The 222,422-nt window shown below is 39.5% G+C and carries 303 protein-coding genes and 27 pseudogenes (1 of these 330 running past the window's edge); 226 read left to right on the top strand and 104 right to left on the bottom strand.

The window, feature by feature from the left end:
* Positions 1 to 15 precede the first annotated feature (15 nt).
* From KUH03_RS03275 to KUH03_RS03255, 5 genes and pseudogenes are all read right to left on the bottom strand, one after another.
* A complete protein-coding gene (locus KUH03_RS03275) occupies positions 16 to 552 on the bottom strand; it encodes a hypothetical protein (RefSeq protein ID WP_257091554.1) in 537 nt (178 codons plus the stop codon).
* A 61-nt stretch (positions 553 to 613) separates the two neighbouring features.
* Positions 614 to 1,470, bottom strand: a pseudogene (locus tag KUH03_RS03270) (AadS family aminoglycoside 6-adenylyltransferase).
* A gap of 208 nt (positions 1,471 to 1,678) precedes the next feature.
* On the bottom strand, positions 1,679 to 1,858 hold the full coding sequence (locus KUH03_RS03265) for a LuxR C-terminal-related transcriptional regulator (RefSeq protein WP_257091553.1): 180 nt from the start codon (positions 1,856 to 1,858) through the stop codon (positions 1,679 to 1,681).
* A 642-nt stretch (positions 1,859 to 2,500) separates the two neighbouring features.
* A complete protein-coding gene (locus KUH03_RS03260; RefSeq protein ID WP_257091552.1) occupies positions 2,501 to 2,629 on the bottom strand; it encodes a hypothetical protein in 129 nt (42 codons plus the stop codon).
* Positions 2,596 to 3,471: a hypothetical protein gene (locus KUH03_RS03255; protein WP_257091551.1), complete on the bottom strand. Its 876-nt coding sequence runs from the start codon at positions 3,469 to 3,471 to the stop codon at positions 2,596 to 2,598. The genes KUH03_RS03260 and KUH03_RS03255 overlap by 34 nt, the downstream gene beginning before the upstream one ends.
* Before the next feature lie 267 nt (positions 3,472 to 3,738).
* Here KUH03_RS03255 and KUH03_RS03250 point away from each other — a divergent pair, with 267 nt between their 5' ends.
* The 7 genes from KUH03_RS03250 to KUH03_RS03220 all read left to right on the top strand — a co-directional run bounded on the left by KUH03_RS03250 (position 3,739) and on the right by KUH03_RS03220 (position 6,435).
* Positions 3,739 to 4,062: a DUF4870 domain-containing protein gene (locus tag KUH03_RS03250; protein ID WP_120257012.1), complete on the top strand. Its 324-nt coding sequence runs from the start codon at positions 3,739 to 3,741 to the stop codon at positions 4,060 to 4,062.
* A 19-nt stretch (positions 4,063 to 4,081) separates the two neighbouring features.
* Positions 4,082 to 4,528 (top strand): hypothetical protein, encoded by a 447-nt coding sequence (locus KUH03_RS03245; RefSeq protein ID WP_257091550.1) that lies wholly within the window; start codon positions 4,082 to 4,084, stop codon positions 4,526 to 4,528.
* Positions 4,529 to 4,631: 103 nt separating this feature from the next.
* The gene (locus KUH03_RS03240; protein ID WP_257091549.1) at positions 4,632 to 4,787 is read left to right on the top strand and encodes a hypothetical protein; all 156 of its coding nucleotides are present in this window, start codon (positions 4,632 to 4,634) and stop codon (positions 4,785 to 4,787) included.
* A 27-nt stretch (positions 4,788 to 4,814) separates the two neighbouring features.
* Positions 4,815 to 5,081, top strand: a complete 267-nt coding sequence (locus KUH03_RS03235; protein WP_257091548.1) for a hypothetical protein — start codon at positions 4,815 to 4,817, stop codon at positions 5,079 to 5,081.
* A gap of 71 nt (positions 5,082 to 5,152) precedes the next feature.
* A complete protein-coding gene (locus KUH03_RS03230) occupies positions 5,153 to 5,452 on the top strand; it encodes a hypothetical protein (protein WP_257091547.1) in 300 nt (99 codons plus the stop codon).
* 17 nt (positions 5,453 to 5,469) lie between these two features.
* On the top strand, positions 5,470 to 5,913 hold the full coding sequence (locus KUH03_RS03225; RefSeq protein WP_257091546.1) for a hypothetical protein: 444 nt from the start codon (positions 5,470 to 5,472) through the stop codon (positions 5,911 to 5,913).
* A gap of 24 nt (positions 5,914 to 5,937) precedes the next feature.
* Complete coding sequence (locus KUH03_RS03220; RefSeq protein ID WP_257091545.1) at positions 5,938 to 6,435, top strand: hypothetical protein; 498 nt, start codon at positions 5,938 to 5,940, stop codon at positions 6,433 to 6,435.
* Positions 6,436 to 6,593: 158 nt separating this feature from the next.
* On the opposite strand, the gene KUH03_RS03215 is transcribed toward KUH03_RS03220, so the two are convergent.
* The gene (locus KUH03_RS03215; RefSeq protein ID WP_257091544.1) at positions 6,594 to 7,115 is read right to left on the bottom strand and encodes a hypothetical protein; all 522 of its coding nucleotides are present in this window, start codon (positions 7,113 to 7,115) and stop codon (positions 6,594 to 6,596) included.
* Positions 7,116 to 7,470: 355 nt separating this feature from the next.
* Here KUH03_RS03215 and KUH03_RS03210 point away from each other — a divergent pair, with 355 nt between their 5' ends.
* From KUH03_RS03210 to KUH03_RS03200, 3 genes are all read left to right on the top strand, one after another.
* Complete coding sequence (locus KUH03_RS03210) at positions 7,471 to 7,746, top strand: hypothetical protein (protein ID WP_257091543.1); 276 nt, start codon at positions 7,471 to 7,473, stop codon at positions 7,744 to 7,746.
* Entirely contained in the window at positions 7,734 to 8,168 is a 435-nt protein-coding gene (locus tag KUH03_RS03205; RefSeq protein ID WP_257091542.1) for a hypothetical protein, read from the top strand. The genes KUH03_RS03210 and KUH03_RS03205 overlap by 13 nt, the downstream gene beginning before the upstream one ends.
* A 115-nt stretch (positions 8,169 to 8,283) precedes the next feature.
* Entirely contained in the window at positions 8,284 to 8,592 is a 309-nt protein-coding gene (locus tag KUH03_RS03200; protein ID WP_257091541.1) for a hypothetical protein, read from the top strand.
* A gap of 56 nt (positions 8,593 to 8,648) precedes the next feature.
* Here the strand turns inward: KUH03_RS03200 and KUH03_RS03195 are convergent, their stop codons facing one another.
* Entirely contained in the window at positions 8,649 to 9,224 is a 576-nt protein-coding gene (locus tag KUH03_RS03195; protein WP_257091540.1) for a 5'(3')-deoxyribonucleotidase, read from the bottom strand.
* 147 nt (positions 9,225 to 9,371) lie between these two features.
* Here KUH03_RS03195 and KUH03_RS03190 point away from each other — a divergent pair, with 147 nt between their 5' ends.
* Both KUH03_RS03190 and KUH03_RS03185 read left to right on the top strand, forming a co-directional pair.
* Entirely contained in the window at positions 9,372 to 9,566 is a 195-nt protein-coding gene (locus tag KUH03_RS03190) for a DeoR family transcriptional regulator (RefSeq protein WP_257098025.1), read from the top strand.
* 50 nt (positions 9,567 to 9,616) lie between these two features.
* Entirely contained in the window at positions 9,617 to 9,985 is a 369-nt protein-coding gene (locus KUH03_RS03185; RefSeq protein WP_257091539.1) for a hypothetical protein, read from the top strand.
* A gap of 116 nt (positions 9,986 to 10,101) precedes the next feature.
* Here the strand turns inward: KUH03_RS03185 and KUH03_RS03180 are convergent, their stop codons facing one another.
* Positions 10,102 to 10,668, bottom strand: a complete 567-nt coding sequence (locus KUH03_RS03180) for a YceI family protein (protein WP_257091538.1) — start codon at positions 10,666 to 10,668, stop codon at positions 10,102 to 10,104.
* Positions 10,669 to 10,887: 219 nt separating this feature from the next.
* A complete protein-coding gene (locus tag KUH03_RS03175) occupies positions 10,888 to 11,163 on the bottom strand; it encodes a dihydrofolate reductase family protein (RefSeq protein WP_257091537.1) in 276 nt (91 codons plus the stop codon).
* Between the two features lie 881 nt (positions 11,164 to 12,044).
* Here KUH03_RS03175 and arr point away from each other — a divergent pair.
* The 6 genes from arr (at position 12,045) to KUH03_RS03150 (ending at position 15,441) form a co-directional block, all read left to right on the top strand.
* Complete coding sequence (gene arr, locus KUH03_RS48015; RefSeq protein WP_373564932.1) at positions 12,045 to 12,470, top strand: NAD(+)--rifampin ADP-ribosyltransferase; 426 nt, start codon at positions 12,045 to 12,047, stop codon at positions 12,468 to 12,470.
* A 308-nt stretch (positions 12,471 to 12,778) separates the two neighbouring features.
* A complete protein-coding gene (locus tag KUH03_RS45160; RefSeq protein WP_306429428.1) occupies positions 12,779 to 13,288 on the top strand; it encodes an alcohol dehydrogenase catalytic domain-containing protein in 510 nt (169 codons plus the stop codon).
* 142 nt (positions 13,289 to 13,430) lie between these two features.
* A complete protein-coding gene (locus KUH03_RS45155; RefSeq protein ID WP_306429926.1) occupies positions 13,431 to 13,832 on the top strand; it encodes a zinc-binding dehydrogenase in 402 nt (133 codons plus the stop codon).
* Positions 13,833 to 14,224: 392 nt separating this feature from the next.
* Positions 14,225 to 14,590, top strand: a complete 366-nt coding sequence (locus KUH03_RS03160) for a hypothetical protein (RefSeq protein WP_257091535.1) — start codon at positions 14,225 to 14,227, stop codon at positions 14,588 to 14,590.
* Entirely contained in the window at positions 14,578 to 15,075 is a 498-nt protein-coding gene (locus KUH03_RS03155) for a 2OG-Fe(II) oxygenase (protein WP_257091534.1), read from the top strand. Before KUH03_RS03160 ends, KUH03_RS03155 begins: the two co-directional genes overlap by 13 nt.
* Before the next feature lie 81 nt (positions 15,076 to 15,156).
* A complete protein-coding gene (locus tag KUH03_RS03150; RefSeq protein WP_257091533.1) occupies positions 15,157 to 15,441 on the top strand; it encodes an Ada metal-binding domain-containing protein in 285 nt (94 codons plus the stop codon).
* Between the two features lie 57 nt (positions 15,442 to 15,498).
* Here the strand turns inward: KUH03_RS03150 and KUH03_RS03145 are convergent, their stop codons facing one another.
* Positions 15,499 to 15,963 carry an Lrp/AsnC family transcriptional regulator gene (locus tag KUH03_RS03145; protein ID WP_120257026.1) on the bottom strand — a complete coding sequence of 155 codons (465 nt, stop codon included), beginning with the start codon at positions 15,961 to 15,963 and terminating at the stop codon, positions 15,499 to 15,501.
* A 233-nt stretch (positions 15,964 to 16,196) separates the two neighbouring features.
* Here KUH03_RS03145 and KUH03_RS03140 point away from each other — a divergent pair, with 233 nt between their 5' ends.
* The 11 genes and pseudogenes from KUH03_RS03140 to KUH03_RS48010 all read left to right on the top strand — a co-directional run bounded on the left by KUH03_RS03140 (position 16,197) and on the right by KUH03_RS48010 (position 22,087).
* Positions 16,197 to 17,081: an amino acid permease gene (locus KUH03_RS03140; protein ID WP_257091532.1), complete on the top strand. Its 885-nt coding sequence runs from the start codon at positions 16,197 to 16,199 to the stop codon at positions 17,079 to 17,081.
* A 166-nt stretch (positions 17,082 to 17,247) separates the two neighbouring features.
* Entirely contained in the window at positions 17,248 to 17,472 is a 225-nt protein-coding gene (locus KUH03_RS03135) for a hypothetical protein (protein ID WP_257091531.1), read from the top strand.
* Positions 17,444 to 17,839 carry a hypothetical protein gene (locus tag KUH03_RS03130; protein ID WP_257091530.1) on the top strand — a complete coding sequence of 132 codons (396 nt, stop codon included), beginning with the start codon at positions 17,444 to 17,446 and terminating at the stop codon, positions 17,837 to 17,839. The genes KUH03_RS03135 and KUH03_RS03130 overlap by 29 nt, the downstream gene beginning before the upstream one ends.
* Positions 17,809 to 18,306, top strand: a complete 498-nt coding sequence (locus KUH03_RS03125; RefSeq protein ID WP_257091529.1) for a glutamine synthetase — start codon at positions 17,809 to 17,811, stop codon at positions 18,304 to 18,306. The genes KUH03_RS03130 and KUH03_RS03125 overlap by 31 nt, the downstream gene beginning before the upstream one ends.
* A 2-nt stretch (positions 18,307 to 18,308) precedes the next feature.
* Positions 18,309 to 18,826, top strand: a pseudogene (locus KUH03_RS03115) (hypothetical protein).
* Positions 18,827 to 18,833: 7 nt separating this feature from the next.
* A complete protein-coding gene (locus tag KUH03_RS03110) occupies positions 18,834 to 19,007 on the top strand; it encodes a hypothetical protein (protein ID WP_257091527.1) in 174 nt (57 codons plus the stop codon).
* Complete coding sequence (locus tag KUH03_RS03105) at positions 19,004 to 19,162, top strand: hypothetical protein (RefSeq protein WP_257091526.1); 159 nt, start codon at positions 19,004 to 19,006, stop codon at positions 19,160 to 19,162. Before KUH03_RS03110 ends, KUH03_RS03105 begins: the two co-directional genes overlap by 4 nt.
* A complete protein-coding gene (locus KUH03_RS03100; RefSeq protein ID WP_306429925.1) occupies positions 19,114 to 19,980 on the top strand; it encodes an iron-containing alcohol dehydrogenase in 867 nt (288 codons plus the stop codon). Before KUH03_RS03105 ends, KUH03_RS03100 begins: the two co-directional genes overlap by 49 nt.
* A 111-nt stretch (positions 19,981 to 20,091) precedes the next feature.
* Positions 20,092 to 20,235, top strand: coding sequence for a gamma-glutamyl-gamma-aminobutyrate hydrolase family protein (locus tag KUH03_RS03095; protein ID WP_257091525.1), 144 nt, complete (start codon positions 20,092 to 20,094; stop codon positions 20,233 to 20,235).
* Positions 20,202 to 20,737, top strand: a pseudogene (locus tag KUH03_RS03090) (gamma-glutamyl-gamma-aminobutyrate hydrolase family protein). Before KUH03_RS03095 ends, KUH03_RS03090 begins: the two are co-directional and overlap by 34 nt.
* A 106-nt stretch (positions 20,738 to 20,843) precedes the next feature.
* A pseudogene (locus KUH03_RS48010) lies at positions 20,844 to 22,087 on the top strand (aldehyde dehydrogenase family protein).
* Positions 22,088 to 22,293: 206 nt separating this feature from the next.
* On the opposite strand, the gene KUH03_RS03075 reads toward KUH03_RS48010, so the two are convergent.
* Together KUH03_RS03075 and KUH03_RS03070 are read right to left on the bottom strand one after the other, a co-directional pair.
* The gene (locus tag KUH03_RS03075; RefSeq protein WP_257091523.1) at positions 22,294 to 22,524 is read right to left on the bottom strand and encodes a hypothetical protein; all 231 of its coding nucleotides are present in this window, start codon (positions 22,522 to 22,524) and stop codon (positions 22,294 to 22,296) included.
* A gap of 35 nt (positions 22,525 to 22,559) precedes the next feature.
* A complete protein-coding gene (locus KUH03_RS03070; protein ID WP_257091522.1) occupies positions 22,560 to 23,468 on the bottom strand; it encodes a metallophosphoesterase in 909 nt (302 codons plus the stop codon).
* 95 nt (positions 23,469 to 23,563) lie between these two features.
* Here KUH03_RS03070 and KUH03_RS03065 point away from each other — a divergent pair, with 95 nt between their 5' ends.
* Entirely contained in the window at positions 23,564 to 23,932 is a 369-nt protein-coding gene (locus tag KUH03_RS03065; protein ID WP_120257032.1) for a VOC family protein, read from the top strand.
* 34 nt (positions 23,933 to 23,966) lie between these two features.
* On the opposite strand, the gene KUH03_RS03060 is transcribed toward KUH03_RS03065, so the two are convergent.
* Positions 23,967 to 24,386, bottom strand: a complete 420-nt coding sequence (locus KUH03_RS03060; RefSeq protein WP_257091521.1) for a hypothetical protein — start codon at positions 24,384 to 24,386, stop codon at positions 23,967 to 23,969.
* A gap of 141 nt (positions 24,387 to 24,527) precedes the next feature.
* Between KUH03_RS03060 and KUH03_RS03055 the strand changes: the two genes are divergently transcribed.
* Positions 24,528 to 24,743, top strand: coding sequence for a hypothetical protein (locus KUH03_RS03055; protein ID WP_257091520.1), 216 nt, complete (start codon positions 24,528 to 24,530; stop codon positions 24,741 to 24,743).
* Here the strand turns inward: KUH03_RS03055 and KUH03_RS03050 are convergent.
* From KUH03_RS03050 to KUH03_RS03040, 3 genes are all read right to left on the bottom strand, one after another.
* Entirely contained in the window at positions 24,732 to 24,911 is a 180-nt protein-coding gene (locus KUH03_RS03050) for a hypothetical protein (protein ID WP_257091519.1), read from the bottom strand. The genes KUH03_RS03055 and KUH03_RS03050 overlap by 12 nt on opposite strands.
* 15 nt (positions 24,912 to 24,926) lie before the next feature.
* A complete protein-coding gene (locus tag KUH03_RS03045; RefSeq protein WP_257091518.1) occupies positions 24,927 to 25,199 on the bottom strand; it encodes a hypothetical protein in 273 nt (90 codons plus the stop codon).
* 879 nt (positions 25,200 to 26,078) lie between these two features.
* Complete coding sequence (locus tag KUH03_RS03040) at positions 26,079 to 27,134, bottom strand: 3-oxoacyl-ACP synthase III family protein (RefSeq protein ID WP_257091517.1); 1,056 nt, start codon at positions 27,132 to 27,134, stop codon at positions 26,079 to 26,081.
* A gap of 757 nt (positions 27,135 to 27,891) precedes the next feature.
* Here KUH03_RS03040 and KUH03_RS03035 point away from each other — a divergent pair.
* From KUH03_RS03035 to KUH03_RS03020, 4 genes are all read left to right on the top strand, one after another.
* Positions 27,892 to 28,638 (top strand): nucleotidyltransferase domain-containing protein, encoded by a 747-nt coding sequence (locus tag KUH03_RS03035; protein WP_257091516.1) that lies wholly within the window; start codon positions 27,892 to 27,894, stop codon positions 28,636 to 28,638.
* A complete protein-coding gene (locus tag KUH03_RS03030; protein ID WP_257091515.1) occupies positions 28,635 to 29,489 on the top strand; it encodes a nucleotidyltransferase domain-containing protein in 855 nt (284 codons plus the stop codon). The genes KUH03_RS03035 and KUH03_RS03030 overlap by 4 nt, the downstream gene beginning before the upstream one ends.
* Positions 29,476 to 29,691, top strand: a complete 216-nt coding sequence (locus KUH03_RS03025; protein WP_257091514.1) for a hypothetical protein — start codon at positions 29,476 to 29,478, stop codon at positions 29,689 to 29,691. Before KUH03_RS03030 ends, KUH03_RS03025 begins: the two co-directional genes overlap by 14 nt.
* Before the next feature lie 387 nt (positions 29,692 to 30,078).
* Entirely contained in the window at positions 30,079 to 30,360 is a 282-nt protein-coding gene (locus tag KUH03_RS03020; RefSeq protein ID WP_257091513.1) for a hypothetical protein, read from the top strand.
* A gap of 100 nt (positions 30,361 to 30,460) precedes the next feature.
* Here KUH03_RS03020 and KUH03_RS48005 read toward each other — a convergent pair whose 3' ends face one another.
* Complete coding sequence (locus KUH03_RS48005; protein WP_373564931.1) at positions 30,461 to 30,601, bottom strand: helix-turn-helix domain-containing protein; 141 nt, start codon at positions 30,599 to 30,601, stop codon at positions 30,461 to 30,463.
* Positions 30,602 to 31,478: 877 nt separating this feature from the next.
* On the bottom strand, positions 31,479 to 32,474 hold the full coding sequence (locus tag KUH03_RS03015; RefSeq protein WP_257091512.1) for an AraC family transcriptional regulator: 996 nt from the start codon (positions 32,472 to 32,474) through the stop codon (positions 31,479 to 31,481).
* Positions 32,475 to 32,619: 145 nt separating this feature from the next.
* Between KUH03_RS03015 and KUH03_RS03010 the strand changes: the two genes are divergently transcribed.
* The 15 genes from KUH03_RS03010 (at position 32,620) to KUH03_RS02945 (ending at position 42,148) form a co-directional block, all read left to right on the top strand.
* Positions 32,620 to 32,970 carry a hypothetical protein gene (locus tag KUH03_RS03010; protein ID WP_257091511.1) on the top strand — a complete coding sequence of 117 codons (351 nt, stop codon included), beginning with the start codon at positions 32,620 to 32,622 and terminating at the stop codon, positions 32,968 to 32,970.
* 1 nt (position 32,971) lies between these two features.
* A complete protein-coding gene (locus KUH03_RS03005) occupies positions 32,972 to 33,367 on the top strand; it encodes a nuclear transport factor 2 family protein (RefSeq protein WP_257091510.1) in 396 nt (131 codons plus the stop codon).
* Positions 33,368 to 33,592: 225 nt separating this feature from the next.
* Positions 33,593 to 34,150, top strand: coding sequence for an RNA polymerase sigma-70 factor (locus KUH03_RS03000; RefSeq protein ID WP_257091509.1), 558 nt, complete (start codon positions 33,593 to 33,595; stop codon positions 34,148 to 34,150).
* Between the two features lie 94 nt (positions 34,151 to 34,244).
* Positions 34,245 to 34,571 (top strand): hypothetical protein, encoded by a 327-nt coding sequence (locus KUH03_RS02995; protein ID WP_257091508.1) that lies wholly within the window; start codon positions 34,245 to 34,247, stop codon positions 34,569 to 34,571.
* A gap of 77 nt (positions 34,572 to 34,648) precedes the next feature.
* Positions 34,649 to 35,191: a FecR family protein gene (locus KUH03_RS02990; protein ID WP_257091507.1), complete on the top strand. Its 543-nt coding sequence runs from the start codon at positions 34,649 to 34,651 to the stop codon at positions 35,189 to 35,191.
* Positions 35,086 to 35,331, top strand: a complete 246-nt coding sequence (locus KUH03_RS48000) for a FecR domain-containing protein (protein WP_373564622.1) — start codon at positions 35,086 to 35,088, stop codon at positions 35,329 to 35,331. Before KUH03_RS02990 ends, KUH03_RS48000 begins: the two co-directional genes overlap by 106 nt.
* 146 nt (positions 35,332 to 35,477) lie before the next feature.
* Positions 35,478 to 36,287 (top strand): carboxypeptidase-like regulatory domain-containing protein, encoded by an 810-nt coding sequence (locus tag KUH03_RS02985; RefSeq protein ID WP_257091506.1) that lies wholly within the window; start codon positions 35,478 to 35,480, stop codon positions 36,285 to 36,287.
* The gene (locus KUH03_RS02980; protein WP_257091505.1) at positions 36,284 to 36,895 is read left to right on the top strand and encodes a TonB-dependent receptor plug domain-containing protein; all 612 of its coding nucleotides are present in this window, start codon (positions 36,284 to 36,286) and stop codon (positions 36,893 to 36,895) included. The genes KUH03_RS02985 and KUH03_RS02980 overlap by 4 nt, the downstream gene beginning before the upstream one ends.
* 85 nt (positions 36,896 to 36,980) lie before the next feature.
* Entirely contained in the window at positions 36,981 to 37,730 is a 750-nt protein-coding gene (locus KUH03_RS02975) for a TonB-dependent receptor domain-containing protein (protein WP_257091504.1), read from the top strand.
* A gap of 59 nt (positions 37,731 to 37,789) precedes the next feature.
* The gene (locus tag KUH03_RS02970) at positions 37,790 to 38,542 is read left to right on the top strand and encodes a TonB-dependent receptor domain-containing protein (RefSeq protein ID WP_373564930.1); all 753 of its coding nucleotides are present in this window, start codon (positions 37,790 to 37,792) and stop codon (positions 38,540 to 38,542) included.
* Positions 38,518 to 38,934 (top strand): hypothetical protein, encoded by a 417-nt coding sequence (locus tag KUH03_RS02965; protein ID WP_257091502.1) that lies wholly within the window; start codon positions 38,518 to 38,520, stop codon positions 38,932 to 38,934. The genes KUH03_RS02970 and KUH03_RS02965 overlap by 25 nt, the downstream gene beginning before the upstream one ends.
* 23 nt (positions 38,935 to 38,957) lie before the next feature.
* Positions 38,958 to 40,535: a RagB/SusD family nutrient uptake outer membrane protein gene (locus tag KUH03_RS02960; protein ID WP_257091501.1), complete on the top strand. Its 1,578-nt coding sequence runs from the start codon at positions 38,958 to 38,960 to the stop codon at positions 40,533 to 40,535.
* A gap of 118 nt (positions 40,536 to 40,653) precedes the next feature.
* On the top strand, positions 40,654 to 40,737 hold the full coding sequence (locus KUH03_RS47995) for a RagB/SusD family nutrient uptake outer membrane protein (protein WP_373564929.1): 84 nt from the start codon (positions 40,654 to 40,656) through the stop codon (positions 40,735 to 40,737).
* A 20-nt stretch (positions 40,738 to 40,757) separates the two neighbouring features.
* Positions 40,758 to 41,807: a sulfatase-like hydrolase/transferase gene (locus tag KUH03_RS02950; protein ID WP_257091499.1), complete on the top strand. Its 1,050-nt coding sequence runs from the start codon at positions 40,758 to 40,760 to the stop codon at positions 41,805 to 41,807.
* Entirely contained in the window at positions 41,753 to 42,148 is a 396-nt protein-coding gene (locus tag KUH03_RS02945) for a sulfatase/phosphatase domain-containing protein (protein WP_257091498.1), read from the top strand. The genes KUH03_RS02950 and KUH03_RS02945 overlap by 55 nt, the downstream gene beginning before the upstream one ends.
* 188 nt (positions 42,149 to 42,336) lie before the next feature.
* On the opposite strand, the gene KUH03_RS02940 is transcribed toward KUH03_RS02945, so the two are convergent.
* The 3 genes from KUH03_RS02940 to KUH03_RS02930 form a co-directional block, all read right to left on the bottom strand.
* Positions 42,337 to 43,404, bottom strand: a complete 1,068-nt coding sequence (locus KUH03_RS02940) for a 2,3-butanediol dehydrogenase (RefSeq protein WP_257091497.1) — start codon at positions 43,402 to 43,404, stop codon at positions 42,337 to 42,339.
* A gap of 301 nt (positions 43,405 to 43,705) precedes the next feature.
* Positions 43,706 to 43,942, bottom strand: a complete 237-nt coding sequence (locus tag KUH03_RS02935; protein ID WP_120257052.1) for a hypothetical protein — start codon at positions 43,940 to 43,942, stop codon at positions 43,706 to 43,708.
* Between the two features lie 407 nt (positions 43,943 to 44,349).
* On the bottom strand, positions 44,350 to 44,880 hold the full coding sequence (locus tag KUH03_RS02930) for a DNA alkylation repair protein (protein WP_257091496.1): 531 nt from the start codon (positions 44,878 to 44,880) through the stop codon (positions 44,350 to 44,352).
* Between the two features lie 416 nt (positions 44,881 to 45,296).
* Here KUH03_RS02930 and KUH03_RS02925 point away from each other — a divergent pair, with 416 nt between their 5' ends.
* From KUH03_RS02925 to KUH03_RS02865, 13 genes and pseudogenes are all read left to right on the top strand, one after another.
* Positions 45,297 to 45,812, top strand: coding sequence for a hypothetical protein (locus KUH03_RS02925; protein WP_257091495.1), 516 nt, complete (start codon positions 45,297 to 45,299; stop codon positions 45,810 to 45,812).
* A 247-nt stretch (positions 45,813 to 46,059) separates the two neighbouring features.
* On the top strand, positions 46,060 to 46,326 hold the full coding sequence (locus tag KUH03_RS02920; RefSeq protein ID WP_257091494.1) for a carboxylesterase family protein: 267 nt from the start codon (positions 46,060 to 46,062) through the stop codon (positions 46,324 to 46,326).
* Complete coding sequence (locus tag KUH03_RS02915; protein ID WP_257091493.1) at positions 46,284 to 46,841, top strand: carboxylesterase family protein; 558 nt, start codon at positions 46,284 to 46,286, stop codon at positions 46,839 to 46,841. Before KUH03_RS02920 ends, KUH03_RS02915 begins: the two co-directional genes overlap by 43 nt.
* A gap of 34 nt (positions 46,842 to 46,875) precedes the next feature.
* Positions 46,876 to 47,619 (top strand): annotated as a pseudogene (locus KUH03_RS02910) (carboxylesterase family protein); the annotation flags it as partial.
* A 279-nt stretch (positions 47,620 to 47,898) separates the two neighbouring features.
* Positions 47,899 to 48,687, top strand: coding sequence for an NAD(P)/FAD-dependent oxidoreductase (locus tag KUH03_RS02905; protein WP_257091492.1), 789 nt, complete (start codon positions 47,899 to 47,901; stop codon positions 48,685 to 48,687).
* 291 nt (positions 48,688 to 48,978) lie between these two features.
* On the top strand, positions 48,979 to 49,158 hold the full coding sequence (locus KUH03_RS02900) for a hypothetical protein (RefSeq protein ID WP_257091491.1): 180 nt from the start codon (positions 48,979 to 48,981) through the stop codon (positions 49,156 to 49,158).
* A gap of 17 nt (positions 49,159 to 49,175) precedes the next feature.
* A complete protein-coding gene (locus tag KUH03_RS02895; RefSeq protein ID WP_257091490.1) occupies positions 49,176 to 49,733 on the top strand; it encodes a methyltransferase domain-containing protein in 558 nt (185 codons plus the stop codon).
* A 163-nt stretch (positions 49,734 to 49,896) separates the two neighbouring features.
* The gene (locus KUH03_RS02890; protein WP_257091489.1) at positions 49,897 to 50,781 is read left to right on the top strand and encodes a type III polyketide synthase; all 885 of its coding nucleotides are present in this window, start codon (positions 49,897 to 49,899) and stop codon (positions 50,779 to 50,781) included.
* Positions 50,782 to 50,798: 17 nt separating this feature from the next.
* Positions 50,799 to 51,236, top strand: coding sequence for a 3-hydroxyacyl-ACP dehydratase FabZ family protein (locus tag KUH03_RS02885; protein ID WP_120259159.1), 438 nt, complete (start codon positions 50,799 to 50,801; stop codon positions 51,234 to 51,236).
* 244 nt (positions 51,237 to 51,480) lie between these two features.
* Entirely contained in the window at positions 51,481 to 51,711 is a 231-nt protein-coding gene (locus tag KUH03_RS02880) for a hypothetical protein (protein WP_257091488.1), read from the top strand.
* Positions 51,708 to 52,061 carry a beta-ketoacyl synthase N-terminal-like domain-containing protein gene (locus KUH03_RS02875; RefSeq protein ID WP_257091487.1) on the top strand — a complete coding sequence of 118 codons (354 nt, stop codon included), beginning with the start codon at positions 51,708 to 51,710 and terminating at the stop codon, positions 52,059 to 52,061. Before KUH03_RS02880 ends, KUH03_RS02875 begins: the two co-directional genes overlap by 4 nt.
* Positions 52,049 to 52,759 (top strand): hypothetical protein, encoded by a 711-nt coding sequence (locus KUH03_RS02870; RefSeq protein ID WP_257091486.1) that lies wholly within the window; start codon positions 52,049 to 52,051, stop codon positions 52,757 to 52,759. Before KUH03_RS02875 ends, KUH03_RS02870 begins: the two co-directional genes overlap by 13 nt.
* Positions 52,756 to 53,088, top strand: a complete 333-nt coding sequence (locus KUH03_RS02865; protein WP_257091485.1) for a 4'-phosphopantetheinyl transferase superfamily protein — start codon at positions 52,756 to 52,758, stop codon at positions 53,086 to 53,088. The genes KUH03_RS02870 and KUH03_RS02865 overlap by 4 nt, the downstream gene beginning before the upstream one ends.
* A 335-nt stretch (positions 53,089 to 53,423) precedes the next feature.
* On the opposite strand, the gene KUH03_RS02860 is transcribed toward KUH03_RS02865, so the two are convergent.
* From KUH03_RS02860 to KUH03_RS02820, 9 genes are all read right to left on the bottom strand, one after another.
* On the bottom strand, positions 53,424 to 54,548 hold the full coding sequence (locus tag KUH03_RS02860; protein WP_257091484.1) for a RagB/SusD family nutrient uptake outer membrane protein: 1,125 nt from the start codon (positions 54,546 to 54,548) through the stop codon (positions 53,424 to 53,426).
* Entirely contained in the window at positions 54,506 to 54,823 is a 318-nt protein-coding gene (locus KUH03_RS02855) for a hypothetical protein (protein WP_257091483.1), read from the bottom strand. Before KUH03_RS02855 ends, KUH03_RS02860 begins: the two co-directional genes overlap by 43 nt.
* Positions 54,820 to 55,017, bottom strand: a complete 198-nt coding sequence (locus KUH03_RS02850) for a hypothetical protein (protein ID WP_257091482.1) — start codon at positions 55,015 to 55,017, stop codon at positions 54,820 to 54,822. Before KUH03_RS02850 ends, KUH03_RS02855 begins: the two co-directional genes overlap by 4 nt.
* 10 nt (positions 55,018 to 55,027) lie before the next feature.
* Entirely contained in the window at positions 55,028 to 56,299 is a 1,272-nt protein-coding gene (locus tag KUH03_RS02845; protein WP_257098018.1) for a TonB-dependent receptor, read from the bottom strand.
* Between the two features lie 23 nt (positions 56,300 to 56,322).
* Complete coding sequence (locus KUH03_RS02840; RefSeq protein WP_257091481.1) at positions 56,323 to 57,165, bottom strand: hypothetical protein; 843 nt, start codon at positions 57,163 to 57,165, stop codon at positions 56,323 to 56,325.
* A 44-nt stretch (positions 57,166 to 57,209) separates the two neighbouring features.
* On the bottom strand, positions 57,210 to 58,226 hold the full coding sequence (locus KUH03_RS02835; protein WP_257091480.1) for a carboxypeptidase-like regulatory domain-containing protein: 1,017 nt from the start codon (positions 58,224 to 58,226) through the stop codon (positions 57,210 to 57,212).
* 307 nt (positions 58,227 to 58,533) lie between these two features.
* The gene (locus tag KUH03_RS02830) at positions 58,534 to 59,166 is read right to left on the bottom strand and encodes a FecR family protein (RefSeq protein ID WP_257091479.1); all 633 of its coding nucleotides are present in this window, start codon (positions 59,164 to 59,166) and stop codon (positions 58,534 to 58,536) included.
* A 29-nt stretch (positions 59,167 to 59,195) separates the two neighbouring features.
* Positions 59,196 to 59,621 (bottom strand): hypothetical protein, encoded by a 426-nt coding sequence (locus KUH03_RS02825; RefSeq protein WP_257091478.1) that lies wholly within the window; start codon positions 59,619 to 59,621, stop codon positions 59,196 to 59,198.
* Between the two features lie 118 nt (positions 59,622 to 59,739).
* A complete protein-coding gene (locus KUH03_RS02820; protein ID WP_257091477.1) occupies positions 59,740 to 60,198 on the bottom strand; it encodes a sigma-70 family RNA polymerase sigma factor in 459 nt (152 codons plus the stop codon).
* 530 nt (positions 60,199 to 60,728) lie between these two features.
* Here KUH03_RS02820 and KUH03_RS02815 point away from each other — a divergent pair.
* From KUH03_RS02815 to KUH03_RS02805, 3 genes are all read left to right on the top strand, one after another.
* Positions 60,729 to 61,256 (top strand): hypothetical protein, encoded by a 528-nt coding sequence (locus KUH03_RS02815; RefSeq protein ID WP_257091476.1) that lies wholly within the window; start codon positions 60,729 to 60,731, stop codon positions 61,254 to 61,256.
* Between the two features lie 106 nt (positions 61,257 to 61,362).
* Positions 61,363 to 61,761 carry a VOC family protein gene (locus KUH03_RS02810; protein WP_257091475.1) on the top strand — a complete coding sequence of 133 codons (399 nt, stop codon included), beginning with the start codon at positions 61,363 to 61,365 and terminating at the stop codon, positions 61,759 to 61,761.
* A gap of 157 nt (positions 61,762 to 61,918) precedes the next feature.
* The gene (locus tag KUH03_RS02805; RefSeq protein ID WP_257091474.1) at positions 61,919 to 62,959 is read left to right on the top strand and encodes a hypothetical protein; all 1,041 of its coding nucleotides are present in this window, start codon (positions 61,919 to 61,921) and stop codon (positions 62,957 to 62,959) included.
* A gap of 763 nt (positions 62,960 to 63,722) precedes the next feature.
* Here KUH03_RS02805 and KUH03_RS02800 read toward each other — a convergent pair.
* The 4 genes from KUH03_RS02800 to KUH03_RS02785 form a co-directional block, all read right to left on the bottom strand.
* The gene (locus KUH03_RS02800; RefSeq protein ID WP_257091473.1) at positions 63,723 to 64,067 is read right to left on the bottom strand and encodes a discoidin domain-containing protein; all 345 of its coding nucleotides are present in this window, start codon (positions 64,065 to 64,067) and stop codon (positions 63,723 to 63,725) included.
* A 2-nt stretch (positions 64,068 to 64,069) separates the two neighbouring features.
* Positions 64,070 to 64,771, bottom strand: coding sequence for a hypothetical protein (locus tag KUH03_RS02795; protein WP_257091472.1), 702 nt, complete (start codon positions 64,769 to 64,771; stop codon positions 64,070 to 64,072).
* Positions 64,772 to 64,861: 90 nt separating this feature from the next.
* Complete coding sequence (locus KUH03_RS02790) at positions 64,862 to 65,308, bottom strand: hypothetical protein (RefSeq protein ID WP_257091471.1); 447 nt, start codon at positions 65,306 to 65,308, stop codon at positions 64,862 to 64,864.
* Positions 65,309 to 65,620: 312 nt separating this feature from the next.
* Positions 65,621 to 66,235: a DUF3667 domain-containing protein gene (locus KUH03_RS02785; RefSeq protein WP_257098016.1), complete on the bottom strand. Its 615-nt coding sequence runs from the start codon at positions 66,233 to 66,235 to the stop codon at positions 65,621 to 65,623.
* 203 nt (positions 66,236 to 66,438) lie between these two features.
* Between KUH03_RS02785 and KUH03_RS02780 the strand changes: the two genes are divergently transcribed.
* From KUH03_RS02780 to KUH03_RS45135, 7 genes and pseudogenes are all read left to right on the top strand, one after another.
* On the top strand, positions 66,439 to 67,194 hold the full coding sequence (locus KUH03_RS02780; RefSeq protein WP_257091470.1) for a helix-turn-helix transcriptional regulator: 756 nt from the start codon (positions 66,439 to 66,441) through the stop codon (positions 67,192 to 67,194).
* A gap of 92 nt (positions 67,195 to 67,286) precedes the next feature.
* Positions 67,287 to 67,786: pseudogene (locus KUH03_RS47990) on the top strand (NAD(P)H-dependent oxidoreductase).
* A 226-nt stretch (positions 67,787 to 68,012) separates the two neighbouring features.
* Complete coding sequence (locus tag KUH03_RS02765) at positions 68,013 to 69,149, top strand: VWA domain-containing protein (protein ID WP_257091468.1); 1,137 nt, start codon at positions 68,013 to 68,015, stop codon at positions 69,147 to 69,149.
* 46 nt (positions 69,150 to 69,195) lie between these two features.
* Positions 69,196 to 69,537, top strand: coding sequence for a hypothetical protein (locus tag KUH03_RS45150; RefSeq protein ID WP_306429426.1), 342 nt, complete (start codon positions 69,196 to 69,198; stop codon positions 69,535 to 69,537).
* Entirely contained in the window at positions 69,534 to 69,845 is a 312-nt protein-coding gene (locus KUH03_RS45145; protein ID WP_306429425.1) for a hypothetical protein, read from the top strand. Before KUH03_RS45150 ends, KUH03_RS45145 begins: the two co-directional genes overlap by 4 nt.
* 55 nt (positions 69,846 to 69,900) lie before the next feature.
* Positions 69,901 to 70,122 (top strand): hypothetical protein, encoded by a 222-nt coding sequence (locus KUH03_RS45140; protein WP_306429424.1) that lies wholly within the window; start codon positions 69,901 to 69,903, stop codon positions 70,120 to 70,122.
* Entirely contained in the window at positions 70,119 to 70,568 is a 450-nt protein-coding gene (locus KUH03_RS45135; RefSeq protein ID WP_306429423.1) for a hypothetical protein, read from the top strand. Before KUH03_RS45140 ends, KUH03_RS45135 begins: the two co-directional genes overlap by 4 nt.
* 1,094 nt (positions 70,569 to 71,662) lie before the next feature.
* On the opposite strand, the gene KUH03_RS02755 is transcribed toward KUH03_RS45135, so the two are convergent.
* From KUH03_RS02755 to KUH03_RS02745, 3 genes are all read right to left on the bottom strand, one after another.
* Complete coding sequence (locus KUH03_RS02755) at positions 71,663 to 71,899, bottom strand: hypothetical protein (RefSeq protein WP_257091467.1); 237 nt, start codon at positions 71,897 to 71,899, stop codon at positions 71,663 to 71,665.
* Between the two features lie 512 nt (positions 71,900 to 72,411).
* Positions 72,412 to 73,458: a sialate O-acetylesterase gene (locus tag KUH03_RS02750; protein ID WP_257091466.1), complete on the bottom strand. Its 1,047-nt coding sequence runs from the start codon at positions 73,456 to 73,458 to the stop codon at positions 72,412 to 72,414.
* Positions 73,455 to 73,655 carry an NUDIX domain-containing protein gene (locus KUH03_RS02745; RefSeq protein ID WP_373564928.1) on the bottom strand — a complete coding sequence of 67 codons (201 nt, stop codon included), beginning with the start codon at positions 73,653 to 73,655 and terminating at the stop codon, positions 73,455 to 73,457. Before KUH03_RS02745 ends, KUH03_RS02750 begins: the two co-directional genes overlap by 4 nt.
* A gap of 342 nt (positions 73,656 to 73,997) precedes the next feature.
* On the opposite strand from KUH03_RS02745, the gene KUH03_RS02740 reads away from it, so the two are divergent.
* Together KUH03_RS02740 and KUH03_RS02735 are read left to right on the top strand one after the other, a co-directional pair.
* Positions 73,998 to 74,216: a hypothetical protein gene (locus KUH03_RS02740; RefSeq protein ID WP_257091465.1), complete on the top strand. Its 219-nt coding sequence runs from the start codon at positions 73,998 to 74,000 to the stop codon at positions 74,214 to 74,216.
* Positions 74,217 to 74,236: 20 nt separating this feature from the next.
* Positions 74,237 to 74,689, top strand: coding sequence for a DUF5694 domain-containing protein (locus KUH03_RS02735; RefSeq protein ID WP_257091464.1), 453 nt, complete (start codon positions 74,237 to 74,239; stop codon positions 74,687 to 74,689).
* 115 nt (positions 74,690 to 74,804) lie between these two features.
* Here the strand turns inward: KUH03_RS02735 and KUH03_RS02730 are convergent, their stop codons facing one another.
* Together KUH03_RS02730 and KUH03_RS02725 are read right to left on the bottom strand one after the other, a co-directional pair.
* Positions 74,805 to 75,098 carry a carbonic anhydrase gene (locus KUH03_RS02730; protein WP_257091463.1) on the bottom strand — a complete coding sequence of 98 codons (294 nt, stop codon included), beginning with the start codon at positions 75,096 to 75,098 and terminating at the stop codon, positions 74,805 to 74,807.
* On the bottom strand, positions 75,080 to 75,481 hold the full coding sequence (locus KUH03_RS02725; RefSeq protein WP_257091462.1) for a carbonic anhydrase: 402 nt from the start codon (positions 75,479 to 75,481) through the stop codon (positions 75,080 to 75,082). The genes KUH03_RS02730 and KUH03_RS02725 overlap by 19 nt, the downstream gene beginning before the upstream one ends.
* Positions 75,482 to 75,983: 502 nt before the next feature.
* On the opposite strand from KUH03_RS02725, the gene KUH03_RS02720 reads away from it, so the two are divergent.
* The 18 genes and pseudogenes from KUH03_RS02720 to KUH03_RS02635 all read left to right on the top strand — a co-directional run bounded on the left by KUH03_RS02720 (position 75,984) and on the right by KUH03_RS02635 (position 88,042).
* A complete protein-coding gene (locus KUH03_RS02720; protein WP_257091461.1) occupies positions 75,984 to 76,196 on the top strand; it encodes a hypothetical protein in 213 nt (70 codons plus the stop codon).
* Positions 76,197 to 76,198: 2 nt separating this feature from the next.
* Entirely contained in the window at positions 76,199 to 76,612 is a 414-nt protein-coding gene (locus KUH03_RS02715; protein ID WP_257091460.1) for a hypothetical protein, read from the top strand.
* Positions 76,613 to 76,657: 45 nt separating this feature from the next.
* Positions 76,658 to 77,425 (top strand): hypothetical protein, encoded by a 768-nt coding sequence (locus KUH03_RS02710; RefSeq protein WP_257091459.1) that lies wholly within the window; start codon positions 76,658 to 76,660, stop codon positions 77,423 to 77,425.
* A 167-nt stretch (positions 77,426 to 77,592) separates the two neighbouring features.
* Positions 77,593 to 77,970: a hypothetical protein gene (locus tag KUH03_RS02705; protein WP_257091458.1), complete on the top strand. Its 378-nt coding sequence runs from the start codon at positions 77,593 to 77,595 to the stop codon at positions 77,968 to 77,970.
* Positions 77,922 to 78,950, top strand: coding sequence for a hypothetical protein (locus tag KUH03_RS02700; RefSeq protein ID WP_257091457.1), 1,029 nt, complete (start codon positions 77,922 to 77,924; stop codon positions 78,948 to 78,950). Before KUH03_RS02705 ends, KUH03_RS02700 begins: the two co-directional genes overlap by 49 nt.
* A 527-nt stretch (positions 78,951 to 79,477) precedes the next feature.
* A pseudogene (locus KUH03_RS45130) lies at positions 79,478 to 80,493 on the top strand (M14 family zinc carboxypeptidase).
* Between the two features lie 101 nt (positions 80,494 to 80,594).
* Complete coding sequence (locus KUH03_RS02685) at positions 80,595 to 81,596, top strand: hypothetical protein (protein ID WP_257091455.1); 1,002 nt, start codon at positions 80,595 to 80,597, stop codon at positions 81,594 to 81,596.
* Positions 81,572 to 81,922, top strand: a complete 351-nt coding sequence (locus KUH03_RS02680) for a hypothetical protein (protein ID WP_257091454.1) — start codon at positions 81,572 to 81,574, stop codon at positions 81,920 to 81,922. Before KUH03_RS02685 ends, KUH03_RS02680 begins: the two co-directional genes overlap by 25 nt.
* A gap of 407 nt (positions 81,923 to 82,329) precedes the next feature.
* On the top strand, positions 82,330 to 83,328 hold the full coding sequence (locus KUH03_RS02675; RefSeq protein WP_257091453.1) for a TlpA disulfide reductase family protein: 999 nt from the start codon (positions 82,330 to 82,332) through the stop codon (positions 83,326 to 83,328).
* An 85-nt stretch (positions 83,329 to 83,413) separates the two neighbouring features.
* Positions 83,414 to 84,004 carry a carboxypeptidase-like regulatory domain-containing protein gene (locus KUH03_RS02670; RefSeq protein ID WP_257091452.1) on the top strand — a complete coding sequence of 197 codons (591 nt, stop codon included), beginning with the start codon at positions 83,414 to 83,416 and terminating at the stop codon, positions 84,002 to 84,004.
* A pseudogene (locus KUH03_RS47985) lies at positions 83,983 to 84,030 on the top strand (hypothetical protein); the annotation flags it as partial. The gene KUH03_RS02670 and the pseudogene KUH03_RS47985, both read left to right, overlap by 22 nt.
* A gap of 27 nt (positions 84,031 to 84,057) precedes the next feature.
* Positions 84,058 to 84,423: a hypothetical protein gene (locus KUH03_RS02665; RefSeq protein ID WP_257091451.1), complete on the top strand. Its 366-nt coding sequence runs from the start codon at positions 84,058 to 84,060 to the stop codon at positions 84,421 to 84,423.
* A 68-nt stretch (positions 84,424 to 84,491) separates the two neighbouring features.
* Entirely contained in the window at positions 84,492 to 85,019 is a 528-nt protein-coding gene (locus KUH03_RS02660; RefSeq protein WP_257091450.1) for a hypothetical protein, read from the top strand.
* A gap of 107 nt (positions 85,020 to 85,126) precedes the next feature.
* Positions 85,127 to 85,360 carry a hypothetical protein gene (locus KUH03_RS02655; protein ID WP_373564621.1) on the top strand — a complete coding sequence of 78 codons (234 nt, stop codon included), beginning with the start codon at positions 85,127 to 85,129 and terminating at the stop codon, positions 85,358 to 85,360.
* Entirely contained in the window at positions 85,315 to 85,908 is a 594-nt protein-coding gene (locus KUH03_RS02650) for a TonB-dependent receptor domain-containing protein (protein WP_306429922.1), read from the top strand. Before KUH03_RS02655 ends, KUH03_RS02650 begins: the two co-directional genes overlap by 46 nt.
* On the top strand, positions 85,895 to 86,245 hold the full coding sequence (locus KUH03_RS02645) for a hypothetical protein (RefSeq protein WP_257091449.1): 351 nt from the start codon (positions 85,895 to 85,897) through the stop codon (positions 86,243 to 86,245). The genes KUH03_RS02650 and KUH03_RS02645 overlap by 14 nt, the downstream gene beginning before the upstream one ends.
* Entirely contained in the window at positions 86,233 to 86,514 is a 282-nt protein-coding gene (locus KUH03_RS02640; protein ID WP_257091448.1) for a hypothetical protein, read from the top strand. The genes KUH03_RS02645 and KUH03_RS02640 overlap by 13 nt, the downstream gene beginning before the upstream one ends.
* Before the next feature lie 19 nt (positions 86,515 to 86,533).
* A complete protein-coding gene (locus tag KUH03_RS02635; protein ID WP_257091447.1) occupies positions 86,534 to 88,042 on the top strand; it encodes a RagB/SusD family nutrient uptake outer membrane protein in 1,509 nt (502 codons plus the stop codon).
* A 210-nt stretch (positions 88,043 to 88,252) separates the two neighbouring features.
* Here the strand turns inward: KUH03_RS02635 and KUH03_RS02630 are convergent, their stop codons facing one another.
* On the bottom strand, positions 88,253 to 89,032 hold the full coding sequence (locus KUH03_RS02630; protein ID WP_257091446.1) for a hypothetical protein: 780 nt from the start codon (positions 89,030 to 89,032) through the stop codon (positions 88,253 to 88,255).
* Positions 89,033 to 89,335: 303 nt separating this feature from the next.
* Here KUH03_RS02630 and KUH03_RS02625 point away from each other — a divergent pair, with 303 nt between their 5' ends.
* The 6 genes and pseudogenes from KUH03_RS02625 to KUH03_RS02600 all read left to right on the top strand — a co-directional run bounded on the left by KUH03_RS02625 (position 89,336) and on the right by KUH03_RS02600 (position 94,599).
* On the top strand, positions 89,336 to 90,385 hold the full coding sequence (locus tag KUH03_RS02625; protein ID WP_257091445.1) for a helix-turn-helix domain-containing protein: 1,050 nt from the start codon (positions 89,336 to 89,338) through the stop codon (positions 90,383 to 90,385).
* A 251-nt stretch (positions 90,386 to 90,636) separates the two neighbouring features.
* Positions 90,637 to 90,939, top strand: a pseudogene (locus tag KUH03_RS02620) (carboxypeptidase regulatory-like domain-containing protein); the annotation flags it as partial.
* A 74-nt stretch (positions 90,940 to 91,013) separates the two neighbouring features.
* The gene (locus KUH03_RS02615; protein ID WP_257091444.1) at positions 91,014 to 92,099 is read left to right on the top strand and encodes a TonB-dependent receptor plug domain-containing protein; all 1,086 of its coding nucleotides are present in this window, start codon (positions 91,014 to 91,016) and stop codon (positions 92,097 to 92,099) included.
* 2 nt (positions 92,100 to 92,101) lie between these two features.
* Complete coding sequence (locus KUH03_RS02610) at positions 92,102 to 93,439, top strand: TonB-dependent receptor domain-containing protein (RefSeq protein WP_257091443.1); 1,338 nt, start codon at positions 92,102 to 92,104, stop codon at positions 93,437 to 93,439.
* Positions 93,440 to 93,451: 12 nt separating this feature from the next.
* Positions 93,452 to 94,066, top strand: a pseudogene (locus KUH03_RS02605) (Ca2+-dependent phosphoinositide-specific phospholipase C); the annotation flags it as partial.
* Between the two features lie 83 nt (positions 94,067 to 94,149).
* On the top strand, positions 94,150 to 94,599 hold the full coding sequence (locus KUH03_RS02600; RefSeq protein WP_257091442.1) for a Ca2+-dependent phosphoinositide-specific phospholipase C: 450 nt from the start codon (positions 94,150 to 94,152) through the stop codon (positions 94,597 to 94,599).
* Positions 94,600 to 95,748: 1,149 nt separating this feature from the next.
* Here KUH03_RS02600 and KUH03_RS02595 read toward each other — a convergent pair.
* The 3 genes and pseudogenes from KUH03_RS02595 to KUH03_RS02585 form a co-directional block, all read right to left on the bottom strand.
* Positions 95,749 to 96,017: pseudogene (locus KUH03_RS02595) on the bottom strand (luciferase family protein).
* A 154-nt stretch (positions 96,018 to 96,171) separates the two neighbouring features.
* Complete coding sequence (locus KUH03_RS02590) at positions 96,172 to 96,639, bottom strand: hypothetical protein (protein ID WP_257091441.1); 468 nt, start codon at positions 96,637 to 96,639, stop codon at positions 96,172 to 96,174.
* A gap of 20 nt (positions 96,640 to 96,659) precedes the next feature.
* Positions 96,660 to 97,097 carry a hypothetical protein gene (locus tag KUH03_RS02585; protein ID WP_257091440.1) on the bottom strand — a complete coding sequence of 146 codons (438 nt, stop codon included), beginning with the start codon at positions 97,095 to 97,097 and terminating at the stop codon, positions 96,660 to 96,662.
* Between the two features lie 260 nt (positions 97,098 to 97,357).
* Here KUH03_RS02585 and KUH03_RS02580 point away from each other — a divergent pair, with 260 nt between their 5' ends.
* From KUH03_RS02580 to KUH03_RS02530, 11 genes and pseudogenes are all read left to right on the top strand, one after another.
* Complete coding sequence (locus tag KUH03_RS02580) at positions 97,358 to 97,525, top strand: hypothetical protein (RefSeq protein ID WP_257091439.1); 168 nt, start codon at positions 97,358 to 97,360, stop codon at positions 97,523 to 97,525.
* Positions 97,526 to 97,583: 58 nt separating this feature from the next.
* A pseudogene (locus tag KUH03_RS47980) lies at positions 97,584 to 97,813 on the top strand (DNA polymerase IV); the annotation flags it as partial.
* A 147-nt stretch (positions 97,814 to 97,960) separates the two neighbouring features.
* Positions 97,961 to 98,398 carry a hypothetical protein gene (locus KUH03_RS02570; protein ID WP_373564927.1) on the top strand — a complete coding sequence of 146 codons (438 nt, stop codon included), beginning with the start codon at positions 97,961 to 97,963 and terminating at the stop codon, positions 98,396 to 98,398.
* Entirely contained in the window at positions 98,392 to 98,598 is a 207-nt protein-coding gene (locus tag KUH03_RS02565) for a hypothetical protein (protein ID WP_257091436.1), read from the top strand. The genes KUH03_RS02570 and KUH03_RS02565 overlap by 7 nt, the downstream gene beginning before the upstream one ends.
* Entirely contained in the window at positions 98,579 to 100,606 is a 2,028-nt protein-coding gene (locus KUH03_RS02560; RefSeq protein WP_257091435.1) for a PHP domain-containing protein, read from the top strand. The genes KUH03_RS02565 and KUH03_RS02560 overlap by 20 nt, the downstream gene beginning before the upstream one ends.
* Positions 100,542 to 100,967 (top strand): hypothetical protein, encoded by a 426-nt coding sequence (locus KUH03_RS02555; RefSeq protein WP_257091434.1) that lies wholly within the window; start codon positions 100,542 to 100,544, stop codon positions 100,965 to 100,967. Before KUH03_RS02560 ends, KUH03_RS02555 begins: the two co-directional genes overlap by 65 nt.
* Before the next feature lie 14 nt (positions 100,968 to 100,981).
* Positions 100,982 to 101,515 carry a hypothetical protein gene (locus KUH03_RS02550; protein WP_257091433.1) on the top strand — a complete coding sequence of 178 codons (534 nt, stop codon included), beginning with the start codon at positions 100,982 to 100,984 and terminating at the stop codon, positions 101,513 to 101,515.
* 242 nt (positions 101,516 to 101,757) lie between these two features.
* On the top strand, positions 101,758 to 102,534 hold the full coding sequence (locus tag KUH03_RS02545) for a hypothetical protein (RefSeq protein WP_257091432.1): 777 nt from the start codon (positions 101,758 to 101,760) through the stop codon (positions 102,532 to 102,534).
* Entirely contained in the window at positions 102,507 to 102,836 is a 330-nt protein-coding gene (locus KUH03_RS02540; RefSeq protein WP_257091431.1) for a hypothetical protein, read from the top strand. Before KUH03_RS02545 ends, KUH03_RS02540 begins: the two co-directional genes overlap by 28 nt.
* 152 nt (positions 102,837 to 102,988) lie before the next feature.
* Positions 102,989 to 103,582: a vancomycin high temperature exclusion protein gene (locus KUH03_RS02535; protein WP_257091430.1), complete on the top strand. Its 594-nt coding sequence runs from the start codon at positions 102,989 to 102,991 to the stop codon at positions 103,580 to 103,582.
* Between the two features lie 80 nt (positions 103,583 to 103,662).
* On the top strand, positions 103,663 to 103,986 hold the full coding sequence (locus KUH03_RS02530; RefSeq protein ID WP_257091429.1) for a hypothetical protein: 324 nt from the start codon (positions 103,663 to 103,665) through the stop codon (positions 103,984 to 103,986).
* An 845-nt stretch (positions 103,987 to 104,831) separates the two neighbouring features.
* Here KUH03_RS02530 and KUH03_RS02525 read toward each other — a convergent pair.
* The 4 genes and pseudogenes from KUH03_RS02525 to KUH03_RS02510 all read right to left on the bottom strand — a co-directional run bounded on the left by KUH03_RS02525 (position 104,832) and on the right by KUH03_RS02510 (position 107,314).
* A pseudogene (locus KUH03_RS02525) lies at positions 104,832 to 106,251 on the bottom strand (YdiU family protein).
* Positions 106,252 to 106,333: 82 nt separating this feature from the next.
* Entirely contained in the window at positions 106,334 to 106,513 is a 180-nt protein-coding gene (locus tag KUH03_RS02520) for a hypothetical protein (RefSeq protein ID WP_257091428.1), read from the bottom strand.
* Positions 106,507 to 106,827 carry a hypothetical protein gene (locus KUH03_RS02515; protein ID WP_257091427.1) on the bottom strand — a complete coding sequence of 107 codons (321 nt, stop codon included), beginning with the start codon at positions 106,825 to 106,827 and terminating at the stop codon, positions 106,507 to 106,509. The genes KUH03_RS02520 and KUH03_RS02515 overlap by 7 nt, the downstream gene beginning before the upstream one ends.
* Positions 106,805 to 107,314 (bottom strand): glyceraldehyde 3-phosphate dehydrogenase NAD-binding domain-containing protein, encoded by a 510-nt coding sequence (locus KUH03_RS02510; protein ID WP_257091426.1) that lies wholly within the window; start codon positions 107,312 to 107,314, stop codon positions 106,805 to 106,807. The genes KUH03_RS02515 and KUH03_RS02510 overlap by 23 nt, the downstream gene beginning before the upstream one ends.
* Before the next feature lie 577 nt (positions 107,315 to 107,891).
* Between KUH03_RS02510 and KUH03_RS02505 the strand changes: the two genes are divergently transcribed.
* The 6 genes from KUH03_RS02505 to KUH03_RS02480 all read left to right on the top strand — a co-directional run bounded on the left by KUH03_RS02505 (position 107,892) and on the right by KUH03_RS02480 (position 111,239).
* Positions 107,892 to 108,158 carry a hypothetical protein gene (locus KUH03_RS02505; RefSeq protein ID WP_257091425.1) on the top strand — a complete coding sequence of 89 codons (267 nt, stop codon included), beginning with the start codon at positions 107,892 to 107,894 and terminating at the stop codon, positions 108,156 to 108,158.
* A 1,082-nt stretch (positions 108,159 to 109,240) separates the two neighbouring features.
* The gene (locus KUH03_RS02500) at positions 109,241 to 109,453 is read left to right on the top strand and encodes a hypothetical protein (RefSeq protein ID WP_257091424.1); all 213 of its coding nucleotides are present in this window, start codon (positions 109,241 to 109,243) and stop codon (positions 109,451 to 109,453) included.
* Between the two features lie 102 nt (positions 109,454 to 109,555).
* Positions 109,556 to 109,714 carry a hypothetical protein gene (locus tag KUH03_RS02495; RefSeq protein WP_257091423.1) on the top strand — a complete coding sequence of 53 codons (159 nt, stop codon included), beginning with the start codon at positions 109,556 to 109,558 and terminating at the stop codon, positions 109,712 to 109,714.
* Positions 109,715 to 109,958: 244 nt separating this feature from the next.
* The gene (locus tag KUH03_RS02490; protein WP_257091422.1) at positions 109,959 to 110,258 is read left to right on the top strand and encodes an alpha/beta fold hydrolase; all 300 of its coding nucleotides are present in this window, start codon (positions 109,959 to 109,961) and stop codon (positions 110,256 to 110,258) included.
* Positions 110,259 to 110,434: 176 nt separating this feature from the next.
* A complete protein-coding gene (locus KUH03_RS02485; RefSeq protein WP_257091421.1) occupies positions 110,435 to 110,689 on the top strand; it encodes an alpha/beta fold hydrolase in 255 nt (84 codons plus the stop codon).
* Positions 110,690 to 111,101: 412 nt separating this feature from the next.
* Positions 111,102 to 111,239 carry a hypothetical protein gene (locus tag KUH03_RS02480; RefSeq protein WP_257091420.1) on the top strand — a complete coding sequence of 46 codons (138 nt, stop codon included), beginning with the start codon at positions 111,102 to 111,104 and terminating at the stop codon, positions 111,237 to 111,239.
* Here the strand turns inward: KUH03_RS02480 and KUH03_RS02475 are convergent.
* Together KUH03_RS02475 and KUH03_RS02470 are read right to left on the bottom strand one after the other, a co-directional pair.
* Positions 111,234 to 111,734, bottom strand: a complete 501-nt coding sequence (locus KUH03_RS02475; protein WP_120257106.1) for a GNAT family N-acetyltransferase — start codon at positions 111,732 to 111,734, stop codon at positions 111,234 to 111,236. The two genes, KUH03_RS02480 and KUH03_RS02475, sit on opposite strands and share 6 nt — an antisense overlap.
* 21 nt (positions 111,735 to 111,755) lie before the next feature.
* Positions 111,756 to 112,334, bottom strand: a complete 579-nt coding sequence (locus tag KUH03_RS02470; protein ID WP_257091419.1) for a hypothetical protein — start codon at positions 112,332 to 112,334, stop codon at positions 111,756 to 111,758.
* Between the two features lie 623 nt (positions 112,335 to 112,957).
* Here KUH03_RS02470 and KUH03_RS02465 point away from each other — a divergent pair.
* Positions 112,958 to 113,926: a DUF3472 domain-containing protein gene (locus KUH03_RS02465; protein WP_373564926.1), complete on the top strand. Its 969-nt coding sequence runs from the start codon at positions 112,958 to 112,960 to the stop codon at positions 113,924 to 113,926.
* Between the two features lie 82 nt (positions 113,927 to 114,008).
* Here the strand turns inward: KUH03_RS02465 and KUH03_RS02460 are convergent, their stop codons facing one another.
* Positions 114,009 to 114,479 carry a DinB family protein gene (locus tag KUH03_RS02460; RefSeq protein ID WP_120257109.1) on the bottom strand — a complete coding sequence of 157 codons (471 nt, stop codon included), beginning with the start codon at positions 114,477 to 114,479 and terminating at the stop codon, positions 114,009 to 114,011.
* A gap of 493 nt (positions 114,480 to 114,972) precedes the next feature.
* On the opposite strand from KUH03_RS02460, the gene KUH03_RS02455 reads away from it, so the two are divergent.
* From KUH03_RS02455 to KUH03_RS02415, 9 genes and pseudogenes are all read left to right on the top strand, one after another.
* On the top strand, positions 114,973 to 115,503 hold the full coding sequence (locus KUH03_RS02455) for a serine hydrolase (protein WP_257091417.1): 531 nt from the start codon (positions 114,973 to 114,975) through the stop codon (positions 115,501 to 115,503).
* Positions 115,504 to 115,559: 56 nt separating this feature from the next.
* A complete protein-coding gene (locus KUH03_RS02450; protein ID WP_257091416.1) occupies positions 115,560 to 116,018 on the top strand; it encodes a hypothetical protein in 459 nt (152 codons plus the stop codon).
* 188 nt (positions 116,019 to 116,206) lie between these two features.
* Positions 116,207 to 116,569 (top strand): hypothetical protein, encoded by a 363-nt coding sequence (locus KUH03_RS02445; RefSeq protein WP_257091415.1) that lies wholly within the window; start codon positions 116,207 to 116,209, stop codon positions 116,567 to 116,569.
* Positions 116,566 to 116,814 (top strand): DMP19 family protein, encoded by a 249-nt coding sequence (locus KUH03_RS02440; protein ID WP_257091414.1) that lies wholly within the window; start codon positions 116,566 to 116,568, stop codon positions 116,812 to 116,814. Before KUH03_RS02445 ends, KUH03_RS02440 begins: the two co-directional genes overlap by 4 nt.
* A 413-nt stretch (positions 116,815 to 117,227) precedes the next feature.
* Positions 117,228 to 118,042, top strand: a pseudogene (locus KUH03_RS02435) (PD-(D/E)XK nuclease family transposase).
* A 361-nt stretch (positions 118,043 to 118,403) separates the two neighbouring features.
* Positions 118,404 to 118,685, top strand: coding sequence for a hypothetical protein (locus tag KUH03_RS02430; RefSeq protein ID WP_257091412.1), 282 nt, complete (start codon positions 118,404 to 118,406; stop codon positions 118,683 to 118,685).
* Between the two features lie 65 nt (positions 118,686 to 118,750).
* On the top strand, positions 118,751 to 119,017 hold the full coding sequence (locus tag KUH03_RS02425) for a prealbumin-like fold domain-containing protein (RefSeq protein ID WP_257091411.1): 267 nt from the start codon (positions 118,751 to 118,753) through the stop codon (positions 119,015 to 119,017).
* Between the two features lie 96 nt (positions 119,018 to 119,113).
* Positions 119,114 to 119,299: a hypothetical protein gene (locus KUH03_RS02420; RefSeq protein ID WP_257091410.1), complete on the top strand. Its 186-nt coding sequence runs from the start codon at positions 119,114 to 119,116 to the stop codon at positions 119,297 to 119,299.
* Between the two features lie 101 nt (positions 119,300 to 119,400).
* Positions 119,401 to 119,886, top strand: coding sequence for a hypothetical protein (locus KUH03_RS02415; protein WP_257091409.1), 486 nt, complete (start codon positions 119,401 to 119,403; stop codon positions 119,884 to 119,886).
* A gap of 247 nt (positions 119,887 to 120,133) precedes the next feature.
* On the opposite strand, the gene KUH03_RS02410 is transcribed toward KUH03_RS02415, so the two are convergent.
* Positions 120,134 to 120,289 carry a hypothetical protein gene (locus tag KUH03_RS02410; RefSeq protein ID WP_257091408.1) on the bottom strand — a complete coding sequence of 52 codons (156 nt, stop codon included), beginning with the start codon at positions 120,287 to 120,289 and terminating at the stop codon, positions 120,134 to 120,136.
* A 295-nt stretch (positions 120,290 to 120,584) separates the two neighbouring features.
* Between KUH03_RS02410 and KUH03_RS02405 the strand changes: the two genes are divergently transcribed.
* From KUH03_RS02405 to KUH03_RS02325, 17 genes are all read left to right on the top strand, one after another.
* Positions 120,585 to 120,899, top strand: coding sequence for a hypothetical protein (locus tag KUH03_RS02405; RefSeq protein ID WP_257091407.1), 315 nt, complete (start codon positions 120,585 to 120,587; stop codon positions 120,897 to 120,899).
* A 286-nt stretch (positions 120,900 to 121,185) separates the two neighbouring features.
* The gene (locus KUH03_RS02400; protein WP_257091406.1) at positions 121,186 to 121,779 is read left to right on the top strand and encodes a hypothetical protein; all 594 of its coding nucleotides are present in this window, start codon (positions 121,186 to 121,188) and stop codon (positions 121,777 to 121,779) included.
* Positions 121,780 to 122,841: 1,062 nt separating this feature from the next.
* On the top strand, positions 122,842 to 123,174 hold the full coding sequence (locus KUH03_RS02395; protein ID WP_257091405.1) for an RNA polymerase sigma factor: 333 nt from the start codon (positions 122,842 to 122,844) through the stop codon (positions 123,172 to 123,174).
* A gap of 5 nt (positions 123,175 to 123,179) precedes the next feature.
* Positions 123,180 to 123,458: an RNA polymerase sigma factor gene (locus KUH03_RS02390; RefSeq protein WP_306429422.1), complete on the top strand. Its 279-nt coding sequence runs from the start codon at positions 123,180 to 123,182 to the stop codon at positions 123,456 to 123,458.
* Positions 123,459 to 123,485: 27 nt separating this feature from the next.
* On the top strand, positions 123,486 to 124,487 hold the full coding sequence (locus KUH03_RS02385; protein ID WP_257091403.1) for a FecR family protein: 1,002 nt from the start codon (positions 123,486 to 123,488) through the stop codon (positions 124,485 to 124,487).
* 96 nt (positions 124,488 to 124,583) lie between these two features.
* The gene (locus KUH03_RS02380; RefSeq protein ID WP_257091402.1) at positions 124,584 to 124,817 is read left to right on the top strand and encodes a hypothetical protein; all 234 of its coding nucleotides are present in this window, start codon (positions 124,584 to 124,586) and stop codon (positions 124,815 to 124,817) included.
* Positions 124,818 to 124,856: 39 nt separating this feature from the next.
* The gene (locus KUH03_RS02375) at positions 124,857 to 126,590 is read left to right on the top strand and encodes a TonB-dependent receptor plug domain-containing protein (protein WP_257091401.1); all 1,734 of its coding nucleotides are present in this window, start codon (positions 124,857 to 124,859) and stop codon (positions 126,588 to 126,590) included.
* A gap of 1 nt (position 126,591) precedes the next feature.
* Positions 126,592 to 126,816 (top strand): TonB-dependent receptor, encoded by a 225-nt coding sequence (locus KUH03_RS02370; RefSeq protein WP_257091400.1) that lies wholly within the window; start codon positions 126,592 to 126,594, stop codon positions 126,814 to 126,816.
* A gap of 172 nt (positions 126,817 to 126,988) precedes the next feature.
* Complete coding sequence (locus KUH03_RS02365) at positions 126,989 to 128,041, top strand: hypothetical protein (RefSeq protein WP_257091399.1); 1,053 nt, start codon at positions 126,989 to 126,991, stop codon at positions 128,039 to 128,041.
* Between the two features lie 72 nt (positions 128,042 to 128,113).
* On the top strand, positions 128,114 to 129,154 hold the full coding sequence (locus KUH03_RS02360) for a RagB/SusD family nutrient uptake outer membrane protein (protein ID WP_257091398.1): 1,041 nt from the start codon (positions 128,114 to 128,116) through the stop codon (positions 129,152 to 129,154).
* A gap of 5 nt (positions 129,155 to 129,159) precedes the next feature.
* Positions 129,160 to 129,876, top strand: a complete 717-nt coding sequence (locus KUH03_RS02355) for a RagB/SusD family nutrient uptake outer membrane protein (RefSeq protein ID WP_257098005.1) — start codon at positions 129,160 to 129,162, stop codon at positions 129,874 to 129,876.
* A 142-nt stretch (positions 129,877 to 130,018) separates the two neighbouring features.
* Positions 130,019 to 130,243 (top strand): metallophosphoesterase, encoded by a 225-nt coding sequence (locus tag KUH03_RS02350; RefSeq protein WP_257091397.1) that lies wholly within the window; start codon positions 130,019 to 130,021, stop codon positions 130,241 to 130,243.
* The gene (locus KUH03_RS02345; protein ID WP_257091396.1) at positions 130,219 to 130,398 is read left to right on the top strand and encodes a hypothetical protein; all 180 of its coding nucleotides are present in this window, start codon (positions 130,219 to 130,221) and stop codon (positions 130,396 to 130,398) included. The genes KUH03_RS02350 and KUH03_RS02345 overlap by 25 nt, the downstream gene beginning before the upstream one ends.
* Before the next feature lie 16 nt (positions 130,399 to 130,414).
* Positions 130,415 to 130,684 (top strand): metallophosphoesterase, encoded by a 270-nt coding sequence (locus KUH03_RS02340; protein WP_257091395.1) that lies wholly within the window; start codon positions 130,415 to 130,417, stop codon positions 130,682 to 130,684.
* A 206-nt stretch (positions 130,685 to 130,890) separates the two neighbouring features.
* Positions 130,891 to 132,045: an RICIN domain-containing protein gene (locus tag KUH03_RS02335; protein WP_257091394.1), complete on the top strand. Its 1,155-nt coding sequence runs from the start codon at positions 130,891 to 130,893 to the stop codon at positions 132,043 to 132,045.
* 12 nt (positions 132,046 to 132,057) lie between these two features.
* Positions 132,058 to 132,516: a DUF5077 domain-containing protein gene (locus KUH03_RS02330; protein ID WP_257091393.1), complete on the top strand. Its 459-nt coding sequence runs from the start codon at positions 132,058 to 132,060 to the stop codon at positions 132,514 to 132,516.
* Positions 132,517 to 132,580: 64 nt separating this feature from the next.
* Complete coding sequence (locus tag KUH03_RS02325) at positions 132,581 to 133,405, top strand: DUF3472 domain-containing protein (protein WP_373564619.1); 825 nt, start codon at positions 132,581 to 132,583, stop codon at positions 133,403 to 133,405.
* A 292-nt stretch (positions 133,406 to 133,697) separates the two neighbouring features.
* Here KUH03_RS02325 and KUH03_RS02320 read toward each other — a convergent pair whose 3' ends face one another.
* Positions 133,698 to 134,204, bottom strand: a complete 507-nt coding sequence (locus KUH03_RS02320) for a hypothetical protein (RefSeq protein WP_257091391.1) — start codon at positions 134,202 to 134,204, stop codon at positions 133,698 to 133,700.
* 589 nt (positions 134,205 to 134,793) lie between these two features.
* Between KUH03_RS02320 and KUH03_RS02315 the strand changes: the two genes are divergently transcribed.
* The 30 genes and pseudogenes from KUH03_RS02315 (at position 134,794) to KUH03_RS02180 (ending at position 155,792) form a co-directional block, all read left to right on the top strand.
* Positions 134,794 to 135,177: a hypothetical protein gene (locus tag KUH03_RS02315; RefSeq protein ID WP_257091390.1), complete on the top strand. Its 384-nt coding sequence runs from the start codon at positions 134,794 to 134,796 to the stop codon at positions 135,175 to 135,177.
* A 359-nt stretch (positions 135,178 to 135,536) separates the two neighbouring features.
* The gene (locus KUH03_RS02310) at positions 135,537 to 135,815 is read left to right on the top strand and encodes a hypothetical protein (RefSeq protein ID WP_257091389.1); all 279 of its coding nucleotides are present in this window, start codon (positions 135,537 to 135,539) and stop codon (positions 135,813 to 135,815) included.
* A 44-nt stretch (positions 135,816 to 135,859) separates the two neighbouring features.
* Positions 135,860 to 136,504 carry a hypothetical protein gene (locus KUH03_RS02305; RefSeq protein WP_257091388.1) on the top strand — a complete coding sequence of 215 codons (645 nt, stop codon included), beginning with the start codon at positions 135,860 to 135,862 and terminating at the stop codon, positions 136,502 to 136,504.
* A gap of 56 nt (positions 136,505 to 136,560) precedes the next feature.
* On the top strand, positions 136,561 to 136,821 hold the full coding sequence (locus tag KUH03_RS02300) for a hypothetical protein (RefSeq protein WP_257091387.1): 261 nt from the start codon (positions 136,561 to 136,563) through the stop codon (positions 136,819 to 136,821).
* 83 nt (positions 136,822 to 136,904) lie between these two features.
* On the top strand, positions 136,905 to 137,630 hold the full coding sequence (locus KUH03_RS02295) for a hypothetical protein (RefSeq protein ID WP_257091386.1): 726 nt from the start codon (positions 136,905 to 136,907) through the stop codon (positions 137,628 to 137,630).
* Between the two features lie 20 nt (positions 137,631 to 137,650).
* Entirely contained in the window at positions 137,651 to 138,028 is a 378-nt protein-coding gene (locus tag KUH03_RS02290) for a hypothetical protein (protein WP_257091385.1), read from the top strand.
* 376 nt (positions 138,029 to 138,404) lie between these two features.
* Entirely contained in the window at positions 138,405 to 138,962 is a 558-nt protein-coding gene (locus KUH03_RS02285; protein WP_257091384.1) for an RNA polymerase sigma factor, read from the top strand.
* Positions 138,963 to 139,083: 121 nt separating this feature from the next.
* Positions 139,084 to 140,166: a FecR family protein gene (locus tag KUH03_RS02280; RefSeq protein WP_257091383.1), complete on the top strand. Its 1,083-nt coding sequence runs from the start codon at positions 139,084 to 139,086 to the stop codon at positions 140,164 to 140,166.
* Between the two features lie 67 nt (positions 140,167 to 140,233).
* The gene (locus tag KUH03_RS02275; protein ID WP_257091382.1) at positions 140,234 to 141,058 is read left to right on the top strand and encodes a TonB-dependent receptor plug domain-containing protein; all 825 of its coding nucleotides are present in this window, start codon (positions 140,234 to 140,236) and stop codon (positions 141,056 to 141,058) included.
* Positions 141,019 to 142,119: a TonB-dependent receptor gene (locus tag KUH03_RS02270; RefSeq protein ID WP_257091381.1), complete on the top strand. Its 1,101-nt coding sequence runs from the start codon at positions 141,019 to 141,021 to the stop codon at positions 142,117 to 142,119. Before KUH03_RS02275 ends, KUH03_RS02270 begins: the two co-directional genes overlap by 40 nt.
* An 8-nt stretch (positions 142,120 to 142,127) precedes the next feature.
* Positions 142,128 to 143,270, top strand: a pseudogene (locus tag KUH03_RS02265) (TonB-dependent receptor domain-containing protein); the annotation flags it as partial.
* 76 nt (positions 143,271 to 143,346) lie between these two features.
* On the top strand, positions 143,347 to 144,969 hold the full coding sequence (locus KUH03_RS02260) for a RagB/SusD family nutrient uptake outer membrane protein (protein WP_257091380.1): 1,623 nt from the start codon (positions 143,347 to 143,349) through the stop codon (positions 144,967 to 144,969).
* Between the two features lie 6 nt (positions 144,970 to 144,975).
* The gene (locus KUH03_RS02255; RefSeq protein WP_257091379.1) at positions 144,976 to 145,446 is read left to right on the top strand and encodes an FAD-dependent oxidoreductase; all 471 of its coding nucleotides are present in this window, start codon (positions 144,976 to 144,978) and stop codon (positions 145,444 to 145,446) included.
* Between the two features lie 20 nt (positions 145,447 to 145,466).
* Positions 145,467 to 145,604, top strand: a complete 138-nt coding sequence (locus KUH03_RS02250; RefSeq protein ID WP_257091378.1) for an FAD-dependent oxidoreductase — start codon at positions 145,467 to 145,469, stop codon at positions 145,602 to 145,604.
* 252 nt (positions 145,605 to 145,856) lie between these two features.
* Positions 145,857 to 146,135: an FAD-dependent oxidoreductase gene (locus KUH03_RS02245; protein ID WP_257091377.1), complete on the top strand. Its 279-nt coding sequence runs from the start codon at positions 145,857 to 145,859 to the stop codon at positions 146,133 to 146,135.
* The gene (locus KUH03_RS02240) at positions 146,048 to 146,347 is read left to right on the top strand and encodes an FAD-dependent oxidoreductase (RefSeq protein WP_257098003.1); all 300 of its coding nucleotides are present in this window, start codon (positions 146,048 to 146,050) and stop codon (positions 146,345 to 146,347) included. Before KUH03_RS02245 ends, KUH03_RS02240 begins: the two co-directional genes overlap by 88 nt.
* A 13-nt stretch (positions 146,348 to 146,360) precedes the next feature.
* Positions 146,361 to 146,567 (top strand): FAD-dependent oxidoreductase, encoded by a 207-nt coding sequence (locus tag KUH03_RS02235; protein WP_257098001.1) that lies wholly within the window; start codon positions 146,361 to 146,363, stop codon positions 146,565 to 146,567.
* 61 nt (positions 146,568 to 146,628) lie between these two features.
* Positions 146,629 to 146,973, top strand: a complete 345-nt coding sequence (locus KUH03_RS02230; protein ID WP_257091376.1) for a hypothetical protein — start codon at positions 146,629 to 146,631, stop codon at positions 146,971 to 146,973.
* A gap of 6 nt (positions 146,974 to 146,979) precedes the next feature.
* Entirely contained in the window at positions 146,980 to 148,626 is a 1,647-nt protein-coding gene (locus tag KUH03_RS02225) for an FAD-dependent oxidoreductase (RefSeq protein WP_257091375.1), read from the top strand.
* A gap of 31 nt (positions 148,627 to 148,657) precedes the next feature.
* On the top strand, positions 148,658 to 149,263 hold the full coding sequence (locus KUH03_RS47975; RefSeq protein ID WP_373564618.1) for a carbon starvation CstA family protein: 606 nt from the start codon (positions 148,658 to 148,660) through the stop codon (positions 149,261 to 149,263).
* A 61-nt stretch (positions 149,264 to 149,324) separates the two neighbouring features.
* On the top strand, positions 149,325 to 149,630 hold the full coding sequence (locus KUH03_RS47970; RefSeq protein ID WP_373564617.1) for a DUF3303 family protein: 306 nt from the start codon (positions 149,325 to 149,327) through the stop codon (positions 149,628 to 149,630).
* Positions 149,569 to 150,147: a carbon starvation CstA family protein gene (locus tag KUH03_RS47965; protein ID WP_373564616.1), complete on the top strand. Its 579-nt coding sequence runs from the start codon at positions 149,569 to 149,571 to the stop codon at positions 150,145 to 150,147. Before KUH03_RS47970 ends, KUH03_RS47965 begins: the two co-directional genes overlap by 62 nt.
* Before the next feature lie 14 nt (positions 150,148 to 150,161).
* Positions 150,162 to 150,494 (top strand): carbon starvation CstA family protein, encoded by a 333-nt coding sequence (locus KUH03_RS02215; RefSeq protein WP_373564615.1) that lies wholly within the window; start codon positions 150,162 to 150,164, stop codon positions 150,492 to 150,494.
* A gap of 247 nt (positions 150,495 to 150,741) precedes the next feature.
* A pseudogene (locus KUH03_RS02210) lies at positions 150,742 to 151,175 on the top strand (NAD(P)-binding domain-containing protein); the annotation flags it as partial.
* The gene (locus tag KUH03_RS02205) at positions 151,164 to 151,775 is read left to right on the top strand and encodes a hypothetical protein (protein ID WP_257091372.1); all 612 of its coding nucleotides are present in this window, start codon (positions 151,164 to 151,166) and stop codon (positions 151,773 to 151,775) included. The pseudogene KUH03_RS02210 and the gene KUH03_RS02205, both read left to right, overlap by 12 nt.
* Entirely contained in the window at positions 151,750 to 152,157 is a 408-nt protein-coding gene (locus KUH03_RS02200; RefSeq protein ID WP_257091371.1) for a hypothetical protein, read from the top strand. Before KUH03_RS02205 ends, KUH03_RS02200 begins: the two co-directional genes overlap by 26 nt.
* 122 nt (positions 152,158 to 152,279) lie before the next feature.
* The gene (locus tag KUH03_RS45125; protein ID WP_306429421.1) at positions 152,280 to 152,840 is read left to right on the top strand and encodes a hypothetical protein; all 561 of its coding nucleotides are present in this window, start codon (positions 152,280 to 152,282) and stop codon (positions 152,838 to 152,840) included.
* A complete protein-coding gene (locus KUH03_RS45120) occupies positions 152,813 to 153,646 on the top strand; it encodes a glucose-6-phosphate dehydrogenase (RefSeq protein WP_306429420.1) in 834 nt (277 codons plus the stop codon). Before KUH03_RS45125 ends, KUH03_RS45120 begins: the two co-directional genes overlap by 28 nt.
* A gap of 17 nt (positions 153,647 to 153,663) precedes the next feature.
* A pseudogene (gene pgl / locus KUH03_RS47960) lies at positions 153,664 to 154,372 on the top strand (6-phosphogluconolactonase).
* Between the two features lie 472 nt (positions 154,373 to 154,844).
* Positions 154,845 to 155,792 (top strand): alpha/beta fold hydrolase, encoded by a 948-nt coding sequence (locus KUH03_RS02180; protein ID WP_257091368.1) that lies wholly within the window; start codon positions 154,845 to 154,847, stop codon positions 155,790 to 155,792.
* Between the two features lie 375 nt (positions 155,793 to 156,167).
* Here the strand turns inward: KUH03_RS02180 and KUH03_RS02175 are convergent, their stop codons facing one another.
* From KUH03_RS02175 to KUH03_RS02060, 24 genes and pseudogenes are all read right to left on the bottom strand, one after another.
* Positions 156,168 to 156,362, bottom strand: coding sequence for a LytTR family transcriptional regulator DNA-binding domain-containing protein (locus KUH03_RS02175; protein WP_373564614.1), 195 nt, complete (start codon positions 156,360 to 156,362; stop codon positions 156,168 to 156,170).
* Between the two features lie 44 nt (positions 156,363 to 156,406).
* On the bottom strand, positions 156,407 to 156,673 hold the full coding sequence (locus tag KUH03_RS02170; protein WP_257091367.1) for a hypothetical protein: 267 nt from the start codon (positions 156,671 to 156,673) through the stop codon (positions 156,407 to 156,409).
* Between the two features lie 237 nt (positions 156,674 to 156,910).
* A complete protein-coding gene (locus KUH03_RS02165; RefSeq protein ID WP_257091366.1) occupies positions 156,911 to 157,231 on the bottom strand; it encodes a hypothetical protein in 321 nt (106 codons plus the stop codon).
* The gene (locus tag KUH03_RS02160) at positions 157,228 to 157,599 is read right to left on the bottom strand and encodes a histidine kinase (protein ID WP_257091365.1); all 372 of its coding nucleotides are present in this window, start codon (positions 157,597 to 157,599) and stop codon (positions 157,228 to 157,230) included. The genes KUH03_RS02165 and KUH03_RS02160 overlap by 4 nt, the downstream gene beginning before the upstream one ends.
* 71 nt (positions 157,600 to 157,670) lie before the next feature.
* Positions 157,671 to 157,940, bottom strand: coding sequence for a hypothetical protein (locus KUH03_RS02155; protein WP_257091364.1), 270 nt, complete (start codon positions 157,938 to 157,940; stop codon positions 157,671 to 157,673).
* A gap of 76 nt (positions 157,941 to 158,016) precedes the next feature.
* On the bottom strand, positions 158,017 to 158,415 hold the full coding sequence (locus KUH03_RS02150; protein WP_257097999.1) for a DoxX family protein: 399 nt from the start codon (positions 158,413 to 158,415) through the stop codon (positions 158,017 to 158,019).
* Between the two features lie 68 nt (positions 158,416 to 158,483).
* Entirely contained in the window at positions 158,484 to 158,663 is a 180-nt protein-coding gene (locus KUH03_RS02145) for a hypothetical protein (RefSeq protein WP_257091363.1), read from the bottom strand.
* Between the two features lie 41 nt (positions 158,664 to 158,704).
* The gene (locus KUH03_RS02140) at positions 158,705 to 159,016 is read right to left on the bottom strand and encodes a hypothetical protein (RefSeq protein WP_257091362.1); all 312 of its coding nucleotides are present in this window, start codon (positions 159,014 to 159,016) and stop codon (positions 158,705 to 158,707) included.
* A complete protein-coding gene (locus KUH03_RS02135) occupies positions 159,004 to 159,390 on the bottom strand; it encodes an alpha/beta fold hydrolase (RefSeq protein WP_257091361.1) in 387 nt (128 codons plus the stop codon). The genes KUH03_RS02140 and KUH03_RS02135 overlap by 13 nt, the downstream gene beginning before the upstream one ends.
* A gap of 171 nt (positions 159,391 to 159,561) precedes the next feature.
* Positions 159,562 to 160,397: pseudogene (locus KUH03_RS02130) on the bottom strand (cytochrome P460 family protein).
* 82 nt (positions 160,398 to 160,479) lie between these two features.
* A pseudogene (locus KUH03_RS47955) lies at positions 160,480 to 160,870 on the bottom strand (heme-binding domain-containing protein).
* A gap of 243 nt (positions 160,871 to 161,113) precedes the next feature.
* Positions 161,114 to 161,887, bottom strand: coding sequence for a thioredoxin family protein (locus KUH03_RS02120; RefSeq protein WP_257091358.1), 774 nt, complete (start codon positions 161,885 to 161,887; stop codon positions 161,114 to 161,116).
* A 52-nt stretch (positions 161,888 to 161,939) separates the two neighbouring features.
* Complete coding sequence (locus KUH03_RS02115; RefSeq protein ID WP_257091357.1) at positions 161,940 to 162,239, bottom strand: hypothetical protein; 300 nt, start codon at positions 162,237 to 162,239, stop codon at positions 161,940 to 161,942.
* A gap of 319 nt (positions 162,240 to 162,558) precedes the next feature.
* On the bottom strand, positions 162,559 to 162,930 hold the full coding sequence (locus KUH03_RS02110; protein ID WP_257091356.1) for a hypothetical protein: 372 nt from the start codon (positions 162,928 to 162,930) through the stop codon (positions 162,559 to 162,561).
* A complete protein-coding gene (locus KUH03_RS02105) occupies positions 162,876 to 163,454 on the bottom strand; it encodes an alpha/beta fold hydrolase (RefSeq protein ID WP_257097997.1) in 579 nt (192 codons plus the stop codon). The genes KUH03_RS02110 and KUH03_RS02105 overlap by 55 nt, the downstream gene beginning before the upstream one ends.
* Positions 163,455 to 163,472: 18 nt before the next feature.
* Positions 163,473 to 163,672 (bottom strand): annotated as a pseudogene (locus KUH03_RS02100) (epoxide hydrolase N-terminal domain-containing protein); the annotation flags it as partial.
* Entirely contained in the window at positions 163,636 to 163,845 is a 210-nt protein-coding gene (locus tag KUH03_RS02095; RefSeq protein WP_257098107.1) for a hypothetical protein, read from the bottom strand. The pseudogene KUH03_RS02100 and the gene KUH03_RS02095, both read right to left, overlap by 37 nt.
* A 338-nt stretch (positions 163,846 to 164,183) precedes the next feature.
* The gene (locus KUH03_RS02090; protein ID WP_257091355.1) at positions 164,184 to 164,981 is read right to left on the bottom strand and encodes an SDR family NAD(P)-dependent oxidoreductase; all 798 of its coding nucleotides are present in this window, start codon (positions 164,979 to 164,981) and stop codon (positions 164,184 to 164,186) included.
* Position 164,982: 1 nt separating this feature from the next.
* Positions 164,983 to 165,624, bottom strand: a pseudogene (locus KUH03_RS02085) (hypothetical protein); the annotation flags it as partial.
* Entirely contained in the window at positions 165,603 to 165,821 is a 219-nt protein-coding gene (locus KUH03_RS02080) for a hypothetical protein (protein WP_257091353.1), read from the bottom strand. The pseudogene KUH03_RS02085 and the gene KUH03_RS02080, both read right to left, overlap by 22 nt.
* A 5-nt stretch (positions 165,822 to 165,826) precedes the next feature.
* A pseudogene (locus KUH03_RS02075) lies at positions 165,827 to 167,178 on the bottom strand (aldehyde dehydrogenase family protein).
* Between the two features lie 394 nt (positions 167,179 to 167,572).
* Entirely contained in the window at positions 167,573 to 168,265 is a 693-nt protein-coding gene (locus KUH03_RS02070) for a DJ-1/PfpI family protein (protein WP_257091352.1), read from the bottom strand.
* A 617-nt stretch (positions 168,266 to 168,882) separates the two neighbouring features.
* Positions 168,883 to 169,158 (bottom strand): hypothetical protein, encoded by a 276-nt coding sequence (locus KUH03_RS02065; protein WP_257091351.1) that lies wholly within the window; start codon positions 169,156 to 169,158, stop codon positions 168,883 to 168,885.
* Positions 169,159 to 169,495: 337 nt separating this feature from the next.
* Positions 169,496 to 169,756 carry a hypothetical protein gene (locus tag KUH03_RS02060; protein WP_257091350.1) on the bottom strand — a complete coding sequence of 87 codons (261 nt, stop codon included), beginning with the start codon at positions 169,754 to 169,756 and terminating at the stop codon, positions 169,496 to 169,498.
* 429 nt (positions 169,757 to 170,185) lie between these two features.
* On the opposite strand from KUH03_RS02060, the gene KUH03_RS02055 reads away from it, so the two are divergent.
* The 31 genes and pseudogenes from KUH03_RS02055 to KUH03_RS01905 all read left to right on the top strand — a co-directional run bounded on the left by KUH03_RS02055 (position 170,186) and on the right by KUH03_RS01905 (position 192,208).
* The gene (locus KUH03_RS02055) at positions 170,186 to 170,341 is read left to right on the top strand and encodes a hypothetical protein (protein ID WP_257091349.1); all 156 of its coding nucleotides are present in this window, start codon (positions 170,186 to 170,188) and stop codon (positions 170,339 to 170,341) included.
* 50 nt (positions 170,342 to 170,391) lie between these two features.
* Complete coding sequence (locus KUH03_RS02050; RefSeq protein WP_257091348.1) at positions 170,392 to 172,641, top strand: hypothetical protein; 2,250 nt, start codon at positions 170,392 to 170,394, stop codon at positions 172,639 to 172,641.
* Positions 172,642 to 172,836: 195 nt separating this feature from the next.
* The gene (locus tag KUH03_RS02045) at positions 172,837 to 173,403 is read left to right on the top strand and encodes a hypothetical protein (RefSeq protein WP_257091347.1); all 567 of its coding nucleotides are present in this window, start codon (positions 172,837 to 172,839) and stop codon (positions 173,401 to 173,403) included.
* A 72-nt stretch (positions 173,404 to 173,475) separates the two neighbouring features.
* Positions 173,476 to 174,288, top strand: coding sequence for a hypothetical protein (locus KUH03_RS02040; protein WP_257091346.1), 813 nt, complete (start codon positions 173,476 to 173,478; stop codon positions 174,286 to 174,288).
* A gap of 61 nt (positions 174,289 to 174,349) precedes the next feature.
* Positions 174,350 to 174,943 (top strand): hypothetical protein, encoded by a 594-nt coding sequence (locus tag KUH03_RS02035; protein ID WP_257091345.1) that lies wholly within the window; start codon positions 174,350 to 174,352, stop codon positions 174,941 to 174,943.
* A gap of 526 nt (positions 174,944 to 175,469) precedes the next feature.
* Entirely contained in the window at positions 175,470 to 176,168 is a 699-nt protein-coding gene (locus tag KUH03_RS02030; protein WP_257091344.1) for a hypothetical protein, read from the top strand.
* A gap of 38 nt (positions 176,169 to 176,206) precedes the next feature.
* Complete coding sequence (locus tag KUH03_RS02025; protein ID WP_257091343.1) at positions 176,207 to 176,953, top strand: hypothetical protein; 747 nt, start codon at positions 176,207 to 176,209, stop codon at positions 176,951 to 176,953.
* 83 nt (positions 176,954 to 177,036) lie between these two features.
* Entirely contained in the window at positions 177,037 to 177,294 is a 258-nt protein-coding gene (locus tag KUH03_RS02020) for a hypothetical protein (protein WP_257091342.1), read from the top strand.
* Between the two features lie 338 nt (positions 177,295 to 177,632).
* Positions 177,633 to 177,947 (top strand): hypothetical protein, encoded by a 315-nt coding sequence (locus KUH03_RS02015; protein ID WP_257091341.1) that lies wholly within the window; start codon positions 177,633 to 177,635, stop codon positions 177,945 to 177,947.
* A gap of 216 nt (positions 177,948 to 178,163) precedes the next feature.
* Entirely contained in the window at positions 178,164 to 179,396 is a 1,233-nt protein-coding gene (locus KUH03_RS02010) for a glycosyltransferase (RefSeq protein ID WP_257091340.1), read from the top strand.
* Complete coding sequence (locus tag KUH03_RS02005; protein ID WP_257091339.1) at positions 179,375 to 179,800, top strand: glycosyltransferase family A protein; 426 nt, start codon at positions 179,375 to 179,377, stop codon at positions 179,798 to 179,800. Before KUH03_RS02010 ends, KUH03_RS02005 begins: the two co-directional genes overlap by 22 nt.
* A gap of 38 nt (positions 179,801 to 179,838) precedes the next feature.
* Positions 179,839 to 180,237 (top strand): hypothetical protein, encoded by a 399-nt coding sequence (locus tag KUH03_RS02000; RefSeq protein WP_257091338.1) that lies wholly within the window; start codon positions 179,839 to 179,841, stop codon positions 180,235 to 180,237.
* Positions 180,238 to 180,271: 34 nt separating this feature from the next.
* Complete coding sequence (locus KUH03_RS01995; protein WP_257091337.1) at positions 180,272 to 180,691, top strand: cysteine peptidase family C39 domain-containing protein; 420 nt, start codon at positions 180,272 to 180,274, stop codon at positions 180,689 to 180,691.
* A 134-nt stretch (positions 180,692 to 180,825) separates the two neighbouring features.
* Positions 180,826 to 181,269, top strand: a complete 444-nt coding sequence (locus KUH03_RS01990; RefSeq protein WP_257091336.1) for an ABC transporter transmembrane domain-containing protein — start codon at positions 180,826 to 180,828, stop codon at positions 181,267 to 181,269.
* A 326-nt stretch (positions 181,270 to 181,595) separates the two neighbouring features.
* Positions 181,596 to 182,291 carry an ATP-binding cassette domain-containing protein gene (locus tag KUH03_RS01985; RefSeq protein ID WP_257091335.1) on the top strand — a complete coding sequence of 232 codons (696 nt, stop codon included), beginning with the start codon at positions 181,596 to 181,598 and terminating at the stop codon, positions 182,289 to 182,291.
* A 32-nt stretch (positions 182,292 to 182,323) separates the two neighbouring features.
* Complete coding sequence (locus KUH03_RS01980) at positions 182,324 to 182,485, top strand: hypothetical protein (protein ID WP_257091334.1); 162 nt, start codon at positions 182,324 to 182,326, stop codon at positions 182,483 to 182,485.
* Positions 182,486 to 182,490: 5 nt separating this feature from the next.
* Complete coding sequence (locus KUH03_RS01975) at positions 182,491 to 182,670, top strand: hypothetical protein (protein ID WP_257091333.1); 180 nt, start codon at positions 182,491 to 182,493, stop codon at positions 182,668 to 182,670.
* Between the two features lie 101 nt (positions 182,671 to 182,771).
* Positions 182,772 to 183,815, top strand: coding sequence for an HlyD family efflux transporter periplasmic adaptor subunit (locus tag KUH03_RS01970; RefSeq protein WP_257091332.1), 1,044 nt, complete (start codon positions 182,772 to 182,774; stop codon positions 183,813 to 183,815).
* Positions 183,816 to 184,038: 223 nt separating this feature from the next.
* The gene (locus tag KUH03_RS01965) at positions 184,039 to 184,449 is read left to right on the top strand and encodes a TolC family protein (RefSeq protein ID WP_257091331.1); all 411 of its coding nucleotides are present in this window, start codon (positions 184,039 to 184,041) and stop codon (positions 184,447 to 184,449) included.
* A gap of 159 nt (positions 184,450 to 184,608) precedes the next feature.
* Positions 184,609 to 185,118, top strand: a pseudogene (locus KUH03_RS01960) (TolC family protein); the annotation flags it as partial.
* Positions 185,119 to 185,326: 208 nt separating this feature from the next.
* Positions 185,327 to 185,512 carry a hypothetical protein gene (locus tag KUH03_RS01955; RefSeq protein ID WP_257091329.1) on the top strand — a complete coding sequence of 62 codons (186 nt, stop codon included), beginning with the start codon at positions 185,327 to 185,329 and terminating at the stop codon, positions 185,510 to 185,512.
* A gap of 70 nt (positions 185,513 to 185,582) precedes the next feature.
* A complete protein-coding gene (locus KUH03_RS01950; RefSeq protein WP_257091328.1) occupies positions 185,583 to 186,404 on the top strand; it encodes a hypothetical protein in 822 nt (273 codons plus the stop codon).
* Positions 186,308 to 187,183 (top strand): right-handed parallel beta-helix repeat-containing protein, encoded by an 876-nt coding sequence (locus KUH03_RS01945; RefSeq protein ID WP_257091327.1) that lies wholly within the window; start codon positions 186,308 to 186,310, stop codon positions 187,181 to 187,183. Before KUH03_RS01950 ends, KUH03_RS01945 begins: the two co-directional genes overlap by 97 nt.
* Before the next feature lie 517 nt (positions 187,184 to 187,700).
* The gene (locus KUH03_RS01940; RefSeq protein ID WP_257091326.1) at positions 187,701 to 187,931 is read left to right on the top strand and encodes a hypothetical protein; all 231 of its coding nucleotides are present in this window, start codon (positions 187,701 to 187,703) and stop codon (positions 187,929 to 187,931) included.
* Positions 187,932 to 187,967: 36 nt separating this feature from the next.
* Entirely contained in the window at positions 187,968 to 188,510 is a 543-nt protein-coding gene (locus tag KUH03_RS01935; RefSeq protein ID WP_257091325.1) for a hypothetical protein, read from the top strand.
* A 95-nt stretch (positions 188,511 to 188,605) separates the two neighbouring features.
* A pseudogene (locus KUH03_RS01930) lies at positions 188,606 to 189,654 on the top strand (putative phage abortive infection protein).
* Between the two features lie 131 nt (positions 189,655 to 189,785).
* Entirely contained in the window at positions 189,786 to 190,466 is a 681-nt protein-coding gene (locus KUH03_RS01920) for a hypothetical protein (protein ID WP_257091323.1), read from the top strand.
* A 405-nt stretch (positions 190,467 to 190,871) separates the two neighbouring features.
* Positions 190,872 to 191,039 carry a hypothetical protein gene (locus KUH03_RS01915; protein WP_257091322.1) on the top strand — a complete coding sequence of 56 codons (168 nt, stop codon included), beginning with the start codon at positions 190,872 to 190,874 and terminating at the stop codon, positions 191,037 to 191,039.
* Positions 191,027 to 191,353, top strand: coding sequence for a phosphotransferase (locus KUH03_RS47950; protein ID WP_373564613.1), 327 nt, complete (start codon positions 191,027 to 191,029; stop codon positions 191,351 to 191,353). The genes KUH03_RS01915 and KUH03_RS47950 overlap by 13 nt, the downstream gene beginning before the upstream one ends.
* A 67-nt stretch (positions 191,354 to 191,420) precedes the next feature.
* Complete coding sequence (locus tag KUH03_RS01910) at positions 191,421 to 191,684, top strand: hypothetical protein (protein ID WP_257091321.1); 264 nt, start codon at positions 191,421 to 191,423, stop codon at positions 191,682 to 191,684.
* A 131-nt stretch (positions 191,685 to 191,815) separates the two neighbouring features.
* Positions 191,816 to 192,208, top strand: coding sequence for a hypothetical protein (locus KUH03_RS01905; RefSeq protein WP_257091320.1), 393 nt, complete (start codon positions 191,816 to 191,818; stop codon positions 192,206 to 192,208).
* A 420-nt stretch (positions 192,209 to 192,628) separates the two neighbouring features.
* Here the strand turns inward: KUH03_RS01905 and KUH03_RS01900 are convergent, their stop codons facing one another.
* From KUH03_RS01900 to KUH03_RS01845, 13 genes and pseudogenes are all read right to left on the bottom strand, one after another.
* Positions 192,629 to 193,093 (bottom strand): hypothetical protein, encoded by a 465-nt coding sequence (locus KUH03_RS01900; protein ID WP_257091319.1) that lies wholly within the window; start codon positions 193,091 to 193,093, stop codon positions 192,629 to 192,631.
* Between the two features lie 556 nt (positions 193,094 to 193,649).
* Positions 193,650 to 194,231: an Eco57I restriction-modification methylase domain-containing protein gene (locus KUH03_RS01895; RefSeq protein WP_257091318.1), complete on the bottom strand. Its 582-nt coding sequence runs from the start codon at positions 194,229 to 194,231 to the stop codon at positions 193,650 to 193,652.
* 283 nt (positions 194,232 to 194,514) lie between these two features.
* Positions 194,515 to 194,991 (bottom strand): annotated as a pseudogene (locus KUH03_RS01890) (hypothetical protein); the annotation flags it as partial.
* 32 nt (positions 194,992 to 195,023) lie between these two features.
* Positions 195,024 to 195,749 carry a hypothetical protein gene (locus KUH03_RS01885; RefSeq protein ID WP_257091317.1) on the bottom strand — a complete coding sequence of 242 codons (726 nt, stop codon included), beginning with the start codon at positions 195,747 to 195,749 and terminating at the stop codon, positions 195,024 to 195,026.
* Between the two features lie 118 nt (positions 195,750 to 195,867).
* Complete coding sequence (locus tag KUH03_RS01880; protein ID WP_257091316.1) at positions 195,868 to 196,329, bottom strand: ATP-binding protein; 462 nt, start codon at positions 196,327 to 196,329, stop codon at positions 195,868 to 195,870.
* Between the two features lie 14 nt (positions 196,330 to 196,343).
* Positions 196,344 to 196,571: a hypothetical protein gene (locus tag KUH03_RS01875; protein WP_257091315.1), complete on the bottom strand. Its 228-nt coding sequence runs from the start codon at positions 196,569 to 196,571 to the stop codon at positions 196,344 to 196,346.
* 186 nt (positions 196,572 to 196,757) lie between these two features.
* A complete protein-coding gene (locus KUH03_RS01870) occupies positions 196,758 to 197,174 on the bottom strand; it encodes a hypothetical protein (protein WP_257091314.1) in 417 nt (138 codons plus the stop codon).
* 312 nt (positions 197,175 to 197,486) lie between these two features.
* Positions 197,487 to 198,002, bottom strand: coding sequence for a hypothetical protein (locus tag KUH03_RS01865; protein ID WP_257091313.1), 516 nt, complete (start codon positions 198,000 to 198,002; stop codon positions 197,487 to 197,489).
* A gap of 106 nt (positions 198,003 to 198,108) precedes the next feature.
* Positions 198,109 to 198,387: a hypothetical protein gene (locus tag KUH03_RS01860; protein WP_257091312.1), complete on the bottom strand. Its 279-nt coding sequence runs from the start codon at positions 198,385 to 198,387 to the stop codon at positions 198,109 to 198,111.
* 268 nt (positions 198,388 to 198,655) lie between these two features.
* On the bottom strand, positions 198,656 to 198,931 hold the full coding sequence (locus KUH03_RS01855) for a hypothetical protein (RefSeq protein ID WP_257091311.1): 276 nt from the start codon (positions 198,929 to 198,931) through the stop codon (positions 198,656 to 198,658).
* A gap of 47 nt (positions 198,932 to 198,978) precedes the next feature.
* Positions 198,979 to 199,374 (bottom strand): (deoxy)nucleoside triphosphate pyrophosphohydrolase, encoded by a 396-nt coding sequence (locus KUH03_RS01850; protein WP_257091310.1) that lies wholly within the window; start codon positions 199,372 to 199,374, stop codon positions 198,979 to 198,981.
* Positions 199,361 to 199,639 (bottom strand): HNH endonuclease, encoded by a 279-nt coding sequence (locus KUH03_RS47945; protein ID WP_373564612.1) that lies wholly within the window; start codon positions 199,637 to 199,639, stop codon positions 199,361 to 199,363. Before KUH03_RS47945 ends, KUH03_RS01850 begins: the two co-directional genes overlap by 14 nt.
* Positions 199,554 to 200,234, bottom strand: coding sequence for a YDG/SRA domain-containing protein (locus tag KUH03_RS01845; protein WP_257091309.1), 681 nt, complete (start codon positions 200,232 to 200,234; stop codon positions 199,554 to 199,556). The genes KUH03_RS47945 and KUH03_RS01845 overlap by 86 nt, the downstream gene beginning before the upstream one ends.
* Positions 200,235 to 201,575: 1,341 nt before the next feature.
* Between KUH03_RS01845 and KUH03_RS01840 the strand changes: the two genes are divergently transcribed.
* From KUH03_RS01840 to KUH03_RS01805, 8 genes are all read left to right on the top strand, one after another.
* Positions 201,576 to 201,929, top strand: a complete 354-nt coding sequence (locus KUH03_RS01840) for a hypothetical protein (RefSeq protein ID WP_257091308.1) — start codon at positions 201,576 to 201,578, stop codon at positions 201,927 to 201,929.
* Between the two features lie 377 nt (positions 201,930 to 202,306).
* Positions 202,307 to 202,966 carry a carboxypeptidase-like regulatory domain-containing protein gene (locus KUH03_RS01835; protein ID WP_257091307.1) on the top strand — a complete coding sequence of 220 codons (660 nt, stop codon included), beginning with the start codon at positions 202,307 to 202,309 and terminating at the stop codon, positions 202,964 to 202,966.
* Complete coding sequence (locus KUH03_RS01830) at positions 202,909 to 205,485, top strand: TonB-dependent receptor (RefSeq protein ID WP_257091306.1); 2,577 nt, start codon at positions 202,909 to 202,911, stop codon at positions 205,483 to 205,485. The genes KUH03_RS01835 and KUH03_RS01830 overlap by 58 nt, the downstream gene beginning before the upstream one ends.
* 78 nt (positions 205,486 to 205,563) lie before the next feature.
* Positions 205,564 to 205,881 carry a RagB/SusD family nutrient uptake outer membrane protein gene (locus KUH03_RS01825; protein ID WP_306429419.1) on the top strand — a complete coding sequence of 106 codons (318 nt, stop codon included), beginning with the start codon at positions 205,564 to 205,566 and terminating at the stop codon, positions 205,879 to 205,881.
* A 50-nt stretch (positions 205,882 to 205,931) separates the two neighbouring features.
* A complete protein-coding gene (locus KUH03_RS01820; protein WP_373564610.1) occupies positions 205,932 to 206,240 on the top strand; it encodes a RagB/SusD family nutrient uptake outer membrane protein in 309 nt (102 codons plus the stop codon).
* A complete protein-coding gene (locus KUH03_RS01815) occupies positions 206,219 to 206,863 on the top strand; it encodes a RagB/SusD family nutrient uptake outer membrane protein (protein WP_257091304.1) in 645 nt (214 codons plus the stop codon). Before KUH03_RS01820 ends, KUH03_RS01815 begins: the two co-directional genes overlap by 22 nt.
* A gap of 204 nt (positions 206,864 to 207,067) precedes the next feature.
* Positions 207,068 to 207,751: a hypothetical protein gene (locus tag KUH03_RS01810; protein WP_257091303.1), complete on the top strand. Its 684-nt coding sequence runs from the start codon at positions 207,068 to 207,070 to the stop codon at positions 207,749 to 207,751.
* Complete coding sequence (locus KUH03_RS01805; RefSeq protein ID WP_257091302.1) at positions 207,709 to 208,065, top strand: hypothetical protein; 357 nt, start codon at positions 207,709 to 207,711, stop codon at positions 208,063 to 208,065. Before KUH03_RS01810 ends, KUH03_RS01805 begins: the two co-directional genes overlap by 43 nt.
* Positions 208,066 to 208,124: 59 nt before the next feature.
* On the opposite strand, the gene KUH03_RS01800 is transcribed toward KUH03_RS01805, so the two are convergent.
* From KUH03_RS01800 to KUH03_RS01780, 5 genes are all read right to left on the bottom strand, one after another.
* On the bottom strand, positions 208,125 to 208,346 hold the full coding sequence (locus KUH03_RS01800) for a hypothetical protein (protein WP_257091301.1): 222 nt from the start codon (positions 208,344 to 208,346) through the stop codon (positions 208,125 to 208,127).
* Between the two features lie 123 nt (positions 208,347 to 208,469).
* A complete protein-coding gene (locus KUH03_RS01795) occupies positions 208,470 to 208,712 on the bottom strand; it encodes a hypothetical protein (RefSeq protein WP_257091300.1) in 243 nt (80 codons plus the stop codon).
* A 119-nt stretch (positions 208,713 to 208,831) separates the two neighbouring features.
* Positions 208,832 to 209,254, bottom strand: a complete 423-nt coding sequence (locus KUH03_RS01790) for a helix-turn-helix domain-containing protein (RefSeq protein WP_257091299.1) — start codon at positions 209,252 to 209,254, stop codon at positions 208,832 to 208,834.
* 144 nt (positions 209,255 to 209,398) lie between these two features.
* Positions 209,399 to 209,818, bottom strand: a complete 420-nt coding sequence (locus tag KUH03_RS01785) for a hypothetical protein (RefSeq protein WP_257091298.1) — start codon at positions 209,816 to 209,818, stop codon at positions 209,399 to 209,401.
* Between the two features lie 71 nt (positions 209,819 to 209,889).
* Complete coding sequence (locus tag KUH03_RS01780; RefSeq protein ID WP_257091297.1) at positions 209,890 to 210,291, bottom strand: hypothetical protein; 402 nt, start codon at positions 210,289 to 210,291, stop codon at positions 209,890 to 209,892.
* A gap of 397 nt (positions 210,292 to 210,688) precedes the next feature.
* On the opposite strand from KUH03_RS01780, the gene KUH03_RS01775 reads away from it, so the two are divergent.
* The 14 genes and pseudogenes from KUH03_RS01775 to KUH03_RS01715 all read left to right on the top strand — a co-directional run bounded on the left by KUH03_RS01775 (position 210,689) and on the right by KUH03_RS01715 (position 218,317).
* On the top strand, positions 210,689 to 211,705 hold the full coding sequence (locus KUH03_RS01775; protein WP_257091296.1) for a hypothetical protein: 1,017 nt from the start codon (positions 210,689 to 210,691) through the stop codon (positions 211,703 to 211,705).
* Between the two features lie 9 nt (positions 211,706 to 211,714).
* Entirely contained in the window at positions 211,715 to 212,161 is a 447-nt protein-coding gene (locus KUH03_RS01770) for a helix-turn-helix domain-containing protein (protein WP_257091295.1), read from the top strand.
* A 195-nt stretch (positions 212,162 to 212,356) separates the two neighbouring features.
* The gene (locus tag KUH03_RS01765; protein ID WP_257091294.1) at positions 212,357 to 212,542 is read left to right on the top strand and encodes a hypothetical protein; all 186 of its coding nucleotides are present in this window, start codon (positions 212,357 to 212,359) and stop codon (positions 212,540 to 212,542) included.
* Positions 212,543 to 212,772: 230 nt separating this feature from the next.
* Positions 212,773 to 213,414 (top strand): DUF6266 family protein, encoded by a 642-nt coding sequence (locus KUH03_RS01760; RefSeq protein WP_257091293.1) that lies wholly within the window; start codon positions 212,773 to 212,775, stop codon positions 213,412 to 213,414.
* Between the two features lie 102 nt (positions 213,415 to 213,516).
* Positions 213,517 to 213,819 (top strand): DUF5675 family protein, encoded by a 303-nt coding sequence (locus KUH03_RS01755; protein WP_257091292.1) that lies wholly within the window; start codon positions 213,517 to 213,519, stop codon positions 213,817 to 213,819.
* Between the two features lie 327 nt (positions 213,820 to 214,146).
* Entirely contained in the window at positions 214,147 to 214,386 is a 240-nt protein-coding gene (locus KUH03_RS01750) for a hypothetical protein (RefSeq protein WP_257091291.1), read from the top strand.
* The gene (locus KUH03_RS01745) at positions 214,373 to 214,558 is read left to right on the top strand and encodes a hypothetical protein (RefSeq protein WP_257091290.1); all 186 of its coding nucleotides are present in this window, start codon (positions 214,373 to 214,375) and stop codon (positions 214,556 to 214,558) included. The genes KUH03_RS01750 and KUH03_RS01745 overlap by 14 nt, the downstream gene beginning before the upstream one ends.
* A 343-nt stretch (positions 214,559 to 214,901) precedes the next feature.
* Entirely contained in the window at positions 214,902 to 215,207 is a 306-nt protein-coding gene (locus KUH03_RS47940; RefSeq protein WP_373564925.1) for a sugar-binding domain-containing protein, read from the top strand.
* A gap of 77 nt (positions 215,208 to 215,284) precedes the next feature.
* A complete protein-coding gene (locus tag KUH03_RS01740; protein ID WP_257091289.1) occupies positions 215,285 to 215,920 on the top strand; it encodes a hypothetical protein in 636 nt (211 codons plus the stop codon).
* Entirely contained in the window at positions 215,920 to 216,096 is a 177-nt protein-coding gene (locus KUH03_RS01735) for a hypothetical protein (protein WP_257091288.1), read from the top strand. Before KUH03_RS01740 ends, KUH03_RS01735 begins: the two co-directional genes overlap by 1 nt.
* A 223-nt stretch (positions 216,097 to 216,319) precedes the next feature.
* Positions 216,320 to 216,682, top strand: coding sequence for a hypothetical protein (locus KUH03_RS01730; RefSeq protein ID WP_257091287.1), 363 nt, complete (start codon positions 216,320 to 216,322; stop codon positions 216,680 to 216,682).
* A 297-nt stretch (positions 216,683 to 216,979) separates the two neighbouring features.
* Positions 216,980 to 217,152 (top strand): annotated as a pseudogene (locus tag KUH03_RS01725) (RNA polymerase sigma factor).
* Positions 217,137 to 217,421 carry a sigma-70 family RNA polymerase sigma factor gene (locus tag KUH03_RS01720; protein WP_257091286.1) on the top strand — a complete coding sequence of 95 codons (285 nt, stop codon included), beginning with the start codon at positions 217,137 to 217,139 and terminating at the stop codon, positions 217,419 to 217,421. The pseudogene KUH03_RS01725 and the gene KUH03_RS01720 overlap by 16 nt, the downstream one beginning before the upstream one ends.
* A gap of 50 nt (positions 217,422 to 217,471) precedes the next feature.
* On the top strand, positions 217,472 to 218,317 hold the full coding sequence (locus KUH03_RS01715; RefSeq protein WP_257091285.1) for an anti-sigma factor: 846 nt from the start codon (positions 217,472 to 217,474) through the stop codon (positions 218,315 to 218,317).
* 28 nt (positions 218,318 to 218,345) lie between these two features.
* On the opposite strand, the gene KUH03_RS01710 is transcribed toward KUH03_RS01715, so the two are convergent.
* From KUH03_RS01710 to KUH03_RS01670, 10 genes and pseudogenes are all read right to left on the bottom strand, one after another.
* On the bottom strand, positions 218,346 to 218,621 hold the full coding sequence (locus tag KUH03_RS01710) for a hypothetical protein (protein WP_257091284.1): 276 nt from the start codon (positions 218,619 to 218,621) through the stop codon (positions 218,346 to 218,348).
* On the bottom strand, positions 218,575 to 219,000 hold the full coding sequence (locus KUH03_RS01705; protein ID WP_257091283.1) for a ferritin-like domain-containing protein: 426 nt from the start codon (positions 218,998 to 219,000) through the stop codon (positions 218,575 to 218,577). The genes KUH03_RS01710 and KUH03_RS01705 overlap by 47 nt, the downstream gene beginning before the upstream one ends.
* Positions 219,001 to 219,002: 2 nt before the next feature.
* Positions 219,003 to 219,224 (bottom strand): hypothetical protein, encoded by a 222-nt coding sequence (locus tag KUH03_RS01700; RefSeq protein ID WP_257091282.1) that lies wholly within the window; start codon positions 219,222 to 219,224, stop codon positions 219,003 to 219,005.
* A 12-nt stretch (positions 219,225 to 219,236) separates the two neighbouring features.
* Positions 219,237 to 219,593 carry a ferritin-like domain-containing protein gene (locus KUH03_RS01695; protein WP_257091281.1) on the bottom strand — a complete coding sequence of 119 codons (357 nt, stop codon included), beginning with the start codon at positions 219,591 to 219,593 and terminating at the stop codon, positions 219,237 to 219,239.
* Positions 219,594 to 219,630: 37 nt separating this feature from the next.
* Positions 219,631 to 219,873: a ferritin-like domain-containing protein gene (locus tag KUH03_RS01690; RefSeq protein ID WP_257091280.1), complete on the bottom strand. Its 243-nt coding sequence runs from the start codon at positions 219,871 to 219,873 to the stop codon at positions 219,631 to 219,633.
* A 340-nt stretch (positions 219,874 to 220,213) separates the two neighbouring features.
* On the bottom strand, positions 220,214 to 220,708 hold the full coding sequence (msrB, locus tag KUH03_RS47935; RefSeq protein WP_373564924.1) for a peptide-methionine (R)-S-oxide reductase MsrB: 495 nt from the start codon (positions 220,706 to 220,708) through the stop codon (positions 220,214 to 220,216).
* 33 nt (positions 220,709 to 220,741) lie between these two features.
* Positions 220,742 to 221,209 (bottom strand): annotated as a pseudogene (gene msrA / locus KUH03_RS47930) (peptide-methionine (S)-S-oxide reductase MsrA); the annotation flags it as partial.
* Between the two features lie 347 nt (positions 221,210 to 221,556).
* Positions 221,557 to 221,850, bottom strand: coding sequence for a mechanosensitive ion channel (locus tag KUH03_RS01680; protein WP_257091278.1), 294 nt, complete (start codon positions 221,848 to 221,850; stop codon positions 221,557 to 221,559).
* Positions 221,847 to 222,317 carry a mechanosensitive ion channel family protein gene (locus KUH03_RS01675; RefSeq protein WP_257091277.1) on the bottom strand — a complete coding sequence of 157 codons (471 nt, stop codon included), beginning with the start codon at positions 222,315 to 222,317 and terminating at the stop codon, positions 221,847 to 221,849. The genes KUH03_RS01680 and KUH03_RS01675 overlap by 4 nt, the downstream gene beginning before the upstream one ends.
* Positions 222,318 to 222,366: 49 nt before the next feature.
* Positions 222,367 to 222,422, bottom strand: partial view of a hypothetical protein gene (locus tag KUH03_RS01670; RefSeq protein ID WP_257091276.1) — the 3' end only. 427 nt of this gene lie beyond the right edge of the window; the window shows 56 of its 483 coding nt (coding positions 428-483); its start codon lies off the right edge, out of view — the gene reads right to left on this strand; the stop codon is at positions 222,367 to 222,369.

The raw sequence follows: 222,422 nt of genomic DNA, 5'->3' as shown, positions 1-222,422 counted from the left end.
CTCCCAGTTACTTATTTAATTTACGCCAGGTCCAATAAGTTCAGTGGTGAGGCCTAAAAATCTCAGTAGATTTTTGTTGTCAAAAATTAAAGTAGCATAATGTTTTCCCTTTTTAAAGGTAAGTTTTGAACCACCTGGAAAGGTACTTCCTTCCTCCATTTTTTGCGTTTTGGCTGCATATTTACTGAATTTAGCTGCACTTTCCTTAAGCGTGGTTTTGTTCATCACAAGATTAAAAGGCAAGCCCTCGACAACAAGTGCTTGATCTTCTGGGATATCAAAAAAGATTTCATTGATGGTATTACCTTTTCCAAGACTGGTATAGAGTTCCAGACCGGAATTGGTCAACCATTTGGCATATTTTTCTTCATTGGCATCTTCATAGTAGACCGTTTTCGCATTTAAAGCTGCTTCGATCTTTTGCACTGTCTGTGGGAAAATAAATTCTGAATCCTTGTTTAGGAGCGATTTTATTCCTGCATGGTTTTGCGAGAAAACGCTCATGGTCAATAGCAGGAAGAACATATTCAATGTTAGTGTTTTTATCATCATAGTGATCAATTTTAAGTTCTGGAAAATACAATAATTAAAGATATTAAAAAATTAATCAAATTCATTTCGTCTTTATGGCATTGAGATATATCCTGATATCCTGTTCGAGTTTTATAGGGTATGTATAGCCCAATTTATTTGCTAGTTCCTGCCAATTTCTGCGACAAGATCGGCCATTGCGAATAGCGCCGTCCAATTTTCATTGATATCGCCAGCTGAAAAAGTCCGCATTACTTTTCCCCAGGTTTGCTCGGTCAGGTATTTTTAAATAGGCGTCCATGTTTATTGGTTGTGATATTCCAATCATGCTGGCTAGCGATATACCACTCAATCAGCGGTACCAGATAATCGGTACGTATATTGTTTTCGGACATAAATTTTGCATAAAAATATCCTTTCTGACAAGACATTTGGCGACATAAGTACAGTCCCACCAAAAATCATTGAGTAGCTGTCTGAATTTTTGCTCGGTAGGTTTTTTTATGATTGACACCCGATAGGAGGGTTTTTGATCGCTTCCGTTATCCCCTCTTTGTCAAGGAGTACTTGATAACCAATATCCCAATCTTCGCATAACGGGCTTTGGCGTACCTCTTCCAAAAAATTAGGCTTACTATATAACTTAAAATCAACTTTTATGTGATCTGTATATAAAACCATTTTCATGGCATGTTTGCTATCAAAGTAGCTTTCATCCTCTTCAATCATGGCGATAGGAGAGCCAAAGTTATTTAGCCAATTCTTATCGGCGACATACGTGGTATTGTCATCAAATACAAGTTCGATGTCTAAATCACTTAACTCATCAACTGGTGCCAGTGGATTTACCAAGGAGCTGGTTAGGAGAACTGCCTGAATATCCGTATTGTTTTGTGCCCAATCCATAATCTGCTGTAATTTTTCTGCTCGAGTTTGCATATTTTTAGTTTATTTATGGAGAATAATCCCGTTCATTTCTAAAGAAGCACGACTTACGGCCGTTGGCTTCGCAAAGGTGTCGGAACGACTAACATTAAAAATATACGAAAAATTTTGTTTACCGGACAAGAGCATTTATTAATCAGCATGCAGAAGATGGGTGTCATCCTATTAAGCTTTTATTAATTTAAAGCATAGTCGATGAAAGCTATACAATCATTTTTAGGTAATTTGTAAGATTGGATTGACTATCCAGACCGAACTTCTGTTTGATTCGGTATTTGGTCATCCGTACACTTTTGGGTTCTACGTGAAGTAAGTTGGCAATCTGTTTGGTATCCATATCAAGATAGAAATAGGCACAGTATTTTTGATCTAAAGCGGTCAATTTCTGTTTCGAATGCTCATTGATTTTTAAAGAAATTGGGGTGCAGTTCTGTTATTCTAAACTTTGCTTTTTCGAATTCAGTATCTGTTAGAGACTCTTCTCTAAGGATCTGCTGTATATTGGCGGTTTCGGCTCCTGTTAGTTTTCCTTGACTTGTTGTAGGACCTTACTTTTATGCTGTAATTGCAGCTGACTTGTCATAACTTCATTTTGTAGTTTTTGTTGCTGCAATTCCAATAACTCCTGTTCTAGTTGCATGCGGGCTCGTTCTTCTTTTTCATATTTTATTTGCAGGGAGCTTTCGTTTTTTCGGAAGTAAGTTGTTTTTCCTCGCCAATGCATACTTGAGGTTAAAATGGTAAGAGCGGAACATAAAGAATGATCCAATGACAGCGAGGGCAAAAAGTCCTAAAATAAAATATTTTTGTGTTTGCTGGTTTGTTGCTTTTTCTTGTAGACTTTTAATCTCCTGTTCTTTTTTTTGTTAGTTCATATTGTGCTTCAAAGCGCTTGGTGGTTGAGGCCATCTCTTCGTTAAAAAGCAGGTTACTGTACTCAGCTACCTTTTGCTGAAAATCCAGTGCTTTCTTGAAATCTGATTTTTTTTCGTGTATAGGCTAACCATCGAGTTCAGTACATTGATTAAGGTGTGATAATAAGGCTTCTTTTTTGCGCGAGCATGATGTAGGCTTTATTGAGGTACATTTCTGCAGCATGAAGATCACCTTCCTCCATGCTCAATTCACTGAGCATACCATAACTACTTGCCATTGCTTCTTCATTTGTGGCGGAGCCACACGCAGGGCTTCATTGATATGTTGCCGTATTTTTCGCTTGATTTCTGGATCGCCTATATTGTAATATTTTAAATAGTAGCTTGCCTTGTTGTTATAACTATTGGCATAGGTGTTGGCTGGTACCTGATCAGGATATTGCTTCTGTAATAGGATCGCATGATCGAGATACAGCATGGTGCTATCCAAATGCTGTTTTTGATGAGTGGTTTCATATTTAAAGGAAAACACAACCGATATGGCTGTATAACAATTGGCCAGCATATTGATGTTTTTTGATTTTTGGGCGAATTCCAACGATTTATGGATATAATTCAATGCTTGGGCTTCGTCATTCCATTCCGTATAAACGCCATAAAGAAGGTAATAAATTCGCGCTGTCAGAAGAGGTTCCCGCTCCTTGTCACCAATCTGCGAAAGCGCCTGATGTAACAGTTGCACTGTTTTTTCACTGTCAAAGAGTGTTGTGTGTAATACCGCTGATGCATAGTTTGCATAGGCTGCTGCAAGGGAATTTTTTTGGTTCTGAGCGGAATGATAAGCGCTATCGATAAACTTCTGCGACTTTTCAAAATCTTGTGTATTGGTATATATATTTGACAGAATCCAATATGATTTGGTCATCTCAAGGTTGTTTTTAGAAATTCTGCGAGCGGACTTGAGGCTGTTTTGGGCCATTTGTATGGCCTGTGGATACTGTTCATTAGCGCGATACCAGTCCGCTAATTGCTGTTGGAGCGATACTTGTTCTGTCGCCGTCAAATTCGTCTTTAAAAGGTTTTGTAGACTATCGACATAGCTGTTATTTGCGAAGCCCATTGGTAAGAGACCCGCCCAAAATAGTACAAAAGCAATTATCTTGTTCATGCTACAAATGTACAAAAGCTGTAGACCTAATACGAGCCTTTTTTCTTTTTGTTGTCTTTGTTTTGTTGTTGTAAATTGTTGTTTTTTAGTTTGTTGTGTATGCGTGTAGACGTTTTGTAGATGTTGCATTTACTGACAGTAGACCTTTTGTAGGATCCTATCCTTTGGTTTTAAAATGATGAAAGATGAATTTTGGGATGAACAACAAATCATAAAATTATGGACAACAAAACACGCTCTATTGTATCGTACATCACTTTGATTGGCTGGTTGATAGCCTATTTTTCTCCTAATAAAGAAGCTGACGGCTTGTTGAAGTATCACTTGCGCCAATCTTTGGGATTAGTCATCACTTGGTTCATTGGCAACATGATCATCGCAATCGTTGTGACGATTGTTCCGGCATTAGGGATATTGTACTATAGTAGTTTTGCTTTTTTAGCGCTGATGATTTTCGGTATGATAAACGCTGCAAATGAAGTAAGCAAACCCTTGCCACTGATCGGCAAATTGTTTGAACATAAATTTGCCTTTATCGGATAGGAGTAAAAGCGGGATGGTTATGAAATATTATAAATATCTGATTATGGAGGGGAATGCTTACAAGATTAGGACCTTTATTGCCCTACAGCATATTATACTGATTATTTGGTTTTTTATTGGGCTTTTTATGTTTGCCTATGGTGAGTATATAAAAACAGGTATTGGTATCGTCTCTTTTACACTGTTGATATTGGTTCTAATGATCCTAAGACCATCTAAATTCAGGGTTTGTCCGCAAGATCAACGGATTCAGGTGGACAGAGCCAAGCTAGAAAAAACACCGGATTCGTATTCCTTTTCAGATTTCAGCAGTTTTGAAATGGACACCATTTATTGGCTGCGTATTCCAATAAATAGCACGCTCTATGCAAGATTTAATTTTGAAGGAAAAACCAGTCGTCATGTGGTCAGTCAATCGTTTGGGAGGGGCCAATGCAGGTATTGTCCAATGAGCTGGGAAAATTAATCACCCGGGATCAAGTATAGCATATTTGTTTCAGAAAAATAGTATTAAACTAAATAATTAAAAGATTTAAAATAAAGAGAAATGAAAAAAAGCACTTGGTATTATGCTTATTCTTATTGGATTTGCATTGGTGGTTATTCTAAAAATCGGCATATCAAAAGAAACAGCCTGGATGTTTGAATATGGAAATTGGCCATTGATTATATTAGCCTTGGCTTTGTTGGTTCCGGGCTTGATCCTGTATAATAAAAATAGATAACGATCTCTTATTAAAAATAAGGTTTTAATGAAAATAGAAATGGAATTGAATGAAATAACGAGGACTCATGATTTAATGTGTCAGGTTGGTCATAATAGGCAAATAATCTGGAAAAGGAACTTTATCTTCTTCTTGACTGGTTTATTCTTTCTTGTTTTAGGTTCTTGTGGTATAGGTGAAAAAAGTTACCCAGAGCAGGTCTTTGAACGCGTGGCATTGAATGGGAACAAGATTCCAAATGGTTTTAAGCGGCATTTTAATGAGATTAGGGCACAACTTAAGGCGGGAGTTTAACTATTGTAACCCAAAAGAATGAGGTCAAAAAGGTTGGCGCTGTAGCCTATGTCGAAAATCATTATGTGCGGATGTTTGATGCCGATATTAAGTCCTTAAAGGAATTGGAATCTAAAGCAGAAACAGCTCAAATTTTGACACTTGCGCTCGATATGTTTACCTATGTCGATCAAATCTATAAAGTTGATTTTCCCCGCATTGCTAAAATGATTGATGAAGGGAGGCCTGATGTTGAGATCGATGCCGCTATTGCAGAGCTCGATTCAAATAAAGGCGGGATCATAGATGAAAAGTTTAATGCGGTTCATGATCTGATTATTCCATATGCCGACAAACATGGTGTTGAATATAAAATGCTCAATATGCCTTAAACTGATTTTAAAAAAATATGAAAAATTTCACAAAGGAGGGTAATGTATATACCCTGAACAAACAATATGGGTTGTTTGTTCCATTAATTGGTTTCTTTCTTTTATTAACTATTCTAGGGTTTGTTAAAATACCTGAATCTACATTCAAATGGTGGATGCTGGGAATTACGACGCTATTAACGCTATCCTTCTATGTAGGTTTCCTGACAATAGATATGGACCAAGAGGAATTTCGAACTAGAGTGAGTTTGTTTAGCGGTGTAAAGGTGATGCCACTTTCGGATCTTGAAGGGTTTACAATTCATAAATTGAAACAGATGGGGTTTATTACGACAAACGTTACCCTATTGGCTAATTATAGTAAAAATGGTAAAGACAAGGAGCTGAAGCTTGCTCAACATTTTTATACCAAACCTATTCAAAGTATACTAAATGAAATTCATGAGATTATCGAACGCTAGCTCAAAATAATTAAATGAAAATAGATGGATTTGAAGGATAAACTGCGACTCGAAATCGGGAATAATTGCATTGCATTTAGCCCATATCGGGGAATAATGTCCAGTCTCTATGGGTTTGTTGCGGGTATAGCTGTGACGGCGATAATTTTGGGGCTGTTCAATGCAAGAATAGGAGAGGGAGGACGAATACTTTGTTGTGCTATCATGGTATATCTTTTTATTCATGGACTATATGATCTCATTTTTAAATTGAATGTCCGCTATATATTTGATGGCAATAATCAGGTAATTTATCGGGAGAATTTACCATTTGGCCGACGAAAATTAATGCGATTTGAAGAGGCGGTCATCATCACGAGCTCAGAATCTTGTGACTGGCATTATTGTTTAGGGATCAAGGAAAAACAGTTTTTGAAAAGTTATAAAATCAGCCCTGATTTTGGGTCAGGGAAGGCTTCGGAAAAAGCTGTTTTTGCATATGAGAAGGAGATATTGAACCCAATAGTGGAATTGCTTAGTTAGTCAGTATACTGTTTTTGGGCGGCGTGATATGCAACTGTATTCGTACAATGGGAATCAGTCCAGGTAAAATGGTTATATGAATTTTTATTGCAGCAATAGGTTTATTTTCTAGTGATCTTAAAATATTTGGATCTGCCTCGCGGCAAATGACAGCCAATTTAAAAACCGAAGAGTCCGCTAAAGATAACAATACAATAGATTCCCATCGCCAACAGTAGATTGATGCACAGCGCTGCATATTTCTTCTTCGCTAATAACCAAATTGATTCTATTACTGTATAAATGAGGAGCGGAATTCCAAAACCGAGCATTTCGAAATAAAATAAATAGCCAGCACCCAAACGATCATTTTCTTTATGCATATACCATTGAGAAATAATGATAATAAGGCCAATTAGTATTAAGATACCCAATCTTATTAAGAGATGTCTTTTTAATTGTTTATCTCTCAAAATAGGTGCGCGAATGAAGAAGACCGTTCCTGCAAAGTAAGCTATGATGAATATAATCCCTATAAGCTGTCGGAATGTATAAGATATATTAAACCAACCATTTGTATAGAGTGACCCTATAATTAGTGTTGATAAAAGAAAATAGCCTATCGTTTTATAGTTCATGTGGTAAAATAAACGTTTTGCCCATACCGGATGACGCAAGCCTTTTTGTTGGAAAGAATTCACTTTCTAATAGCAATTTAGGTATAAATCACAATTATAGCAAAAATAGAGGGTGAAGATTAATGCGCCAAAAAATGTATGGAGATAGTAGTCCTTGAAATAAAAATTGTAAACGATTACTAATGACAGTATTATTTAATGGGGTTGGTTGTTTTATTGCTTTAATTTGCATTTTTGCAATATTATGCAATAATATGCTTCTATTTTGATTTATTATTGATAGTTTTGTACGACTAAGCCTAGACAAGTCTATTGCTATACTATTTTAGTTTATCTCAAATTATATGGAAATTAAATCATTACCCATTCGTCCGGATACAGCGAGAAATGCTGTCAGGTTTATCTTTTTGTGTGTGGGTTGGGACTCGCCAGTTGGGCACCTGTCGTTCCTTATGTTAAGCAACGGCTTGGAATAGATGATGGTGTATTGGGACTTTTGATGCTTCTTATCGGCGGCGGAGCTCTTTTTATTATGCCATTTTCGACCATCCTTCTGAATAAATTTGGAACAAGAAAAATTATCTTTCTTTCGGGGATCACGCTCGCATTGATACTGCCGATGTTGTTAATTGCTAATTCCATCATAACAATGGGGATTACACTATTCTTTTTGGTATGTGTATGGGAGGAATAGAAGTTTCCGCAAATGCGCACTCAATCCTTATCCAGAAACTCTTTGATCGGCCTATCTTATCCGGTCTGCACGGTATCTTTAGTGTGGGAGGATTAACGGGGTCGCTCGGATTAGGACTGTTGATAAAGTTAGGGTTTCAGGCTACCTATGCCATGTTATTGATCTCCTTACTGATCGTTGTAATTATGTTCGTCATGTATCGTAGGTTGTATGCGCATGATGATGAAATACGCATTAATAGTCATCATGATGACAAGAAAATGGCTGCAGGTCAGTCCAAATGGGCTGGTTGGTTCAATTTGCATGTTTTATTTCTGGGCATGCTCTGTTTCTGTGCTTATCTCTCCGAAGGTTCAATGTTGGATTGGAGTGCGGTATTTTTGCATGAGGAAAAAATGCACCGCTTGAAATTGCGGGGATAGGGTATGCTGCCTTTTCCATCGCCATGGCAACAATGCGACTTTTTGGCGATGTACTTGTTGTCCGGTTAGATCATCGGGTTGTTGTGGTCGGAGGGGACTCTTAGCGGTATTCGGTTTGCTGGTAGCTGTTTTATCACCTTCTTATTGGGGTGCATTAGCCGGATTTATCCTATTGGGCTTTGGTGCCGCTAATATTGTTCCGATTTTATTTAGTCATGCCGGAAATTTAAAAGGGGTTGGGGCATCAGCAAGTATTCCGGTTATGTCAACATTGGGGCACTCGGGACAGTTGTTGGGCCCCGCCTTGTTGGGTGGAGTTGCCCAATTTTATGGAATTTCAGTCTCGCTTATCGTCGTTGCTTTTCTTATGCTTTCACTTGCCGTGTCTTATTGGATTTATTGGAAATTCCAGGCTAGAAAATAAATTCTTGCAAACTATAGCTGGGCAATTACCTCTTGTGATTGGCCAGCTATAAATACTCAGTTGAACGTTTTATTTTGCAGGTCAGCAACAAAAAAACGATGTGCATCAGTCCAGTTCTTCAACCGTTCAAATCGGTGCTCATTGACATTGTGAAATGTATTAAACATAAGCCCTTTTCCAGAAAAACTGTCTAGATTCTTTAGATGATCGTCAATAAGAAAATCTGTGTCGATAATACCTTTATTCCCACAGAATACGATGTTCTTCCACGAGATAAATGGAAAATATTCCTGTAGCCATTCCCGTTTCTCTAAAAGACTATTGGGAAATTCCATTGCGGCAGATACAACAAAAATCTCATAATAGTTTTGTAATTCCTTCACCACGTCTTGTGCATCTTGTGCAACAGGAATACTGCGGAAAAAACCTGGTCTATGCAAATAGCGTAAGACTGCCGTCTGATCAGGTAAACAATCCGCTTCCTTCAGCCCTACGATGTCGTTTTCATTTATCCGTATACCCGTTTCTTCAAAATAATGTGAAAGATAGTGCCGTTGGATGTCTGCAAGTACACCGTCCATATCAATGGAAATTGTCTTTTTATCATAAGTTTTATCTTTATTATTGCACAAATGTAATTATTTAATTGCAAAATATTGCAATTATAGCAAATTTTTGCAATTCATTTTATTCTGGTAAATCTATATATTTGTTCCTATGCTAAAGTACGATCGTCTGCAAACCATTTTAGATATCACCAATAGGGAGGGCTCGGTTTCATTTCAAACCTTGAGCAAAAGCTTTCGGTATCTGAAGATACCATACGGAGAGATATCAAGGAATTGAATGATCGGGATCTTCTTCGCGCAGTACGGGGAGCTCACAGCATTGTGCAAAAAAATATCATTATCGTGATCGCGAGAAAGCAGGGTTGGAACAGAAAAAGATTATTGCACAAAAAGCTTTATCATTAATAAAAGATGATCAGGTACTTTTTTTTTGATGGGGGACATCTATCCTGGAGTTGACTAAAATTTTACCAAAGGATCTTAAAGTCACTATCATTACGAATAGTTTTCCTGTCGCGAGTGTGATCGAAGACCATCCTTTGATCGATATCATATTTTTGGGAGGCCGACTTTATAAGTCCGCCTTTACCACTTTTGGCAATACTACGTTGGAAAGCATTGCCAATTTTAAAGCTGATTTATACTTTTTGGGCGTTTGTTCAATTACTCCTGAAAATTTGTCCTGTAATTATCAGGAAGATGCTGAAACGAAACGTGCAATGATGAAACAGAGTGTTCGCATCGTTGGATTGTGTACTTCCGATAAATTTGATACGGAGTCAAGCTTTATCATCGATAAAACCAAAAGCTTGATATCATTGTGACAGAACATGAATCAACGAGCCCTCAGATGCGTAAATATATCGCTCAGGGGATCGAGCTGCTTTAGACAAACAATGATGTCGCAGTTTTTTTGCTACATCATTGTTTGTTATCATAGCTATTTTGCGGCTTTGATCTGAATGTCCAATGTAAATTCGTCGTCAATCGCCCGATTCCCGAGGTCAGAGAAAAAGCTGGCCGAACGATATTGGATATCAAAATCCAATCGATTTACCTTTACACCTAATGCTTCGGCCGAAAGTCCGTCAGTGGTGCTGGTTACCTTTGCGGGAAAAGATATCGTTTTCGTTTTGTTTTTAATGGTAAGATTCCCTGTGATTACTGGAGTAGCCTTGCTGTTATCCACTTTGCTGATAATGAATTTTGCTGTTGGATACTTCGGTACATCAAAGAAATCTTCATTTTTAAGATGGCCAGTTAGTTTTGGCGCATCAGTACATGCCATCGAATTCATATCAATGGTAAATCCACCACCGGTAATTTTACCTTTATCTGTTTGGATCGTTCCGTCTTTCAAGGCAATGGTACCAACATGACCACCGACGACTTTCTTCGCATCCCATTTGATTATTGATGATTGTGTACTGACTTTATAGGTTGTTTTTTGCGCAAAAGCAAAGGAAGTACTGCAAATAATAGCAATGAATAATAAGGTTCTTTTCATAGAGATGATTTGTTTAAAATCAAATATACAAGAAAGTAGGCATATTCAAATGAGTAAGGTAATGATTATATAAACGATAGTTTTAAATCAATGATTGTAACCATTCCTGAAAAAAATGGGTAGATTTTTATGACATGATTTATTTTGTAAAATTAGGAAATATTAGCTCCTAACCCGTATAAAGTTGGCTAGGAGGGGAGCTTATCCATTGTAGGAATATTATCTTTTAAGCGGTCCAATATATTTATAGCTATTGATGAATATGCCAGTCGGGGTTATCTTTGAGTCGAGGAAGACAAGTTCCTGGGCGTAAACCTTATCTGAGAGTAGGCGCTTGCCATGTCCCAGCAAAACTGGGTAGGTAATGAGTACCACTTCGTCGACGAGACCCTGCTCAAGTAATAGCGAGGTCAGTGTAGAGCTACCTACAACAATCAGATCGGGACCATCCATTGACTTGAGGGCATGAATCGCGGCGAGAATGTCTTCTTCCAAATTTTTACTGGCCCCCAGGTTAGACTGTCGGGACGGTGTGTTGCGACATATTTTGTTGCAGCATTTATGGCATTGGCCATAGGAAATCTCCCGCATTGGGCCAGAAGCCACTAAAGATATCATAAGTCTGACGACCTAAAAGAAGGTCGAAGTCTGAGCCATATGCCTGAAAGAGCATTTCCGCTCCTGCGGGACTTCTATAGGCAGTTGTCCATGCGCCATAGGCGTAATCTCCATCGTGTTCGATGATGCCATCAAGGAGATGTGTTCGAAAATTCTGATCTTTCTCATTGTTTCAAGTGTTTGATTATCAATTCAAATTTAGCGAAGTTTAGAAGCACGGATGAGGTGCAATTGCGACAATATAAGGGGTAAAACCTTTAGGTCAATCTGTTGTTTTTAGGAATAATTACGAATTGTACGAAGGTCGATGCAATACGATTTACGAACAACATACGGAAATGTATAAAAATATATAGAACTTTAATCCTGCAGATACCGGTGCATGTGGATTTTAAATCTCCCTGTGCCAACGGTACATTCGGCGATGTAAAAAAGATACGCATATGGAATTTTCACCTTTCAACAACGTTGTTAAACTTTGTCTTCAGGGTATGAGCATGGAAGAGGCCAAGCATACTGAAGAAGCCCTTAACTTATTTACGCAAGCTTGGAACGAAGCCACAGACGATCACGAACACTTTCTTGCGGCTTATTATATCGCTAGGAATCAAGAGGCTATTTCCGACAGATTGACATGGTTGGAGGCGGCCTTGAGCCATGCATTAAAACTAAATGATGATACGGTTAAGAGTGCTTTGCCAAATCTTTATTTGAACCTGGCTAAATGCTATGAAGCGCTGGGGATAGTGATAAGTCGCATGGATATGCTGATCTGGCTGCAGTCTTGGGGAAAACCATCAGATACAGGTCCATTTTATCATGGTACAAGAGCTGATTTACCAGTGGGTGCGCTATTGACAGCGGGAGGTAATTCCAACTATCAATCTGAACTTACCATGAACCATATTTATTTCACCGCATTAGTTAACGGAGCCGGACTCGCGGCGGCTTTGGCAAGGGGCGATGGTCGCGAACGTGTTTATATTATTGAACCAATGGGAAGCTATGAAAATGATCCAAATCTAACAGATAAAAAATTCCCAGGTAACCCGACGCGTTCTTATCGTTCCACAATGGCATTGAAAATCATCGGTGAAGTAAGTGACTGGGTCAGACCGAGCCCCGAAGAGCTTCAGCGGTTCCGTGAACGTTTGGCGAAGGGTAATGGAGAAATAATCAATTAAATGCAAGAGGCATATTACCTGTCCAATATGTAGAGAATGCTAGATTGGTGCTTCTAAAGAAAGCTCATGAAGATGATCAGGGTTATGAGATTGATTTTGAAAGGGATTAAAATTTGAAAAGGATCAAATTGACTGTTCAGAGCGGTTGACCAAGAACATTTTGCGATTTTCATTGTTTGTTCAATGTCAATAATGTCTGAAAGATTCTTTTTTTTCGGGCAAATCCCCATTAACTTCGCACAACGTGGTAAATGGATCTTATTTATTGATAATTTGGATCCAATTGGTATTTTATAAAAAACAAAAGAATGATTAAATCGAAAGGTTACGCGGCGAAGGATGGCAATTCCCCGCTTGAATATTGGGAATTTGAAAGAAGAGAACTTGGTTCAAATGATGTGCTAATCGATATCTTGTATAGTGGTATTTGCCATTCAGATATTCACCAGGTGCATGATGAGTGGGGTGGGACACAATATCCAATTGTTCCGGGGCATGAGATCGTTGGCCGCATCAGTGCGGTAGGCAGTGCGGTGACCAAGTTTAAAAAAGGTGATCTAGCCGGTGTTGGTTGTATGGTGGCATCCTGTGGTGAGTGCGATAATTGTAAATCGGATCAGCAACAGTTTTGTTCGGAGAAGAAAACGGTGTGGACTTATAATAGTACGGATGTGATGCACGATCACTCTTGCACCTATGGTGGGTATAGCGATAATATTGTGGCTGATGCAGACTTCGTCTTGCATGTGCCGGAATCGCTTGATATCAAAAAGGTGGCTCCTTTACTTTGTGCGGGATCACCACTTACTCGCCCTTGAAACGATGGAATATCAGCAAGGGGCATAAAGTTGGCGTGCTAGGGTTAGGTGGTTTAGGCCACATGGCAGTGAAGATCGCTGTCGCCATGGGAGCTGAAGTTACGATGATAAGCCATTCGCCCCGTAAAAAGCAGATGCGGCGCTGTTAGGTGCCCAGAAGTTTTTAAATACGCATGAATCTTCGGAGTTAAAGGAGTTTTCAGCCTATTTTGATTTTATCATAGACACCGTATCGGCGCCTCATGATTATAATCTCTATTTGGCATTACTAAAAACCAAGGGTGTATACATCTGTGTTGGTATCCCAGCAGCGCCAATGGAAATTAACGGACGCTCGATTATGGGAGGAAATAAAATTTTGACGGCTTCAAGCATTGGTGGTATACAGGAAACACAGGATATGCTTGATTTTTGTGCTGAACATAATATCCTTCCAGAAACCGAATTGATTGACATTGATTATGTGAACGAGGCTTACCAACGTGTATTGGACAGTGATGTAAAATACCGGTTTGTTATTGATATGGCTTCATTAAATAAATAGTGTCAACAACATAAAAAAATAGGAGTCGTCCACTATTGAAGTGAACCTCAAAAGCTAGACGGATTAACAAAATTAAGTTTTTTGTACTAGAGCTCGGTATTCCACCGGGCTCTTTCCATTTAACCTATGTTTTATTCTTTAATTTTGTTTTTGTCTCCTTAAAGTCTCTTTCTAAATATTCATTTCTAAAAGGATTCACTTTTATTTTTTTAATCGCTTTTTCTCAAAAAGCTTTCTCTAGCCTGTTTGTCTGCGGTCGAAAATCTGCTATTCTGTCGATCTGTATTTATTTCTGATTTTCTGGCTCGTATCTTTAAAACCTTTTTTAGTTTTTATACTGAAGCTGCTCGTTGTTTTGTTTAAACGGCTCTTTTCGATCGTTTTAGCAAAAAATGGTGCTGGATAAAAATGATAATTTGTTGCGCATTGTGTCAAGATTGATGATATATCTCCAAAAAGGAAAAACAGCAGGTTTCGGATTTTTTACCTTGATTGATAGGTCTAATTTTGAGCTGTTGAAAATTATCGTCATGGAAAATATAGTATCTAGATTGCTGGCCAGGGATTGGACAGTCATCACCAGGGAATTGCATGATAAGGGCTTTGTGATTGTACCTGATCTATTAAATCAAGTCGAATGCGATGAGCTGGTTGCAGCTTACGGTGTTGACAATAGGTATCGAAAAACTATTGTAATGGAGCGTTATCGCTTTGGTTTGGGGAATATAAATACTTTCAATATCCCTTGCCCGAGCTGATTACGACAATAAGGAAAAAAGTATACGCATTGATTGCACCAGTCGCCAATCAATGGATGGAGGAGCTTAATATGGACCGAAGATTTCCGGCTTCGCATGCTGCGATGCGTGAACTTTGTCAGCAGCATGGACAGATGGAACCTACCGTCCTTATTTTAAAATATAATACAGGCGGATTTAATACGCTACACCAGGATCTATACGGTGAAATTTACTTTCCCATACAAATCGTATTGCTGTTGGATCAGGTGGATCAGGATTATACCGGTGGTGAGTTTGTTATCACGGAACAGATACCAAGGGCGCAGTCTAAGGTTAATGTCTTAAAACCCAAGCGCGGCGATATGATCATCTTTACGACTAATTTTCGCGCAGCGAAAGGCTCCAAAGGCTATTATCGGGTCCATATGAAGCATGGTGTTAGTCCATTGCACAAGGGTCACCGGCATAGCCTTGGGATTATATTCCATGATGGTCTTAGCTAGGATAGGAGATTCTTGCAGGTAAAAAATAACCCATTTGAATTATAGGTATGTATACAATAGAACAAAAATTAAAAACGAAATATGATCAGACATATGGATTTGGGAGGGACAGCGGCTGAAAGAACCAAGTCCTTAAGTTCCTTCATTCGAAAGGGTGAAATTACCTTGGGCGGATATAAAAAGGCTAAGATTTACGGTCGTCTAAACTGTGCCACGGGTAAACGGATGAAAGTCGAACATCGTGTTTTCTTTCGGGATGAGGCTGATGCCGTCAGCCATGGATATAGACCATGTGGTCATTGTATGCGGGAAAAGTACAAGGAGTGGAAAACTAAAGCAGCAGGGGCTAGTGCATGCTTAAAATAAACGCAGATCTCCGTCTGAAAATTTGCAATCACATTTTAGTTTGCCAGATGAAGATCGTTAAAGGAAAAGTGGAAGTCGTGTCGCGTTGACAATTTCTTTCATGACAAAATAGCTTTCCATATGTCTGATTCCTTTAATCGTTGCAAGCTTATTGAAGTTAAATTCATGATAATGGTCGACATCTCTGACCATAACCTTGAGCTGATAATCAAAAGCTCCTGTCACATGGAAGCATTCGACCACTTCCGGAAATTTCTGTATTTCTTCCATAAATAGCAAAGCACTTTCGTTCGAATGCTTTTCCATACTGATCGATACAAGAACCATCAGGTTCAGGTCCAGTTTTCTTCGATCCAGCAAATATACCTTTTGTTTGAGCACAGCTGTAGCCGTCAACTTCTTAATCCGTTCGTATACAGGAGTCATGGATAAGTTGACCCGATCGGAAATTTCCTTGTTACTCATGTTGGCATCCTGTTGCAAAAGGTCCAAGATCATAAGATCTTTTTCATCTAATTTCATTGTTGTAGTAATTTAAATCTAAAAACAAAGGGGTATAAGCCTGTCGTTGGAATAGCAATTCTAAAAATAATAATATTTCAATATAATTTTACTAAAATAAGTTTAATTGCAGGTATTTAACACTATAATTTAATTTAAAGTAGTAAATTCATATTACTTAATATCAATTACCAACCTAGAAAAAGAATTATGAGTGATCCCCAATTAAAGAAAGTCCTTGGCCCCGTCATGTTGTGGGGATTGGGGTAGGGTATGTAATTTCAGGAATGTATTTTGGATGGAACCTTGGTCTGGCAGAAGGAGGGACCTTAGGGTTAGCCATTGCGACTATATTCGTCATAATTATGTACCTAACCTTTACCTTCAGTTATACAGAAATGGCTTGTGCCATACCGAAAGCTGGAGGGGCTTTTGAATATGCCAATAGGGGACTGGGAAAACAATTGGGGTTTGTTGCAGGGATTGCTCAAAATATAGAATTCGTTTTTGCACCGCCGGCCATTGCAGCGGCGATAGGTGCTTACCTTCATTTGCTTCATCCTGGGGTAGGCTATCTTGCTTTTGCGATCGGAGCCTATCTGATTTTTACAGCAATGAATATTTTAGGTGTGAAACTCGCTGCTTCGTTTGAATTGGTTGTGACAGTCCTTGCGGTTATTGAATTATTGATATTCGCCGGTGTGACGCTGCCAGCATTTGAATTTTCTAATCTTCAACAAAATGCACTTCCCAATGGGTATTCAGGCATTTTTGCATCCATTCCATTTGCCATCTGGTTTTTTCTAGCCATTGAAGGGGTCGCCAATGTGGCTGAGGAAACCATCAATCCGCAGAAAAATGTATTGATCGGTTTTGGGTCAGCTATCGTTACTTTGGTCGTGTTGTGTATCATTACATTTTTATCAGCGGTTGGTGTCGCTGGTTGGGAAGCAGTTGTCTATCCACCGGGAAGTACCGAGGCCTCGGATTCTCCTTTACCTCTTGCTATTGCCAACGTCATTGATAGCTCCCATATTCTATACAAATTACTAATTGGGGTAGGGTTGTTGGGTCTTATTGCGTCGTTCCATGGTATTATTTTGGCCGGGGACGTGCCACTTTTGAATTTGGGCGAGTAGGATATGCACCATCTATCTTAGGAAAAGTTCATTCACGCTTTAAAACACCAGCTAATGCGCTATTGGTCAATATGGCTGTTGGTATAGTCGCGCTACTGACGGGGAAAACGGCTGGGATCATTACCATTGCCTGTTTTGGTGCAATCAGTCTCTATATTATATCCATGTGGTCTTTTTCGCCTTACGCAAGAAAGAACCCGCATTGGAGCGCCCATTTAAAGTTCCTCTGTATCCTTTATTTCCTATGCTTGCGCTGATCATCGCCCTGATCTGCCTGGTTGCTATGATTTACTACAACCCATTGACAGCCTTACTATTCTTTGGGCTTGTCATCTTATCATATCTCTATTTCTTAATCTTCCTTGACAAGGATAAAACCATCAAATCATGATCGACAAAAAGAAATTATTTCCAAATTAAAGGCAAGTACGAGTACACACGTCAAAGTCGCCGTAGCAGATATTGATGGCGTATTGCGAGGCAAATTTATGCACCGTGATAAGTTTATCTCTTCATTGGACGATGAATTCGGCTTTTGTTCCGTCGTGTTTGGATGGGATGTCAATGACCAAGTTTATGACAATGTGGAAATTACAGGCTGGCATACCGGTTATGGAGATTTTCCTGCTCGTATAGATGGAAATACCTTCCGGAAGATACCCTGGCAGGAGGATGTTCCATTTTTTCTGGCTGACTTTGAATCGTCACATGCTACAGACCAAAATGTGTGCCCGAGGGCGCTGTTAAAAATATCATAGCACAGTCTGAACAGGCTGGCTACAAACCCATTTTTGCACAGGAATTTGAATGGTTCAATTTTATTAAAGGTGATATCAATGCATCACAGAACAGCTTTAAAGAAATGACACCGATTACCTCCGGAATGTTCGGTTATTCCATCTTGCGGATGTCTGATAATTATGGGTTCTTTCGTGATCTTCTTGCGATGCTCGAACAGTTTGGTATTCCCTTGGAAGGTTTGCATACTGAAACAGGACCTGGCGTAATGGAGGCGGCGATTCAATGCAGTAATGCGCTTGAAGCTGCAGATCGGGCTACACTCTTTAAGTCAGCAGTAAAGGAGATCGGTAAAAAACATGGTATTGTCGCTAGCTTTATGGCCAAGCAGACGAAAGAACTGCCGGGCTGTAGCGGTCATGTACATCAGAGCCTCTGGGACCTAAAAAAGAAAAAAATCTATTTTATGATGCCGACGATCAGTTAGGCATGAGTGAACTGATGAAGCAATTTCTTGCTGGACAACTGTATTGTCTGCGGGATATTTTACCCTTATTTGCACCAACTGTTAACAGCTATAAAAGGCTCACGGAGGGCGCTTGGGCTCCCACGACTTTAACCTGGGGATAGACAATAGGACTACGGCCCTGCGGGTCATCGATGGTGGACCAAAGGCTACACGTATTGAACATCGGGTGGTTGGTTCGGATGTTAATCCATACCTCGCCATAGCGGCTTGTCTAGCGAGTGGACTTTACGGTATCAAGCATAAACTATCCTTGGACAATCCGTATACTGTGGGTAATGGTTATAAAGATTTGCAACATGGCGTTTTACCAAGAAATCTCTATGAGGCTACGAACCGGATGGCGCAGTCTGAAATAGCATCAGAATTATTCGGTGAAAAATTTGTTGACCACTTCTGTAAATCCAGGTTATGGGAATGGCGGCAGTTTTCAGAACAAGTAACAGATTGGGAAACAAAAAGATATTTTGAAATTATTTAACTGCAAGATGGATACAGATAAAATTTATGGTTTTAATTTTCCGACACCGATTCGTTTCGGTGCAGGAGCGATCAATGAATTACCGGATTACCTATTGCGCAATGGTCTTAACCGCCCTTTATTGGTAACGGATCCAACTATTGCCGAACTTCCTTTTTTAAGGAAATCCAGCGTAAATTGACGGGCAGAGGGATAGACGTGATTGTGTTTCATGATTTGCACAAAAACCCGGTTAAATCCGATGTGCTGCAAGGTGGTGATGTCTATCGGGGAACAATAGGGATTCCATCATCGGTGTTGGAGGTGGAGCTGCACTTGATGTTGCGCGGGCAATAGCACTGCGTTCACATCATCATCGTGATCTCTTTGACTACGACGATCTTATCGGTGGAGATATTTATGTAACCAATGAGATTCCACATCTGATCACTGTGCCCACTACAGCAGGTACTGGAAGTGAGGTTGGTCGTAGTGCTATTATTTCCGAAGACGAAACCAAAAAGAAACGTATTTTGTTCAGCCCTAGGTTGATGGCGAAAATAGTCTTTGCGGATCCGCTCCTCACGATGGATCTTCCGGCATTCGTCACAGCGGCTACAGGAATAGATGCCCTCACACACAATATGGAAGCTTATTTAGCAAAAGGATATCATCCGATGTGTGATGGTATAGCGTTAGAGGGAATGGCGATGGTGGCAACAGCTATTGAAAAGGCAACCAAGGAATCTGATTTACAGTCTCGTTCGAAGATGCTTTTGGCCTCACTCATGGGGGCAGTGGCCTTTCAAAAGGGGCTGGGTATTGTCCATAGTCTGGCACATCCTCTTTCCTCGTTGTTAGACACTCATCATGGACTTGCGAATGCCATTAATCTACCTTACGGTATGCAATTTAATTATGCGGGATTCGAAGATCGTTTTGATAAAATGGCAGTAGCGCTCGGTATTGGCAATAACGCTGGCGATAAAGTCGTGGACTATTTATTTGAACTGAATACACGCCTGGATTTACCTACCCATTTATCATCCATCGGTGTGCAAAAGCAACATCTTGCACCATTGTCGGAACTTGCATACGCGGATTTCTGTCATCCTTCAAATCCGAAGCCGGTGACAACAGAAGACTTTCTTGCTATTTATGAAACAGCATTCTAATAAAAATAGTATGATCAAAATTGGTATAAGCGCCTGCTTCTTTTATCCTGACAAGGAACGTACAGTCTTTGGTCCTAAATCACTGAGCTATATGGAAAATGATATGGCCCGTTGGATAGGGAAAAAGGCGTACTTCCGGTGCTGCTTCCCGATTTAGAGGGGGAGCTGTTGACGGATATTATTGATCAGATGGATGGTATCATCCTCCAAGGGGGAGCGATATTGCTCCAGCGCAATACGGTGAGGATCCCATAGGGATATGGAGAGGAGACGCTTACAGGGATCAGTATGAACTAAAGATATTGGATTATGCGATCAGGAAGGAGAAGCCCATATTGGGGATCTGCCGGGGATTTCAATTGATGAATGTCTATTTTGGGGTTCACTTTATCAGGATATTCCTTCACAGATACCTGGAGCAGGAGCCCATCGGTCGGCAGAATTATACGATACGATTAATCATCCCATAAACTTTGTGTCTGGAACCTTGCTTGGGGATTTGTATGGGCATATCTCTAATCCTAAGGTAAACACCGTACATCATCAGGCGGTCAAACAGCTTGGACAAGATTTGGAAGTATACGCTCATTCGGATGATGGTTTTATCGAGGCATTTGGATATACCAAAGCAGCTCCAGGAAAAGTGATGGGTGTACAATGGCATCCGGAGTTTTCTGTTACCCAAGCCGGAAAACTGTTGGATGAAGAATTGATTTTTAATGTTTTTCTAGAACATGCAAAACAACATAGAAATTAGAAACCCCGCTATGGGGAGGTAGATGCTGTGATCCCTGTTATCACAGCATCCGAATTAGATACAGCGGTCGCTCTTTTAAAAAAAAGGACAACTTTCTTGGGCAAAAGTGCCATTACAACAACGTTTAGATTGCATAATTGCGTTTGGACAGTTAATTCTGGCCAATAAACAAGAACTTGCCGAAATCCTTACGAAGGAAACGGGAAAACCGATTACCCAGTCGCTAAACGAAATTGTAGGAGCGCAAAACCGTATCGAACATCTTCGGACAAATGCGAGCAAATGGCTTTCTGAGGAACTCATTACAACAACTGGGGCCACCCGCGAAAAGATTGTGTATGAACCACTGGGGCTGATCGCCAATATTTCCGCATGGAATTTCCCTTATAATGTTGGGTTTAATGTATTTCTATATGCACTTGTAGCTGGCAATGCCGTGCTTTATAAGCCATCAGAGTTTGCTACTGGTACAGGTATACAGTTTGAGAAATATCTGTATCAAGCGGGTATTCCCAAGATGTATTCAAATGTGTTGTCGGAGATGCCGAGATTGGCCAGCAATTATTGGAGCTACCTCTGGATGGCTATTTTTTTACAGGGTCATATAAGACTGGTCTCCATATTGCGACCACAGTAGCGCATAAATTAGTTCCCGTCCAATTGGAACTAGGCGGGAAGGATCCGCTGTATGTTGCTGATGATATCTTAGATATTAAGAAAGCCGCCATTTCAGCAGCAGAAGGTGCATTTTACAACAATGGACAAAGCTGTTGTGCTGTGGAGCGTATTTATGTATCGGACAAAATATACGATCAGTTTGTTGAAGCCTTTGTCGAGGAAGTAGCCTCTTATACCATTGGAGATCCGATGAAGCAAGATGTATTTATCGGGCCACTAACCAGAGCCGCTCAGCTGACTGTGCTTGATGCCCAAGTAAAAGATGCGCTTGCAAAGGAGCAACCTTGCGCCTGGGGGCATACACTGGAAGATACAGGTTATTACTATGCACCTACAGTTTTTGAGTATTGCAATCACGACATGGAATTGATGAAGGAGGAGAGTTTCGGCCCGTTGATTGGCATCCAAAAGGTGGCTTCAGATGATGAGGCGATCCATCTAATGCAGGATACCACGTATGGCCTGACTGCAGCCGTATTTTCAGCTGATCAGGATAGGGCCATGGCAATACTGGAAAAAATGAACACGGGAACAGTGTATTGGAATTGCTGTGATCGGGTAAGTCCCAACGTCCCTTGGTCTGGACGAAAAAACTCAGGGCTGGGATCAACCCTATCTGCGCAGGGAATCCGCGCTTTTGTTCAGCCCAAAGCATACCATCTGCGACCATAGCTTTTTTGTCTAAATATCGTTTGTAAGGAATTGATTCCCTACTTTCAAGGTTTTAAGTCGTTTTTGAAAAAACGTCTGTTTATTTCTGTAAGGTTTAATACTGTCGTTCATGACATCGTATTAAACCTTACTTTTTAAATGGAATATCGTGATCTCAGGTAATATTCCCACTCGACTGGGGTAATCTAGGTAGCCGAAACCTACATTCACATAAAGTGATTGATGTTTTCCTGATACAGACCGGCCCATTCACGATAAGCATATTTAATTGGGCTCCACTGATAATCTGGATTGCTAAAGCCGAATTGACCACCATGTGTGTGTCCACTAAAGGTGACATCGATCATCGGATATTTTGGTAATACCTCAGCCCTCCAATGTGACGGGTCATGTGAAAGGAGGAAGTTGATAGGTGAAGAAGGATCAACCTTGGACATGGCCAGATCGAGATCGCCATAATTGTGCGGGTTGTTTACCCCCAGTTCTCTACACCTACAAGCGTGATTTTTTCATTATTTAAGACAATCTCCTTCGATTCGTTTAATAGCAGCTGCCAGCCAAGTTTGCGATGGATATCTTTTACATTGTTCAGGTTCTGTTGTTTGGTCAACTTACGCTCATTGTTGAAATGGAACCTATTAAAATGATAGTCCCCATAGTCGTGATTTCCCAAAATAGAAAAGACACCCAAGGGAGCCGTTAGTTTACCAAATATGGAGAGGTAGTCATCCATCTCATCGGCAAAGTCATTCACCAGATCTCCTGTGAAGAAAATAATATCTGGCTTTTGTGAAAGCAATAGGCTTATCCCATTTTTTACAGCATTTAAATTATAAAGACTGCCCGCGTGTATGTCAGAAATCTGAGCGATGGTCTTACCTTCGAACGATTTTGGGAGATCGGGTAAAATCAAATTGACCTGTTTGATCTGGTAATTATAGATATTGGATATAAAACCACGGGTTAAGGCGACTAAAGGGATACTGCTCAACAAAAGACCACTTTTGATGATGAAATCAGATCTTCCTATGGTCTTATTATTTACATCCGGTATTGTATTATTGTTTGTTAGTCGTCTGCCTATATTTCTAAAAAATATCGAAAGTATATCCACGCCGATGGAGAAAAGAAGGATTGTCTTTGCAAGTAGCAATGAAATGGGGAAGAACATGAAACAAGCAGCGATAAAATTGTTCCATTCGAAAAATAAATCCAGGAACATGCAGGCATAAGAGAAAATATTCAATAACCACCAGATTACATTTGCGGTTAATGGTTGTGATTTCCATACGGCCAGTCTGCATAGCCTTAAATATATTAAAATATCAAAGAGAAGAAATATAAAGATGATTTTTAAGAAACTGTATAATTGTGGGATCATATAAAAGTATGTTTGTCTGAACCAAATCTTGCCATAGGGCAAGCGTCCTGACTAATTAATTTATTTATCTTGTATTTTCGTTAAAAATAACAAATATGAATACAAAATTTGAAGCTGGGATTAATATTGCCATAAAAATTCCCAAAAATAAATATGAAAAGACGGTAGCTTTTTACAGGGATATTCTGAAATTGGATGTCGAGGAGAAGCCGATCGATAACCCAACGGTCTCCAGGACACATGAGGTGAAGTTTGGGCACAATATTATTTGGCTTGATTGTGTGGATAACTACACTCATTCCGAAACTTGGTTGCAGCTTACTGTTCCGAATGTTGCTGAAGCGACCGATTATCTATTGTCAAGTGGGGTGGAAACCTGTGACGAAATTGAGGAACTTCCGGAAAATATGCATTGGATTACCGACCCCGCTGGTACCGTGTTCAATTTGCAGCAAAAGCGATAAAATGCTGATTTCGGGCTATGTTGTTAGCATCAGTTTATTCTTGGTGTTTAGCAATAGCGCTGTTTCCCAGCAGGTGAAAGTGTGATAACATTACTATAGGTACTATGATTGTTGGAAGTAAGACATAAGGAAACTGTAATACAGCAATATTAGGTTGATCAAATGCTATTGACTGTAAAGGTAATGGTGATGATAATATACCAATGACCACAACAGCTAGTAGTGAACAGATACCCAAAATATTCCATGCTTTGAAAAATGCAGATGTTAGTATTTTTGGATTGAAGCTACTAAAGATTAAAAATAGAACAGCAGTAATGCCGAAAAATAGATCATAGTTCCAACCCAAAAATGTCATTTCTATAGGCAGCATTTTATGCTTAAAAAGTTGAAAAATAATGAATTCAATAGGGAGTCTGATGATATGGATACCAAGCAGATAATAAGCGTTCAAGCTTAAATTTTTGATAATCTATAGTAACTGATACTCAGTAAGAGCGCGCTCACCAAGACAAGTACAAAAGTAGGTGGGAAAATCAGAAAAATATTAAGGGATGACACCGCTGAGAGTGCAAATGCCCATATTGCAATAGGAATGACCACCATTTTATTGGGGGAAGCGAGTCCAAATAAAATGAGGCATGCTAAAGTGGAAACGGAAAAAACTACAGGCATAGAAATGCAGATTTACGATATAAAACTACAAGAAATTCTCTTTGAAATACTTGTCCTAGGGCAAGTATTTCAAAGAGAATTTCTTGTAGTTTTGCTAACCTATGCCGTTGGTCGAATCTTAAATTTAATCAGTTGAGCTCAACCTTTTTTCTTTCAGCCATTTTGATAGGTGGTTGGCGACTTCAATATTATTGAGGTCAGAAAAGGGAAAGTGTGTAATTCCATGAATACCAACCTCGGGAAGATGGACGACAGTGGCGTCACCCTCATGTTTATTGATTGTTGCCGCCCATATTCTGGCCATTTCTAGTCCTGAACGTCAGTGATCCATATTCCAGACTTTGGTGGGCTGTTTGGCAATATTATCTCCGTAGTAAATCACGATGGGAATTTTGGTGAGTTTTTCGAAATCTGCTAATGGAATTTCAACACCTTTGAGCTCACCAAAAGTCCTGTGGATTGATTGGTTGTGGCAGTTCGCCTTTCGGAAACATGAAGCTGCTATATGGTTCAAAGGCGACAACGGCTTTAAGTCGGCTGTTTTTAATTGCCGTAGACCATCCCGGGCCGCCCCCTGTGAATGCGTTACCAATATACTAACACGATCGACACAATAAATCCGTTTCTTCCGAGTGAATGCTTCTTCTTCAGGATATTACCTAAAGTTTAACGCATTTTTTTCTTTAGGATCTTATTGAAATTATATCTTTTTCAAAATTGCGAAATACGCTAGTATATAAAGTTATATGAATTACTGAAATAAATACCATTATTACTGTTCATAGGAAGGTAACAAAATGATCAAAGACAAGTTCCGCAAGCGATAAACCACACAAAAATCGGATACCTTGCTATTTTCTGGATAGGAGATGAGCTGATAAAGCTATGCTATTGTTAATAAACCTTTGGGATTGATGGGATATCAGTTATTATTTGTATCTTTAGGAATAAGGTTTGTTATTCATATAACCCATTCGACAAACCAAACATGATAAAAGCTTCTCGTTTTATCTTTAAATTTCTCCAATTATATCATCGTGAAATTTTCTGTTTAGAACCAACCACACTCAAGTTTAATCCCCACAATTCATGTACCCATGGTTATGGGACACACCCTCACAATGTAAACAATATAAGTCATGAGTAAAGATCAAAAAAAGGAAAAAAAGTACGAAAGAGAAAACACAGTCGTCATATCAAAAGAAAAGGACTCGATTTCAAAGGATCTAACAGATAATGTCTTTCGTAAAAAAAAGAAATAAGCAATTGTAGAAGTTAGCTTAATTTAATAATGGTAGATTATTAATTTGGAGCGAGTATAAAGAGTGGAGTATTAGACCAGGCTTTTGCTCGCTCTTTTGATATAAAATTTTAAACGCTCTTAGCTATTAAATAAGCCTTCTATCATAAGATTGAGCTTGTTTTGTTTCCGCTCATTGAAAGTAAGTTGACTAGACATGTTGACGAATTGCTAAAGTCTATAGGTGAATGCATTGATATTCATTCCTGCACCTACAGAGGCAAATAAGATGATATCATTTTTATTGAATGAATGTCCTTCAATTTTTCCTTGCCTAATTAAATCATAGAGTGTTGGAATAGTTGCAACACTGCTGTTCCCAAATTTATGAATGGACATCGGCATGATATCCTCTGGCGGCTGCATATGATATAATCCATAGAATCGCGAAATAATGGCCTCATCCATTTTCTCATTGGCCTGATGAATTAATATCTTTTTTATGGCATTAATGTCAAGATTAGCTTTCTCTATGCAGACTTGCATAGCTAAAGGAACCTTACTCAGCGCGAATTCATATATCTTTCGTCCCTTCATCTTAATGTAGCGGGTGCCTTCTTCATGTTGGCTATTAAAGGAGCCTCCAAAATAAAGATAGTCGGCCTCATCAAATGCATAAGTTGCACTTTCAAAGGATAGTAATCCTGCTTCCTCTGTTGTCGCTTCTACGATAACTGCGCCAGCACCATCAGCATAGATCATTGAATCACGATCGTATGGATCTACGACACGGGAAAGAGTCTCGGTACCGATAACCATACAGCGTTTAGCCATGCCTGATTTGATAAACGCATTAGCTTGTATAACGCCTTCATTCCAGCCCGGACAGCCGAATAAAAGATCATAGGCGATACAATGTGGATTTCGTATACCTAATTTTTTCTTGACTCGTGTTGCCAGACTGGGAACAGTATCCGATTGAACTTTTCCATAGGGTACGTCGCCATAGTTATGTGCGACAATAATATAATCAAGTGTCTCTTGATCGATGTCAGCGTTGGCGATTGCCCGCTCTGCGGCAATAGACGCTAGATCAGAAGCCACCTGATCATTATTTGCATAACGACGTTCCTCAATGCCAGTAATATCTTTAAACTTACCTATAATGGATTCAGGGTATTTGATAGGCTCACCAGCCTCATCCAAAAAAATACGATCTTCAAAATTTGCGTTATTGATTTTATTGTCCGGAAGATAGCTACCTGACCCAATAATTTTTATATTCATTAATTTCCCTCCGTTTCTCAATTATTGAGTTTGTTTTTGTATTGTTCTTTGTGGACAGCAGCAATTGGTTACGATGCCCAGTGATTTATAAATTTCAATGTAGACATTTTCTTGACTGAGCCTTCTTTTGCTTAATTTACCAAAATTATTTAAGATATCCCTATACAAGTTAAATAAAAGGAAACTCGCTCATTGTTTTCGGAATATATGCTGGAAATGCATACCAAATTCATAATGAGGGGCTACGCATTTCGAGATCTTGGGTCCTCAGATAAGCTTAGTAAGCTGTCTGTCATCGTGATTTCGGGAAATAGCATCTTACATAAATTTACTCAATCGGGGCAGATACCATCGTGTAATGACAGCTATCGATCTGTACAAAATAGTTTTTATTTTATTTGCAGATTTACGTTAGGTGAACCCCTGATTTGTGTAGGTACTACCATGTAATTTAGCTGAAAATGAGTTATATAAAAGGCGTTGTTTCTGATCAAAAAAATGGGTTTTCAAAAATAATCAAGTCAAACAATAAGATACGTATTGTATTAAGGGATATCATGCGATGGAAAAACTACGTATTCTATCTGCGTATTTAAGGAATAGCTTATGTAGCATTTTTTTTTATGTAAAAATATCTTACTGTAAATAAGTTAGATATAAGAATTTTTATCTGTTTTTTTGAATACGCAAAAGGCTACAGTATCCCAGTTTGATATTTGTGACAACGAAAAAGGAAAAACACATAAAAATATCAAACATGGAAACAAAGATAAAAAATAGGCTAAATGAAATAGCGGAAATAGAAGGCATAAGCATACTGTTTGGCTGTGAATCGGGGAGCCGTGGCTGGGGATTCCCTTCAACAGATAGTGATTATGATGTCCGGTTTTTCTACATAAGGAAACCTTCAGATTATTCCAGCGTTTTTCCGTTAGAAACAGAATTGCGCTATCCGATAACTGGAGAACTGGATATATCCGGTTGGGATCTAATTAAAGTACTGGCGTTGTTGTACAAAAGCAATGTTAGCCCATTCGAATGGATACAGTCGCCAATTGTATATCACGAAACTTCCGGATTTAAAGAAGGTTTTCTGCCATTGATCGAAGACTATTTTAGTGCGCGCAGACAAGCGCATCATTATCTGGGAATAGTTCGCAGTAAGATCGGCGATTTCTGCGGTGGGACTATACGACTCAAGACCCTATTTTATATCTTGAGATCTTTGCTGGCGGCAGAGTGGTGCATCACCCACCGTTCTTATGCACCAATGGCCTTAGCCGATTTATCTGGATTAATGCCTGAGGGTATACGAACCGAAGTCGCGAAATTAGTACAATTGAAGAGTGAGGTAGACGAAGGTTTCAACTTTAGCTGTCCCGCAATAATAAAAGATTATCTGGAAGAAAGATTTAATCATTTGGAACATGAAGTGCATGATCTTCCAATGGTCAAGTCCTATAAGGAGGGGCTAGAAGATTATTTTAAAACTATACTGAAATGACTATACATGAACTTCGGGATAATGGACTGATCCTGTTTGAGGCAGTGGTCGGAAGTCGGGCTTATGGACTGGCGACCGCTACTTCGGATACAGATATCAAGGGCGTTTTTTATTTACCGCGCGATTATTTTTTTGGAAATAAATATATTGCTCAAGTTGCCAATTCGAGTAATGATGAGGTTTATTATGAATTGGGGCGTTTTGTGGAACTCCTTTCCAAAAGTAATCCCAATATATTGGAACTTCTGGCTAGTGCCGATGAATGTCTCTTATACAAAGATCCGATCTTTGAACGGTTTAATATTCAGGAATTTATGACTCGCGAGGCTGTGACTACTTTTGCCCAATACGCAATGGTTCAGGTACATAAGGCGAAAGGATTGAACAAGAAAATTAACAACCCCATGGACAATGAACGTAAAAGCTTGCTTGATTTCTGTTTTGTAATCGAAGGAAATGGTAGTCAACAGTTGAAACAATGGCTGGTCAATCGCGAATGGAAACAGGAAAATTGTGGATTGGCAAAGATAGACCATACCAAAGCTATGTATACATTGTTTTATGATTTGACAGGAAAGTTCGGATACAAAGGTATTATCTCATCCACAGAAAGCAATGAGGTCTCCTGTAGCTCGATTGCAAAGGAGCAAACGTCCAGTGCATATCTTTTTGTTAATCATGAAGCCTATTCTTCCTATTGTAAGACTTACAATGAGTACTTTACTTGGGTGGCCAAACGCAATGAGGTTCGTTTTCAGGGCACAGTGCGCCATGGTCAGGGTATGATGCAAAAACATGATGCACACGATCCGCTTGTTGGAACAGGCAAAAGAGATCTTGTACAATGGTGAATTGCATGTACATCGACCAAATAGGGAAGAGCTCCTGCTCATTAAAAGTGGAACATACAGTTATGAGGAACTTTTTCTGCGCTCCCAACAGCTTTTTAAAGAGATACAGGATCTTTCTTTATCGAGCATGCTTCCAGCCGCACCGGATCAGGCTATGCTGACAAAACTTTTGGTGGAATTACGGGAAGAACTCTACCGCTGATGTTTGTCCTACTTCGAGGCGCAACCTCATCGATTGATTGAAGTTCGCCTCAAGTTGCGATAGATCTCTACAATCGATATGTGTGGTCTATTCAAGAAGCTTAATTTGAAATTAATGATGCTGCAAATAATCAATTATTTTGGACGGATATTAAGTCCTAATACCCAAATCATAAATCTATCTGGTATTCAGGATCATTACTTACTATATTTATAAAGCTAATTAAAAGTGCATATTTCGGTTGCTGGAAAGGCTATGAGTAAAATTGAATAATGGTATTTTGGGGTTTAAGGCGTTACAAGGGATCTTATAGCGTACCACAAGACTCGGTCAGCATTTGTCAAAATATGCCAATTGAAAAAGAATAATAAAAACATTTCAAAACAGATGAGTTACGATATTTCACTATACAGGACTGAAACAAAGGTAAGGGAGGAAAATGCTCATGATGCGGATTTTTTCGAAAAAGAGGAAAACCTTGTTCCTTTTACTGGACAACAGTTTCAAGAGCTTAAAGAGCGACTTTTAAGCTACAACTACAAGATCACAGGAGAGGATGATCATGGTCTACATTTTAGCCATTCCGATGGTGATTTTGGCACTGCCTTATTAACAGGAAATGCCCTCTACTTTACAGCAAGCTGGAATGAAAACTCAATTTTGAAGTAGGAATGGTCGCTTCAGAATTTACTGACAGTGGGGAATACGCAAAGTATGATTTCCAGCGTGGGGAATGGGAGGTATGGGAATGATCAAGCGTTCCCGTAAATTATTTTCTGTATTGCGTTAAGGTCATACCTGTTTGTTTCTTAAAATAACGTGTCAAATACGAACTGTCTTCAAAATTGAGACGGTATGTTATCTCTTTAATGGATAAATCTGTGCTCGTAGGAGAGCCTTTATTTTCAATGTAACCTGTCTATCTATCAATCCTTTTGGAGAGTCATTCAAGAAATCTTTGATGATTTGTGATAAATAAAATGGGGTAAGGTTTCATTCTAATAGGTTTGCGTGTCACTTCAAAATATATGTTGGGACTGTATTATTATACGCTATATATAGATATATCAGCTTCACCCAAAAATGGGGCTGATATATTCTAGTAAATACTCATTTTTTTCTTTTGTTGCACGACCATGTTTATTTGTATGAAAGGCTAGAAATAGTTCGTTTGTTTGGATCAGAAATCACTTCCTATGGTCAATAATATTAAAATTGTAGTAGGGGCTAAGAATATTATTGTTCTTATCTAAGGGACTTGCCTGTATTCCATTCGCTGTTGGCATAAGCTTAAAGCTATGATAATCAATTTTTGAGCCTTTGAAGGGAGGATCTAACGTTATGGTACTGTCAGTGGTCTTGTATCTTCCATATGAAATATCCGAGCCAACCAAAAATACACTTTCATATATGTAAGTACCATCACTCCGTAGCCCAATACAAATACCATTTATATCACCATTAAAATATAATTCCATTAAAACAGGCCTATTGAGTTCCTTTTTTACACTATGATTTATTAAAAGGCAGTGATCGTGATACATATGCACACAAGTGTTAGTAAAAAGGAACTTAACTTTTTACTCGTTTTGTATCCTTGGACATCCTTGAAAATTACAAAATGGTTAATAGGATATCACATATTAGAATGAATATCCAAAAGAAATCAGCTATAAACGAAGTTCCATACTGCTGTTGATTAATATAACGGAGGCTTATAAAACCTAAAATCGCGACAATAATAGTTCTTGGAAAACTCATAAACACCATACTAATCTAGAGACCAGCTATTCGATATGCTGTAGGAGTTTTCCTGTCCATTTTTTAAATGCCCGAACGAAGGCACTTGGCTCAGCATAGCCCAAAATGGTTGAAATTTCTTTTACCGAAGAACTACTGTTTTGCATGTAATGGACAGCCAGTGACTTACGCACCTCCTCAACAATTTGTACATAAGAAGCTCCCTCATCCTTGAGTTTACGTTGTAAAGTCCTTACACTGATATTGAAATTTCCGGCTACCGCTTCGATCGAGAGTGAATAAAGGTAAGAGTTCGCTAGAAGGTAGTTGAATATCCTCTTGGAAAGAGCACCTGTTAACTCGTTTGGATTTTGCAATTTGTTCATTTGGTTAATGAGCAAAGTTTGCACCTCATAGTTGGCTGTAATGATTGGAAAGTCCAGGTATTCTTTGGGAAATTCTACCGTATAATATTCTGCCTTAACTATTGGACATTTCAAAATTATCTCGTAGTCCATGTAGCGATCTTTCTGAAAGCTTGGTAGACCAACCTTCGTGGGTTTCAGATTTTTAAGTAAAAGCCCTTTCAATTCATAAATTGTAAACGCTATCAGGAAGTCCCCGAATTGTCTTTGGGTCATCTGGAAATGGTCAAAACCTGCATTTTTAAGGTATTGGATGACACATGTTTTAGGTCCCAGTTCTATTTCCATTGTATAAAGATCCGTGACTACGTGCATCATCGATCGTACCTGTAGAAGAGCGTCTTTCACGGTGCTGCTCGTTTGGATAATCTGTCCGACAATATTCAGTGCCGCTAACTGCATTGTAGCTCCAAAATGCAAGCCTATCAGCTCATCGTTGGAAAACTGAACAATGTTCTTCCACAGATTTTCCACCTGTTGGTTAGAGATATCAAACCTGGCGCTGTTCATTAACTGGGCAATCGAAAATCCTGATAATGCAGTAATTTTAGCATTATCTAGCCCACGCTCACCACAAAAGGCAATCAAGGCTTGCAACATGGTCTGTCTATAATTCATACTGTAAATCTAATGATATGTTTTACAGTTTGTATCTGATTGTCGCATAATGTCAATACCCTGTCGCTTATAGATAATAAAAAGCCGTCCGTACAGCAGTACTTTTGAGTAACAAAAAGATAGAAATTATGACACTAAAAATGTATTGCTGACCAATGCGATCAGCTCAGGAATGACCGGGCTCTTATTAGCGACCATGCCTTCTTTATTTACACAACTATTTAAAACACCACACAGTAGTCCATTTACCTTGGTTGGAGGTTTTCTGATCGTGTTTTCTGTATTTGTACTGGCAACGGCTATGAAGAAAATTATCTCGAAAAGCTGGACCAAATTTATCATTACGTTAGATGTTATTTGGGTTATTGCCAGCGTTATTGCTGTCATCTCCTTATTTTATACAATCAGTATGATAGGTTCTGTTATGATCCTAGCTGTTGCCGTATGGGTTGGAATGATGGCTTATTTGCAAAACAGAAATCTAAACACTATTTGAGATGGAAAATATCAATGCTTTTGTGGATACCTTCCTAGCTAGCTTGCAGCGGCGAGAACTGAAAAACCTGGTTGATCTTTTTGCTGAAGAGTTTTACCTGGAAATTCCGGGCAATACAGCAAAGATAAAATGGCTGGGATCGAGAAGGTCGAAACCGGAGGTGGAACAACTTTTTAAGTTACTATGGTCAGCTGTTGAACCTGTAGGCGCAGCTATACAGACCGTATTGACCAACGAAGATCAGGCTATTATAAAAGGGAATTTTACCTCCAAGATGTTGAAAACAGGAAAGCTGGTCAGTTCTGTATTCTTTATTCACTTGAAGATACACAACCATAAAATTATCGAATATACGCTCTTGGAAGACAGTTATGCGGTTTCAGAGGCTTTGCTATAAAGGTTGCCTTGTCTAATGAATAGGATAAAATGTATAAATTCAATAAAGAATTTATACATTTTATATAAGGAGGGTATGTACCAACTGAACAGTTATATGCAATCTATTCACTGAAACAATTAGCAAACCAAAAATAGTATTTGGCTAAAAAGTATGGTTTTTGTATTCTTGTATATGTGTAAAAATTAATATCTTTATTTTATATAGACCATTTTTCATAAATAAATGCAGGATTTTAATCAAGCCCCCTTCCTATGGAATGAATTGCGATATGCAATAGCGTTCGATCGAAGTCAGGTTGCATTTAAAACCTTATTCAAAAGTTTTCACCCCGATCTATATGAGTTTGGTGTCGCTATAATTAAGTCGTCGGAACCGGTAGAAGATATTATCTCAGAGATATTTATGAAATTGTGGCTATTGGAAGATAAGTTAATGGAAATAGAAAATATTAAAACTTATCTCTTTAGGTCTGTTAGAAACAATGCCATAAAATATCTTGAAAGACAACCCTCTCATGTTGATATTTCTGAGATTATTGATTTCAATTATCAATCTCCAAGTGTTGAACAGGAATATATATCAAATGAGAATCTGAAAATTATACAACAAACTATTGAGGAACTGCCCTCAAAATGCAAAATGGCTTTTACCCTCGTAAAAGACCTTGGCTGTACGTACCACGAAACGGCCGCTATTATGGAAATTTCCAAAAATACGGTGGATCGGCATATACAGCTTGCCCTGCGTCGCCTAAGAGAATCAATTTCTTTAAAAAAATAAATAGCTAGTATACAGTTGTTTGAAGTTTTATTTCATTTTCAATTGGTGACATTCATCCTCTTTTGGCTCTTATTTTAAAGAATCAAAAGGAACTATGAACCAAGATCAATTTCTAGATTTATTAAATAGACAGCTTGAGGGAACACTAAATCCTGAAGAAAAGCGGCTTTTGGAGAAATTGATCAATGAAGATAGTCGAAATAAAGTTCTTTATAATTTTATTGTAAGTAAAGTTCAATCTTCGCAATCGAGTATCCCAAATACTGAATCCGCATTTGATCAAATATGGCAACAGATAGAAAGCACTGAGTCAGAAATCAACACAGTGAAATCCGAGGAGGTCGCGACTCCGTCGTTACGCTTATCTTTATTTGAGACGCTGAAATTAAAAGTTAAGCAAGTGGGCTATCCTTTTATTTAGCCGCTGCCTCTGTACTAGTTATCCTTTCCACCGGCATTTGGTGGTATAAACATCAAGCAAGATCCATTGAGTATGGAATGCATTATAGTAGTGCTAAAGGAGAGAAGAGAATTCTTAATCTTCCAGATGGCAGTACGGTCTGGCTGAATGGAGATAGTAAACTTTATTTGGCCAAAGGTTTCAACAAAAAGGATCGTCATGTCAAATTAATTGGCGAGGGTTTCTTCTCGGTAGCGAAAGACAAAAGGCATCCTTTTATTGTGTCATACAAAGACGCTGAAGTGAAGGTTCTTGGCACCAAGTTCAATATCAGAGCATATCCTGACGAGCATAAAATACAGACCTCACTCGTAGAAGGTGCGATCGAAATGACAGATAGAACGAATGGCGAAACCTACCGTATGATACCGGGTGAAAAAATAACTATTGCGGAAAAATTAGTTCAGCAGGCCTTGCGAAAAACTCGCATTCCATTGGTACAACGTACAGAACTCCAAATTCAAGAAGGGGAAAAATGCCATCAGAGACTTTGTGGCTTGAAAATAAGCTCTCGTTTGAAGGCGATCCGATGTCTATCGTCGCTTCTAAAATTAGCAAATGGTATAATCGAAATATTATAATTAACAATACTGAGCTTGAAAATACGACGTTCACAGGAACTATGGAAGGTTATAATCTTGACATGGCTTTAAAGACTATTACACTGGCTAATCCAGCTATACGTGTTAAACATGAAAATGACACAATTATTCTATATTAACCCTAAATAAACGATGAATAAAGACTACACATAACCCATCAAAAAAGGATACACCGGTTGATGTATCCTCTAAGTTCATGAAATAAAGAGTACAAGGTCCCTGAGAAAGATAATGTACTCTATGGTTCCATAATCAAATTAAAACTATGAAAAATAATTTACATGGTCAGGTATTTTTTGCACGAAAATCAAGTACCATTAAATATGCATTAATGACAAAATTAACGCTAGCGCTCACTTTTGCATTTACCGTAAAGGTTTTCGGAATAAGCACCAAAGCTCAAGAGAAGGTATCTTTAAAAATCAGGAATACTGATCTTAAAACTGTGTTAAAAACGATTGAAAAGCAAACCAAAGTTAAATTCATCTATTTTGACAATGTTGTAGATGATAAAAACCTACCTTTAATCTCTGTCGAAAATCAAAATTGGAACAATGCTTTGGCGCCATTGCTGAATAGATTTCAGCTTCGAATGGAAAACACGAGCGAGAATACTTATGTGATAACCGTTAATGCTAAATCACTACAAGGTCTCGATATCAAAGGAAAAGTTGTGGATCGTCAGGGCTTCCCGCTATCTGGTGTAACCTTGGTTGAAAAGGACAAGGATCGCGGTACAAGTACCAACGACAAAGGGGAATTTACGCTCAGAGTAAGTGGCCCCAATGCAGTACTGCTCGTTAGTAATGTCGGCTTTATAAGTCAGGAAGTTTCAGTTAGCCAATCTTTTATGGCGATTACCTTACAAGAAGATTTAACCTCTTTAGAAGAGGTTGTTGTCGTTGGTTATGGTACACAGAAGAGGGCAAATCTTACTGGATCTGTGGCTTCCGTTGATATGGAAAAGGTATTGGGCGATAGGCCGGTAACGAGTAGTTCCCAAGCCTTACAAGGTGCATTACCGGGGCTTCAAGTGACATTTGGTGGGGGCGTCCGGGAACTTCAACCGAATTGAATATTCGTGGTTTACCTTCAATTAATGGTGGATCTCCTTTGGTTTTGGTGGATAATGTACCTATGAATATGGATGATGTCAACCCAAAAGATATTCTAAATGTCACTGTATTGAAAGATGCGGCTGCGGCTTCAATTTATGGTGCTAGAGCTGCTTTTGGTGTTATACTCATCACAACCAAGAAGGGGACTCGAAATCAACCAACCAGCATCAATTACTCCAGTAATCTAACTTGGAGCCGGCCGTCAACTTTGCCGGAAAAGGCAACTCCTTTGGAGTTCGTTCAGGCATTAAAAGACTTCGGAAACAGTTCAAATTGGGCAGGTCAAAATGTGGATACCTGGCTTGAACTGTTAAAGGAATATCAGACCAATCCCTCTAAATATGCCGATGGTATAGCCGAGATAAACAATACAAAATATCCTTTGAAAGAATACGATCTCTATAATGAAGTGTTCCAGACAGGATTTGAGCATTTACACAATCTGTCTATCCGGGGCGGTTCCGAAAAGATAGCATATAGGCTATCCGGTATGTATAGCAATGAAGATGGCATTATGATTACCAAAAAGACAGCTACAGCAGGTATAATTTTAATGCTTTTGTGAATGCTGAACTGTTTAAGAATTTTAATGCAAGTGTCAATGTATTTTATAAAAGGATAATCGCCTGACTCCAGCAAATATGGGCGAAATGTTTTACAGAGCTCTCACATTCGGATCCTATCTCAATCCGGGTGAAACCGTTGATAACGATGGAAAAACTATTCCCTATGGAACTCCAAACAATTACCTTAGGTACGAGGATGCCGCACGTAGATATGAGGAAAATCTTAGGCTTTTTGGAAAATTGGAATATAATCCTTTACCCGGCTGGAATATAACCGCAGAGTACACCTTTAGCAAAAATAATCTAAACAATAAAAATGCCCAGAATAGAAATAGGTATATGAATCCGAACAATTTCAATACGGAATATCTATTTAATCAGGATTTTTATACCCGGTCAAATTCGCAGACAGATTATAATGCCTTAAATTTTTATACGAGCTATAGTCGTGCGATAACAGATCATAATCTGAAAGTACTGGTAGGAACAAATTATGAGAAAAGTTATATCGAATCCTTTTCAGCCACAAGGTACGGCATATTGAGCCCAAATTCGCCTTCATTGGGGACAAGTACGGGGACACAAAATACATCCGATAGTTTCGGTCAATACGCTGTGTTGGGTTATTTCGGAAGAATTAACTATGATTACAAAAACCGTTATCTTTTGGAGCTAAATGGTCGCTTGGATGGTTCTTCCCGCTTTCTTAAAGATAGTAGGTTTGGATTTTTTCCTTCTGTGTCCGCGGGATGGAACGTCGCAGAGGAAGGTTTCATGGAGCATCTTAAAAACAGCATTCCAATGCTGAAATTTAGGCTTCTTATGGAGAGATAGGCAACCAAGTAGTATTGAGTTCCGATAAAAATCAGGTCTATTTCCCAACAATTCCACAAATGAATACGGGTAATGCCAACTGGATAGACCCTAATACGGGTGTCCGTTATCTGACGATCAATCCGCCCAATTTAATCAGTTCGACTTTTTCCTGGGAAAAGGTTCGCACCTTAAACCTAGGTGTTGATATTGCATTGTTCAACAGTAAACTGAATGGAAGTTTTGATTGGTTCAGACGTCAGACAATTGGCATGCTTTATCAGGGAGCAGATTTACCGGCAGTTTTGGGATCTGCACCACCATTTCAAAATGTGACTGACCTTGAATCGAAAGGCTGGGAACTCGAACTTTCCTGGAAGGACAAAATCAAAGACTTTAAATATTCGTTTACCTTTAATCTTTCCGACAATAGGGCATTCATTACCAAGATCAATAATAGCGCGGGATTGATAGATGGTTATTACAAAGGGAAAGAAATTGGTGAGATATGGGGCTATGTAAGTAATGGATATTATACAAATGACGACTTTCAGCCTAATACATTGGATGCTAATCTGATGAATGGCAAACTTAAAGAAGGTATACCTTTTTTCAAGGGAGTGGCGCAGAACCCCGGTGACATGAAATACGCGGATCTGAACCAAGATGGTATTATTTTCAATGGCACCAATACGGTATCCGATCCGGGCGATATGAAGATCATCGGTAACAGCAATAGACGTTTTCAATTTGGATTAAATAGTAATTTTTCTTATAAAAATATTGATCTGAGCGTTTTCATCCAGGGGTGGGTAAGCGGGATATTTGGTTAGATAATTTCCTGATGTGGCCCTATAATAATCAGTTTGGAACGCTCTATAAGGGCAATCTTGATTATTGGACTCCGGAGAATACGGATGCGACCTATGCAAGAATATATGCAAATGCTGGATTAAATACCAGTGCCAATAGGCGTCGGCAGACGAAATATCTTTCAGATGCATCTTATCTGCGTGTACGGAATATTACGGTAGGATATACAGTGGACAATAAAATTTTACGCAGTAAAGTGGTCAACAACATCAAATTCTTTGTGTCGGGTGAAAATCTATTTAAAGCCGACCATATGCCCAGAGGGATGGAAGCCGATGGAGAGGACATCGGTTCGGGAGGGATTTATCCATTCCTGAAAAAATACAGTTTTGGTGTCAATGTTACTTTTTAATCATTAGAAAAACGTAAAATATTATGAAAAAGAGATTTATCCAATATATCATTTTCCTTGGTTTGAGCACATCCTTATCCAGCTGTAGCAATTTACTGGATCTGGATCCCGAGGGGACTTTAACCGAACAGAGCACATTCACTAACTACAATAATTTTATTTCGTATGCCTGGCAGTTTTATGGTACCTTCCCAGGATACAACGTTTCAATTCCAGACTCAGAGGTGAACAGCGATTTATTTGCAACTGCTCAAGCCAATAGTACTTCGGACTGGATCTGGCAGCGTATGGTTGTTCCTTCAACGAGCGCAGATTATAAGGATCCATTTATACAGATTCGTTCCATTAATATTCTTTTGGATAATATTGATCAAGCCAGCCAATTGTCTGAGTCTGAGAAAAAACATATTCGCAGTATCGGGTACTTTTTCAAAGCTTACCAATACATGGACCTGTTGAACAAATTCGGCAGCGCGATCTGGGTAGAACATACCATCGATGATGGCGATAAGGAAATCTTATATGGTACCCCGAGCGACCGCGATGAAATCGCTGCTCATATTCTGGAAATGCTAAGCTATGCGGGAGAAAATATCAAAGAAAACGGTGATGGACCTAATACGATAAACCGTAAAGTTGTATTGGCCTTGACCGCACGCTTCGGTTTGCGTGAAGGTACTTGGCGTAAATATCGACAACTTAAAGATGCTGAAAAATACCTGCGTCTATCAGCTTTAGCTGCGGAGAAGATTTTGGTCAATAATATTCCGTTGATAAACAATTATGATTTGCTTTTTAACAGCGAGTCATTGGCTAATGTCAACGAAGTATTTCTTTACAAACAGTATGAATTGAATCAGATTACACATGGTCTGGCCTCTAGAGCCCGTAATTCAGCTGGTCGTTGGGATCTCACCAAGAAAGCCGTCGATATGTACCTGATGAAAGATGGGCAAACCCGTTGGACAAGTACTGCATTTGATGGGGATCAAAGTGCTTACGACGAATTTCGGAATCGGGATACCCGTTTATACTATACCATTCCACCTCCTTACAGAGTAAAAATGGGGAAAACAAATTTACTATGGGAATATACGGATAATCCAAATGATCGGGAATATATAGATTTAATGTCTACATTATCTGACGATAAGCATAAAACGTTACCATGGATGAACTGGGAAGGTCTGATATTGAAAGAAGAACCCCATTATGTAGATTTTACAAATGGACAGCCCTATAGTGTAAGTTATACGGGCTATCGTTTCTATAAATTCAGCAATAAAATCAATCGAATCCAAAATGTTGATATCAATGATGCACCAATATTTAGACTTGGTGAAATTTTGGTCAGCTATGCAGAGGCAAAATACGAATTAGACGAAATCAGCCAGCAGATTATTGATCAAACGATAAATAAATTGAGAGCACGGGGTGGGGTGGCGCCATTGCAGTTAACTGCAATCCCACAAGATCCTACACGCGATCAATCGGTGAATGCCATCCTTTGGGAAATACGTAGGGAACGGGCAGTGGAATTGATGGGAGAAGGTTTTCGATTCGACGATCTCAGAAGATGGAGAAAATGGATTATGCAGTAGCGACAAAATTGGGCCGATATATTACTAAAGGTGTGGACGTTCCGGCCAATACACCTATCCCAATTGAAAATGGATCGACAAAAGGGTATATCTCTTACGAAGGTAAGGCGCCGTCACCATTTCCGAGTATTATTATTTATACCCGTTTCCTTCTTCGGAACTTGTACAAAATAAAAATTTAAAACAAAATGAAGGTTGGTAATTACTTAACTTTGGATATACATGAACCTACTAAAATCTATTAATAATAAGAAGGTAGCTGTAGCTGTTTTCTTACTGGCTATCTCAGGAGCCACATTTGCTCAAAATAGGGCGACAAGACCCAATATTGTTTTTATTATGGCGGATGACCTCGGTTATGGGGATCTTGGTGTATATGGTCAGACAAAAATTGAAACCAAGCATATTGATTCACTAGCCAATAAGGGAATGAAGTTTGAGAACTTTTATGCTGGTACCTCTGTCTGTGCTCCTTCGCGTTCTTCCCTAATGACAGGACAGCATACTGGGCATACCTATGTAAGAGGAAATAAAGAAATCGAACCAGAGGGACAACAACCGTTAGCAGATTCGGTACAGACAATCGCTATGTTGTTGCAGAAGGCGGGTTATGCGACAGGAGCTTTCGGAAAATGGGGGCTAGGGATGGTCAATACTACCGGAGCGCCAGATCAGAAAGGATTTGACGAGTTTTATGGTTACAATTGTCAACGTCAATCCCACCGTTATTACCCTACTCACCTTTGGCATAATAAAGAGCGGATTGAGCTTGATGGTAATGGATTATTGGCCAAAGGTCAATATGCACCAGCATTGATCCAAGAGAAAACTCTTGCCTTTATTGATGCGAATAAAGACAAACCTTTCTTTCTCTTTGTACCTACTGTGCTTCCCCATGCCGAACTTTCTGGTCCAGAAGATGAATATTACCAGCAATATGCCAATTCATTTGATGAAAAACCACATAAAGGAAATGATTACGGACCAAAGGCAACAGTTCCGGGTTATGCTGGTGTAGAGAAACCGCATGCTATGTATGCAAGCATGGTAAGTCGTATGGATGCTTATGTTGGTCAGATCGTAGAAAAACTACGTCAAAACAACTTGCTTGACAATACCATAATCATATTTACAAGTGACAACGGTTCGCATAAAGAAGGGGAGCAGATCCTAATTTTTTCAATAGTTCTGGAGGTTTGCGTGGAAATAAGCGCGATTTGTATGAAGGAGGTATCAGGACCCCGTTCATTGCCTATTGGCCGGGAAAAATAGCCGAAGGAAAGACATCAAACTATTTGGGTGCTTTTTGGGATATTATGCCAACGATGGTCGAACTTGCTAAGGCGGATAAACCCAGATATACAGATGGGGTTTCTTTTGTTCCTACTTTATTGGGACAGAATAAACAACAAAAGCAACATGATTATCTTTATTGGGAATTCCATGAAGATGGTGGACGTCAGGCCTTACGAAAAGGTGACTGGAAACTCATTTTGCAGAAAGTAACTACTGGTACTCCGATTAAAGAGCTGTACAATCTCAAACAAGATCCAAAAGAACAGAACAATGTTGCGAATAGCAATCCGAAAAAGTACAGGAATTGCAACGCTTGATTGAGAAAGCGCATGTGGAGAGTGCTATCTTCCCATTGACCAATAATACCAAATAAAATGTAAATCATTTACAAAAGATTTCGCAAACCGAATAAATATGGCCGCTTGGGTATCCCAAGCGGCCATATTTATAGCGATCACATTATTTTTTCGATATATCGCTTATTATTTTCGGTATCCTGACGGCGTTAATTTTTCTGTATATCAATTAAGATTTTGACTTCAGTGGGATCATTAACCAGAGCTTCAAATCCTTCTGAAACGATATTGTCTAAGCTTATTTTGCGTGTCACAAGTTTTTCTACGGGCATACGTCCACTATCGATAAGCGCGATAACTTGTGGAAAGATATTGCGATAAGCGATAATACCTTTAATGGTGATTTCCCGCAAGACTTGATCCAGTGCATCGGTAGTTACAGGTTTGCCAAAAAGTGCAACTAAAACAGCCGTTCCACCATTTTTTAAACTATCAATTCCAGTTGTATAGGAGGCTTGTACACCAGCGCAATCTAGAAATACATCCACTCCAAGCTCCGTGATGGACTTAATCTTTTGTGGTATACCTTCTTCTTTTGCATTGATGATATGGGTAGCACCGATGGCTTTAGCCTTCTCCAAACGCTTGTCAGCGATATCAGTCACAATAACTGTTGTTGCACCTGCGGCAAGTGCTGCCTGAACGCACAGTAAACCTATTGGGCCAGCTCCAGAGACCAATACCGTTTCTCCGATTTTAAGTCCACTTTGGAGTACTGCATAAACTGCTACAGCGGCAGGTTCCACTAATGCCCCCTTTTCGAACGACATGCTATCAGGTATTTTGTGTACCATATAGTCTTCGACGACGACATACGGCGCAAATCCACCATTGCTGGATAGGCCTACAAATCCCAAAGGTTCAGATAAATTATATGCACCATTTGCGATAAAAGGACTATCGAAGTTTTTAAAAATCGGTTCTACGACCACACGGTCACCTACTTTTAAATGATGGACGCCTTCACCAATCGCATCTATTACTCCTGAAAACTCATGCCCTAATGTAGTGGTTCCTTGATGCCCATTTAGTGGATAAGGTTGATCTACCGGGATTAATTGGGGACCATGTACATATTCATGTAGATCAGATCCACAGATTCCTGCGAAATGAACAGCTATTTTAACTTGACCAGACTTCGGTTCAGGAATTTCAGTTGATTCTACTCTGATATCTTTTGCAGCATACCAACGTGCGGCTTTCATTGTATTCGTCATATTATCTCCTTTTTTGAATATAGACTAAGTTAAGCAGAATGATTAAGGATCATCGTGATCCATATCTCAAACGTAAATGAGATGGATCATTTTAGCCGAAAATTAATGTGGAGATCCTATAATTCGAAATGACGGTCATGATTCATATTCTGAGGATTTATTAACGAGCTGTTGCAATAGGTTGCTGCTTCAAATTCGCTGATGCTGACCACTTTATTATCCATCTGTTTTCATACGTCCCGTTTTAAAAGGGGTATGAAAACAGGTGAAGTGTATTCAGTATTGAACGATTTAGTTCATCTTAATCATTGTCATGATTTTCAGTAGCATATGAAAACTTAATTGATTTTTGTGGATAAGTTTCCATACTCATACGGCTGGTATTTTTGATGATACTTTTTAAGCTGACCCGATCACCCAATTTAAAATAAGCTTCTACGATTTGATAATCCAATAGATAAGGGCCACAAAAGTAATTTCCATTGGCATCTTTTTCTATGGTTCCCTGATAAAGTCCCGCTTTTGTTTCTTTTGGCATATGTGTTTTATTTGGAAACAAAGGTAGGAAGAGTAATTGGTAATTCGGTGTCAATTGTCATATTCCTTTCGCGACTGTCAATATTTATAGCCAATAATGGTATTATCGTCATTTATTTCGCATGTTGGTTTGATCTTAATATCGTGCTAATCCATTTCAGATAAACTTTGTTTTTCGAGAAGTCATTATGCCCTTCATTGTTTAATGTGATGAAACGATCTGAGCTTTTTAACAGTTTGGAAAGTTTCGTAGAGGAACCATAGTAGACGGCGTTATCACTGCTGCCGTGGAAAATAATAATCGGACATTTTACCGCTAATATCTCAAATTGAGATTTTCCGCTGTGTGATCTCAATTTTTGACACCGGGATATATCACCGGACAACTTTACAAGAAATCCGGTGATTTTATTTATTGAGTTTTGCAACCTGAATGGCGATGAACTTTGGTAAATAGTTTGGTGTACAATTTTTAGCCACCATTTCGTCTTTATAAAGCCCTGTTTGCTCACCGATATTGATACATCTTTTTCTGAAAATCTCCTGAAAAATACCGATTTGAGCGGCAGTAAAATTCATCGCCCACTGGACTTCAGATACTTCATTTTCAATTCGGGTTTCAATCTTCGAAAGCAACTCCTCGCTATTGGGCGGCGGCGTTTGTCCCACCCATCGCAATCGGGCTTGATGGTACCAAAAAGTACGTCTTTGAAGGGGAGATGTACTATTTTCCCAACTTTCCATTAATGCGATTGTGCGTTTGTCTTTGGCAAGTTGATTCGCCATAAGCCAATCAATCAGCTGCAGTCTTTCGTCTTCCCGATGTTGTTCAATATCACTGACCAACCTGTCAATAATTTCTTTAGAAAGTAATTTCTTGTCCATCAGTAAGATCGCCAATTGTCGGGCAAGGTAGTGTGCTGTAGACCACAGTTCCATGGCTAGTTCGTGGTCTTTTTTATAACGTTAGCAATTTTACGCAAGTCACCAAGTTTGGTCTTCTTGTCGCTAATTTGCGTGATAATATTTTCTGCTGTCGATGATAGTTCCATAATTGTTTTCCGATAAATAACAGATGTACGACATTTACTTGCTTACTCATTGTCAAGACACTAGTGTAAGGTGCATCTTATTATATTTATGTGTTGATCAAGCGTTATTATATCGTGAATTTACTAATTTTTTAACTGCCGATAATATGGTAAAATATAATCGGTATAAATTATTATTCTATTTTTGTTTGTTGCCCTCGTCTTTTTGAGCAAAAGATTAGAACCTACTTGTTTGGTATAAAGCTAAGGATGTGCGGAGGCCGTTCAACAAGATGAAGTTACTTTTGATGTTACATTTGGATAATGGAATTAAGAAAAGAAATTGAACCTGATTTTCAAACATTGGAAAAACGCTATCCGGAAGTTCTAAAACTCATTCTAGCATATTCTGACTATTGTGAAGAGAACGGGGATGAAGATAATACCGAATATCAAAAGCTTGAAAATACGCTTCATGAAATGACCGGTAAAGATATGTCTCAGTTTAATCTTTGGGAATGGTGGGAGGAAGAAGGCGCTGAAGTTTTGGCATTCAGAATATCACTTCCCGCTCCGAAAATTATTGAACATATCACAAAGGATGAACTGGTAGAAATTGTGCGACGTCAAAAGACTTTTGTTATGCAGGACGAGGATGATAAAAGTTTGAAAGGGCAGTTTCATTATCATCTTGATGATTATTTCATTGATTTTCTAACCTTAAATTTTACAACTTTTGACCGCTGTCTTTTTCAAAGACAAAAAGATAAACAGGGCAATTATTTTGAATATAATCAAAACGAAATTGTTGAAAAATTATGGAATGACGGTGCGAGATAAGGTAAAGGCATTGGATTTTGTAATTTGACAAATGCCTACAAGCGAGAGTTTATCTAAATGGTGCAGTCCTGTGTAAGATATTGAAAACCTGTTCGTTTAATTTTATTTTAGTATTTTAACTGAGCGAATACTAAAGCATAAACTAAGCGAACATTATTATGATAAAGATTTTTTTACTGTCACCGCGTTCCTGATTATATCATTTGTTTTTGCCCAACAGCCTCAAGTAAAGGTTGAGGAGGGGATAATGGAGGGAATTACGTTATCCAGCGGAGTGCAGGCATTCCGTGGAATCCCTTTTGCAAAACCGCCGGTTGGCAATTTGCGATGGAAAGAACCACAACCTGCCGATCATTGGACAGGGGTTCGAAAGGTAGATCGCTTTGGAAATTCACCAATGCAGAAACCGATCTATGGGGATATGAGATTTCGTTCTCCGGGTATAAGTGAAGATTGCCTCTACCTGAATATATGGCGACCAAAGGCGGGGGATCTGGTAAACTTCCTGTTTTAGTTTATTTTTATGGTGGCGGCTTTAATGCCGGTGATGGATCAGAAAATCGTTACGATGGAGAGAGTTTTGCCAAAGCAGGCATTATTGTCGTTACGGTCAATTATCGTTTGGGCATCTTTGGTTTCTTTGCGCATCCGGAACTAACCCAAGAATCACAAAAAAATGCATCAGGGAACTATGGTCTCCTGGATCAATATGCGGCATTAAAATGGGTCAAAAAGAATATAGCTGCCTTTGGAGGTAATCCTGATGAGGTTACCATAGGTGGCGAATCTGCAGGAAGCATGTCTGTTTCCGCTCAGATGAGCAGTCCGCTTTCTAAAGGGCTATTTAAGCGTGCTATCGGTCAGAGCGGAAGTGTTTTTAATTTAAGATATGGCACTATTTCCTTGGGGAGCAAGAACAACGAGGTGTTACATTTGCGGCCAAAGTCAACGCAGGCAATCTCAGCCAATTGCGTAAAATTCCTGCCGCAGAACTACTTGACTGGGCCAGTGAGCCCGGCGCCTTTATGACACGTCTGATCATAGATGGTTATTTTCTCCCAAATCACCGTTGGAAATATTTGAAGCAGGGGAGCAGTCCAAAGTTCCTCTACTTGCGGGCTGGACGTCTACAGAGGCTCCTTATCTCGCCTTCACAGGCAAGTCTTATCCATCACCGAACAACTACGAAAGGTTAGTACGCGAACAGTTTGGCACTGGAGCTGATGAAGTGCTCAAATTGTATCCCGGAAAAACAGAAAGTGAAGTCCTCAAATCGGCGACTGGACTAGCCAGTGATAATTTTATTGTTTACAGTACTTGGAAGTGGCTCGATTTGCAACGAAAAAACAGTGGTCAACCTGTTTATGTTTACATATTTAGCAAAGCGCGGCCATCGATGAAAGCAGCTTATAGCGACGTGGAGACAGGGCTCGCTGGTGGGATAAATAAAAAATCTGACAATACGGACAAAGAGAATCTGCCACCAGCCCTCCCAGGAGCATCCCATGCCAGTGATATTGAATATCTATTGGGCAACCTGAACAGCAACGATGTTTTTGACTGGACGAAGGATGACTATAAAACTTCACTACTGGGACAGCGCTACTTCATCAATTTTATTAAGACCGGTAATCCCAATGGAAGAGACCTTGCTGTGTGGCCAAAAACCACAGCAACAGATAAATTTATGAATATACTTAACATAGCTATTGAAGCAAAGGCATCTCCCGAGCAATTCAGAGAAAGGTATCTTTTTCTTGACGGTTTATTTGTCGAAAAGGAGCAAAGATTTCTAAAAAGTCCATAGCCAATCCAGTTAAAGCTCTGATCGATGAAAAATACAAGGGTGAGGGGAAGCTCTTGGTTTTCTATTTGCCGCAAGATCAAAACTATTTATGGTCATCGCTGTTATCAAAGAAACTTTTCATAAACCAGATTAATCATAAGGCTTGTGAGTTACATTGCTGAGTGTGCTTATTTTTTAGCGTTATTTTGTTTGAATCAAACGGGATTGACCAATTGGAGACTGTAATGACTTATGAAGATGATATGTTAAAGATTACCAATGTAAAGCGAATTGTGACTTATGGCAGTGAATCCTGATGTGATAATTATAGGTGGCGGTCTTGCCGGGCTCACGAGTGCACTTCATCTGTCCAAACAAGGATTAAAAGTAACATTAGTCGAAAAGCACAACTATCCTCACCATAAAGTGTGTGGAGAATATCTTTCCAATGAGATTGTACCCTATTTGTGCTGGCTTAACGCCAATATAAATGAATTGCATCCAACCTATATTCAACATCTTAAATTCACGACGCAAAATGGAAAATCGGCTCAGGTCAAATTGCCCTTGGGCGGTATCGGCGTAAGCCGGTATTGTTTGGACGATTTCTTATACCACAAAGCAAAAGCAAATGGATGTACGATTGTGATAGCCAGCGTTTCTGGAATATCTTTTAGTGACGATATATTTGAGGTTTCGGTTCAAGATCAGATTTTGAGAGCAAAGATTGTGCTTGGTGCTTTTGGAAAACGTGCCAATATCGATCAGATTTTAGCTCGTGATTTCATGAAAAAGACATCGAAATGGATGGCGGTTAAAGCACATTATTCAGGTGATTTTCCGGACGGCCTAATTGCGTTGCATAATTTTCCGGGAGGATACTGCGGCATTTCAAAAATCGAGCATAATGCGATAAATTTATGTTATTTAACAGATGTAGAGACGTTTAGAAAATATAAAAATGTCGTCGATCATCAGAAGCATATCTTGTTTACGAATAGTCATCTAAAATGTTTTTTTGAACGCAATACGGTACTTTTTGATAAACCACTTACCATTAGCCAGATTTCATTTGAAAAAAAACAGTGATAGAAGATCATATCCTGATGGTCGGCGATGCGGCGAGCCTGATCCACCCCTTTGCGGTAATGGGATGGCGATGGCGATACACAGTGCAAAAATAGCTTCCGAACTTATTGTGGACTATTATGCTGGCAAAATAATCTCACGTGAAGGACTGGAAAAACGTTACATCAACCAATGGCGAAAAAACTTTGCGAGACGCCTATTTTTCGGAAGGATTTTAGCAACAGTGCTACGATACGAAGTTGGTATTAGGGTCTTAATGTGGCTTGCCACAATTTTTCCCCCAGGGTTGACATGGATAATCAAACAAACTCACGGAAATATGAAGCAAATAAAATGGGAATAAATACAAAGTTTAGAACTAAGAAAAACGAAATTATGGACGATTTTTCACTTGAAGGTGATGAACTCCGCATTACTTTGGACGAAATATCGAAAATAAATCATTTTTTGGGGGCAACAAGATTACTTTAGATGGCGTCCGGACATTGTTGTTAAAAGCCGATACAACCAAAACACTAACCATTGTCGATATCGGCTGCGGTAATGGTGAGATGTTACGTATGTTGAGCGACTATGGTTATAGTAATAATATAGATCTTAAAATAGTGGGAATAGATGCCAATCCATTCACTGTTAACTATGCTCAAGTTTTATCAAAAGATTATCCCAATATTTCATACCTGTGCGGCGATGTATTCGATAAGAATTTTGAAATGGCAAAGTTTGACATTGCACTATGTACTCTTACATTACATCATTTTGATACTGATCAGATTATAGAACTAATAAATATCCTTGTCAAAATTTCAAACCTAGGGATAGTAATCAACGATTTGCAGCGAAGCAAAATTGCCTATCGACTTTTTCAAACCATTTGTGTTGTTTTTAAGTTAAACAATATGACCAAGAAGGATGGACTTATTTCAATATTACGTGGCTTTAAGAAAAATGAGCTTGAGGAGTTCTGCAAACAATTACATTTAAAAAACTATATGGTCCAGTGGAAATGGGCATTTCGTTACCAATGGATAATTTCCAATATATGAATGTTAAAATAATAAGTGTTGCCAAGCAACTGCCCAAATACTCCAGCACAACTGCTGAAATACTTCCGCTATTGGATATATGGCTTAAGGGCCAGGAGCACCGGTTTATAAAAAAGTAAAGAAACTTTTTGAGGGCTCGGCTGTCGACAGAAGGTATGCTATTATGGATCCGAATGAGGTTTTTACTGCAACATCATTCGAGGAGAAAAATAATATTTACATGCGGGAAGCCATAGTATTAGGTGAGGAAGCACTTCGTAAGGCTCTCGAAAAGGTAGGATGGACACCCCAATCTCTGGATTATATCATCACCGTCAGCTGTACAGGGATTATGATACCTTCATTGGACGCATATCTTATCAATAAGATGAAGCTCCGGCAGGATATTGTCAGGCTGCCAGTTACTGAAATGGGTTGTGTTGCTGGAGTTTCCGGTATTATTTACGCCAAAAATTTCTTGCAGGCCAATCCTGGAAAACGTGCTGCTGTAATTGCCGTCGAAGCACCAACAGCAACCTTTCAGCTGTCAGACTTTTCAATGTCCAATATAGTTAGCGCTGCGATATTTGGAGATGGCGCCGCCTGTTGTTTACTTTCATCTCATGAAGCAGATCGAGGACCTGTGATACTTGACCAACAGATGTACCATTTTTATGATACTGAAGATATTATGGGTTTCAAGCTAACAAATGGCGGTATGCAGATGATATTGGATGTTGAGGTTCCCAATGTGATCGCATCGCATTTTGATGCAGTCATACATCCATTTTTACAGGAGAATAGTTTAGAAATTGAAGACATAAAGTATATGATTTTTCATCCTGGAGGTAAAAAGATTGTCGCAACAATGGAGCAGATTTTTGCCGAGTTTGGCAAAGATATTACAGATACCAAGGCCGTTCTGGCCCAGTATGGCAATATGTCAAGTGCTACAGTTCTTTATGTTCTCGAGCGTATCATGGCACGCGAGCCTCAGGCCGGAGAACTAGGGTTAATGTTGAGTTTTGGCCCCGGTTTCTCAGCACAGCGAGTTTTATTACAATGGTAACCTTAAAAAACAAGTCGATGGATTTGAATGATATTATTGCGCAATTGCCTTATGGGGAGCCATTTTTATTTGTGGATGAATTGGTGCATGTAGATGAAGAAGGTATTATAGGAAACTATACTTTCAATGAAAATCTGGATTTTTACAAAGGGCATTTTTGCGGTAATCCAATTACTCCCGGCGTTATTTTGACCGAAGTAATGGCTCAGATAGGGCTGGCCTGCTTTGGAATTTATTTGCTCGGTAGTGATTTAAACAATGGTATTGCGATGGCATTGACCTCAAGTGAAATACAATTCTTAAAACCGGTGTATCCTAAGGAAAAGGTTACCGTTTTTTCGGATAAGATATATTTTAGGTTCGGGAAGCTCAAGTGCGCTGTCACATTGAAAAACGAAGCTGGATATGAGGTTTGTAAAGGAACCCTGTCAGGTATGATGAAGAGGGAGCTATGAATAGAGTTGTAATAACTGGACTAGGGGTGGTTGCCCCAAACGGAGTAGGAGTAACCGCCTTTTCAAGGGCCATAAAAATGGACTTTCGGGGATAACGCATGATCCTCTACTGGAAAGGCTACAATTCTCTTGCCAGATAGCTGGAACGCCAGCGATATCTGAAGATCTCAAAAGACAGTATTTTACCGACTTAGAACTGAGAGGATTTAATAGCACCGGAATATTGTACGGCGTCATTGCTGGTATGCAAGCATGGGCAGATGCAGAGCTACCAATAGATGTTTCTTCTGAACCGGATTGGGATAGTGGAACTGTTTTTGGTTCAGGTACCTCCGGCATAGATAAATTTCGTGAAAGCATTTATAAAGTAGACGATCTGCAAACACGGAGGCTAGGAAGTACAGTAGTGGCACAGACGATGAACAGTGGAGTCAGTGCATACCTAGGGGAAAACTCGGGCTTGGAAATCAAGTGACAACCAATTCATCAGCCTGTGCTACGGGTACGGAAGCCATTCTGATGGCTTATGACCGCATTCGTTCGGGAAGAGCAAAACGGATGGTAGCAGGAAGTACAGGAGATAGTGGCCCTTACATCTGGGCAGGCTTCGATGCCCTGCGGGTCTGTAGCTCTCAATATAATGAACATCCACAACAAGGGGCCCGGCCAATGAGTGCAACGGCCGGAGGGTTTGTCCCCGGTAGTGGAGCAGGTGCTTTACTATTAGAAGATTTAGAAAGCGCCTTGTCGCGTGGTGTAAAGATATATGCAGAATTGCTTGGGGCCAGGTCAATTCGGGAGGTCAGCGTGGAATGGGGAGCATGACAGCTCCTAATAGCGATGCTGTGCAACGATGCATCATTGATGCACTTAAAAATGCTGGCATTTCTGCTATGGATATTGATGCCATCAATGGGCATCTTACTGCAACAGCCAAGGACGCGCTCGAGATAGAAAATTGGACTAAGGCGCTTGAACGTAACGGGAAAAACTTCCCTTACATCAATTCGCTCAAAGGCTTGATCGGACATTGCCTCAGCGCGGCAGGTAGTATTGAATGTGTCGCTACAGTATTGCAACTGTACGAAGGGTTCTTGTTCGGTAATAGCAACTGTAATGACCTACATCCCGACATCGCTGCTCTTATAGATCCGCTGAAAGTACCGCTGAGAACAACCTACTTGAGACCTAATATTGTAGCCAAAGCCAGTTTTGGCTTTGGTGATGTAAATGCCTGTCTAATATTTAAAAATTTAATAACTAAGTCTATGAACAGAGAAGAACTAATTGACGCATTAAGGCCTATCATAGCACCATATACTACAAATGATGACGCTTTTGGGAACCTTAGCGAGAATACTGATTTCATTCACGACCTCCAAATCAATTCTGCCAATCTGGTTGATATAGTATTGGATATTGAGGAAAAATTCGATATTATTATTGATAATTTCGATATGGAACGCATGCTCAATGTAAAGGCAGCTATTGATATTATAGCAAGCAAACTTCAAATGAAATGATTGGTAATGACGTCATCGATCTGGCGCAATCCCGCAAAGACAGTAATTGGCGACGTAGGGGATTTATTCCGAAATTATTTGGTGCTAATGAGCAATTGTTAATAGCAAGTAGTCCAGATCCCGAGACTACGCTATGGCTCTTATGGAGTATGAAAGAGGCAGCTTATAAGATATGGAATAGAGAAACCAAGGTCAGGAAATACATGCCTAAAAAACTGATTTGTACAATATTCCGGCAGTCGATCACTAAAGCTTATGGCCGGGTTGTTTGTGAAGGAATATTTACTATACAGAAACAATTCTTGCGCCTGATTTTGTACATTCCATAGCCGTTAGCGTTCTTAGTCTTCTAGACTACGTTATTGAAATCGAAAAAATGAAATTGTCAAAGACCATTTTGGCATTCCATATGTTGCTGTAGAGGGGGACAGAACTATTTGCAGCTTCAGTAAGCAATCATGGTCGTTTTGAAAAAGTTGTTGCTATTTTGCGCATATAAGGTAAGCTACTTCTTGGCATTGCTCGGAAAGGTCTCTCTTTTCGCTTAGGTAGGCTATTCCTATTAAAAGTTGTGTTGAACAAAGAAAAATAAAAATGCAAAAGCGACATTCCATAGGGCATGCCGCTTTTGCAATATCGGATAAAAGAATATTGTTGTATTGGATTAGTAGCCCGGATTTTGCACCAAGTTAGGTTCTACCTGAAAACTACTTTCGTGAAATGGCCATAGGTATTGGTGATTTAAGAACTTTCGATCCTCAATTTTAAGTACCTCAGACTGTCCAGCACCATTCAAACGCATGTGACCGAGAGCTGCTTGATTAAGTACCGTTTCTGCCGTTTTCCAGCGCAAGATATCGCTATAGCGTAATCCTTCGCCAGCAAATTCGATTCTTCTTTCGTTGCGGATGAGCGCAATCCATTCCTGCTGTGATTTTGCAACCAAATTGACATCCGCAATGCTCATATCAAGTCCGGCTCTTTTGCGAATTTGGTTGATACAACTCTTAGCCAGTTCATCTATTTCATTCAACATAATCTTAGCTTCGGCATAGGTTAAAAGTACTTCGGCATAGCGGGCTAAAGAAAAATGCATATTTCCACCAGTACGGAACGCATCGGCTTGGTCCACAAATTTCTTAAACCAGTATCCCGATCTACTACTGCGTAGGTTTTGGTAGTAAAAAGCGCTTTTGGAATCATAGATGTCTATTTTTTCATTATTGAAGAGATCGCCATGACCAAATACACTGGCTTCATACCGTGGATCGCGGTTTAATTTTGGATTAAGCTCATAGGCTTGCTTGCTGTGTAATGGACAGTTGTCAATTGGTCGCCCCTGTAAAGTCCAATAACTATCCACGAGTGCTTTTAGAGGAACGACATAAGATTGTCCATTTCCGGTTCGATATTGTGGTGCCAGATGTTGAAATGACGCCGTTGCTGAGTTGTTATGACTCTCCATATCGAACTTGATGATAAATTCCTTGTTGGTTTTATCTGCTTGATAATTAAATAGATTGGCGTATTGAGGGTGCAGTTGATATTTTCCACTATCCATTATTTCCTTAGCAAGCCTCGCCGCCAGTTCGTACCTTCCATTATAGAGCGCATAGCGCATAACCAATGTTTTAAAGGAATACTTATTGAACATATATGCATTTGTAGTACCTTCATTTTCCGGAAGTCTATTGGCGACATCTTCACTCATTTCAAAGAGCTTGTCGAGGATTTCGGCTTTAGGGGTCACAGCTGGTGTTGCCTCTTCCAGTTTAACAGGAGTAAGCACAAAGGGACATTACCCCAAAATTCTGTGATCCTGAAGTAATGCCAGATGCGCAAACCTTCAAGAATTGCTTTATACCTTTGCCGCGTAGATTCATTTTCGACATAGGGTACATCAACATTTGCCAAATAGGTGTTAATGCGTCCTATATGCTGATTGTGTAAATTCCAGTAATAAACAGCTAAAGCAGAGTTGCTGGTCATATTGCCGTTGGCAATGATCATATGGTGGTCTGTCTCAATGCGGGCATAAGCATTGTCCGAACGACCTTCGGTCATATAAAAAGGAGACGACGTTCACCAGGACCCATAAAAGCATCCAAATAGCTGCTATAGACCACACGACGTAAATCCTCCTCTGTGTTAAAAAACTCATCAAAGGAAGTTGCTGTTGGATCTCGTTTATCAAGAAATTTTTCGCAGCTACTAAGTGTCGCCAATGCTATTATCAGGGTAATAATTTTCTTTTTCATTGTTATGATATTAAAAAATGCTCGCACTTAATCCAAAACTGTATGTTGCCATCCGTGGGTAATTTCCATTACCGCTACCGATCCGCTCAGGGTCTAGTCCTTCCCACTTTGTCAAGGTGAATACATCCTGGGCGTTTACATAAATCCGTAGGTTTTTGACACTTTTACCAATGGATGGAAAAGTGTATCCAAGTTGAAGTGATTTAACACGGAAATAGGCCGCATTGCTGAGCCATACATTACTCAAAAGTGTGTTCGGCGTAGAGCCTGTCCATAAACGTGGGAAACGGCTATTTGGATTTTCCGGACTCCAATGGTCGGCAACATATTCAACACGTGGCGCCCCTAGATCATTGCTGTTTCCATCTACATAAACTGGATAGGCTTCCTGACCAGCTAGCCTACCAGTTCTCTTACCTACACCTTGACCTAACGCAGAAAAATCCCAGCGTTTATAATGCAGGTCAATATTGATAGCGTAATTGTAATAGGGAAGTGGATCCGCCAGATAAACACGGTCATTGTCGTTAATGAGACCATCCTGGTTTTGATCGACATAGCGGATATCACCAGGTCTAGAATTGGGCATTTTTGCTGCTGTTTCATCAATTTCTTGTTGATTCTGAAAGTAGCCATTTGATTGAAAGCCATAATAATTATTGATTGGGATCCCTTTATACCATATCTGATCATTATTGCCTTTGAAAATCAAGCGGTCATTTTCATTATAGCCAGCCTTGAGTATGCGATTGCGATTATTGAATAGCATCGCACCGACCTTATAGGAGAAATCATCTTTCTTGTCAGACCAGTTTATCGAAACTTCCCAGCCATTATTCTCTACCGCACCAATATTTACTGCTGAGACTAAGGTGTATGAGCCTGTTAGGGGCGGAACAGCAAATTGATCATAGATTAAATCATACGAATTCTTATGGTATACCTCGGCTGTTAAAGAAAGTCTATTTTTGAAGGCATTCATATCGAGACCAAGATTCCATTGTTTTTGTTTCTCCCATGAAAAATTAGAATTAGGAACGCGCATTGTCCATCCCCAAGTATTGACAGATTCCTGCCACAGATACGGGGCTACATTTTCATTACCAATTAAACCGTATGAGGCACGGATTTTAATATTGTTGATCGCCTCGGATTCGAGAATAGGTTTGAAAAAGCGTTCATTATGCAGGTTCCATGCAAAGGCCCCTGATGGAAAGAATCCCCAGCGATGACCCGGTGCAAATTTACTGCTTCCATCCGAACGACCTGTTAATTCAAATATATAACGGTTATCAAATGAATAGTTTAATTTACCAAAAAAGAAGCCTTGCTAATTTCTCTAAAATCGGTGAAGGTATAGCTCATGATCTCAGAACCTGCGGTGAGATAGATTTTGTCTTTGTCCTGACGTAGTTCTTTATTGTAATTTACCAATGCTCGCGCAGTCAGCTGGCTCTCACTTACTCCCTGTGAGGCATTCACATCGTTACCCCATATGCTGATTGGCGCCCCTTTTTCATCAAAGAATTTATAGGTTAATCGCTTTTGTTTGTCGGCAGATTTATTGATCATGTATGATACATTTCCTTCGATATTTAGGTTACTGTTAATATTGTATTTAGGTCGGAGATTGATCGTACTACGGTCATGCATATAGTTTTTGGTACCACCATGTTTAATCGAAGCTATCGGATTAATGTTGTTATGCAGAATGAATGGTTCAGGCCTGTCTACATCATAGTAGATCTGTTGTGTTGGGTTTAGGCGCCAGGCTTGTTGATAGAGCCCGTGACCATCATCATTTGCCATCAGCCTATTGACTTGTAAACGATGCGCGTAAAAATCGGCCATCAAAACAAATTTATCTGCAATATTGATATTTGTGTTGAATCTGGCCGAGAATTTTTGCGTCCCTTCAATATTGTTAAGGCCATTTTCCTTAATATGACCCAACATCAGGTTAAAAGTACCTACACCTCCACCGCCAGAAATACTAGCGTTGTTGTTGATTGCTGTAGAGGTGCGTTCCATTATTTCATCCAGCCAGTTAACTCCTTTTATTTTTCCACTCGCATATTGTTCAATTGTTTCATCAGAATAGATCGCTGGTTGCCCTTGTTGGATCAGTGTTTCATTTCGCAATTTCATAAAATCAACTGCGCCAACAAATTCTGGAAGATCTATCGGTTTGTTTATTGCATACCAGTTATTTGTAAAACCTTGAATTGGCCAGTTTGTCCGCGCTCCGTTTCGATGATGATAACGCCATTGGCACCGCGGGAGCCATACATAGACGCTGAAGCCGCATCTTTAAGTACCGTAATACTTTTCACTTGGTTAGGATCGATATCGTGGATACTCTGTTCCATTCCATCTACGATGACCAGAGGATCGGCATTTTGTAGTGTACTGATACCGCGAATAGAAATGGTGCCAGGTACACTGCCAGGAAGGCTATTCCCTCGCATCATTGTAACACCAGCAATTGTTCCCGAAAAGGCATCCTGCATTTTATAGATTGGACGGTTTTTTACTTTTTCCATATCCATTTGGGATACGGAGGAGGCGAGGTGCTTTTTATCGACCTCTGAAAATCCAACGACCACCACCTCTTCAAGCCCAATTTCGTCGTTGTCCATGACGATATTGAGCTCAGTTTTGTTGTTGATGGGAAGTTCAAGTTGCTTAAACCCCACCGCGCTGAAGATCAACGTACCTCTATTTCCATTTGGTAGAGAAAGTTGAAATTCACCTCTAGCATTTGTTGAGGTTCCAATGTTTGTCCCTTTGAGCAAAATGCTGACTGCATTTAATAGATTTCCTTTTGTGTCATGTATTTTCCCTTTAATAGTTCGTTGCTGATACAGCATTTCGCTACTTGATTGATCATCAGGTACATTTTCCTGTTTCCGTTTTATGACGACAGTACCACGATGTACCATGTAATAGAATACGCTATTTTTAAAGAGCTGATCAAGTGTTTTATTCAGGGTTGCATCTGTTATTTCAAGATTTGCTTTTTCATTATTCAGTAAGCCCTCCATAAAGATGAAACGTACTCCTGTCTGCTTGGTGATGTTTTTGAGGACCGTTTCAATCTTTGCATTTTTGGCGTGCAGTGTAATCTGAGCAGAGCTTGAAGCATAGGCACCCATCATGGATGTTGCTAATAATATTCCTGTCAGTTTCATTTTGATTAGATTGTTCAAAATTTTTCCTTTGTCTATAGGACAAAGAATTCCTTTGAATAAAATAAATTATTCATAATTTGGTAGAGAATTAATAGTTTATGATCAGTTGTTAATTCAGTTAGATGCAGGAGTATTGGAGTACTTCTGCATTCTTTTTCATACAATATTTAGGTATTTATCTTCTTACATATTATAAGTCCTCCTTTTCTTAGTTAGATAGTTTATTTATTTTTGTCAGTCAGTTTGTTAACGATTAATTTTTCTTTGTCGATTGTTAACTGATAGCCGGTCAGGTCTTTCAGTAGATTACAGACCTCTGCAAGGGTCACATCTCTTTTATACCTCCTTTGTAACGCCTTTTGTCTAATGAAACGTTGGATTCAATGTTGATACCATACCATCTGCTTAATTCATCGAGAATCTGCTGCATATTTTTATTATCGAAATAGAAATAGCCGTCTTTCCATGCCGTTGCTTCTTCCATATCTGGTATAGGAAAGGCTACCAATTGACTGTTAACCATTTTTACTCCATTTCCAGCATCTATAAAAATCTCTTTTTCTTGTCCATTGACTTTTAGGCGTCCTTCTGTTAATAGTACTTTGGCGTTGGGCTTATAGGAATTGATATCAAAAGCTGTTCCTATAGCTTGAATACTAAGGTCATTAGCCTCTATGATGAATGGTCGTTTTGTGTCCTTGGCAACTTCAAAATAAGCTTCACCTTTTAATGTTACCTTCCGTTCATTTTCAGTGAAATTTGCTTTATAAATCAGTTCTGATTCCGAATTCACCCATACACGTGTACCATCACTTAGCGTTATCGCTATAGTAGATCTCTTGGGCACAATTAAGGTGTGTATCGGGTTAGACTCTTCGGTTTTGAGCTGTGAGTATAGTAATTTTCCATCTTTTAATTCGATACCTTGAGAGAGGCTTTGATCGACTTGTTTATTCATTAAGTTAATGTCTTCTTTTCCTTTAATCTTCAGGATAGCACCGTTTTCCCTGGAAGGACATCATTTTTCTGTCCATAGACCTTATCTGGGATAAGATAATTGATAGGTTTTAGATAGGATTTCCAGATCCAAACAAAAGTAAAGAGTAATAATAGTGCAGCAGCTACTCCGATAGTAGTTTTCCATTTTCCATTCCACCTACGATAATTTGGAGCAATTTTTCTTTCATTATATTTGGTTTTTAAAATTTCCCACTCCTGCTCTAGATCGGTGCTGCGTAAATCAAATGGAACTTGGATATCCGTATTCGCAAGACGGTGGCGTAAACTATCCTTTGCCTGGGGATATTTTTCCAACAAACGTTTTAGCTCATTTTCCTGTGCAGTAGATAATTGTCCATCTTTCAGGAGTAATGAAGCCAATTCAGCCAATACTATTTTATCGGTTTCTATCATAATTCAATAACTAAATAACTTGAGGAATCAAAAAGGGTGACTCGGGATAAAAAAAAGAATAATCTTTAAAACAAAAGGAAGTTTAAAATTAAATTTAGGAATTTGGTTTTCAAAAGGTTTATTGCACGCATGCGTTGGGTTTTACGGTGTTGACGGACACATCCAATTCCTGTGCTACCTCGTCATATTTCATGCCATCCAAGTAGATTAAACGGCAGATTCGCTGACAGCCTTCAGGTAATTGGTCAAGTTCGCGGTGTAATGCGCCAATCAGTTCGGAATTGATAAGATCGTCCAGGATATTATGATTGTCGGATTCTTCTACAGTGATGGAATTGCGTATCTTATCAAATACCATATCCCGTCGTTTGGTGTTCATTGCCATATTTTTTACGGAGGTGTAGAGAAAACTTTTGATAACCCGTTCTCCTTTCTCCAATAGCTCTGGTCTATCCATTAGGACAATAAAAGCATCTTGTACAATATCCTTGGCTATTTCCTCCGAGTTGACCCATGGAAAGGCAAACGTACAGAGCTGTAGAAAATATGTTTTAAAATAATATTCGATGGATAACATTACCTAGCTATTTTTAAAAAATATAGCTATTATACAAAAATATTGGGAACAATGTGCTTAATTCATACAAAGCGATACCAGAGCTGTTTTTGCCAATAAATAATTGAAATGAACATTTTTAAGCGTTGTTTTTTTGCTTTAGTGGGATGATTCGGCTGTTGTTTTTATCTTGTTTGCTCTAAAATTGTAACAAAAAAAAGTTTTGTATTTATCCCAAGAAACTTCCAACATCGGCTACAATTATTTCACCAGTTTTGAATCCTGCGCGGATTTTCCTCTTTTCCAGTTCAGTTAGATACCTTAGGGATTTGTTCTGAATGTTCCTATGCATACTGTATTCACTCTTATCGGTGCAAGCTCAAATCCAGGTGGACCGTAAGGATCTCAGCAGCAGTTGCATGTCATGGGTTGGCTCTGGCTTAATCCAAGTCTAAAAATCAACTTTAGACCTAAAAAACCATCATTTTCAGGGATATTTTAGTTTGATGCCTTTAGTTACTTTTGATATCTAATATGATTAAAATAGTGCGATGAAACAGATCCTGGTTTTAATTTCCTTTGTAGCATTTGCTGGCTGTAAAATCAATACACAGAAATTGCAGATTTCTGCTATTCAAACCGTACCAAAACGAGTGGCAAAAGAGAATTCCGAAACTGGTACAACATATACTTTTACAAGCCGTAATGAAATAACAGAGCGGCTCGCATCCCAGATTTTTATGCTTTCCAAAACTGTTGAAACGCTAAAATTTCGTCTACAAGGAAATATTAATTCCAGTGGACATACGATGAGTCGGGTCAGAAAAATTCGTTTCGAAAAAGGCGAACAATATGGTAATACCATTACACTGCGCTACTTTGTTGAAATCAAGAAAATTCCTGGCAAGGAAAATGCAGATGTACGCGGTTATAATTATACAAAAGATGAAACGTATAAAATACCGAATGATGTTAAATTGATACAAATCGAATTGTATGAAGATCGACTTAATGACACATCAATTATCAATCCAGCGCTCATCGCTCAACATACCTTTAATTTTTTTGCGAAAATATAAAGGCGTGCTTGTTTGACAAAGCAAGAGGAATAGGAAAAACTTGTCCCATGACAATCTTTAATCTGTTGAAAACCATTAACTTTATGCTGTACAAAAATGAGATAATATGAAACCTAAAATGATATGGGCCAATTTGGCGGTTGCTAATCTGGAACGCACACAGAAATTTTATGAAGTACTGGGATTTAAACCCAATAATCCCCATACTTCTAATGACCTGGTCAGCTTCTTTTTTGGGGAAAATGATTTTATAATTCATTTTTTTCTGAAAAATATACTGGAATCGAATGTAAAAGATGTCAATTTTGGCGATTCTCAGATAAGCAATGAGATCATATTCACACTTTCCGCAGAAAGCAAAGAACAAGCAGATCAATGGGCTAATGAAGTTGAAAGTGCTGGGGAACGATTGTATCCAAACCGACCAGTTTCGGTAATAACTATTATGGATTTGTCTTTGCTGACCCTGATGGTCATAAGTTTAATGTCTTCAAGATGTAGCTAATTTAACATTAGGCCCTATTGAGAAGGCACATTTGTAATGCTATCCAATCTTTACCCATTACTTTTTCTCTAGGCGCTTGCAAAAGAGATCATAAATTAGCTATTTAAATAGTTTCAAAGCATATTGAATTGTCGTTATAGCTACGGTTTATGATGGTGTGAAAAAATACTTTCAAGGCATGATGTATATTTTAAAAGAAATACCGTGTTTTAAATTTTTATTATTTTTTTCTGTAAATATAAATTATAAAATTTATATTTACAGAAAAAATAATTACAATAATATGCGTTTTATTTTCATTGTTATCTTGTCGGTTTTTGCTTTTAGCTGTAAAAAAGACGAAAATAATTTGGGTGGTAAGGATCAGAATATGCTAAAGGCTGGCTTTTCTTACCTGAATCCACAGGGTAAAGAGTTTGGCGACTCATTGATCATTTTACCCGTGTCTGGATCTATTATGAATATCGACAATTCGCTTAGTGCCTATGCTGGGGCAACCTTCAAAAACAATGCGCACTGGACATGGGGCAAAGGTCGCGACTTGACCAAGGATGTCGTTTTATCGTGGAAAGTAATTGATACCAAGGATAACAAATTAGTCAAAACCTCTAACATGGAAGACCTGCAATTAGAACTTTATGAGTTAGGGAAATATAAACTTATACAATATACTTATGCTAGTGTAGCATATAGAGATATAGCTAACCCTTTAGACTCTGTCTCAAAGCTTGTTGAGATTGTCAATAAAAGACAAATTGATTCTATTGGTATTGACTTCCTTTCTTTTAGTAGTCCATATCTTAATTGGAACTTAAATTCGAAGGAGCCCGTTGATGTTTTTGTTTCAATATACAGAAACAAGGGTGAACTTATGCTGGGCAAAGCCCCGCTTTTTAAATCCAAGGTGATCAGGGGTGTTAAGTCAGGTGCAACAGCGTTAAAATTTGATATTCCGGGATCAACTACCTTATCTAGTTTTAGCAAGCCTATCAACTCTGACGATGATCTTCTCATTCAGCTCAATGTTGAGCAAAATGGAACAACATACACATTAATAGATAACGAACGGGGACTGGTCATACAACATCTACAAAGCGGATACTTATCTAAAGATAACAGCCGCCTATTGGAAGAACTTAAATTATCCTATGGGAAAATGGCACTCATTATCAATACATCATATCAATTCATGCAATAATAGGACAGGGGGCTGGCTGATACCATTGTTATATGTTTGGTCAGTATGTATTTAAAGACGGAGCTATTCTAAAGAATATTTTAATATTTATCGAATGGAATTTATATTATCAATAGTAATTGCCAATATCTTTATTTTGCTGGCATTACTTCATCTCTTTTGGGTAATCGGAGGTCAGTGGGGATTAGTGCTACCATACCTACGGACTTGAATGGAAGAAGGTTATTTAATCCTGGTTGGCAGGGGACTTTACTTGTCGCCATTGGATTATTATTTTTGCATTGATAAACCTCTCTGCCATTGGGGTGGTAAAGGTTCCTTTCGAGAATCACTATGTTCTTTATGGTATGTATGTGATTAGCGGTATTTTCTTTTTGCGATTTATAGGTGATCTGAAATATGTTGGTATATTTAAAAGTATAGACAGTCGGTATTTGCATCGCGGGATACCTATATCTATAGTCCGTTATCCCTGTTTTTATCACTTTCCAATGGAATTTTAGCCGTTTTATTATAAGGGATATTGTCCTGTTTTTTTGCTCTCGTATTAATGATCTGTTTGCCCTTAATTTTTAAATTACATAGATCTATATTAGCGGTCGATACCAAATATATTAGAATAAATAAAAGGAGCAGTTCAAAAATCAAAAATGTGCTCCAGGAATTGAATATTTGAAAAGATAGTGTAGATGGTTGCGAAATAAAAAAATAGGAGTGTCCGACCTTCGTGGACACCCCTCTATAGGTTTAAGCGAATTGAAGGCTAATTAGAGAAGACTCCAAAGTCCGCAAGGTGTGAATAGAAGAAATCACCCCAGGAATTCACAGACTCTATTTTAAGATAGCGCGTGCTAATTGTTGAATCAAGATTAACATTGATCCAGGAACCAGAAACTTTGCTCAGCTGAGCAGATTTAATTAAGGTCCAACTTGTACCATTGGTGCTGGTATAAATATTAATATCTTTCATCGCTCCATTCAGATTATCGCGGTTTCGAAATGCAAGTCCTTTTACCGACCGTAGAGCACCCATATTCACAGAGAAGAAGTGAGGTTGTGGTGTTTGGGCTGAAGACCATGGTGTATGCCAGATTGTACTTCTGTTCATATCTAACACATTGCTTGCGGAGCACCAGATTCGTTGCTGTCACTGCCTAAGATTGACCAGCCTGTTGTTGGTAATAGTTTATGAGTGACAACTTTGCTGAGATCAGGAACATTATTGACAAAGTTGTAAGCATAACCTAATGTTGAGCGGCTTCCGTTGACATGCATAAAGCCGATACGCATTTCATAATTTCCATTTAAATCATAAAAATCTGCCAGCGGGCACTCGAATCTGAAACTATCTTGGCCAATGATTTTTGTCGCCCATTGTACTGCATCATAATCATTATTGCCACCAAAAGGTTCCCTGTCATGCCAAACGACGATATCATTTACAGGTTTGGTTGTGGTAAATTTTCCGGAAATAATGATTTTGTCATTGCTGTAGCTTGAGGATAATGAAGTGATCTCCGCAGATGCCGCACCATACCAGTCATTTCTTGTCACAGTGCTAAACACTTGACTGTTATTAAAGGTTGCTGCTGTGGTAGCTGTCAATGAAGTGGTGGAGATTCCATAAGTTGAATTGCCAGACCCCATCAATGCAGTACCTAAAGTCGGAGCCAATGTCTTGTTCATCCGGTTATGGCTAGCATTTAAGCCATGGCCAAGTTCATGAATCATTCCACCTATCCAGACTGTCGCTTTCCAGCCAATATCTCCACCTATCCCGAGGTTTTTGGCATCCAGATTAATGTAATCCAATGCATAACAGGTCGTGCCAGTACCATAGAATGGCGGGCCCCTGGATTGGCCGGATCGGTATTATAAGTAGGAATAATAATCAGGTTATGCTCACTTTTTTTTGAACGTGGGGTTCTGTGCAAAATAGGCATCTACTTCGGACTTTACAGCACCGCTACCACCTGAATAGGGGTAAGTTGACTTACCAAATTTTCCGGCAATGTAATGGATATTGATCAGGGTGTCATTTGTCAGATCCAATCCGAAGGATTTGCGCCCAAAACCCTCGCGGTTCATATTCGAGGCAAACATTTCCTGTGCATCAAGAAGGATTCTACTGATTCGTTTTCTAAAGTTAGGGATTGAATCGACATCATTAGGCACGAAGTAAATGACATTGAGTTTGTACGGATTTTGGCGCCATTCATTCGTAATCGTCGCGCTGGATGCTTTTAGTTTTAGATTTTCACTGTTTTCATCCGTTGGGATGAGCGTCTTATTACACGACGCTACACCCAGAGCCAAGGTGGCAATCAATAAATTTAAAAGTTTTCTCATAATGGTTTATATTGTATAATAATGAATATAAACCATTGAGCTTATTATCTAGAAAAAAATTATATTTTTTATCCAATATTGTTTAGTCAATCGATTGATAAATGGATTTTAATAATTGTTTTGTAACATTTATTAATTCAGTTGATAAAAATTAAGTTATAAGACGGAGGTGATTTATCCCTTTTATAAATAGATCCGAAAACTATTATTGTCAATGAAAGATAAGATCTATCGTCGAACCAATAATAAAAGCCGTTATTATAAACATTATAAATCCTAAAATATGGGCGACTAATGCTTTTAAATAGCTAGCTATTTTAGGGGATCGAAAAACTGTCCCATTGCCCAAGCACAGTATATGAATGCAATTTTACTAGCATACATCATGAGATGTATATGGGTAATACCTTCTATTATTGCAAAAACACAATATATTAACATAGTCATTCCCAAAGTAAAACACAACAGGATGATAATTTCAAAGAGATTGAAACCATATTTTCTAAAAAATAGTTTAGCCCAAAATGCAATAAATATCCCTATCATAATATTAGCATAACCATAATGAGTTTGGATCCAGATAAATATAGTGCCTGTAGTGGAGTGTCGGGAATTATAGTAACTAATATATTTGTCTTCGATATGAAAATAATGGCTTACAATCGAGTAGATCAGTGATGTGACAATAATAAAAATAATAGGTTTGACCAAGCGACTTCGATTTTCGGAAATGTAATTCCGTATATTTTTTCCCGGAGTGGTGACTAGTTCTCGAATGGTATATAAAATGCCACGTTCGAAGTGAAGGACGTGTTCGATCTCATGGGCGATATAGTGCGCATCTATCCTTTTTAGGACCGCAGGCTGGCCGCAATTTGGACAAAAATTGGAGATGATATTAGTTTCACAGTTTTTGCAATTTGTCATTTTTAAGGTAATTAAGGCTGTAATGATATGTTTCGGTTTGTTGTTCGCCAAAGCTCTCCGATTAGGGATAATTGTTGTCCACGTAGTCAATAGATTTTTGGCTGCCTATTGATTTCTATTTTGCTCAAAAATATTACAGATTATCATAATAAAAGCTACACCTGAGTGTAGTTTTATTTATTTTTGAAGTATAGAGTTTGAACATGGATGTTAACGATTTATTTTCACCCAAAAATACGGTGGATAGTCTTTCAGCAAAAGATTTAGAACAGACCAAAGATTATATAGAAATAGTTAAAGCTTTCGCACGTATTACTTACCAAAGTATCTATGTGATAGATTATCAATTGAAAGCATTTGAATTTGTTTCAGATAATCCGTTGTTTCTGGCAGGTTTAAGTTCAAAACAGGTTGTTGAGATGGGATACGGATTTTATCAAAAATATGTCCCCGCGACGGATTTTCAGATGCTCATTCAGATCAACAATGCTGGCTTTAATTTCTATGAAAATATTCCATTGGAGGAGCGGAAGCTTCACGTTATATCCTATGATTTTCAAATACAAGATGCAAATAAGAAATATATTTTGATCAATCACAAGTTAACACCGTTTTTTCTAACCGAGAAGGGAAAGATATGGAAGGCCATGTGTATCGTATCTCTATCTTCAAATGTATCTTCAGGAAATGTAACCATAGAAAAACTTCATTCTGATTTATTGTGGGAGCTTGACCTATTGACCGGTAAATGGATCGCCCGTAGAAAAATTAATCTCACAGAACGTGAAATCGAAATATTACGTTATTATCATCGCGGACTTACTATCCACGAAACTTCCGAGAAGATCTTCATTTCAATAGATACGGTGAAATTTCATCGGCGAAAATTATTTGAAAAATTGGGCGTAAGCAATATGAATGAGGCCTTGACCTTTGCTTTGAATAGTAGGTTGTTATGAGTGTTCCGTTGCCAATCTCGTTTTGATTAAACAAAGCGATTCGAAGTTTCGACAAGATTCGCAAAAGAAAATGTAATTCTAATCGTATCATTATGAATATTTTAATTGTTTACAGTCATCCGAGCGAGAAATCCTATACTTTTGAGATATTCACCCATCTGAAGAATATATTGGCAGCCCAAAAATGGAATGTTGAAGTTTCTGATTTATATGCAAATAATTTTCAGGGTATTATGACCGCAACGGAATACCAAAGAGAAGGGAATGCGGATACAGCGCTGCCAGTTCCTAGGGATGTGATTGAAGAGCAGCAAAAATTGAAAATGCGGACTGTATTATCTTTCTCTATCCGGTCTGGTGGAGCGATTGTCCGGCAATGATGAAAGGTTGGTTTGACCGGGTATATTCGGTTGGCTATGCCTATGGACAAAAGCCAGACTTGCCTAAAATGAAAATAGTCAAATATGGAATAGTCATCTGTACTGCAGGTCATCCCAATAACTTTTTGGAGGAAATCGGCATTGCCCAAAGCATGGAGAAAGTTATGCTTGAGGACAGGTTAGGAAACGCTTTCAGCACAAGGAAATGCTAATACTAGGGGGCACCTTGGCAATTGACAATGTGCGGGAAAAACATCAGGAACAAGTCAATGAATTAGTGAAAAGATAGGCATTAACCCGTTGTTGTGATTGGCATAATCGGGACGAAATTTTGAATATACGGCTCTTTATAAGAATTATTATTTCGTAAATTTATTCTATGAAGCGATTCCGATGTCTATAGATAATTAGCTTCTTCATCCTTAATACAACAAATACATGAACAGTACGAAACGAAATAGGGGCTTTCTCTTCACACAATATACCGAGCCGTTTCAGACGCCTTTTGATAAGTTATTTACTATTTTCAAAGAACTGATTACACATACTGCTGGTGATTTTGATGAGGCTATTGATTGGCTGCGACAATTGGACAGAGAGTTCAAATTGACCACTCCAGAATATACGATCGATGATTTCATTGCGGATCTCAAGAACAAAGGATATATCCGAGAAAAATTGGGCTTTGGCGGTGATGGCGGTGTAGATCTTACCTCCAAGCTGGAAAAAGCTTTGCGACAGAATGCGTTAGATCAGATTTTCGGAAAGATGCGAAAAGGAACGTCAGGTAACCATAAAACCAATCATCAGGGGCGGAGCGACGAAAATATGGGCGATTTTAGAAGCTTTCAGTTTGGAGACAGCCTAGAGAAAATCGTATTGACCGAGAGCTTGAAAAATGCACAGATCAATCACGGGATAGGAGAGTTTAGCTTATCAGAAAATGATCTGGTTGTGGAGGATACGCAGTTTAAATCGCAAATGAGTACGGTGTTGATGATTGACATCAGCCATAGTATGATTCTATACGGGGAAGACCGGATCACACCCGCGAAGAAAGTGGCTATGGCCTTATCGGAGCTCATCATCACACGTTATCCCAAAGACTCCCTTGACATCATTGTCTTCGGTAACGACGCCTGGCCGATAGCGATCAAAGATCTGCCTTATCTGCAAGTAGGACCTTTTCATACCAATACTGTCGCTGGCCTTCAGTTGGCAATGGATATACTCAGACGAAAACGGCATGCCAATAAGCAGATCTTTATGATTACTGACGGAAAGCCGAGTTGTTTAAATATGCCGGATGGCACTTACTATAAGAATCCAATGGGTTTGGATCCTTTTATTACCAGCAAGTGCTATAGCATGGCAGCACAAGCCCGAAAGCTGGGGATACCCATTACCACCTTTATGATCACTTCAGATCCTTATCTGCAGCAATTTGTCAATGAATTTACAGCTTCAAACCAGGGCAAAGCATACTACACAGGACTTGGAGATTTGGGCGGAATGATTTTTGAAGATTACGAAGAAAATCGCAAAGAATACGATAAACACATCGTTTATCGATAATAGGACATCATCTTGCGCAACGTTTGCGCTTCATCATTAGGAATATATGGATTATACGAAGATTACAACATTTGGCGCATTGAAAACATCAGGTTACAAACCTAAGACGATAAAAGAAGAATTGCGCCAGAATCTGATTACAAAAATAAGCAAAGGCGAAAACGTTTTTACTGGTGTACATGGTTACGAGGACACAGTTATTCCCGAACTTGAAAGAGCCATTCTCTCAAAGCATAATATTAATTTTCTAGGTCTTCGTGGTCAGGCAAAGACACGCCTGGCTAGGCTTATGGTTAATCTGCTGGATGAATATATACCTGTGCTACAAGGTTCGAGATCAATGATGACCCGTTTAATCCTATATCGCGCTACGGGCAGGAATTATTGAAGGAAAACGGGGATGACACCCCGATAAGTTGGCTTCATCGAAGCGACCGTTTTGCTGAGAAACTTGCCACTCCTGATGTGACCGTAGCAGATTTAATCGGTGATGTAGATCCTATCAAAGCCGCTAATCTGCGGTTGAGTTATGCGGACGATCGTGTGATTCATTTTGGCATGATTCCACGGGCAAACCGTTCCATATTTGTGATTAATGAGCTGCCCGATCTTCAAGCCAGGATTCAGGTGGCCCTTTTTAATATCTTGCAGGAGGGGATATTCAGATTCGTGGATTTAAGTTACGTCTACCATTAGATGTACAGTTTGTGTTCACTGCAAACCCAGAGGATTATACCAATAGGGAAGTATTGTGACACCGTTGAAGGATCGGATAGGATCCCAGATACTAACACACTACCCCGCATCTGTTGAGGTGGCAAAGACAATTACTGCCCAAGAGACCAATTTGGAAGCTGCGCAGAAGGAGCGAATATACGTTCCCGAGCTGGCTCGTGAATTAATTGAGCAGATCAGTTTTGAAGCCCGAAATAGCGAATATGTTGATGAAAAAGTGGTGTCAGCGCACGGATGAGCATTACAGCATTTCAAAATCTGTTAAGTACAGCCGAATTGCGTATGCTTAGAAATAAAACAAAAGCGACTGCGGTGCGCTTGAGCGATTTTATGGGTATCGTACCGGCTATAACCGGTAAGGTGGAGCTGGTTTACGAAGGGGAACAGGAGGGGGCTGCTACTGTGGCGTTGCAGTTGATCGAAAATGCAGTAAAAAGTATCTTTCCGATCTTGTTTCCCAAAATTGAGAAGCTTGAAAAGGAAAACGAGCGTTATCCCTATGATGATATCGTTCGTTGGTTTTCGGAATCGGAAGGTATTGAGCTTTCCGATGAACTTACTGATGCGGATTATGAGAGCTTATTAGATCAAATGACACCTATCCAAACGCTGATACAACAATATCAGCCAGAGACCAAGGCAGAGGATCGCTACTTCCTGACCGAATTTGTACTTTGGGGCTAGCGCTAAATAACAAATTAAGTAAATATAGGTTAGGCAATGGCCTGCAGTTTCAAGATAACTTTCAAGGATATCTGAGAAACAATCTATAACAATCGGATAAAAGTTTCCCTCTGTCAGTTCGAGGGAAGCTTTTTTTTTATGTGTTTATCCATTGTAGGATATATAGCAGGGAATAAAGATAAGCCTTGACTGTTTTCCAAACGAATATAAATCCATTGATAGTGAAATTTGCAGAATATTTAGTCCCTGATTTCTCTCGGCTGCTGGCTGCATACTTTATATTTCGATGACTTTTCCTATATATATTTAATATATTGCTGGGTTCCATTCTTATACGGATTCCGTGCGGCAATATAGGAAAAGATCTTCCTCCAAAATACTATAGCATAATCTGATACAAGTTGAGTATTATCTCCTGCACACGAAGACTCCTGAGGATCACCGATTTCTACCCTATGGATTATCTTTTCTAATTCGAAGCTAATGTTGAATATTAATATGTAGATAATCAAAACCAACAACCAGGACCTAATTTTTAGTGTTATTAATGCCATTCCTAGTAATATATTGATGGTTCCAATAGTTATTCTGAAATAAAGAATAGACTCCAGCTCCATCTCGTACCAGTAACAACTCTTACAAAAATGATATTGATAGAGGGTATGAATATCACTAAAAGTAATTAAACTGTTAAATAGGACCATTAGTACACCGATGATCCTACAAAGAATGGGCTGTGTTAGGATATTGCTGATAATCTTCTTTACATTGCCTGTCGACCTTATCATAGTTTACTCCAATATAAATTTGATGCATTTTGTTTGCAAATAGGGATGGATAATACGCCTCTTTGCCAATTCAGATCATATACCAAATAAAAGGACAAATTGAGCACATCCCCAGTTTTGGTCAATCTATAAATTCGCATGGGTTTTACTTCTTTTTCAGGTACCGGTTTATTACTGGACTGAAGTCTATTTTGGAAGATATCTGCATATGGTCTATCAAAACCGATTCCGGAAATTCATCCAACGATTTAAAATTAATACAACCCTTTTGGAATTTGGCTTTGGGCAATTTTGATTTTAGCTCATCTATGAGTTGGGGTTGGAATACATCACCAACGAGTGGAATGAGATATAGTTTTTAGCAACTGTAAGTCCATATTTGAAAACACCCTGTTCATTATAACTGATCGCATTGGGATTAGACATGAATTTTCCAAAACTTTCAGAAACAGCTTTGTCATTTTCTAATATTACTTTTCGGAATTGACTAATCGCTTGTTGCTCGGTTTGCGAAAGTGTACTGATATATTGTTCTATTTCCATAATTTTTATCGTCCCTAGGTCTTTTGTTTACCATCTAAAATTATTCAATTTTCTTTGATTCAGCTATAGTTCTAGATTAAAAAAATAAACTCCTAGGTTTAAAGACTAGCTGGTCGAAAGGTACGATTTCTAAGGTGTATCAAACGTTTATGACGACAGAAGGTCTTGATCAAATCTGGACTAAAAAGCTAAATGTAAAACCAGAGGTCGGTTATATCAATGCGTTCGATTTTAATAAGGGCGAACCAACCAGAATGAAGGGCCTTGAATTGAAAACAGAGAACCATATTCTGTGGGAATATATAACCTAAGATAAAGGAATCGACGGGGCAAAGTGTTATTTTTGAGCCTCTGGGAAAGAACAATAAAATTGCAGCAATACTAAGATACGCTAATTGGAAGGAAATCATGGAATACAATAGATGCTGCAACTATAATTAGTCCATGTTTCTCCAGCGATTGAAGATTACTGTGAGGATGGAGCCCTGAGATAGGCTAACCTCTGCTCAAAATCACCGTTCTAAATGTTGCGATTGTTTCTCATATTCATATTGCGAGAGCAGCCCTGAGGCATACCTAATTTCCAGCACCGTTTTCTTTTCTGCTGCTGTCAATGGTCGCTGTTCTAATCTTTGGACTGTTTCTTCCTCATTGTCCAGCACACCAAGTATATTAGTCTGCCGATGAAATGCCTGAAAATATCTCAGCCCAAATTTTCGCAGGGATGGCGCATCAAAATGCAATCCATCGGGATTGGAATTTAGCTTGCTAGCACTCACAAAATAACAATTGTCACTATTTTCGGTAAAACCTAATAAAGCTTCATTCACCTCGCGGGATTCAGGAAAGTATTGTCCGTAGCGCCCCAATGGTAAAAAGTCGCCAAGGCCACCCGAAATAAAAGGAATGTCGGCCGCTTCCAAGGCATTCCGGAATGCATCGACTATATTTTTCAATTTTTCAGCATATTGCTTTGAACGTCCCATTAAACTGTCATTTTCACCCTGATGCCAGAGTATGCCATCCAAGGAACTGTTTTCCATGGCTAGTTTGGCCTGAAAAATAGCATTTTTGAAGAGTGGACCATCGGTGCGCCAGTCATCCAGACTACTTCCGCCATCAGCACATGGAATAAGTCCGATCTCACGATCTGGATTCTTCTCCAGCCAGGCAGCGGCGAAGCTTGATGCAAGACTGATTCCAGACGTTGGACGGTCACAATTAATAGGTTCCCACATCGTTTGCCAACATCCGTTGCGGAGCATTTTTATTCTTTCATCAAAAAGTAGGGGAGCTTGATTTAAAAATCCTCTTCCAGCCATATTAGATTGGCCAACCATCAGAAAAGAATGTACCATATGTTTGTTATTATCTTGTTGTCCGTTTAAATACTCATCCAATATAGGCAGATCCGCTTCTGCCCAGTCGTAATTCTTTAGCTCAGCGGCATCTACCCATATCGCTTGCGCATGTTCCAGTGTATCCACTTCACCCGAATGCAGACTGCATACAAATGGATAGAGCTGTAGCGAGAATTCGGCGTAATGGTGCTCTATCACCGTGAGTGCTTTATGTATAGTAATATCAATATTGAGTTCCTCTTTGATCTCCTGCGTAGGCAGTCTTCTTTAGACTCTTCGGCTTCAATCTTCCCACCCGGAAATTCCCATTTCAATGGTAGCTTCATCGACGCAGAGCGTTGGCAAATCAGAATTTTATTAGCGTGTTGTATAATCGCACAGGTTACTTGCAGCATAGTGCTCAAAGGTATTAATTTTTTCATAATTTGTCTTTTTGCATATTAAAGCTGTTCTGGAAGCTTTCATTAGCCATAAAGAATGAGCTAAGCGATTCCGCCTAGGCCCACCTATAAAACTACACCCAAGTGTAGCCTGTATTCGAGCAAACTGTGATATTTTTGAATCAATAAGAACAAACTAACACATGAAAAGCCTGAAAAACACAGCACAGTTGATTCAATTATCTAACAGAGCAAAAGGGATCAATTTAAAAATCATCCTCATATTGCTTTTTGGAATTTTTTTTGGGAAAAGTTTATGCGCAAAAAATTGAAGTCCTAAATTTTGCGACTTTTCACATGACATATACACCTGATGCACATAAAGTAAAATTTAATGAAAAGGATGATAAAAATAAGAATGAGGCTTATAAAATAGCAAAGATGCTGGCGGAATTCAAACCGACAATAATTTGTGTGGAAGTACTTCCTACCAAAAATGAGGAATTGAATGCAGACTACAGGAGTTTTAAGGAAATTAAAGATTATACCCCAAAATATGGAGGGAGATCGCCTTAATTGCTTACGAAATTGGTAAAATGACTGGCGTAAACAAAATATATGGTATCGACGAGCAGCAGACCGCAGCTTATAACTATAATATAGGGAATGAACTGGAAAATCAGGTAGACAGTATAACCTCAAAAAAATACAACGCCAGTATTCTTAAAGAATTTATGGCCGCAGAAAACCTTTCTGTGCTAGAAAAATTGAAGCTATTTAATCGCAAAGCGACTTTCCAAAAATTTATAAATCTAAATGCTGATATATTAACTCACAACAGTACTAAAGGCAATTTCGAAGGGGCAGATGAAGCGAGCAAATTTTATAGACGAAATCTGCGGATATTCTCCAATTTAAACCAAATACCAGTCAATAACGATGATCGAATTTTTATAATAATGGGAGCTACCCATAGCGCTTTTTTGGATGAATTCATGCAGAGAAGTCCTAAATACCAGCTTGTTGATATTGAAAATTATCTGAAATAAATAGTAGGAATACAAGGTAATTTAAGGCCATTTGGATACTTTCCAAACGGCCTTTTTATATTTATAGCATAACACATGTCTTCGTGTTATGCAGTACAGTTCTTTGAATAAGTCCTCAAATTTTGATCCTCAAAAGAGTAATCACATTGTTTAATAAACATAACCAATTTACACTTCCTGTTTCAACATCATAATTGGCACCAACAATCTTAATCTTACCTTCTTCTTCAAGTTTACGAAGTGTTGAACTTTGTCTGCGAATATCTTTAATTGCATGTTTAATATTCTGTTGGTTAAGTTTCTCCAGCAATACACTATTTTTTGATGAACGCTCTTCATTCTCATCAATCACTTCATTGATAATAGGATCAAAATGATTAACTAAATGGTTCAAGTTGTCCATTCCCATTTTTTCGATTTGTGCAGCATCAATCCACCTTTCAAAGCACCACATTTGGTATGGCCTAAAACGACAACCAGTTTAGATCCAGCAACATTACAGCCAAATTCCATAGAGCCTAGAATATCTTGATTGACAAAATTTCCTGCAATTCTGATACTGAAAATATCACCCAAACCCTGGTCAAATATAAGTTCAGCAGAAGTGCGGCTATCGATACAGCTTAATACCACAGCAAATGGCCATTGACCCTCACGAGTAGCATTCACCTGTTCGAGTAGATCCCGGTTTGCTTTTAGATTATTGACAAAGCGTTGATTGCCTTCTTTTAAGAAGTCTAATGCTTTTTCAGGAGTAATTGTCGATTGTGTTTCGTACGTATGTGCCTTCATAAAATTTAAATATTTGAATATTAAAGATAGGATAAATTCGTTAAATTTTAATGGCAAAAAGAGCTCCAATTTCTTCTCCCTTGAATTTTCTGGCTGTACAAAGCAATGCACAGCACATGTAGGACTATTTTTTCGGTATCTGTTAAACGGGTAGATAGAAGCCTAATATATACTAGATTGCCGTCAAATTTGCTGATACAATGACTCATGCCACCGCGAAGCAAAAAAGCTTATGAAGCTACGAATCATAAACAGCTATAAACAAATATTAAATAGCCTTTAACTTTTGTTGTTATGTAAGTTACCTTTATATCGAGTTGGTTTTTAATTCTTTTAGGAAGTTATAAATCTGCTTGTCAAATAGTATCAGGAAAACTTTTCTTGCTACGCATAATCGAGAAATAAATATGAAATTGATTTTTATTATTCTTTTTCCATAAGCCTTGTTTACGGGCAGTCCGATAAAAATCTGACTGTCGGCTATGGAGATCGGTACGACAGCTTGCCTAAGATAAATTTCAAGACCGCGGCAGCAGAAAACTATGAAAAGGCATTCAGCGCCAATACCGTCGTCGATATCAGGCCTGAAGTTGAAAAGAAAAATTTTGTGATTCCAACAGGAAAAGGTAAGTTAAAATTTAAAAGTATAATTCCTCAGCAGGCCAAGGAGATGGATTCCGGGGTTGGGAGTATAACGGCTATTTTCCACAGCTGAAAATGTATATTTTGATAAGCCATTCTGTTGCCGAAAGTTTGGGCTTTAGCGATTTGGTTTTGTTGGATAGCATTGAGGGTTGCCAACATAGGATTGCTTCGGTAGGTGATGGTGCTGTTGAAATTCCTATTCCATCCCCTGACGGACGGTTTCTGGCATATTATTACAATGAGGTGTACGCACCTAATAGCTGTTTTATAGGAATTCTTGACGTGCGAAAAGGAACTCCATTTCGGATTCGTCTTTCCGAAAACAGTAGTTTTCAAACCGAAAACTGGGCAGTCGAAAATATTAGATGGATCGATCAGAATACCATAATTGTAAAAGCTTATACACTTAAAAAGGTCGGCAATGAGAGAAGTAAGCAGTTTACTTATTACACTGCTGAGTTAAACAATAAGATAAATATCAAGTAAAGTACCATTCATTGTGGACGTTCTGGATTTTAAAACGACTTTATCATGTGGAAAAATATTACGCTTACTATACTCGCGCTAATGGCTTTAAGCTGTAGAAACGAAAGAAAACAAAAAAACCGAACTGATCCACAACATGCAGTTATCACTGGGGATGAAAAGAAAGATACTGCAGGAGTTCTACTGACTGAAAATAAGAATATGCAGCTAGGAGGTAGCGATAGCGTGGACCTATCCGCTGTACACAATACGAATGAATCTAACACAATTACAAAAATAAAATTCAATGAACTTGTAGTAGTCATTAATGGCATGGCTATTTTTGATGCAGAAAAAATGGAACGGATTCAAAAAGATACTGCTGAGATCGAAGCTGAAGTTGGAGAAACCATTGAAGGGCGTACCATATCCATTTCGAGCGAGCAACTTATCGGTTTGAACATTGAGCAACGCTATGAAACGAGTGTAACCATTATGAATGAAGGGCCTCACTGTGATCTTATTGATTGGAAGCATTTTAATTCCAACTGGAAGTCGTTAAAACAAAATTCAAATGGGCAATTTGTAGGTGATAAATACACCGAAGAGGATTATAATACTTTTCCCGAAGTCTCGATGGATGAGTTGAAGCAAAAAGTAAAAGAGCAGTGTGGAGAGGATTGGTTTAAACTTTTGGAAAAAACAAATTCTCCACGTGAATATCCTTGTGCCATAAGTTTAAGTCGATATTTCTTACGAATCGTAGGTAAGCGGAAAGACAATGGACAAAAAGTAACCAAATTAATTATTATTAAAACCCCGATGGGATGTTAATGGTCGAATGAACCATTCTATTTTTGCCGTTATTTTCCGAAAATCACACTTTCGCAATCTTAAACAATATCCCCATAACTATTGTGAAAATGGTCTTCGCAACTGCTGTAGTCTTTGGGTTACCAAATTGCATAATAAGTATCAATAGAAAACGTAAACGCTAAAGTATGTATGAACGCCTAAAGCATCTTGTTTCGCCGCTTTTTATTTTTTTTCTTGTTCTATTAATTATCAATGATTTTTTTCTCAAAGCGGTATTCCATAATACGTTTACCGGAAAACTATCTGATTTCAGTGGACTTTTTATTTTTCCTATTTTCTGGTCCGTTATCTTCCCTAAACAAAAATTAACGGTTTTTATATCCACAGCAGTCTTATTTGTCTTTTGGAAAAGTGAATATTCCTCGGTTATCATACAATTTATGAAGCCCTACTTTGGTATTGGTAGAACCGTGGATCTTTCGGATCTGATCGCATTACCCATGATATTGTTGGCATGGTTCTACACAAAAGGAGGGCACAACAGTCCGTCAATCCAGTCTTAATGACGCGATTGAGCACATATTTTAGCGCAGCTGTCGCAATTTTCTCTTTCTGTGCTACCAGCCAGCAAAGATATATCCAATCTTTTGATCAGCCGCAGTATGTACTGTTAAAAGATCCGACAATCCAGCACCTTAATTTTGATGATGAATTGGAATTTCATAAAAGCGATTCCTTACTTGTTGTCAAAATAAATTATCTATCTACCAGTAGGCCTGAGCGGAACGATGATTACAATAAGAATCAATCAATCAAAACTCTTGATCTTGCCATTTTACATCGTTTAGCAGATAGTGCTAGCCTGGTTTCGCCCGGAAAAATAACTTTGCTCACAGTCAATACTGAAGAGGGGAGTGATTCTTTAAGATTTAATGGTGGGCGACTTGATGGACGGTTCATCAGGACAAAAGGAGGTAAGACTATTATTGAAGGATTTTATAAGATGGGATTGGAAGACTCCACCTGGATAATCAGGGACGCGATCAGTGCCGATAAGGTCATAAAGAGATTTGTTAATGGAGAAACAATCAATATCAAACACTATAGCCATGATAAACTCCAATCCTCTTCAAATATCAATACCCGTGCTGACACCATTTTTAATATCTATTTGCAGTTGGTAATTCTGGTCCTAAGTCTGGCGGGGATATGTTATTTATTATATAGAAATTATCGCAGGGCCATCCCGGATCATTTTAAGCTCAAATTACTGTGGAGATTGCTGTTGTGCTTTATTTCACCGCTCCTCGTCTGGCTGTTTTATGTCGGGATCATGTTATTGCTTATGAATTATAGTCAAGATATTTTCGAGACTTTAGCGACAATTATCTTTATTTTTATCACAGTTTGCCCATTGATGTTTGTCATAGTTTTTTTGATAAAGATCAGAAGGCCAATAGATATTCTCTGGTACAGTCTCTTGTTCGCTCTAGCAGCCAGTATCTGGGCAACGTACCTCACACTTGGAGCACTTTCACAATGAAGATAAACTCACCTCTGTCGAAATCCTAAAAACACGAATAATAATCTAAAGGAAATGATTACCATTGCTTTGGATAAATTAAATACCCCGAAAAGTTTATAGCTATCCTTGGTCCGGCGTCTTAGGTGTATTGGGCAATGATATCCTTGTCACAAAATCGTGATTCCTGATAAAAGTAAAAAAGACTACTTGTTTAGTAGTATTTATCAGTAAGATGTTTTATATTTGTGATCAAATCGTTTATCAATTGGCGTTGGCAGCGATACAACCTAACAAAAACAAAGTTCAAATGAAACCACAAAGATCAACCTTTTCCGTCATTCACAACATGAAAAACATTCGATTTAATCTTACTCCATTTCGAATGCGCTATTGCGCTTAAATTTTTCTTCTAGACTTTTTTAATGGATAGTAAAGGATAGTATTTCTCTTATTATCAATCATGCCACAAGTAGCATCATCCTACTTGTCAGTATTCACTTATTAAACTAATTCATCCCTATGAAAAAATACGAAGTATTTTTCCAGTGCTCGCTATTGCTTTTTTTTCTGTGGAGCAGTATTCTTTTGCTCCTGCCCAGGAGGGCTCAGTGCCCAAAGTGTTTCAAAATGAATCCGCTGGGCAAAACTTGGAGAAAGATTATTATTTTCCGGCAGGAAGCCGTTTTGTGACAAACATCCCCACGCCAAGTCAATTTTTCAATCATCAAATCGGTCATAGTCATACCCGTTATGACCAGATTGTTGATTATTTTAAGATACTTGAGCAACATTCCGGCCGGATAAAGATAGATACGATTGGTCGTACCTGGGAAGGGAGACCGCTGATCGTGCTGAAAGCTTCTTCACCCGACAACATACGCAATAGTGAACAAATTCGTCAACAGCATATCGAAACGATTAACAAAGCAAAAGAGAACCGGATCGTATCTAATGAAGCACAGCCCGCATTGGTATTTTTGGGTTTTAGTGTGCACGGTAACGAAACCTCAGCTGCCGAAGCATCTATTTTAACCGCTTATTACCTAGCAGCTGCCGAAGACCCAGCTGTTAAGACCTCACTAGCAAAGGGAATATTTTTATAGACCCAGTTCGTAATCCAGATGGTTATGATCGTTATGTCAATTGGGTCAATGCTAATGCAGCATTTCCACCAAACGGAAGCCCTCTGGATAGAGAGCACAACGAAGTTTGGCCCGGAGGCCGAACAAATCACTATTGGTTTGACTTAAACCGCGATTGGATCAATCAGGTAAATCCCGAAAGTAAGGCGCGTGTCAGCTACTTTCAACATTGGCTGCCCCATTTTCAAGGCGACTTCCATGAGATGGGAGCAGCATCTTCCTTCTTCTTCGAACCCACAAAGACCGATGCTCAAGAATCTCCCTTAGTCCCTAAAAGTACATATCAGCTAAATCAGAAATTTGCTACTTATTATGCGAAGGCATTGGATGAAATAGGATCTTTTATTTCACCAAAGAACAATTTGATAATATTAATCCAACCTATGGATCTACTTATCCTGATCATGTCGGAAGCCTAGGAATCCTCTTTGAGCAAGCAAGTCCACGAGGCCTCTTTCAAAAAACAAGCAATGGTGATCTAACTTACCCCTTTGCTATTCGAAACCACTTCAGAATAGCCTTGGCGAGCATTACAGCATCTATTGATCATCGTACGACACTTTTGGAAAATCAACTGAGATTCTTCCAGTCGGCGTTCGAATTAGCTCAAAAAGATCCAGTTAAAGGTTACTTGGTAGATCTAAAGTACAATAATAACACAGCAGCACATTTCAAGGACCTTCTTGCCAGGCATCAAATCCGTTACCTAACGAACAATCGTGACCGTAAGGTAGATGGTAAAGATTTTGAGAAAGGAACTTCCATCATTATTCCGACGGCGCAGGCAAACTATCGGCTGGTCAAAGTCATCTTTGACGAGACCAAAACATATGTGGACAGCGTTTTTTATGATGGCTCGGGCAATTCCATTGCTTACCTCTATGGCTTCTCTTATGCTAGTCTAAAACAAGGGGTGGACAACGGAGAGAGCGATCAAAGTTCTGCTATCAATCCGCAAGCTATTGCCCTGACAAGGAGCAATTATGCTTATCTCGTAGACTGGCGGCAGGAGGGAGCAGCTTGGTTGTTATCCCAATTGCTACAGCGCGGCATCCTTGTGAAGTCCGCTAGCAGTCCCTTTGAACTATCTGATCAGGGCAGGACAATAGGGTTTGATTATGGAAGTCTGCTGATTCCCATACAAGGTCAGCCCATCTCAGCAGATGAATTATTTGATCTCTTACAGAAATTGAATAAAAGAGGAAATATAACGATTACATCCGCTTCCACGGGATACAGCGGAAAGGGAATAGATCTCGGAAGTAGTGGATTTAAAAGCCTCGCACCTCAAAATGCATTGCTTTTAACCGGAAATGGGATTAGTGCTTATGAGGCCGGAGAAGTGTGGTATACATTTGAGCGCCAATTGGAACAGCCGATCTTACGGTTAAATCTTGATCAATTCAGTCGTGTAAACCTTGAGGAATATCAAGTACTTGTATTGGCTAGCGGCGAGTACACCGGATTGAGTTCGGCGGCTATTGAGCGTATCCGTGCTTGGGTAAAAAATGGGGAACATTAATTGCTTTTGGACGTACTGGACAATGGCTTGCAGGACAAAAGATTGCTTCTTTTCAATTTCTTGACGGAAGGAGCGATAGTGTAGTGCCGAAAGAGGAAAAACCAACGAAAACAAAGGAACGTTTTGATTATGCTTCCGCCCAAGGTCGGGAAGGAACAAAACGTATTGGTGGAACCTATTTTAACACTGAAATTGACAGAACCCATCCCATCGGTTATGGTTACACCCAGAAAACAAAACCTGTTTACCGCAATCACACTCTTTTTGTTGAACTAGGTGACCAGGCCTATAATAATGTTGCAATTTATAGCAAGTCTCCTTATTAAATGGATACGCATCGGCCGAAAACCAAAAGAACATCACAGGTACAGCCAGCATTATCGTAGAAAATAGTGGGAATGGACGTATTGTATATTTTGTTGACGATCCCTTATTCCGAGGTATTTCCTTTGGCAATGCACGCAGCTTTTTTAATGCGGTCTTGCTCGGACAGGTTCTTCAATCTGGGATAAGAAGATAAACAATTACAAACTAACAACCAATAAAATAGGATAAAACTATGATTTATTCAATGGAGAGTGAGGAGTTCATAAATATAGCTGAAAAGCAAAATATCCATGAATACTCCTACTGGAAAATGAATATATCAGGCAGTTTTATTGGAAAAAGCAAACTGGGCATAGTGATTTCATTTATACCAGTGAAAATAAACACTCCTAAATAATTTAAATAGATGAAAAATAAACTGACATTATTTACTGTTTCGATGCTGTTTCTTGCCACACAGGCATCGGCCCAAAAAGTTGCAGCCCTACGTTTAACTGGAAAAATAGAAGGATTGAAAGAAGGTAAAATATATCTTCAACAATACGATAATAAAGTATTTAAGACGATTGATTCAGCCTCAGTCCACAACGGTCGATTTAGTTTCGGGACTCAAGTGCAGTTACCCGAACTCTATGGTCTGAAGTTGAAAGAAGAAGGTTATCCCGTCCAACTTTTCTTGGAGGATGCTCCAATTGAAGTGCTCATCCAGTCTGGAGAAAATGGCGATCATGCTACTGTGAGAGGGTCAAAAGCTCAAGATTATTTTGAGCGCGCAAATAAAGAGCAACGTAAGTATACTGCTAAGCAGTTTATTGAAGCGGATCCCAAATCTATTGTCGCTGCGTATGCATTGTTCCGTAACTATTCCTATAATCTGTCGCCGGATGAGCTCGAAGAGCATACAAAATTGCTGGATGCCTCATTGCAACAAACACAATATGTGCGCATCTTGAAAGATTTAATCTTAAAACAGCGTGCCGTATTGCCGGGGAATAAAGCCTTGGATTTTGTGTCTACTGGTCCCGATGGAAATAAAGTAAGATTCAGTGAGCATCTTGGTAAAGGATACGTATTGCTTGATTTTTGGGCAGCCTGGTGTGGTCCTTGCCGTCGGGAGAATCCCAATATTGTTGCGGCTTTCCAGAAATATAAAAACCATGGATTTAGCGTATTTGGCGTATCACTGGATAAGAAAAAAGCAGATTGGCTAAAAGCCATTAAGGACGATGGATTGGATTGGACTCAGGTTTCTGATCTTTCGTTCTGGGATACAGAAGCTGCAGCTCTGTATGGTGTCCGTTTTATCCCGAGCAACCTACTTATCGACGAGCATGGTATTATCGTGGCCCGTAACATTAAAGGCGATGCGCTATTGCAGAAATTAAAGGAAATCTACGGCGAGTAAAGAACAAACAAAAACATCAAACAGAAAAACAATGAGAAAATCAAGCTTGTTTTATTTGCTTCTTTCATTAGCTGGCAGTGGGGCCGTGGCACCTTCCTTCGCACAGGAGCAAACAAAATCTATTATAAATGCTGTACTCAGTGGTGTTGTGCAGGACGCTGCCACTGGAAAGCCTCTTGCTGGTGCAACCTTAAGTCTAAAGGATGTAACTCATCATGTAAGTACCGATAAATTTGGGAGGTTTCAATTTGTAACCGGACAGAAATTGCCCTTTACAGTGACAATTTCCTTTGTGGGGTATACAAGTCAGACCTTGGTCATAGATCATTCTCCAGTGGTTATTGAACTTGAGCCTGTGGATCATACACTTGAGGAGACCGTCGTAGTAGGTTATACTACGGCTAAAAAATCAAGTTATACAGGATCCGTAGCTACCGTAAGTGGCAAAGAATTAGATAATCTACAGATTACGACAATTGGGAAAGCATTGCAAGGGACGGTGCCTGGGCTACAGTCCATTGCCGCAGCAGGTCAGCCTGGGAGTGATGCTGAATTATTTGTCAGGGGTGTAGGCTCTGTAAACGCGTCAACAGCACCGCTTTATGTCGTAGATGGTACCCCGGGGCCAATCCCAATAGTCTCAATCCAAAAGATATCCTTTCTATTTCGGTCTTAAAAGATGCGACAGCAAGTGCACTATACGGTTCACGTGGTGCAAATGGCGTCATCGTGATCACAACAAAATCCGGTGAACTGAACAGTAAGACTGCCGTTAACTTTTCGGCGAATTACGGTTATACAGGGAGGGCAGTGAAAGATTATGAATACCTATCCCAGCAAGAATATTATGAATTGCAATGGGAAGCAATCCGCAATACGCAGCTCGATCAAGGGAAATCCGCCGGCGATGCTGCCCAGTACGCCACAGATTATTTGGTCGATGGTGCGCTTAAAGTAAACATCTTTGGGACTAACTATCCAAAACCCGTAGGGCTCGATGGAAAGCTGGTTGCAGGAGCAACATCGCTCTGGAACGATAACTGGGGAGAAGCAATTGCCCGAAGGGGATACGCCAGCAATATGACCTTAGTCTGAGTGGTGGCGGCGCAAGTACTCGTTATTATCTTTCTGCCGGTTACCTCAATGAACAAGGCTGGATTCGCATGGCTGATTTCAAGCGGTATAATTTCCGAACAAATATACAATCTAAGGTGAACAACTGGTTTGAAGTTGGCGGGAATGTTGCCTTGTCATCAGGCTTTCAACGTGCGCCTACGCAGAGCGATAGCAATACCGGCAACTTCGCCAACTTTCAGCGTTTAGTGTCCGATCTGTATCCCGTCTATCAGCGCAATCCTGATGGGAGCTATGTGCTGGATGAACAGGGCAATAAGATCTGGGACTATGGGTTATGGCGCCCAACCACAGCTGCGAGTGGTTCAAATATTTTAGGTAGCGCTGAAAATGCAATTTCCGGTACCAACAATGAGTCAGTTTTGTTGGGGACCAATATCAAAATATCATTTGCGGACAATTTATTCCTGAAGACCTCGGCCAATATCGACTACCGAAACACGAGTTCACATACCTATTCGCATTCGTACTATAGTACTGGTGTCCTTACAGATGGAGCGGATCCGCAAGCCGAAGTTCGAGCCGTACACTCAACTATACGGTCAATAGCTTTCTGAACTATGCGACTACATTTGGTAATAAACATAGTGTTAGTGCGCTGGTTGGTCCCGAAATCTATGTAGAGGGAGCTTCTTCACTATCAGGTAACCGCACGGGCTTCCAGGTGCTTGGTAAAACGGAGCCATCCGCAGGGACACTGAGCGGTGTTTTTAACGGGACTTCTTCCGATTATAAGCTCGCAAGCTGGTTGGGGCAGGTAAATTATGATTATCTGGACCGCTATCATTTTTCTACAAGCTACCGTAGAGACGGTTCATCCCGCTTCAGTAAACAATCACGTTGGGGTAACTTCTGGTCTATCGGTGCGGCCTGGAACGTGAAAAAGAATCCTTCCTGAAAGAAATCAGTACGATTAACAACCTGAATCTACGGGCGAGTTATGGAGCTCAGGGAAATGATAAAGTCGGTAACTATGCTTATGGTGGATTCTATTCCATTTATAACAGTTTGGACAATCTGGGGCTTTTACCCTCCGATTTACCTACACCAGACTTAAAATGGGAAACAAATCTTAATCTCAACATCGGCGCTGATATCGCTTTATTTAACAATCGGTTGGTAGCACAGATTGATGTCTATGATCGGAAGTCAAAAGACCTGCTTTTCCAAAAGCCACTTTCACCGTCTACAGGTTATAGCGGGATCGATGCCAATATCGGCTCATTGAGCAACCGTGGAATTGATGGGCAGATTACCGGTGTGCCTATTCGAAACAAAGATTTCAGATGGTCTATTACGGCAAATGTGGGACACTACAAAAATAAAATCACCAAACTACCACAAAAAGAAATTCTCACTGGATCCATTGGGCAGTATGGTAACACGAAAAAATGGTTGAAGGTGGTTCCATCTATGATTTTTATATCAAGGAATGGGCCGGAGTAGATCCGAGACCGGCAAGGCGACCTGGTATAAGGATGTAAAAGATGCAACAGGAAATATAACTGGGCGCACGACGACAACGAATCAAAATGAAGCATCATTTTATTTTGAAGGAAGTTCATTGCCGGATCTTTATGGCGGTGTTAGTAACAACTTTAGTTACAAAGGAATAGATTTGTCTTTCTTGTTTTCCTATAGTCTAGGAGGAAAAATCTTTGATGGTGATCAACCCATGATTATGCATGTGGGTTCAGCACCGGGGCGAAGCTGGTCCAAGGAGGCCCTCAATAGATGGACATCCGAAAATAGAGATACCGATTTCCCCGATTGTCTTACGTGACTGATTCTTGGAATAGTATTCCCTCCACACGTTTTCTACGGAGTGCAAGCTATGGACGCCTAAAGAATTTGAGCTTAAGCTATACTATTCCGCGTAATCTAGTGTCAAAATGGTCTCTTTCCGATGTTCGGATACGTTTTGTAGGTGAAAATCTATTGACGTTCTATGGAACTCAGGGCCTGGACCCAGAGCAAACGGTAGGTGGAGTTACCTACTATCGCTACCCGGCACAGAAGTCATACGCTCTGGTCCTCAATGTTTCCTTTTAACACGCATATTTGATTTATTATGAAATTAAAATATATCACGATCATTTTTCCTTTATTGGTACTCTCATCCTGCCGTGACAGTTTCTTCGAGACTGCTCCTGCAACCCAGATTACGACTCCCGAGGTATTTTCTTCTGAGAATAATATTGATGCCTTTATCAACGGATCGATCCGCTTTTTGATGGAAAATAGCACCTCTCAGGACAATCCTGGGCTCCCGACCATATTCCTCACACATGAAGTGATGGGAGAGGACGCTATTGCACGTGACGGCCGTTATGGTTTTCGGGACTCATATCCCTATAAAGATCCTTTTGACAACACCACTCGCCGGGCGCTTTTCTTTTGGACCTTGCAATATAAATCTATTGACCATGCCAATAATCTGATAGCCAATGTGAAAATTGACGATAACAGCAAAGAAAGCTTAAAACACCTCAAGGGGCAAGCCTATGCCTTGAGGGGATTGAATTATCTCAATCTCGTACGTCAGTACCAGTTTACCTATGTGAAAGACCCAAATGTCAAGGCAATACCGATTTATACCGAACCGACGACACCAACGACGGTTCCCAAACCACTGGCTACAGTAAAGGAGGTTTATGAGCAGGTTATTTCCGATTTAAAAGAAGCCGAAAAATTACTCGTGGGTTTCAAGCGGAAAGTGAAGAACAGACTCGACCTCAATGTCATTTATGGTCTACTGGCTAGAACATATTTGACACAGGAAAATTGGGCGCAAGCACGTGATTATGCAGCAAGAGCACGTGTCGGTTATCCAATTATGACGGCAGAGCAGTACAAGGAAGGATTTAACGATGTCAGCAATCCGGAGTGGATCTGGGGACACCCACAGACCGCGACCCAAAATTTGGGTGGAGCTTCTTTCTTAGCCTATATTGAGACAACTCCTTACGCAACAGATGCCAAAGGTGTAAATCTATATTTTGGTTATAATAGCATTATTCCTGACCCCAATTTTATCAGCTTATTTACAGCTGCTGATGTGCGTAAATCGCTTTTTGAGATTGCCAAGCAACCTGCTGAGGCGATCTATCGTTCTTATCGTTACCGTAAGTTTAGAAATAAGCACCCTAACCGTGATGGACATATCGTTTTAATGCGATCATCGGAACAGCTGCTTATCGAAGCCGAGAGTAGAGCTCGCCTGGACGATGTAAAAGGGGCTATAGACCTCCTGAACGAATTAAGACGTAAACGGACTTTGCAAGATCTCGATGTCGCAAATTTTGATAAGGCAAAGGCGGTACAGGAAGTTTTATTGGAGCGCCGTAAAGAATTATGGGGTGAGGGTTTCCGTCTTTACGATATCCTGCGGACGCAGACGGCGCCTGTACGTCGCGAGGCTAATGAGACCTTTGTGGATGATGCTGGAAAGACAGTAGCAGTAATGGGACATTATATTCTCAAGTTTCCAGATGGATCTAACTTATCTCCAAATAGCAAATATTTTTTATTTCCAATACCTCTAAACGAACTGAATAATAACCCAAACTTGCAAAACTAATCAATGGTCAGTTGCTTATAGGAGTTACTAAAAGGCCACTTAGAAAAACGCTAAGTGGCCTTTTATTTAAATGCTTTATTTTAAAAGAAGCTAGCTATCAAATCAGGGAATGAGCCTGCCGTTGGTCATTTGTTCCATTTATTGATCAAGACGAATTTCTTCCGCTTAATGAATAAGCTAGCAAGCGAGATTTACCTTATTCTTTTTTTTTTATAAGAGTGCTATATCCTGTTTTGCGAGCACATGACCTTTATTGACAATATTACTTCTTAGATAAAGAAAACATTGGTCATTATGGTCGAGTTTACCAATAGTCAGTTTTACCGATTTGATATCGAGCGTGTTAATTTCCGATGGATCCATCTTATCGGGGTCTGCAATTAGTTGTCCGTCTTTCCTAATTTCTTCAAAATCCCAGGAGTATCCCTTCCATGGTCCCGCAACTAGTGTTGTCTTTTTGCTGTCCATGATGCGTTGACTTTTGTATTTCAAGGGTATACTGTCGATCACGATCGTATAGTCCTTAAGGTGAATTGTGAGCTCCTTTAAATAATGAGGAAAGTCTTCGGGCTCGAAATAAATGCTGTTGTCTTTGTGAATGATCTTAAGCTTTACGATCCCTATTTTGTCTATTTTTGCCGATTGTGAAACTTGTATAAATACCGCGTACTCCTGTTCGCTAATGCCTAGATTTTTGTGATATGGCATAAGTTCCCCAGGTTTTAATCCGCTCATTGTTTTTAGAAACCAATCTTGGTTCTGTTGAATGGCAAGTTTCATTTTTTTGAGAATTTCCGACTCAGCGGCATTCAAAGGAGGGGATCCCAACACCTCTACAATATAGTTACCCTCAGGAAGTAATGTGTCAACGAATTTAAGTGCTATTACCGTGCTGTCTGTTTTAGTCCTCTCTTGCGCAAATCCATTCACGGAAAATAGTAGGGTAGTTATGCAGGCGATGAAAGAAAGATATCTACGGAGAAATGTCATGTTGAATTTGAGCTTTTGTAAACGTTATAGGCGTTTAAGTTACAGCTTAATTCTGATAAATAAGAAGCTGAAAAGGAATCACATAATAGGAAATGGCAAAGAGAACTTGCTGAAAGTACATTTAACAATTTGATAATACCTGATTATTAACTTTGCAGGACAGCTTAATTAGATTAAGAACGTGAATTATATTATTATCGTAGGGGCAACCCAAGCCTTAATGGCTTTGGGAATTTTATTGAAGGACAAAAAAATAATGGACAGCATGATAATATCCTTTCTTATTTATTAGCCTCCATTTTTTTGCACCTGGCAATCAGTTTTGCATTGAACGTCTTTTGGCCCAATTCAAAAATCCATCAGCAATTCAATACATTTATCGCATTGGCATATCCCGGTTTGTTATGGTGTTATATACGTTTTCTCGAACATAAGGGAAAGTCCATCGATATTCTTTTGGCGATGTTTCCATCGATAGGTGCATCTATTGGTTACTTTTGGATTGCTGCCTATGTGATCAACCATTCTGGCGAATTACCACCATTCATCAAACTGTACAATTCAATATCTGGTTATGCATATACGATATTATATATCGTGTACCCGTTAAAAATTTTGGCTAAGACACATACGATACCGACATTTTGGAAACTTGAAAAACGTATGGTTAGACTGGCCGCTTCCCTGTTCCTGTTTGTTGGACTCGCATTTTTAATCATCAGCATCTGGACTCGACTATCTGATATATCCGTCTATTTTAATCTTATCCATCTGTGGCTCCGTCTGATTATTTATTCTATATTGGCGGTTATCTGCATATCTATTATTTATGTCAAAGTAAGCTCCTTCCTATACGTTCATTTATATCAGCAGGAGCAAGTAAAGCCGCGTATTCTTGACCATCAGCATGAAGATCGGTTGGACAGCTCGATGGGGAAATCCCGATGCCCATCTGCTGAGGAAAATGAAAGGAATGCCGGTATAGACTATGTAGGTATTTTGGCGAAGGTAGAAAATCTGATGTCCCAGCATAAAGTCTTCTTAGATCCAAGTCTCACATTAGATATTCTTGCTACAAAGGCCGATGTATCACGTCACCATCTTTCCGAAACGTTAAATCAGTACCAGGAAAAGTCCTTTTATCAGTATGTCAATGAGTATCGAATTAAGGAGGTTATTACATTAATGGATCTGCACAAAAGCAAAGGAGAGACCATCAATATACTTGCGATGGCATTTCAGGCTGGATTCCATTCCAAATCCTCGTTTAATCAATATTTCAAAAAGGTTCAGGGCTGCACGCCTTCGGCCTATCTCAAAGCAAAACCACATTATAACCTAGTGAATACCTAAGTGAATATGCTTGTCCATCGGGCTGGAAAAGCGGGTATTAATTAATCCTAAAAGCGGTGTTTCCACGTCGCGATCAGCGTATCAATTTATCGGTAACCTAATCTTAATGCAAAGTTAATGTTTGTAAATGTCATTAAATGAGTGTTTTGTGGTGTTTGATGCTAATTGATCGTACTTCTTTATCGAGAAAGACGACAGGCATCTCATGAAATATCAATTTCGTAGCAAATAACAAAAATTGATTACATGATATGAAAAGAACATTACTCTTTTTGATTTCGTTGATGCCCTTCTTTTTACAGGCACAACAAATTACAGGGACTGTCACTTCAATGACCGACGAGGTATTGCCTGGCGCTACAATACAAGTGGGGAAGTTGACTGCACAAACCAATCTCGATGGCAAGTTTACACTGATTTTAAAGGAAAAGGGACCTGCTCGACTTGCTATTTTATACACCGGTTATCAAGCATTCGCGTTAGATACACTTGTTTCAGGCGAGGGAGTTCATTTGGGAATAATCAAATTGCAGCCATCCAATAATAGCCTGGGCGAGGTTGTAGTTGTCGGTTCTTCAGCTGGTTCTCAGCTCAAGGCATTAAACATCAAAAAACGGCAAATGCTATTATGGAAGTATTGGCGGCGGATGCTATTGGTAAATTACCCGATCGCAATGCTGCCGAAGCGGTACAACGCATTCAAGGGGTTTCCATTGAACGAGATCAAGGGGAGGGGCGATATGTTTCCGTACGTGGCACACCCATACAGTGGAGTGCGTCTTTGTTAAATGGGAACCGGCTTCCTTCCGCTAGTCTTGACTATGCAGATCGACGGATTCAGATGGATATTTTCCCCTCAGAGATGATTCAATATGTGCAGCTATCAAAAGCAATCACTCCGGATATGGAAGGAGATGCGATCGGAGGATCTATCAATTTTATTACCAAAGCAGCTCCCTTAAAACGTACACTCCATATCAATGCGGCTGGCGGCTATAACGGACAATCTCAGCGCGGATCATACAACAGTTCAATCCTCTTTGGCGACCGTGTTGCGCAGGGAAAATTGGGTTATATCCTTTCGGCAGTAATCTGGGACCGAACAGCTGCTCAGGACCGATATAACCTAAACTATGATTTTTCGAACAGTAATGCTATGCAGGCTTTTTCCATCACAGATCTACAATTGCGGGATTATATTGCACGCCGGCGTACATTGGGATTTAATGGTGGACTTGAATATGCATTTAATGAAAGGCACAAAATCATGGCTAAGGGACTCTATAGCGAATATATGGACGCTCAGCGTGTCCGTGAGAATTATTTCTATTTTAATACTAAAACAGCGACCATAACAACCAGAGCCGCAGATTACCATACAAGCCTTTACTCTGGGGAGCTTAGCGGGCAGTCGAGTTTTTCAGAACGATTTGGATTGGATTGGGCACTGAGCATGGATAAGTCCGCTTTTAAATTTATGGACCCCGATTACTATCCAATGGCAACCTTTTCCCAAAAGGTTGATTATGATGGCTTGGCTCCAGATGGAAAGAAATACCTCGCGATGGATTCGCCAGATGGAACAGGGGACTATATTGACCATATCCTACCTCATCTTGCTTCCACTACAGCGATTAGCGCAGAAGCCATGAAATTAACACAGGTTGTCAATATCAGGAGCAAAATCAAGAACGCAACAAGCGTGTTGGAGTAAACTTGAAATATACACCTAGCAATTCGTTGATCGTTAAATTTGGTGGAAAGTTTATCCACAAGGATAAGCAGGTAGAAAACCCCTATAGTATTTATGTAGCCGGTATCTCTGGAGCTGCTCCAACATTAGCCAGCCTAGGTACGGAACCCTATCCCTATCGGGGTGGTTTTTTGACCGAAATAGGATCGCCCTACAACAATGTGCTTATTGATCAGGTAGCTATGGCATCAGTGAGGCAACTTGCATCACCGGAGGGTATTGCCGAAAACAAGTTGTACCCATTCCGCGTCGATTCAGCTAGCAACGCATCAGGTGCCGCCAACTACTACAGTGGAAAGGAAAATGTATATGCAATTTATGGTTCTGCTGAATTTAAATTGACAGAGCAGCTCACCATTATAGGAGGAATACGAAACGAGTACAACAAAGTTACTTTTTCAGGCAACAAAGTATCAACGCTCGCAGACAAATCGACTAAAGTAGAAGCAATCAATCAGGACAATAGCTATAATGCTTTTCTGCCAATGTTGCATGTAAAGATCAATGCGACGAAGAATGACATTATTCGGCTGGCATTTACGCGAAGTTTCACCCGTCCCGATTTTGGTAGCCTTAATCCCGGTACGACACAGGACGATATCAACCGTGTCATCACCCGTGGTAATCCAAACTTGAAACCCACTTTCGCTAGCAATTTTGATCTCATGGCCGAACATTACTTTGGCGGCATAGGTATGTTTTCGGCAGGCGCATTTTACAAAAAACTTTCCAACCTGATCTATTCCAATCAATCTACACAAGATATTGATGGTGTTTTATTCAATGTAAATGAGCCCAAGAATCTTCAAAATGCCTGGCTGTTAGGTTTTGAAGCCGGTATATCCAAGCGATTTACAGAGCTGCCAGGAATATGGAAAGGATTTGGAGTAGATGCCAACTATACCTATACAGACTCAAAAGCGAAAGTTCCGCGCTTTGACAAAGGAAAATTGATAGAAGATGAAAGCGTGATTCCTAAGCAGGCAAAACACTTGTTCAATGTCTCCTTCATCTATGAGAATAGCAAGTTTATGGCACGTATTGCCGGCAATTATAAAGGTAAATATCTTGATGCCATTCGTCAGGTCGCAGGACCTGAGCATTACCGTTGGTATTCAAGCAATTTTTCGGTAGACTTTTCTTCTTCCTATAGTATCAACTCGAAATTCAGATTATTCGCCGAGTTAAATAATATTACTGGAGCCCCGGTGCGCTACTATCATGGTGTATACGATCGTGCCGAACAAGCCGAATGGTATTCTGTCCGTGGTCAAGTGGGGATCAGTGCAAAACTTTTTTAAAATATAACAAATATGGAATTCAAACAGATTATCCTAACAACGTTGTCCACCCTGGTACTAGGTACTGGAGTTATTCATGCTCAGCAATCCGAGCTCCCACAGCTTAATGCATTAAAGATCAATCAGATTCAGGTGCTTGGTACGCATAATAGTTATGCTAGGCCTGTAGATCCACGTCTTGCCGCCTATGCTGACCCTATTTTTGCAAAAATGATGGAAAAGATGACCACATTAATCCCCGCGGACAAGCTTGCGTCATTTAAGGAGTTTCATCCAAATCCGATGACGATGAGCGAAGGCTTGAAATATGATCACCCATCTTTTGATGTACAGCTCGACAGTGGTATTCGGAGTTTAGAAATGGATGTCTATTATGACCCTACAGGACATCGTTTCAATAAGCCCGCTGGGTACGAAGTATTAAGTAGCATGGCTGTTTCGGATCTGGCGCCCTATCAAAAGGAAGATTTGGAAAAGCCAGGTTTCAAGATGCTCCATATTGCAGATTTTGATTTTCGATCGCATTATGCTACTTTCCGAGGCGGCTTGAAAGCGTTAAGAAATTGGTCCGACAGACATCCCGGACATCTTCCGATCTTTATTATGGTCGAAGCAAAGGACAAAAGCATACCAATCTTTCCAAATAGCGCTGAGGTTCTCCTTTTGATGAAAAGGCATTCGATCAGCTGGATGCCGAAGTTGTCGAAATATTGGGAAAAGATAAACTTATTACCCCAGATGATGTACGTGGAAAGCATAGCACCTTACGTGAGGCGGTGCGTTCGGGCAACTGGCCGACCATTAAAACATCCCGTGGAAAATTTGTTTTCTTGTTACTTCCGGCCACTGCTGGAATGAACCTTGAATCTGCTTATGTTAAAGACAGACCCAATCTTGAAAAACGTATCATGTTTGTACAGTCGGAACCCAATGATAGTTTTGCATCTTTTATCCTGTTGGACAATGCGCTAGTTCGTCAAAATGAAATTCAAAATCTTGTAAAACAAGGTTATATTGTTCGTAGCCGTTCAGATATCGAAACCTACGAAGCAAAGATCAATGACTATACGAGGGCAGATGCGGCTTTTAATAGCGGAGCCCAAATTATATCCACCGATTTTTTAGACCCGGTAATGGTTACCATACATCCTATTATGTGAAGTTGCCTCATGGCAACCCCGCTCGTTCAAATCCTATCAATGGAAGAAAGTGAAGCCTAGAGGCTCAAAAACAATAAAAATAAAGAATAAAATAGTACCGTTTCAATAGCGAAGCGGTACTTAGGTTGACGATGTGAAGCCAAGAGATTATTGCCCCATTGTTGTTTCAGATTCCAGTATAACCAAGTAACGCTATTGATTAAATTTTTATTTACTGGCGTAATAACAACTTTGACTGTAAAGACGTTGTAAATTTGCAGTCGAAAGCCAGCAATATTTTGTGAGTATAAATTGTTTGAATTGGTTGAATGCTACAAATTCAACTCCTGAATCGGAGCGAATGGGATTCTCGGCCACGTAGTTATGTGCAATTTGATGTACCCTTTTGCAGATCAGATTGCATTCTTCCTGTTGTTGCTTATTTAGATTAGGAAATTTAATTTCCAGCCTTTCATTTATAGGTTTTAACCAATTTTTCCAAATTCCATGGATAGTTGGAGTCCATAATTTAATATTTCTATTGATAGATTCATTTGAGCCATAAATCATAATAAGTTTGTTGATCTAGTTTTGTTTTTGCTCGCTATAGACGCTTACTTGTATAGGTTCTTGATTAGCTTTTTATACTATTTCTAAGATAGCAATTTATCCTTAAAAACGTATTTGTCATCTTTGTAACAATTCAAACGAAAGCCTATGTATTCACATTTCTGGAATAGCCCATTTCAAGACTATGTCGTTCTTGAAGCCTCTTTTTCACGCGGAAAGGACTCTATTGACTTATAATACATATAACCAAAGTGTTCTACTTTCTTTGTTAAAAAGAAGATTTTAAACGATTATATTTATCTTGTGATTGCCGGCTACCATACATTGATTCAAAATGAAGAAAATCAAGCATTGGACGACTACCTAGTTTTCAAGACCAGAAATGTGATTACCTTTGAATATTGGGTTTTGTTCAAATTAATAATAAATTATGTTAAGTTATATCGCAGCGATTGGCCTAGTTTTCTTGGGAATAATGCTTAAATATTCCTCTCAAGACAGTTATAGTCCATTACGAAAATATTGGATTTTTTTACGATTGGATGGGTGTTGTCCCTACTTTATAACCTATTTCAATTACTTTAGGTGATATACAAAATTCTACTGTTGTTTGGCACGGTCGTAAGCCATGTTCAAGAGATAACAAGCATAGCCTACGTCTTGTTTATTGTGAAGCTGAAAACTTATCCATCCTGAATTTTTAAATACATGATGATCCTTAATTTTCCTTCAAATATCAGCGATTGTTTTAGCTCTTTATTTAATAAGATATCCAATAAGCCATTACTGTGTACATGTGCAAACTCTTTTCCTTTATAATTAAACTGAGTCCCACCATATTTATGTATTCCAATCGTAGTTTCAGGCATCTGCGCCATATCTTCCTCCAGTTCATCGATCCAATCCAGTAATTCAGGTTTGGTAACAAACATCCAAAATCTCATGAGACTATCAAATATAATGGCGACTAAAGGGATATCCTTTAAAAAGCCAGCTCTTTTTCACTACAAAAGAAAACATAGACTATCTCTCGCTTAATAATTTAATATGCTCCATTACTCTAAAATGAACATTCCTGGTGATACTTTCCGCCCAGAGATCATAGTACCAAGTAGGGAAGACATGAAGATTATACCAACTGTTCCCCACAAGGGTGGTGGTGCCATTTCCATTGTCCTTCAATATAAATTCACCTCTTTTTATATCGATATGTCCCATAATTTCAGGGTCTTTGGGTTGATCAACGATATCAAAAATCAGGTTTTTATTGATATCAAATTTTACAATCTTCTCATCGAAGATATATCCATTGCTAAAAATGCATTTTCGGTTTGCACCCAGTTTATGCTCACTTACCGTTGTCGCCATAGGGCTGGGCATCCCTATTTTAAAGAGCCAATAGTTTTCCTTCTGGTGGATCGGATCAAAGGCGACCACGTGCTGCCACACCTCTGCTGGAGTCGCATGAATCAAGATCTCATCAGAAACCATATTTTCGTGATAATGGTCACTTAGGAGTCAACAATAAAAATTCCAAGTAATAGGCTCACAATGCTTATATTCAATTTTTGATTTCTCTTTTTAAACATTGCTCTTCCAATAAAGGCGCCCGCGATAATAAAGCTAAAAATAAGAGGCGAAACAATTAGGAGACAGATAAAGCCCTCACCTAGGAAGAAAAAACTCATTGAGATCGCAATAAGACAGTTCACGACAGAATGTCCAGTGATTTGTTTTCCCCTTATCCTAGTGTCTTTCCAAAACCAAGCAGTGATAATACCCATCAACATTGGAATAATCACAAACTCTGAAAAAACAAGTATACCTGGATCTTTGGGCATCAATGAAGACTGGATGCCAATGACTAAGAATGCGAAAATATTGGCTGTCAAAATTCCTTGAACTGTTTTGGAATTTACTACTTTATATAACGTTTCTTTCAAATTCATTGTACTCGATCGTTGGTTTTAGTCTATTAAAAATGAGGTCTTTAGTTAAAACTGTGGCGTTGTCTGCATTCCTTTACAATTTAGTAAGAATTTAAGAGATTGATGATCTTAAATTACGATATCCATAATTTTTTCGTAAAAACCAACCGTACAATCTTATTTAAATCAATATAGCCTATAAATTTATGTGGTTGATCCTGAGTGTGATAAAAATTAAATCAATCTCCCGTATTGAATATTTACTAATAATATTAGTAATTTTGAATACCACAACCACCGAAAATAAAAGTCGTGCGGAACGACTGGATAGCGAATTGAAAAACATGGAAAGGAGTATAGTACATTGTGATCTGGATACATTCTTTGTATCTGTTGAGCGTTTGCAGAATAGCAAGCTAATCGGAGTACCCGTGCTCATAGGGGAGTAGCGACCGTGGGGTAGTTGCATCCTGTTCCTATGAGGCCCGTAAATTTGGCGTACATGCCGCTATGCCGATGCGGCTTGCGCTACGTATGTGTCCCGAAGCTATTGTGGTGCGGGGTGATCATGATATGTACAGTCAGTATTCCAGTATTGTGACGCAGATTATCGAAGAGGAAACCCCATTGTTGAAAAAGCAAGTATAGATGAGCACTACCTTGATGTCTCCGGAATGGACCGCTTTTTTGGCTGTTGGAAATGGACGCAGGAACTCCGCCAGCGGATTATCAAACAAACAGGATTGCCCATCAGCTTTGGACTATCCGTCAACAAGACCGTTTCTAAGATCGCGACCGGCACAGCCAAGCCTTGCGGCGAAAAGCAAGTTCAAGGCGGAAGCGAAAAAGGATTTCTAGCTCCACTGTCCATCCGCAAGATCCCCATGGTCGGTGAAAAATCTTTTACCCTGCTGCGCAATATGGGGATCTCTAAGATCGGAACCTTACAGCAGATGGAAGTATTCACGATGCAGAAAGTCCTCGGCGAGAATGGGATTAACATCTGGCGTAAAGCCAATGGTCTGGACGATTCACTGGTCATACCTTTTCGTGAGCAGAAGTCCATGTCCAAGGAGAACACCTTTCAGCAGGATACCATCGATATGGATGTACTCCGCCGCACCCTGATCAGCATGGTCGATACACTGGCCTTCGATCTGCGGAAAGATCAGAAGCTGACGAGTTGTGTCACCCTCAAGATCCGCTATAGCAATTTCGATACCCATACCCAACAGCTGCAGGTCGGTTATACCAACTCTGACCGAAAATTAACGGAGGTTGTGCTTTCTCTTTTAAGAAACTCTATAGCCGCAGGATGCTGATACGCCTTATCGGGATCAAGTTCTCCGGACTAATCTACGGTTCCTATCAGACCGACCTCTTTGATGATAGTGCCGAAGAGGTCAACCTGATGCAGGCGATGGACAAGATCCGAAAACGTTATGGTGCCGAATTTCTGATGAAAGGCATCTGTGCACCACTACCGGGGAAAGGAGGGGAGCATGCTCTTAAATCTACATAGCTACTTTAGCTTACGCTTTGGTACACTGAGTCTGCAGGATCTTATTTCGGGGATGCGAGCAGGCGGTTATGATACCGCCGTGCTGACCGATATCAACAACAGTTCTGGGGCGCTGGATTTTATTAAAATGGGACGTGAAGCTGGACTCAATCTCCTTGCGGGCATGGAATTCCGTGATGGCGATCAGCTTTGTTTCGTCACCATCGCCAAGAATGAACAGGGATTCCGGGAGATCAACGAATACCGAACCAAGCTCAATATGGAAAACCGTACCACACCCGCGCGTGCACCTGAGTTTGAACAGGTCTTTGTGATCTATCCCTTTAGCCGGATCAATACATTTCAATTGCGGAACTTTGAATACATAGGAATCCGCCCGAGTGAGCGTACCCGTGTGCAACTGTTGGAACGCAAGCTGCTTGACCGCTGTGTCATCCTGGCACCAGTTAGTTTCCGCCGAGCTGATTATACCCTGCATCGGCAACTGCGAGCTATTGACAACAATCTGCTGATATCCCAATTGGAAAGGGAGCAGGTCGCTGCTGAAGACGAAGTCTTTGTTGCTAAGGTCAAGCTGTTGCAACTATTTTCCGAGTTACCACAACTGCTTGCCAATACCAACCGTATATTAGGGCAATGTTCCTTCAGTTTTGATTTTACAAGTGTCAAGAATAAAACGACCTTTACCGACAATCGGTACAACGATAAGCAATTGCTGCACAAGTATTGCATGGAGGGCTTTGCCAAACGTTATGGCAAGAATGATGGTATCGCTGCCGATCGAATACAGCGCGAACTTGAAATCATTGAAAACCTGCGTTTCTCGAGTTATTTCCTTATTACCGATGATATCTGTCGGCATGCGCGTAGCCGCAGTTTTTATTATGTAGGCCGTGGGTCAGGAGCCAATTCTGCTGTGGCCTATTGCCTCGGGATTACGGATGTTGATCCAATAGCCCTCGACCTTCCTTTTGAGCGTTTCCTCAATCCGAAGCGGAAAAGTCCACCCGATTTTGATGTCGACTTTAGCTGGAATGAGCGGGACGAAATGTATACATATATTTTTAACCGTTATCAGACTGGCCATACCGCATTAATGGGTGCCATGAGTACATTTCGGTCGCGTAGTATCCTGCGTGAACTCGGTAAGGTATATGGTCTTCCCAAAGCAGAGATCGACCGACTGGTGCACGAGCCGGAGCATATGCTCAATAAAAATGAAGTGACCAACACCATTTTGAGCGTGTATAATCGCATGGCCGATTTTCCCAATCAACGAACCATTCATGCCAGTGGAGTACTGATTTCCGAGGAGCCGCTGACATGTTATTCCGCCATGGACAATCCACCCAAAGGACTACCCACCATGCAGTTTGACATGTATGTTGCCGAGGATATCGGTTTTGAAAAATTTGATATCCTTTCTCAGCGCGGCATCGGCCATATCAAAGATTGCCGTACCATCGTTCGGGAGAACCTGGGTGTTGTCATTGACACCGATAATCCAAAGCGCTTTTTCGAGGATGACAATATTGCCGCACAACTTAGATCCGCCAATACCATCGGCTGCTTCTACATCGAAAGCCCGGCCATGCGACAGCTCCTGACCAAACTTCACTGTGATGATTACTTAACCTTGGTGGCGGCCTCATCTATTATCCGGCCGGGTGTAGCCAGTTCAGGCATGATGGGTGAATATATCCGTCGCCATCACGATCCCAGCACAGTAGCTTATCCACATCCCGTATTTAAGGAGCAGCTCGAAGAGACCTATGGGGTGATGGTGTATCAGGAGGATGTGATGAAAATCGCCAATGCCTACGGTGGACTCGATATGGCCGACGCTGATGTGCTACGACGTATGATGTCGGGCAAATATCGCAGCAAGGATCATCTGATTGAGATCGAGGACAAGTTCTTTTCCAACTGCAAAACCAAAGGCTATGACGAAAAAAATCAGCCGGGAGATCTGGCGGCAGATGGAAAGCTTTGCCGGATACTCGTTTAATAAGGCACACTCGGCATCCTATGCCGTGGAGAGCTACCAGAGCCTCTTTCTCAAGACCTATTATCCCTTGGAATTTATGGTTGCGGTGCTCAACAATTATGGCGGTTTTTACAATCGTAAGGTCTATGTTAATGAGGCGCGTATATCCGGTGGAACGATCTGCCTTCCCTGTGTCAACCAGTCGATTTTCAACACCTCGATCCAGGGTAAGGATATCTATCTCGGTTTCGATTGTCTGCAGAATCTCGAAGGGAAATTAGCCCGTCGAATTATCTCCGAGCGTGAGCGCTACGGAGCTTATCAGAGCATGGGGACTTTGTCAAAAGGACGCAAGCGGGCCTTGAGCAGGTCATTATCCTGATCCGTGTCGGTGCTTTGCGGTTTACGGGCCTAGGGAAGAAGGAATTGCTGTGGGAGGCCCACCTGTTGATGAGCAGACATAAACCCGCTGTGGTAGGTATGGTCCTGTTTGAGACTGAGAGCCGCAAGCCGATTCTTCCCCCTTTGGAAGAAGATATCTTGGAGGACTATTACGATGAGATGGAGCTGATCGGTTTTTGTGTGACAGGGACGCTCTTTGATCTTGCCAAAAGCGATTACCGTGGTGATATGCCATCTAAGGAACTTCATCTTCACGAGGGTAAAACTGTACGCGTTGTCGGCGATTTTATCTGTGAGAAGTTTGTCAAAACCAAGCACAGAGACCAGATGAAATTCGGAACCTTCCTGGACGCTGAAGGGCATTTCTTTGATACCGTACATTTTCCACAAACACTCGTAAAATATCCCCTAAGAGGAGCGGGGATCTATCTGATCGAGGGCAAGGTCATCGTCGAATACGGATGCCCATCCATTGAAGTGCTCCGCTGTGCGAAGATGCCTTTAAAACCCGATCCGAGGAGTGAGTAGTTTTTTTGCAAATGCCTACGAATGATAATTTATCTCCAACGAATTATAATTCGTCCAATTTCCTAGAGTTTTTACAGCTAAATTTAAGCGTAAAATAAAGTTCACATCTTTAATGACTACAATGGCTGTTAGCTTATTTAAAGAGAAATAGCAAGCTTCTAAATGGAAATTATAGGATAAAATTTAATCGCAGGATTGATGAACAAAAGAACTTGCTTTTCAAAAAATAAAATGATGAAAAAATGGTAATTTCTATCGTAATAATTCTAGTAGCCTATGCAGCCATACAGAGCGGTTCTGTTATCAATTTATCACCAAGTTTATTGTGGAATAGAGCCAAGTATAAAAAGTTTGCCGAACTGCAGGAAAAATTGCAATGGGATAATTTTTTGATGTATAGGGTAACTCAAAATAGGAATGGTAGCATTCGATATTTCCCCGAACAGAATTTTTTTCTTAATAGCAGCTCTCCTTATTTTATAAAAATAGATCGTGCTGGAAATAAGGTGTTTGAACTAGAAAACAGTCCAGGATTAAAGTTTTTAGACGCCATAAATTGCTATGTAACTACAGAAGATGGTATTTACGACTTTTCGGCAGAAAAACCCCATATAGAACATTTTGCTGAGATCTTAAATACAGACAGTACTATTTCAGACAAAGTTTGGGTTGAAGATTTTTTTGGTAAATTTTACAACACATCGGATGCTGTATTGTACAGCTATCATACCGAACTGATCAGTAGAGAGGCGGTATATTTTCGTCAGAATGGCAAATGGATAAAACTTTATACACCTAAATCTTCATCATTTATTTATGCAGAAGGTTCAAAAATACAATGTAAAATAAATAAGGAACAAATTTTGCCGAAATGGCAGGATGAACACTTTCTGAAAGATGTGCAAAACGCAACCTACTCAAACGAGCTCAGGTATACGGATGCTTACATCACACCTTTTAATTCGGACAATACGTTTTTCCTGACCAAAAATTGGACTATACCAACAAAGGGAAGGTAAAAACACAGGCTTTTGCAAAAGAAACTTACACGACTGAGGGGTATTTGAATCCAGGTATTCCCAACGAATTTTATGGAACAGCATATTATGACTTAGCAATTGAAAACACGGTTTTGAATTTTAAAACCGTGGCTAATAGAGCATCTTTTGGAGGCAACATAGAAACTTATCTGCATGTATTCGAATTGCCAGCTAAATATGCTGCTAAAAGTAATGTGCGTTTTTTGACCTACGATTATAGCACCAATTTTCACGAAAACAAGAAGCAGGGCGTGTATATTATTAAAAATATTGGGAATTAATAACAGTATTTTATAAAAAAATATCTGTTCCTTTTGTCGAAGACATAAAAGAACCCGATTTTTATAGATCCTTGTAAAATCAAGCACATGAAAAAGATTAAAAGTTCCTTTTACCAGTTATCATCCTAGGCCTAATAACGCTAGCTGTCGTTTTGGTAACCAACAGCAACGTAACAGCCGAAACCGAAAAGCTGATTCTCACCGAACTTAAAGATGTGCCAAAAACGAAGGTAGTCATCATTTTTGGCGCTGGTATAAACGGCGATCAACCAAGTAGGTATCTAAAAGATCGGCTGGATGCGGGGATTTCACTGTACAAAAATAACAAAGTGGATAAAATATTGCTGTCGGGAGATAATGGAAGAGATGAATACGATGAGCTTACGGTAATGAAGTTATATTGTCAGAAAAATGGTGTCGATACCACAAAAATTTACATCGATTATGCTGGGTTTGATAGCTACTCGACCATGTACCGTGCGAAACATATTTTTCATGTTGATACCGCAATTTTGGTATCTCAGAAATACCACCTGAATAGATGTATTTACCTAGGTGATAAATTGGGTATAAAATCATTGGGTTATAGCGCAGATAGGGGCGTTTATCCAGGTTATAAATACTATGCATTTCGGGAAAAGCTATCCGTCACAAAAGCCGTTTTGGATATTATAAGGGGCAGAAAACCAAGGTATCTAGGTGAGCCAGTTGATATAAACGGAAAATCAAATTATACAAAAGAATAGCTTATGAGATACCTTCTTTTCTTTGTACTGCTCGTGTTTGTAGGCTGTAATCCTATCCCCAAAAAGATAAACACCCAGATGTGCCCCAACTGATCGAATTGCTAAAAGATGAAAGCAAGTTCAGAAAAGTGACAGATATGACTGGACTAAGTGGTCTAGTTTTTTTAAACGACGACAGAATACTTTTAAAACCCGACAACAGCAATTCGCCCCTAAAGATTATTGATGTAAATAAAAACATAATCTTTGAAAAGATTTACAACTGGGAACAGCCATTTTACATCGATAAACAGGGGAATTTATATTTCAACGGCAAAAAGTTTTTCTATCCAGATTATGGAAAACAAGAAGATTTCAAAATGATGGTTATCGCCGATAGTTTGCATAAAAATCGGAAGAATTGAAAGATCTGAATGATAGCTTGCAGATGGACGCTTTAAAAAATACGAAGTAGAAATGTTGAAACCATATGGACTCAAACCTTGTCCCTACACGATCGTGAATACCGAGCGCTGTGATGTATTTCGAGTGATCAACCAGACTTTGGTCGTTAGACAAACAGATCTTTTAAAAGCGAACTTGATATAACAAAAACTGAAATTCCTAAATTCGATGACGATGTTTTGATTGGTTGGCGCAATGGCAAACTGCCCAGTCTGGATTATTTGGCTTATTACGAACTGAAAAAGCAACGCTTTAAGTGCGATGATATGACAGTGCCCAAAACCGTAACCTTAAAAGGCAAACAGTACTTTTTGCTCCTAGTTTGGGTTTGTACCAAATTTTATTTTAATGCGGTCAATTAAAATAAAATGCTATTGAAAAACCTTTGCGAATGACACTATTTCAACTTGCTCACATCAAAAGTTTTGGGCATTTTTTCTGTTTTAGCCAGCTCTTCTCTTACACACTTCCTGATCAGTCAAACTATAGCTCTATAAATCAAGTAGAGGAAAAATAAAGTTACAACAAGACCGATAATTGGCCAAAAAGTCATTAATCATAGAATGAAATCAATTGTGTGAATCCCCACAGTTAGCTATTTCTTTATTTTATTAAAAAAATAACCGTACGGACAGGTCCTGAGCGACTCTCGTATTTATAAAAAGACTACAATTGATTAACTTTTGTTATGAGCTACATGAAAGCGTAGAGCATCCTGCGGTGTCATCATAGTTGGAAGGGCGCTTCACAGAAAATTCTGGAAATAGTTCTTGGTATGGATTTTCTAAAGCCTGCGTTAGTTTAGTTAGCATTTCTGTTTTCCGTTACTAATTTCTTCGATACACTGGTAAAGCAGGTAGTTTCTCAGTATGAATTTAGGATTTGTCGTTTTCATTAATTCCAGGGATTCTTCCCTTGAAATCGTATTTGATTGCAGACGGGATTGGTACTGATCAATAAAGTCTTCAAGTTTTCTGAGCTTTTCTTCATTTAAAACAGTATAAGCTGCAGGGCTGAAATATTCCTTTAAATCCGTATCTGGAGTTATTTTTTCTAATTGATTGAAGAACAAAGTATGATCCAATTCCAACTCCTGCATGATACCCTGCCAATTGGTGAGAAAGTCTTCATCCTCTTTTCTGAGCCCATCAAATCCGAATTTTTTACAAAGCATTTTGTCATGGGCTTCCCAAAATAAACTCCAAAATTATTTAGCGTGCTTTCCAAAAATTTTTCATCATTGATTATTGGCTGAAGGGCATTTGCAAGTTTCCAGAGATTCCAGTGTGATATCTGTCCCTGCTTTCCAAAGGCATATCTTCTTCCCGGAAGATCCGTAGTATTTGGCGTGAAATTTAAATTATATTCATCCATCATAGAATAGGGGCCATAATCAATTGTTAACCCTAAGATCGACATATTGTCTGTGTTCATTACACCATGAACAAAACCTACTCTGAACCATTCTACCATTAAGTCAGCTGTCCGGATACATACATTTTCGAAAAAATCTTTATATTTCTGATGATCGGATGAAACAATTTCGGGAAAGTAATTTTCAATCGTAAAATCAAGCAGGTCCTGTAACAGCTTGTGCTCGCCCTGAGCAAACATCAATTCAAAATGCCCGAAACGGAGGAAGCTTTCAGCAGTTCTTATGACTACGGCCCCTTTTTCGTATCGTGGATTTCCGTTATACATGATATCCCGAATAACATCTTCTCCAGTAAAGGCCAGGCTCAAAGCTCTGGTAGTGGGTACGCTTAAGTGATACATCGCTTCACTCATCAGGTATTCGCGTACAGAAGACCGCAATACAGCCCTTCCGTCTGCACGTCTTGAATAGGAGTTGCACCGGCTCCTTTCCACTGGATCTCTGTTTTCTTACCCGTAGCATTGGTAATTTCCCCAGCGAGAATCGCTCTTCCGTCTCCCAGCTGTCCTGCCCAGTTGCCAAATTGATGTCCGGCATAAGCAGTGGCATAGCTCTGAATATTGTCGGGAAGCTGGGATCCCACCAGAAAATTAAGATCCTTTTCTTCAAATTTTCCCAGCCCTATTTCTTCAGATAGAGTCTCGTTAAAAGCAATTAGTTGGGGATGGTCAAACCCGGCAGGTTTAATCGTAGCAAATAAAACTTTTGGTGTGTTTCTCTGCGTTGGATTATTGGAAAAATCTCCGGGAAATTTTTTAAGGAAAGGTTGTCCGATGTTTTCGATATTCATACCTCAAAGATATTAATTATAAAGATAAGACCTTCCAAATTATTGAAAGGTCTTGAATGTTCAGTTTCTCATTGCTATTGCTCTAAATAGCTTGAATTTGTCTAATCATTTGATTGGTAAATCCCCATTCGTTATCATACCAGGCCATTACTTTTACAAGATCACCATCGACAACTCTTGTCATTTCCAGATCAACTGTCGCTGCAAACGGACTTTTGATGATATCGGTAGATACCAGTGGTTCGTCTGTTACGGTTAGCACCTTTTATAGCGATCAGTTTTGGATTCATCGATCAAAACCTGGTTTATCTCTTCGATTGTTGTGGGCCTTTCAGCAATAAACGTAATATCAGATATGGATCCCACCGGAACAGGCACCCGAACTGCTATGCCGTCAAACTTTCCAGCGTATTGCGGAAGTGCTTTTGTAGTTGCTATTGCAGCACCGGTAGCGGCAGGAGCGAGGTTAATTCCTGCAGCCCTTCCCATACGCGGTTCTTTTTTGAAGGAGCATCTACAAGTGCCTGCGAAGCAGTATAACCGTGTGTGGTATTCAGAATTGCTTTTTGATTCCAATTCTTCTTCCTAAAATTTCGATGATTGGACTGATATTGTTGGTCGTGCAGCTTGCACATGAAAAAACAGAAACCTTTCCATCTTCGGTATTTACACCATGGACAACAGTGGGCGTATCTTTGGTCGGGCCCGAGATCACTACAAATTTTGCTCCGGACGTCAGATGTTTTTCAGCATCGGCTTTGTTCGTGAAAATACCTGTACTTTCGATGATGATGTCAGCTTGAATATCTTTCCAGGGTAATTTTTCAATTTCCCTTATGCTCGTATATTTAACAGCTTTTCCATCGACTACAAGTGTATCTCCCTCGATACGTACATCTTTTTCATATTTACCATAATTACTGTCATATTTGAGGAGGTAGGCAGCGTTTTCGATACTCATCAGATCATTGATTCCGACAACCTCAAGGTCGGCAGTTTCTGTTATTATTTTTAAAGCGGCGCGTCCGATGCGGCCAAATCCATTAATAGCAATCTTTTTCATAACATTCCTTTTAATTCTGTTTATATTTTTTCTATTTAATGTATTGTCTAAGTTCTTCTATTTTCCGATAAAAAAGATTGACATTGGTCAAGAAATTCCCTTTGCTAAAGTCACTGAGTAGTTTTTACTGATTATTAAACTGTCCAACGTTTTATAGCTAGGGTAATGGAATTATTGCAAAGTCACTGTTCAGGAAAAACCAAAGATAGCTGTTGCTATTAATTATTGAATTTTTTTGTAATATACTGATTATAAATGTGTAAAGTCTAATTCCGTTTGTCATTTTTTTATCAAAAGCTGACAAAAACAGTCTAAAACCGCAATTCGACGCATCTTTGAAAATGTATAAAGCCCACAGATGGAATTGACATACAAGATATTTGCAGATCATTATTAAATAATTATGTTTGTACATAGTGAGCCGTTTCCCATTTCTATTTCTGCTAATATCAACTTTGGTTATAAAATGGTGCTTTTTCGAATTTTATATGTTTGTACATATTTATTTTTTGATTAATCTTGACCCTGCAATACATTTATGAATCTTCTAAAATTTTTAAATTAATAAAGACAGACAATGAAGTTTACTATTCTCTTTTTAACATTCGCATTTATTTGTTTTAACTGCGTAGCTCAAAAGAATCCCGAAACCTTTAAGGTGATGGCATGGAATATACTGCACGGAGCCAATGATAGCAAAGACGGCAAAGCCCATGCGGTTCAGATTATAAGAGAAATAAATCCGGATGTCATATTGATGGTGGAAACTTACGGCTCCGGTAAAGAGATAGCCGATTCCTTAGGTTACAATTTTCATTTAGTTGCTCCCGAGGAACAGCTTTAAATGATAAAAAGTTAATTTGTCAATTATATCAAGATATCCTTTTGGAGAACGAATTGATACTGAATTTCCTTTTTTTCTGGGCGGAAGAGAAGTTATCATCCAAAACCAAAAGATCCGGTTTTTCTCGAACTGGTTTCACTATTTACCATGGGAAAACGAGCCCGAAAAGTTGGGTAAAACAGCCGAAGAGCTTCTTGTTTGGGAAAGATCAGGTGCTAAATACGAAATGATACAGAAAGTATTACCCTATCTAAAAAGTATGCTGCACAGGCAGACTCAGTACCCATGATTCTTGGTGGAGACCTAAATACCCCTTCTCATTTGGATTGGGACAAGAATACCAAGAAAATTCACAATAATCTGGTGGTTCCTGGTATTCAACAAAAGTATTGGCAGATATCGGATTGCTTGATACGTATCGAACATTGAACCCAAATCCCGTCACACATCCGGGTATAACATGGCATACCAAAGGAGAAAATGATGACCATAGGATCGATTATATATTTTACAAGAGTCCGAAGTTAAAAGCCATAAAATCTGAGTCTTACCAAGTGTTTTTTAATGACACCATAAAACTGAATGGCAAAGAAATTTTATACCCTTCTGATCATGGTTTTGTCGTGACAACATTTAAAGTAAGGTAAAAGGGGCATAATCACATCAGCAATACAACCCAATTATATATTCGTATACCTGTTCAATTTGCTATTATTATTTAGACAGTCTCGTTGGAATAAAGCCATTAAAATGACGATACCTAAAGCTTGTTTTGGCAAGATCAAATAATAGAAAAAGCATCATTTCGTGGCGATAAAAAAATACATATATTTGCAATATACTTGAATGGTCAAGTATATTGCAAATATCATAGTCATGGAAATAAATACAATTCTAAACATCATAAAAATTCAATCTGTCCTTACCAAGAAGTTTGACGGTTTGAGCCTGCATGGAATAAGTCTTACAGACTTTATGATCTTGCATATTTTAAGCAAAGCCCCGGCAATCGTTTAAAAAGAATAGATCTAGCAGAAAATACTGGTTTAACTGCATCGGGAATTACGCGCATTATTTTACCGTTGGAAAAAATTGGGCTTGTTGAAAAGGACAGTAATGAAAGGGATGCCCGTGTAAGCTATGTTAAGCTCAGTACAGCCGGAGATAAAGTTTATAAGGAAGCGAGCGTTACGGCAGATTACATTTCCAAAAAACTGTTAGATGGAATGGCGGCAGAAGATCTGGAAATTTTCTCAAACCAGCTGAAGTCATTGGGGGTGATATCTAAACATTAATTATGAATATCGACAAAAATATTTACATCCCACTTATGAAGCCGGTCGGGATCTTGCGCTAAAAATATTCAGGGATCAATTGTAAATTTAAATCTGATACGTTTGAAGGAAATTGCAGATTATTCCGATTTTCCTAAGATTGCACCTGTCAGCAAAATTTCGGGATATGATGCTTTTATGCAATATATACAACTGGCCAAACCATTTGTAGAACAGGGGGCGGGGAAATACTTTTCATCGGGAAAGGAGACCGCTTTTTGATTGGTCCTCAGGACGAGCAATGGCATATATGCATGCTGATCAGGCAAAAAGCGTATCGGACTTTTTCGCATTTGAGCAAAATCCGGGTTATATGCAAATTGCAGGACATCGTTCCGCCGCTATCTTGGATTCAAGACTTTTACCTTTGGAAATTGCATTACTGTAAATTATTTATGGGATATATTGAGCTGAAAAATGCCGCCATCTATTATGAAATATATGGCGAAAAAAAAGAGAAACTATCGTGCTGGTCAGTGGATTAAATACCCAAATGACACGTTGGGAACTTTCATTTTGTAATCAACTTGTAGAAGAAGGATTTCGTGTGATTTGCTTTGATAACAGAGACTGTGGAAAAAGTACTTTTACTACCGATAGAAGTAACGATATCCATAGCTTTTCTCTGAATGATTTTTTACAGCATCCCGAAAAACATACTGCTCCTTATTCCTTAATGGATATGGCCGATGACATCGGAGATCTACTACATTCACTGGGCATTCAACGTGCACATATTGTCGGGCGATCAATGGGGGAATCATAGCACAGCTATTTGCATATAAATACCCCGCATTGACCAAGACGTTGATTTTATTAATGTCCTCATCCTTTAATCCTGCTCTCCCGAAGGCAGATGATGCTTTGATAAGAAAAATGACAAGCTCAACCACAAGTTTTAAAGATAATAAACCAACTTTCATAAAGGAAAAAATCGACTTTATGAAAGCTATCTATGGAAACCAATTTAGTTTTAATGAAGAAAAGGAGTGTGCGCTAATTATCGAGGACGAATGCCGAAAGTCATCTCTGATAAAACCTTTTCGTCAGATCATTGCCCTTGTAAGCTATAAATACGACCCAGATGTCCTACATAGTCTCCATGTGCCGACATTGGTGATACACGGCGATCAAGATGCGCTATTTAGTACAGAACATGCGGTTGATTTAAAAATAATATACCTAACTGCGAGTTGATCCTAAAAAATGGAATGGGACACGCTATACCAGAGGCATTGTTTCCGTCATTGATAGAGGATATTTCAGCTTTTATCACTAAATAATTCAATAACAGTAAAGAATTGACCTCTTCCCACAAAATGGGAGTATTATCCTACTTTTCGGTATTTCCCCTGTTATTATCGAACGGAATACTGGGCAATATTGTAACTTTAACCGTGGGGATTGAAGATGTAATGCCTTTAAAATACAAGTTGCTTTGATAAAAAATATACATAATCAAATATTGGAGAATTATTTTAAAAGGGCGATCGATTCCTATCACAGCTGTATCGAACTAGAAGAGAATTCTTGCTTATTTAATGAAATAGCTAAATCTGCTAGTGATGTCCAACTTGAAAGGGATTCGATAAAATTTTTATATAACGATATGCGTAGTGAGAACTATGTCATCGAAATCCGGTTGAATCTGTTGTCAAAAGAGTCAAATGTCGGCTATTATGCATTGATCCTAAATGAAGAAAATCAGGAATTGGACGATTACTTAGTTTTCAATCAATTTTTATAATGTTAACATATAACTTTCGGATACTTTTTCAAAACCATACTTACTGAAAAAATGATGCGCACCATGATTATTGACGCCACTTTCCAGCATGATAAAACTAACATTCCAGTTTTTGGATTCCTGTATAACGCCTTCCAACAGTTTGCTTCCAAGAGACTGGCCTCTGACAGATCCATCCAAAAGCATGTCCTCTAACACCGCATATTTTTTAAAAGGGCTGCTGATCACAGTAAGAACAAGCATGCCCACAATTTTTCTAAGCTCGTTTTCTACAATCAGAATCTTAAGTTGTGAAGTCCCGCTATAATCATAATCGTTCATAAGCTGTTCTGTAAATACAGCTCTGAGATCAGGGTTCCAATGCTTAGAATCGATGGCTCTGCCATACATGATTTCACTGTGTGAGATGTAAGAGTCTGTTTTGTGGGCGATAAAAAAATCTACAAGTTCTTCAACACGTGTTTTATCCGTCAGCCATTTCGTTGTATAAGTCATGAATGTATTATTTTAAATTTTTTAATTCTTCCAGAAGTTTATTCTGTTTATTAATGAAATGATCCAGACTATCTTTTTGTAAAGGATGTGCATGTTGGTATTTTTCAATTTCAGGGAGCGTTTTCTGATTTTAAAAGCGGTATAGAGGCTTGTCAAGGTCTCACTATTTTTGTTGATCAGATCCATCCGTTCCTTGATATTTTTTACTTTAAGATCGTACTGGTCAGAACTGGCGGTAATTTCCTTTTCTACCTGTTGCCTGACTAATGAATCTGTGATAGATTTTATCTGGAGATGAGCATCCTGATAATATGAGGTAGAGGTGTTAAGTATATTTCTATAGACGGCCAAAGTTTTTTCGGTTTCCTCGAAGGTGTCTGCTATTTTGGTATTGAGCGCCGTCAGATTTTTATCATTTTTAATCAATTTAAAATAGATACTGTTTACAGTTACTTCGTCGCCCCGATAACTTTTTAGGGAACCGGAAACTAAAGAGCCTGCATTATCTACTACGTTGTCTGCAGGGGAATTATCAGCTTTATTTTCTCTACAGGAGAGAATAGATAACGCCATGACAGCAGCAAAAAATATTTTTTTCATACGCTATTTTTAGTGGTTTACAATTCATCATATCCCGTTGACTAAAATTAATCATTTCAATTCTATCACTGGCGATTAAAAGATATAATTTTATTTACTTATCGCATTTTGCGAGCGGTTGATGTGGTAGGGAAATTTATTAAACTAACTTGCTGTAATTTTATCCTTGATCGGATCTTTGGACACGTTACGCTGGATAAACATTCCGTGATGCAATCCGAACCCGATTTAAAGATTCATTCTGTTACACATAAGATTATGCAATCGATTTCGTTTAGGTGAAGTTTTATAATCTCAGATTTTATAAATAATTTATTGTAATGACGCTTTTTTAACAGCAGTCAGACTTGTTAACTAATTTTAATAAAACTTGTAATTATGATAAAAGCCTCACAATGTGCGATCTTATTGAGTGTTCTATTAAGCAGTTCTTGTTCTAAAAGTACCAGACCCGATTTAAAACTGAAGCAATACAACAGCCAAACACAAAGCGACAAAGACTTGCCCAATTTGAACCTGTCGGGAAGTAATGCTGCACCCTCGCAACACCTAGTGTATAGGTTTAAGAATGACGCTGTCTTGAAGATGCATAAGATTAAAATTACCAATACCGCCAAGACCGAATACTTTTCCGTACACAATTATCAGGGGGCTATGCTGGATTGCAAGATACACCCGATCAGAATACACCCACACCTTATACCTTGATTGCATCTTTGTGGGATCTCAATACCAGTGCTGCGAACTATGCTTTTTATTCTTACAAGGCACCGACAACAGTGGCAAGTCGCTTTGGCGGAGAAGGAGATGGACAGAAAACCGTCAACCCTTACGGATGGGAATTAAACACCTGGTATAACGTGGTTCTACGATCATGGAAGGAGAATGGAAAAATTTACATTGCCAACTTTATCCGTAATGAAGCGACAGGGAAGTGGTTTCATACCTCCACGATTGGACGACAAGCTGAATCCGGATTCTTGGGTGTTGGCAATGGCGCATTTCTTGAAAATTGGGTAGGAGATAATCCTTCATGGGATGGTAGATTTCATCGCAAAGCATTCTTTAAAGATTGTTGGAACTTAGGTGTAGACAACGTTTGGGAGAAATCTACTAGTCGGTATTTTTCAGCGAATGACAATGACGCAGGTCGTAATGGTTATTTCGATCGCGCCTTTAATGCCGGATATGATGCGACAGAAAATGCACATTTTATGGAGCATGGTGGTTCCGTAACACCAGATGCCGCTTTTGGGACAGGGCGTACTTTAGATTTGCCGGAGCAAGCTAATCAGGGGACCGCTCCAACGCTAACGGCACTTAACAGCAGTAATGAATCCGCAAAATATCAAAGTAATAAAGTCATTGTATCCTGGGCGGTTAGTGATACCGGTTCGCCACAGTTAAGTTATAAAATTGAACTACTCGATCCTAATGGGGTGGTACTTGCAAATAAAGAATTGATTAGGCCAGAGAAACGTGCCGATACGTTGAATAATACCTTAGCCACAGGTAACTACAATGTTCGTCTGACCATTACAGATATTTTCAATAAGCAATCCACTGCGAAAACAGTTCGCGTGCTGAAATAGTGCAACTTGCTAAAAACAGAAAAGCTGTAGGATCCTACGGCTTTTTTATACTAAATGCTAATAGATATGGCATAAATATATCTTATTTAATAAGAAGTTTTAAGTAGTTTAATATTATTCCACTGTGCTCGGCTTCGTGAAAGTTAGCAGCTTGAAGTGCTTGAATGTGATTATTTATAAAGATACCAATCGGTAAGCTAAAGGGTTGGTATTTAACAAATATGCCTGATTCTAGATCTTTACTAAGTTGATTTACGGTATAAAGTAATAAATGTTTTATTTCATCAACGTCTGGAATATTTTTCCAAGTATGTGGGGAAGTTCCAATTTTGAACGCTTCCATAAACTCCTGTGATATGTACATGGGCAATCCACTACGCATATACATATGCCTCTGTTGAGATGTGATACAGTGACCAATTTGCCAAATTATATTATTGTTAAAGTTTTCTGGAATTTTAAATAATATTTTGTTATCAACTGTTTCTATTAATTGTAATAGCCTAGTTCTGCTAGCTTTTAAAATTTCAAATTCAAATAATTCCTTAGTCATATTACTGATTTATAACAAATATAAAGAAAGCAGAATGCTTTTTTATTAAAAATAAGGTTCCTAACTGCGGCGTACCATACTTTTCGGTATCTCCCGCATACCCCTTACATATAGCTTGTTTTTCTCAGATAATCACGGCCATAGCCATACTTTTGCTTTATACATAAAAACAAGAGAATAGGGCAAGTCAATAAATTCCCAGAATGTGAGTCAGGGAGGTCATCTGTTTCGATTAGCGGTCAAATAGGAGTAATAATTTTTATTTTAAAAGATAAATAAAAGGTCTATATTTGGTTGTGAAGACAGGTTCAAACTAAATGGTATATTAACCTATCGCCATGTAATCTATTTGAACTCTCAATGCAGACCTGTTTAAGCAGTAAATAGCAGTCTGAGTGTACAAAATCCAGACATTATATTAATTATAGCTTTACGGGTATCATCCAAAAGAACATATGAAAAAGTATTATTATTAAATACACTGTGGATTCCATTGATCGGGTCAGCCCAATTACAGGCAGTTTTTAAAAATAAAGTAGACTCGATTTACGAAAGAAATAAGGATGCCATCGGAATTATTGTTCATGTCGAAGCACCCAAGCAAAATATTTCTTGGAGCTATGCAACTGGAATCGCAGATAGCAAAACAAATAAACCGCTAAATAGTCAACAACCTGTTCTCATAGCCAGTAATACAAAGCCTTACGTCGCTGCAGCAATACTCAGATTGGTCGAAAAAGGCAGCTTATCCATCGATCAGCCGATCAAAAATTTATTATCGGAGCGAACGCGTCAATTATTTGAAAAAGATGGGTATCTTCTGGACGCAATTACGATAAAGCATTTATTGTCTCATACATCTGGAATTCAGGATTATGTGGACGAAGATTATTTTAAATTCGTAAATCAGCATCCGACATACAAATGGAAAAAAGAGGAGCAAATCGAGAGATCGATTGAAATTGGAGATCCTGAGCCTGTAGGTGAAAAATTTAGTTACGGAGATATAAATTACTTACTCTAACCGAAATTATTGAGCAAAAAACACATCAGCCATTTTATGCAGCTATTCGGGATTTATTGAAATACAAAGAACTCAATCTAACCAAAACCTGGTTTATTGATTTGGAAAATTATCCCGCCAACACCCTAGCACTTGCTCATCAATATGCAAGTGAGTATAAATGGGATTCGTACGCTATTAATCCTTCCTGGGATTTGTATGGTGGTGGTGGAATTGCCGCGACGGCCAAAGAATCAGCCCTATTTTTCCAATATCTATTTGATGGAAAAATCATTCAGGACAAACAGATCCTGAAAGCTATGCATACCTACGTTTTGCCTTCAGATCAATCCAAATACTGTCTGGGACTTTATCACTTTGATATGGGATTCAATGCTTACTACCATGGCGGTTGGTGGGGACTGATGTTATTTATTCTCCGGAATCTGATGCTACAGTTACCGTTTTTACGTTACAAAAAAACTTTCAACATATTATTAATCCTGTTATCGGAAAGGAATTTCAAAAGTTATTGATTAATAAAGCAGAGACAAAATAGTTTTCTTTCCTGCCTTCTACTGTTACAGGCTTTTCAGTATCTCCCGCTTACATACACCTTGTTTTCCTCGGATAACCACCGTGGCAACCATACTTTTGCCACATACATAAAAACATAAAAATATGGCAAAGCAATGTATATATTTGAGTACTAAAAGGTTTAAAGATGATAAAATCAATGAGAGCACAAATTATTACCATTGGAATTATAATAATGATTTTAAATTTGTTTGGCTGTTCTGAACGTACTAAACCAAACAATAATAAACCATCAATCCAGAATCCACTAACCGAGCAAATTATTGATACGACTTCAGATGATTTGTTATTAGACGTCGTTTATGATAATCTCTATCGTAAGTTATCGGCAACACATGATAAAGAATATGAAATTGTCTTGTCTTGGAACAAATCTAGGCAAGCAATATATATGATCAGCCAATTACAAACAGAAGTAAATAATGGGGGTATAATCAATTTTATTTCAATTCAAGCGGTCAATTTGCTGCCGCACTGCCAGAAGCGTTGAAATTGGTCGGCGCTACTAAATTTGCTGACCTGACCGAGCGAGCAAATAGCACGTTTGAAAAAGAGAAATCAAAAATAACTAAAGATCAGGATGGCACGGTAGAAGGTTTTAGTAAATCCTACGAAAACAATCCGTTGAACAAATTTGACGAGGAATTCTACAAACTTAATGAAACCAAAGACTTACAAAAATTCAGGTTGACTACATCCGAAAGAACAGGAAAGAGTTTACTGATTAAATCCTAAGTTAGCCCTATGCTGTACAATCCCTTTGAACAAGTCACCAAAAGTTTTTTCCTGAGCGGTCTATCTTTAAACTATTTTACCTCCATATACTGCTAAAAGACAACAACTATAGCGAAGATCTGAAAGATGAAGCAAGTTTAGTTGAATAAGCATTTGCTATATTCTCAAATAACATACAAATGGATAAAAGACTATATGATCGTATTCATCGTAGACATTGTTTTAAAAGAAATATAAAATAATATTATTTTTGCTAAAAATATTAGTGCGGCTGTATTTGTTTACTTATATTTGTGTTGTTAACCAATTTAAAAACAACATATTATGAGTGAATTGAAGCAGTCTAAATATATCGATATCACGACGGATTATGGCTTTAAAAAGTTTTCGGATCAGATACCAATAAAGATCTTCTGATCGCTTTCTTAAACGAGCTTTTTAGAGGGCGCAAGGTCATTGCTGATTTATATTATAACAAAAATGAGCATGTCGGAGATACAGAGGATGTCGGTACTGTTATTTTTGACCTGACCTGTCGGCAGATAAGGGCGAACGGTTTATTATTGAAGTGCAGCGCACGGCGCAGGATAATTTGAAAAAGCGCATGTTTTACTACAGTAGTAAATTGATAGCGGATCAGGCACCCAAAGGCAACCGAAGGGCTTGGAATTATGCAATTAGTGAAGTCTATATTATTGTATTGATGGATGGTTTTACGATGCCTGATGCGGGTGATGAGATGTATTTTTTACACGATATTTGTCTATGTTATCGGGATCACGGTAAAATATTTTACGAGGATCTGGGCTTTATATATGTGGAATTGGTTAACTTTGTTACAGCTGAGGCAGAGTTAGATAATGATTTGGATCGTTGGCTTTATATACTCAAAAACATGTCCTCGCTAAAGGGACTTTCAAAATATCTGCGTAAGCCGATATTTGAAAAGTTATTTCAGTTAGCAGAGTATAGCAAACTAAAACCGGAGGAACGAGAGATGTACAATGCAAGTTTAAGAAATAAATGGGATGCCGAGAGTATCCGAAGTAGTCAGGAAGAGCAATTGAAACGAGCACGCGAAAAAGCAATGGCCGAAGGAAGAGCAGAGGGAGAAGCCAAGGGAAAAGCTGAAGGAGAAACTAAGGCAAAAGCGGAGGTAATAAAAACCTTTTGTCTTCGAATAAGTTTTCGAATTCGGAGATTGCCGAATTATCGAACGTCACTGTAGAATTTGTAAATGAGGTCCAGACGGAGATAGCTAAAGGAAAATAAAGCATATAACGATGTAAGGTTTTGCGGCCGCTTGGATACTGTCCAAGCGGCCTTTTTCTTTTATAGGATAAGTTTCTCTGCTTTGAAGTTGCGCAATGCTGGTTTGATTTTCATTGACAGGGAAAATCGGCCCCTTTAAAAAGCTAGTATTCCAACTGAATTTCTCCATATAATTTTTTCTCCATCGACTGTGTCGAATCCTCGATAACCTTGTGTTACCATTTGCTGAAGAACTATGTCGAGTACCTGCGAAAAGGGGTGTACATGACCATTTTTTGCTCAAAATGACCACTTTAAAGATCGCTAATATCCTAATTTTGAAAAAAAAGGATATGAAAAGGTTTAAGTTGATACCCGATTTTCAAAACAGACAGAAGCTATCCGTCTGTTTTAAAATAGTTCTTATTTTGTGCTCCTTGTCTACGGCAACGGCACAGCAAAAAGTGGACTATGTACTTCCTAAGGCAGCCTTTAATTCAACGGAAGCTTATACAATGCTTGACGAAGGAAGCAATACCATAACAGGTACTATCTCATTTAAAAAAGGGGATATGTCAACTATCCAAGCTATCAGTCCAAAGTTTTATTATATCCTGTAACAGCTCATCTTACCGAATTTATTGAACTGAAAAAGAAATACAACAGTAAGAAAAAGCAAGCAGCGATGACAAAAGAAGCGGCCATGGCCCGTATTGAAACAAAGACAATTGATGACAAGGGAAATTTTGTGTTTACCAACCTGAAACCAGGAAAATACTATGTGGTGAGTCTAGTGATATGGGAAAAAGTGCGTGGTAACAAAGTTCAATCTGGGCCAGTCATAGCCAACTATAATATGCTCGGAATACAGATGGGGGAGGTTATGTACCCGCAGAAATGCGCTATGAATCAAGCGCCTATGAGGAAGAAGTTGGTGACTACATTGAGGTAGCTGCTGATCATAAGCCCAATGTAATCAATATCGCGAAATAAAGCGGGTAATCTCAACGCCTATCACTCTTTATGGAATTAATTAAAAACTAAACAGATGAAATCAATTGCCATATTTCTCATAAACCTGTCCCTTTACTTGGGTGTTGTTGAATCGAAAGCCCAGAGCATCAACTTTCCGGATGAGCAATTCAAAGCAGCTCTAATTGCCCAGGGATTGATGCCAACGGGGATGGAAAAATCCAAAAATCAGAACTTACGCAAATTAAAAAGCTTCATGTAAATAATGCAGATATCTCCTCATTAGAGGGTATTAAAAATTTTATTAGTCTTGAAGAGCTTGCATTTCTGAATAACCATTTAACCACTGTTGATCTTGAAGGGATGCAACATCTTAAATATGTTTATGGAAACAACAATAGGATTAAACGACTCCTATTGAAAGGCTGTACAAACCTGGAAGTGATTTTTATGGACCAAAATGAATTATCTGTTTTGGACCTTTCTGGGCTCGCAGCGTTAAGGGATATACGGATCAATGTAAATAAGCTGACATCAATTGATCTGAGCAAAAAAACTAAATTGGAGCGTGTAAACCTTTTCAGAAATCAGTTGACGACATTCAACGCTGAGGGATCTCTTGAACTTAAAGAGCTGGACCTTTCGAATAATCAAATAACCGAAATTGATCTGAGGCCTTTTTCCAAGCTTAAAGATGCAGATCTGAATGGTAACCCACTGCAAAAGATCAATGTGACGGGGCTTGCAGCATTGGAAAGACTCTATTTTGAACCACCAATCTTTAGGCCAAGTGCGATTACCCAATTTAATACGAGTGGACTTATAAACTTAAAAGAGTATAAATGGTAAGTCAAACAGGGGCATCGGAGTCGGAAGAATAATAAGTTCTTAAAAATAGTACCGCGTTTAAATAGAGGTTACTGATATCCCTTCAGAAGTTCATATTCACTGAGGGGAAAATCATGTTTAGACCATTTTTTCTTATAGCCTTCTGATCCATTCTCATTCCATATTCTTATCAGATTCTCCCGTACCAAATTAATGTATTTCGGTAGGGTAGTAGCTCCCGAAAGTATAATTTCAAAATTGTCTTCACTTATGAGGTGCCAACTAGCCCAATCTTTATACCATCGGAGTTCATAGGAAATGCTAGCGCCACTTTTTTCAATATAAGTTTATGCTCGCCAGGTTCATCCATAAAAACAACTGATTTTTCACCTTTAGTTCTTAATTCAATTGCAGATTGTGCCAATTCCTTCAACGAATCGTGAAAAAGGAAATATTGAGTGTGACAGTCTTTTCAATATTGCCAATTTCAAGAGCGGCCCAGCCTCCATTATGTAATATGTATTTTAAGGTGAAAACTGATTTCATAGTTTTTAGCAATTTCCTCCACAATTTAATAAGAATATATTATATCTGTGAGATTTGGTATTTCAAATCTCGACTTTTCGGTATCTCTCCTATACCGCTTACATACACCTAGTTTTACTCAACAAGTCAAGCACACAGCCATACTTTTGCTATACACATAAAAACAAAAGAATATGGCAAATCAATTTTTAATTAAAGACACGATGGTGGATATGCGCGGCTTATCTGCTTGTGAAATCCTGGCATTACAGAGCGGATGCTGTGCAGGAGTGGAACTATTGGGGTATTATGAGAAAGGAGATACCCCAACACCCATTATTTACTCACTGAGTACAACTTTACTGGCAGACAACGGCGGGAGTATTGTCGAAACGGGAGGTATTAAACTGGAACATCAATTTATCGAACATGTCAATGCACTTTATTTCGGTGTCAGTGTCTCACTAACTGATAATGCAGCTAGATTGGCTGTGTTTTTGACTATCTAAAGGAAAACAAAGCGCTAGAAGGCATTTTACCCATCGGAACGATCGCCTATAGTCAGACGCTAAACTTTGTTTTCGAAGGTGCCAAACTCAGAGGACAGGAAAAGGCACCATATTAAAGTTTACTGGATCTGCAGACAAAGCTTTTGAGATTGATGCATTTAAAGGCGGTACCGAAACGACCCAGTTTATCAACAATATCACCATCAGCGATATCGTCTTCTCCGGAAATGCCAACACTACCATTACCTTATACCTTAGGGGCATTGCACGGAGTAAGTTCTCCAATGTGTGGGTAGGCGATGGCAAGAATAGCAGTGATGGATATGGTTGGTACCTCGCTTCCGTACAGCTGACACAATTTTTGGGCTGTGGGTGTAGCAAGTATCTCACCCCGATGACGAGCGTCCCATATGCAGGTATATTTATCGGCTTGGGACAGCGTGGTAGTATCACTGCTGGTAACAGCACTAACAACACATTTTATCAAAACTATTTTGAAGGTTTGGGCATTGGTGTATTGATGTCCCAAGCTGACGAAAATACCTTCATCGGCGGTAGCGCAGAAGCCAATAGTGTATATGGTATCGTTGTTGGTAAGGATTGTAAAGTAAATACCTTTATCGGTGTCGGATTGGAGGCCAATCCTGTCGATGTTTCCGATAGTTCGAGTTATAGTACCTATACCAATTGCTATTTCGGGAATATCCTGCGTATAGGCAGCACAGCCAAGCAGATTTCTGTTGTTGGAGCGATGATCGGACGGATTGAAATACAGGATGGAGCACGATATATTGAAATCAAGAATTCCGTCTACAACCGATTTAAAAATGGAGCAAAAGGAATTGTTGATTTAGGGAGCGCACATCCTTTGTTAATGTAGAGGATTTTGACTCAGAAAAATTTATAAAACAAAACATAGAGATCGATGGGACAGTAGCTAGCGATTCATATAAGGTAAAGGAAAAAATGATATCCTTACGCCAATTAACAGCATTAATCCCATAGGAGGATTTTCTCCAATTATCGTCAAGGAGGCGGCGCCATTTTGGCCAACCCTAGGTGTAGCACTAGGAGTTGATAGAACAGGGAATTTCAATGATACTAATTCCATAAGTTCCTTTCGGATATATTCTAAATCAAACACCCTGGATGAACTATATTTTACCAAAAAGCTTTTTGGTACTGGAGCGATAACGGATTGGTCGCCCTTACGTAGGCTTATTCACGACAATAATCTCGCAACCACCACGGTTAAAGGCATTGTCTCACAGTCTGCGGTAGTAGCCAATGTAGTCGCGAGTAACAGTGCAAAATCAGTTCTTAATGATGCTGCAGATTTAGCTACTTCCGTAGCCCTGGTGAATGACCTGAAATCCAAATACAATCAGGCTGTAGACTTGATCAACGAGTTGAAGGCTCAGGTAAATACGAAGTTACAGTCAGATCGAGCGAGTGGTCAACAAGCAAGTTAACGATATTGAACCACTAGCGATAAGGAATATTCGCAAGAATAACGGATCTAAAAACAAAGTTGAGAAATACGGGTGTCTGGGCAATCGAGTTTCGACTAATTGAGGTAAAAATAATCATGCAGTATTCAGGTAGAATACTGCATGATGCATTTATACTAAAGTAAAGGTAAATATATTGTATATTGATACCATTTTAATTTACATGAAGACCATATTTGCCTTTTTAGTTTTTCTGCTATTCGCTTATGCATTGTTCACGCCAAGCAATAAATTGTTAGGTAGATGGGTTTTAGACTTTGCATTGACTGAAAACAATTCGCTTGTTCCTCTAGATCATCCCTATCCAGAAAGAGATAAAATGAAAATTTACGCAAACGTTTGTTTTAAAGGCTTGACTTTTAATGCAAAAAAATCCAGTATGTTTGATTACGAACAGCAATATTATAAGCAATTAAACCAGCAATTAAATTATGAAATCAAAATTGTTGATCAAAGATATTTCAGATTTTGAAATGTTGGTGAATACGCATACCGACAAGCTGACACAGACTGCTTTCTTAAAAATTGGAAACCTGCAGGATGCGGAAGATCTTGTACAGGATCTCTTTATCAATCTCTGGATCAAAAGAGAGTCCATTGTTGTACATGGTCCGGTCTACAATTACCTCTATGTGTCCCTGCGTAATAAAATTATGAATTATTTTGCTAAGGCCAAGCTTCGCCAGGATGTGAAGAATAAGCTTGCGGTGAGCCTTGAAGTCGTAGATCTTTCCTTGGTCAATCTTTTGATCGAAAAGATCTAAACACTTTGTTTTCGGAAATTTTGAGCGAATTACCGGATCACATGCAAAAGATTTTTAAACTACGAAATGAAGATTTTACCCTCAAGGAGATTGCTGTCGCTTTAGGATTGGCCGAACAGACCGTCAAAGGATACAGTGCAGAAATGCATCGCCGTATTAAAGCCATGTTAATAGAGCGTCATCCCGAATTCGCCCGTTCCCTGACAGTAATGCTTTCTTTTTGCTGGTCAAATAATTTTTTTAATTCCTTACATACTTTTGATTGTCACCAGCTGTCTTACTAGAAAGAACACATCTAGAAAGGATTACCAGTGGATCAAAACCAGTTAAAAAAACTAATCAAGAAGTACCAGGAAGGTACAGCGAGTGCTGCGGAAAAATTTGTTGTGGAATATTGGTATGAATCCTTGGGACAGCAAAAAACCGAAGATTCAGAAATAGATTTTCTTCCAGACCGCAAAAATCTCAAGCAGCGGATTGTTTGGGCTGCTTCTGAATACGTAGATAAGCGATCCATTGACCGACGACGTTTTATATATGTCGCTGTTGCGAGCGTCATGCTGTTTATGCTTTCAACCGTTTTATATCATCAGTATTTTTCACCCTCGCAGATTGACCGTCTGATCAAGCCAATCAAAATAGTATATCTAGATAGAGGAACGATATCCACTGGTACTGCCGAACGGACCACCGTCATCCTGAACGATGGTACGAAAGTGATCCTGAATGCCAACTCAGGCATAACGGTCAGCAATTACGACCACGTGCGCGATGTGAAACTCAATGGCGAAGCCTTCTTTGATGTCAAGAGAGATCCGTCCAGACCCTTTACGGTACATGGCGGTGGATTAAATATCAAGGTGTTGGGTACCAGTTTTAATGTTAAGGCCTATCGCGATATCAGTAATACATCCGTATCGGTGCGTACAGGTAAAGTTCAGGTTGACAACAACGAGAAAAATTTGCGCACATTGCTGCCTGATGAAAATATATCTTACGACCGCAAATCAAGCAATTTTAAATTGACTAATGCTGAATATTCTTTAGAGACCTCTTGGCTATCGGACCATGTTAAGCTGGATCAGGCAAGTTTTGAAGAATTAAACCAAAATTTTAAGAATTTCTACGGATTCTCACTCCATACAGCCGATGAGAAATTGTTAAAGGATCGTTATAATATTAATTTCCGAAAATCTAAAACAATGACAGCCGCACTGGAAGAGATTCAGTTATTGACCGGAAAAAAATCAGTATCAAAAATAAGCAGGAGGAAAAAGAGATCATTCTATACTAAAAAAAAAGGGCTCACATAGTGTAAGACCCTTTACAGAAAATTATGGAATCTATCTGACCCGATTCCATAATCGGTTTCATGGATGTAAAACCTTTAATCAATACAAAATTAACAAATGATTAACAAAAAACTAATAATAAAAGAAAAAAGAAGCAACAAATACCTTTCTTTAGGTCTTGGTGGAGCGCTACTGCTATTATCCGGTACTTTTCCTTGGAACAGTACATTTGCACAGGAGAATGCCAAGATCTATAACCAGAACTACCAAAAACAACGCTGCGGGATGTTATCCTGGATCTACAGAAGAGGTCTGGCTCAGATATTTCTTTTACGGAGAGCCTGGGGCTAAAAATATTAACATAGCCAAATTTGACACAAAAATGAATCTTTGGAACAAGTCTTACGGAGGTTATTGACACCTTACGGTATTCAGGTAAAAAAGACAGATAGTGGCTTTGTTTTGGCGCGACAGGTACAACGCCAGGTAACACCTATTTCCGGAAAAGTGGTCGATCCTTCTGGTACACCGGTTTCGGGTGCTACCTTAAATTTAAAGCGCGCCAACACAAAATCCAAAACCGATGACAAAGGGATGTTTCTGCTAAATTCGATCTTTCCTTCGGATACCTTATCCGTGCATTTTATGGGATTTAAACCGATAGATACTTTAATTAACAGTGATCTCACCGGAGATTTTGTGATTCGGCTGGCCGCTGACCAGGCACGCGAACTTGATGAAGTCGTGGTGGTGGGGTATGGCGTCCAAAAGAAAGTTAACCTTACGGGATCTGTTGCTGTTGTTGATGGAAAACGTTTACAGGATAGACCGGTAAACAACGTTTCACAATCACTTTACGGGACAGTCAGCGGTCTGACCATCGCATATGGTAACAATGGTTTTGAACCTGGCGCTGCACCGTCGGTACAGATCAGGGGCCAAGGTAAACCTTATGTCCTGATCGATGGCACCGCCGGAGATATTAATACCATCGATCCGAATACGGTAGAAAGTGTTTCTATCTTAAAAGATGCCGCCGCTTCGGCAATCTATGGTGCCCGCGCACCCTATGGGGTCTTACTGATTACGACCAAATCAGGAAAAGCTAATCAGAAACCACAAGTTGATTTTTCCATGAATGGAGGACCTACAACCATTATCAATAAACCAAAGATGGTTGATTCCTACACGTTTGCCCGTGCAATGAATGAAATGCATGACAACCAAGGGGTTGCTAGGTTGTTTTCTGAATCCACCATCGATCGGATTATTGCATATATTGATGACCCTACGCTTCCTGAAACTGTCCCTGATGCCAACAACCCACGTAAGTGGTCCACCTATCAATTTTCAAATGGTAATAATGACTGGATAGATATCCATTATGGCAATGGTCGCCGCATGCAGGAAAATCTATCTGTTAAGGGCGGATCCAAGGACATGGCCTATTTCTTGTCTCTCGGACATGCATCCGAAAAAGGGGTGCTGAGAATGGTCGATGATAAGTATAAACGCTACAATTTTCAAGCTAAACTCGATGCCAATATCACAGACTGGTGGAAGATCAGCTCCAATACAAGGCTCACAAATGCCGTACGTGACAGGCCTATATATAACGGTGAGGGTGAATATGGCATGATTATCCATCAGATTTTGAGAACGCACCCTGAGGTTTTTCTTAAATCACCAAATGGATATTATTCGCAACTTTCACGTGTGCCGCAGATGCAAGCCGGTTATCAGAAGTTGACAAATAATACGCTGGTACAACGCTTGGCCACAGAAATCAGTCCGCTCCAAAACTGGAAAATAAATGCCGACTACTCGATAGATTATCAGATTTTTGATTATGCCGGTGTTAATCAAGTGGCTTATGAAGATGAAGTAGATGGTACGCTCGTGCCAATAGCACTTACAGTCCCTCCGTATATCGAAAAGAAAAAATCCAATACCACCTACAAAGCACTTAATATTTATACAACTTATAATTTAGATCTAGGAAAGGATCACCATTTTACGGTACTTGCCGGTTTTCAGAATGAAATCAGTAAACTGGATTCGATGAATGGCTTGAGAAGGAACTCATCGTTCCTGATATCCCATCTTTACAACAGCAACAGGTGAAATGCAGGTGGGCGATGGTCTCACACATTGGTCTACTTTAGGCTATTTTGCACGATTAAATTATAATTATGCAGACAAATATCTGATCGAGGCAAATGTCCGTTATGATGGTACATCCAAATTTGCCCGTGGCAGACGCTGGGGGCATTTCCTTCCATATCCGCGGGATGGGTGGTTTCTAAAGAATTGTTTTGGCAGCCTCTACAGGATTATATACCATTTATGAAACTGAGAGCATCATGGGGGAAGCTGGGTAATCAGAATGTTGCCTCCTATCAGGATTTGGCATTATTGGGGTACAAAGTAACCTAGGCTGGCTTATTGATGGCATGCGGCCGGCATACACCACGGCACCAAACTTGGTAAACCGCTTTCTTACCTGGGAGTCCTCACGTTCAATGAATACGGCGGTCGAACTGGGATTTTTTCAAAACCGCTTGCAGGCTGAATTTGAATACTATCAACGGCTGACCTATGACCGTCTTGGACCAGCGCAGGCACTTCCCGCGGTATTGGGAGCGAATATTCCCAGAGAAAATAACTCGGAACTCAAAACCAAGGGTTGGGATTTTAGCTTGCGTTGGAATGGAAAAATAGGCTCGGATTTTAATTATTCCGTAGCGGCTAATGTTTTTGATTACAAAAATATAATTACAAAGTACACCAATCCAACGGGTATCCTGACAACGGATTACGTAGGCAAAGATGCTGGTGAAATTTGGGGCTATGAAACTGTTGGCCTGATTAAAACCAAGGAACGCGCGGACGAGATCAATGCATCTGGTTACCAAAAATTTATCAATGGACAGCTCTGGCAGACAGGGGATGTTGAATACCGCGATCTCAATGGAGATGGGGTAATCAATAAGGGCAAAAACACCATAAATGACCATGGTGACCTTAAAATCATTGGTAATTCGACACGCCGTTATCAGTTTGGACTTAATTTAACCGCCAATTATAAAAATGTTGATATCGCTGTGTTTATCCAAGGTACTGGAAAGCGTGATCTATGGTTGGATGGCAATGTATTCTGGGGTTTTAGGGCCTGGAATCAATCCTCCCTTTTCCCGCACCACATGGATTACTATCGGGATACCGAAGGTGATCGCTATTCCGGACTTGGTATAAATACTGAAGCTTATTTTCCGCGGCCTTACAGTAATACCACCCAAGATAGCAAGAATAAGCAAATGCAGACACGTTACCTGCAGAATGGAGCCTATGCACGTCTTAAAAATCTACAGATAGGCTATACCATTCCTCCATTGATGCTCCAGAAAATCGGATTGAAACGGGCACGTATTTATTTTTCCGGCGAGAATATCTATACCTTATCCAAACTCCCTAGCGCATTTGATCCTGAAACAGCAATACTGGGAGAATTTGGGAATGGCAAAGGCATGTTTTCACAGGCAATTTGGGCATTCGGGATAAATATTTCGCTTTAATATCATTTGATTTGAATGTAAAGGTAACTACTTAGGTAGCGAAGGAAAATTATATCTAGCAATTAATAACCAATGAAAAAAATAATAATCTTACTATATACGACAGTCATTTTACTGTTGGTCGGTTCCTGCTCCGAAGATTTTTTGGACAGGCCGCCATTGACACAGATTGAAAACGAAAGCTATTGGAAAACAGCCAAAGACCTAGAGAATTATACGGTTCAATTCTATACAGTATTCCCCGCTTTTAATACAGTCGGCAGTTTTCTCGGTGTGATTGGCTGGGATGGCAGCCGAGGATCTGACGTGCAGATTTCCAGTTCGCCGAGTACAGTCTGGAACGGTACCGAATCGCCGGTTTCATCCGGCGGAAACTGGGGCTGGGGTAATATCCGCAGTGTCAATATCTTTTTCAAGAATTATACGAAATGCAAAGATCCTTTTGAAAAATATAAGCAGTTTTTAGGAGAAGCCCATTTCTTTAAAGCTTGGTTTTATTTCGAAAAAGTAAGGCTCTACGGTGATGTCCCTTGGTATACGGATCCATTGGAGATGGACTCTGAAGAATTATTCAAAGCACGTGATCCACGGACAACGGTAGTGGACTCAATTTTGGCACACCTGGATAAAGCGATTGAATATCTGGAACCTGTGGCTACAGTAAAAGGTAAAAACAATCGGCTTTCTAAACAGGCTGCCCTGCTTTTCAAATCCAGGGTCGCCCTATTTGAAGGCAGCTGGCAGAAATACCACAAAGGTACAGCATTTGGTACAGCTGGCGCTGATCCCTCTAAGTACTTCCGGCAAGCTGCTGCGGCTGCCGAAACGTTGATGGATGCAAAATATGGCATGTCGCTGTATAGCAACAACGACCCCGAAAACGATTACTGTAAACTATTTTCCCTGAAAGATCAGCTTGCCAATAAAGAGGTGATCCTTTGGAAAGCTTATTCGGTCAACCGTGATCTGTCACACTCTTTTCAGATCTACGTGTCCGATCGCACAGCGGGGATATCGATGACATTTGAACAGGTACAGCATTACCTGGGCCGGAATGGTCAGCCATACGATTATTTTAGCCTTGGTAAGACTGTGAAAGGTAATGCTTTTTAGAAAAAATACGGGCCGATTGTGATCCACGGCTTTCCCAGACGATCTGGACACCAGGTGCCTTGATGTGGGATAATACCTTTGGTAAAGCCACCTTTAAAAAGCCATTTCTGGACAAATCCGGCGAGGCCTTGAATAATACCGGTTTTCAGATCCGGAAGGGAAATGATCCAAAATCGGCTCTAGCGGGTGGTGGTGTTTCCTGGAGCTCAAGTGATGAAACTGGTGCCATCATCTTTCGTTATGCCGAAGCCTTATTGAATTATGCTGAAGCGAAGGCTGAACTTGGCGAAACAGTCGATTATACCAAATCAATCAATCTGCTCCGCAAAAGATCAGGTATGCCGGATTTTGCTATTACCGACGATCCAAATAAGGACAGATATGCCGACTATGGTTATAATATATCAGACCAGTTAAAAGAAATCCGCCGCGAGCGTACTGTCGAACTTGGAGCCGAGGGATTTCGCTATGACGATATCCGACGATGGGCCGCCCATAAACTACTGAAAGGGAAACGCCCCAAAGGTTATCCCTTTGCGGCTTCGGACTGGACGGGCACAAAAATCAACTATAAAATTGATGCGGACGGTTTGCTCGATCCTTTTGTAACGCAGCTACCGAATGGCTATGGATTTAAGGAAAACCGCGATTATCTGGAATGTATACCGCTAAATGAAATCACATTGAACAATAACTTAAAACAAAATCCAGGATGGGAATAAAAGTATTTTTGCCATTGCTGTTCATCCTATTTTATAGCATGGGCAAGGCTCAATCTGTTATTAGGATCGGTCTTATCGCCGATCCACAGTACGCAGATAAGGATACCCGGGGAGCCGTTTTTACCGAAACTCACTTGACAAATTGGATTCGGCCGTCACAGCGATCAACAGGGAAGGAGTGGATTTTACGGTCATGCTTGGCGATTTGGTCGATGTAGGGCCAAAAGATCTGCAGCCGGCGCTTCAGCGACTCAACAAGCTCAAAAGCCCGGTCTATAATATCTTGGGAAACCACGATTATGTGGATGTTGATGACGGGGCCATTTATATAAGTTATATAAAATGCCGAATCCTTATTATACCGTAGAAAAGGGTGAATGGCTGTTTATACTGCTCAATACCAATGAACTTGCCGACTATGCCACTAAGGCGGGATCAGGGCAACGTGAGGCTTGGAAGAAAATCAATGATATACTGAAGACTGCAAAAGAAACAATGATCAGCCCTGGAATGGAGGCATAAGCGAAAAACAGCTGAAATGGATGGAAAGGCAACTTCACAAAGCCCAGTCAGCATCCAAAAGGTGATCGTTTTCACACATCATCCCCTGTACCCCGAGAATGGCCTTGAAGCACTGAATAACCGAGAGATATTGACCCTTATCGAAAAATATCCGGTTGTAAAGGTGGTGATCTCAGGCCATCATCATCCCGGTAATTTTGCAACCTATAAAGGTATTCCGATGATTACACTGGAGGATGATCGAAACCGCCGACCGGAATGCTTATGGTATTTTGGAACTCAATGATCATCAGCTGGATATTCATGGAGAAGGGCGGATGACAACCAGAAAAATTGATTTTTAAACGAAGAAACTTAATATTAAAATATAAAAATTATGAGAAAAACAACATTAACGTTTGGCAAAGCAGTCTGCATGTTTGCCTGTATGACTTATCTATTTGTGGGCTGTCAGAAAGATATTTCCCAAATTCAGGAAAACGCGCCAAAAAAATGGGCAAAGTCAATACGACATTGGCTGGTCCGACCTTTGTAAGTGCGCATCGGGCCAATGATCTGATTAAGGTTGATGAGATTATCAACGAAGGGATTAATAGCCTTGAGGTGGATATCTATGTTGCCAATAAAGGCGGCCAACCAACCTGCCTGATCGGCCATGAAGCCGGAACAGCAACAGGACAGACATTGGAAGAGTATTTTGCCAACCTAAATCAGAAGCTTCCGGGCTATACTTCGCTTTGGTTGGATTGTAAAGACTTGAATAGTGCCACAAATGAACAATTATTTTTAAAGACCTTGAAGAAAATGGATAGCCTTTATTCCATTAAAAATAGAGTGTTGATAGAAAGTATGTATCCAGAGCATCTGACAGGCTTTAAGCAGCTTGGTTGGAAGGTAAGCTATTATTGTAATTGGTCAGATTTGAGCGGCAAGACAGCGGCGCAGCAACAGGTTGTCATGGACGCTATGTACAGCAAGTTGACTACCTATGGAGTGGATGGAATTAGTTACGATGCATCTGTCGATAATGCGATGAAATCTTACTTTCCGACCAAAACCGTTGGCACAGAACGTGTGAAGATGTATGCATGGGCATTATCACGTTATTACGGAGAAGCAGACCTCGCAAGCAAACTAGCAGGGTATTCACATCTTGATATATTATTGATTACATTTTACTCGCCACAAGGTATTTTGACAGATGGTGCCAATTACAAAATCGTATCTGCATTAACGAAAGAGCCGAGCAAGCTGGTTGATGCTAACGGTAATCCTCCGGTTAATGGTGAAGATGTGACATTATGGACTTATAATTATCCGACAACGCCCAATCAGGTCTGGAAATTGAGAAGTGTAGGAAGTGGATATTATGCCTTGAAGAATGTGGCTGATACGACTAAAGTATTGGAAGTCAGGGGAGGTGGATCTGCAAACAGCACTCCTGTTCAGGTGGCCACATTTGCAAATACTTCGGCACAACGGTGGAAGATTACTTATGTTGGAAGCGGCAATTATAACCTTGAGCCAGCATCTGCCGTAGGCAAAAACCTTGATGTAAATGGATCAAGTACCGCCAACGATACGCAGATACAAATCTATTCAGCGCATACAGGCAACGCGCAGAAATTCAGGTTGGTTAAACAATAAGAAACTGCTATCATGACAACAACTGAAATAGTAAAGATCAAATATCTATATCTATTTTTCACGGTTTTGAGTTTTGCAGGTTTTTTGCTTCTCTCATGTGAAAGAGATCATGCCGTAGAGCATACTCCGTCCGAAATAGTTAACAAAAAGGGTTCGAGTCTGATCCAGGGAGATAGCAATGATCTGACGCTTGCGATTCCGATGGGCGGGAATGCATTTGTGACCAATGGATCTAGTGGAGCAGAGATTTTTGATAATTCAAATTACGGGTTGCGTAATTGGACTAGTCTTTCGGCTCTGGTAAGTACCTATTTTAAGGTAACACAATCGGGTACCTTACATTTGGGGATAAGAGGCTACGTTACCACGGGCACGAGTGTGGTCCGTTTGACCGTCAATGGACAGAGCTTCGATGTGACCATGACCGGTGGAGCACCCGCAAAGATTATTATGCAGGTGCAGTGCAGATAGCAGCACCTGGTTATGTAAAAGTAGATCTGCAGGAATAAGCAAAACTTCGACTTATATCGGTAATATGACCGATATTCTTATCGGTGGTACGGCAGCTTCCTCCGGTCTTACGTATGCGAACATACCTGCAAGCTATTATTTTTCACGTCGTGGCCCTTCGGTACATTTAACACCAAGTCTTCCTACTGGAAATTCCTATGAATGGATGTATAATGAAGTGACTGTTCCCGCTGGACAGGATCCTGTGGGTAGTTATTACATGGCAAATGGATTTGGACAAGGGTATTTTGGCTTTCAGGTCAATTCAGCTACACAACGAAAAATTATATTTTCTGTATGGGATCCAAGCAATGAGGCTGACGGTAAAACTACTGCAGTGAGTAGTGGTACAGATGTGGTGGTCAGTGGTTTCGGTGGAGAGGGGACAGGCGGAAAAAGTAATTGGACATACGACTGGTCAACCGGGACGACATATAAGTTCCTGACAAGAATAAGACCGGACGGGTTAGGAAATACACTGTATTCATCCTGGTTTTATGCTCCAGAGTTAGGAACATGGAAATATATTGCCACCTTTAAGAGACCGGCTATTTCGACCTACATAAAAGGTGCGTACTCTTTTCTTGAAAATTTCAATAATACGATGGGCTACTTGGGCCGAAAGGGATATTATTCAAATTTTTGGGTTAGGTCAACAACGGGTACATGGATCGAATCAACTTCTTGTAAATTTAGTGTGGACGGCGCAGGTGATAATAATCAACGTGGCGATTATAGAGGTGGAGTTGAGAACGGAAGTTCTTTTTGCAAAACGGTGGATTTTTTAATGATTTCGTGGCAGAAAATACTGTTTTTACAAGACCTGCTAATGGTACTGCTCCCAATATAGATCTTAATAATTTGCCCATGAATTAACAATTTTGTAGGTAGTGGTGTTCAATTTGGCGCAACGTATGGATTATTTCATGGCGTTGCGCTTTTTTGTTCCGCACTTATTACTAAAGATAGACCGTTGGCTTGGAGCAAACGGTTATAAAATCTATCGATGTTATTAGGGAAAACTTGATCATAGCAATCAGTGTTTCCTTTACCTCAAGAGTGATATTGTTAATAAAGAGTTCTATTGTATTTTTAAGAGATCCAGAGATTAAAGAATCGTCGTATGATAACCCATTTACCATTCACTTTTTCAAGCAGAAATGCATTCCCGTTTCCACATAAAGAGCCGCAAACATAGTCAACCGGTACGTAAGCTCTTTTCGGTTATACCCCATAATAGGAAGATGAAAGTAATAAATGCTTTTATTACGGTTCATCCTATATTTATCGGCATCATCTACAGCATACGCTGCTTTGATAGCGGCTGGAATTGGGATGATTGCCTTCCTTTCGTTCATCTGAATAAGCATATCCAGCGAGTCTTTGAGCTGGTTACCTAGCATTTTCATCAGCTTCTGTGGATCGACATTGTAGAAAACATAATTCTTGTCCTGCAATGAGGAGATAGAATCCCTTTGAAACTTATTATGGATGAACACCGTTTCATTTCCCTCGCGCTGCAACCTGATATCAGCGGAATCATCAGACAAAATTGTTTTTAGAATAGAAACATAGTCTCCCTGGAGTGACTTATTTTCATAGATTTTGGGTTTATCTTTTTGTATAGGTGTCATCGTGCTTTTAGGCATCGTACATCCCTGGAAAACGAGAAGAAAGAAGATAATATATAGCTTATTCATTATGCGATTAGTTGTTTATCTTTCAGTGCTAGATCTATGCCAAAAATGAGTACTATATGTTCTAATGTTATTTTCTCATTGACCAGTGAGATCCGAGGATCGTTGAATACAAAATTGGTTGCCGATAGAGCGAGTGGCCAAAAGCTTAATTTATGTTTTGATAAACCAAAAACTTCTCTCTAATTGGCGGAGGGAAGCGACTTTCACTTCAATGAGAATTAGTTCTTGAAGAAAAGTGATTGAAAATCAGGAGGGGATAAATAGAGACTTCGCTAACGAAAAAAATAGATATAAATCCGTTATGGGAAAATTATCTGGATTTCGGAAATTTTGCGCATATTATACAACTTGATGGGGAAATTCAAGTGACTTTATCATAAGGTCTGATGTCAACAAGAGGATACCGAAGTTTATGATAAGTTGTATAAACTATTTTGGGAATTGATTAAGATCAATGTATAACTATTATTTCCATAAATGCTTAATAAATAGCCTCATAGTCAGTGATATATCGTAATAAATATAAAAATAATTAAAAATGAAAAAAACGCTTTTATTCTCTCTTCTGTCATTTTTCGGCTTAAGTTTAACGTATGGACAGCAATTGAAACCTTTATATAGCAAAACTGATACTTTGCCTAGAGTTGTTTACAAAGAGCTTAATGAAAGACCTTTGCCTAAGATAGAGATGCGAGGTGAAAATTACTTAGGCGATGCCATGTGGTCCTTAAAATCTGAAGGAGTTAAGTCAGTAGATATTAACAAAGAAAGAGGGGTAGTGATAATTGAATTGACGCCTGAATACAAACCTGTTTTAATGAGTTTGTCAGATATTGTAAAAAAATATACAAATGTAAAATCTGAACGAGTAATATTTAAGATTGATGATCGATTTGTTCAAAATAATCCCAGGAAGTTCTAGTTGATGAAAGTAATATTATGCTAATTTCTGTTTCTCCTATGAAGTTTGTAGGTGACCTAGAAGATCTGTACATGATAACATTAATCCCTAGGACTGATAAGAATCTTAAAAGTTTAATGAAATACGCATTCGCTAAGCATATTGAAGTACTCATACAATATGTCATTAGTATAAATGCTTAAGACTGCTTCTCTCAAATTAAAAGAGGAAAGCTTTTTTATTTTGAGTATCTGCTCAGGCTTTAAAAGAATAAAATAGACTTTTCGGTATCTCCCACATACCGCTTACATATACCTTATTTTCCTCAGATAGCACCCTCGTCAACCATACTTTTGCTATACACATAAAGACAAAAGAATATGGCAAATCAATTTTTAATTAAGAAGACGATGACGGCTATGCAGGGTTTATCTGCTGCCGAAATTACAGCATTACAAAACGGAACTTATGATGGGGTCCAGTTATTGGGCTATGATCAAAAAGGGGACACCCCAGCACCGATTATTTATTACTATGTTAATCCATTAACAGACCCTGATCCAGGACCAAAAGATGACGGGAGTGTAATTGAAACGGAGGTATTAAGTTATTTCATGATTTCAAGAAATTTATTCATGTTTCTTATTTTGGAATTATAGGAAACAAGACCGACGATTACACAAATAAAATTAAAAGCCTTTTAATGGCGCAACCGGAAAATACAACTTTTAAATTCAGTGGCCGATATAAGGTTTCTTCCACACTCAACGTATTAAAATTAGGGACAAAAATTATTGGAGATGATCTGGTATTTGAATTTAGTGGAGATTTTGATTCTAAATTTATAAGCGTAGAAGCTGACAACTTTAGTGTTCATGGCGCAACATTTGACGCGATGGATAAACAATTGAAAGATTGCTTTATTCATTTAACAGACAACATTAAAAATCCAAGTATCACTGACTGTATTTTCAAAAATGCTTTGGGCATAAAAGCGGGTACGAGTAATGATCAGCAATATGGAGTAATGATTAGTCCTTATGGGGTTAGTAACTTTCTTATTGATCAGTGCCTATTCTCCAATATTAAAAATGATAATACAGGCACTCAAGCAGGAAGTTTAAAAGGATTTTGTGGCGGTATCTACATTAGCGATCCTAGAGTTGATGCGGCTCATCCCAATGCTAAAGTGCAAACTGATTTTGTAACAGGAAATATTTCAAATTGTAGATTTTCCGACATCATGACCAAGTTAGATGATGGGTTATCCCAAAGTACATACACTTCTTACAACGATGCCGATGGAATCAGGTTTTATGGGGAGGTAAAGCTCAAAACTGCGATGTAAATATAGATAATTGCTATTTTAAGAATGTCGGAAAAAGGGCTATTAAGATAAGTTATATGGGGAATGTGAAAGTGAATAATATATCCGTTGAAGCTGACGGTCTCCAGTACCAAATGATTTCCCTTATTAAAATTAACAAAGGTACGAGCGTGAAAGGAGTCCGGTATTATGGAAATGGTTTCAGCGTACAAATAGCTTTTCAGAGTGATGATGGTGGAGATATCGTATTGGAAGATGTCATCGTGGATGGATGTGAAGTTTTTATGAGATTAATCCTTCTTTCCAGTCAGCGGATAGCGAAATCCGCAATATCTTAATAAAAGATATCGTTGTTAAAAATCTATTTAGAAGAGGAATTTTGTCAAACAATGGTTATGCCAAGATCGCTAGGAATATAGTGTTGGAAAATATTTATATGGAAGCGGATCCAATCCGAAATTCCGTACAAGCACTTAACGCAGCCTTTGGTTGGCAAGAAAATGAAGTATTTATAAAGAACTTCCGAACCAAAAATTGTGATGTCAGAGTTGATGGCGGAATGTTTAATATCGATGGTTTACATATTACAATTGATAATCCTAATTTTTTGGGTTCTACCAATCCGCTGGGCAATTCCGCAAATGTGGCTTGGAGGAAATTTAACCATATATTGGATTTGGGCGATAATTCATCACATAGAGACAGTGTCCCAATTTTTACCAGTAGTGCATCGATTACTAGGACACCGGTGGCAACAAATATTACGATTGATATTCAAGGTATTTCGGCGAGCTACTTTGATGCTGCTATTGTTGGCTCAGATTTAAGTATAAATGACAGAAAAGAGCTCGTCAATTTTAATCGGGATAGATTAAAGGTCCAAAACGTAACTTATAAATACGCTGCTCATCTGCCTGCTCCATTAAGAGCAGCTATTATTTTCGAAGGTAGCTTTTTACATATAACAGACATCAAACTAGACTCTGAGTCGGGCATGTTTGTTAATACACTTGAAGGTAATACCGCGAAGACCGGAATATTTATATCAGATGTTTTTAATCTAACACAAACCGCTTTAGATAATCCAGTTGTCAGAACCAATCGGATTATCAATAGTAAAATATGTAACGTGTTTTCTAGGGGATAGGTTCATATCCAGTTGTAAGTTTGGGCTCAGGAAGCAGCGGTAATACCATTTCGGAAATTGTGGGCAATGCGACACCTTTTAGTGTAGAACTTCTGGGTAGCCAGCCTAATACGAGGGTTTATAATGTATTCAACCAAACAGACTCTTATAATGCTAGAGGAACTACATTACAACGGCCTACTACATCGCTTGTGGGGCAGGAATATTTTGACACCACATTGAATCGACCCGTATGGTGGAATGGTTCTATTTGGGTCGATGGGAAGCAATCTGCCGCTTCGCCGGAGACAGCAGCAGATCCCAGTAACACGTATACACCGTCGGAAGTTCAAGCTATTTTGGCTGAATTAAGAGATCTAAAAACTAAACTGCGAAGTGCAGGATTACTTGCAGTCTAAATACCTGTTAGATAGATTGGTTAGCTTCCCTCAAATTAAAAGAGGGAAGCTTTTTTTATTTAACCTCCAGCAAAAGAATGTACTTTTCGGTATCTCTCCGGTACCGCTTACATACAGCTTGTTTTCCTCGGATAGCTTCCGTAGCAGCCATATTTTTGCTATACACATAAAAACAAAAGAATATGACAAATCAATTTTTAATTAAAGACGCGAAGTAGGACATGAGGAATCTTTCTGCAGTCGAAAACAATGTTTTAAAAGAGAGCAAGCCAATCAATAGGAAATATAAAATTTTATTTATGGTACCAATGATTTTGATTTAGTAAATTTATCATTATATTCATCGACGTTCGTACCAATTATATGAATTTGCCAAATGAAATCTCCTAAAGAAGCTGCTATACTGGAAAAACTTAAAAATGGAGACCTCAATTCGTTTAATGAAATCTATTTCCATTATTCTCCAAAGATCTATATTAGATTGATCAAACTGGTCAAAGATCAAACTATTGCGGAAGAAATCTTACAGGAAGTATTTACCAAAATATGGCTCCAACGTGAAAAGATTGACCCTAATAAGGGATTTGTCTCATTTCTCAATCATATTTCGGATAATTTGGCCATGGATTTTTTTCGAAAAGTGCAAAGAGACAAGGCACTTCAATTGGAAATATGGGCTTCAGCCATAGAACTGTATTATCATACCGAAGAAAAACTGTTTTTCAAAGATAAACAGCAGATGCTGAACAATGCAATCGACTCCCTGAGCCCCAAACGAAAGGAGATTCTGATGCTCAATAAATTTGAGGAAAAAAGTTATAAAGAAATAGCCGATTTACTGGGTATCTCAGTATCTACAGTGAGCAATCAATTGGTGAGCGCACTCAAGGATATCAAAAATATATTCAGGAAAATTACCGAGATGAGTATATAATCAGTCTTTTTGCGGCCTTTTTATTTAAGCTATAAAAAAATAAAAAGCAATAGTGTGATTCTCTTTGCCAAACGTATAGAGTAACAAATACAGCAATGTATTGAACTAATTATAGAAAATTTTGAAAGAGCAATCCTTTAAAGATCAATTGTTGGCGTATATCCACAACCGCTTGGAGGCGCAGTATTATGAGTCATTTTTTGACGAAATGGCCGAGATGGATGCTGCAATTCTGGAATTATGGATCGCTGAGATGCTGGATCAGGATGAAGGACAAGTAGTACAACAGATTCACTTACCAGATTTAAGCATTGTTCATCGAAAAGTGCTCGATCATATCTATGCCGTAGATCCGCCCAAGCCTACACCAATCCGGAGCATAAGCCCGTGGGTCTGGGCTTCCTGTGCCGCCGTTCTACTCTGTGTACTGTCGGTTCTCTTTTTGAAAAATTTCTCTACCTCAATCAAGGACCAGGTCACTTGGTATGAAAATAAAAATGCTTATACGATCTATGCTCAGCTTCCTGATAGTACGACTGTTATCCTTTATCCACAGGCTAAAATCGGATTCGAATACAGCGGCCAAGGCCACCGCGATGTACAGCAGGTGCAAGGTCGGGTTATTTACAAGGTGCACAAAAACAAAAATGCACCTTTTCAAGTCAATTACAGAGGATATTTGACCACTGCCTTAGGTACAATATTTAGCGTAGACCCCAAGGATACCGATCATGTACTAATAAAACTAATGGAGGGCAAAATATCTGTCGGATCAGTTACGGCAGATAGCCGAAATTTAATATACCTCCAACCAAAAGAAGAAGTATTGGTTAACTTAAAACTTCAGCAGATGATTAAGTTTTCGGAGCCCGAATTGACAAAATCTCAGCCTGCCCGTGTGGATAAGGAGTTAAGAAAACTCATTCCACATCTAACCGCCAATGTAGAATGGACCAATCAGTCCGTCAAATTTAATCAAACCAAAAACGTTCAACTCCTAAGAGTAATCGAAAGCCTTTATGACGTTTCGATTATATGCGATAATCCTGATTTACTCAACAGTTCATTTACAGGAAGTTTAAATAGCAAAGAATCGCTAGCCAATTTCTTGACCAGCTTCTGCCAATTGAACGGTTGTACATTCCAAGTGAAAAATGGTATTGTCAACATCAGTAATTCGGGAAGAAAGGAGGACGTACAGTAGGATAGAATCAACCCGACGCAGAAAAATAAACCAATATATAAACCAGAGTAACCAACTGTAAACAATTATGAAGCATATTCTAATCAAATTAATGCTCGTGGGATTGCTATTTCCATACTTTTCTGTAGGATTTGCGCAATCAAACCTGAAAGTAAATGGTAAAATAGTAGACAACGAAGGTAATACATTACCCGGTGCAACTATTGATCTTGTCCACGAGAAGAGCAGTAAAAAACTCCACTTTGTGGCCGATAACAACGGATTGTTTGTTTTAACCCCGCTTGTTGCTGGCGAAAATTATACGATCTATGCCCACCATCTCGGCTACGATACCGATTCTGTTAAGCATTTTGTGGCAACCGCTACCAGCAAAAACACCGTGCTTATCCGTCTGAAACCAAATACCGGAATGATAGACGAAGTTGTTGTCGTCGGCTATGGTGTTCAGAAAAAGGTCAATTTGACGGGCGCTGTTTCCGCCGTATCGGGAGAAGATCTGAACAATAGGCCCGCAGGGCAAACCTCTTCGGCCCTTCAGGGCATGGCCTCGGGAGTCACCGTCACACAGCGTTCTGGCAAGCCGGGAGCGGACGGTGCGGATATCCGTATCCGCGGTATCGGTACACTTGGCAACGCAGCACCTTTAGTGCTGATTGATGGGATCGAAGGCTCTATCAATAATATCGACCCCAATTTAATAGAGAATATTTCCATATTAAAAGATGCCGCCTCCGCATCGATCTACGGTTCGAGAGCCGCCAATGGTGTCATCTTGGTCACGACCAAAAGGGAAGTTCTGATAAAGTCGCTATTGCCTACAATAATTATTTCGGTTGGCAGTCGGCGACCAATATGCCCAAAATCGTCAATGCCCTGGATCATATGCTGCTGACTAATGAAGCGTATACCAATGTTGGTGCGAGTCCATTATATCCAGAGGATATCATTGCCGCCTATCGAAGTCAGGGCAATGGTAGTTCGGACGAGTATCCCAATACCAATTGGCAAAAGGAATCGTTGCAGGGGAATGGATTTCAGCAAAGCCATTTTGTGACAGTAAATGCAGGCACAAATAAAGTAAAAATGCTGACTTCGGTCGGTTATTTCGACCAGAAGGGGTTGACACTGAATAGTTCGTTTAAGCGCTATACTATCCGCAACAACGTGGATGTTAAATTCTCAGATAAGCTCGCCGTTAAATTTGACTTTCAATACGTCAATCCGATTGTCACCTCACCCGCAGCGAGTATTGAAGAGCTTTTTCAGTGGATGAGCAGTATTCCCGCCAATCAATCCTTTAGGAATTCTAATGGTAGCTGGGGACTAGGTTGGAATGGTAATAATCCCGTCTCGGCGGCTGCAGATGGCGGTGTTGCGACCAACAAAAGTCCATTTGGTAGTATCAACGCATCATTGATCTACAGACCCAAGGAATGGTTGACTGCCGAGGTCAATTATGCACCGAAATATGCGACGCAGGTAAATAAGAATTTCCGAAAAGCAGTGCAGTCCTATTTTCCAGACGGTACGCCGAGCTTCTCGGTCCCTGTGCGTACAGCACTTACCCAGTACAATAGCCAGGAACTTTTTAATAATATGCGAGCGACCCTTACGCTAAACAGGGATTTTGGTCCACATCAGTTTAAAGCATTGATTGGTGGTTCGCGCGAAGACTACAAGATTGATTACACTCAGGGTTTTAGGGACACCTATGTTCTCCCTGACTATGAAGTGCTCAATGCTGGGTCGGCACTGAATCAGTCAGCTACGGGAAGTGCTTCCGAGTGGGCGTTACAATCATTATTTTCCCGGATCAATTACGTTTTCAAAGATCGTTATCTTTTGGAACTCAATGCACGCTACGATGGTTCGTCCAGGTTTGCCAAAGGTAATCGTTATGGTTTTTTCCGTCGGCATCTGCAGGATGGCGTTTTTCTGAGGAGCAGTTCCTAACCGCATCCAAGGGCTGGCTTACAGAAGGAAAAATCAGGGCATCATGGGGTAAACTGGGAAATCAGAATATCGGGACCTATCCGGCCGTGGCATCTTTAAACCTAGGTTCGTATACATTGGGCAATGGCATCGTCAATACGGCAGCGCTAAATGATATGTCCAATCCTGATATTACATGGGAGTCTACTGAGGAGAAAAATATCGGGATGGATCTTACCCTATTTAAGCGATGGACTATTACCGCAGATCTATACAACAGAAAAACCAGCGATATATTATTACAGCTGGACATCCCGCTCATCATTGGTTTGAATAAGCCTTATCAAAATGCGGGCGTGGTCGAAAATAAAGGTTGGGAACTTTCCATGGGCTATCGGAGTGATCCGGGCAAAGCCTTTAAATATAATTTTACGTTTAACCTCTCTGATGTCAGAAACAAAGTGTTGGATATGCGGGGAATCAATCAGACTGGTCTAACGGTCAATCGGGAAGGCTACCCCATTAACTCGATCTTTGGCTATGTTTCGGAAGGCTTTTTCCAGACGACCGACGAAGTGAAAGCGCATGCCACACAGTTTGGTACCTTGGCTCCGGGAGACCTCAAATATCGCGATCAAAATGGCGATGGCGTAGTTAATGAATCCGATAAGGTCATTATCGGGAGTACGATTCCACGATATACCTATTCGCTCAATTCCAACTTCAGTTTCAAAGGATTCGACCTCAGTTTTCTGTTGCAGGGTGTGGGAAAAGCCGATGGCTATCTCTATGGTGCAGGAATACAGCCTTTTACAACGACGGGGCAATTGGGGACGATCCGTGAGGACAATAAAGACCGATGGACGCCTGACCATACTGCTGCTAAATATCCGCGCCTGGCTTTCGGGCAGAATAACAACCAGCAGTCCTCCCAGTTTTGGATGAAAAATGCTGCCTACCTTCGGCTGAAGAATTTGCAGCTCGGCTATTCATTCCAGGCGGACCTGCTAAAGTCTATCGGACTGAATAGGTTCCGGGTATTTGTCAATGGCTCAAACCTATTCAGCGTAGACAAGTTTTGGGACGGTTATGACGTCGAAGCACCTGTAGGCTATGGTAACTTTTACCCACAGGTAAAGGTGTATTCTTTTGGATTGGATATTACATTATAAACTTGGCATGTATGAAAACTCTAAATAAATTCGTATTATATACGCTATCGATTGCAGTTCTCCTTTTGGTGGGGGCATGCGAAAAATACCTGGACAGATCTCCTTGGATGGTCCTTCGGACGAAAATTATTTCAAAAATCAGGATGAGCTGACATTGGTTGTCAATGGTTTGTACAGTGCCCTGGCATTTCATCCCACGGACGACATGCCTATCAACCTCACACTTGATGATGCCACCGATATTGGGTGGGATCGTAATACCTCTGATTTACAAGCTGTGGGAAGAGGTGATCACGACAGCAACAATGGTTACATCCGGAATATCTGGACCAATTCCTATAAGGTCATTGGCAAATGTAATTTTATACTCGACAATATCCAGAAGTTGGATGGAAAGATGGATGCCAATCTTCAAAAGCGTTATAAAGCAGAGACACAGTTTATCCGGGCCTATGTCTACCAATATTTGATTGATTATTTCGGCGGAGTGCCTTTAGTGACGAGCGGCCTGAGCCTGGCGGAGGCCAATGTCCCCAAAACAGCAAAGGCCGAAATTGCAGCATTCATCCTCAAAGAACTTGCTGAAGCGTCAGCTATCTTGCCGGTGAGCTATGGCTCGGCAGACGTAGGACGCGCTACCAAAGGAGCGGCTTTGGCCATACGGGCTCGGGCAGCACTCAATAATGGGCTGTGGGAAGAAGCAGCGCGTTCTGCCAAAGAAGTCATGGACCTGAAAGTATACGCCTTACACCCCGACTTCGGCCAATTGTTTACCTATGATGGAGAGGCATCCAAGGAGATTATTTTTGCTTTTCAATATCTACGATTACAAAAACAAAGACCCACAGTGCTACGCGCGGATTTCTGTCACGCAACGCACAGGGAACTTCCAACAAAATTCCGTCACAATCGGTTGTTGATAGTTATCTCTGTACCGACGGATTTGCCATTGATAAATCTTCCAGATTTGATCCTAAAAACCATTTGCCAATCGGGACCCGCGTCTGGGGTATACCATTGCTCTTCCCGGCAGCACGTTTTTGGTTTTCAGTTTGAGACCCATAAAGATAGCATAACCTGCTGGAACTACAGCTACAATACTTCTACGGCAGTACGCATCCAAAATCAGGACGCGATCAATGCCTATGCGACCTTTTCTGGTTATTGCTGGAAAAAATATGTCGATATCAAAGACAAGGATTTTACCATGGAATCGGAGTTAAATATTATTCAGAGCCGATATGCTGAAGTTTTGTTGATTTATGCCGAGGCGATGATCGAAAGCAATAAGATCGACCAAACGGTGTATGATGCGATCAACAGTATTCGGCAGCGTCCTAGCGTTGACATGCCAGTAATATCCAGCGGTAAAACGCAAATTGAGCTGCGCGAGATCGTACGCAAAGAAAGACTTTATGAATTGACCAATGAGGGCTTTCGTCTGGTCGATTTGAGGCGTTGGAAACTGGCCGATAAATTCATGAATTCAACATTCTATGGCCGCATTCCAAAAGGCTTGCTGGCCAATGCGCCGACGATCGATGAAGATAGTTACGTGAATTATAAAAATGTTGCTAATCAGAAAGACATGCGGGTTATCGAGTTACGCAAGTTCGATCCCAACAAGAATTACCTTTGGCCGATCCCGAATATTGAAATTGTAACCAATAAAAACCTGGAACAAAATCCAGGCTATTAAATTCCAATGATGATGAGAAAAACACTTTTAATGACCATTGGCCTTTTGACTATGTTTTGGCATGTAGTCAAAGGGCAGACCGACAGAAAGGTAGATCTATGTATCTATGGTGCCACTTCAGCCGGAGTAATAGCCGCCTACACAGCTTCACAGGCAGGAAAATCAGTGTTACTGATTGATCCGGGCACACGGGTAGGTGGGCTCAGTTCTGGTGGATTGGGGCAGACGGATATCGGGAATAAATATGTCGTCACAGGGCTCGCCCTTGATTTTTACCGCAAAATGGGCAAGCACTATGGCAGTTTTGAACAATGGATTTTTGAACCGAAGGTTGCCGAATCTATTTTTAAGGACTATCTGGCACATGCTGGCACACAAACACTGATGGGGCATCGTTTGATAGGCGTAGAGACTGCGCATCGTTCCATCAAAAGCATAACTTTGCTTCCGAGTGAAAGCAGGAAGGCAAAAATATAACGGTTACGGCCAACGTCTTTATGGACTGTAGCTATGAGGGGGATCTTATGGCCAAAGCTGGCGTGTCCTACCATGTGGGGCGGAGTCGAATAATACCTATGGTGAAACGATTAACGGAGTGCAATTGCTGGATGGTCATCAGTTTCCAGATGGTGTAGATCCCTATAAGATAAAAGGTGATCCCGGGAGCGGTGTTTTATGGGGATCAATACGGGGCCCTTAAAAGAAAATGGAACGGGAGACGCCAAGGTTCAAGCCTATAATTATCGGATCACATTGACCAATGTCCCTGAAAACAGAATAGCAATCACCAAACCCCACAATTACGACGCAACCAACTATGAACTCTTAAAGCGGCAAAGGAGATACAGCCCTGGAAGAGTATCCAGGACGTATTTATCTGGAGTCTTATGCCCAATGGAAAGACTGATATCAATAATAGAAATGGATTTTCAACAGATATGATTGGCATGAACTGGCATTACCCTGAAGCCGATTTTTTCGAACGGAAAGAGATTATTCAGGCCCATGAAGATTACACCAAAGGTCTTTTATATTTTGTCGCAAACGATCGTTCGGTGCCGGAGCCGATCCGAAGCGAATTCAAAAATGGGGCTACCCCAAAGACGAATATCCTGACAATGGACATTGGTCACCGCAATTATATATCCGCGAAGCCAGAAGGATGATTGGTGATGTCGTCATGACCCAAGACCACTGTCAGGGCCGAAAAGTCGTGTCCGATGGGGTAGGCTATGCCGCATACACCATGGATTCGCACAATTGTGACCGAGTGATCGTCAATGGCATGGTCAAAAATGAAGGTAACGTTGAGGTTGGCGGATTTTCTCCTTCCCGATTTCCTACAGAGCGATCGTCCCCAAAAAGAAGAGATCAATAATCTTTTGGTCCCGGTGTGCTTGTCGGCAAGTCATATCGCCTTTGGTTCCATTCGCATGGAGCCAGTATTTATGGTGCTGGGGCAGTCCGCTGCTGTGGCAGCCTGCGAGGCAATTGACAACAAAACTGCCGTTCAGGATGTTGATATAAGACGCGTGCAAAAATATTGCGTGACAACCCAAAGGCAGATGGCCGTAGGGCCGATTATATCATTCATGTAGACGATAAAGATCAGGTTATGTTGAAAGGAAATTGGCGTAAATCCGCAAAAAAGGTTATGGCATGAGTTACCAGGAAGCCGACAGCAACCCCGGGGCCATGGCCCGCTTTACTCCCGGTAAAGATTTTTCCGGTGGAAAATATATGCTGTACAGCTATTTTCCTAGAACTGCCGAAAGCACCGAGAGCGGGACATTCATTATCCATACAGGGAAGACAAGGATCGAAAAAACAATAAATTTTAAGGAAGTCAATATTCTCGGACAGACCACAAGTACTTGGGTAGCGCTCGGCGAATATGCTTTTGAAAAGGGAAGAAGTAAGCCCTATGTTGAGATTACCTCGGACGCAAAAGGCATATTGGCTGCAAATGCCATCTTGTGGGTTCCCGTTTCAGACCAAAATTAAGTACATATGCAAAAGATAAAAATAGGGTTAAAATTAATGTTTGTCTTGGCTTTTCTGCAGGTTGAGGCCCAGCATTCGACCACGAAGGTAGACGTGGTCGTTTACGGCGGTACACCGGCAGCCATCACCGCTGCATTGCAAGTAAAACAGGCCGGCAAATCTGTGCTTCTCTTATCACCAGATCAGCATTTGGGAGGTCTGAGTTCAGGCGGACTGGGTTATACCGATACTGGCAATAAAGCGGTTATTGGTGGTCTGGCCAAAAAATTCTACCAGGATGTATATAACCATTACTCCAGGGAGTCGAGCTGGAATTGGCAATCCCGGGCCTCCTTTGGCAATCGTGGACAGGGCACCGTCGCGATGGATAGTGCGCATCGGACGATGTGGATTTTTGAACCCCATGTAGCCGAGGACATTTTTGATTCTTGGGTGCGGGATCATCAGATTGATGTTGTTCGTGGGGCATATTTAGATCGGCAGGAAAGTGCTATCGTTAAAGAAGGCACGACCATCAAGACCATTAAAACGGTAGACGGAAAGATCTATGAAGCGAAGATATTTATTGATGCCACTTATGAAGGTGATCTGATGGCGCTGGCCAAAGTCAGTTACACGATCGGGCGGGAGGCCAACCACACCTATGAGGAGCAGTGGAATGGTGTTCAGACCGGAGTCTTTCAGCACAGGCACCACTTTATCGCTCAGATCAGCCCCTACAAGCGCGAGGGAGATCCGAGCAGCGGCCTGGTATACGGCGTTTCAGCACAAGATCCTGGGCAATATGGCGCAGCAGATCAGAAGCTGCAAGCCTATTGCTTCCGCATGTGCCTGACCAATGATGCCCGCAATCGGAAGGCCTTTGCCAAACCTATTGCCTACGATCCGCAGCATTATGTCTTGCTGCAGCGTTTATTCCGCGCAGGCTGGGACGAAGCCTTTCAAAAATTTGATCTGGTGCCCAACCATAAGACCGATGCCAATAACCATGGTCCGTTCAGCACAGATTTTATTGGGATGAATTATAATTATCCCGAAGCAAGCTATGCCGAACGCAAGTCCATTATCGAAGCCCATCGCCGGTATCAACAGGGCCTATATTATTTTATGGCCAATGATCCTTCCGTCCCAACAGCAATCAGGACAAAGATGGCCGAATGGGGGCTGGCAAAAGATGAATTTGAAGATAATGACAATTGGCCTTGGCAATTATATATACGAGAAGCCAGGCGGATGCTAGGACACTATGTGACGACCGAACACAATATTTTGGGCAAGCGCAAAGTAGAAGATCCGATTGGCATGGGCTCATATACCTTGGATTCGCACAATACCCAACGCTATGTGACCAAAGAAGGATTTGTCCAGAATGAGGGCGATATTGGTGTCCATGTGCCAGCACCTTACGCCATTTCCTATGGATCGATTATCCCAAGAAGCGATGAATGCAGCAATTTACTCGTTCCGGTCTGCCTCTCCAGTTCGCATATTGCCTTTGGTTCTATCCGTATGGAGCCCGTATTTATGGTATTGGGGCAGAGCGCAGGAGCTGCTGCGGTATTAGCGCTTGATAATGATGGGGTTGTGCAGCACGTGGATTACGGCATGTTAAAAACAACTGCTGGAGTCGGGCCAAGTATTGGAAAAAAATAATATATTGAAATAGAATTATACTGGATATCGGATGGATTTAGATCATATGAATGCCCTTACACTGGTTTTTGCATCAATTTTAATTTTTGCAATCTCCTACCGTTTTTACGGGGTCTTTATGGCGCAGAAAGTACTCCGGCTCAACGATGCCATCACGACGCCAGCAGTCGAGTTTGCTGATGGCCATGATTATGTCAAGACAGACCGCAAGGTGTTGTTTGGACATCATTTTGCTGCCATAGCTGCTGCAGGGCCATTGGTAGGGCCAGTACTTGCGGCCCAGTTTGGCTATCTTCCCGGTGCACTCTGGATTTTGATTGGTTGTGTCCTGGGCGGAGGGGTGCACGATATGGTTGTGCTATTTGCTTCGGTAAGGCACAAAGGGCAGAGCCTGGCTACCATTGCGTCCAAGGAGATCGGTCCCGTTGTGGGCGGTATAGCCGGTATAGCCGTTCTGTTCATCCTGATCCTGACCTTGGCAGGCCTTTCCCTAGCCTGTATCAGCGCCATGCATGAGGCACCTTGGTCCTTATTTACCATTATTCTGACCATGCCGATTGCCATATTTATGGGACTATTAATGCGCTATAGAGCCAGATCCGTTACCTTGGCCAGTATATTAGGGGAATATTATTGATCGTGGGCATCATTGAAGGCCATCGTTTGATGGAGATTCCGGTCATTTACAACCTTTTTGATTGGGATGTCAAGACCATTTCGATTGCGATTGCTATTTACGGGTTTTTGGCTTCGGTGCTACCCATTTGGCTGCTTCTTGTTCCAAGGGATTACCTTTCCACCTATCTCAAGATTGGCACGATTCTGATGCTGGCCGTGGGTATTGTCTTTGTGCATCCGATAATCCAAATGCCTGCGCTGACCAATTTTATTCATGGCGGCGGCCCTGTGATCGGCGGGCCTGTGCTGCCATTTATTTTTATCGTGATCGCCTGTGGGGCAATTTCGGGTTTCCATGCGATTATTGCCACAGGCACGACACCTAAGATGCTGGGCACCGAAAAAGAGATACTTTTTGTAGGCTACGGCGCGATGTTGGTGGAAGGATTTGTGGCCTTAATGGCCTTGATCGCAGCATGCACCCTGTTACCGGGCGACTATTTTGCGATCAACACACCAGTCAGCGATTATGCAAATTTTCTGGCACGGCATCCCGAATTAAAAGCCGTGGATCTACAGCATTTTTCAGATCGGATAGGAGTAGACCTCCATGGCCGTACAGGCGGAGCTGTTTCCCTTGCCGTGGGGATGGCCCATATCTTTGATAAAGTTCCCTTTATGAACGATGTGATGGCTTACTGGTACAATTTTGCCATTATGTTTGAAGCCGTGTTTATCCTTACGGCTATCGATGCCGGGACGCGGGTCGGACGATTCTTTTGCAGGAAATGCTGGGCAATGTCTTTCCAGCTTTTAAAGACAAAGATTGGAAACCCGGCGTTTGGCTATGCAGTGCTCTTTTCACCTTTTCCTGGGGCTATCTTGTTTTTACCGGCAATGTAAGCAGTATCTGGCCCTTGTTTGGCATTAGCAACCAGCTATTGGCTGCCTGTGGCCTTATTGTCTGTACGACAATGCTTATTCGGATGAATAGGAAGAAATATGCTTTATTTACGGCGATACCAGGCGTATTTATGGCCGGTATCACCTTTTGGGCAGGCTATCTGCAGGTAGTGGATATTTATTTGCCCAAGGGGCAACTCCTATTAGCTTCACTGGCGATATTGGCCATGCTCCTGATGCTGCTTGTATTTATAGGTACGTTCCGAAAGTGGTATCAATTATTTATAACGCAGACTATATTTATCGACCAAAATGGCGAATCAGTGAAAGTTTTGGTGGATCGCTAGCAGCCTTATTGGTACCGTACATAGTGATAGCACGGTAAGTAAAGTAGTTCCTGTATTTGAAGCTACCATCTTAAAGTTTAAAAGAGTGCTCGAATCTCATCCGCATCATAATGTGACTGGCTATCTGGAGTTTCTCAACATGTCCAGTTGATGATAAAAATGTCACAATTGAAAGAAAATTTTAGATAATTTTTTTACTGGCATGCATTTCAGTAATTTTGATGCATAACATAAACTTTAAGTAAGAATGGAAAAGTATAATTACGGGGTCATTGGTCTGGGTGTAATGGGAAGAAATCTGCTTTACAATATTGCCGATAATGGTTTCTCTGTCGTAGGATTCGATTTAGATGAAGAAAAGGTAATAGAACTTCGTAAAGGAGTGGCTTCAGGTACAAAGGTTGTTGGAACTGTTTCTCTAGAGGAATTTGTGTTGAGTCTAGACAGTCCGCGAAAAGTTATTTTGATGGTTCCTGCAGGCAAACCGGTTGATGCTGTTCTTGAAAGCATAACACCACTTCTGAGTCCAAAAGATGTTGTCGTTGATGCGGGAAATTCTTATTTCAAAGATACCGAGAGACGTATAGCTGATTTAGCTTCTAAAAACCTGCATTTTATGGGAATGGGAGTTTCTGGGGAGAGCAGGGCGCAAGAAGAGGACCGAGTATTATGCCGGGTGGAGATTTGGAAGTTTTCAATTTGGTGAAGCCTATGCTGGAAGTCATTTCAGCAAAAGTAAAGGGCGAGCCCTGCACCGCTTATATGGGCAAAGGAGCAGCAGGGAATTACGTTAAAATGGTTCACAACGGTATTGAATATGCCATCATGCAATTGATCAGTGAAGCATACGATTTACTGCGAAAAGGAGCTAATCTTAGCAATGAACAATTGTATGAAGTTTTCAAAAGATGGAATGAAGGCGAGATGAATTCTTTCCTTATCGAAATAACAAGAGATATTTTCCAGCAAAAAGATGATGTAACAGACGGTTATCTTGTCGACAAGATTTTAGATAAAGCAGGAGCAAAAGGAACCGGAAAATGGACCTCCCAGGAGGCTATGGAAGTTGGGGTGTCTATTCCAACAATCGATATTGCAGTCACATCAAGAATTTTATCCGCTTACAAAGATGAGCGCGTGAAAGCTTCTCAATTATATGCTAAAGAAGAAGTAAAACTCCTGAAAATACAGAATTGTTCATCAAAGAGGTGGGGATGCTTTGTATTTATCTACTTTAATCAGTTATGCTCAAGGTTTGGCACTATTGGTAAAAGCTTCTGAAGAATATCAGTTTGAAATTCCGTTAAAAGATGTTGTTAAAATCTGGAGGGGTGGATGTATCATCCGTTCGGTTTTATTGGAAAAATTTTATCTGGCTTATTCAAAGGACGAGAACTTATCTAATATTTTATTGGATCAGGAAATTGCAGGAATTGTAAAAGATAAAATTTCTTCATTAAGAAAGACAGCTGCTTTTGCTGTATCAAACGGAATTCCAAGCTTAGGAATTCAGTCGGCTCTAGGGTATTTCGAAGCTTATACCACAGCATCTTTACCTGTAAACCTGCTTCAGGCGCAGCGTGATTATTTTGGTGCACACACTTACCAAAGAACTGACAGAGCAGGAGTCTTTCATACGTCATGGCAAAACCCAAATAACTAAATCCTAACAATGAGTGACAATACAATCCTGCATCCAACAACCATCGTTATTTTTGGTGCAACAGGGGATTTAGCAAAAGAAAGCTTTTTCCTGCCTTCTACAATTTATATATCGATGGCAGAATGCCAAAAGGTTTTAATATTTTAGCTTTAGGAAGGGCCGAAAATACGGATGAAAAATTCAGGGCTTATATTAAAGAAAATCTGGAGAGTTTTTCCAGGAAGGCTGTAATCAAGGAAGACTGGGCAGGTTTTCAGGCTCACATCAGCTATTTTCAGCATCAGCTTGATGAAGAAAGCTCTTATCGGAATTTATACCAGAAACTGGAAAATTTTGATAAAGTGTATGGAATGAGAGGAAACAGACTTTTCTATTTGTCGATTGCACCAAACTTTGTCTCGGTCATTTCAAATCATCTTAAAAATACATCAATAGCATCTGATCCTGCAACAGATCGAATTATTATCGAAAAACCTTTTGGTCACAATAAAGCATCTGCCATTGAGCTCAATAATCTACTTTCACAAACTTTTCAAGAAGAACAGATTTATCGTATCGATCATTACTTAGGTAAAGAAACCGTTCAGAATATTTTGGCGTTCAGGTTCGGAAATTCAATTTTGAACCTCTTTGGAATCACAGACATATCGAATCGGTGCAGATTACCGTTGCCGAAGAAGTAGGCGTGGAGACAAGAGCCAGTTTTTATGAGCAGACAGGAGCTTTGCGCGATATGATTCAGAACCATCTTTTGCAAATTCTTTGTATGGTTGCTATGGAAGCTCCGGCCTCACTTGAATCAGGAGAGATCAGGGATCGTAAAGTTGATGTTTTAAAATCCATCCGTAGGATTTCTCCCGACAAAGTAGATCATTATGCGGTAAGGGGACAGTACGGACGAGGCAAAGTAAATGGGCTAAAAGTAAATGGCTATCGCCAGGAAGAGGGAATTGCTCATGACTCCAATACCGAAACATTTGTCGCTATTAAGTTTTACCTGGATAATGAAAGATGGGAGGATGTTCCTTTTTATGTTCGTACTGGGAAGAAGATGAAAGAAAAGCATTCTTATATAACGATTCAGTTTAAGCCACTTCCAAATTCTACGTTTTCAGAAAGCAGCTCGCTGCTGTCGGCAAACCGATTGATTATTAATATCCAGCCACAAATGGACATCAGATTGCAGTTTATGTCTAAAAAACCAGGCTTGTCTTTACAGCTTAAACCTGTAGAAATGATTTTCGATAATTTTGCCTGTCAGACCGATACGCCCGAAGCTTATGAAACGCTTTTATTGGAAGCACTTGTGGGCGACCTTACACTGTTTATGCGCTCTGATCAGGTAGAAGAAGCTTGGGATGTGATAAAAACGATTCAGGAAACCTGGGAAAAAACCAAAGACCCTTCTTTCCCAAATTATGCTTCGGGAAACTGGGGACCTGATGACAGTGATGCACTGGTGGAGCGGCAGGGACATCAGTGGGTTTAAAATCTAATTAAAAGAGAATGAATATTACGATATTTGATAATCTGGATGCTTTATATAAAAAAGCAGCAGATACATTTGTTGCGCTTTCGACAAAAGCAATCCAGAAGCATGATAAGTTTGTGGTTGCGTTGAGTGGTGGCTCTTCGCCGAAAGCCATTTTTAGTTTATTAGCTACGCCCGAGTACGCAGATAAAATAATTTGGAACAAAATCCATTTTTTTTTGTAGATGAAAGATGGGTTCCTCTTGAAGATGATAAAAGTAATTTTAAGATGACTTTGGAAGTACTTTTGAATAAGGTTCCAGTCAATAAAAATCAGATTTTTCCCATGTATAAAGCGGAATTGAGCCTGAAAATTACGCTAAAGAATACGAAGCTCAGATCAGAAATGTTTTGGGAACTGACGGTATTTTTGATTTCATCCTTTTAGGAATGGGAGATGATGGCCACACAGCTTCTCTGTTTCCAGGTGAAAAGATTTTACAAGAAAAAGAAAAATGGGTTGATGCCTACTATCTAAAGCCACAGGCAATGTTCAGAATTACTTTGACTGAACCTATTATCAATAAAGCTGAAAATATTCTGATTGTTACATTTGGTAAATCCAAGAAAAACGCTTTGAATGAAGTTCTTAATGGTGTATATAATCCTGAACTATATCCGCTACAGTTAATTGAAGACAAAGCAGGAGTCCAGATTTTTACCGATAAAGAAGCTGGAATTTAATATCATTTAACTATAGTGGACATTTAGCTAAAAAGGCTCCTTATCGATTAATAAGGGAGCTTTTTATTTCCCATTTTCTGCTTTAACAGCAGGATCCAATCATCTTGCACGCTTTTTACCGATCCACACAATATTAGCTGGAAAGCGATGTAGGCTGGGATGTACAGCTCGTTCTAATTTATTGATAATGATTATGTACTGGCCAACGTTAACGCGTACTATTTGTCTGGAAGTGTGATCTCCGTTTAATCTCGAACCATACTTTTGAAATTAGCATAATGCTACATTTTCAGTTACTTTAAACTAACTGCCATGATTCTGCTTATAAATATAGTGTTAGGGGCTCCAGTATTTCTTTAACATCTGGAATGTCCGATCCAAGTGCTAATTGGTCCGGTTTAACTATACTATCCTTCTTTAGCCTGTATGATTGATCTAAGTTTGCTTTATAATCATTCTTAAAAAGATAATAATGAAAACAATTAGAAAATTTACAATCGCAGGAGCATTATGTGTATCCCTTTTTTCCGCTGTAACAATATCATGTAGTGATGATAACGAATTTTCGACAGAACAGGAGTCGTCGCCGGCAAATCATAACAATGCAAAAACTAACTTTATCAGCGTGAAAGGAGTAGAGTTTGCTTATCGCAGCTGGGGTAAGGAAGGAGGTACACCTCTAGTGTTATTGCCAGGAACTGGTGGTTCTATGGACGATTGGGATCCCGCGGTGACCAATGGACTCGCAAAACAATATAAAATCATCATTTTTGATAACAAGGGAGTAGCTTCATCCAAAGGGACAACTCCTAATTCGGTTCAAGCAATGGCTAATGACGCTATTGATTTTATCAAAGCAATGAACCTTGAAACCGTAAATATCATGGGATTCTCAATGGGAGGATTTGTCGCCCAAAGAATTGTGTTAACAGATCCAGCAATAGTTAATAAGATTATTTTGGCTGATAGTGGGCCTAAAGGAGCAATCGGTCTCGCAAATCTTCCAAATATTGTTGCAGGAACTGCTGGACTTAGCGCAGAAGAATCCTACTTAAAATTTGGATTTACTGATTCACAAGCAAGCATTACGGCAGGAAAAGCGTCGTTTGCGCGTGTACATCTACGTACTGTTGATCGAGACCCGGCACTAAGTGATGCCACCTCAACCGCTCAATTTACTGCGGTACTTGCTTGGGCGCAACCTGATGCAAATGCACTTGAGGAAATTAAAACCATTAAAAAACCTGTTCTAATCGTTCATGGCGATAAGGATCTTCCAATTTCTGTTCAAAATGCATATAATATGAAACAAAATTTAGAGGACGCTGTACTAGTCGAGTTTTCAGATTCTGGACATGCGGCTTTTTATCAGAATCATGAAGCATTCTTAACGAAAGCACTCGCATTTTTAGCACAATAATGTTTCCTTTGGTTGCTTTGAAATATGGACAGGTCTGATGTGCAAGTTCAATAAGCTGTTCGCCGATTTCTTTGTCAATTCCTGGAAGGTAGACAGATAATCTCGCCTATAGAAGAAATACATCACAGGCTACCCAGAAGCGGTTTGATGGAGTTTGAATGTATTGCAGGGACAAATTATCGTGACGATAAAGCTTTTAAATCCAACAGGCGCCATGGAGCCTGCTAGGTTTAAAAGCTTTCTATTTCAACAAGATATCAAGGGCTGTTTGTTGACGCGTCCAGAATAATCATATCTGGCGTTCTACACCTAATTGAGCGGATGTAAAGTGGGATCCGTAATCGTTCATCGATGCTACATAAAATAAGCACTAGCCTAACGTTCTTCCAGCCAATTCAGGAACATGGCGGTTTTATCTTTGCCGATCAAAAGTTTTTCTTCTGTTGGAACGGTCAGTTTTACAAAGAGTTTTCTTCCAAAATAATGCTCAACTTCCTTTACGGCAGAAAAATTGATGAGATACTGTCTGTTAAGTCTAAAAAACTGTTTATCGGAAAGGATGCTTCCCAAATGATCCAAAGATTGGTTAACATCATATTGTTCGCCTTTAAAGGTTACAAGGGAAGGGAGGTATAGTTGATATAAATATAGGCGATATCATCCGTTTTGACTGTAAGGTATTTATTATTTTTAAAAACCAGGAAACTCGTTTTCTTGCTTTCTTGATCGTTGATCCGACTGATTATATCTACAAGATCATTGGCAGAGGCTTTCTGGAAAATATTTTTAAAATTATGCACTTTCTCAAAAGCATTTTTTAGATCATCTTCCGAGAATGGTTTGAGCAGATAATCAATCCCGTTTTCTTTAATAGCTTCCATCGCGTATTCACCGAAAGCTGTGCAAAAATTACTGGACATACGATTTTGACAGCTTTAAAGATGTCAAAGCTAATACCATCGGAAAGCTGGATATCCATAAAAATAAGTTCTGGCGATGGGTTATTGGACAAATAGTCTATAGCGCCCTCGACACTTTGAATCTTTGCCAGAATCCGAGAACCTGGCTGCAAATGTAATATCAGATTTTCAAGTGAACGCGCAGCTTTAATTTCGTCTTCAATTATTAGGATGTTCATATAATATGGGAAGTTTTATGGTGAATTTTTCGTCTGTTGCCGTAATGATAATATTTTTCTGGGTGAGATGGAGGTACCGTTGATTGATATTTTTGAGTCCCATTCCGGTGGAAGGTTCGGGAATTTTCCTTTCCTGCAAGTTATTCTCAATGACCAAATAATCTTCTTCCTGATAGATCGCAATGTAAAGTGGTTTCTCCAACGAAACAATATTATGTTTGATGCAGTTTTCTACTAATAGCTGCAGTGTAAAAGGAGGAATGTAAGTGTCATAGCTATTACTTCCAAGATTTTGTGTCACAAAAGACCTTCTTCAAAACGAGCTTTCAATAGATATACGTACGATTCCATAATGGCCAGTTCTTCTTTTAATGTGAGGACTTTAAGCTTTAAACTTCCAAGCGTAAATCTGTAGAAGTCAGCAAGTTTTAAGATAAATTCCGACGATTGCCCATCATGGCTCTCTACCATGTATTTTAGGGTGTTGAGACTATTAAAAAGAAAATGCGGATTTACCTGTTGTTTTAAAAGTTCATATTGTGCTTCAAGATTTGCAGCCATCGAACGTTCCAGTTCGCGTACGAATTGCTGATTAAGATAAGTCTGGTATAATATATGGATAAACATATAAAACGTTAGGTTGATCAATATCCCTCTAACCTCATACATCAATATTTGGGGGCCGAAATTTAGGTGAGATAGAATGTAGTATTGAATAGAAGAAAGGAAAAACATCAATATTAAACCCACTCCCAATCCCCTAAACAGCTGACCTGACAGTACTTTTTACTGCCTGTTTTCTTTGTATAAGCAGGTATCGAATAGATATTATAATACCAGATCAATAAGGCAAAACCGGATGTTACAGCGAAATCGGCTATACCTTCGGCCACAACAAAGTGATGGTCTACAATTTTAGGGATTGAGGTTAATATTCCCAATGAAATCGAACTAATCCATATCAGGCGATCTGAAATTTCAAAAGGTATTTGCTTTTTGGGTTTAAACATTTTAATGAAGGTTGTTTTCTGTTTGAAGTTATGTTTTTTATGGGTTATTTAAATCAAAACTCATAAAAAGCATTTTTTAATCTTGAGACAAATTCCCAGTGTAATCAATACAGTGGATTTTGTTAAACGCGTAGTACGTCACGGCCAGGACTATAAAGGCGATTAGCGCATCGATTGCCGAAGGCAAGCCAAGCACTACAATCTTTGAGAGGAAAGCGAAAGTGATGTCAAAAAACATCCCTGCAAAAATCCATTCCTTAATCCTATTGAAACGATTTGGAATAAGGAAAATGATACTTCCTACAATTTTAAATATACCTAGTATATAAATGAAATGTGCCGGATATCCAAGTTTTAGTGTAATATCCCAGACTACCGGATTTCTGGTCAGCTCAAAGAAACCGCTAGCGCCAAACCATAATGACATAAAGATGCGCCCGCTAAGATAAATTTTTGTGTAAGTTGAATGTTGCATGATCAATTTTTTTGCCTTTTGAGCGTGTTGTTAAAATTATTTATAATGTTTTGATGAATAATTGTTATTTACTGTGCCATTATGTCGGCTTCAATGATCGCGTCGGCGAAAGCCTCCGGTGCTTCCTGTGGTAGGTTATGGCCAACACCACCGCTTAAAGTATGATGCTTATACTTACCTTTATATTTTTTTGCATAGCTTGCTGGCGGCGGAGAGGCAGCCCCGTTTGCGTCGCCTTCAAGGGTCACTGTGGGAACAATAATATCCGGAGCTTTTGCCAGTCTGTCTTCTAGGACGTCGTATTCTTTTCGCCTTTGGCCAATCCCAGCCGCCAACGGTAATTATGGATGACAATATCCGTATGATCCGGGTTATCGATTGACTTTGAGGACCGTTTATAGGTCTGGTCATCAAAGTTCCATTTTGGTGAAGCTGTTTTCCAGATCAGTTTATTGAATTCCTGTGTATTTGCTTTGTAGCCTTTATAGCCCCTTTCAGTGGAGAAATAATATTGATACCACCATAAAAATTCGGCATTTGGCGGAAGCGGGGTTTCGTTCGCTTTGGGGCTACCGATAAGATATCCACTTACAGCGACCAACGCCGAACAACGTTCAGGCCACAATGCTGCGATAATATCCGCGGTTCTGGCTCCCAGTCAAACCCACCGATAATCGCCTTATCAATTTTCAATGCATCCATAAATTTGATGATATCAAGTGCGACTTCAGACTGTTGCCCGTTTCGCATGGTTTTGGGAGAAAGAAATGTTGTGGTTCCATATCCCCGCAGGTAAGGTACCAGTACACGGTATCCCTTTTTGGCAAGGATAGCAGAGGACTGTTCAAAGCTGTGGATATCGTATGGCCATCCATGAAGAAGGATAACCGGCTTACCGTTTCTTGGGCCTATTTCAGCATATCCTACGTTTAGGAGCCCCGCTTGGACAGTTTTAGTCTGTTGGAAATTTATCATATCTTCTGTTTCGCTCTTTTTTTTCATTAACCGAGGTTTGTGCATTCAGTTTGGAAGCTCCTACTCCTATCATCATGATGACGGAAAACGTGAGCATCTTTGTTAATGTATTTAGTTGCATATTCATGGTGTCAATATTTAAGTGGATTTAAATTTTTAAACGTTGGAGAATTACTGCGGTAATTTTAGGGGCTGGTATTCAAGGATCGAACTGATGCGCTGCTTGCTGGATTCATCCGAAGAAACCTTTCCGAATTCAATTCCGTAGTCGAGATTTCCCATTTGATCGGTTTTAACGGTCTCGACGCTTAACAACTCACCATTGACCTTACTTCCAAAATAATTTGGGTCATCCTGCATCCTATAGGTCACGAGCTTAAGCTCTACTCCTATAATTCCTTGTTTTGTTTCCAGTGCTGAAATTCCCTTTTGATTGCCATAAAGTGCAGACATGGTCTGTAGGTTTGGATTAAAAGAAGATGAAATAAACTTCAGACTTCCCGGATCAAACATAAAGCGGATTTTTCCAGTTTCTTTTTCCGGATTTTTGGCACATGAGCCAAAAATTAAACTACTGAATAGCAGTACGTATAAGACTTTTTCATTTTGAGCTGTTTTTAAGTATTGTTCAATTAATTTCCTTGAATTTACTTTTGGTGGTACATTGAAAAGATAACCTGTCGATTCCGCTAGCTGCCTGTGGCAACTGATACATGACTGCTGTGCGAACAATGCTGTTTTTCCTGTTGGTTTTAATTCCTGTCCATTGAATTTTGCAAATCCCCAGCCTTCAGTTTCCGTATATTCTTTCCCGTTTTTGACCATGTATTGCATGTTCACAAATTCACCCGGTACAATTTCACCATTCGCTTTTTTGTCTGTTTGAAAACTGCCTTTGCTACTGCGCTTCCATCTGGCCAAGGATGAAAATTTTCTTCCTGAATCGCTTTTACAGCGATGTCATTTCCGTAGATTACGCGTATGCTGTTGTCAATGAGTGTGCTCATGCCGATCACTTTCAATTTTTGAAGTCGGCATTATAGCTGATCCCATTGGGAGAAACGGGGACTCCAGCTTGTATGGCAGTGGTCAAAAGTTGTACTTTAGGACCTGCGTCCGCAGGGCTCGTATGTGCAGGAATAAAACTGTCTTTTTTGAAAGAGACAAAGCAAACTGCTTAATGATCTCAATCTCATTTTGTGAGAGTTTAGCTCCCGGGTGCGTAATGGCATAGGAGGGAAGAGGCATCTTCTCGGCACGAACCATATTGAATATTGCGTAGAATTTCCCCTTTGCTCAGCTTCGGATATTTTGTCCCATTCCGAAAAATTCATTACTTCGCGGGCTCTCCTGATGTCTTTATTGACGATCCAAGAAATCGGAGCGAGTTTATCTAAAAAGTGAGATGCTGCGCATTTGAATGACAGTCATAGCAGGAACGTTCTAAAATCTGAGTAACCTCTTGAGGTACATTTTTCATAGGCCCGGTCACCGGCCTTTGTTCGATCGGTGCATTGAAAAACTGTAAGGCTATAAAAGCTGCTAAGGTACAGAGTAATACAATGGGTAATAATCTTATTTGTTTTGCGTGCTTCATGATACTTTCTCTTTTGTTTTGATAAAATTAGAGTAAACAATGCCAGTCGAAAAGATCAAAGGCGTTGAACCGGACATATTGAAAGTTGAATAAAGAATTTTTGGTGTTGAACCGGACAGGATTTCCCTATAAACTTACGCTGGCCGCATCAATGATTTCTCCAGTATTTTGGTTCTGTTCAAAAGCGATAATTTCCCAATCTTCTTTAGTATCCGGAAGTTTGAATGAGAAGCTGCCATTGGCTTGAAGTGTTCGGCTTTGCAGGTCCCTTACAATTTGTACATGTGATAGCGCTTTTCCGGCGTTTTCACCTGCGGACACCTGCGAAGAGGCTTTCTTTTGAACAAGTGCCATGAAGATTGTGGAGTTTTTCAATGCTGATTTTGATGTGTAGCCGATCTGAATAGATTTACCTTCGGATTTTTCTATTTTTACAATCAGGTTTTCCGCATGGGACTCCAGCATTGCCGACTGAATGCTGCGCAATACTTTGGTGAATTCGGAGCCCACTGTTTCTGTCTTACCATTGATTACCATCTGAGGCGTGTATAAGGTCCCTAGGTTCATCCACGTTGCATATTCTTTTTGTCTTTCTGTGAACTTGGCTTTGCTAAAACGGTCTTTCCATCCCTGATGATCCCAATAATCTACATGGTATGCCAGAATAAAAAGTTTCTTGTTTTCGTTATCCTTTTCGAGCTTAGCGATCAGTTCGTCTGCCGGAGGACAGCTCCAGCAACCTTCGGAAGTAAACAGTTCGACGACGGCGAAGCTTTTACCCGAGTTTTTTGCTTTGATGTTTTCCAATTTCTGGTCATCTGCAAATCCTTTGAAAGCCATAATCAGTGTGATGATCAAAGGAAGACTTAAGACGTATAATATCTCTTTTATCGATTTCATGCTGTTGATTTTTATTTTATTGATGAAAAGATGAATTAAGGATGTTGGTTTGTCAACTATAAACTAAAGATTTTGAGGGCAAAACCGAAGTCTTGAGGTGGAATGCAGATTTCATCGCTGCATTGCATAAACTGAATTGTCCCCTGATCGTGCCGTTCTTTCCTTTTATTTTGATTCTTTGTCTAAACTCAACATCGTTCTCGAAATAGGTTACAGGAATACCCAATACTTTTTCGAACTTTCGGAGTGGTGTGGGTTGGGTCACTTTCCCGACCAGTTCATAAGATTTATCAGGAAGGAATTTAAAGTTCATTTTTATGGGGCTTTTGGAGCTATTACCCAGTGCATACATATGCCACCCTAGGGTATTTTTGCTTTCATGGAAATTTCCCCTTCATCTGGGGATTTTCTTTTGAATATACATTCCCAAGTTACCTGACTACGGGAAGTCTGGCCGTTGGAATAACCGCAGAATATCATTAGCACTGCGATCATTAAAATTGCTAGCTTGTTCATTTTTCTTATTCTTTTTTGTTAAAAAGTCGTTTTGTTATGCAGATTTGATCTTAATGATCTGAAAGCATTTCTCATTTCTTTTGTAAAGCGTTCGGGTTGCTCCCAAACAGCGAAATGACCGCCCTTTTCCAATTTGTTGAAACCATTAAACCATATTATCTAAGGGATTTGAACGCAGCTCTAAGCTCTTCCGTAAAAATCTGAGGTTGCTCCCATGCTGCAAAGTGTCCTCCTTTTTTCGCTTTATGATAATAATACAACGTGGGATAAGCGGCTTTTGACCAGCTTTCAGGTGCCTGGTAGATTTCATGTGGGAATACGGAAATAGCCACAGGAACTTTTATAGTCTTTGTATTTTGATGGTCTGAACTGAAATTATTGTTATTATTTTCCCAATAGAATCGTGAAGAGGAAGCACCGGTATTCGTCAACCAATAAAGCGTAATGTCATCCAGGATTGCATCTCTATGGATTACTTTTTCTGGTTGTAGGTCACTTTCTGTCCATTCTGCAATTTTTTCGTACAAGAATGCTGCAGTGCACTCGGAGAATCAGACAGAAGATAACCTGTTGTCTGTGGTCTTGTAACCATCATTCCACCATAAGCTGCATTTCTTCCAAAGAATGTACTTAAAGAATTATATGCTCTAGTTTCATCTTCCGAAAGTCCAGCAGGGATAGGGTCACCAGCGTTAATGGGTTTTACCAATTCAGTTGGAATCGTTGCGGGCATCGTAAGGTGTATTCCAAGAAGCCCGGCTGGAGCCTGTCGTGCCAGTGCATCGGAGATCACTGACCCATGATCGCCCCCTTCCGAAACATATTTTGTGTAGCCAAGGCGTTTTACCAATACATCCCAAGCTTTGGCTACACGGTCCGGATTCCAGCCGGTTTCTTTGGGGATTTCCGAAAAGCCATATCCTGGAATTGCGGGGATAATCACATCGAACGCATCTTCTGCTTTTCCACCATATTTTACGGGGTCAGTCAGCGGGCCAATGGCATCTATGAATTCTAGTGGTGACCCTGGCCAACCGTGGGTAAGGACTATCGGAAGTGCATTGGATTCTTTTGAGCGGACATGAATGAACTGGATATCCAAACCATCAATTTTTGTTATGTATTGTGGAAGAGCATTTAATTTTTTTCAAGTTTTCGCCAGTCATATCCTTTTCCCCAATACATTAGCAGTTCCTTCAACTGTGCTAATTGAATGCCTTGAGATGCATCATTCACAGTTTCTTTATCGGGAAAGCGAGTTTCCGCGATACGTCGTTTGAGCTCGTCAAGCTTTGACTGTGGAATGTTGATCTTAAATGGCCGGATGCTGGTGTCTGTTTTGAAACCGTACTGGTTGTTTTGTTGTTTTGAGCACTGGCAATGGTAGGTACATTTAGAGAGAATGCTGCAGCTAAAAGAGCAGTTGTAAGTTTTGTTTTCATTGTTTCTTGTTTTAAATTTTTGTTCTGATTTCTTTTTGTTGAAACAAATGTAGACCAGGCCAAAGGCTATAGAAAGAAACAATCGGTTCAATGGACATAATAGCCGTCGAGCTGGTTATTTTAATCCGCGAACAAGATGATGCTATCGTAGATCATGTTCTGAGTAATATAAATAATAATAGCATGAGCTATAACTTTATTGATTAGCTTATCCTCCATTGAAAGTTGGCGGATATATCATATTGGTCTCCAGATCAAAAGCTTTATTATGAATGCAAAAATTTCAAAAATAGAAAACAGCAGTAGATAAACCGCTGTTTCACTTTGTCGGTCAGATTTTATAAACAACGGATCGTCCCTCCGTCGACCCGTAGTACAGAACCGCTGATATAGTCAGCAAAACGACTACATAGGTAGACAACGGCACCCGCAATTTCTTCAGGTGCACCAAACCTACCGACATCATTTGGGATAAGCTCCTGAACTGCTTTGTACTTAATCTCTTCCATATCCGTTCCCCATCCGAATTTAGGTGCTGCCTGCTCAAGCCATTGTTCTACCATTGGATTGATGATGGCTCCTGGAGATACGATATTAGAAGTGATACCCGTCTCTTTAAGCTGCCTTGCGAGCGATGCAGACATATTATGTCGCGCGGCAAGGGTAGCATTATAATGTGGCTGTTCCTTTATGGGCTGTATGGCCAATCCTCCACCAATATGTATTAACCTACCCCAACCGAGCTCCTTCATCTGTGGAACGATGCGCTGTATCATACGTACATATGAAACCACATTGGTATTGTACAACGCTAACCAGTCTTCCGTACCTGCTTCGCCCCATGATTTGTGGGAAGTAACTCCGGCATTATTAACAAGTATATCCACCGGTCCGGCTGAGAGTGCCGCTGCAGCTACTGCATCTGCGCCTTCATCTGTCGCAAGATCTCCGATCGCTATTGCCGCAGAACCACCAGAAGCGTTAATCTCCGCAGCTACATCTTCGGCCCGTTTAAGGTGACGTCCATGTATTATTACCATGGCACCCTCACTTGCGAGCATTTTAGCAATGGCTTCGCCCAATCCGGAACTAGATCCGGTTACCAGGGCACGTTTGCCCTTTAATTGTATGTCCATTTTACTTGATTTTTATGTTATGAATGTTTTTTATTTGGCGCATAACCAAATTCCTTTTTGTAGGCAAAGGAAAAATGGGAGAGATCCTCAAAACCCAGATCCAGGTATACATCGGATGGTTTCCCTTTTGCTGTTCGATCAAGAAGCGGGCTGTATCCAGGCGCTTCTGCAACAGCCATCTGCCCGGGCTGGTATGAAACTGCTTTTCAAAATCGCGCTTAAAACCGGAAAGGCTGCGGCCCGTAAGAAAAGCGAAACGTTCCAATGGTACATTGTAGCGGTAATGGCTGTTCATAAAAGCTTCGAGGTCGATCTTGCCCGGTTCATTAAAATCAAACAGCACATTTTTAAATGCCGGATTAAGCTGAATAAGTAGTAAAACAAGCTCTCTGGCCTTTAGCGCCACAATGCGGTCATCCATTTGTTGTTGCAGATAGGGAACCAAGGAATCTACAAAGCCTTTTATCAATGCTCCTGGCTGGATAAGAAGTGCGGTGTGGGGATTAATTATGCTATCGGCTTTCAGTCCATATTGCTCGCTCATTTCCTTTAAGGTGCACTGATCGATATGCACTGCTATAGACCTGAAACTTCCATCGGTGGTACTTTTTACGTATTTGGTTAGCTGATTGCGTCGAAAAAAACGGAAGTCACCTTCCCGATAGGAATGCTTGTGGTCAGCAAGCCAGACATCCTGTTTTCCTGGAGAATATAACTGAAGATATGGTCTGCTACAAAAGCTTCGCCTTCGATCGTATTGCCGGAATACGTATTTAGCACTATTCTGGGGCCTGTGGCCGCATCTTTTGCTTTTTCGGAAATATCATTTTTGCATTCCATAGCGATTAGCTTATGATTACTTTTGGTTCTAATTGTTCCTCGAGGCCATATCGGCCGCCTTCTCTACCCAAGCCAGATTGTTTAAATCCGCCGAATGGTGCCAGCGCATCGTGATAGATCGTATTGATGGCTACCCTGCCTGCATTAATCTGTGCAGCCACTTGCTGCGCCCGCGCCATGTCTGAACTGCTTACATAAGCGTGCAGTCCATATATGGTATCGTTGGCAATGGCAATAGCTTCTTCCTCTGTTTTGTAGGTAATAATGGATAATACAGGCCCGAAAATTTCTTCCTGTGCAATCGTCATTTCATTACTTACACCTGTAAATATAGTGGGTTTGACGTAAAATCCGTTCTTTAATCCATCCGGTTTGCCCAGACCACCAATTAAAAGTTCTGCACCCTCGTCGATCCCCGCCTGATGTAATGCTGAATCCGGTCAAATTGTTTCTGACTGGCCATCGGCCCAATGACCGTCTGCTCATCTCTTGGATCGCCAACTTTTTGTGTAGCCATCGTTTTCAGCAAGATAGCTTTAATCTCTGGCAGGGCGGCTTCCGGCACCAGCAGTCGTGTTCCAGCAATACAGGCCTGACCACTATTCATAAAGGCCGCATTTACCGCCATTGGTATTGCAGTTTTGAGATCTGCATCATCAAGAATGATATTGGGTGATTTTCCGCTTAGCTCCAGCGTGACGCGCTTCATGGTATCTACTGCATTACGGGCAATGATCTTGCCGACCACTGTAGAACCTGTGAACAGAATTTTGGCCACAGCAGGGTGGGTAGACAATACCGTTCCCAAAATATCTCCGCGTCCATGCACCATATTGATTACGCCGTTTGGAAGTCCTGCCCGGTCGAAGCATTCTGCCAGAATCTGCGATTGAATCGCACTCATCTCACTGGGTTTGATTACTACGGTACAGCCAGCTGCAATTGCCGCCGCGAGTTTTACACATATGGAACCTGAATTGGCATTCCAGGCCGTCATGATCCCAGTTACGCCAATAGGCACCATAGTGACTGCCGACTGACCTATGCGGCGTTCGAAAGAAAAATCTTTAAGGATTTCCTTGAAACAAAGGAAGGTCTCTGCGGCATACTGGTTTGACCAGCGAGACCGTTGTTCCGTTGCACCATACTCTGTAGTGGTTACTTCCTGCAGATCGTCGAGCCGCTCCATCAGCGCATTGTGTAATTGCTGTAGGTAATGCATGCGCTGTTCTCTGCTTGTTTGTGCAAAAGAAGGTAAAGCTGCTGATGCAGCAACTATTGCAGCCTCCATATCCTGCTCAGTGCCCAATACGAGATGGCCGATGAGGCTTTCGTCCGAAGGATTAATGATATCCATCTGCTCGGTACCTGTCGAAGGCCGAAATTGACCATCGACGTAATGCTGGTTGATTATTTTCATTTTGCTGTCTTTTAAACTTAGCTCAAGAGCATCGTTGTTACTGACACAAAATTACTTCGCTGCTGTCTTTAAAGGTTTGTTAGAAAGCCCAGATTACTTTGTTGAAAGGCTCAACTATTTGGGGCTCGGTCTTAGAATTCAATAAAGGCCATGTGCTTGCAAAACAGGATATAGCCCTTTATTAACGAAAAAATACACTGAAATCCAACACTATACCTAACTTTAAATTAGATCTATGCTCAAAGCCGGTTTAACATTTGGCTCAAGCGGACACCTAGCCAAAAGGCTCCTTATTAACCGATAAGGGAGCCTTTTATTTGAAAAAAATAGCCTATCCATTTTCCACTCTTGATTTTTCATAGGCGAGAAGTTCATCTGCGCAGAGTTTACCGAATTTATCAGCTGCTAATGGGCTATCAGCAGTGATCAATTTTCTGTCAACGTGACAATCGCCGGCAATTTTTTTATTCAAAATTTCAACTCCAAGTTGTTTGAGTTTTTCGCCATAAAACCAAGGCATCTCGCCCGGCTGATATCCACTTTCTGGTAAAGTCTTATCCATTTCATCGGGAAACGAATTGATCTTATACCCCTTGAAGGGAAACTCAGCGTTTCCACAATCTGCTGCGCTTAAGAGCGCTGCCGGACCATGGCAGATTGCCAATAGATATTTATCTTCAGCTACTGCCCATTTGATAAGTTCTTTTACATCATTATTTTCAGGTAATCCGAGCATTGCGCCATGCCCGCCTGGGATAAAAACGGCCACGTAGTCAACATATCCTTTATTCGTGTCGGCTATAAAATCCCTTAGGTTGTGCGGGTTTGAAAATTGCGTATTATACTTGTCGAGGATTTTACCGATGTTTTCATCTTCATAGGGCATGGCCCACATCTCAAATTTTACAGGATCACCGGTGGGGGTGTAAAAGTCAACCTCAAATCCAGCCTGTTCGAAATGAAGAATGGGAACCAGTGTTTCGACCGGATGATTACCCGTCGAAAACTTCTTTCCATTTTTCATGGTCATATAGCGCTCTTCTGTGCAAAGCACGAGGATCTTTTTCGAGTGTCCTTGTTGACATCACTGTACTTTTTTTTGCTGTAATTTGTCTTGGTCGTAACCATCGCCTTTCTTGAAAAAAAAAAAAGAAGGTTCGTAGCCAATGCCGTCAAATACAGGTTCTTTGCTCAAATCGTTTGAAAATAATGACATAGTAATATTTTTTTAGTATTTGAAATTCGTGCTATTGATTAGCTTCGAATGTCAAACTTTCCACATTTTATAAATCTTTAAGAGATAACAATATCAAAGCCCATGCTGTTTCAGATAAAAAATGTTTGTGGAAAGCAGCCGCGCCCAAAGAAGATGAGGGAATTATAGGTAAGTTCAATCCCAGCTGTCGGAAAAAAAAGGGACTTACAGGGCTTTTTGTGACTTTTTGGTATTTCAATACCGCTTATATACACCTTGTTTTCCTCAGATAGCACCCTCGTCAACTATACTATTAGATCACTTCTTTTTGTTAAATCGAATTAAAATAAGCCGGGAGCTGCTAATATTAGCAGCTCCCGGCTTATTTTATATATTTATTTTGTAACAATCAGACCTAAAAATAATGATAAATTTCCTAGCTGGATTTATGGGTTTGGTGTGGGGGTTGGCAATCCGCTACCGCATCCAGCAAATGGATCTGTCACTGTTCCAATTGGTAAAACAGGGCAGCTGGGACAAGCGTTAATAACAGTAGAGCCTACAAGTTGTCCACCTTGCACTTGATATACCGTCGAAAGATTACTGGTATAATAACCAGTTGGGAGAAGGCATGAGAAATTAGCATTGGAATAATATTTACCATTATTGAAGTAAATCTTGGTCGATAGTGCAGGTGAGTGACCATTGATGATGTTTTTCATGTGGTCTATACTGTTACCATAAGAAAAGTTATTTACACCTAAACCTGGAATCTGGGCGGTAGGATTGGTTCCCCGTTTCCGTTCCCAGGAGTTGGTCCTGAATCTGGCATTACTTCAAAAGGTATAGGTGGAGTCCCTTTCTTAATACAATTTTTTTCGATACAATCGGCTGCTGCCACGGCGTAACATTGATAAAATGTAAATGCGCACACTATTTTTGATACTGTACCCATCGAATATAATGTCTTATTTGCGCATTGCCTTACTCCTTCATAGGAGCATTCTCCGTCTCTCCCACCTTGCCCCTGTGGCACAGGACCACCAATTAGAATTGTCTCTACTCCGTTTGTGACAGTTGATTTATAAAAATCTCTCCATTTACTTTAAAGGTAATTTCTCCATTTATGTTAGAGATGTTTTGGTTTAAGTAGGTTGTTAATTGTTCTTCAGTTACGTTTGATGGTATGGCAACGTTTACACTTACTTCTGATTTAACGACAGCTTGTTGTGGTGGGGTAGTTCCGCCGCCAGGCGTTGGCGTATTCGATTTTATTTTTATTTCAGTTTCTTTCGTGTAAATGTTTTGTTCTTCTGTCATCTGGATAGAGTTGTTCTTCTTGCAAGAATAAGTTAAAGATAACGATGTTATTAATAGCGAAATAATAACAAAATGGCGTTTTTTGATTCTCATAATTTAATTTTGGTTTATATATGAATAATTTGTTCTTTGAATTTATGAAAAATAAAAATTAATTCAAATACAAATAATATGTTTTAGTGAAAAATATTTAAATATAGTGGTCGGTTTAAGTTGATTGTATGTTAGACTCTTTTGATTGTGGAAAGGTATTGTACGTTGGTAGAATTAAGCGATCCGATATCGAGGCTTTTTGTTTGGAGCGTCTGTAAACTGCAGAATGAAATAGACTTTTCGGTATCTCTACCATACCGCTTACATAAACCTTGTTTTCCTCAGATAGCACCCTCGTCAACCATACTTTTGCTATACACATAAAAACAAAAGAATATGGCAAATCAATTTTTAGTTAAAGAAACTATGGCAGCTATGCGAGACTTATCTGCTGCTGAAATTACAGCTTTACAAAGCGGAACCTATGAGGGAGTTCAGCTATTAGGCTATTATGAAAAAGGGATACCCCAACACCGATTAATTATTATCTAGCCCCAACGACTCCCGATCCCAGAGCAGATGATGGCGGAAGCATAATCTCAGTGGGGACAACAAAGTTGCTGCACACTTTTGAAACAGTCATAGATGTACGGTATTTTGGTTTGCGGAGCGGCGCTGCCTACATTAATGATCCACAGCTTGTCAATAACATCTTTGTCCATAATGCTGGCAAAGACATTCTGTTTGACTACAACACAGACTTTACGATGGATATGGGAATTGGCTGGAACGACGGGACAATTAAAGTAGTAAATAATACCAATGTTATTATCAACGGGGTGATACGGCATCGGCCGAGTACAAATGGCAATGCCAGTATGTTTCTGGTTCGAAACGCAACCAATGTATCTTTTGAAGGTACGGGAACGCTCATCGGATACAAACATAAAAGGCCCGCAGCAGGTCTTAATATCTATTACAAGCATTTTGACCGGTTTAATGGTAACTATCAATTGGGAGACTATGTTACCCTAAATTCTTATGGTTATAAAGTAATACAGCTTGGCCGCATGGAGAAGGATCCAAGTGTCACCACGAGTTCAGTAATCGGAGATAAATTTTTACTAGGAACGCCTTCGGGATCATCCGAAGAGAACCAGTTTATGAAGCTAGAGCTTATTGAAGAAAAACTAGGAGAGTGGGGACATGGTATCTATATTTATTCATCAAGCAATGTACGTATCAGTGACCTGACTTTGCGCGAGTTTTGGGGCGACGGATCGGCTGTGGGCGGTGATGAAGATCAGGGCAACAACAAACCGAGTGAAATGGTTAAATATCATAACGTTCAATTTATTGACAATAGGAGACAGGGGCTATCCCTGATAAACTGTAGTACGATTGAAGTTGACCACTGCTTATTTTCTCAAACCTACGGGACACTTCCTATGGCAGGGATAGACCTTGAGCCCAATCCAAATAAAGATGGCAAAATTAAGGTAGGAAAGGTTATCGATGTGAAAATTACCAACTCGGTCTTTACCGATAATTATCAGGCATTGGCGATGTACAATCCATTTCCGTTAGAAACATCTAGGATTGATCATATTTATCTCGAAAATAATGAAATGCGTGATAATTTGATCAGCAATCTAGGAGTAGCAAGAGCTGGTAATGTTACCGTTGCGGGACTTCGGTCTTATCCAACAAAAATTGGCAACTATTCAGGAGATGTTTCCGTTTGTGCGGCGTCTTTTCAGATGAACAACTCCTATATCGAATCTGATGCGAGCTATAGTACTGGGCAGACTAATTTACACGTAATCAATCTAAGCAATACTTTTACTGATTTATCTTTAATGAAAAGATTTTGGGTCAACAACACCGAATTGAGAGGATTAAATGGCGTCAAACTAAGCTTTCTTAATATTCCATTTGCTTGTCCGGATCTCGATATCAAGCTTGATCATGTTGCTGTCTACGATGTTGGCGTTTGTACGGTAGCAACGGGAAATACTGTGACCCAGTTGAAGTCTTTGGCCTTTGAAGACTGTTATTTTAGAGGTTATGCGGGATACCTAGGTTCAAAAAATATTGCAATGGAAAAGTTGGATTATATCAATAATACGTTCGATTTGCGATCGAGACCCAATGTTGTTAATGAATCGCTGATCAATGTCCCCGTAGGGTGTCAGCTGGCTAATATCGTCGGAAATACATTCAACGGATTGGAGCCCATAGCCGAACAGTCAGATAATAGCCTTATTACCATACGGAATACAGGAGCTGGGGTACGGGCCAATATTTTACGTAATATTTTTAAGAATATTGGTAAAGTCAATTATCCGATTATTGAGACGCTCGGAGGAAATAGCACACCTACTTTTGTGATTGAATCCAACTCTTTTATAGACTGTTATGTCAATAACTATTTTAGAGTGAATAGGGGCAATCATGGATTTCATTTTATAGTGAATAATATATTTACACGAGCCTCTGTTGAGGATACGATCAATGCATTGGGTACTACACTTGCTACTGGTTTTAGATTATTTATCAATATGAATGTATTTCAGTTGGCTCTAAATAAAAATATTGTGGCTCCAGTACTCTATTCAGGATATGCTATTGCACAGGCCAATACCATTAATCATCTATTTCGGTATAAAAATGAAGATGTATTGGGTAATGCCTCAGATCTTGCGAAGGGCCTGGTCAATCAATCTGCTGTTACTCCCGACAGTGCCGTATTGCCGGGAGCAAGTTATACACAATCGGAAGTGCAGGGGATATTGACTGAATTGCGGGATTTGAAGACAAAGCTGCGAACGGCGGGTGTCTTGGCGCCGTAGTCACATAGCGAACATAGAACATGTAAATGCGGTACTCTAAAAAGTACCGCATTCTTTGTTCAAGGTAATCTCACTAAAATGGATAACGTTGTGTACTTTTCGGTATCTCCCACATACCGCTTACATAGACCATGTTTTCCTCGGATAGTCTCCGGAGCAGTCATAGTTTTGCTATACACATAAAAACAAAAGAAAATGGCAAATCAATTTTTAGTTAAGGAAACAATGGTGGCTATGCGAGGCTTATCTGCTGCTGAAATCAACGCACTACAAAGTAACACTTATGCCGGTGTACAACTATTGGGCTACTATGAAAAAGGGGATACCCCAGCGCCGATTATTTATTATCTAGCTCCACTTACTCCTGATCCTGGACCAGATGACGGAGGTAGCGTCATTGCCGTAAGCGGAATAAAATTAATACACACGTTTCCGGAAAAAGTAGATGTAGGTTATTTTGGCGCATACAAAGCAGGTGATGTAACCCAAATTATTCAAAAGGTGATCGACAACTATAAATCTGTCGTCATCTCCAAAGATTGTCTAATAAATCCAGTAGATAGCAATTATCCAGCTTCTAAATTCGGTGGTGGAATTAAATTGCGAACCAACAGTACATTGAGCTTTATTAATCAAGCTACCCTAAAAATGGAGCCAACAGCAGCTGACGCATATACTTTTATAAGCTGTGTCAATGTCTCCAATGTTTCTATTTATGCTCCAAAGATAATCGGAGATGTGGGGAACACCTTAACATTCTAGGGGAGGATGGTTATGGTATTTATATCGTGGATTGTGAAAAAATATCGATGTATATGAAGGCAATATCTCCAAATGTTGGGGGATGGTTACTATGTAGGTTCTGATAGTAAAGGGACAAAAGGAGGAGGATTATTTAATTGTATCGCAGACGATAATCGTCGACAGGGGTTGAGCATCGTTAGCTGGGAAGAAGGTGTAGTCAACGGAGGCGCATATATCAATACAGGGAAAACGTTGTTCAAAGCGCCAGGCTACGGTATTGATATCGAACCAAATGCAAAAGGTACCGATATTATCAATGTTACTTTAGCAAATGTAACTACTAAAAATAATAAAAAGGGAGGTATACAGCTTGTTCCGGGATCTCTTACCGATGTAAGGTATACAAACCCCTCTTATAATGTTAAGGTGATAAATTATACTTCAGTGGATGATGGCACAAGTGGCGCTATCCGTTTTGCTAACCCACCATTGGATGAAAAGTGGATGAGACCATCTGAAAAAATTTATGGTGCAATATTTATTCAAGGAGTGACGATATTAAATTCAAAGGAACGAGCCATAGATTTTGCACGTTGGTTTGAGGGATCTCCGAAAGTTGTTCTAAGAGATATCTATATTGAGAATTGTAATCAAGATCATATTGTGAGTACGAATGAGAGCCAATGTGCTGTAGTTGCCTACATAGACCCGGCTCAATCGTTACAATTGGGGCATGGCGAAGTTAGCATCGAAAACATTACCATTGTTGATAACAGAACTACCAAATGGATGCTCGTACCGATATGGTTATATTGTGGTACCAGCCAGAGTATTGATAATTTCTACATAAAAATATTAATACCTATGGGCAGAAATCCGTTAGCAATGGTGAGATTATCATAAGTAAGACCAATGGATTTAAAAATGAATACGCGGTAAAGAAATACCGAAGTTTTCTTCAGACTTGGACATCGTATCGGGATCTTTCAACGGAATTGTTTTGTCATCGACTGTTGACAATGTGTTTACCCTTCCATTGGCAAATAATAGTGTAGGCCTGGAGTATGAATTTGAAAATCCAAATGCTATCGTGTCCCAAATACGCGTAAAATCAGGTGATAGTATAGGTAACAGTGTGAATAATGCAGCAACATCTTTAGTTCTCAGAACGAATAGAGATAGAATTAGGGTGAGAAGTGTCGGCCGAAACAAATGGGAAATTGTTGAGCAATTCGGAACGATAACTACCAATGGATTTTTTAGTGGTTTTAGGAACAAGAACTTAACAAGATATGCGGCCACAATCCCGAGTATCAGTGCTGAGCAAGGAGATGAAGTTTACAACAGTACAAATATTATTGGACAGCCCCTTGGTTGGAAATATATTGGCAGCAACTGGATTCCTTTTGGGGTTATTGGTATGTTACAGGCTATTCCATCAGCTGATTCAGCATTGGTGCCAAGTGCTACTTATGCACAGTCAGAAGCCCAAAGTGTATTGAACGAACTTCGGGATTTAAAGACGAAATTAAAGGCTGCAAAAATATTAGCAGATTAGAAGTCTGTGATTGGAATTTAATTATTAAATAGCTAGGTGAAAGAAATGCGATATTCTCAAAGATACCGCATTTCTTTGTTCATGGTATGCAAATTGAAATGCATGGATTCAAAGACTTTTCGGTATCTCTCCCATACCGCTTACAGACACCTAATTTTCCTCAGATGGCCTCCGTAGCAACTATACTTTTCTTTATACATATAAAAACTTGACTTAAAATTGTATTCCAATAAGTAGACTTGCTTCTATTCAAGGGTAGTTTCCTAATATGGGCAGTATCTCATTACATATTGCATGAAAGTACCCGAACGCTTTCACTTCTTCTACTAGAAGCAAGGTTGAAAAAACGGTAAATTTGTGTCAACAAGTCTAAATAGAGATGCTTTTTTCTATGTGTAATTTAATGTTTTTGAGAACCAAATAAAATCAGACAATCGATTGCGTTTATTTTTTCTTTTTGGTTTTGTAAATATTATTTACTTTAGGGCCAATTAATAAAGCTAATTAAAACTTTAGTCCTGTTTTTATGAAAAGAAATAATTCTACACTAGATGTGCTATCTTCTGAGCTAAATCTATTGCGAGAGATCGAATTACACAATACATTGGGAGGAACAGGTGGAGGAGGTGGATCATTCCAGGATATCTGGAATAGATTATCCAATGGTGATCTGACTGATATCCCGAGCGGCAAATATGATTTTAATACAAAAACATTTACCCCAATGGATTCGTCCATGAGCAATGCTGCATGGCATATAGTTATCCCTGTCGTTGATGTGCGTCCTTCAGGTCAATATAACAGCTATAGTGGCTATGGCTTTGGTGGATATGGCGATTCAAATAGCGGATTCCCAGGAAGTGGAACTAATAATGGCAATCAGCCAACTAATTATAATGGATATGGGAGTGGATCATATAGCTATAACGGCCAATATCCACCACAAGGATATAGTGGTTATACACCTCCAAATCCTACTCAAGGCATGTCTTTAAGGCAGAAAGAAATATACCAATACATGCAGAATAATAATGGATCCGGGCTCAATCTTGAAAGTTTTTTCATGAATAAGTTTAGTGCTTCTGGAGGAGGAACTGCACTTTATAATCCGAATAATACAGGTCAAGGTGGAAATTTTTGGAAACCAACCCCGCCAATTCTGTTAATGGCGATGGAATCTACTATATTGTTTCTTCTAAGGACACGCAATCACTTCAAACGATAAATTATCAGACAGGTAAGTTCGGAGGGTATAATACGGAATTGGAACTGTTTCAGTTTTATAATGAGCACTATGGGAATAATAATCGAGCGATCTTAACGTATCTTTTGGAGGGGCAATTGGCCACTCAACAAATTATTAACGTTCACAATATCTTAAGAGATTTTAATTACAATTTTGAGATTGATCGGTCAAAATTGATTGATGATTTGGTAATAGTTACTAAATTTTTAGCACAATTTAAAAGTGTTTTAAGCAGTTTTATTCCTTTTTTAGGTCAACTTTCTGATGAGTCACATATATATTTGTCTGGTACGTTGGCTGGGTTTTTAGATTCTGGTTTTGAAAAAGAACTTTTTGATATCTGGTGGCATGGCAAAGCCAAGGATGGATCTTATGTAATGTCCGAGAGTGATTTTAATGAACTTAAAACATTGAAACCAACTTTGGGCGTGAGTGAAATGACGGAAAAAAATATGGTTAAATCGAGCGATGGAACAGTATTTTATACTTTCGGTTTAGGAACTTATGAATCTAATACTACAAATCAAGATATTGTAAATAAATATAAAGGAGGATTGGGATCTTTTACAGGAATTTATGATTCAACTGGTAATATGATTGGTATGTATGATTATTATAATTTTGATAATGGTACAAGATCATTCGGAAGTGAATTTGTGACAAGGTTGATTGACGAAATGGCACCTCCGGATGCGGCTAATTTTGATATTACTTATGGCAATATTCCTTTTGAAATATTTGACAAGTTAAAAGCTCCAAGATAGTCCATGAAAAAAGAGCATTTCTATATTTATTATTAATATTTCCTTTTTGTATTGCAGTTTCTTGCGATGACAACCTACGTACAATGTCTTTAAATGATTTTATACAAAGTACTTTTGATGTCAATATAGACAAGAATCACGATAGCATTATAATGGAAGAACGGAATTTTCCAGGGTTCGAAAATAGAGGTGAGGGCATGGCAATCATTAAATTGACGAGTCCCGAAACTATAAAAAGTCTTGAAAAGATAGCATGGTTAAAATGTATCAGAGACACGTTTAACGTTAAAGAACATTCATTTAATAAAGCAAAAAAGATCGTCCCGTTGTTTTTGATCTAAATAGTCAAGTTGTAGAGATTTGGTATGATGAAGACTGGAGAAACGTACTTCGACTGAAAAGTTACCTAAAATCAATAGACTTGAAAAATTTGTTTTATTCAGCTGTATATAACCGAACAAATTATGGATTCACTGAAAGGAAGGTAATGCTGTATGATAAAGATACGAATATTTTAGTTCTAATACTCGATAATAGGCGTAACTAAAGAGAAAGCGATATTCCCTTTTTAATATTTGATCCTGTAACAGGAATAGTGTAGGGTATTATGAATAGAAAGCTTTGTTGTTTGCTTACCTGTTGTTTTTTAATCGTTTCTTGTAATGATAATTTACGTACAATGTCATTGGCAGATTATAATGAAACCATCTTTGGGTTGAAGTTAGATGAGAAACAAGATACCATTATTTATGAATATCGGAAGTTCTTTGGTAATGAGAATAGAGGGGAGTCTGAGATAGCGATAAAATTGGGCGGTAGTCAAGCATTAGATTTTGTAAAAAATATTCATTGGTTAAAATGTCGGGTAAGTAAAATAGATACAACAGATTATTTGCTTAAAGAACAAACTCAGTCCGAGCTATTATTATTTGATCAAGATAAACAACTTGTTAAAATTGCTTATGGCAATGGTGTTTATCAATCTATCTTTTGAACAGATTGTTGAACGAACTCAGGCTAGAGGATTTATATTATAGAATCGAAATCCGTAAGACTGAATTTGGATTTTCAGAAAAAGGTATTTTTCTTTTTGATAAAAAGAAAAATATTGTTTACCTGAGTTTTAGTAATGAATGAATTGAACCATAAATTCGTATGCTCTTCACCAATCCCAAAATAATAACATAGAAAGTATAATAATCCCATAATTTTGAATATTTATATCATTGACTCCAAAAGGGTTTCCCTTGGAACCGGAGTTAGAACTTATATTGACCAAATAAGAGATTTTGCTAAGTCCAATGGACCAGATCATTTCCAGTTAACCTTTATTGATATCGAAGAAAACGAAAGCTGTATCAAGAATGATAAGGGAATAAATGAAATAAATATCTCTGGCCCGTCGGATTTGAGAAAAGAAGCGTATAGCGAATACTATGCAGATAAAATCATTGAATGGATAGGTGAGGTGGAGAGACCTTTATTTCACTTTAATTGGATATTTCACAATGAGATAGCGTATTTTCTCAAAAGCAAAATAAACTGTAGAGTAGTTTTTACTAAACACTATATTATTTATCGAAATTTTGTTTCCACCAACTACGATATCTTTTACCATTATCACAGCAGTTTAGGTAAAATCGCAACTCCAAGAAAAGAAGACTTGGAGATGTATCATGAGTATCTGAATTATGCAAATGTAGATCATTTTATAACAGTTACTGAGGATGCTGCACTGGTTTTAAAATCTCTTTATTCCATTGAAGCTGGTAAGGTTTCAACGATTTACAATGGTATTGAGACAAAGTTGTTGGGACATAGGGATGGTGAGAGTCTTAAATCTCATTTTGGATTTTCGGAAAAGGACTTTATTATTACTTATGTTGGTGCTATTAATCAAAGAAAGGGAATATTAGATTTTATTCCGGTTTTTGAAGAGCTCTGTGAGCGATATGATTCTTTACGGTTGGTCATTGCAGGTTCAGGATCCTTCGATTTGTTATTTTCTCGTTTTAAGCGTTTCTGGTCAAGAGTTACCTTTTTAGGTACTGTTGAAAGGACAACGTTATTTGAATTTCACAAATTTACTGATTTAGGGATTTTGTTGTCGCACGCAGAACAATGTAGTTATGCGGCACTTGAAATGATGCACCATGGCATTCCTCTACTTGTATCCAATGTTGATGGATTAAATGAAATGGTTGAGGAAAATTATAATGGTAGTTTAGTAGAGGTTAGTTTTAATGACGAAAGATGTGAGATCAATATTGATGATGTGCGAAATAAAATCATTGAATTGATCGAGGATAATCAACGCCGGTTAATATTGGGGAAAAATGCAGCGAAAATTGCAAAGGAAAACTTTTGTTTAGAATCTATGATTGAAAAAACTTTTTCAAAATATAAAGAGATTCAAGCTCAGTGCCCTCGGTCTCACCAATAGAAAAGATTTCTGTTGTTGTCGCTCTTCCTGCTAATACCGAGCATTTAAGTAAGGCCGAAATACTTTCATTGCAAAGTCTGATTAAGCAAAGCCATAACAATATGGAGGTCCTATTTTTGGTCAATCCAAAAATCGAGGCAGTAGTTGATAATATTCTGAAATCAACGATTGGTATCAATGTTAGCAGCAAGATAGTTCGGGTGAAAGACGAGACAACCGTGGACGAAGCTTTTGAATATGCATTGAATAAACTGGAGTTGGGGAAATATGTGGCATTTTGCAATCTGAACTGTATTTACTTCAAAAATAGTTTTCATAATAAATTGGCATTCTTGGAGCAAAATCCAGCGACAAATCTGATTGTGTCGAACAATTTTTTGTTAATTCCGAAAGCCAGATTGTAGATCGAACCCATCCGACGGATACCACAACTTTTAAAAAGTTGATTAAAACAATTGTTCCTTACCATTTCAGTGGGTTTATCTTTAATACCGATGCGCTTAAAAATCTACCTATTAAGGGGATACATCATCTATGTTGGGTCAAACTTATTGAAATAGATGAAATAAGATTGTATCCAGCCTATGAATTCAATGTTTTTCGGGATTTAATGACTAATAGGGAGTCCAACTGTAAGGAGGAAACTATACAGCTAATTTCACATCAATTGCAGCATTTAGGTATCGATTTTGAGGAAAAGGAACTTGCTTTGCAGGCAATTCTGGTATTGAATTTTTCTAATCCCCAATTTATCTCTAAATCTGGTTCCTTAACAAAATGGATAAATAAATTGGAAAAACATCTAGAAATAGATATCCGTAGACATATGAATTGGGCCTAGGATCCATTATTACGCCGATACAATTTTAGTAAATATGAATTTGAAATTATTTCCTATAGACCGACAGCTTGACCTTATGGATTGCGGTCCGGCCAGTTTGAAAATGGTTGCAAAATATTATGGAAAGTATTATTCATTGCCGTACCTTCGCGATCTCTGCGGAAATACACGAGAGGGTGTTTCATTAGCAGGTATTTCTCATGCTGCTGAAACGATAGGTCTCAGGACATTGGCCGCTCATTGCTCAATCGAAGAGTTGATTATAAAGGTACCGTTACCACTGATTATTCATTGGGATAATAGCCATTTTGTAGTTCTCTATGATGTTAAAGCAAAGAAAGGAGGAAAGTCTAAATTTTTTGTAGCAGATCCAGCCCGGGGAAAATCGTCTACAGCCAGGACGAATTTGAGGATAAGTGGATTAAAAGAAATGAGAACAAAACTTCTGGCATAGCATTACTTCTAGAACCCCAGGCGGACTTCAAACAAAGACAGGCAGGAGAGAAAGCCGAACGAGGAAGACATCTGGAAAATATACTGGGTTATTTTTTACCCTATAAAAAGAGCTTTGGATATTTGGGTATCGTTATGTTACTGATTACGGCTATGCAGGCAGTATTACCTTTTATCTCCAAAGCTGTGATTGATGTTGGGATACAAACCAAAGACATTAGCTTTATTAATATCGTATTGATAGCCAATTTAGCTTTAATCGTAAGTATTACCCTCAGTTCAGCTGTGCGGGATTGGATTCTACAGCATATGTCTTCACGTATCAATATTGCCCTGATTTCTGATTATCTTATTAAATTGATGAAGCTGCCGGTTTCTTTCTTTGAGAACAAAATGTTAGGCGATATTCTACAACGTGCCAATGATCACGAAAGGATACGGAGTTTTATTATGAACAACTCGCTCAACCTCATATTCTCCACCCTGACATTTTTAATATTTAGTATCGTTCTTTTAATATATAATGCAACTATTTTCTACATTTTCGTCGGTGGCAGTGCATTGTATATTTTTGGATAATGGCGTTTCTCAAACTTCGTAAAAAATTGGACTGGGACTATTTTGAGCTCACAGCCAAGAATCAGAGTTATTGGGTAGAGACCATAGGAGCAATACAAGATATAAAAATTAATAATTACGAACAGGCAAAACGCTGGAAGTGGGGGGATACAAGCACGGCTATTTAAGGTAAATCTCAGGATGTTGGGAATAAACAATGTACAGAATCTTGGCGCCGGATTTATAGACAGTGTGAAAAATTTACTTATTACTTTTTCTGTGCAAAAGCTGTTATAGCCGGAGATATAACCTTTGGGGTGATGATATCAACTCAATTCATTATCGGGATGCTTAATGGACCTGTACAGCAGTTTATAATGTTTATGATTTCATTTCAGTTTGCGCAGATTAGCTTTCTACGTTTAAATGAAGTCCAGTCTCTTAAAGAAGAGGATGAGGATACCGGAAATAATGATATGGAACTTACCGGAAACAAAGATATTATTGTCACAAATCTTTCATTTCAATATACACATGTTTCTCCAGTTATTCTACGAAATGTTTATCTCACAATCCCAGAAGGTAAAGTGACTGCAATAGTGGGTGATAGTGGTTCAGGCAAATCTACCTTATTAAAACTGTTGTTGCGGTTATATAAACCTAGTTATGGGGAGATACTGATTGGGGGAATGAATATCAATAACATCAGTTTGCGTCAATGGCGGGACAAATGTGGAGCGGTAATGCAAGATGGTAAAATATTCAATGATACAATTTTGAATAATATTGTCCTTGATGATGAAAAGCCAGACAATGAAAGGTTAAAACGCGCTGTTGCAGCAGCTAACATCGGTTATGAGATTGAGCAGTTGCCTTTAGGCTACCAAACGAAGATGGGCGAAAATGGCAGAGGATTGAGCGGAGGGCAAAAGCAGCGTATCCTAATCGCGCGTGCCCTATATAAAAATCCCGACATCTTATTTTTTGATGAAGCGACCAATGCATTGGATACGATAAATGAACAAAAATCACAGCAGCTCTAGATGATGTCTTTTCGGGTAAAACAGTCATTGTCGTGGCGCATAGATTGAGCACGATACGCAAGGCGGATCAAATAGTTGTTATGAAGGATGGCCAGGTTATCGAGATAGGAAATCATGAGACACTCATGGAACGGAGAGGGCGCTATCATCAATTGGTCGACAGCCAATCTGAAGTAAGGGTATTAACAAATTGATCATTATGGAAACGAAAGGAAAAGAGTTAGTCATTGATCAACGTACGGAGGAGGTAAGGGATATTATCGAACGTATGCCCAATACTTTTGCGCGTAATATCAGCTTATTGGTTTGTTTCATTGTGGGATTATTAATATTCTTTGGCTATGTCGTCAAGTATCCAGATGTTGTCACTGGGAAGTAACAATATCGGCCGAACGGGCTCCGTTACAGCTGGTAGCATTTCAGAGTGGGAGAATAAGGATCAACACACTAAAATCTCAGGATATTATTCAGCCCAATCAGTTGTTGGCCTGGATAGATAATGCTGCACAGCCAGATGTGGTTTTGCGCATAAAGAGTCTTATTGATTCTTTGAACTTCAAAACCTCAAGTGCACGAAAATTATACCACACGTTACCTAAAGACCTAAATCTAGGTGATTTGACAGCACCTTATTCCAGTTTTCTTTCAAGTGTAAAACAGCTCGCCGACTATCAGGATCACAAACTCTATGATCAGCAGGGGCAGTCACTAGCAAAGGTCCTGAACGAACAGAATACAGCTTTAAATACACTTCGGGCTAAGGAAGTTTTAAGTCAACGGAACTTGAAGATTTCGGACAAATACCTGGAGAGAGACTCTCTTCTTTTGGCCAAGAAATTGATAAGTGAAGCAGAATATGAACAGTCAATTTCAGGGCATTTAAATGCCGAAGATCAATTGAGAAGTTCGCAACGAAATTCCGGTTCTGTGCGGGAGCAGATTAGCAATACAGAAAATTCAATTCAACAAAATAAAATCAGTAAATCAGAAAAAGAACTCCAACTTGATCTTGAGTTTCTTACTTCTTATAACAATCTGAAAGATAAAATTACGCAGTGGGAAAAGCAATATCTTATTACATCACCTATAGGTGGTAGAGCACAATTTCTCAAATTCTGGAATGATAATCAATTCATCCAGGCTGGAGAACCACTGTTTTCAATTGTTCCCAAGGAACACGATGCTGTTGGTAAAGTAATGTTGCCTGTGAGTGGAGCCGGTAAGGTCAAAGTAGGGCAGCGTGTCATCGTAAAAATGGTTGACTATCCCTATATGGAGTATGGTCATATCGAAGCAAAAGTTAAAAATATATCACTTGTTTCCAGCCCTTTTGAATTGGGTAATGGTTCAAAAGTTGATTCCTATCTGGTTACATTGATTTTTCCAAGTGGACTGACCACAAACTATGGGAGTAAGTTGGACTTTAAATTTGAAGCTAAAGGTTCTGCCGAGATTGTTACAAAAGAACGGAGACTTATTGAGCGCTTTTTTGATAATCTAAAATATATAGATCGTTCGAAGTAATGAAAAGGTTGATTATATTTTTTGTCTTTCTATTTGGATGTTTTTGTTCCTCCGTTTTTGGGCAAAGAAAAATAAACTTGGCAGATGCAATGCAGTTGCTGCGCGACAATAGCCTATCCTTGAAGCAAGGAGAACTAAGAGAGCAAATTGCTAAAAATAGTGTTGAAATTGCTAAGGGAGGAATGTATCCCAATCTGTTTTTAATACTAATAACCAACACACGATGGGGATGGTATTTGATCAGATTTCCGGCAAACTTATTACTGGTAACCAATGGTCAAACTATGCTACTGGTAATTTAGGCACCAGTGTTATACTCTATCAGGGTGGGCAAAAGCAAAATGGAATTAAGATCGAGCAATTAAAACTCGAACTCGCGGCATTAGACAATAAAAGATTGATGCGAGAGTTAGAGCTTCAGTTATTAGCCATTTTCATCCAGGTACTTGTTAACCATGATCTTTGGGAGGCTGGTAAAAGTCAATTGAAGTTCTCTGAACAGCAGCTCCAGCAGGAGAAAACTTTGATGGATGTAGGTAAGCGCACACTGATAGATTATTCGCAAGCCAAAGCAAAATATGCCAATGATAAGTTGAATGTAGTTACGGCAAAAATGCATTCGATCTTTCTTTAATGAAGTTGAAGCAACTTTTGGAAATGGATTTATCTGAAGAATTGGAGGTGCTAGCTCTAAAGAATTGTTGGTCAATTCTGTCTTGCCTATCTATCATTTAAGTTCTGATCCATATCTAAAAGTTTTAGATAAGCAAATAGAAATTGGGAAACACAAGTAAAGCTGTCACGTAGTACCTATTTTCCGACGATTACTTTAAATGGAAGCTATGGAACTAACTATTCTTCACAGCGCCAGAATTTGTTGACAGGGAATACCATCCCTTTTTGGAGTCAGTTTAACCAAAACAGGACACTTTCGGGTAGCATCTCACTTTCCGTTCCAATATTTGATGGTTTTAGGACAAGGTTTACCGTCAAGAATGCAAAGTTAAATCAACAGAGCCTCCATTATGAAAAAGAAAAGATCAAAAGAGAACGTTTGCAAACTGTTTCTCAAGGAGAGATGGAGTATCAGGCAGCAATTGAAGAAAGATCAGCCATTCTAGCTACTTATGAGGCAAACAAAATTAATTACGAAGGTATCAGTGAGCGTTATAAAGTGGGGAAAAGTTCCTCTATCGACTTGTACAAAGCGATGACCGAGTTTAATATTTCCGAATTTAGATTGATTACCAGTAGCTATACAGTGTTTTATAAGCGAGAATTTCTAATGATGATTAATAATTAAGCATTATTATTTTTTAAACTCCTATCTGGAAATATCAGAGAGGAAATTAAAACATTTTAAACGATAAAAAGTCAATCTTATTTCATTTGCAATAACAAATAAGATTGACTTTTCGGTATCTTTCAGATACCGCTTACATACCGCTTGTTTTCCTAAGATACCCTCTGTAGCAGCCATACTTTTGCTATACACATAAAAACAAAAGAATATGGCAAATCAATTTTTAGTTAAGGAAACAATGGCAGCTATGCGAGGCTTATCTGCCGCTGAAATTACAGCTTTACAAAACGGAACTTACGACGGAGTACAACTATTGGGCTATTACGAAAAAGGGGATACCCCAGCACCGATTATTTATTATCTCGCTCCAACGACTCCTGATCCCGGGACCTGATGACGGCGGAAGTGTAATCGTAGTTGCTGGCATCAAGCTTTTTCATAATTATGTCGGTGATATCAACCTTTTGTATTTTGGTCTTCAAGAGGGGCAGGTACTTAACTCATATCTTACCAAAGCTCTTCGCATCACAGCAAATACAGGTTCTTTTACGATTATTCCCAAAGGGTCGTTTTTAATTGATCGGTCTTACACACCTGTCTTCAACTCCCGGATTAAAGGTATTGATCGAAACCTAACCAAGATTAGATTAAACCCAGCCACAGCAACCGATTCTGGAGAGTTTGAAAATTACATGTTTCTCAATTTGAACGGGAACTTTGAACTCACAGATGTCGAACTCGATGCAAATGCTCCCAATTTATCTGCTTCTGTTTCGCGGTCCAGTGGTATTGACAATCGCAATGCCGTTTCTAATGCCACCTATAAAAGGTTAAGGATAAAGAATGCAAAAACAGTATTGCCCAATTTTAGTGGTGGATATGGTATTACCTTCTGGCATGGTGGCTGTGATCATGTGATGATCGACGAAATAGAATTTGAAAACATCGGGCAGTCTGATCTTGGATTATTTGAAATGGAAAACTGGACCGTCAGGAATATCAAATCAAAGAATTGTGGTTATATGGTGATCAATGTGGAATCATCCAATAACTCTCGAGGGGTTAAAAACGGAGTCGTTGATACCGTCAATGCGTCAAATGTTGGCCGAAGTGTCATTTCATTGATCCGGAATTCGGCTTCAGTAGGAGATGTGGAGTCTGTCACCGTGCAGAATGTTTATGTAGATAAATGCGGGCTGACCAACAGCGATGTTGGCGGGATCCGGGTACGGGAACAAAGAACTGTACCATCGACAACGTCAAGATCGATGAATGCAATAGCGTAGGTATCCGTGTCAGCGGTGATTGGTTCGGGTTTAAGGGTACAGTAAACAGCTATGCGGACTTGGCTTCACTTACAGGTTTAAATAAAGGTGATATATACAGGGTATCTTCCGAAGGATTATTATATACCTATTTGGATAACCAATTCCAGCAACAAGGGCAGGGACAGTCGCAAGAACTGTTAAAATGCAAGAATCTAGTATTGAGCAATATCAGTATCAATAAAATTCAGACGTCTGTCAATGGTGAGGGAGTAAGGGTACAGGGAGAAGCTTTCTGTTCACATGATGATATTACATTGTCCGATATTTATATTGGCAATAGTCAGAGCACCGGAGTTTTGGCTACCTATTCCAATCGGATTACAGTTAACAATTTAAAGATTGATAAGATCAATACCTCTCGCGGAATGCAGTTTGCGCTATGCAATGATATTCATGTACAGGGAGGTTATATCTCCAATATCGGTAATTATGGAGCAGGCTTTACAGATTGCAAAGATGTACTTATTAGCGGTTTGAAGATTACAAATCCAGGTGTATCGGCTTTCTATTTTAATAATGCTACTGATGCGGTTAAAATAATAGGCTGTACCACTAGAGATAATAAGAGCCCTAAGCTGATAACTAATTCAGTAATTATTGAATCTAACTTGCCCGCTCGAAATCCGAAGTATATTATAGCGGATAATGATTTTGAGGATGCCACTGGCAATAAAATTACGATACAGAATGGCGTGTTACAAGATCGGATGAAAATCTCAAACAATGTAGGTGTTTAAGGTAAATTTAATGGATAATATAGTACTATAAGAGGCAAATCTTTATGATAGTTAGGGTTTGATCAATCTTTCCTAGGAAATGATCAATAGCTATTTAAGGTAACATGCCTATCTTTATATATTGAAGAACCACTTGATGGTTTGCGGCTATTTAAACCAACAAAATTGCCAAATTGCTTCCCTCTGCCGGATAGGGGAAGTTCTTTTTGCTTTATAGCACTTTTTATATTCTCAAATTGTGACGACTAAAGTATACTTTAATATTCTATTACTCAACCAGTCTAGTCCGTAGTTATGTTTTTACTCTATAGTGTAACTAAGTGAAGAAACGATAGGCTTTTACTTGTATAGGTGATATTGCTGTTCTCCAATATACTAAAGGTACTCTTGCAACTGAGAAATTTTAAGTCGTTTTTGAAACAAAACAAATGAAATATTTTTTTATCTTTAAAAGTCAGTTTTTAACTAAGTAAGCCATTTACTAACCATTTTAGTGTTTAAATAGATTTAAGTAATTATGAAAAGTTTAATTTTTTCTTTGATAACTGGGATCCTAATGAGTTCGAATCTTGTTGCCCAAACTAAAAATAACAGGGATGATATTGATAATAAAATCAAAAAATTGAAAGCCCAAAGTGATAAAGATCGTTTATTAATTGATTCACTTATTCTTGTTAAAAATCAACTTGATATTGAAAACGCTTTATTAATTGAAAAAAATAGATTCGTTGAAACATTTAAGGAATGAGGTACTTGGAAAAGATGAACATAAAAAAATCCTAAATTGTCATTTGTAGTTGGAATAGGATATTCAAATTCTTTGAATACAGTGTATAATTCTCCAATAGTAAGCGACTACGACAATAAAGTAAAAATAGAAAAGGGACAAAAAGCAAGAATTTCTGCCAATTTTGGAATTGTTTACACGCCTTACAGCTATCTTATTACTGATCACGAAAATCCAGATGGTTATTCCGTACCCTGGGGTATATCATACGTAGCATTTTTTAACCCACTCTCTTTAGTAAGAAACTCAAATCTTGAAGAGAATTTTAACTTAGGAAATTTTGGATTAGGAGTGGGCTTTAAAACAGCTTCTGGTATCGGGATTTATGCTGTAGGAGAACTATTTTCCGTAAAACAGCCAAGAAAGTGGTTTATAGATGAATTTCAGAATGGAGATAAAGAATATAAAATTAATGGACAAATTCAGACCTCTTTTAATGAGTCGGATAATAAAATATTTACGAACAAGTTGATTCCATCTTTAGGAATCAAAATTTGCTATTCTTTTGATCTTATCAGAAGCTTTGCTACCTTGAAATAGATGTTTATAATATCCAATTATATTATTCTTTATTACATTGATGTTGAAATATAACCCTTGTCTTTAAGAGTATCAGTAATACTTTAGCACTTTTTATGAAAAAAATAGATAAAAGAATTAAAGACATGTATGAGGTTTTTCATAAGCATCTTATCATATTTTATAGCTCTATTGGTATACTATTTTTCTTTTTTGTTTTTTTGATATATTTCAGAGCTCACTGGGGATATCTAAGTAACACTGAGGACCATACTAAATCTTTATCGCCCAAAGACGTGCTTAAATTCCCTCTTTCGGAAAAATTTGCTGACTCTATTAAGGATAGTGCGGAAATATTAAGCCAGAATGCCAATTTGATAATTGGAATAGTAACTGCTTTTGGGATAGTATTTACTTTGTTATTCCAACTAAGAGAAAGTAAGAAGCAGAATTTCAGAACTAATTTCTTTGAATACCTTAAAATACATAGAGAGAATATACAGCAGATAGAAACACGTGGTAAAAGAGGTCATGATGCTTTTATTGACATATTAAATGAGCTAAATTATGTTTACACAAATTTTCCATCAAATACAAATTCATATAAAATTTATAGACTTGAATGGTCATATCTATTCGTTTTCTTCGGATTAGGTAGAACGTCAACTCCAATTGTTAGAGAGTATATTCAGAAAAAATACCCTAACTTTAACAATGAAGTCGATCAGGTTATTAATTACTTAACAGATTTAAAGTCAAAATATACTGAATATAAATTTTCTAGAAAGATTAATGTTTTAGGATATACTTTTAGCGTTAGAGATTTTAGGAATACTGACCATAATTTAAAATGTATCTTAGATGGACATCAATCTGATTTAGGGCATTATTATCGACATTTATATCAAACTATAACCTATATAAATGAATTTCCTACTCTTTATTTTTTTGAAAGATATAGTTATGCAAAAATATTAGAGCACAATTTTCAAATCATTCAATTGCTCTTTTTATAATCAATGCATACTCTCCGTTGGGAAATATCTGGATAGACGAAAAATTAATTGAAAAATATCATCTGATTAAAAATCTACCTGTTTCTTTGCTTATTCCTTTTGGTAAAGATGTTAGAAATGATTTTCCTAATATTGAATTTGAGATTTAGATGATTTTTAGCATTTCTGGTACTACAATCAGAGATTTATGTAGAAAATCGTATTATTGCGGTGCTTTCGGCGATTGTTATTTATTGATAGCTGAATTATATTTGTACCTTTATAAACAAGAAAGTCAAAAGTGAATCCAGATAATATATTCGAAAAGCTAATGGTTAAACTCAAACTTGAAGTACCAAGTTTTGGGCCGTTTATTGGACTTTTGGGAAAATTACCTATCAAAGGGGTTTATCTATCAGGAGGTACTGTTAGAAATGCATTTATAGATCTTGATTTACGTGTAAAAGATTTGGATATATTTATTGATAGAGATTCTTTCGGGCTTATTGAGGATTATTTGCATAAAAATGGAAAATTATTAATTAATCAATTTCAAACTTATAGGTGGCACCCATTTATTGATAATGAATTTTATTATGACATCATTATCATATCAGAATTTTATAATGGATTATGGAAATGCCGGGATATTGTGGATGCACTAAACCAATTCGATATAACTGCGAACGCCTTAGCATTTGATTTACAAAATGGAACATTTTATAACCCACAAAATGGTTTATTGGATATCAAAGAAAAAACATTAAGAGCTGTCCGCTTTGATTATCCTGAAATCTCAGTATCTAAAGACATAAAGCTTTCTCGAAATACAGTTCTTTGGTTTCGATATAATCACTATTCACAAAAACTTAATTTCAAAATAGATCCCATTACTGCAATTTGGTTAAAAGAGAATGCTTTCAGAAAAGAGAGTCTAGCAGAGTTTACAGATCATTTTTTTAGTCCTTCTTTAAATATATGATTTTAAACAACGAAATCAAGGAATTATTGAAAACTCATTATGGACAAGTGCCAAAATCTCTTGAAACAATTTATAGAGGGGGATGAATTACGTTTACGCAATCGATCTACCTGACGGCAAAATAATGTTAAAAGTTTACCCGCCCTCTAGAGCATATATTGCATGTTCAGAATTTAACATGCTACAAAATGCTTTCCAAATAGGGGTTAAAGTACCAAAGGTGATAAATTATGGGATTCATAAAAAGCATGGATTTTTAATTTATCACCCAATACCCGGCGAAAATCTTTGCTTTGATCAACTCGATTTTGATCAACAGAACTCTTTCTGTAGTTCTCTGATAGAAAACCTTAAAAATTTAGTGAGCTCTCAGCCACACATTTTGGATCTGTAACTGAAAATGAAATGCCTTATCTGACTTGGGAATCATTTCTACAAGAGACTGTAAAAATAGGGCTCAAAGATCTTCATGATGCTCAAGTTTTAAATTCAAAGAAACTAAAAAATATCACAAGCTATCTTAATCAAGTTCAAAACGATTATGAGTATACAGGGATGGCATGGGAGATCTGAAATCCGAAAATATTATTGTAAATAATGGCGAGTTTTCCGCAATAATAGATTTGGAATCTTGTTTCTATGGAGATCCGCTTATCTCCCTTGGATATTTGTATGCTAAAGAAGGAGAGAGCTCACTTTACTTATCCATGGCCAAGTCTTTCGAATCCTTTGTCCCTTTTAAAGTTGAGAATATCTATTATTATGCTTTAATTAGGCTTCTTCGAATTAGTCAACATCTAAAAACACCAATGCCGACTGGGAAACAGAGGGAGACTTTTACTAGTTATTTTAAAGGTATAAACAATATTATTAATCACATTCTCTAATATGGAAAACGAAACGATACTGTACGTATGTGGTGGTTTTTTTATTTTTATCGTCGCATTATTACCCATGATATTATTATGGTTTAATGGAAAAGTTGTCAGAAACTTATCTTCAACTTCTGATCAAGCAATTGATGCGCATGCCAATCAAACTGCTGCGGGAATTCAAACGATTATTCAGAATAGAACGGCATCTTCAATTAATTATAATATTAATACTCGGAAGGCAACAATATATACTTCGACCTATATTATTTGCACCACGGTACTTGCTATAATCATGTTTTATTATACACATACGACGGTTGCAGGAAGATATCCCCAACAGTAGTAAATTGGATAAAAACAGATAGTTTAAACATAAAATCTGGTCCTTCTTGGTTCTATTACGATTCTGATTCCGGTCAAATAAGCGCTTTACGCCAGATCAATGACAATGAGAAAACCTTACTCCTCGTATTATTGGATAGTGGAGATAAGAATTTTTCGTCTTATAGCCAGGCGATCGACAAATTAGCCTTCCAATCGAATAAAAGTAAAGACAATAATTTCGGCAATTGGCTCATTTTGTTGTACGCAATAGCGGGACTTATCGGTGTCCAGATGCGGACAATTAATAACTTCGTTGGGGTTGCTTGTTTTAAGAATGACTTCAATTTCCACCGGTGGTGGCCTTGGTATTTGGTCCGGCCAATTTTAGGGTTTATAACTGGCGCAGTTGTGTTTCTAATGATTGATGGGAAACATTTACTGGACGGACAATTGTCTACAGGTTTAAGCACTACAATATTGGGATTAGCTTTCTTAGGGGCTTCAGCACAGATGATTTTACGGTTTACTTCGGAAATTGTCTAAAAACTTATTTGGGAAACCTTAAATTTAAACTAGGAAATATATGGTTTACTCCCTTGGGAGTGTAACCTCAATTGTTTCATTTGATTAAAACTTAAAATCCTCGTTCCAATTTGAGTCTATTACCGAATTTAATGCAAAGCTGTGATATAGTCAAACATTGGCTGGGCAGGAATGAAAGTGCCAGTTTTTGGATGGAAATCCTGACAGATACCGTGACATTTGTATCATATGTAGGAAAGTGAGGGATTCGAACCACCTATTTCCAAATCATTTTGAAAGCATTTTTTATAGTACTTTTTATGAATGTCACGAATGTGGATTTTTATCTTGAATTAATGAGTGATCGTCCTAAATAATTTATCAAAATAAGGAATTTTTCTAAACCATCCTGGAAGATTGATGACATTATTAATGCCTTAATCAGTTCAATTTACTGATACCATATATTTTTTTTAAAAAATCATCTGTATTTTCTATCCTTAATAATTCCTTTTTCTGACTAGCATTCAATTTGGGAATCCCAAAATTTTTAAGATAGTTTTTACTCATTGAAATATAGCCAGATGAATAATCCTTAGTAGTATTTTTGATATATTTTAAGAATATATTTGATTCAAGTATTTTCTTTATAATTTGCAAATCTTCGAGATTTTCGGAGACAATCGCAATCCCATTATAAAATAATAAGTCTTTATCCTCACAAATTATAAATGTTGGTTTTTCACAAATATGTGGGAAAAATAGTTTAAAAGAATTGATATCCATAGATTGTCGTCTTCCATATGCATACCATTCCTCATATGTCCTGTTTCCTTTGTCTCGATCTGCTAAAACTTCTTTATGTTTTTCAAGATATTTAAGAGCCATTGGAAAAAACTTCCTCATCACCTCTGGTGAAAAAATCTTTATTTGTTTGTCATATGGAAATATTATTTTTTCATTTAATCTTTTAATATCCCCAGTAGTTTTAACTTTATTTGCATTTACAATATCTCGACAAATTTCTTTTCTATTGGGAAATTAGATATGTAATAGAATTTATGATCTTCAAAATCAGGTCTAAATTTATAAACATCATTCTTTAGAGTTGCAATTCCATTTTTTGTTTGATAGATAGTGCTAAAAGGAACTCCTATTGATTCTATTCTTCTAATAAAGGAATTAAGTTTACTATTATTAACTAAATTCCATCCACTAGTGTGATTTAAATCACTGTATCTATAACTATTTAGTTCATTTAATTGAATAGTGTGCAATTTATCACTTGTCGTCCTGATGAAACTAACAAGTGGTATCGAGTTATCAATTATACAAATACAGGTATAGGTGTTCCTATTTGTAAATATTTGCTCACCTCCAAAAGAGATAATTTTTAAATTAATGTTCTTATTTTCAAAATATTGTCGCAAGGCTCTTCCGTTAATACTTTTAACAAAAGTGTTTACTGTGATATAGGAGAGTATACCAGAGCTATTAAGATTTTCGATTCCAATTTGAAAGAAGGGTATATAGAGATCGGGATGCCCAGATTGACAAACCTCCATTTTTTTATCACTTCTAGCGTATCATTATTCATATTTCTTGAACAGACATATGGAGGATTTCCAACAATGGCATCAAAGCCGTCATTAGTTTTTATCGCCTTAGATTTCTTTCTCCAGTCGAAGGTCAAGGAATCGTCACAAAATAAATTAAATTCGAAAACCTCCTTATCTTCGCCATTTAATATTGCAAATAAACTAAGGATTAACTTGGTTCTTAAAATGCTGTAGTCTGCAATATCTATTCCGAAAATATTCTCTTTATAGATATCTGAGAATGGCCGGTTAGTTATATTATGGAGTTTTGCTGCGATAGTTAAAAGGAATCCTCCACAGCCACAAGCAATATCGGCAATTTTTATCTGGGAAGGTTTTGGGAAATTTGAAATGACATTATCCACTATATAATTACGGATAAATTCGGGCGTATAAACTGCCCCTGTTACCACTTTTTCTGTTGGTGATATAACAAATTCAAACAATTGAATTAGATCTTCAAAGGTAACTCTTTTTATTTCCTTTTTAGTAATTCAAATAGACTATAATCAGTATCTATTTCTTTGATTGTATAAGAGTCAACTAGAATATTTTTTACTTCAAAAATATTGTTGGAATAAAGAAAAGGGAAATAATTAATCGATCAATTTGTATTGGTTTTGATCGTTGTTCATCCAAAAATTCTAATAGCCCTTTATCCATTATTGAGAGTGCAAATATACAAGTATGAATGAACTATTGAAACAAATAAAAATTAAATAACAATTATCAATTGAATAGCTCATTTACTAAATTACGATATTCTTCATGTAGATCAGATAAGTCTGCTTTTAAGTTAGTATCCAGGGAAGAATCTCCAATTTGCTTTAAAGTTTCAATGGCAAAATCTATTCTTTCCAATTTCCACAAGATTGAATGCACAGGATTACAAAGGTTAATCTCTTTAAAAATATAATTTGAAACATGGTGTGATTTCTTTAACAAGGAGATTGAACCATCACTATTTCTATAAAATAAAGTATCATATACTGGATCCGTAGGATCTATAAAGCCTACTTTACCATCGTTCGATTTATTAATATCTTTAGTGGGCCATTTATTAGTTTTAGCACCATTACAGTAACCGCAGGCGTATACTAAATTATAATAATCATTAGGCATTAAGGTATGAGTAAAATCGATTGGATTTTGTGGAATAAAATGGTCTATTGCAAAACTTCTTTTATAAATTTTATCGAAAGATCCGCAATACCCGCATCGGAAATTGAAATCCTCCTTTAAGGTTTTACGATAGTTTGGATAGTTTTTAAGAACTTTCCTGTTTTTTCTTCGACATGGTGTCGCTTCCTAAATTTTATCTGTGCCATTTTCGAAGTTTTTAATATTTTATCTGCTTTTAAAAGGATTTCATCTAGTCGTTTATTTGTATCCTGGCCAAAAAATGGTCTGGGGAGTGAATCTTCTCCAACATATGATTCACCAAGGAAATTGCAAAGCTCGATGTATGAGTTTTCTTCAGTTGGAGTTAAAAGCCTAGTCTTTCGAATATTTAAAAGTTCTTCCAAATCGCTTTTTGCCTCTTGAATTTTAAAGCGATACTTTTCAATCTGTCTACCAATTCTTTCTAAGAAAGTAATTTTAGCATTACTTTCCCCACCCATAACGCCTTTTATGTAAACAATATTTCCATCTTCACTATCTTTAACAGCATCATCATCGAAAGAGGTTAAAACAAAACACGGAAATAAAGCTCTGCGCTCTAGAATTGAATTAACAACTTTTACTCCATCATATGTAATATTTGCCTTAAATTCATTTAATCGGTAATCTGAAATCAGAGCATCCAAATTTGCACATAGGATTTCATTTATTGTGTCTTCAAAATTAGGTTTTGGCATTATTTCGACAACACAGAACCGCTTATCTTTATCGTTTTTATGAACATATCTTTGGAAGCGTTCTATATCGTCGTTAACTTCATCCAATATTGCTATTCTATACATTTTTAATTAGTTAAGTATTTTTTTGGAAGACTAATTCTTAAACCAAAACCAGTTTCAGGAAAAAGTAATTTTTTTGAACCATCATTATCAGTGATTATTGAACTTACTAACCACATTCCTAAGCCTGTTCCTTCTTCCTCAAGTGTATGTTTATTCCTTTTGTTGTGTAAAGTGCATCAAATATTTTATCAGGTTTATCAATATCTGGAGAAAGCCCTGGTCCATTATCTTGGTACTCAATATTTATTTCTCTATCATTATGAGACAATTGAATAAAAATTTTTCTTTCAATAATTGAAGTATTTGTAATAAAAGCATCAATTGAGTTAACAATGAGGTTATTAAATATGCTATCTAGGTCAATTTCAAAAACTTTTAGTGCTAAATCATCATTGCCATTTAATTCAATATTTAATTTAATCTCTCTGTTTTCAAGAGTATTTGCCCAAGTTTCTACTAAATATTCAAAGTAACTTGCTAAGTAAACTTTCTTTCTTTTTCTCTTATCTTTTCTAGCTGCTGTTAATGAAAATTTGAGCCAATTTCTCAATTTTGAGTCTTGTCTTTTAATGCTCTCCATTAGCCTATATGGATTTAAATATGGTGGTGTTCCTCAAATTCACTGGGAGGTATCTTGTCACTAATTAGATCCTGAAGTTCATCAACTCTTGTTTCCATTACATCATTTAGATTTCCTAATTCATGCGTAAAGGACGCGATAACTATCCCGCTACTAGCAAGACCTCTAAGAATTTTCTGTTCATCCTCAAGCTTTTCAATTTTCTCGTCTTTTTCCTTATTTAATTCAGCTAGTATTACCAATTGATTATTACTATGATTAAAATATCCAGATGATTCATTTTCGCTTTCATAATCTTCAGGATCTTTGGTATCCTCATTTTCTTCACTTTCCTCCCTTTCTCCGCTATTTTCTGAAAACCTTTCTTTCTCTTTTTTTTCTCCTGTCTAAAATTGCTTGTGCCAGCCTTTGTGCTTCTTCTCGATCCTTTAATTCAGAATTATTTTCATCAAAAACATTAACATTTCACGGGCGATAAATGCCCTGTCTTCTTCAAAAACGCCTATGATGCCCTGAATGATTTCTTTAAATACTTGAAAGGTCTTATTTTCCTGTAAGCCTTCCCGGCTACTTTTATCTTCAAAATCAATATTTGCAGTCCTTGAAATTTTTATTGCTCCTGCGATATTTTCAGGCTCAACTTTATACCCTCCTTGTTTTTTAGAAATTGCTGCTGGGCTTTTAGATTTCCTTGTTCCTAAACCCAACCAATCAAAAGATGAATTGTTCGTTTCCCCATATGGCCTAACTCGAAAATTATCTCTAAACAATTTTATGCCTCCAAATTTATTTAACCATTCTTTTCTTTCATTAGATGGGAATTTTCGATAATTGAATTTTTCCAAATCAGGTGTTGAATATGTCCTTTTCATAAAATAGAAAGTAAACTCAAATTCACCAATTTTATCAAATAGATTTTCTTTATCAATATTTTTTTATGCCAGGGGCAAGTTGGCTAAACGTTTTTAATCCCGACCATTTTCCATTTAAAAAGTCGTTTCTTGTGTATGGGTAAGATTGAAATGATTCTCTTTTAAAAATATTTGGATTTATTATTTCCTGATCATATTCATGACGATAAATAGTGAAAGAAACATTTTGATTTTTATCTGCTTTTGCAACAAGTTTAAAATCGTAGTCATCACATAGTGAACCTTCTACTTTACCAAACTCCTTGGCATAGATTTAGAGAAAACGAAGATTTCAAAATTGTCAAATTCTTCCGGTGGAACTAGGACTTGCAAGTCTCCATATAGTTGACTAATAAATTCATCTAACCATACCTCTCTTAAACCTGATATTTTTAATACAGTTCCTGAATTAAACTGATATTTTTCAATAATATCATCGATTTCATTTATTGGACATACTTTACGGACAAATTCTTTAAAGTCAAAATCAGAAAATCCATTTAGGTCTGCTTCAACGTTTTCTATTGTTTTTCCGTCACCCTCAAAATCTCTCCAATCGACATTCCATTTATAAGCGATATTTTCCGTTAAATTACCATTTTCATCAAAATCAACGTGTATCTCAGGATTAAACTTAGTCGTCATTTCACATAAGTCTCCTAATTTATCTAGCGCAAATCTTCCGATTCCTTTTGCCCCCGCCTTGATTTTACCACTTTTTGTAAAAATATTTTGTGCTTTATTATCAGTTCCGATTGTCATCCAGTAATCGGTAATGATTTTTGGGTCATTCCATCGCCTGAATCTATAATAAAAAGTTCTGGAAGAAAGGATAGTTTATATTTAAACTCTTCGAGTAATATTGGCTCTATAGATTCCTTAAGATTCCACTGAGAACCTTCATCGATGTAGCAATTATCAATATCCCTTTTTCGATACCGTTAGCAAGAAGCTGAGAAATATCCTCTTCGTTCAGAAAATGTGGCATTTCCGAATATTTATTATTGAAGTAAAGTATGCAAACATTACTATCTGCATCTGAACAGTTTTTTACAAGCTCAATTATTGCTCCTTTCGAAGTGGCGATATTCTCTCTACCTATTAGCCTTGCTGTCCTTGCTGAAACTTTAAATGGAATTTTGCCCATTCATAAAAATTTAGAATTACTTAATATGTAAAATCAAATATAATTTAATATTCGGTATACACCAATTAACAATATAATATTTCAATAAAAAATTCCTCAATTTGAGAATAAATGAGGATTTTAACATTTGTCAATCTTATTTTATTTACATTAGTGTGATATAATCTAAATTTCATCTGAAATACCATGGTCATTTTCCGCCAGAATAAGTGGTCAATATAGGCGAAACCTCTACTCTTAATAGGAGAAAACGAACTTTAGTAATTCTCTATTCATCAGGTATTAAACTTTCACCTTCAAAATATATATCACTTAAATAGGTTTGCTGTAATTTACCTTCTGGCGTATATTCAAGCTTTACTCTAGCCTTGACTATAAACAATCCATTTTCATTTCCAAGTTCTTTTATGCTGGCAAGGGTGTATTTGTCATATGCCATTACGTCGAACACTTTTGATACGCCAGTATCCAACCATCGTTTGTAGATAAGTTTGCCATTCATTAATAGGTAGAGTTCATTTTCTGAAAAATCTTTAAATATCATTTTGTGCTTTTTATATCCAGTATTATTCCTAAAACTCCTTACTATTTCTAGCCTTCAAATTTTTCAATCAATTCCTTCGCAATAGGTATATCCGCAGGAGCGAGTTTCCAATTTAATAGGTCACTGACCTTTACCCATTCAAGCTGATCATGATCGGTGGACTCTAACACAGTACCGCTAGTTGAACAGATGAAAGAAATTAATTCGATCACGCCTTTATCGTAATGATGTACAGTATCAAAAAAATGCTGTTTAATTTCGACCTTCAAGTTGAGTTCTTCAATCAATTCACGGAGCAAAGATTCTTCGTGAGATTCAGATTCCTCAACTTTTCCGCCTGGAAATTCCCAATAGCCACCTAAAGATTTTTCTGGCTTCCGTCGACAAATCAGAACGAGATCATCTTTGAATATAATTCCGCAAACAACTTTAGTTATAGCCATGTGATTCTCTATGATATTTAAGATTCTTGTTATTTAATTTGTGTGACGGATGTAAGAATAACTTACCAGAAACTTCACCCATCAATTCAAGATCATCTTTAATAGAAAAACTTCCTTTATCGAACATGACGTGGTGATTAGGGCATAGACAAAGAAGATTGTCTGAGCTATCATGTCCATTATGGGGTGTTCCCAGGGTTTGATATGTGCCCCTTCGGCGTAATGTCCCGTTTTGGTAGGCACTCCAAACAGGCAGACTTGACATCTAAAATCATAAAGTTTTTGATGTCATGAGCCATCTTGGTGTCGCGAATTATTCTGACGATTGATCCTGTTTTACGTTTTGTTGCCTCGTTGGATATCTTTAATTCGATCTTTTCAGCAGTCTTTTTGAGATCATTGTCACCTATATAGAGAAGTTTAAATCGACATATTTTAAACCCACTTTTTCCAACTTCTTCCCAAGCATCGACAACACTATACAATCCACCATATGTATATCCTTTTTCCGGAGAATAAGGGGATTTGTGTGTAGAACCACGAATAACGCGAACAGGAAGACCTTCATCCTGACTTTTCCTTAGGCCAGCATTACCTAGCTCATTCCAAGATTGATCTTCAACTTGCTTCCCTTTATTTTGACCTCCAGCACCAGTATATATGATTTCTTCTCCATTGTCTTCGTCATCTTCATATCCACCCGATAAAACAATTGCTGCCGTTCCGTCTTTACTATTACCATCGATTCCTGCTCCCCACTTACGGTGAAAACTGGAAGGCATCATTTCCTTTCTGCCTTTAAACCAATGCCCTTCTGGGATACTCGGAATCTCTCCGAAAATGATAGGTCTTGTTGCCATTATTATACTAGACTTTTGGAAAGTAAAATCTCTTTTAATTCCGCTTTAATTACTCTACTCTTTTTCCTTCTTCATTTTCCGACCTAGTGATTTCAATTTTCAACGTGACCTTATCGTGAGTTGGTGGTTCAAAATCGAATAATTGCGAAATTGATTTAAAGCCAAATGCTTTTTTAATAATGCAAGATGCCTAATTGAATATTTATGTCTTTCTGTTAGGTTTTCTACATTTCCAACAAAACTTATAGCAACCCCATTCTTTTACTAAGATCTTGTTGAGTCCATCCCTTCTTTTCACGTAATAATTTTATATGAATTATAAGGAGATAGTCCAAGTGTGACATTTCCTTCTCAATAATTTCAGTTTTCTGGGCCATAATTTTGAATTTTTAAACCAACATGTTGGTTTTGTTGATTATTGTTTTTATATTTGTTCTAATAATAAGCGACACATAAAGTAGGGCTTAGCTTTACTAAACGATGTCACTCATACAAGAAAACCGCTAATTTTCCCTATGAGTAGATCGTGAGCTCGCTATCTATTGGAATTTTCTATCTTTGTAGAAATAATCCAGTAGGGCGGGTCTCATGTAAGTCTTTAGGGAACCACGATTTTATCGTGGGGGTTCTTAGCGGTACCTCTTGTAAAGCATTGGGATTCGCCTTATTGGTTTTCATACCAATTGCTTTCGTTATGTTTTGAGTGCATCGTTTTTGAATAACCAAAATGATTATGATAAAACGATTCAAAGACCACCAAAAACACCGTACTTACCTCAAGGAGGTTAGCATTCGGTTTTCTTATTCAATTCTAATAAGTAAGATTATTCCAGGGCCAGAATAATCGGTTAAAAATATAAAACCAAAATAGGGGATAGCGGCATCCGCATAATAGTTGGAGCCGAAAAGGTGTAAACTAGAAAGGCCCTTAGACTAGGTTTTCCCGATCTGTATTCGATACACTACCCTTTAATTTTGTGTAAGTTAAATAAAAGCTCTTTCGAGCCGTAAGACACCTTAAAAGTAGCGTTTTATTTTTAAACAACAAAATTAAAAACTATAATATTGTATTGTTATTCTATACTAAGAAGGTCGGGTTTTTATTTCTTTCCGACTGGAAGCGCCATAATGACCCCTAAAGATGACTTATAACCAATTTTTGGGCGCTTTTCGGATTTGTTAATTTTTTATTAGTTGTATCAGCAGTGTTTAAAAAATACTGCTAATGATAACCCTTTTAATTCGAAAAAATCGAAAAAGGGAAGCTATGCTCTTTTGCTAGATAGAGCAGTGGTCAAGTCATCTTTATGAACCTTAAAAATGAATCAAAAATATTCAAATATGCTAGCGTTAGAGCTAGCTATATACCAAGTACACGATAGGGATTACGATCCCTCGGATAAGATCGCCGATTTTTGGAAAAAGTATGATATCCGTACCATCCAGAATACCATTTCTTTACTACTTAAGAAGTCAGCAGACCGTTGGCCGAATGAAAATGTATTGGAACTCTGTCACAAGCAGGTGTTCGGCTTCGATCTATTAGCTGTACTGATTGCTTATTTCCACGTGCATAAAGACTATGTGGACATGAGCAAATTAGATTTTTCAGACGCTGAAACAACTGGTTTTAGTCTGGATGAACTGGAGATCACCAAGCGGATCTACGAATTCTTTGGACGGATTGTAGACTAACCTTAACAATAAGAGATGACGAAACAATCAAAATCGTTAACTGCCTTATTGGATAAGGTAGCATATCTGGCAGCTACAAAGAATGCCGAAAATAATAATTTTAAAAAGTACTATTTACGTGGGATAAAAAGTACCCCATTAATTGTATAGTATATAGCTTGAGGCAAATAATGTCGGCATGTACCCCTGTGCCGATGCCAAAGAGCGTAAAGGGTGTGATACAGTTATCGCTGAATCTATACTTTTTAGTTTTCAATGCTATTATTTGTCTTTCAAAGGCATTGAAGAACAAACATGCCCTGCTTATTCTGGCATGTTTGTTTCATATGTTTAGTTTATCAGCTCAGACGCCCCGCAAGGACAGCGGGGCGGATGGGTTGTTATCCATAAGCGGTACCATTGTATCAGTTGCCGACGGTAAGCCGATCCAAGGTGTTTCCATCCGTGTCAAAGGTGAAAAGGGGAGGACCTCGTCTGATAAAGACGGCTCGTTTTCATTGCCAGTCGCCAATCTTAATGGCACAGTTTCGTTCTCCCATGTGGGATTCAAGCGTTTAGAAACCTCATATACTGCTGGAGTATCATTGACTATAAAACTGATACCGCTGGAGAATCAATTGGACGAGGTGGAGGTTGTTTCTACCGGGTACCAAAAGATTCCAAAGGAACGGGCGACGGGAAGTTTTGAGTTTGTGGATAGCAGGATGCTTAACAAGCGTGTTGGCTCTACAATTATCGATCGCCTCGAAAACATGAGCAACAGTGTGCGCATAGATAAAGAGTACAGGTGGCTAGATCGATCGCAATATGAGACGGTACCGAACTACAGCTTTGATATGCGTGGCAAGTCTGCGCTTCTTGGTGCTCCTTCTCGGACGATTATATTGGATAATGTTGTTTATGAAGGTGATCTGCGTGATATTAATCCCAATGATATTGAATCTGTATCCATACTCAAAGATGCGGTAGCTACATCTCTATGGGGTATCTATGGCGGCGGCGGGGTTCTGGTATTAACGACCAAAAAGGGGCGTTAAACAGTCCGACAAAACTGTCTTTTAACAGTAACCTTACAGTTCAGAAAAGGCCGGATATCTACGCCTTGCCTTTTATGAACAGCACTGATTTTATTGACTACGAAACATTTCTCTTTGATAAAGGCTATTTCAATTCCAGGTTGAATGATACGTATAGTTATGTGACAGTGAGCCCGGTCGTAAAGCTACTCGATGAGGTCAGGAAAGGTAATGTATCGGCAGCAGATGCACAGGTGCAGATCGATAAGTATAAAACGTATGATATTCGTGATGATTACTCCAAATACGTATACAGAAATGCAGTAAATCAGCAATATGCAATAAATCTTTCGGGTGGCACGGATAAAGTGGCCTATAATTTTACGGCTGGATATGACAGGAATGCCAATAATAAGATAAACTCCAATAATGATCGTACAACCTTGCGGTCATCCGTTAAGGTAAAACCAATCGCTGCTTTGGAAATTACCACAGATATAAATTTTGCAAACGTCTCTGCTCATGACGCGAGCGTAGATCAAAACATTGCTTACGGAGCGTTGGACGGCGGTTCAGGCAGTGGGGCATGGCCTTATCTTAAATTGGTAGATGCCAATGGTAATCCGATTGCAAATGATGCTGTCCCTATCAGCAGGGCGTATCGGGATACTGCCGGTAACGGAAAACTACAAGATTGGTCTTTTAATCTGCTCAATGAAGTCGATCAAAATTGGCAGAAATTAAGCTCAAAGAATCTGATGGCCACTATTGGTTTTAATTATAAGCTGAGATCGGACCTGAGGCTGCAATTGATGTATAACTACCAGTATAACCCTGTCGAGGTAAAGGATTGGCTAGGTCTGAAATCGTTTAAAATGCGAAATCTGATAAACTATTTATCCCAATGGAATGATGTTGCTCTCCTTAAAACGCCTATTCCGGTGGGTGATAGACTGATTAATGCACATACGAATAATATAAATCAGACTGGTCGATTTCAGGTGAACTATGCTCCACAGTTTAAGGATGGAATGCATAAAATAGATGTTTTGGGCGCAGCTGAGATTAGGGAAAGACGGTTTGAAAGGGATGTTAAGACACTTTACGGCTACGATCCGTCCAATCTTAATATTATCCCAGTGGATCCCACTACGGTATTTCCCTTTTTAAATCAAAAGTTTGGGGGCGGAAATATCCCTTTAGCGGACGTGTTGCAAAAGACCACGAATAGATATGTTTCTTTGCTCGCCAATGCAAATTACTCGTTTTTAGACCGGTATAATTTGTCGGCCAGTATACGTAAAGATGCTTCAAATCTCTTCGGTGTAAAGTCAAATCAAAAGTGGCAGCCGCTATGGTCTATCGGTACCGCATGGGAATTAAATAAAGAATTGTTTCTGCATGCGGCATTTATTGACCTGCTGAAATTGAGAGCATCTTATGGTTATTCTGGGCATGCGAATGCCGACTATTCTGCCCAGCCCATTATTTATTATAATGGTACAGCGCCACTGACGAATCTGCCATATGCGAGCATCACGTCACCGGCCAACCCTTCCTTGTCATGGGAAAAGATCCGTACAATCAATGTGGGCATTGACTATGGATTATTGAAAAACAGGCTGTCGGGTTCTATCGAATGGTATCAGCGCAATTCAAGAGATCTGATCAGCAGCGTACTGATAGATCCGACAGTAGGATTTGAATCGACCATTAAGAATGGGGGCGAACTGGTCGCTAAAGGGATAGAACTTGAGATCAACAGCGCAATCATAACGGGCCGGGTATTTCAATGGCGTTCTAGGTTGCTGCTTAATAGGAACAGGACAAAAGTCAAAAAGTACGATTACAAGTTCGCTTACCCATACAACTATGTGATGCCATCAGGATCGACAAATACACAGTACCGTGAAGGCTATGATGTGGGAACTGTGTTTGCTTATCGTTCTGCTGGTCTTGATCCTGAAACTGGAGATCCGAGAGGTTATCTGGACGGTGAGATAAGCAAAAACTACAGGGGTATACTGTACGGTGGTATGGAAAATATTGAAGATGTCGGCTCCGGTGTGCCACGGTATTATGGATCGCTCAGTAATGATTTTACCATCGGAAAATTCTCGCTGACAATAAATCTTCAGGCACGATGGGGCTTCAAGTTTTTTAGGCAATCGTTTAATCAACAGACCGCTGCTGAAAATAGGGCTGGTTACAAGGATTATAAAGATCGGTGGCAACAACCCGGCGACGAATTACATACCAATGTTCCGTCGCTCAAATATCCGATAGATATCTTTCGTGGCAGATTCAGTAGCGGATCTACGGATTGGATAGTCAATGGCGGGAATATTCGTATGCAGGATATTTTGATTTCATACCGACTGGGAAGTTTTAAGTATATCAAAGACCTATCCATTTATGGCTTTGTCAAAAACATGAATGTCATTTTGTGGCGTGAAAATAAGGTAGGGATAGATCCGGAATATAGGGATGCCATTCCGTTTCCACTTTCGGTATCCTTTGGAGTAAATATGGGCTTGTAAATTTTAACATGAATGTACTATGATAACGAGATATTATTTTTTACTTATAATCTTTTATAGCGTTACGCTATTAAGCGCTTGCAATTCTTTTTGGATGATAAACCCAATCAGAAAATGGCGGTGCCCAGTACCCTCAAAGATTGCGATGCGCTTTTGGACGACTATTTTACGATGAACAACAGTTATCCAGTTGCAGGAGAGGTAGGGGTTGACAACTATTATCTGACTACGCAGGCTTTTGAGGCAATTAGTCTCAATAGCGAAAGAGATATGTATTTGTGGCAGGCGGATGCCGATATTCCTGTCGAAAATTGGACCGCTGGTTACAAGGTGATTTTTAATGCAAATCAAGTGTTGGATGTATTAAAAAAATTGACAGATCTGTCGATCCTGTAAATTATGACAGGATCAAAGGTGAAGCACTGTTTTTCAGGGCTTATGCTTATATGCAATTGGCAGATATATTTACATTGCCCTATAGCAAGAGTTCGTCGAGTACTGATCTCGGGATTGTCCTTCGGGAGACGGCAACCGTAGATGAAATCTCCATACGGGCGTCGTTGGCAGATACCTATCAGAAAATTGCTGATGATTTAACAGAGAGTGCAAAATTGCTTCCTGCGCTTTCAAATTATAAGACTCGGCCCACAAGTGTAGCTTCGTATGCTGCACTTTCCAGATTGGGACTCGTCATCCAAAATTATGATATGGTGATCGCAGCAGCCGAAAAGTATTGGAACAGAAACCTGTCCTGATAGATTATAACACGTTAAATACAAACGCGGCTAGACCTTTCCAGCGTTTCAACAGTGAAACATTATTCTATGCGATTACATTGACCTCGTCATGCCTTGATTCTTATACTTCGTTTGTAGACAGTTCGCTTTACGATATGTATGGTTCTGCTGACCTAAGAAAATCGCTTTACTTTAAAGATACGGGCTCCGAAGTCACTTTCAAGGCCAAGTATGATGGCGAGAGTAATTATACATCTTTTGCTGGGATCGTTCTTGATGAGGTGTACCTGAACTTGGCCGAAGGATATAGTGAACGTGATAATGTCAGCCAGGCAATGAAATATTTAAACCAGCTGATGCTTACCCGTTTCAAAACTGGCGAATTTATACCTTTTACTGCGACAAATAAAACTGACGCATTGGCGATCATTCTAGCAGAACGCAGAAAATCATTGATCATGCGCAATCTAAGGTGGATGGATCTTAAGAGGCTCAACCTGAAAGATGCTCATGCAAAGTCGCTCTCAAGAAAGATTGGTGAAAATACTTACCAATTGTCTCCAAATGACTTAAGATATGCCTTTCTCATTCCATCGGGAGTGATTGGAATGGCGCCCACTATTAATCAAAACAAAAGATAAGATGAATTTTTTAAGAGCAATTGCTTTTTTATGGATATGTATTCCATATATAGTTTTAGGTCAGGTAAGACCGTTGAAAATTGGTGATAGGGTTGATTTTAAAGAGCCCTTGGCTATTATCAATTGGAGGGACAATACATTGCGTTTGAATAACGTAAACAAAGACTTGATCATTCTTGATTTCTTTACCACCTCCTGTTCGAGTTGCATAGAAGCGATGCCAAAAATAATAGACTGCAACAGTTGTTTGCCGATAGACTACAGATCATACCTGTAGGGATAGAATCGAAAGAGCGGATAGAGAAATTGTTAGCGGATAATAGGTATATGAAGGATCTCAAATTACCTTTGGTGGTTGAAGACAAGGTCTTGACCAAGATCTTTCCACATCAGGGAGTCCCTCATGTAGTATGGATATATAAGGGTAGGGTGGCGGCCATTACTACTGGTGATATGATTGCTGAGAAAAATATAAAAGAGCTACTGGATGGTAATGACATAAAAAATTGGCCGATGAAGGATGATTTTTATGAAGATCATGAAAGGGATTCTCTTAGGTTTTCATCCGGGCTATATAGCCGCTTGCTTCCATACGTTAATGGTGCCACTTTAAGCTATCAAGTTGATACAATTGGCAATCAGGTGAGGTATAGGATGACCAATGCAACCGCAGTATCTGCGTTTTTATACCTCTATAGCCAGATACAACAGCTTCCATTGATGAAAAAGGAGCGTATAAAGCTGGATGTAAATAATTTATATGAATTTGAGAACCTGGATTCTATTCCAGAATCTATTTGGATGCAAAAAATGCATTTTCTTATGAATCGACATGGCCATTATTCATGGATCATCAAGATCGTATACAGGCTGTCATTAAGGATTTAAGCAATAGATTGGATCTAGGTGTTGATTTGACTCCACAGAAATCAGCTATTTGGCTGGTGAAGAGTGGAAAGTCACGAAATGATAACTTGCAAAATGGGAAATCTCCGACTGACTTGAAAACTTGGATCACTATGCTGGAAATTTTTAATACATCTTTTCCTCCGATTGAAATAGACAGTGGGCTTTCCGATCGAGTAATTTCTACAGATGCGGTGAACGACTTTGAAAGCCTCAAAAAGGTGTTGAAAGGTAATGGGCTGGATGTAAAGAAAACAGAGCGGGAAATACTGTCTCTTGTGATTCGTTCTCACTAAAATATCAAAAGGCCGAAGATTTCTCTTCGGCCTTGATTTTGTTAAATTATGGCCTTGAATTAAGGCTTTAATTTAACATTTGTTGAGCTTGTGCGTGTATTCAACGCAGTTACCATTTCGCTTAATAAAGCTTGATTAATAACTGGTTTTCCTCCTGAATTTGCCGCTTCAATCGTACAGATTTGGTTATTTCCCAAACACGAAGGCGGCGTTGAGCCAACAGGTGAATAACTTGCTGGGTCAGCAGGATGAGACGCATCGATAATTTCAAATAAAGCCATGTTGCAAAATTTTAATTAGTCAATTCTTGTTAATTAATCAGATACATCATGATGGTATCCGGTTTCACAGATTCTGCCGGGCTGACCGAAACGCCTCACGATGTCAGCCCTTTTTGAGTATTGCTATATCGTACCGACACACGGGAATGTCGTAAACCTGCGTCCGTGCCGGTCACGTACAGGGCCGGCACAGCAGCAGGTCGCTGATAGCAAGAGCTTCACCTTTGCCGATCCAGAGTACTTTCGCTGCACCAATTGTGATGACCATCGCCGCCGCGGGGTTCTCAATTCCGCAGCAAATAGTTTCTCATGTAAAGAATGCATCCTGACTCGTTCTGTACGCTGTATATGCTCTTGCTTGATCATACTTTTCTGTTTATAAATTCACCCAGTCCTAGGGGTATATATTTCATTAATCCTAAGATAGAGGCAAAAATGTCCTGTTTTTTGATTGAATACAGACTTTGATTTGGTCAAACCCATAGTTAATCTTCGGCTTTGGGCGGCAATAGGGAGCTGATGTATTCACTCGGTGTCAGGCCGGTATGTCGCTTAAAGAAATGACAGAAGCTGGACTGGTCACTAAAGCCACATCGGCTGGTGGTTATTTTGATCGATAGCTTTTGCCCGAGGCAATGTTTGGCTTTTTTCAATCGCTCCTGATTACTGTAATGCGTTATCGGTACGCCATAGCGCTCCTTGTGAAGATAATTTAGATATTGAGATTCGACGAATAAGCTTTCGGCAATGTGGATGATCAATACCGGTCCGTCAGTTTCGGCAATCCGGCTGCTGATAAGCTCCCGTGCCAGACGTACGATGAGATCGGGGTGGCGCAATAAGCCCTTTGCTCTGAGCATTTTGTCCTTGATCAAGTAAAGTAGCTCCTGAATTTTTTTAGGATACATAATTTCGGAATCAGGGGCTTTTTAAGCAGTTCTGTGCTTAGCTCGCCGAGGATACGTCGGGTATGTTCCATGGCCTCAAAATCGAGGCTCACCCGATATTGCGGATGCTGCTGCCTGTGGGCTGCCACAACTTCATCCAAATAATCAAAGCCTGACAATCCATTTAAATCGAGCAGTTCCAAGGGTAATGTAAACCCTGGATATGATACTGCCGGGCTCAAAATGTAAGGTAATAATCGTAATGGGGGCATAGAAAAATGCCCCATGAAAAGGACGGAGGTGAAACTCTTCCTGAACCTGGGGCTGATGATAATGCACGGGCTGCCGCCCATCCAAGTGATAAAGTAGGTGGGTCTGTGGGCTTAGGATCTCAAAACTGATGTGGGTAGAGGCGCTGGCCTCGATGACGTAACTGTAACTCTCGAGATTGCCTGTTTTTAAATATTCTTCATAAATACTGATCTGGTTATTGCTGAGCAGTCTTGTTCGGCTACCTGGTAGCCGCCGATGAAAAGATTTTGTGAGCGTACTCTTGCTCACAAAATCCATTTCTGCTTCTATCAACTTGAATGACTCGGATGGCATATAGCTGTTGATTTTGGAGAATTTCCATGTTTGTTTCGGAGAAACATGGACTAGCGGTATGCTGTATTCCGGTAAACAATGCGGATAGAAAAATAACCGGTCGGCAATAAGCTATTGGTGACAGGTGGGGTACTGGATGAATTGTATCGTGATAGGATGATATCCTTGGGTGTATCTTCCTCCTCATCGGCCGAACTGCTTTCTTTTTGGAAATCGACCGCTAGATTGTTATTCCAGCTATCGGCAATCCCGATGCTAAGTTCGGTTTTGAGCGCGAGCGACATTGTATTCAGATATTGGATCTGGCTGAGGCGGAGATCAAAATAGGCAAGCATAAAGCCGACGAGGTCACTCATGACAAAGTTGATCATAGCAAGACGGTCAGCATAAGTGGCGGTCAATACTTCTTCTTGCAGGTCGTTTACACCTGCTTGGTCAAATGTTCTTTTCATATTTTTGCTGTTAAGTAAAACCACAAATAAATCGGCTAAAACCACGGAAAACAAGTGTTTCGATCAGAAATGACAGGATTCCGTAAATTTTGACGGAATGTTTCAAATCGAAATAAATTGATAATTAAAGGAAATTTTGTAAATTTGAGATAAGTGTTTTTTGCAGAGGTGATCCTGATAAGAGGAGGATGTATGGTAGTGTGATGCAATAATACTCCTTAAAACACGTGTTTATTTGCTTTAAAGCCAATTACCTAACCTATTTGTCATCATTATGCGATCTGGTAAATTAAATAAAAGTAGAAGGTTGTTTTCGTATTTATTAAAAATTCCATCTCGCCGATGGGGCCGAATATTCTATTATCCACTTTATATTTTCCTTTGCTTTATCATTGCTTTGATCATAAATCTGGGTTCCGGCGGTAGCAAGGTGGTGGACCGTGTCCAAAACAAGCGCTTTATGGCTGTATGGATCGGTACGGTTTTGCTTCTGCTGTTCTACGCTATGCTGGTCAGCTATATGCATACAGCCTTGGTGGCTCGGCGGAGGTTCAGTAGGAATGCCAAGCTGAATTTTATGATTTATCTGCTCTGCTCATCCTGTGTTGTCCTAGCTATTCACGGTGTTGTACTGGAAGTATTGCTACCTGATAGGCCGGGATTAATCTTGCTTTCGCGATGGTATCTGACGACTGATTTTTGGTTTTTCTTTCCGATCGTGGCCGCGTATATACTGTTTGTGCATCGGTTTCCAAAATGGGTATTGTTGGACTGGCAATCTTTTGGTCGGGTGACGATTCATCTACCGGAGTCGAAACCTCAGCTCGATCGACATCCAGCGCCACTTTTATTAGAGATTGGAACCGGAACTTGTGAAAATCAAGATGCCTGTGAGCATGCGACTGACCAGCTGGAAAAGAGCCCAAGGCAGCTCTCTTGGGATAATGTCCAGACGACAGCGATGGATCTCTCGTCTTTGACAAAAGCAGAATCCCAGGCTACGCTGCTCAGTCTATGGCAGCGCGATCGGGATCGCCTGGCACTGATGGTATATCTCTTGCGCAAATGGGAGGGTGAAGAGCTGATAGACAGTAATACGATAAAATGCCTGCACGCTGTGATCATCTATAAAGAACAGCGTACGGCGGATGTGTATATGCATGATGGCAAATTCTGCCGGATAGACGTGACCACCAAAGAGCTGCAGGAAAATCCCTGGCTGGTAAAAATACGGGCGCGGGTGTATGTCAATATGTTGTACTTTCGGGTGCCTGTAAACCGCCCTAATAAGTTGGAACTCAATGCTGAGATAAAGGAGAAACTAGAACGGTGGTTGCCGGAGGACAAGCTCAAAAGGTTGATCACGCCCTCCCGTGACCTCAGCAAAAACTTAAAAGATTTTTGGGAATATTAAAATCGCTGGATGAAACAAAATTGGAAGAAGAGTTTAATCTGGCTTAAAATGGATGTATTGTTTAACGCTGTGGTGATGGGGCCCCTGCACAATGCCTGTTGTGCGAAGCGGCTCGTTTCGGCGACCAGCATGTCTAATTGCATGGTTATGTTAAATTTAATGAACCGCATATGTGACCTTTTGGAGGTCATATCTTCTTTGCTGCAAGCAATCTTGAAGTATATAACAGAAGAAATGAATAAAGTTCCGGAAGGAACAGTGGAGATACCTGCCGAACTGGAACATATGCTTGATATCGCTCATGTACTCGATAAATTGGGTATTTCTGAATCAAAGTATTATCGGCTGGTCCGCGAGGGAAAGCTCAGGCCGAGGAAGCTCGGCAAACGGCATTATTACTACCCATCGGATCTGCACCAGCAGCTTGAAGAGAGTAGGCGGAAGGGGCGGATTTAACCTGTTTTCTAGGGAGCCATTCGGCTCCCTTTTTAGTATTGGGCATTTTGCCAATGCAGGTTTATAAAATATATTTTTATTTTTTCAATCGCTGGGTTATGTGCTGGATTTAGCGGTACATTCCTACTGATATTCGGCTCGCCTTCGAGAGCGCTTCGGCTCTCGTTTGGCTCCGCTTCGGGGCAGCTTCGGCCCATGCTTGGGTCTCCTTCGGGTGGGCTTCGGGAGCTCTTCGGCTCGGCTTCGACTTCCAGCCGAACAGTACCCGAACAGCAGCCGAGGCGGAGCCGAACCTGTCCGCACCCTGAGTCGAGCAGGGCCCGAAGGGCAGCCAATAATTACCCCAATAGTAGCCGGGCCACCGACCTCGTGGGATGGTAACTTCCAGGTCTTTCCCAATGCTACATTCATCGAATGGCTGCGCCAATCTCCTATCAAACTCTCAATCTATTGCTGTAATCTGACAGGCAATGACAGTGCTAGCAATCATATAAAATCAATCCCTGTACTTCTTCGTTTAAGGCCAAAAGTCCCCTTAATTTAGCTCTTGCTAGCAAAACAAAGACTGCTCATGACAGTCGTAATTATTTATAAATCAAACATGTATAATCATGGCAAGATTCTTAAAAGGTATACACGGGGCCTACTCTGGGAAAGTGGGTAGTGTAATAGGAAGCAGTTGGCGAGGAGTGGATTATGTCCGCTCACTCTCCAAGATCTCAAACAAAAAAGCAAGTGAAGGACAGATCGCCCAACGGGCTAAATTTGCGATGGCGGTAGCCTTTCTGTCGCCGATCATGGATCTGCTCAACCTCGGCTATTCGGACAAGTTGCAGGAAAAGCAACGGTTACAACAAGGCGCTGCAATATCTGATGAACAATGGTGGAGTGACGGGTACTTACCCAACGCTGGAAATCGATTATTCAAAGATCGTTATTGCCAAAGGCTCATTGTCCATCTGATGGCGCCCGAATGGTCAGAACCTTTTCCGCAGGAGATCGCGCTGACATGGGCGCCGGAGCTCAACAAATACAACTCCTTTGCTGATGATTCGGTCATCCTGTTGATGTACAACAAGAATAAGAATTTCTTCAGTATTCTGGAGTCTTCGACAAGGGCGGCAGCAAATCTGAATTTCACGCTGCCAGCAAGCTACTCAGGTGATGTGCTCGAAGGCTGGGTCTTTACAGGCCATCGTGATGGCGTCAAGACTTCACCGAGTTTCCACCTGGGCGAACTGACCATTAGCTAACATGGCTGTCCAACACACCCTGCTGCTCCAACGAAAGTATGGAGCACAGGGAACCAATGGAACCGTCAGCTATCAGGGGAGCCTATCTGCCATACGGTTGAATTGCCAGATCTTAGCAACCTCCCCAGGATCAGCTGTATTCCTGTCGGTCGGTACAGGCTGGAAAAGCGGCGTTACCCCAAACATGGTGAACAGATCGGTATCCCCAATGTGCTGGGCCGTGAAGCAATACTGATCCATGCAGCGAACAATGCGATGAAGGAATTGCATGGCTGTATCGCACCGGTAACGACCTTAACAGGTGAAGGTACTGGTGATTACAGTGGTAAGGCTTTAGCAAAACTTAAAGCATTGGTGTATAGTCTGTGGGATATGGGGGATGAGGTGTATTTGAATATTCGATAAATGAAGGGCCGGAATAAATCATGGCTTTCTAATGTAGTATGGATTCGAGGACATGAATTTGGCGCTGCATTCCTTTGTACCATCTTCTTCGCAATCTGACGGCATAAATCAAACTCACTGCGTTCAGACAGTGATTTATGCTACCGTCATATTGCGTCAGCGATAGGCAGTCGAAATGCTATGCTTTGAATTCTTTGTCCTCGATTATTGATGAAGCCATACTATTCCTAGCCCTCCTATATTGATCGAATAGAGAGGGGATGATTGGATGACGGTCAGTTCGAATATTAGGCTTTGACCGTTCATCCAGTCTCTTTAAAAACTAATATGTATGAAAAAATCTTAAACAAAATCGGGCAGGTGCTACAGGTGGTCCTCGCAGCGCCGCTCAAACTGCCGGGTAAGGCAGCGAATATAATTAAGTATTTGGCATTGGGGCTTGGTATTGTTGAGAAAGTCTTAGAAGAGGATAAGCCACCGCCCGGAGGGATAGATCAGCCGGATGGCAATGCTGATCCAGGCGATAGTGCTATGGGGGAAAGGAGTGAGGCCGATGAAAATCAATGATATGCGTATCTCTGCGATTGGCGGTACCATCTGCTCGATCTGGGCAAGTATCTCGCTGGGCGATTTGCTGCAGACGGTATTGACAGCTGCACTGGGTACCATCGTGAGCTTTGCGACAAGCAGGCTCCTGGGACGCTGGAATAAAAGGCTGGGAATAAGAAACTTTAAGTAGTATGGGAGGGCTGGATTAGTTTTAATTGAAAGGTCGGGATTAAAGGTCTCGGCCTTTTTATTGCCGTAGTATTGTTTCCTGGCCCTGGTTGTGGATCTCGGTCAATTACCCCGTTAATTGATCTAATAATTCGATTTAGTTGCTTGTTTTCTTATATTTGAGTGATAAACTAACCTTCGCTTATAACTGAATTGAAATGATGAACCGAATGAAATGCCGACTGATAATCCTACTCATGGCGTACTTAGCACTCGAAGTGGCAAAAGCGCAATCCCTAGATGATTTTACACTACCCACCCCTGGACGGCCGAGGCATTGAAAGCCGAGATACCGCTGCCGGAATATCCTCGCCCGCAAATGCAGCGTAGCGAATGGCAAAATCTCAACGGACGATGGGATTACATGGGCGGCAGTTCGCTGCCGGATCCGCGTCAAGCTGGCGCTCCACCGACATTTCCGAAAAAGCCGAATCCATCCGCGTGCCTTTTGCGCCCGAGTCGGAACTCTCCGGAATTGCCCGGAGCGGGAGAAATTTCTCTGGTACAGACGCGCTCTTACCATTCCATCCGCATGGAAGGGTAAACGTATTTTATTGCATTTCGGTGCGGTAGATCAGTATGCGGTGATCTTTGTTAACGGTAAAAGGTAGGTGACCATACAGGTGGATACCATGCTTTTAGCCTGGATATTTCGGATTTTCTAAAGGCGGGCGACAATACCCTTGTCGTGGGTGCTTACGACGCAAATGATGGTAAAACGGCATCTGGAAAGAATGGCGATAAAGGTGATTATACCTTTAGCTCGGGCATCTGGCAAACAGTCTGGATGGAACCTGTACAGCAAAAATACATCACCCAGCTGAAACTGATCCCTGAGCTGAAAAATAACCGCTTGCAGCTAACGGCGCTCACCGAAGGTAAAGACCTCCGGGTGGTTGCCACAGCATATGCGGATAACAAGCAGGTGGCGACAGCGACAGGAACGGATCACAACGCATTTTACCTCGATATCAGCAATCCACATGTATGGAGCCCCGAAGATCCTTTTCTCTATCAGCTGAAAGTAGAACTTAAAGATAAAGAAGGTCGTACAGTGGATCAGGTGGACTCGTACTTCGCGATGCGCTCCATCGGTATCGGTAAGGTGGACGGCATCAATAGAACCTTGTTAAATGGCAAATTTCAATTTCAGATCGGCGTGCTTGATCAAGGCTATTGGCCTGATGGTATTTTTACGGCGCCGACCGAAGCGGCTTTGCTGTACGATATTGAACTGGCGAAAAAGCTGGATTTAACGTCATCCGCAAACATATCAAAGTGGAGCCCATGCGCTGGTACTATCACTGTGACCGGCTTGGCTTAATGGTCTGGCAGGACATGCCCAACTTGTGGTACCCGGACGATACGGATTCAGTAGCGGTACGTCAACAGTTTAGGACCGAACTGAAGCAAATGATGGACCAGCTGGTTAGTGTTCCCTCGATCGTCACATGGGTACCTTTCAATGAAAACTGGGGGCATTTGAAGTGGCAGATATAACCAAATGGACAAAAAAATATGATCCTACGCGCTTAGTAAACGGCAATTCGGGGTATAATTACGCACCTGGATATCGGCCTGCGCAGGGTGACCCCGGGAATGGCGACTTTGTGGACAGGCACCACTATGGAAAGATGGAAGATAAAGCCTTTCCGCAGCCAGACGAAAATCGGGCCGCATCGTTGGGCGAATTCGGAGGAAGGGGCTTTTTGTGCGCGACCATATGTGGCCAGTCGCAAATAACGCTTACGAGATCCTCATCAATAGGGATATACTCTCGGATACCTACGTTTATCTGCTCAATGAGATCGAACAGCGTATGTTGTACAGCGGTTTAAGCTGTGCGATCTTTACACAAACGTCAGATGTGGAGCATGAAATCAACGGGTTGGTGACCTATGATCGGCAGGTGGAAAAGTTCGACATGAAGAAAAGTGAAGGAGATAAATCAAGCAATCATCCGCAACAGCGAAAGATTAGGGAAAAAGAAAAAAATAAGTTCAATTTCAAGGCTGTATCCGGTGGAGTAGCCGTACATTTAGCTCAATGTTTGTTAAATGCATTTGAAATAAACAGCTATTTATAAATTAAATCGTTAAATCGTGATAAAGTGGTTTATGATTTATATGAAAAAGTGATGCATTTATATCGACAAGTATTTATACGCTTTTCTTAATATTTAAGTATTTTTTACCTGAATTGTGTTGCGAACTTTGTTTTTTCAATTTTAATAAAGATCTTTAGGCGTTATAAACGCAAAATTTGAGTCCATTACACAACCTTTCTGAAGAAACATTAATTCTTTTGCTCAAAAAAGAACCAGCAGGCCTTTAGTTATCTATATGATAACTATGCGGACTCCCTTTATGGAGTAGTCTGCCGGATTGTAACTTCGGCAGAGCACGCGGAGGAAGTGATCCAGGATGTATTTGTTAAGATCTGGAAGCACGTCGATCTTTTGATGTAGAAAAAGGAAGGTTATATACTTGGATGATCAATATTGCCCGAAATGCCGCACTCGACTACCGAAAATCTAAGGGGTGCAGAATGAATTGAAAAACCAACCGCTCTCAAATATCGTAAATAGAGAAGAGGAACAAGATCGGAGCCAGAACGAACGAAATGCACAGGCAGATTTTATTGGATTTAAAAATATTTTAGATAAATTGAAGCCCGAATGTCGTGTCTTGATCGAAATGGCCTACTATGAAGGATATACCCAACAGGAGATAGCCCAACAACTTGACATTCCTTTGGGTACAATAAAAACACGTACAAAAGCGGCGTTTTTGCAGTTAAAAACATTGTTAAAGGATTATCGTTAATTTTGGATATCGAAGCTTACATATCGTCAGGGATTATTGAATCATACGTTTTGGGAGTCGCTTCTGAAGAGGAAGTCAGTATCCTGAACTGTATTCGTAAAAATAATTCCGCAGTGGATCAGGCAATTGCCGAGGCTGAAAAAATGCTCGAGGACTTAGCTGAGATCCAGGCGGTGGGGATGCCTATGGCCTTGAAAGAGAAGATCTGGAATAGACTGCAAGATGAGAATCTGGTTGCTAATGATAATCAGCCAGAACTTCTGCCGACGACGCAGACGTTATCCAAAGACGATAGTATTCAACAACAGACCTCATCCGCTGAGGAGGAACCTAAGCAGGCCGTCCCTATTAGGTCGTATAACTGGGCCATAGCGGCAAGTATATTATTTGTCCTGAGTGCTGGTGCGAATCTGTTCTTTTATCAACAGCAAAAGGAGTCCAGCGAGATGCTAGCAGCAGCAAATAATGAGCTACATAGCAAAAAAGCAATGCTTGCAACGCTGCAGGATAAATGGGACTTGGTCGAAAATCCAGCAATTAAGACGATTTCCTTAAAAGGTATCGAGACTAAACCTGATCTGCATGCGCTTGTCTATTGGGATCAGCAATCCAAAGCTGTATTCTTGAGTCTTGAGCATATGCCTGCCGCCCCAAAAGGCAAGCAGTATCAGCTCTGGGCAATGGTGGATGGTCAGCCTGTTAGTGCTGGTGTGTTCCCATTGGATGCCAAGACTCAAATGGCCAGTAAAATGCTGGATGTTGCCAAAGCACAGGCATTTGCCATCACACTGGAAGATGAAGGGGGAAAGATGCCCCTACACTCACTGAGCTCTGCGTCATGGGCAGTATTTAGCCGTTTTTTTACTTATACAACTTTTTCTGGTGACATCGAGTAATAACCATGAAAAAACCCCGGCTTGAAGATCAAACCAGGGCCATTTTCACAGGTAGAGTAAGACTTTTGTTAAGCTTTGATAAATAAACCTGCAATATTAAGTACAGCTTCTGCAGATAATGGCTCATCAAAAGATTGTGTGGCTGCACTAGCTGAGATTTTCCCATCGAACCACTCAGTGACGTAATATCAACTCCAGCCTGTTTTACATTGTCTTCTCCAGCATAGATGGGATTTACAACAGCACCGATGCCAGTATCATTTGCCCCAGTAATCCAAGGTTTTTGATCTGCAACAGCGCCCACGGGCACGACGCATCTGACGGATATGCGAGGCATGTCTTGCCTCCACCGAATGGATCTGTAATGCTGCTGTCAGCACAACGCGGTTGCCAAGCAAGATACCTGCCTGCCCCTTATATGCCCTCACACCGGTATCTTCAAATGCCTGTGCAACCGCTAAAAATGTATCATAATTGCTAAAGACATTTCCAAATGTGCCCCCTGCTGTAAAATCAAATGTTGGCTTTGATACGGCCTTATTGCCCAATACCTGTTTTAAAAAGTTGACATGTGCTACCTCGTGGTCACGAATGGTGGTAATCGCACCAAGCGGCTTGCCCGAAGGGATTAGCCCCGCTTTGGCAACACCCATAGTATAATATTCTGCTTCGAGATATTCCAACGTCAGTGCATAGTTAAGTACACCATTGACGTCTGTGGGCGCGGTGGCGCCGTATGCTTTTTAAAGAGTTCACTGACAAAGAATGGCAATGCGGCCATCGTTATCTTTTTACTCACCGAAGCTAAATTTTTGATAGCTTCACGACGTGGACTGATACGATCGCTGAACTCAGGATCTACAGTATTTATTTGTTCAAAAACATTTAAGAGATTCATGATAATCAAAATTTAGGTGAATTAATAAGTGGGTAGATCCGATACATCGATTTTGGATTTGATAAACGGTGCAGCGGCGCTCAAAACAACACTGGGACTTTTGGCAACATCGAGTCCATTGGAATCAACGACTTCCTGATTGGCAAAACTGCCGTTGTCTATCATATCCCTTATCCAGGCGGCATGCCGCGCTTCTACCGAAACGATCTTTCCAGCCAATAATAAATAATTGGGATCTTTAATGAGCCATCCGGCACCATTGTAAGCCGACACGCCCAGGTCTTCAAAGGTTTTGGCCGTAGCCAGTACATTGGCTCGGCTGCTGAAATTTACACCCGAAAGATTAAATTCGAGACTGGAAATCGCTTTTCCGCCCAAGGCAATTTTGAAAAACTCGCGGTGTGCGATTTCGTGATCACGGATATCTGTAAAAAAGCTTTTCCATATCCGTCATACCTGAATAAGGATTATTGACCAACTGAATATAAAATGCGGCCTCAAGTTGCTCGAGTGCATAAGCATAATTTAGGATGGCTATGTCACCGCTACCGAAATACAAGCCTTTCCCGCCGTTGTCCATACCGTCATCGCGGTCTTTCTTACAGCTAGATATACCAAGTATGGCGAGTGAGGCTGCACTTGCACCTGCAAATTTCAAAAGTCTCTCCTTCGGAGGTCTTTTTTTTCATGTTCACCATTGGAAGTCAATAGTGAATCTTGATTTTGGGAAGTTGTTATCTTTTCCATAACAAAAGTCTTTTAGTTTATAATTTTTCTGTACTTATAATCATTTACGACTTTTTGGAAAGCTTGGATTGCAAAACTTTATTTTATTTTTATTTTTTTTTTTGGCGGGTTTTCAATTAACGTAAATAAAGATAGCCTGATGGTAACAGAATAGGTCAGCACCCTATTGTTCTGGTAAGCAGAGCACAAAAAAGCTGATGCAAACCCACATCAGCTTTTTGCTCATTAAAATTTACTTCAATTGACTGTACTTACTTCTTGGTCAGTAAAGGCAGATATTTTTCATAACCTTTGGCCTTCATTTCTTCCTTGGGCACAAATTTGAGTGATGCGCTGTTGATACAATAGCGTAGCCCGCCTTTGTCTGCAGGGCCATCTTCAAATACATGGCCCAAATGAGCGTCACCGGTTTTACTTCGTACTTCTGTACGGCGCATGCCGTGGGAGTTATCGGATAATTCTTCGATTAAATTGGTATTGATCGGTTTCGAAAAGCTGGGCCATCCGCAGCCCGACTCAAACTTGTCTGTCGAAATAAATAATGGTTCTCCTGTCGTAATATCTACATAAATACCATCTCTAAACTCAGCATTATAGGCATTGTCAAAAGCACGTTCGGTTGCCTGATTCTGCGTCACGTCATATTGCAATGGGGTAAGTTCTTTCTTAAGTGTGCTTCGGTCCTTTCTTTTATAAGCTTGTGTCGCAGTTGTATCTTTGGGAGCAGGATTGGCTTTGCGGGCCATATCAAATAATTCAGGACCAATGTGGCAGTAACCACCGGGATTTTTGTCGAGATATTTTTGATGATAGGCTTCTGCATTGTAGTAATTCTGCAAGGGCTGGAGTTCAACCACAATTTTCGACGGATATTTTTTGGCAAGTTCGGCCAAACTTTCCTTGATCACGGGCACGGCTGAGCCATTTGTGTAGTAAATACCAGTGCGATATTGTGTCCCTATATCATTCCCTTGTTTGTTGAGTGATGTGGGATCGATTGTTTTTAGAAATAAATCCAGGAGCAGCTCCAGGTCAACGATCTTTGGATCGTAAGTAACTTTGACGGTCTCGGCAAAGCCTGTTTTTCCGGTGGATACCTGCTCATAGCTCGGATCCGGTAAATTGCCATTGGCATAACCGACCTCTGTTGCGGTAACGCCGCGCACCTGCTTGAAAAAATGTTCGGTACCCCAAAAACATCCGCCTGCGAAATAAATAACCTGATTCTGTTTATCTGTCTGATCCATAGATTGTTTTTTAATTGTGTTGGAACGATTGGTTTTCTGTGAAAATCCGAATTTGCTGAGCATAAATAAGCCTAAGCCTAGCACTAATAATAAAAATACTTGTTTCATCGCATTTCTCCATTCTTGTTTTTAAGATATACGAAGCAAACACCTGTATTGGTTTTGAGCATTTAAAAATTATTTGCAAATTTGCTTTATTAGTGATAAGATGCCTGGATAACATTATCCTAATACTTCAATTAAAACCGGCTCTAAAATAGCTATCTGCTGATTTATCCACACACGGAAAGTGATAAGGATGCCGCGGTGGGAGGTATCCGATACCGCTATGCAAAAACTGTCGCCAGCTAGGCCGTGCTGGCCTGTTGCGCGCCGAGCAGCCGGAGATCGTCGGATGCCGGTAGTTCAAATACCTGCAGGTGAAAGTGTTTAATGGCAGCCAATAGGTGGTCAAAAATATCGGCCATTGTATCTTCAAAATAAGCCCATTGTGTACCCTTGGTAAACATGTAGAGTTCCAGCGGAATGCCGTATTCACTAGGAGCGAGCTGGCGCACTAACAGGGTTAATTCCTGATGGATATTGGGGTTATGCTTGGCATAGGCGAGTACATAGGCCCTGAATAGACCGATATTGGTCATCCTGCGGCCATTGACGGGCGAGGAGCTGTCAGTATTCCAGGTTTTATTGTAATCAGCAATCTCGCGTTCACGTTTTTCGATATAGGGAGCCAGCAAGCGGATCTTTTTAATGCCGTGATTTCCTCCTCACTGAGGTAGCGCACCGAAGACATTTTAATGTTCAATGCCCGCTTTATCCGACGGCCACCCGTCTCTTGCATCCCACGATAGTTTTTGAATGAATCGCTTAGCAAGGTATAGGTCGGTATGGTGACAATAGTCTTGTCCCAGTTCTGTATCTTCACATTGTTGAGGTTGATCTGTAGCACATCGCCGTCCACACCATATTTGGGCATTTCTATCCAGTCTCCCACGCGGACCGAGTCATTGGCCGAGACCTGAATACTGGCCACAAAGCCCAGAATAGTATCCTTAAATACCAGCATGAGGATGGCGGACGCCGCCCCAGCGATACCAGAAAAGACCATGGCGAATTGCCCGTCAGGAGGGAAACGGCCAGCGTGCCGATTACAAAAATCAAAAGATCTGTACCACCTGCAGGTAGCTGTCGATGGGCTTGTCTTTGAACGCAT

It is taken from the genome of Sphingobacterium sp. E70 (assembly GCF_019285695.1).
GTDB lineage: Bacteria > Bacteroidota > Bacteroidia > Sphingobacteriales > Sphingobacteriaceae > Sphingobacterium > Sphingobacterium detergens.
This window is presented reverse-complemented; position numbering and strand designations above follow the sequence as displayed.

Excerpts from the sequence above, each read along its gene's own strand:
- KUH03_RS03275 (WP_257091554.1), bottom strand. The coding sequence starts at position 552 with ATGATGATAAAAACACTAACATTGAATATGTTCTTCCTGCTATTGACC.
- KUH03_RS03260 (WP_257091552.1), bottom strand. The coding sequence starts at position 2,629 with ATGGCAAGTAGTTATGGTATGCTCAGTGAATTGAGCATGGAGGAAGGT.
- KUH03_RS03255 (WP_257091551.1), bottom strand. The coding sequence starts at position 3,471 with ATGGGCTTCGCAAATAACAGCTATGTCGATAGTCTACAAAACCTTTTA.
- KUH03_RS03250 (WP_120257012.1), top strand. The coding sequence starts at position 3,739 with ATGGACAACAAAACACGCTCTATTGTATCGTACATCACTTTGATTGGC.
- KUH03_RS03245 (WP_257091550.1), top strand. The coding sequence starts at position 4,082 with ATGAAATATTATAAATATCTGATTATGGAGGGGAATGCTTACAAGATT.
- KUH03_RS03240 (WP_257091549.1), top strand. The coding sequence starts at position 4,632 with ATGCTTATTCTTATTGGATTTGCATTGGTGGTTATTCTAAAAATCGGC.
- KUH03_RS03235 (WP_257091548.1), top strand. The coding sequence starts at position 4,815 with ATGAAAATAGAAATGGAATTGAATGAAATAACGAGGACTCATGATTTA.
- KUH03_RS03230 (WP_257091547.1), top strand. The coding sequence starts at position 5,153 with ATGTTTGATGCCGATATTAAGTCCTTAAAGGAATTGGAATCTAAAGCA.
- KUH03_RS03225 (WP_257091546.1), top strand. The coding sequence starts at position 5,470 with ATGAAAAATTTCACAAAGGAGGGTAATGTATATACCCTGAACAAACAA.
- KUH03_RS03220 (WP_257091545.1), top strand. The coding sequence starts at position 5,938 with ATGGATTTGAAGGATAAACTGCGACTCGAAATCGGGAATAATTGCATT.
- KUH03_RS03205 (WP_257091542.1), top strand. The coding sequence starts at position 7,734 with ATGGGAGGAATAGAAGTTTCCGCAAATGCGCACTCAATCCTTATCCAG.
- KUH03_RS03180 (WP_257091538.1), bottom strand. The coding sequence starts at position 10,668 with ATGAAAAGAACCTTATTATTCATTGCTATTATTTGCAGTACTTCCTTT.
- arr (WP_373564932.1), top strand. The coding sequence starts at position 12,045 with ATGGATATGCTGATCTGGCTGCAGTCTTGGGGAAAACCATCAGATACA.
- KUH03_RS45160 (WP_306429428.1), top strand. The coding sequence starts at position 12,779 with ATGATTAAATCGAAAGGTTACGCGGCGAAGGATGGCAATTCCCCGCTT.
- KUH03_RS03160 (WP_257091535.1), top strand. The coding sequence starts at position 14,225 with ATGGTGCTGGATAAAAATGATAATTTGTTGCGCATTGTGTCAAGATTG.
- KUH03_RS03150 (WP_257091533.1), top strand. The coding sequence starts at position 15,157 with ATGATCAGACATATGGATTTGGGAGGGACAGCGGCTGAAAGAACCAAG.
- KUH03_RS03145 (WP_120257026.1), bottom strand. The coding sequence starts at position 15,963 with ATGAAATTAGATGAAAAAGATCTTATGATCTTGGACCTTTTGCAACAG.
- KUH03_RS03110 (WP_257091527.1), top strand. The coding sequence starts at position 18,834 with ATGGATACAGATAAAATTTATGGTTTTAATTTTCCGACACCGATTCGT.
- KUH03_RS03075 (WP_257091523.1), bottom strand. The coding sequence starts at position 22,524 with ATGTCCAAGGTTGATCCTTCTTCACCTATCAACTTCCTCCTTTCACAT.
- KUH03_RS03070 (WP_257091522.1), bottom strand. The coding sequence starts at position 23,468 with ATGATCCCACAATTATACAGTTTCTTAAAAATCATCTTTATATTTCTT.
- KUH03_RS03065 (WP_120257032.1), top strand. The coding sequence starts at position 23,564 with ATGAATACAAAATTTGAAGCTGGGATTAATATTGCCATAAAAATTCCC.
- KUH03_RS03055 (WP_257091520.1), top strand. The coding sequence starts at position 24,528 with ATGACCACCATTTTATTGGGGGAAGCGAGTCCAAATAAAATGAGGCAT.
- KUH03_RS03050 (WP_257091519.1), bottom strand. The coding sequence starts at position 24,911 with ATGGCCAGAATATGGGCGGCAACAATCAATAAACATGAGGGTGACGCC.
- KUH03_RS03040 (WP_257091517.1), bottom strand. The coding sequence starts at position 27,134 with ATGAATATAAAAATTATTGGGTCAGGTAGCTATCTTCCGGACAATAAA.
- KUH03_RS03035 (WP_257091516.1), top strand. The coding sequence starts at position 27,892 with ATGGAAACAAAGATAAAAAATAGGCTAAATGAAATAGCGGAAATAGAA.
- KUH03_RS03030 (WP_257091515.1), top strand. The coding sequence starts at position 28,635 with ATGACTATACATGAACTTCGGGATAATGGACTGATCCTGTTTGAGGCA.
- KUH03_RS03020 (WP_257091513.1), top strand. The coding sequence starts at position 30,079 with ATGAGTTACGATATTTCACTATACAGGACTGAAACAAAGGTAAGGGAG.
- KUH03_RS03015 (WP_257091512.1), bottom strand. The coding sequence starts at position 32,474 with ATGAATTATAGACAGACCATGTTGCAAGCCTTGATTGCCTTTTGTGGT.
- KUH03_RS03005 (WP_257091510.1), top strand. The coding sequence starts at position 32,972 with ATGGAAAATATCAATGCTTTTGTGGATACCTTCCTAGCTAGCTTGCAG.
- KUH03_RS03000 (WP_257091509.1), top strand. The coding sequence starts at position 33,593 with ATGCAGGATTTTAATCAAGCCCCCTTCCTATGGAATGAATTGCGATAT.
- KUH03_RS02995 (WP_257091508.1), top strand. The coding sequence starts at position 34,245 with ATGAACCAAGATCAATTTCTAGATTTATTAAATAGACAGCTTGAGGGA.
- KUH03_RS02990 (WP_257091507.1), top strand. The coding sequence starts at position 34,649 with ATGCATTATAGTAGTGCTAAAGGAGAGAAGAGAATTCTTAATCTTCCA.
- KUH03_RS48000 (WP_373564622.1), top strand. The coding sequence starts at position 35,086 with ATGCCATCAGAGACTTTGTGGCTTGAAAATAAGCTCTCGTTTGAAGGC.
- KUH03_RS02985 (WP_257091506.1), top strand. The coding sequence starts at position 35,478 with ATGAAAAATAATTTACATGGTCAGGTATTTTTTGCACGAAAATCAAGT.
- KUH03_RS02975 (WP_257091504.1), top strand. The coding sequence starts at position 36,981 with ATGTTTTACAGAGCTCTCACATTCGGATCCTATCTCAATCCGGGTGAA.
- KUH03_RS02970 (WP_373564930.1), top strand. The coding sequence starts at position 37,790 with ATGAATACGGGTAATGCCAACTGGATAGACCCTAATACGGGTGTCCGT.
- KUH03_RS02960 (WP_257091501.1), top strand. The coding sequence starts at position 38,958 with ATGAAAAAGAGATTTATCCAATATATCATTTTCCTTGGTTTGAGCACA.
- KUH03_RS02950 (WP_257091499.1), top strand. The coding sequence starts at position 40,758 with ATGAACCTACTAAAATCTATTAATAATAAGAAGGTAGCTGTAGCTGTT.
- KUH03_RS02940 (WP_257091497.1), bottom strand. The coding sequence starts at position 43,404 with ATGACGAATACAATGAAAGCCGCACGTTGGTATGCTGCAAAAGATATC.
- KUH03_RS02935 (WP_120257052.1), bottom strand. The coding sequence starts at position 43,942 with ATGCCAAAAGAAACAAAAGCGGGACTTTATCAGGGAACCATAGAAAAA.
- KUH03_RS02930 (WP_257091496.1), bottom strand. The coding sequence starts at position 44,880 with ATGGAACTGTGGTCTACAGCACACTACCTTGCCCGACAATTGGCGATC.
- KUH03_RS02925 (WP_257091495.1), top strand. The coding sequence starts at position 45,297 with ATGGAATTAAGAAAAGAAATTGAACCTGATTTTCAAACATTGGAAAAA.
- KUH03_RS02920 (WP_257091494.1), top strand. The coding sequence starts at position 46,060 with ATGGAGGGAATTACGTTATCCAGCGGAGTGCAGGCATTCCGTGGAATC.
- KUH03_RS02915 (WP_257091493.1), top strand. The coding sequence starts at position 46,284 with ATGGCGACCAAAGGCGGGGGATCTGGTAAACTTCCTGTTTTAGTTTAT.
- KUH03_RS02905 (WP_257091492.1), top strand. The coding sequence starts at position 47,899 with ATGGCAGTGAATCCTGATGTGATAATTATAGGTGGCGGTCTTGCCGGG.
- KUH03_RS02900 (WP_257091491.1), top strand. The coding sequence starts at position 48,979 with ATGGATAATCAAACAAACTCACGGAAATATGAAGCAAATAAAATGGGA.
- KUH03_RS02890 (WP_257091489.1), top strand. The coding sequence starts at position 49,897 with ATGGATCCGAATGAGGTTTTTACTGCAACATCATTCGAGGAGAAAAAT.
- KUH03_RS02885 (WP_120259159.1), top strand. The coding sequence starts at position 50,799 with ATGGATTTGAATGATATTATTGCGCAATTGCCTTATGGGGAGCCATTT.
- KUH03_RS02880 (WP_257091488.1), top strand. The coding sequence starts at position 51,481 with ATGCAAGCATGGGCAGATGCAGAGCTACCAATAGATGTTTCTTCTGAA.
- KUH03_RS02870 (WP_257091486.1), top strand. The coding sequence starts at position 52,049 with ATGGGGAGCATGACAGCTCCTAATAGCGATGCTGTGCAACGATGCATC.
- KUH03_RS02865 (WP_257091485.1), top strand. The coding sequence starts at position 52,756 with ATGATTGGTAATGACGTCATCGATCTGGCGCAATCCCGCAAAGACAGT.
- KUH03_RS02855 (WP_257091483.1), bottom strand. The coding sequence starts at position 54,823 with ATGACCGAAGGTCGTTCGGACAATGCTTATGCCCGCATTGAGACAGAC.
- KUH03_RS02850 (WP_257091482.1), bottom strand. The coding sequence starts at position 55,017 with ATGAAAAAGAAAATTATTACCCTGATAATAGCATTGGCGACACTTAGT.
- KUH03_RS02840 (WP_257091481.1), bottom strand. The coding sequence starts at position 57,165 with ATGAAATTGCGAAATGAAACACTGATCCAACAAGGGCAACCAGCGATC.
- KUH03_RS02830 (WP_257091479.1), bottom strand. The coding sequence starts at position 59,166 with ATGAATAAACAAGTCGATCAAAGCCTCTCTCAAGGTATCGAATTAAAA.
- KUH03_RS02825 (WP_257091478.1), bottom strand. The coding sequence starts at position 59,621 with ATGATAGAAACCGATAAAATAGTATTGGCTGAATTGGCTTCATTACTC.
- KUH03_RS02820 (WP_257091477.1), bottom strand. The coding sequence starts at position 60,198 with ATGTTATCCATCGAATATTATTTTAAAACATATTTTCTACAGCTCTGT.
- KUH03_RS02815 (WP_257091476.1), top strand. The coding sequence starts at position 60,729 with ATGAAACAGATCCTGGTTTTAATTTCCTTTGTAGCATTTGCTGGCTGT.
- KUH03_RS02810 (WP_257091475.1), top strand. The coding sequence starts at position 61,363 with ATGAAACCTAAAATGATATGGGCCAATTTGGCGGTTGCTAATCTGGAA.
- KUH03_RS02800 (WP_257091473.1), bottom strand. The coding sequence starts at position 64,067 with ATGAACAGAAGTACAATCTGGCATACACCATGGTCTTCAGCCCAAACA.
- KUH03_RS02790 (WP_257091471.1), bottom strand. The coding sequence starts at position 65,308 with ATGAGAAAACTTTTAAATTTATTGATTGCCACCTTGGCTCTGGGTGTA.
- KUH03_RS02785 (WP_257098016.1), bottom strand. The coding sequence starts at position 66,235 with ATGACAAATTGCAAAAACTGTGAAACTAATATCATCTCCAATTTTTGT.
- KUH03_RS02780 (WP_257091470.1), top strand. The coding sequence starts at position 66,439 with ATGGATGTTAACGATTTATTTTCACCCAAAAATACGGTGGATAGTCTT.
- KUH03_RS02765 (WP_257091468.1), top strand. The coding sequence starts at position 68,013 with ATGAACAGTACGAAACGAAATAGGGGCTTTCTCTTCACACAATATACC.
- KUH03_RS45150 (WP_306429426.1), top strand. The coding sequence starts at position 69,196 with ATGGATTATACGAAGATTACAACATTTGGCGCATTGAAAACATCAGGT.
- KUH03_RS45135 (WP_306429423.1), top strand. The coding sequence starts at position 70,119 with ATGAGCATTACAGCATTTCAAAATCTGTTAAGTACAGCCGAATTGCGT.
- KUH03_RS02755 (WP_257091467.1), bottom strand. The coding sequence starts at position 71,899 with ATGGAAATAGAACAATATATCAGTACACTTTCGCAAACCGAGCAACAA.
- KUH03_RS02745 (WP_373564928.1), bottom strand. The coding sequence starts at position 73,655 with ATGCTGCAAGTAACCTGTGCGATTATACAACACGCTAATAAAATTCTG.
- KUH03_RS02740 (WP_257091465.1), top strand. The coding sequence starts at position 73,998 with ATGACATATACACCTGATGCACATAAAGTAAAATTTAATGAAAAGGAT.
- KUH03_RS02735 (WP_257091464.1), top strand. The coding sequence starts at position 74,237 with ATGACTGGCGTAAACAAAATATATGGTATCGACGAGCAGCAGACCGCA.
- KUH03_RS02730 (WP_257091463.1), bottom strand. The coding sequence starts at position 75,098 with ATGGGAATGGACAACTTGAACCATTTAGTTAATCATTTTGATCCTATT.
- KUH03_RS02725 (WP_257091462.1), bottom strand. The coding sequence starts at position 75,481 with ATGAAGGCACATACGTACGAAACACAATCGACAATTACTCCTGAAAAA.
- KUH03_RS02715 (WP_257091460.1), top strand. The coding sequence starts at position 76,199 with ATGTATATTTTGATAAGCCATTCTGTTGCCGAAAGTTTGGGCTTTAGC.
- KUH03_RS02710 (WP_257091459.1), top strand. The coding sequence starts at position 76,658 with ATGTGGAAAAATATTACGCTTACTATACTCGCGCTAATGGCTTTAAGC.
- KUH03_RS02705 (WP_257091458.1), top strand. The coding sequence starts at position 77,593 with ATGTATGAACGCCTAAAGCATCTTGTTTCGCCGCTTTTTATTTTTTTT.
- KUH03_RS02700 (WP_257091457.1), top strand. The coding sequence starts at position 77,922 with ATGGTTCTACACAAAAGGAGGGCACAACAGTCCGTCAATCCAGTCTTA.
- KUH03_RS02675 (WP_257091453.1), top strand. The coding sequence starts at position 82,330 with ATGAAAAATAAACTGACATTATTTACTGTTTCGATGCTGTTTCTTGCC.
- KUH03_RS02660 (WP_257091450.1), top strand. The coding sequence starts at position 84,492 with ATGGCTGATTTCAAGCGGTATAATTTCCGAACAAATATACAATCTAAG.
- KUH03_RS02645 (WP_257091449.1), top strand. The coding sequence starts at position 85,895 with ATGGGCCGGAGTAGATCCGAGACCGGCAAGGCGACCTGGTATAAGGAT.
- KUH03_RS02635 (WP_257091447.1), top strand. The coding sequence starts at position 86,534 with ATGAAATTAAAATATATCACGATCATTTTTCCTTTATTGGTACTCTCA.
- KUH03_RS02630 (WP_257091446.1), bottom strand. The coding sequence starts at position 89,032 with ATGACATTTCTCCGTAGATATCTTTCTTTCATCGCCTGCATAACTACC.
- KUH03_RS02615 (WP_257091444.1), top strand. The coding sequence starts at position 91,014 with ATGGAAGTATTGGCGGCGGATGCTATTGGTAAATTACCCGATCGCAAT.
- KUH03_RS02590 (WP_257091441.1), bottom strand. The coding sequence starts at position 96,639 with ATGGTTTCTGATGAGATCTTGATTCATGCGACTCCAGCAGAGGTGTGG.
- KUH03_RS02585 (WP_257091440.1), bottom strand. The coding sequence starts at position 97,097 with ATGAATTTGAAAGAAACGTTATATAAAGTAGTAAATTCCAAAACAGTT.
- KUH03_RS02570 (WP_373564927.1), top strand. The coding sequence starts at position 97,961 with ATGGTCGGTGAAAAATCTTTTACCCTGCTGCGCAATATGGGGATCTCT.
- KUH03_RS02565 (WP_257091436.1), top strand. The coding sequence starts at position 98,392 with ATGCTGATACGCCTTATCGGGATCAAGTTCTCCGGACTAATCTACGGT.
- KUH03_RS02560 (WP_257091435.1), top strand. The coding sequence starts at position 98,579 with ATGCTCTTAAATCTACATAGCTACTTTAGCTTACGCTTTGGTACACTG.
- KUH03_RS02555 (WP_257091434.1), top strand. The coding sequence starts at position 100,542 with ATGACGAAAAAAATCAGCCGGGAGATCTGGCGGCAGATGGAAAGCTTT.
- KUH03_RS02545 (WP_257091432.1), top strand. The coding sequence starts at position 101,758 with ATGGTAATTTCTATCGTAATAATTCTAGTAGCCTATGCAGCCATACAG.
- KUH03_RS02510 (WP_257091426.1), bottom strand. The coding sequence starts at position 107,314 with ATGAAAAAGATTGCTATTAATGGATTTGGCCGCATCGGACGCGCCGCT.
- KUH03_RS02505 (WP_257091425.1), top strand. The coding sequence starts at position 107,892 with ATGAAGTTTACTATTCTCTTTTTAACATTCGCATTTATTTGTTTTAAC.
- KUH03_RS02485 (WP_257091421.1), top strand. The coding sequence starts at position 110,435 with ATGAAAGCTATCTATGGAAACCAATTTAGTTTTAATGAAGAAAAGGAG.
- KUH03_RS02480 (WP_257091420.1), top strand. The coding sequence starts at position 111,102 with ATGCGTAGTGAGAACTATGTCATCGAAATCCGGTTGAATCTGTTGTCA.
- KUH03_RS02475 (WP_120257106.1), bottom strand. The coding sequence starts at position 111,734 with ATGACTTATACAACGAAATGGCTGACGGATAAAACACGTGTTGAAGAA.
- KUH03_RS02470 (WP_257091419.1), bottom strand. The coding sequence starts at position 112,334 with ATGAAAAAAATATTTTTTGCTGCTGTCATGGCGTTATCTATTCTCTCC.
- KUH03_RS02460 (WP_120257109.1), bottom strand. The coding sequence starts at position 114,479 with ATGACTAAGGAATTATTTGAATTTGAAATTTTAAAAGCTAGCAGAACT.
- KUH03_RS02445 (WP_257091415.1), top strand. The coding sequence starts at position 116,207 with ATGATAAAATCAATGAGAGCACAAATTATTACCATTGGAATTATAATA.
- KUH03_RS02425 (WP_257091411.1), top strand. The coding sequence starts at position 118,751 with ATGACAAAAGAAGCGGCCATGGCCCGTATTGAAACAAAGACAATTGAT.
- KUH03_RS02420 (WP_257091410.1), top strand. The coding sequence starts at position 119,114 with ATGAAATCAATTGCCATATTTCTCATAAACCTGTCCCTTTACTTGGGT.
- KUH03_RS02415 (WP_257091409.1), top strand. The coding sequence starts at position 119,401 with ATGCAACATCTTAAATATGTTTATGGAAACAACAATAGGATTAAACGA.
- KUH03_RS02405 (WP_257091407.1), top strand. The coding sequence starts at position 120,585 with ATGGCAAATCAATTTTTAATTAAAGACACGATGGTGGATATGCGCGGC.
- KUH03_RS02395 (WP_257091405.1), top strand. The coding sequence starts at position 122,842 with ATGAAATCAAAATTGTTGATCAAAGATATTTCAGATTTTGAAATGTTG.
- KUH03_RS02380 (WP_257091402.1), top strand. The coding sequence starts at position 124,584 with ATGATTAACAAAAAACTAATAATAAAAGAAAAAAGAAGCAACAAATAC.
- KUH03_RS02370 (WP_257091400.1), top strand. The coding sequence starts at position 126,592 with ATGCAGGTGGGCGATGGTCTCACACATTGGTCTACTTTAGGCTATTTT.
- KUH03_RS02365 (WP_257091399.1), top strand. The coding sequence starts at position 126,989 with ATGAATACGGCGGTCGAACTGGGATTTTTTCAAAACCGCTTGCAGGCT.
- KUH03_RS02360 (WP_257091398.1), top strand. The coding sequence starts at position 128,114 with ATGAAAAAAATAATAATCTTACTATATACGACAGTCATTTTACTGTTG.
- KUH03_RS02345 (WP_257091396.1), top strand. The coding sequence starts at position 130,219 with ATGCCGAATCCTTATTATACCGTAGAAAAGGGTGAATGGCTGTTTATA.
- KUH03_RS02340 (WP_257091395.1), top strand. The coding sequence starts at position 130,415 with ATGGATGGAAAGGCAACTTCACAAAGCCCAGTCAGCATCCAAAAGGTG.
- KUH03_RS02335 (WP_257091394.1), top strand. The coding sequence starts at position 130,891 with ATGGGCAAAGTCAATACGACATTGGCTGGTCCGACCTTTGTAAGTGCG.
- KUH03_RS02330 (WP_257091393.1), top strand. The coding sequence starts at position 132,058 with ATGACAACAACTGAAATAGTAAAGATCAAATATCTATATCTATTTTTC.
- KUH03_RS02325 (WP_373564619.1), top strand. The coding sequence starts at position 132,581 with ATGACCGATATTCTTATCGGTGGTACGGCAGCTTCCTCCGGTCTTACG.
- KUH03_RS02320 (WP_257091391.1), bottom strand. The coding sequence starts at position 134,204 with ATGCCTAAAAGCACGATGACACCTATACAAAAAGATAAACCCAAAATC.
- KUH03_RS02315 (WP_257091390.1), top strand. The coding sequence starts at position 134,794 with ATGAAAAAAACGCTTTTATTCTCTCTTCTGTCATTTTTCGGCTTAAGT.
- KUH03_RS02310 (WP_257091389.1), top strand. The coding sequence starts at position 135,537 with ATGGCAAATCAATTTTTAATTAAGAAGACGATGACGGCTATGCAGGGT.
- KUH03_RS02305 (WP_257091388.1), top strand. The coding sequence starts at position 135,860 with ATGGCGCAACCGGAAAATACAACTTTTAAATTCAGTGGCCGATATAAG.
- KUH03_RS02300 (WP_257091387.1), top strand. The coding sequence starts at position 136,561 with ATGGGGAATGTGAAAGTGAATAATATATCCGTTGAAGCTGACGGTCTC.
- KUH03_RS02285 (WP_257091384.1), top strand. The coding sequence starts at position 138,405 with ATGAAATCTCCTAAAGAAGCTGCTATACTGGAAAAACTTAAAAATGGA.
- KUH03_RS02275 (WP_257091382.1), top strand. The coding sequence starts at position 140,234 with ATGAAGCATATTCTAATCAAATTAATGCTCGTGGGATTGCTATTTCCA.
- KUH03_RS02270 (WP_257091381.1), top strand. The coding sequence starts at position 141,019 with ATGCCCAAAATCGTCAATGCCCTGGATCATATGCTGCTGACTAATGAA.
- KUH03_RS02260 (WP_257091380.1), top strand. The coding sequence starts at position 143,347 with ATGCGAAAAATACCTGGACAGATCTCCTTGGATGGTCCTTCGGACGAA.
- KUH03_RS02255 (WP_257091379.1), top strand. The coding sequence starts at position 144,976 with ATGATGATGAGAAAAACACTTTTAATGACCATTGGCCTTTTGACTATG.
- KUH03_RS02250 (WP_257091378.1), top strand. The coding sequence starts at position 145,467 with ATGGACTGTAGCTATGAGGGGGATCTTATGGCCAAAGCTGGCGTGTCC.
- KUH03_RS02245 (WP_257091377.1), top strand. The coding sequence starts at position 145,857 with ATGCCCAATGGAAAGACTGATATCAATAATAGAAATGGATTTTCAACA.
- KUH03_RS02230 (WP_257091376.1), top strand. The coding sequence starts at position 146,629 with ATGAGTTACCAGGAAGCCGACAGCAACCCCGGGGCCATGGCCCGCTTT.
- KUH03_RS02225 (WP_257091375.1), top strand. The coding sequence starts at position 146,980 with ATGCAAAAGATAAAAATAGGGTTAAAATTAATGTTTGTCTTGGCTTTT.
- KUH03_RS47975 (WP_373564618.1), top strand. The coding sequence starts at position 148,658 with ATGGATTTAGATCATATGAATGCCCTTACACTGGTTTTTGCATCAATT.
- KUH03_RS02205 (WP_257091372.1), top strand. The coding sequence starts at position 151,164 with ATGCCGGGTGGAGATTTGGAAGTTTTCAATTTGGTGAAGCCTATGCTG.
- KUH03_RS45125 (WP_306429421.1), top strand. The coding sequence starts at position 152,280 with ATGCCAAAAGGTTTTAATATTTTAGCTTTAGGAAGGGCCGAAAATACG.
- KUH03_RS02180 (WP_257091368.1), top strand. The coding sequence starts at position 154,845 with ATGAAAACAATTAGAAAATTTACAATCGCAGGAGCATTATGTGTATCC.
- KUH03_RS02170 (WP_257091367.1), bottom strand. The coding sequence starts at position 156,673 with ATGGAAGCTATTAAAGAAAACGGGATTGATTATCTGCTCAAACCATTC.
- KUH03_RS02160 (WP_257091365.1), bottom strand. The coding sequence starts at position 157,599 with ATGTATGAGGTTAGAGGGATATTGATCAACCTAACGTTTTATATGTTT.
- KUH03_RS02155 (WP_257091364.1), bottom strand. The coding sequence starts at position 157,940 with ATGTTTAAACCCAAAAAGCAAATACCTTTTGAAATTTCAGATCGCCTG.
- KUH03_RS02150 (WP_257097999.1), bottom strand. The coding sequence starts at position 158,415 with ATGCAACATTCAACTTACACAAAAATTTATCTTAGCGGGCGCATCTTT.
- KUH03_RS02135 (WP_257091361.1), bottom strand. The coding sequence starts at position 159,390 with ATGATAAATTTCCAACAGACTAAAACTGTCCAAGCGGGGCTCCTAAAC.
- KUH03_RS02120 (WP_257091358.1), bottom strand. The coding sequence starts at position 161,887 with ATGAAATCGATAAAAGAGATATTATACGTCTTAAGTCTTCCTTTGATC.
- KUH03_RS02115 (WP_257091357.1), bottom strand. The coding sequence starts at position 162,239 with ATGTATGCACTGGGTAATAGCTCCAAAAGCCCCATAAAAATGAACTTT.
- KUH03_RS02095 (WP_257098107.1), bottom strand. The coding sequence starts at position 163,845 with ATGAAAACAAAACTTACAACTGCTCTTTTAGCTGCAGCATTCTCTCTA.
- KUH03_RS02090 (WP_257091355.1), bottom strand. The coding sequence starts at position 164,981 with ATGGACATACAATTAAAGGGCAAACGTGCCCTGGTAACCGGATCTAGT.
- KUH03_RS02080 (WP_257091353.1), bottom strand. The coding sequence starts at position 165,821 with ATGGAATGCAAAAATGATATTTCCGAAAAAGCAAAAGATGCGGCCACA.
- KUH03_RS02070 (WP_257091352.1), bottom strand. The coding sequence starts at position 168,265 with ATGAAAAATGGAAAGAAGTTTTCGACGGGTAATCATCCGGTCGAAACA.
- KUH03_RS02065 (WP_257091351.1), bottom strand. The coding sequence starts at position 169,158 with ATGAAAAACATCATCAATGGTCACTCACCTGCACTATCGACCAAGATT.
- KUH03_RS02060 (WP_257091350.1), bottom strand. The coding sequence starts at position 169,756 with ATGACAGAAGAACAAAACATTTACACGAAAGAAACTGAAATAAAAATA.
- KUH03_RS02055 (WP_257091349.1), top strand. The coding sequence starts at position 170,186 with ATGGCAAATCAATTTTTAGTTAAAGAAACTATGGCAGCTATGCGAGAC.
- KUH03_RS02045 (WP_257091347.1), top strand. The coding sequence starts at position 172,837 with ATGGCAAATCAATTTTTAGTTAAGGAAACAATGGTGGCTATGCGAGGC.
- KUH03_RS02040 (WP_257091346.1), top strand. The coding sequence starts at position 173,476 with ATGTTGGGGGATGGTTACTATGTAGGTTCTGATAGTAAAGGGACAAAA.
- KUH03_RS02030 (WP_257091344.1), top strand. The coding sequence starts at position 175,470 with ATGAAAAGAAATAATTCTACACTAGATGTGCTATCTTCTGAGCTAAAT.
- KUH03_RS02020 (WP_257091342.1), top strand. The coding sequence starts at position 177,037 with ATGTCTTTAAATGATTTTATACAAAGTACTTTTGATGTCAATATAGAC.
- KUH03_RS02015 (WP_257091341.1), top strand. The coding sequence starts at position 177,633 with ATGTCATTGGCAGATTATAATGAAACCATCTTTGGGTTGAAGTTAGAT.
- KUH03_RS01995 (WP_257091337.1), top strand. The coding sequence starts at position 180,272 with ATGAATTTGAAATTATTTCCTATAGACCGACAGCTTGACCTTATGGAT.
- KUH03_RS01990 (WP_257091336.1), top strand. The coding sequence starts at position 180,826 with ATGTTACTGATTACGGCTATGCAGGCAGTATTACCTTTTATCTCCAAA.
- KUH03_RS01985 (WP_257091335.1), top strand. The coding sequence starts at position 181,596 with ATGCTTAATGGACCTGTACAGCAGTTTATAATGTTTATGATTTCATTT.
- KUH03_RS01975 (WP_257091333.1), top strand. The coding sequence starts at position 182,491 with ATGGAAACGAAAGGAAAAGAGTTAGTCATTGATCAACGTACGGAGGAG.
- KUH03_RS01965 (WP_257091331.1), top strand. The coding sequence starts at position 184,039 with ATGGGGATGGTATTTGATCAGATTTCCGGCAAACTTATTACTGGTAAC.
- KUH03_RS01955 (WP_257091329.1), top strand. The coding sequence starts at position 185,327 with ATGGCAAATCAATTTTTAGTTAAGGAAACAATGGCAGCTATGCGAGGC.
- KUH03_RS01945 (WP_257091327.1), top strand. The coding sequence starts at position 186,308 with ATGCGGGCTGACCAACAGCGATGTTGGCGGGATCCGGGTACGGGAACA.
- KUH03_RS01940 (WP_257091326.1), top strand. The coding sequence starts at position 187,701 with ATGAAAAGTTTAATTTTTTCTTTGATAACTGGGATCCTAATGAGTTCG.
- KUH03_RS01915 (WP_257091322.1), top strand. The coding sequence starts at position 190,872 with ATGCCTTATCTGACTTGGGAATCATTTCTACAAGAGACTGTAAAAATA.
- KUH03_RS47950 (WP_373564613.1), top strand. The coding sequence starts at position 191,027 with ATGGGAGATCTGAAATCCGAAAATATTATTGTAAATAATGGCGAGTTT.
- KUH03_RS01910 (WP_257091321.1), top strand. The coding sequence starts at position 191,421 with ATGATATTATTATGGTTTAATGGAAAAGTTGTCAGAAACTTATCTTCA.
- KUH03_RS01900 (WP_257091319.1), bottom strand. The coding sequence starts at position 193,093 with ATGAGGAAGTTTTTTCCAATGGCTCTTAAATATCTTGAAAAACATAAA.
- KUH03_RS01885 (WP_257091317.1), bottom strand. The coding sequence starts at position 195,749 with ATGTATAGAATAGCAATATTGGATGAAGTTAACGACGATATAGAACGC.
- KUH03_RS01880 (WP_257091316.1), bottom strand. The coding sequence starts at position 196,329 with ATGGAGAGCATTAAAAGACAAGACTCAAAATTGAGAAATTGGCTCAAA.
- KUH03_RS01865 (WP_257091313.1), bottom strand. The coding sequence starts at position 198,002 with ATGACAATCGGAACTGATAATAAAGCACAAAATATTTTTACAAAAAGT.
- KUH03_RS01860 (WP_257091312.1), bottom strand. The coding sequence starts at position 198,387 with ATGGGCAAAATTCCATTTAAAGTTTCAGCAAGGACAGCAAGGCTAATA.
- KUH03_RS01855 (WP_257091311.1), bottom strand. The coding sequence starts at position 198,931 with ATGATATTTAAAGATTTTTCAGAAAATGAACTCTACCTATTAATGAAT.
- KUH03_RS01850 (WP_257091310.1), bottom strand. The coding sequence starts at position 199,374 with ATGGCTATAACTAAAGTTGTTTGCGGAATTATATTCAAAGATGATCTC.
- KUH03_RS47945 (WP_373564612.1), bottom strand. The coding sequence starts at position 199,639 with ATGTCAAGTCTGCCTGTTTGGAGTGCCTACCAAAACGGGACATTACGC.
- KUH03_RS01845 (WP_257091309.1), bottom strand. The coding sequence starts at position 200,234 with ATGGCAACAAGACCTATCATTTTCGGAGAGATTCCGAGTATCCCAGAA.
- KUH03_RS01840 (WP_257091308.1), top strand. The coding sequence starts at position 201,576 with ATGCTAGCGTTAGAGCTAGCTATATACCAAGTACACGATAGGGATTAC.
- KUH03_RS01830 (WP_257091306.1), top strand. The coding sequence starts at position 202,909 with ATGGGGTATCTATGGCGGCGGCGGGGTTCTGGTATTAACGACCAAAAA.
- KUH03_RS01820 (WP_373564610.1), top strand. The coding sequence starts at position 205,932 with ATGCAATTGGCAGATATATTTACATTGCCCTATAGCAAGAGTTCGTCG.
- KUH03_RS01805 (WP_257091302.1), top strand. The coding sequence starts at position 207,709 with ATGGATCATCAAGATCGTATACAGGCTGTCATTAAGGATTTAAGCAAT.
- KUH03_RS01800 (WP_257091301.1), bottom strand. The coding sequence starts at position 208,346 with ATGGCTTTATTTGAAATTATCGATGCGTCTCATCCTGCTGACCCAGCA.
- KUH03_RS01795 (WP_257091300.1), bottom strand. The coding sequence starts at position 208,712 with ATGATCAAGCAAGAGCATATACAGCGTACAGAACGAGTCAGGATGCAT.
- KUH03_RS01790 (WP_257091299.1), bottom strand. The coding sequence starts at position 209,254 with ATGTATCCTAAAAAAATTCAGGAGCTACTTTACTTGATCAAGGACAAA.
- KUH03_RS01780 (WP_257091297.1), bottom strand. The coding sequence starts at position 210,291 with ATGAAAAGAACATTTGACCAAGCAGGTGTAAACGACCTGCAAGAAGAA.
- KUH03_RS01770 (WP_257091295.1), top strand. The coding sequence starts at position 211,715 with ATGAAACAAAATTGGAAGAAGAGTTTAATCTGGCTTAAAATGGATGTA.
- KUH03_RS01765 (WP_257091294.1), top strand. The coding sequence starts at position 212,357 with ATGCTTGGGTCTCCTTCGGGTGGGCTTCGGGAGCTCTTCGGCTCGGCT.
- KUH03_RS01760 (WP_257091293.1), top strand. The coding sequence starts at position 212,773 with ATGGCAAGATTCTTAAAAGGTATACACGGGGCCTACTCTGGGAAAGTG.
- KUH03_RS01750 (WP_257091291.1), top strand. The coding sequence starts at position 214,147 with ATGTATGAAAAAATCTTAAACAAAATCGGGCAGGTGCTACAGGTGGTC.
- KUH03_RS01745 (WP_257091290.1), top strand. The coding sequence starts at position 214,373 with ATGAAAATCAATGATATGCGTATCTCTGCGATTGGCGGTACCATCTGC.
- KUH03_RS01735 (WP_257091288.1), top strand. The coding sequence starts at position 215,920 with ATGGTCTGGCAGGACATGCCCAACTTGTGGTACCCGGACGATACGGAT.
- KUH03_RS01730 (WP_257091287.1), top strand. The coding sequence starts at position 216,320 with ATGTGGCCAGTCGCAAATAACGCTTACGAGATCCTCATCAATAGGGAT.
- msrB (WP_373564924.1), bottom strand. The coding sequence starts at position 220,708 with ATGGCCCGCAAAGCCAATCCTGCTCCCAAAGATACAACTGCGACACAA.
- KUH03_RS01680 (WP_257091278.1), bottom strand. The coding sequence starts at position 221,850 with ATGACCAATATCGGTCTATTCAGGGCCTATGTACTCGCCTATGCCAAG.
- KUH03_RS01675 (WP_257091277.1), bottom strand. The coding sequence starts at position 222,317 with ATGGTCTTTTCTGGTATCGCTGGGGCGGCGTCCGCCATCCTCATGCTG.